Annotated in this window: 215 protein-coding genes, 3 tRNA genes, 1 pseudogene and 1 riboswitch (1 of these 220 cut by a window edge); of the genes and pseudogenes, 103 read left to right on the forward strand and 116 right to left on the reverse strand. The window is 68.1% G+C overall.

The annotated features are described in order from the left end of the window. The first annotated feature begins 190 nt into the window (after window positions 1-190). Window positions 191-691: an SRPBCC family protein gene (locus tag E2F48_RS03965; RefSeq protein ID WP_133402730.1), complete on the forward strand. Its 501-nt coding sequence runs from the start codon at window positions 191-193 to the stop codon at window positions 689-691. A gap of 79 nt (window positions 692-770) precedes the next feature. Here E2F48_RS03965 and E2F48_RS03970 read toward each other — a convergent pair whose 3' ends face one another. Further along, a complete protein-coding gene (locus E2F48_RS03970) occupies window positions 771-1,796 on the reverse strand; it encodes a LacI family DNA-binding transcriptional regulator (protein WP_133402731.1) in 1,026 nt (341 codons plus the stop codon). A 43-nt stretch (window positions 1,797-1,839) separates the two neighbouring features. After that, entirely contained in the window at window positions 1,840-3,573 is a 1,734-nt protein-coding gene (locus E2F48_RS03975; RefSeq protein ID WP_185149788.1) for a glycoside hydrolase family 13 protein, read from the reverse strand. Between the two features lie 430 nt (window positions 3,574-4,003). On the opposite strand from E2F48_RS03975, the gene E2F48_RS03980 reads away from it, so the two are divergent. Next, complete coding sequence (locus E2F48_RS03980; protein WP_133402733.1) at window positions 4,004-4,564, forward strand: DUF4190 domain-containing protein; 561 nt, start codon at window positions 4,004-4,006, stop codon at window positions 4,562-4,564. Window positions 4,565-4,613: 49 nt separating this feature from the next. Here E2F48_RS03980 and E2F48_RS03985 read toward each other — a convergent pair whose 3' ends face one another. From E2F48_RS03985 to E2F48_RS04000, 4 genes are all read right to left on the reverse strand, one after another. Further along, on the reverse strand, window positions 4,614-5,975 hold the full coding sequence (locus E2F48_RS03985; protein WP_133402734.1) for a DUF4032 domain-containing protein: 1,362 nt from the start codon (window positions 5,973-5,975) through the stop codon (window positions 4,614-4,616). 145 nt (window positions 5,976-6,120) lie between these two features. Continuing rightward, a complete protein-coding gene (locus tag E2F48_RS03990) occupies window positions 6,121-7,209 on the reverse strand; it encodes an ABC transporter ATP-binding protein (RefSeq protein WP_133402735.1) in 1,089 nt (362 codons plus the stop codon). Between the two features lie 115 nt (window positions 7,210-7,324). Beyond that, window positions 7,325-8,113, reverse strand: coding sequence for a trehalose-phosphatase (gene otsB, locus E2F48_RS03995; protein ID WP_133402736.1), 789 nt, complete (start codon window positions 8,111-8,113; stop codon window positions 7,325-7,327). Beyond that, window positions 8,106-9,569, reverse strand: a complete 1,464-nt coding sequence (locus E2F48_RS04000; protein ID WP_133402737.1) for an alpha,alpha-trehalose-phosphate synthase (UDP-forming) — start codon at window positions 9,567-9,569, stop codon at window positions 8,106-8,108. Before E2F48_RS04000 ends, otsB begins: the two co-directional genes overlap by 8 nt. A gap of 122 nt (window positions 9,570-9,691) precedes the next feature. Between E2F48_RS04000 and E2F48_RS04005 the strand changes: the two genes are divergently transcribed. The 3 genes from E2F48_RS04005 (at window position 9,692) to E2F48_RS17255 (ending at window position 10,858) form a co-directional block, all read left to right on the forward strand. Further along, window positions 9,692-10,546 carry a DsbA family protein gene (locus E2F48_RS04005; protein ID WP_246018513.1) on the forward strand — a complete coding sequence of 285 codons (855 nt, stop codon included), beginning with the start codon at window positions 9,692-9,694 and terminating at the stop codon, window positions 10,544-10,546. A gap of 89 nt (window positions 10,547-10,635) precedes the next feature. Beyond that, window positions 10,636-10,712: transfer RNA gene (locus E2F48_RS04010), tRNA-Thr, on the forward strand. A gap of 67 nt (window positions 10,713-10,779) precedes the next feature. After that, window positions 10,780-10,858, forward strand: a tRNA-Gln gene (locus E2F48_RS17255). Window positions 10,859-10,982: 124 nt separating this feature from the next. On the opposite strand, the gene E2F48_RS04015 is transcribed toward E2F48_RS17255, so the two are convergent. Then, on the reverse strand, window positions 10,983-11,306 hold the full coding sequence (locus tag E2F48_RS04015; RefSeq protein WP_133402738.1) for a hypothetical protein: 324 nt from the start codon (window positions 11,304-11,306) through the stop codon (window positions 10,983-10,985). Between the two features lie 523 nt (window positions 11,307-11,829). Here E2F48_RS04015 and E2F48_RS04020 point away from each other — a divergent pair. From E2F48_RS04020 to E2F48_RS04040, 5 genes are all read left to right on the forward strand, one after another. Beyond that, window positions 11,830-12,252, forward strand: a complete 423-nt coding sequence (locus E2F48_RS04020) for a hypothetical protein (RefSeq protein ID WP_133402739.1) — start codon at window positions 11,830-11,832, stop codon at window positions 12,250-12,252. A gap of 4 nt (window positions 12,253-12,256) precedes the next feature. Further along, window positions 12,257-12,682 carry a hypothetical protein gene (locus tag E2F48_RS04025; protein ID WP_133402740.1) on the forward strand — a complete coding sequence of 142 codons (426 nt, stop codon included), beginning with the start codon at window positions 12,257-12,259 and terminating at the stop codon, window positions 12,680-12,682. Window positions 12,683-12,713: 31 nt separating this feature from the next. Then, on the forward strand, window positions 12,714-13,028 hold the full coding sequence (locus E2F48_RS04030) for a hypothetical protein (RefSeq protein WP_133402741.1): 315 nt from the start codon (window positions 12,714-12,716) through the stop codon (window positions 13,026-13,028). A gap of 205 nt (window positions 13,029-13,233) precedes the next feature. Continuing rightward, window positions 13,234-13,617 (forward strand): VOC family protein, encoded by a 384-nt coding sequence (locus tag E2F48_RS04035; protein WP_133402742.1) that lies wholly within the window; start codon window positions 13,234-13,236, stop codon window positions 13,615-13,617. Between the two features lie 591 nt (window positions 13,618-14,208). Next, window positions 14,209-14,418 carry a hypothetical protein gene (locus E2F48_RS04040; RefSeq protein WP_133402743.1) on the forward strand — a complete coding sequence of 70 codons (210 nt, stop codon included), beginning with the start codon at window positions 14,209-14,211 and terminating at the stop codon, window positions 14,416-14,418. 98 nt (window positions 14,419-14,516) lie between these two features. Here E2F48_RS04040 and E2F48_RS04045 read toward each other — a convergent pair whose 3' ends face one another. Next, the gene (locus E2F48_RS04045; protein WP_133402744.1) at window positions 14,517-14,753 is read right to left on the reverse strand and encodes a hypothetical protein; all 237 of its coding nucleotides are present in this window, start codon (window positions 14,751-14,753) and stop codon (window positions 14,517-14,519) included. Window positions 14,754-14,981: 228 nt separating this feature from the next. Between E2F48_RS04045 and E2F48_RS04050 the strand changes: the two genes are divergently transcribed. Beyond that, complete coding sequence (locus E2F48_RS04050; protein WP_133402745.1) at window positions 14,982-15,776, forward strand: hypothetical protein; 795 nt, start codon at window positions 14,982-14,984, stop codon at window positions 15,774-15,776. Window positions 15,777-15,823: 47 nt separating this feature from the next. On the opposite strand, the gene E2F48_RS04055 is transcribed toward E2F48_RS04050, so the two are convergent. The 5 genes from E2F48_RS04055 to E2F48_RS04075 all read right to left on the reverse strand — a co-directional run bounded on the left by E2F48_RS04055 (window position 15,824) and on the right by E2F48_RS04075 (window position 19,918). Next, window positions 15,824-16,645: a hypothetical protein gene (locus tag E2F48_RS04055; protein ID WP_133402746.1), complete on the reverse strand. Its 822-nt coding sequence runs from the start codon at window positions 16,643-16,645 to the stop codon at window positions 15,824-15,826. A 178-nt stretch (window positions 16,646-16,823) separates the two neighbouring features. Further along, entirely contained in the window at window positions 16,824-17,417 is a 594-nt protein-coding gene (locus tag E2F48_RS04060; RefSeq protein ID WP_133402747.1) for a hypothetical protein, read from the reverse strand. 141 nt (window positions 17,418-17,558) lie between these two features. Continuing rightward, on the reverse strand, window positions 17,559-17,819 hold the full coding sequence (locus tag E2F48_RS04065; RefSeq protein WP_133402748.1) for a hypothetical protein: 261 nt from the start codon (window positions 17,817-17,819) through the stop codon (window positions 17,559-17,561). A 293-nt stretch (window positions 17,820-18,112) separates the two neighbouring features. Next, complete coding sequence (locus E2F48_RS04070; protein ID WP_133402749.1) at window positions 18,113-18,769, reverse strand: alpha/beta fold hydrolase; 657 nt, start codon at window positions 18,767-18,769, stop codon at window positions 18,113-18,115. Between the two features lie 42 nt (window positions 18,770-18,811). Then, window positions 18,812-19,918, reverse strand: coding sequence for a phosphotransferase (locus E2F48_RS04075; RefSeq protein ID WP_133402750.1), 1,107 nt, complete (start codon window positions 19,916-19,918; stop codon window positions 18,812-18,814). A gap of 116 nt (window positions 19,919-20,034) precedes the next feature. Here E2F48_RS04075 and E2F48_RS04080 point away from each other — a divergent pair, with 116 nt between their 5' ends. Next, on the forward strand, window positions 20,035-20,493 hold the full coding sequence (locus E2F48_RS04080) for a hypothetical protein (RefSeq protein ID WP_133402751.1): 459 nt from the start codon (window positions 20,035-20,037) through the stop codon (window positions 20,491-20,493). 106 nt (window positions 20,494-20,599) lie between these two features. After that, a complete protein-coding gene (locus tag E2F48_RS04085) occupies window positions 20,600-21,289 on the forward strand; it encodes a CPBP family intramembrane glutamic endopeptidase (protein WP_246018514.1) in 690 nt (229 codons plus the stop codon). Here E2F48_RS04085 and E2F48_RS04090 read toward each other — a convergent pair. Beyond that, complete coding sequence (locus tag E2F48_RS04090) at window positions 21,286-21,684, reverse strand: cold-shock protein (RefSeq protein WP_133402753.1); 399 nt, start codon at window positions 21,682-21,684, stop codon at window positions 21,286-21,288. The two genes, E2F48_RS04085 and E2F48_RS04090, sit on opposite strands and share 4 nt — an antisense overlap. A 278-nt stretch (window positions 21,685-21,962) precedes the next feature. Here E2F48_RS04090 and E2F48_RS04095 point away from each other — a divergent pair, with 278 nt between their 5' ends. Together E2F48_RS04095 and E2F48_RS04100 are read left to right on the forward strand one after the other, a co-directional pair. After that, entirely contained in the window at window positions 21,963-22,337 is a 375-nt protein-coding gene (locus tag E2F48_RS04095; protein WP_133402754.1) for a hypothetical protein, read from the forward strand. A 1-nt stretch (window position 22,338) separates the two neighbouring features. Beyond that, window positions 22,339-23,520, forward strand: coding sequence for a glutathionylspermidine synthase family protein (locus tag E2F48_RS04100; protein ID WP_133402755.1), 1,182 nt, complete (start codon window positions 22,339-22,341; stop codon window positions 23,518-23,520). Between the two features lie 45 nt (window positions 23,521-23,565). On the opposite strand, the gene E2F48_RS04105 is transcribed toward E2F48_RS04100, so the two are convergent. The 5 genes from E2F48_RS04105 to E2F48_RS04125 all read right to left on the reverse strand — a co-directional run bounded on the left by E2F48_RS04105 (window position 23,566) and on the right by E2F48_RS04125 (window position 26,824). Beyond that, on the reverse strand, window positions 23,566-24,237 hold the full coding sequence (locus E2F48_RS04105) for a M50 family metallopeptidase (RefSeq protein ID WP_342772576.1): 672 nt from the start codon (window positions 24,235-24,237) through the stop codon (window positions 23,566-23,568). Window positions 24,238-24,379: 142 nt separating this feature from the next. Beyond that, entirely contained in the window at window positions 24,380-25,342 is a 963-nt protein-coding gene (locus E2F48_RS04110; protein ID WP_133402757.1) for a hypothetical protein, read from the reverse strand. A gap of 29 nt (window positions 25,343-25,371) precedes the next feature. Further along, window positions 25,372-26,001 carry a MerR family transcriptional regulator gene (locus E2F48_RS04115; protein ID WP_133402758.1) on the reverse strand — a complete coding sequence of 210 codons (630 nt, stop codon included), beginning with the start codon at window positions 25,999-26,001 and terminating at the stop codon, window positions 25,372-25,374. A gap of 66 nt (window positions 26,002-26,067) precedes the next feature. Then, window positions 26,068-26,370 (reverse strand): DUF1801 domain-containing protein, encoded by a 303-nt coding sequence (locus tag E2F48_RS04120; protein ID WP_133402759.1) that lies wholly within the window; start codon window positions 26,368-26,370, stop codon window positions 26,068-26,070. A gap of 70 nt (window positions 26,371-26,440) precedes the next feature. Beyond that, the gene (locus E2F48_RS04125) at window positions 26,441-26,824 is read right to left on the reverse strand and encodes a DUF1801 domain-containing protein (RefSeq protein ID WP_221411620.1); all 384 of its coding nucleotides are present in this window, start codon (window positions 26,822-26,824) and stop codon (window positions 26,441-26,443) included. Between the two features lie 232 nt (window positions 26,825-27,056). On the opposite strand from E2F48_RS04125, the gene E2F48_RS04130 reads away from it, so the two are divergent. Continuing rightward, window positions 27,057-27,740, forward strand: coding sequence for a hypothetical protein (locus E2F48_RS04130; RefSeq protein WP_133402760.1), 684 nt, complete (start codon window positions 27,057-27,059; stop codon window positions 27,738-27,740). Window positions 27,741-27,805: 65 nt separating this feature from the next. Here E2F48_RS04130 and E2F48_RS04135 read toward each other — a convergent pair whose 3' ends face one another. Beyond that, entirely contained in the window at window positions 27,806-28,333 is a 528-nt protein-coding gene (locus tag E2F48_RS04135) for a YbhB/YbcL family Raf kinase inhibitor-like protein (protein WP_185149789.1), read from the reverse strand. A gap of 592 nt (window positions 28,334-28,925) precedes the next feature. Here E2F48_RS04135 and E2F48_RS04140 point away from each other — a divergent pair. Continuing rightward, window positions 28,926-30,188 carry a L,D-transpeptidase family protein gene (locus E2F48_RS04140; RefSeq protein WP_133402762.1) on the forward strand — a complete coding sequence of 421 codons (1,263 nt, stop codon included), beginning with the start codon at window positions 28,926-28,928 and terminating at the stop codon, window positions 30,186-30,188. 51 nt (window positions 30,189-30,239) lie between these two features. On the opposite strand, the gene E2F48_RS04145 is transcribed toward E2F48_RS04140, so the two are convergent. After that, window positions 30,240-30,947, reverse strand: a complete 708-nt coding sequence (locus E2F48_RS04145; RefSeq protein ID WP_133402763.1) for an SOS response-associated peptidase — start codon at window positions 30,945-30,947, stop codon at window positions 30,240-30,242. A gap of 152 nt (window positions 30,948-31,099) precedes the next feature. Between E2F48_RS04145 and E2F48_RS04150 the strand changes: the two genes are divergently transcribed. The 3 genes from E2F48_RS04150 (at window position 31,100) to E2F48_RS04160 (ending at window position 35,465) form a co-directional block, all read left to right on the forward strand. Further along, window positions 31,100-32,077 carry a GmrSD restriction endonuclease domain-containing protein gene (locus E2F48_RS04150; protein ID WP_133402764.1) on the forward strand — a complete coding sequence of 326 codons (978 nt, stop codon included), beginning with the start codon at window positions 31,100-31,102 and terminating at the stop codon, window positions 32,075-32,077. A 305-nt stretch (window positions 32,078-32,382) separates the two neighbouring features. Continuing rightward, window positions 32,383-32,841 carry a hypothetical protein gene (locus tag E2F48_RS04155; RefSeq protein WP_133402765.1) on the forward strand — a complete coding sequence of 153 codons (459 nt, stop codon included), beginning with the start codon at window positions 32,383-32,385 and terminating at the stop codon, window positions 32,839-32,841. 74 nt (window positions 32,842-32,915) lie between these two features. Beyond that, the gene (locus E2F48_RS04160) at window positions 32,916-35,465 is read left to right on the forward strand and encodes an AMP-binding protein (protein ID WP_133402766.1); all 2,550 of its coding nucleotides are present in this window, start codon (window positions 32,916-32,918) and stop codon (window positions 35,463-35,465) included. 29 nt (window positions 35,466-35,494) lie between these two features. On the opposite strand, the gene E2F48_RS04165 is transcribed toward E2F48_RS04160, so the two are convergent. Further along, entirely contained in the window at window positions 35,495-36,325 is an 831-nt protein-coding gene (locus tag E2F48_RS04165) for a DUF1684 domain-containing protein (RefSeq protein WP_133402767.1), read from the reverse strand. Between the two features lie 152 nt (window positions 36,326-36,477). Here E2F48_RS04165 and E2F48_RS04170 point away from each other — a divergent pair, with 152 nt between their 5' ends. Together E2F48_RS04170 and E2F48_RS17260 are read left to right on the forward strand one after the other, a co-directional pair. Further along, window positions 36,478-36,918, forward strand: coding sequence for a nuclear transport factor 2 family protein (locus E2F48_RS04170; RefSeq protein ID WP_221411621.1), 441 nt, complete (start codon window positions 36,478-36,480; stop codon window positions 36,916-36,918). Between the two features lie 227 nt (window positions 36,919-37,145). Further along, window positions 37,146-39,485: a coiled-coil domain-containing protein gene (locus E2F48_RS17260; RefSeq protein WP_165968685.1), complete on the forward strand. Its 2,340-nt coding sequence runs from the start codon at window positions 37,146-37,148 to the stop codon at window positions 39,483-39,485. Window positions 39,486-39,700: 215 nt separating this feature from the next. On the opposite strand, the gene E2F48_RS04180 is transcribed toward E2F48_RS17260, so the two are convergent. Both E2F48_RS04180 and E2F48_RS04185 read right to left on the reverse strand, forming a co-directional pair. After that, a complete protein-coding gene (locus E2F48_RS04180; RefSeq protein WP_133402768.1) occupies window positions 39,701-39,961 on the reverse strand; it encodes a GlsB/YeaQ/YmgE family stress response membrane protein in 261 nt (86 codons plus the stop codon). Window positions 39,962-40,174: 213 nt separating this feature from the next. After that, window positions 40,175-40,588: a nuclear transport factor 2 family protein gene (locus tag E2F48_RS04185; RefSeq protein ID WP_133402769.1), complete on the reverse strand. Its 414-nt coding sequence runs from the start codon at window positions 40,586-40,588 to the stop codon at window positions 40,175-40,177. Window positions 40,589-40,810: 222 nt separating this feature from the next. Here E2F48_RS04185 and E2F48_RS04190 point away from each other — a divergent pair, with 222 nt between their 5' ends. Then, window positions 40,811-41,401: a TetR/AcrR family transcriptional regulator gene (locus E2F48_RS04190; RefSeq protein WP_185149790.1), complete on the forward strand. Its 591-nt coding sequence runs from the start codon at window positions 40,811-40,813 to the stop codon at window positions 41,399-41,401. Window positions 41,402-41,585: 184 nt separating this feature from the next. Here E2F48_RS04190 and E2F48_RS04195 read toward each other — a convergent pair whose 3' ends face one another. From E2F48_RS04195 to E2F48_RS04205, 3 genes are all read right to left on the reverse strand, one after another. Next, window positions 41,586-42,704 carry a metallophosphoesterase gene (locus E2F48_RS04195; RefSeq protein WP_133402771.1) on the reverse strand — a complete coding sequence of 373 codons (1,119 nt, stop codon included), beginning with the start codon at window positions 42,702-42,704 and terminating at the stop codon, window positions 41,586-41,588. 104 nt (window positions 42,705-42,808) lie between these two features. Continuing rightward, window positions 42,809-43,651: an HNH endonuclease gene (locus tag E2F48_RS04200; protein ID WP_133402772.1), complete on the reverse strand. Its 843-nt coding sequence runs from the start codon at window positions 43,649-43,651 to the stop codon at window positions 42,809-42,811. A 50-nt stretch (window positions 43,652-43,701) separates the two neighbouring features. Further along, window positions 43,702-44,208 carry a metallophosphoesterase family protein gene (locus tag E2F48_RS04205; RefSeq protein ID WP_133402773.1) on the reverse strand — a complete coding sequence of 169 codons (507 nt, stop codon included), beginning with the start codon at window positions 44,206-44,208 and terminating at the stop codon, window positions 43,702-43,704. 140 nt (window positions 44,209-44,348) lie between these two features. Here E2F48_RS04205 and E2F48_RS04210 point away from each other — a divergent pair, with 140 nt between their 5' ends. After that, entirely contained in the window at window positions 44,349-44,543 is a 195-nt protein-coding gene (locus E2F48_RS04210) for a hypothetical protein (protein ID WP_133402774.1), read from the forward strand. 68 nt (window positions 44,544-44,611) lie between these two features. Then, window positions 44,612-44,989 (forward strand): hypothetical protein, encoded by a 378-nt coding sequence (locus E2F48_RS04215; protein ID WP_133402775.1) that lies wholly within the window; start codon window positions 44,612-44,614, stop codon window positions 44,987-44,989. Window positions 44,990-45,097: 108 nt separating this feature from the next. Here E2F48_RS04215 and E2F48_RS04220 read toward each other — a convergent pair whose 3' ends face one another. Both E2F48_RS04220 and E2F48_RS17265 read right to left on the reverse strand, forming a co-directional pair. Further along, the gene (locus E2F48_RS04220) at window positions 45,098-46,255 is read right to left on the reverse strand and encodes a baeRF2 domain-containing protein (RefSeq protein WP_133402776.1); all 1,158 of its coding nucleotides are present in this window, start codon (window positions 46,253-46,255) and stop codon (window positions 45,098-45,100) included. Window positions 46,256-46,429: 174 nt separating this feature from the next. Next, the gene (locus E2F48_RS17265; protein ID WP_165968686.1) at window positions 46,430-46,594 is read right to left on the reverse strand and encodes a hypothetical protein; all 165 of its coding nucleotides are present in this window, start codon (window positions 46,592-46,594) and stop codon (window positions 46,430-46,432) included. A 207-nt stretch (window positions 46,595-46,801) separates the two neighbouring features. On the opposite strand from E2F48_RS17265, the gene E2F48_RS04225 reads away from it, so the two are divergent. Continuing rightward, window positions 46,802-47,218: a CBS domain-containing protein gene (locus E2F48_RS04225; protein ID WP_133402777.1), complete on the forward strand. Its 417-nt coding sequence runs from the start codon at window positions 46,802-46,804 to the stop codon at window positions 47,216-47,218. A 158-nt stretch (window positions 47,219-47,376) separates the two neighbouring features. Here E2F48_RS04225 and E2F48_RS04230 read toward each other — a convergent pair whose 3' ends face one another. The 3 genes from E2F48_RS04230 to E2F48_RS04240 form a co-directional block, all read right to left on the reverse strand. Next, window positions 47,377-47,793: a hypothetical protein gene (locus E2F48_RS04230; protein WP_133402778.1), complete on the reverse strand. Its 417-nt coding sequence runs from the start codon at window positions 47,791-47,793 to the stop codon at window positions 47,377-47,379. A 111-nt stretch (window positions 47,794-47,904) separates the two neighbouring features. Further along, complete coding sequence (locus E2F48_RS04235) at window positions 47,905-48,759, reverse strand: NAD-dependent epimerase/dehydratase family protein (RefSeq protein WP_133402779.1); 855 nt, start codon at window positions 48,757-48,759, stop codon at window positions 47,905-47,907. Continuing rightward, window positions 48,759-49,763 (reverse strand): aldo/keto reductase family protein, encoded by a 1,005-nt coding sequence (locus E2F48_RS04240; RefSeq protein WP_133402780.1) that lies wholly within the window; start codon window positions 49,761-49,763, stop codon window positions 48,759-48,761. Before E2F48_RS04240 ends, E2F48_RS04235 begins: the two co-directional genes overlap by 1 nt. A 157-nt stretch (window positions 49,764-49,920) precedes the next feature. Between E2F48_RS04240 and E2F48_RS04245 the strand changes: the two genes are divergently transcribed. Together E2F48_RS04245 and E2F48_RS04250 are read left to right on the forward strand one after the other, a co-directional pair. Further along, window positions 49,921-50,994, forward strand: coding sequence for a lipid II:glycine glycyltransferase FemX (locus E2F48_RS04245; RefSeq protein ID WP_133402781.1), 1,074 nt, complete (start codon window positions 49,921-49,923; stop codon window positions 50,992-50,994). Between the two features lie 41 nt (window positions 50,995-51,035). Beyond that, window positions 51,036-52,763 carry a threonine/serine exporter family protein gene (locus E2F48_RS04250; protein ID WP_133402782.1) on the forward strand — a complete coding sequence of 576 codons (1,728 nt, stop codon included), beginning with the start codon at window positions 51,036-51,038 and terminating at the stop codon, window positions 52,761-52,763. A gap of 2 nt (window positions 52,764-52,765) precedes the next feature. Here E2F48_RS04250 and E2F48_RS04255 read toward each other — a convergent pair whose 3' ends face one another. Then, entirely contained in the window at window positions 52,766-53,536 is a 771-nt protein-coding gene (locus E2F48_RS04255) for a uracil-DNA glycosylase (RefSeq protein WP_133402783.1), read from the reverse strand. A 124-nt stretch (window positions 53,537-53,660) separates the two neighbouring features. Here E2F48_RS04255 and E2F48_RS04260 point away from each other — a divergent pair, with 124 nt between their 5' ends. Together E2F48_RS04260 and E2F48_RS04265 are read left to right on the forward strand one after the other, a co-directional pair. Then, window positions 53,661-53,957 carry a DUF3263 domain-containing protein gene (locus tag E2F48_RS04260; RefSeq protein WP_246018515.1) on the forward strand — a complete coding sequence of 99 codons (297 nt, stop codon included), beginning with the start codon at window positions 53,661-53,663 and terminating at the stop codon, window positions 53,955-53,957. A 24-nt stretch (window positions 53,958-53,981) separates the two neighbouring features. After that, complete coding sequence (locus E2F48_RS04265; protein ID WP_133402784.1) at window positions 53,982-54,611, forward strand: LytR C-terminal domain-containing protein; 630 nt, start codon at window positions 53,982-53,984, stop codon at window positions 54,609-54,611. 42 nt (window positions 54,612-54,653) lie between these two features. Here E2F48_RS04265 and E2F48_RS17580 read toward each other — a convergent pair whose 3' ends face one another. After that, the gene (locus E2F48_RS17580; RefSeq protein WP_246018516.1) at window positions 54,654-55,379 is read right to left on the reverse strand and encodes a TM2 domain-containing protein; all 726 of its coding nucleotides are present in this window, start codon (window positions 55,377-55,379) and stop codon (window positions 54,654-54,656) included. 346 nt (window positions 55,380-55,725) lie between these two features. Between E2F48_RS17580 and groL the strand changes: the two genes are divergently transcribed. Further along, window positions 55,726-57,354, forward strand: coding sequence for a chaperonin GroEL (gene groL / locus E2F48_RS04275; RefSeq protein ID WP_133402785.1), 1,629 nt, complete (start codon window positions 55,726-55,728; stop codon window positions 57,352-57,354). 158 nt (window positions 57,355-57,512) lie between these two features. On the opposite strand, the gene E2F48_RS04280 is transcribed toward groL, so the two are convergent. The 6 genes from E2F48_RS04280 to E2F48_RS04305 all read right to left on the reverse strand — a co-directional run bounded on the left by E2F48_RS04280 (window position 57,513) and on the right by E2F48_RS04305 (window position 64,586). Next, window positions 57,513-57,803, reverse strand: a complete 291-nt coding sequence (locus E2F48_RS04280) for a WXG100 family type VII secretion target (RefSeq protein ID WP_133402786.1) — start codon at window positions 57,801-57,803, stop codon at window positions 57,513-57,515. A gap of 106 nt (window positions 57,804-57,909) precedes the next feature. Beyond that, complete coding sequence (locus E2F48_RS04285; protein WP_133402787.1) at window positions 57,910-59,322, reverse strand: sensor histidine kinase; 1,413 nt, start codon at window positions 59,320-59,322, stop codon at window positions 57,910-57,912. A 63-nt stretch (window positions 59,323-59,385) separates the two neighbouring features. Beyond that, on the reverse strand, window positions 59,386-60,105 hold the full coding sequence (locus tag E2F48_RS04290; protein WP_133402788.1) for a response regulator transcription factor: 720 nt from the start codon (window positions 60,103-60,105) through the stop codon (window positions 59,386-59,388). Between the two features lie 75 nt (window positions 60,106-60,180). Then, window positions 60,181-61,821 carry a DNA repair helicase XPB gene (locus E2F48_RS04295; protein WP_133402789.1) on the reverse strand — a complete coding sequence of 547 codons (1,641 nt, stop codon included), beginning with the start codon at window positions 61,819-61,821 and terminating at the stop codon, window positions 60,181-60,183. Continuing rightward, entirely contained in the window at window positions 61,814-64,282 is a 2,469-nt protein-coding gene (locus E2F48_RS04300) for a helicase-associated domain-containing protein (RefSeq protein WP_133402790.1), read from the reverse strand. Before E2F48_RS04300 ends, E2F48_RS04295 begins: the two co-directional genes overlap by 8 nt. A gap of 55 nt (window positions 64,283-64,337) precedes the next feature. Continuing rightward, complete coding sequence (locus E2F48_RS04305) at window positions 64,338-64,586, reverse strand: hypothetical protein (RefSeq protein WP_133402791.1); 249 nt, start codon at window positions 64,584-64,586, stop codon at window positions 64,338-64,340. Between the two features lie 172 nt (window positions 64,587-64,758). Here E2F48_RS04305 and E2F48_RS04310 point away from each other — a divergent pair, with 172 nt between their 5' ends. From E2F48_RS04310 to E2F48_RS04320, 3 genes are read left to right on the forward strand one after another with little or no spacing between them, the layout of a single operon-like run. Next, window positions 64,759-65,142, forward strand: coding sequence for a cold-shock protein (locus tag E2F48_RS04310; protein WP_120169921.1), 384 nt, complete (start codon window positions 64,759-64,761; stop codon window positions 65,140-65,142). Between the two features lie 6 nt (window positions 65,143-65,148). Next, window positions 65,149-65,982 carry a DUF3027 domain-containing protein gene (locus E2F48_RS04315; protein ID WP_133402792.1) on the forward strand — a complete coding sequence of 278 codons (834 nt, stop codon included), beginning with the start codon at window positions 65,149-65,151 and terminating at the stop codon, window positions 65,980-65,982. A gap of 42 nt (window positions 65,983-66,024) precedes the next feature. Beyond that, window positions 66,025-67,299, forward strand: coding sequence for an MFS transporter (locus E2F48_RS04320; RefSeq protein WP_133402793.1), 1,275 nt, complete (start codon window positions 66,025-66,027; stop codon window positions 67,297-67,299). Between the two features lie 23 nt (window positions 67,300-67,322). Here the strand turns inward: E2F48_RS04320 and serC are convergent, their stop codons facing one another. Next, window positions 67,323-68,471 carry a phosphoserine transaminase gene (gene serC, locus E2F48_RS04325; protein WP_133402794.1) on the reverse strand — a complete coding sequence of 383 codons (1,149 nt, stop codon included), beginning with the start codon at window positions 68,469-68,471 and terminating at the stop codon, window positions 67,323-67,325. Between the two features lie 245 nt (window positions 68,472-68,716). Between serC and E2F48_RS04330 the strand changes: the two genes are divergently transcribed. The 10 genes from E2F48_RS04330 (at window position 68,717) to E2F48_RS04370 (ending at window position 77,358) form a co-directional block, all read left to right on the forward strand. After that, window positions 68,717-69,412 carry an iron-dependent transcriptional repressor DtxR gene (locus tag E2F48_RS04330; RefSeq protein ID WP_133402795.1) on the forward strand — a complete coding sequence of 232 codons (696 nt, stop codon included), beginning with the start codon at window positions 68,717-68,719 and terminating at the stop codon, window positions 69,410-69,412. 352 nt (window positions 69,413-69,764) lie between these two features. Continuing rightward, a complete protein-coding gene (locus E2F48_RS04335; RefSeq protein ID WP_133402796.1) occupies window positions 69,765-70,529 on the forward strand; it encodes a M23 family metallopeptidase in 765 nt (254 codons plus the stop codon). A 124-nt stretch (window positions 70,530-70,653) separates the two neighbouring features. Beyond that, a riboswitch (cyclic di-AMP (ydaO/yuaA leader) is annotated at window positions 70,654-70,805 on the forward strand. A 53-nt stretch (window positions 70,806-70,858) separates the two neighbouring features. Further along, window positions 70,859-71,608 carry an NlpC/P60 family protein gene (locus E2F48_RS04340; protein ID WP_246018517.1) on the forward strand — a complete coding sequence of 250 codons (750 nt, stop codon included), beginning with the start codon at window positions 70,859-70,861 and terminating at the stop codon, window positions 71,606-71,608. 33 nt (window positions 71,609-71,641) lie between these two features. After that, a complete protein-coding gene (locus tag E2F48_RS04345; RefSeq protein WP_133402798.1) occupies window positions 71,642-72,469 on the forward strand; it encodes an NlpC/P60 family protein in 828 nt (275 codons plus the stop codon). Window positions 72,470-72,708: 239 nt separating this feature from the next. Continuing rightward, window positions 72,709-73,206 carry an HNH endonuclease gene (locus E2F48_RS04350; RefSeq protein ID WP_133402799.1) on the forward strand — a complete coding sequence of 166 codons (498 nt, stop codon included), beginning with the start codon at window positions 72,709-72,711 and terminating at the stop codon, window positions 73,204-73,206. Beyond that, window positions 73,203-73,823, forward strand: coding sequence for a molybdenum cofactor guanylyltransferase (gene mobA / locus E2F48_RS04355; protein WP_221411622.1), 621 nt, complete (start codon window positions 73,203-73,205; stop codon window positions 73,821-73,823). The genes E2F48_RS04350 and mobA overlap by 4 nt, the downstream gene beginning before the upstream one ends. A 20-nt stretch (window positions 73,824-73,843) precedes the next feature. Then, window positions 73,844-74,119: a DUF6457 domain-containing protein gene (locus E2F48_RS17465; protein WP_221411623.1), complete on the forward strand. Its 276-nt coding sequence runs from the start codon at window positions 73,844-73,846 to the stop codon at window positions 74,117-74,119. Continuing rightward, complete coding sequence (locus tag E2F48_RS04360; protein WP_133402800.1) at window positions 74,116-75,372, forward strand: molybdopterin molybdotransferase MoeA; 1,257 nt, start codon at window positions 74,116-74,118, stop codon at window positions 75,370-75,372. Before E2F48_RS17465 ends, E2F48_RS04360 begins: the two co-directional genes overlap by 4 nt. 41 nt (window positions 75,373-75,413) lie before the next feature. Then, window positions 75,414-76,322 carry a formate dehydrogenase accessory sulfurtransferase FdhD gene (fdhD, locus tag E2F48_RS04365; protein WP_133402801.1) on the forward strand — a complete coding sequence of 303 codons (909 nt, stop codon included), beginning with the start codon at window positions 75,414-75,416 and terminating at the stop codon, window positions 76,320-76,322. 4 nt (window positions 76,323-76,326) lie between these two features. Then, window positions 76,327-77,358, forward strand: coding sequence for an LLM class flavin-dependent oxidoreductase (locus E2F48_RS04370; protein WP_133402802.1), 1,032 nt, complete (start codon window positions 76,327-76,329; stop codon window positions 77,356-77,358). A 133-nt stretch (window positions 77,359-77,491) separates the two neighbouring features. Here E2F48_RS04370 and E2F48_RS04375 read toward each other — a convergent pair whose 3' ends face one another. The 3 genes from E2F48_RS04375 to E2F48_RS04385 all read right to left on the reverse strand — a co-directional run bounded on the left by E2F48_RS04375 (window position 77,492) and on the right by E2F48_RS04385 (window position 79,887). Further along, window positions 77,492-78,289 carry an amino acid ABC transporter ATP-binding protein gene (locus tag E2F48_RS04375; protein WP_133402803.1) on the reverse strand — a complete coding sequence of 266 codons (798 nt, stop codon included), beginning with the start codon at window positions 78,287-78,289 and terminating at the stop codon, window positions 77,492-77,494. Further along, a complete protein-coding gene (locus tag E2F48_RS04380; protein ID WP_133402804.1) occupies window positions 78,276-78,935 on the reverse strand; it encodes an amino acid ABC transporter permease in 660 nt (219 codons plus the stop codon). The genes E2F48_RS04375 and E2F48_RS04380 overlap by 14 nt, the downstream gene beginning before the upstream one ends. Before the next feature lie 130 nt (window positions 78,936-79,065). Beyond that, window positions 79,066-79,887, reverse strand: coding sequence for an amino acid ABC transporter substrate-binding protein (locus tag E2F48_RS04385; protein ID WP_185149791.1), 822 nt, complete (start codon window positions 79,885-79,887; stop codon window positions 79,066-79,068). Window positions 79,888-80,128: 241 nt separating this feature from the next. On the opposite strand from E2F48_RS04385, the gene E2F48_RS04390 reads away from it, so the two are divergent. Beyond that, window positions 80,129-82,048: an ABC transporter ATP-binding protein gene (locus E2F48_RS04390; RefSeq protein WP_133402806.1), complete on the forward strand. Its 1,920-nt coding sequence runs from the start codon at window positions 80,129-80,131 to the stop codon at window positions 82,046-82,048. Here E2F48_RS04390 and E2F48_RS04395 read toward each other — a convergent pair. Continuing rightward, window positions 82,023-82,460 (reverse strand): NUDIX hydrolase, encoded by a 438-nt coding sequence (locus E2F48_RS04395; protein ID WP_133402807.1) that lies wholly within the window; start codon window positions 82,458-82,460, stop codon window positions 82,023-82,025. The genes E2F48_RS04390 and E2F48_RS04395 overlap by 26 nt on opposite strands. 45 nt (window positions 82,461-82,505) lie before the next feature. Next, window positions 82,506-82,579 (reverse strand) — tRNA-Arg (locus E2F48_RS04400). Between the two features lie 211 nt (window positions 82,580-82,790). Here E2F48_RS04400 and pcrA point away from each other — a divergent pair. The 4 genes from pcrA to E2F48_RS04420 all read left to right on the forward strand — a co-directional run bounded on the left by pcrA (window position 82,791) and on the right by E2F48_RS04420 (window position 88,048). After that, complete coding sequence (gene pcrA, locus E2F48_RS04405) at window positions 82,791-85,241, forward strand: DNA helicase PcrA (protein ID WP_133402808.1); 2,451 nt, start codon at window positions 82,791-82,793, stop codon at window positions 85,239-85,241. Between the two features lie 153 nt (window positions 85,242-85,394). Continuing rightward, window positions 85,395-86,561, forward strand: a complete 1,167-nt coding sequence (gene sucC / locus E2F48_RS04410) for an ADP-forming succinate--CoA ligase subunit beta (protein ID WP_133402809.1) — start codon at window positions 85,395-85,397, stop codon at window positions 86,559-86,561. Between the two features lie 12 nt (window positions 86,562-86,573). Beyond that, window positions 86,574-87,476, forward strand: coding sequence for a succinate--CoA ligase subunit alpha (gene sucD, locus E2F48_RS04415; protein ID WP_133402810.1), 903 nt, complete (start codon window positions 86,574-86,576; stop codon window positions 87,474-87,476). Between the two features lie 107 nt (window positions 87,477-87,583). After that, window positions 87,584-88,048, forward strand: coding sequence for an SRPBCC family protein (locus E2F48_RS04420; RefSeq protein WP_133402811.1), 465 nt, complete (start codon window positions 87,584-87,586; stop codon window positions 88,046-88,048). 45 nt (window positions 88,049-88,093) lie between these two features. Here the strand turns inward: E2F48_RS04420 and E2F48_RS04425 are convergent, their stop codons facing one another. Beyond that, window positions 88,094-89,191 carry a VIT1/CCC1 transporter family protein gene (locus tag E2F48_RS04425; protein ID WP_246018518.1) on the reverse strand — a complete coding sequence of 366 codons (1,098 nt, stop codon included), beginning with the start codon at window positions 89,189-89,191 and terminating at the stop codon, window positions 88,094-88,096. 381 nt (window positions 89,192-89,572) lie between these two features. Here E2F48_RS04425 and E2F48_RS04430 point away from each other — a divergent pair, with 381 nt between their 5' ends. Together E2F48_RS04430 and E2F48_RS04435 are read left to right on the forward strand one after the other, a co-directional pair. Then, window positions 89,573-91,306: a long-chain-fatty-acid--CoA ligase gene (locus E2F48_RS04430; RefSeq protein WP_133402813.1), complete on the forward strand. Its 1,734-nt coding sequence runs from the start codon at window positions 89,573-89,575 to the stop codon at window positions 91,304-91,306. Next, window positions 91,303-92,355, forward strand: a pseudogene (locus E2F48_RS04435) (AI-2E family transporter); the annotation flags it as partial. The gene E2F48_RS04430 and the pseudogene E2F48_RS04435, both read left to right, overlap by 4 nt. Window positions 92,356-92,843: 488 nt before the next feature. On the opposite strand, the gene E2F48_RS04440 reads toward E2F48_RS04435, so the two are convergent. Then, entirely contained in the window at window positions 92,844-94,406 is a 1,563-nt protein-coding gene (locus E2F48_RS04440) for a sodium:solute symporter family protein (protein ID WP_133402815.1), read from the reverse strand. 175 nt (window positions 94,407-94,581) lie between these two features. Here E2F48_RS04440 and E2F48_RS04445 point away from each other — a divergent pair, with 175 nt between their 5' ends. The 4 genes from E2F48_RS04445 to E2F48_RS04460 all read left to right on the forward strand — a co-directional run bounded on the left by E2F48_RS04445 (window position 94,582) and on the right by E2F48_RS04460 (window position 98,268). Next, a complete protein-coding gene (locus tag E2F48_RS04445; RefSeq protein WP_133402816.1) occupies window positions 94,582-95,160 on the forward strand; it encodes a cupin domain-containing protein in 579 nt (192 codons plus the stop codon). A gap of 146 nt (window positions 95,161-95,306) precedes the next feature. After that, a complete protein-coding gene (gene speB, locus E2F48_RS04450; RefSeq protein ID WP_133402817.1) occupies window positions 95,307-96,293 on the forward strand; it encodes an agmatinase in 987 nt (328 codons plus the stop codon). Beyond that, entirely contained in the window at window positions 96,294-97,988 is a 1,695-nt protein-coding gene (locus E2F48_RS04455) for a thiamine pyrophosphate-binding protein (protein ID WP_133402818.1), read from the forward strand. It abuts the gene before it with no gap. A 73-nt stretch (window positions 97,989-98,061) separates the two neighbouring features. Further along, entirely contained in the window at window positions 98,062-98,268 is a 207-nt protein-coding gene (locus E2F48_RS04460; RefSeq protein ID WP_133402819.1) for a hypervirulence associated TUDOR domain-containing protein, read from the forward strand. 9 nt (window positions 98,269-98,277) lie between these two features. Here the strand turns inward: E2F48_RS04460 and E2F48_RS04465 are convergent, their stop codons facing one another. Next, complete coding sequence (locus E2F48_RS04465) at window positions 98,278-98,616, reverse strand: DUF3140 domain-containing protein (RefSeq protein ID WP_246018519.1); 339 nt, start codon at window positions 98,614-98,616, stop codon at window positions 98,278-98,280. Window positions 98,617-98,756: 140 nt separating this feature from the next. On the opposite strand from E2F48_RS04465, the gene E2F48_RS04470 reads away from it, so the two are divergent. Together E2F48_RS04470 and E2F48_RS04475 are read left to right on the forward strand one after the other, a co-directional pair. Further along, the gene (locus tag E2F48_RS04470; RefSeq protein ID WP_133402820.1) at window positions 98,757-99,299 is read left to right on the forward strand and encodes a hypothetical protein; all 543 of its coding nucleotides are present in this window, start codon (window positions 98,757-98,759) and stop codon (window positions 99,297-99,299) included. Between the two features lie 178 nt (window positions 99,300-99,477). Beyond that, entirely contained in the window at window positions 99,478-100,110 is a 633-nt protein-coding gene (locus E2F48_RS04475; RefSeq protein ID WP_133402821.1) for an FMN reductase, read from the forward strand. Between the two features lie 18 nt (window positions 100,111-100,128). Here E2F48_RS04475 and E2F48_RS04480 read toward each other — a convergent pair whose 3' ends face one another. Genes E2F48_RS04480 through E2F48_RS04490 form a run of 3 tightly spaced genes read right to left on the reverse strand, consistent with a single transcriptional unit; the run spans window position 100,129 to window position 103,098 of the window. Continuing rightward, on the reverse strand, window positions 100,129-101,262 hold the full coding sequence (locus tag E2F48_RS04480; RefSeq protein ID WP_133402822.1) for an FAD-dependent oxidoreductase: 1,134 nt from the start codon (window positions 101,260-101,262) through the stop codon (window positions 100,129-100,131). Then, complete coding sequence (locus E2F48_RS04485; protein WP_133402823.1) at window positions 101,255-101,974, reverse strand: class I SAM-dependent methyltransferase; 720 nt, start codon at window positions 101,972-101,974, stop codon at window positions 101,255-101,257. The genes E2F48_RS04480 and E2F48_RS04485 overlap by 8 nt, the downstream gene beginning before the upstream one ends. Further along, the gene (locus E2F48_RS04490; RefSeq protein WP_133402824.1) at window positions 101,971-103,098 is read right to left on the reverse strand and encodes a type III polyketide synthase; all 1,128 of its coding nucleotides are present in this window, start codon (window positions 103,096-103,098) and stop codon (window positions 101,971-101,973) included. The genes E2F48_RS04485 and E2F48_RS04490 overlap by 4 nt, the downstream gene beginning before the upstream one ends. A gap of 96 nt (window positions 103,099-103,194) precedes the next feature. Between E2F48_RS04490 and E2F48_RS04495 the strand changes: the two genes are divergently transcribed. From E2F48_RS04495 to E2F48_RS04505, 3 genes are all read left to right on the forward strand, one after another. Further along, entirely contained in the window at window positions 103,195-104,094 is a 900-nt protein-coding gene (locus tag E2F48_RS04495) for an SDR family oxidoreductase (protein ID WP_133402825.1), read from the forward strand. A 78-nt stretch (window positions 104,095-104,172) separates the two neighbouring features. Further along, window positions 104,173-105,183, forward strand: a complete 1,011-nt coding sequence (locus E2F48_RS04500) for a hypothetical protein (RefSeq protein ID WP_221411624.1) — start codon at window positions 104,173-104,175, stop codon at window positions 105,181-105,183. Window positions 105,184-105,327: 144 nt separating this feature from the next. Next, window positions 105,328-105,975, forward strand: coding sequence for a hypothetical protein (locus E2F48_RS04505; protein ID WP_133402826.1), 648 nt, complete (start codon window positions 105,328-105,330; stop codon window positions 105,973-105,975). Window positions 105,976-106,020: 45 nt separating this feature from the next. Here E2F48_RS04505 and E2F48_RS04510 read toward each other — a convergent pair whose 3' ends face one another. The 4 genes from E2F48_RS04510 to E2F48_RS04525 all read right to left on the reverse strand — a co-directional run bounded on the left by E2F48_RS04510 (window position 106,021) and on the right by E2F48_RS04525 (window position 108,797). Continuing rightward, window positions 106,021-106,458, reverse strand: a complete 438-nt coding sequence (locus E2F48_RS04510; RefSeq protein ID WP_133402827.1) for an arsenate-mycothiol transferase ArsC — start codon at window positions 106,456-106,458, stop codon at window positions 106,021-106,023. Window positions 106,459-106,554: 96 nt separating this feature from the next. Then, entirely contained in the window at window positions 106,555-107,586 is a 1,032-nt protein-coding gene (locus E2F48_RS04515; protein ID WP_133402828.1) for an LLM class flavin-dependent oxidoreductase, read from the reverse strand. Between the two features lie 122 nt (window positions 107,587-107,708). Beyond that, on the reverse strand, window positions 107,709-107,918 hold the full coding sequence (locus E2F48_RS04520; RefSeq protein WP_133402829.1) for a dodecin: 210 nt from the start codon (window positions 107,916-107,918) through the stop codon (window positions 107,709-107,711). Between the two features lie 171 nt (window positions 107,919-108,089). Then, the gene (locus E2F48_RS04525) at window positions 108,090-108,797 is read right to left on the reverse strand and encodes a transglycosylase family protein (protein ID WP_133402830.1); all 708 of its coding nucleotides are present in this window, start codon (window positions 108,795-108,797) and stop codon (window positions 108,090-108,092) included. 457 nt (window positions 108,798-109,254) lie between these two features. Here E2F48_RS04525 and E2F48_RS04530 point away from each other — a divergent pair, with 457 nt between their 5' ends. Next, window positions 109,255-109,725 carry an acyl-CoA thioesterase gene (locus tag E2F48_RS04530; RefSeq protein WP_133402831.1) on the forward strand — a complete coding sequence of 157 codons (471 nt, stop codon included), beginning with the start codon at window positions 109,255-109,257 and terminating at the stop codon, window positions 109,723-109,725. Between the two features lie 420 nt (window positions 109,726-110,145). On the opposite strand, the gene fdhA is transcribed toward E2F48_RS04530, so the two are convergent. Next, on the reverse strand, window positions 110,146-111,363 hold the full coding sequence (gene fdhA / locus E2F48_RS04535; protein ID WP_133402832.1) for a formaldehyde dehydrogenase, glutathione-independent: 1,218 nt from the start codon (window positions 111,361-111,363) through the stop codon (window positions 110,146-110,148). 169 nt (window positions 111,364-111,532) lie between these two features. Between fdhA and E2F48_RS04540 the strand changes: the two genes are divergently transcribed. Continuing rightward, window positions 111,533-112,291 carry an SDR family NAD(P)-dependent oxidoreductase gene (locus E2F48_RS04540; RefSeq protein ID WP_133402833.1) on the forward strand — a complete coding sequence of 253 codons (759 nt, stop codon included), beginning with the start codon at window positions 111,533-111,535 and terminating at the stop codon, window positions 112,289-112,291. Window positions 112,292-112,431: 140 nt separating this feature from the next. Here the strand turns inward: E2F48_RS04540 and E2F48_RS04545 are convergent, their stop codons facing one another. Together E2F48_RS04545 and E2F48_RS04550 are read right to left on the reverse strand one after the other, a co-directional pair. Then, entirely contained in the window at window positions 112,432-112,677 is a 246-nt protein-coding gene (locus E2F48_RS04545) for a hypothetical protein (protein WP_133402834.1), read from the reverse strand. Window positions 112,678-112,733: 56 nt separating this feature from the next. Beyond that, entirely contained in the window at window positions 112,734-113,210 is a 477-nt protein-coding gene (locus E2F48_RS04550) for a very short patch repair endonuclease (RefSeq protein ID WP_133402835.1), read from the reverse strand. A gap of 107 nt (window positions 113,211-113,317) precedes the next feature. Between E2F48_RS04550 and E2F48_RS04555 the strand changes: the two genes are divergently transcribed. The 8 genes from E2F48_RS04555 to E2F48_RS04590 all read left to right on the forward strand — a co-directional run bounded on the left by E2F48_RS04555 (window position 113,318) and on the right by E2F48_RS04590 (window position 122,571). Beyond that, window positions 113,318-113,581 carry a YegP family protein gene (locus E2F48_RS04555; protein WP_133402836.1) on the forward strand — a complete coding sequence of 88 codons (264 nt, stop codon included), beginning with the start codon at window positions 113,318-113,320 and terminating at the stop codon, window positions 113,579-113,581. A 269-nt stretch (window positions 113,582-113,850) separates the two neighbouring features. Continuing rightward, window positions 113,851-116,706: an aconitate hydratase gene (locus E2F48_RS04560; protein ID WP_133402837.1), complete on the forward strand. Its 2,856-nt coding sequence runs from the start codon at window positions 113,851-113,853 to the stop codon at window positions 116,704-116,706. A 27-nt stretch (window positions 116,707-116,733) separates the two neighbouring features. Next, entirely contained in the window at window positions 116,734-117,381 is a 648-nt protein-coding gene (locus E2F48_RS04565; protein ID WP_165968687.1) for a GntR family transcriptional regulator, read from the forward strand. After that, window positions 117,381-118,409, forward strand: coding sequence for a nucleoside hydrolase (locus E2F48_RS04570; RefSeq protein ID WP_133402839.1), 1,029 nt, complete (start codon window positions 117,381-117,383; stop codon window positions 118,407-118,409). Before E2F48_RS04565 ends, E2F48_RS04570 begins: the two co-directional genes overlap by 1 nt. Before the next feature lie 106 nt (window positions 118,410-118,515). After that, window positions 118,516-119,328, forward strand: coding sequence for an ECF transporter S component (locus E2F48_RS04575; protein WP_133402840.1), 813 nt, complete (start codon window positions 118,516-118,518; stop codon window positions 119,326-119,328). 4 nt (window positions 119,329-119,332) lie between these two features. Then, a complete protein-coding gene (locus E2F48_RS04580) occupies window positions 119,333-120,088 on the forward strand; it encodes an energy-coupling factor transporter transmembrane component T (protein ID WP_165968688.1) in 756 nt (251 codons plus the stop codon). Continuing rightward, the gene (locus E2F48_RS04585) at window positions 120,085-121,608 is read left to right on the forward strand and encodes an ABC transporter ATP-binding protein (protein WP_165968689.1); all 1,524 of its coding nucleotides are present in this window, start codon (window positions 120,085-120,087) and stop codon (window positions 121,606-121,608) included. The genes E2F48_RS04580 and E2F48_RS04585 overlap by 4 nt, the downstream gene beginning before the upstream one ends. 9 nt (window positions 121,609-121,617) lie before the next feature. Further along, entirely contained in the window at window positions 121,618-122,571 is a 954-nt protein-coding gene (locus E2F48_RS04590; RefSeq protein ID WP_133402843.1) for an alpha/beta fold hydrolase, read from the forward strand. Between the two features lie 285 nt (window positions 122,572-122,856). Here the strand turns inward: E2F48_RS04590 and E2F48_RS04595 are convergent, their stop codons facing one another. Then, complete coding sequence (locus E2F48_RS04595; RefSeq protein WP_133402844.1) at window positions 122,857-126,138, reverse strand: DEAD/DEAH box helicase; 3,282 nt, start codon at window positions 126,136-126,138, stop codon at window positions 122,857-122,859. Between the two features lie 198 nt (window positions 126,139-126,336). Between E2F48_RS04595 and E2F48_RS04600 the strand changes: the two genes are divergently transcribed. After that, window positions 126,337-127,641 (forward strand): cation:proton antiporter, encoded by a 1,305-nt coding sequence (locus E2F48_RS04600; protein WP_133402845.1) that lies wholly within the window; start codon window positions 126,337-126,339, stop codon window positions 127,639-127,641. Between the two features lie 26 nt (window positions 127,642-127,667). Here the strand turns inward: E2F48_RS04600 and E2F48_RS17270 are convergent, their stop codons facing one another. After that, window positions 127,668-127,838, reverse strand: coding sequence for a hypothetical protein (locus E2F48_RS17270; protein ID WP_165968690.1), 171 nt, complete (start codon window positions 127,836-127,838; stop codon window positions 127,668-127,670). 230 nt (window positions 127,839-128,068) lie between these two features. Between E2F48_RS17270 and E2F48_RS04605 the strand changes: the two genes are divergently transcribed. Both E2F48_RS04605 and E2F48_RS04610 read left to right on the forward strand, forming a co-directional pair. Beyond that, window positions 128,069-129,058 carry an LLM class flavin-dependent oxidoreductase gene (locus tag E2F48_RS04605; RefSeq protein WP_133403371.1) on the forward strand — a complete coding sequence of 330 codons (990 nt, stop codon included), beginning with the start codon at window positions 128,069-128,071 and terminating at the stop codon, window positions 129,056-129,058. Window positions 129,059-129,272: 214 nt separating this feature from the next. After that, the gene (locus E2F48_RS04610) at window positions 129,273-129,476 is read left to right on the forward strand and encodes a cold-shock protein (RefSeq protein ID WP_026533290.1); all 204 of its coding nucleotides are present in this window, start codon (window positions 129,273-129,275) and stop codon (window positions 129,474-129,476) included. A 103-nt stretch (window positions 129,477-129,579) separates the two neighbouring features. Here the strand turns inward: E2F48_RS04610 and E2F48_RS04615 are convergent, their stop codons facing one another. Beyond that, window positions 129,580-133,107, reverse strand: a complete 3,528-nt coding sequence (locus E2F48_RS04615) for a TM0106 family RecB-like putative nuclease (RefSeq protein WP_133402846.1) — start codon at window positions 133,105-133,107, stop codon at window positions 129,580-129,582. A gap of 176 nt (window positions 133,108-133,283) precedes the next feature. Here E2F48_RS04615 and E2F48_RS04620 point away from each other — a divergent pair, with 176 nt between their 5' ends. Further along, window positions 133,284-133,742: a DUF3817 domain-containing protein gene (locus E2F48_RS04620; protein ID WP_133402847.1), complete on the forward strand. Its 459-nt coding sequence runs from the start codon at window positions 133,284-133,286 to the stop codon at window positions 133,740-133,742. Between the two features lie 44 nt (window positions 133,743-133,786). Here E2F48_RS04620 and E2F48_RS04625 read toward each other — a convergent pair whose 3' ends face one another. Together E2F48_RS04625 and E2F48_RS04630 are read right to left on the reverse strand one after the other, a co-directional pair. Continuing rightward, window positions 133,787-134,806, reverse strand: a complete 1,020-nt coding sequence (locus tag E2F48_RS04625) for an isopenicillin N synthase family dioxygenase (RefSeq protein WP_133402848.1) — start codon at window positions 134,804-134,806, stop codon at window positions 133,787-133,789. Window positions 134,807-134,872: 66 nt separating this feature from the next. After that, entirely contained in the window at window positions 134,873-135,277 is a 405-nt protein-coding gene (locus E2F48_RS04630; RefSeq protein WP_246018520.1) for a DUF1232 domain-containing protein, read from the reverse strand. 203 nt (window positions 135,278-135,480) lie between these two features. Between E2F48_RS04630 and E2F48_RS04635 the strand changes: the two genes are divergently transcribed. Further along, window positions 135,481-135,852, forward strand: coding sequence for a hypothetical protein (locus E2F48_RS04635; protein WP_133402849.1), 372 nt, complete (start codon window positions 135,481-135,483; stop codon window positions 135,850-135,852). On the opposite strand, the gene E2F48_RS04640 is transcribed toward E2F48_RS04635, so the two are convergent. The 6 genes from E2F48_RS04640 to E2F48_RS04665 all read right to left on the reverse strand — a co-directional run bounded on the left by E2F48_RS04640 (window position 135,849) and on the right by E2F48_RS04665 (window position 142,239). Further along, the gene (locus E2F48_RS04640) at window positions 135,849-136,439 is read right to left on the reverse strand and encodes a GNAT family N-acetyltransferase (RefSeq protein ID WP_133402850.1); all 591 of its coding nucleotides are present in this window, start codon (window positions 136,437-136,439) and stop codon (window positions 135,849-135,851) included. The genes E2F48_RS04635 and E2F48_RS04640 overlap by 4 nt on opposite strands. Before the next feature lie 199 nt (window positions 136,440-136,638). Next, window positions 136,639-137,721, reverse strand: a complete 1,083-nt coding sequence (locus tag E2F48_RS04645) for a CE1758 family FMN-dependent luciferase-like monooxygenase (protein WP_133402851.1) — start codon at window positions 137,719-137,721, stop codon at window positions 136,639-136,641. Window positions 137,722-137,790: 69 nt separating this feature from the next. Continuing rightward, complete coding sequence (locus E2F48_RS04650; RefSeq protein WP_133402852.1) at window positions 137,791-138,984, reverse strand: MFS transporter; 1,194 nt, start codon at window positions 138,982-138,984, stop codon at window positions 137,791-137,793. A gap of 1 nt (window position 138,985) precedes the next feature. After that, window positions 138,986-139,504: a DoxX family protein gene (locus E2F48_RS04655; protein WP_133402853.1), complete on the reverse strand. Its 519-nt coding sequence runs from the start codon at window positions 139,502-139,504 to the stop codon at window positions 138,986-138,988. A gap of 99 nt (window positions 139,505-139,603) precedes the next feature. Continuing rightward, window positions 139,604-140,269, reverse strand: a complete 666-nt coding sequence (locus E2F48_RS04660) for a hydrolase (RefSeq protein WP_133402854.1) — start codon at window positions 140,267-140,269, stop codon at window positions 139,604-139,606. Window positions 140,270-140,346: 77 nt separating this feature from the next. Then, window positions 140,347-142,239, reverse strand: a complete 1,893-nt coding sequence (locus E2F48_RS04665; RefSeq protein WP_133402855.1) for an amidohydrolase — start codon at window positions 142,237-142,239, stop codon at window positions 140,347-140,349. A gap of 575 nt (window positions 142,240-142,814) precedes the next feature. Between E2F48_RS04665 and E2F48_RS04670 the strand changes: the two genes are divergently transcribed. Both E2F48_RS04670 and E2F48_RS04675 read left to right on the forward strand, forming a co-directional pair. Next, window positions 142,815-143,885 carry an alkene reductase gene (locus E2F48_RS04670; protein ID WP_133402856.1) on the forward strand — a complete coding sequence of 357 codons (1,071 nt, stop codon included), beginning with the start codon at window positions 142,815-142,817 and terminating at the stop codon, window positions 143,883-143,885. Between the two features lie 293 nt (window positions 143,886-144,178). Continuing rightward, window positions 144,179-144,637, forward strand: a complete 459-nt coding sequence (locus E2F48_RS04675) for a MarR family winged helix-turn-helix transcriptional regulator (RefSeq protein ID WP_221411625.1) — start codon at window positions 144,179-144,181, stop codon at window positions 144,635-144,637. A gap of 206 nt (window positions 144,638-144,843) precedes the next feature. Here E2F48_RS04675 and E2F48_RS04680 read toward each other — a convergent pair whose 3' ends face one another. Further along, window positions 144,844-145,167, reverse strand: a complete 324-nt coding sequence (locus E2F48_RS04680) for a DUF4190 domain-containing protein (protein ID WP_165968691.1) — start codon at window positions 145,165-145,167, stop codon at window positions 144,844-144,846. 744 nt (window positions 145,168-145,911) lie between these two features. Here E2F48_RS04680 and E2F48_RS04685 point away from each other — a divergent pair. Next, window positions 145,912-146,391 carry a MarR family winged helix-turn-helix transcriptional regulator gene (locus tag E2F48_RS04685; RefSeq protein ID WP_165968692.1) on the forward strand — a complete coding sequence of 160 codons (480 nt, stop codon included), beginning with the start codon at window positions 145,912-145,914 and terminating at the stop codon, window positions 146,389-146,391. A gap of 72 nt (window positions 146,392-146,463) precedes the next feature. Here the strand turns inward: E2F48_RS04685 and E2F48_RS04690 are convergent, their stop codons facing one another. From E2F48_RS04690 to E2F48_RS04720, 7 genes are all read right to left on the reverse strand, one after another. Continuing rightward, the gene (locus E2F48_RS04690; protein WP_133402859.1) at window positions 146,464-147,018 is read right to left on the reverse strand and encodes a dihydrofolate reductase family protein; all 555 of its coding nucleotides are present in this window, start codon (window positions 147,016-147,018) and stop codon (window positions 146,464-146,466) included. Window positions 147,019-147,142: 124 nt separating this feature from the next. Next, complete coding sequence (gene nagB, locus E2F48_RS04695) at window positions 147,143-147,922, reverse strand: glucosamine-6-phosphate deaminase (protein WP_133402860.1); 780 nt, start codon at window positions 147,920-147,922, stop codon at window positions 147,143-147,145. 35 nt (window positions 147,923-147,957) lie between these two features. Beyond that, on the reverse strand, window positions 147,958-148,755 hold the full coding sequence (locus tag E2F48_RS04700; RefSeq protein ID WP_133402861.1) for a DeoR/GlpR family DNA-binding transcription regulator: 798 nt from the start codon (window positions 148,753-148,755) through the stop codon (window positions 147,958-147,960). Between the two features lie 3 nt (window positions 148,756-148,758). Next, window positions 148,759-149,607, reverse strand: a complete 849-nt coding sequence (locus E2F48_RS04705) for a class II fructose-bisphosphate aldolase (RefSeq protein WP_133402862.1) — start codon at window positions 149,605-149,607, stop codon at window positions 148,759-148,761. Continuing rightward, window positions 149,607-150,578 carry a 1-phosphofructokinase family hexose kinase gene (locus tag E2F48_RS04710; RefSeq protein ID WP_246018521.1) on the reverse strand — a complete coding sequence of 324 codons (972 nt, stop codon included), beginning with the start codon at window positions 150,576-150,578 and terminating at the stop codon, window positions 149,607-149,609. The genes E2F48_RS04705 and E2F48_RS04710 overlap by 1 nt, the downstream gene beginning before the upstream one ends. 41 nt (window positions 150,579-150,619) lie before the next feature. Beyond that, entirely contained in the window at window positions 150,620-151,588 is a 969-nt protein-coding gene (locus tag E2F48_RS04715) for an ROK family protein (RefSeq protein WP_425455745.1), read from the reverse strand. A 63-nt stretch (window positions 151,589-151,651) separates the two neighbouring features. Continuing rightward, on the reverse strand, window positions 151,652-152,581 hold the full coding sequence (locus E2F48_RS04720) for an SIS domain-containing protein (RefSeq protein ID WP_133402864.1): 930 nt from the start codon (window positions 152,579-152,581) through the stop codon (window positions 151,652-151,654). A 399-nt stretch (window positions 152,582-152,980) separates the two neighbouring features. Here E2F48_RS04720 and E2F48_RS04725 point away from each other — a divergent pair, with 399 nt between their 5' ends. From E2F48_RS04725 to E2F48_RS04740, 4 genes are all read left to right on the forward strand, one after another. Beyond that, window positions 152,981-154,225, forward strand: coding sequence for an extracellular solute-binding protein (locus E2F48_RS04725; RefSeq protein WP_133402865.1), 1,245 nt, complete (start codon window positions 152,981-152,983; stop codon window positions 154,223-154,225). A 107-nt stretch (window positions 154,226-154,332) separates the two neighbouring features. Further along, window positions 154,333-155,262, forward strand: a complete 930-nt coding sequence (locus E2F48_RS04730) for a carbohydrate ABC transporter permease (protein WP_120168816.1) — start codon at window positions 154,333-154,335, stop codon at window positions 155,260-155,262. 1 nt (window position 155,263) lies between these two features. Further along, complete coding sequence (locus tag E2F48_RS04735) at window positions 155,264-156,172, forward strand: carbohydrate ABC transporter permease (protein WP_221411626.1); 909 nt, start codon at window positions 155,264-155,266, stop codon at window positions 156,170-156,172. Between the two features lie 104 nt (window positions 156,173-156,276). Further along, window positions 156,277-156,591: a DUF6457 domain-containing protein gene (locus E2F48_RS04740; protein ID WP_120168814.1), complete on the forward strand. Its 315-nt coding sequence runs from the start codon at window positions 156,277-156,279 to the stop codon at window positions 156,589-156,591. Between the two features lie 77 nt (window positions 156,592-156,668). Here E2F48_RS04740 and E2F48_RS04745 read toward each other — a convergent pair whose 3' ends face one another. From E2F48_RS04745 to E2F48_RS04775, 7 genes are all read right to left on the reverse strand, one after another. After that, window positions 156,669-158,234, reverse strand: a complete 1,566-nt coding sequence (locus tag E2F48_RS04745; protein WP_246018522.1) for an RNA polymerase sigma factor — start codon at window positions 158,232-158,234, stop codon at window positions 156,669-156,671. Beyond that, window positions 158,216-158,593 carry a YciI family protein gene (locus tag E2F48_RS04750; protein ID WP_133402866.1) on the reverse strand — a complete coding sequence of 126 codons (378 nt, stop codon included), beginning with the start codon at window positions 158,591-158,593 and terminating at the stop codon, window positions 158,216-158,218. The genes E2F48_RS04745 and E2F48_RS04750 overlap by 19 nt, the downstream gene beginning before the upstream one ends. Window positions 158,594-158,698: 105 nt before the next feature. Further along, on the reverse strand, window positions 158,699-161,041 hold the full coding sequence (locus E2F48_RS04755) for an FdhF/YdeP family oxidoreductase (RefSeq protein WP_133402867.1): 2,343 nt from the start codon (window positions 161,039-161,041) through the stop codon (window positions 158,699-158,701). Window positions 161,042-161,159: 118 nt separating this feature from the next. Then, window positions 161,160-162,077, reverse strand: coding sequence for an aldose 1-epimerase family protein (locus E2F48_RS04760; protein WP_133403377.1), 918 nt, complete (start codon window positions 162,075-162,077; stop codon window positions 161,160-161,162). 221 nt (window positions 162,078-162,298) lie between these two features. Then, window positions 162,299-163,219, reverse strand: a complete 921-nt coding sequence (locus E2F48_RS04765) for a carbohydrate ABC transporter permease (RefSeq protein WP_165968693.1) — start codon at window positions 163,217-163,219, stop codon at window positions 162,299-162,301. Continuing rightward, the gene (locus E2F48_RS04770) at window positions 163,216-164,211 is read right to left on the reverse strand and encodes a carbohydrate ABC transporter permease (RefSeq protein WP_133402868.1); all 996 of its coding nucleotides are present in this window, start codon (window positions 164,209-164,211) and stop codon (window positions 163,216-163,218) included. Before E2F48_RS04770 ends, E2F48_RS04765 begins: the two co-directional genes overlap by 4 nt. Window positions 164,212-164,217: 6 nt before the next feature. Next, complete coding sequence (locus E2F48_RS04775; protein WP_133402869.1) at window positions 164,218-165,537, reverse strand: ABC transporter substrate-binding protein; 1,320 nt, start codon at window positions 165,535-165,537, stop codon at window positions 164,218-164,220. 186 nt (window positions 165,538-165,723) lie between these two features. Between E2F48_RS04775 and E2F48_RS04780 the strand changes: the two genes are divergently transcribed. Together E2F48_RS04780 and E2F48_RS04785 are read left to right on the forward strand one after the other, a co-directional pair. Continuing rightward, complete coding sequence (locus E2F48_RS04780; RefSeq protein WP_133402870.1) at window positions 165,724-166,782, forward strand: LacI family DNA-binding transcriptional regulator; 1,059 nt, start codon at window positions 165,724-165,726, stop codon at window positions 166,780-166,782. Window positions 166,783-166,870: 88 nt separating this feature from the next. Further along, window positions 166,871-168,781, forward strand: coding sequence for a glycoside hydrolase family 2 TIM barrel-domain containing protein (locus E2F48_RS04785; protein ID WP_133402871.1), 1,911 nt, complete (start codon window positions 166,871-166,873; stop codon window positions 168,779-168,781). A gap of 70 nt (window positions 168,782-168,851) precedes the next feature. On the opposite strand, the gene E2F48_RS04790 is transcribed toward E2F48_RS04785, so the two are convergent. The 3 genes from E2F48_RS04790 to E2F48_RS04800 form a co-directional block, all read right to left on the reverse strand. Further along, window positions 168,852-170,075 carry a helix-turn-helix domain-containing protein gene (locus tag E2F48_RS04790; protein WP_133402872.1) on the reverse strand — a complete coding sequence of 408 codons (1,224 nt, stop codon included), beginning with the start codon at window positions 170,073-170,075 and terminating at the stop codon, window positions 168,852-168,854. A 114-nt stretch (window positions 170,076-170,189) separates the two neighbouring features. After that, on the reverse strand, window positions 170,190-170,666 hold the full coding sequence (locus E2F48_RS04795) for a carboxymuconolactone decarboxylase family protein (RefSeq protein ID WP_246018523.1): 477 nt from the start codon (window positions 170,664-170,666) through the stop codon (window positions 170,190-170,192). Continuing rightward, window positions 170,663-171,025: a GNAT family N-acetyltransferase gene (locus tag E2F48_RS04800; RefSeq protein ID WP_133402874.1), complete on the reverse strand. Its 363-nt coding sequence runs from the start codon at window positions 171,023-171,025 to the stop codon at window positions 170,663-170,665. Before E2F48_RS04800 ends, E2F48_RS04795 begins: the two co-directional genes overlap by 4 nt. Window positions 171,026-171,225: 200 nt before the next feature. Between E2F48_RS04800 and E2F48_RS04805 the strand changes: the two genes are divergently transcribed. After that, on the forward strand, window positions 171,226-171,960 hold the full coding sequence (locus E2F48_RS04805; RefSeq protein WP_133402875.1) for a glutamine amidotransferase: 735 nt from the start codon (window positions 171,226-171,228) through the stop codon (window positions 171,958-171,960). Window positions 171,961-171,994: 34 nt separating this feature from the next. On the opposite strand, the gene E2F48_RS04810 is transcribed toward E2F48_RS04805, so the two are convergent. From E2F48_RS04810 to E2F48_RS04845, 8 genes are all read right to left on the reverse strand, one after another. Next, window positions 171,995-173,170, reverse strand: coding sequence for an ROK family transcriptional regulator (locus E2F48_RS04810; RefSeq protein WP_133402876.1), 1,176 nt, complete (start codon window positions 173,168-173,170; stop codon window positions 171,995-171,997). A gap of 66 nt (window positions 173,171-173,236) precedes the next feature. Beyond that, window positions 173,237-174,385 (reverse strand): glycerate kinase, encoded by a 1,149-nt coding sequence (locus E2F48_RS04815; protein WP_133402877.1) that lies wholly within the window; start codon window positions 174,383-174,385, stop codon window positions 173,237-173,239. Continuing rightward, window positions 174,382-175,743: a glucosylglycerate hydrolase gene (gene ggh, locus E2F48_RS04820; RefSeq protein ID WP_133402878.1), complete on the reverse strand. Its 1,362-nt coding sequence runs from the start codon at window positions 175,741-175,743 to the stop codon at window positions 174,382-174,384. The genes E2F48_RS04815 and ggh overlap by 4 nt, the downstream gene beginning before the upstream one ends. Continuing rightward, on the reverse strand, window positions 175,740-176,822 hold the full coding sequence (locus tag E2F48_RS04825; RefSeq protein ID WP_133402879.1) for an ABC transporter ATP-binding protein: 1,083 nt from the start codon (window positions 176,820-176,822) through the stop codon (window positions 175,740-175,742). The genes ggh and E2F48_RS04825 overlap by 4 nt, the downstream gene beginning before the upstream one ends. A gap of 44 nt (window positions 176,823-176,866) precedes the next feature. Beyond that, entirely contained in the window at window positions 176,867-177,736 is an 870-nt protein-coding gene (locus tag E2F48_RS04830; RefSeq protein WP_133402880.1) for a carbohydrate ABC transporter permease, read from the reverse strand. After that, window positions 177,733-178,626 (reverse strand): carbohydrate ABC transporter permease, encoded by an 894-nt coding sequence (locus tag E2F48_RS04835; protein ID WP_133402881.1) that lies wholly within the window; start codon window positions 178,624-178,626, stop codon window positions 177,733-177,735. The genes E2F48_RS04830 and E2F48_RS04835 overlap by 4 nt, the downstream gene beginning before the upstream one ends. Continuing rightward, window positions 178,626-179,975: an ABC transporter substrate-binding protein gene (locus E2F48_RS04840; RefSeq protein WP_221411627.1), complete on the reverse strand. Its 1,350-nt coding sequence runs from the start codon at window positions 179,973-179,975 to the stop codon at window positions 178,626-178,628. Before E2F48_RS04840 ends, E2F48_RS04835 begins: the two co-directional genes overlap by 1 nt. A gap of 296 nt (window positions 179,976-180,271) precedes the next feature. Beyond that, complete coding sequence (locus E2F48_RS04845) at window positions 180,272-181,969, reverse strand: HNH endonuclease signature motif containing protein (protein WP_133402882.1); 1,698 nt, start codon at window positions 181,967-181,969, stop codon at window positions 180,272-180,274. A 240-nt stretch (window positions 181,970-182,209) separates the two neighbouring features. Between E2F48_RS04845 and E2F48_RS04850 the strand changes: the two genes are divergently transcribed. Together E2F48_RS04850 and E2F48_RS04855 are read left to right on the forward strand one after the other, a co-directional pair. Further along, complete coding sequence (locus tag E2F48_RS04850; RefSeq protein WP_133402883.1) at window positions 182,210-182,551, forward strand: ArsR/SmtB family transcription factor; 342 nt, start codon at window positions 182,210-182,212, stop codon at window positions 182,549-182,551. Further along, entirely contained in the window at window positions 182,548-183,045 is a 498-nt protein-coding gene (locus tag E2F48_RS04855; protein ID WP_133402884.1) for an SRPBCC family protein, read from the forward strand. Before E2F48_RS04850 ends, E2F48_RS04855 begins: the two co-directional genes overlap by 4 nt. 27 nt (window positions 183,046-183,072) lie before the next feature. Here the strand turns inward: E2F48_RS04855 and E2F48_RS04860 are convergent, their stop codons facing one another. Beyond that, window positions 183,073-184,047 carry an NAD-dependent epimerase/dehydratase family protein gene (locus tag E2F48_RS04860; protein ID WP_133402885.1) on the reverse strand — a complete coding sequence of 325 codons (975 nt, stop codon included), beginning with the start codon at window positions 184,045-184,047 and terminating at the stop codon, window positions 183,073-183,075. Continuing rightward, window positions 184,047-184,928 (reverse strand): CPBP family intramembrane glutamic endopeptidase, encoded by an 882-nt coding sequence (locus E2F48_RS04865; protein ID WP_165968694.1) that lies wholly within the window; start codon window positions 184,926-184,928, stop codon window positions 184,047-184,049. The genes E2F48_RS04860 and E2F48_RS04865 overlap by 1 nt, the downstream gene beginning before the upstream one ends. A gap of 649 nt (window positions 184,929-185,577) precedes the next feature. Here E2F48_RS04865 and E2F48_RS04870 point away from each other — a divergent pair. Continuing rightward, on the forward strand, window positions 185,578-187,110 hold the full coding sequence (locus E2F48_RS04870; protein ID WP_133402887.1) for an MFS transporter: 1,533 nt from the start codon (window positions 185,578-185,580) through the stop codon (window positions 187,108-187,110). Between the two features lie 39 nt (window positions 187,111-187,149). Here the strand turns inward: E2F48_RS04870 and E2F48_RS04875 are convergent, their stop codons facing one another. The 6 genes from E2F48_RS04875 to E2F48_RS04900 are packed head-to-tail and all read right to left on the reverse strand — an operon-like array spanning window position 187,150 to window position 192,316. Continuing rightward, window positions 187,150-187,491 carry a hypothetical protein gene (locus E2F48_RS04875; protein ID WP_133402888.1) on the reverse strand — a complete coding sequence of 114 codons (342 nt, stop codon included), beginning with the start codon at window positions 187,489-187,491 and terminating at the stop codon, window positions 187,150-187,152. A gap of 23 nt (window positions 187,492-187,514) precedes the next feature. After that, the gene (locus E2F48_RS04880; protein ID WP_133402889.1) at window positions 187,515-188,222 is read right to left on the reverse strand and encodes an SDR family NAD(P)-dependent oxidoreductase; all 708 of its coding nucleotides are present in this window, start codon (window positions 188,220-188,222) and stop codon (window positions 187,515-187,517) included. Next, the gene (locus tag E2F48_RS04885; protein WP_133402890.1) at window positions 188,222-188,989 is read right to left on the reverse strand and encodes an SDR family NAD(P)-dependent oxidoreductase; all 768 of its coding nucleotides are present in this window, start codon (window positions 188,987-188,989) and stop codon (window positions 188,222-188,224) included. The genes E2F48_RS04880 and E2F48_RS04885 overlap by 1 nt, the downstream gene beginning before the upstream one ends. Then, on the reverse strand, window positions 188,973-190,367 hold the full coding sequence (locus E2F48_RS04890; RefSeq protein ID WP_133402891.1) for an MFS transporter: 1,395 nt from the start codon (window positions 190,365-190,367) through the stop codon (window positions 188,973-188,975). The genes E2F48_RS04885 and E2F48_RS04890 overlap by 17 nt, the downstream gene beginning before the upstream one ends. A 2-nt stretch (window positions 190,368-190,369) precedes the next feature. Next, on the reverse strand, window positions 190,370-191,254 hold the full coding sequence (locus tag E2F48_RS04895) for a polysaccharide deacetylase family protein (RefSeq protein ID WP_133402892.1): 885 nt from the start codon (window positions 191,252-191,254) through the stop codon (window positions 190,370-190,372). Between the two features lie 3 nt (window positions 191,255-191,257). After that, entirely contained in the window at window positions 191,258-192,316 is a 1,059-nt protein-coding gene (locus E2F48_RS04900; RefSeq protein ID WP_246018524.1) for an asparaginase, read from the reverse strand. 438 nt (window positions 192,317-192,754) lie between these two features. On the opposite strand from E2F48_RS04900, the gene E2F48_RS04905 reads away from it, so the two are divergent. Then, window positions 192,755-193,819 (forward strand): LacI family DNA-binding transcriptional regulator, encoded by a 1,065-nt coding sequence (locus E2F48_RS04905; protein ID WP_133402893.1) that lies wholly within the window; start codon window positions 192,755-192,757, stop codon window positions 193,817-193,819. Window positions 193,820-193,920: 101 nt separating this feature from the next. Here the strand turns inward: E2F48_RS04905 and E2F48_RS04910 are convergent, their stop codons facing one another. From E2F48_RS04910 to E2F48_RS04935, 6 genes are all read right to left on the reverse strand, one after another. Then, window positions 193,921-194,892, reverse strand: coding sequence for a 5-oxoprolinase subunit C family protein (locus E2F48_RS04910; protein ID WP_133402894.1), 972 nt, complete (start codon window positions 194,890-194,892; stop codon window positions 193,921-193,923). Further along, window positions 194,882-195,784, reverse strand: coding sequence for a 5-oxoprolinase subunit B family protein (locus tag E2F48_RS04915; RefSeq protein ID WP_133402895.1), 903 nt, complete (start codon window positions 195,782-195,784; stop codon window positions 194,882-194,884). Before E2F48_RS04915 ends, E2F48_RS04910 begins: the two co-directional genes overlap by 11 nt. Next, complete coding sequence (locus E2F48_RS04920; RefSeq protein ID WP_133402896.1) at window positions 195,781-197,142, reverse strand: acetyl-CoA carboxylase biotin carboxylase subunit; 1,362 nt, start codon at window positions 197,140-197,142, stop codon at window positions 195,781-195,783. Before E2F48_RS04920 ends, E2F48_RS04915 begins: the two co-directional genes overlap by 4 nt. Beyond that, complete coding sequence (locus tag E2F48_RS04925) at window positions 197,139-197,378, reverse strand: acetyl-CoA carboxylase (protein ID WP_133402897.1); 240 nt, start codon at window positions 197,376-197,378, stop codon at window positions 197,139-197,141. Before E2F48_RS04925 ends, E2F48_RS04920 begins: the two co-directional genes overlap by 4 nt. Window positions 197,379-197,410: 32 nt before the next feature. Next, the gene (gene pxpA, locus E2F48_RS04930; protein WP_246018525.1) at window positions 197,411-198,190 is read right to left on the reverse strand and encodes a 5-oxoprolinase subunit PxpA; all 780 of its coding nucleotides are present in this window, start codon (window positions 198,188-198,190) and stop codon (window positions 197,411-197,413) included. A gap of 78 nt (window positions 198,191-198,268) precedes the next feature. Beyond that, window positions 198,269-198,853, reverse strand: coding sequence for a hypothetical protein (locus E2F48_RS04935; protein ID WP_133402898.1), 585 nt, complete (start codon window positions 198,851-198,853; stop codon window positions 198,269-198,271). Between the two features lie 339 nt (window positions 198,854-199,192). On the opposite strand from E2F48_RS04935, the gene E2F48_RS04940 reads away from it, so the two are divergent. Continuing rightward, window positions 199,193-200,263 carry an alkene reductase gene (locus tag E2F48_RS04940; protein WP_133402899.1) on the forward strand — a complete coding sequence of 357 codons (1,071 nt, stop codon included), beginning with the start codon at window positions 199,193-199,195 and terminating at the stop codon, window positions 200,261-200,263. Between the two features lie 134 nt (window positions 200,264-200,397). On the opposite strand, the gene E2F48_RS04945 is transcribed toward E2F48_RS04940, so the two are convergent. The 3 genes from E2F48_RS04945 to E2F48_RS04955 all read right to left on the reverse strand — a co-directional run bounded on the left by E2F48_RS04945 (window position 200,398) and on the right by E2F48_RS04955 (window position 202,683). Further along, on the reverse strand, window positions 200,398-200,976 hold the full coding sequence (locus E2F48_RS04945; RefSeq protein ID WP_133402900.1) for a dihydrofolate reductase family protein: 579 nt from the start codon (window positions 200,974-200,976) through the stop codon (window positions 200,398-200,400). A 55-nt stretch (window positions 200,977-201,031) separates the two neighbouring features. Continuing rightward, window positions 201,032-202,075, reverse strand: coding sequence for an AAA family ATPase (locus E2F48_RS04950; protein WP_133402901.1), 1,044 nt, complete (start codon window positions 202,073-202,075; stop codon window positions 201,032-201,034). Between the two features lie 107 nt (window positions 202,076-202,182). Beyond that, on the reverse strand, window positions 202,183-202,683 hold the full coding sequence (locus tag E2F48_RS04955) for an AAA family ATPase (RefSeq protein WP_133402902.1): 501 nt from the start codon (window positions 202,681-202,683) through the stop codon (window positions 202,183-202,185). A 138-nt stretch (window positions 202,684-202,821) separates the two neighbouring features. On the opposite strand from E2F48_RS04955, the gene uraD reads away from it, so the two are divergent. The 6 genes from uraD to xdhC all read left to right on the forward strand — a co-directional run bounded on the left by uraD (window position 202,822) and on the right by xdhC (window position 209,555). Further along, window positions 202,822-203,400, forward strand: a complete 579-nt coding sequence (gene uraD, locus E2F48_RS04960) for a 2-oxo-4-hydroxy-4-carboxy-5-ureidoimidazoline decarboxylase (protein WP_342772581.1) — start codon at window positions 202,822-202,824, stop codon at window positions 203,398-203,400. Continuing rightward, window positions 203,397-203,747, forward strand: a complete 351-nt coding sequence (gene uraH / locus E2F48_RS04965) for a hydroxyisourate hydrolase (protein ID WP_133402903.1) — start codon at window positions 203,397-203,399, stop codon at window positions 203,745-203,747. Before uraD ends, uraH begins: the two co-directional genes overlap by 4 nt. Window positions 203,748-203,749: 2 nt before the next feature. After that, complete coding sequence (gene pucL, locus E2F48_RS04970; protein WP_133402904.1) at window positions 203,750-204,691, forward strand: factor-independent urate hydroxylase; 942 nt, start codon at window positions 203,750-203,752, stop codon at window positions 204,689-204,691. Between the two features lie 73 nt (window positions 204,692-204,764). Then, window positions 204,765-206,276 carry a xanthine dehydrogenase small subunit gene (locus E2F48_RS04975; protein ID WP_133402905.1) on the forward strand — a complete coding sequence of 504 codons (1,512 nt, stop codon included), beginning with the start codon at window positions 204,765-204,767 and terminating at the stop codon, window positions 206,274-206,276. Then, window positions 206,273-208,666 carry a xanthine dehydrogenase molybdopterin binding subunit gene (xdhB, locus tag E2F48_RS04980; RefSeq protein ID WP_133402906.1) on the forward strand — a complete coding sequence of 798 codons (2,394 nt, stop codon included), beginning with the start codon at window positions 206,273-206,275 and terminating at the stop codon, window positions 208,664-208,666. The genes E2F48_RS04975 and xdhB overlap by 4 nt, the downstream gene beginning before the upstream one ends. A 1-nt stretch (window position 208,667) precedes the next feature. Then, window positions 208,668-209,555, forward strand: a complete 888-nt coding sequence (gene xdhC / locus E2F48_RS04985) for a xanthine dehydrogenase accessory protein XdhC (RefSeq protein ID WP_133402907.1) — start codon at window positions 208,668-208,670, stop codon at window positions 209,553-209,555. 55 nt (window positions 209,556-209,610) lie between these two features. Here the strand turns inward: xdhC and E2F48_RS04990 are convergent, their stop codons facing one another. Beyond that, window positions 209,611-210,105 carry a nucleoside deaminase gene (locus E2F48_RS04990; RefSeq protein ID WP_133402908.1) on the reverse strand — a complete coding sequence of 165 codons (495 nt, stop codon included), beginning with the start codon at window positions 210,103-210,105 and terminating at the stop codon, window positions 209,611-209,613. 319 nt (window positions 210,106-210,424) lie between these two features. Between E2F48_RS04990 and aceB the strand changes: the two genes are divergently transcribed. Genes aceB through allB form a run of 4 tightly spaced genes read left to right on the forward strand, consistent with a single transcriptional unit; the run spans window position 210,425 to window position 215,653 of the window. Then, window positions 210,425-212,023: a malate synthase A gene (aceB, locus tag E2F48_RS04995; protein ID WP_133402909.1), complete on the forward strand. Its 1,599-nt coding sequence runs from the start codon at window positions 210,425-210,427 to the stop codon at window positions 212,021-212,023. After that, window positions 212,023-213,357: a DUF6986 family protein gene (locus E2F48_RS05000; protein ID WP_133402910.1), complete on the forward strand. Its 1,335-nt coding sequence runs from the start codon at window positions 212,023-212,025 to the stop codon at window positions 213,355-213,357. The genes aceB and E2F48_RS05000 overlap by 1 nt, the downstream gene beginning before the upstream one ends. Further along, window positions 213,354-214,169 carry a bifunctional allantoicase/(S)-ureidoglycine aminohydrolase gene (locus E2F48_RS05005; RefSeq protein ID WP_133402911.1) on the forward strand — a complete coding sequence of 272 codons (816 nt, stop codon included), beginning with the start codon at window positions 213,354-213,356 and terminating at the stop codon, window positions 214,167-214,169. Before E2F48_RS05000 ends, E2F48_RS05005 begins: the two co-directional genes overlap by 4 nt. Before the next feature lie 59 nt (window positions 214,170-214,228). After that, window positions 214,229-215,653 carry an allantoinase AllB gene (gene allB, locus E2F48_RS05010; protein WP_133402912.1) on the forward strand — a complete coding sequence of 475 codons (1,425 nt, stop codon included), beginning with the start codon at window positions 214,229-214,231 and terminating at the stop codon, window positions 215,651-215,653. A 73-nt stretch (window positions 215,654-215,726) separates the two neighbouring features. Here allB and E2F48_RS05015 read toward each other — a convergent pair whose 3' ends face one another. Both E2F48_RS05015 and E2F48_RS05020 read right to left on the reverse strand, forming a co-directional pair. After that, window positions 215,727-218,555, reverse strand: coding sequence for an FAD-binding and (Fe-S)-binding domain-containing protein (locus tag E2F48_RS05015; RefSeq protein ID WP_133402913.1), 2,829 nt, complete (start codon window positions 218,553-218,555; stop codon window positions 215,727-215,729). Next, window positions 218,552-219,571: an N-acetylglucosamine kinase gene (locus tag E2F48_RS05020; protein ID WP_133402914.1), complete on the reverse strand. Its 1,020-nt coding sequence runs from the start codon at window positions 219,569-219,571 to the stop codon at window positions 218,552-218,554. The genes E2F48_RS05015 and E2F48_RS05020 overlap by 4 nt, the downstream gene beginning before the upstream one ends. A gap of 195 nt (window positions 219,572-219,766) precedes the next feature. On the opposite strand from E2F48_RS05020, the gene murQ reads away from it, so the two are divergent. The 3 genes from murQ to nagB (E2F48_RS05035) form a co-directional block, all read left to right on the forward strand. Further along, the gene (murQ, locus tag E2F48_RS05025; RefSeq protein WP_246018526.1) at window positions 219,767-220,762 is read left to right on the forward strand and encodes an N-acetylmuramic acid 6-phosphate etherase; all 996 of its coding nucleotides are present in this window, start codon (window positions 219,767-219,769) and stop codon (window positions 220,760-220,762) included. Beyond that, entirely contained in the window at window positions 220,759-221,958 is a 1,200-nt protein-coding gene (locus E2F48_RS05030; protein ID WP_133402915.1) for an anhydro-N-acetylmuramic acid kinase, read from the forward strand. Before murQ ends, E2F48_RS05030 begins: the two co-directional genes overlap by 4 nt. Window positions 221,959-222,073: 115 nt before the next feature. Next, on the forward strand, window positions 222,074-222,667 hold the 5' portion of the coding sequence (gene nagB / locus E2F48_RS05035; protein ID WP_133402916.1) for a glucosamine-6-phosphate deaminase. The gene runs 189 nt beyond the window's last position; only the first 594 of its 783 coding nucleotides appear in the window; the start codon lies at window positions 222,074-222,076; its stop codon lies beyond the right edge, outside the window.

A 222,667-nucleotide genomic window follows, 5' to 3' on the forward strand; every position in this document is an offset into this window, starting at 1 on the left:
CAGGCGCCTGGCCACCGGACGGGCCCCGGATACGCCCGCACCGGACCCCCAGGGCCGATCACCGGCCGGCACCACCACCGGCCCGCCGGCCACCACCCGGCGCAGGGGCCGTCACCCAGCCGGCCCGATCCACCGGCCACCAACCAGCCGGCCCTCGGTCCGCTGGCCCGCGCGCCGGTAGAGTCGAACTATGAGTGGACTTTTTTCCCATGCGGCTCCGGAGCCCGCCGGCGGCGGCACTGGGGCGGACATCCGCGCTTCCGTGCGCGTGCCGGCCGACGTGGCCGACGCCTTTTCGGGGTTCACCGAACATCTCCACCTGTGGTGGCCGGGCGCCGAGCTCAGTGTCTGGGGCGCTGGAAGCTTCTTCGACCTCGAGGGCGGCGTCTTCGTCGAAACCTCAGCCGACGATGAGGAGGCCGTCTGGGCGGAGGTCATCGAGCGTGAGGACCAGCGGGAGGGTCACCGCGCCGTGTCTCTCCTGTGGCGGCACCGCCCCGGCCCCTTCCCCGCGACGACGGTTGAGCTTTCCTTCGACGGGGTGGGAGGAGCGGCACCTGCCACGACCGTCGACCTCGTCCACGGCGGCTGGCCCAGGGAGGAAGGCCCCGACGGCCTGCGCGGACGCTATGAGGGGTTCTGGCCGCTGGCCCTGGCCAAGTATGCGCGCTTCATGGGTGGGGCGGTCTGATGTCCTGCTACGCGAAGAACTAGGGGCTATCCACGGCCCGGTGTCCCGGTCCGGGCCTTTCGGGCGTTCCGAGACGGGGTTAGGGCCTGTCGGCCGGAGTTGATGTGCTCGAGCGCACGAGAAGCTCGGTTTGGGCGTCCTCGTTGGCCGGCAGGATCCCGTCATCCTCCGGACCGGTGAGCATTCCAAGCAGCCTCTTCACCGCATGCTCGCCCTGCTGGCCGGGGAACTGGGCGATGGTGGTAAGTCCGAAGATTCCGCCCAGGTCATGGCCGTCGATGCCAATCACAGAGAGGTCCTCGGGCACCCGGAGACCAAGGTCCCGGGCGGCAAGGATGGTTCCGATCGCCATTTCATCCGAGGCGCAGAACACCGCTGTAGGTCGGTTGTGCGGATGTCCCAGCATCCGCTTCGCTTCGGTATATCCACCGGTGATGGTGAAGTCCGCGTGAGCCCGCCAGGAGGGAAGGACCTCAAGGCCCTCCGCGGTCATCGCTGCCTCGTAGCCCTCACGGCGGGAACCTGAGATTCGAAAGTCGTTTTCAAACGCCTCGACGCCTCCAATGTGTGCGATCCTGCGGTGTCCCAGGCTGAGCAGGTGCTCGGTGGCCAGGGTGGCGATCTCCCTGTCGTTGACGCTGATCGTATGGGCGCCGGGCAGGACGCCTCCGATTCCCACAACCGGCTTGCCCACAGCGAGCAGCTGGCCCAGTTCGGACCTGCTCAACTCCAGTGCCACGGAGATGACTCCGTCGCACCGCTGGCGCAGCAGGAACTCCGACAGCACGCGGTCCCGGTGCTTCGCGCCTTCGCTGAGGTTGTAAAGGGTCAGGTCGTACCCGGCCTCCAGCAGGGCGGCCGCGGCGCTGTCGACGATCTGTGAGAAGTACCAGCGGTTGACCGAGGGAACCACCACTCCCACATTGCGGTTCCTGCCCGAAGCCAGGGACGACGCCGAGTAGGAGAGGACAAACTCGAGTTCCCGGGCCGCCTTCAGCACTGCCAGGCGCGATTTCTCCGACACCCGGCCGTTGCCGCTAAGGGCCCGGGACACCGTGGCCGTCGACACTCCGGCGCGCTTCGCGACGTCCTTGATGCCGGCCACGGCGTCCTCCCCCTTCGAACCGGGCTTAGCTAGCCCGGCCTCTTTAGTTAAGCTTCAGCCACACACAGTGATTGGGTGCCAGCAGCCCGTTAGCGCCCGCCTCGGGATGGCTTGTCGCCAGAATCGAGCCACCGGGCAGCTGCGTATCGAATTCTCCCATGTTGATCAGGACGACGACGTCGCCGTTGCGGAACGCCACGGTGTCGCTGTACTCGTACTCCACGCTCCACTGCAGCGATCCGGCTCCAAGGCCCAGTTCACGCCGCAGGCGCAGCGCCGAGCGGTAGAGGTTCAGCGTCGATCCGGGGTCCGAGTCCTGGCGGTCGACGGCGAGGGCCTTCCAGCTCTCGGGCTGCGGCAGCCAGGGGGTGTCCGCTGTCCCGAAACCATAGGCCGGCTCCTCCGCACGCCACGGAAGGGGAACCCGGCATCCGTCACGACCGAGCCGTTCCCCACCGGTCCGCGCAAAGGTGGGATCCTGGCGGAACTCGGCCGGCATGGTGGTGTGGTCGGGCAGGCCAAGCTCTTCGCCCTGGTAGAGATAGATGCCGCCGGGAAGGGCGAACATGGCAAGGGAGGCCGCGCGGGCGCGGTCCAGCCCGGTCGCGGTGTCCGGCTGCGGATCAAGGTGGCCGATTCCATCACCGGGACGGGGAAAGTCCTCGCCGAGCCCGAAACGGGTCGCGTGACGGACGACATCGTGGTTGCTCAGCACCCAGGTGGTGGGCGCGTCGACCCTGTCGAAGGCCTCAAGGGAGCTGGAGATGACGTTCCGCAGCCCGTGGGCGTTCCACGGGTGGTGCAGGTAGGCGAAATTGAATGCCTGATGCATTTCATCCGGGCGGACCCAGTCGGTCAGCCGCGGCAGGGGGTCGATGGTGGCTTCGGCGCAGAGCACCCGGTCGCCGTCGTACTCATCGAGGATCTTGCGCCAGCTGCGGTAGATCGCATGGACCTCTTCCTGCCCGAACATCGGAGCCTCATGTCCCGGGAAGCCTTCGCTTGAGCTTCCGTCGGCGCGTCCGCCCCAGTCCGGGAGTCCCTCGGCCTTGATCAGGGCATGGGCGACATCGACCCGGAATCCGCCGACGCCGCGGTCAAGCCAGAAGCGCAGGATGCGCTCGAACTCATCCCGCACCGACTGGTTGTCCCAGTTGAAGTCCGGCTGGGATGAATCGAAAAGGTGGAGGTACCACTGCCCGCCCGACCCGTCGCTGTTGAGCACGCGCGTCCAGGCCGGTCCTCCGAAGTGGGACTGCCAGTTGTTGGGCGGGAGCTCTCCATGCTCGCCCCGCCCGTCCCGAAAGACGAACATTGCACGCTCCGGTGACCCGGCCGGGGCGGCGAGGGCCTGCTGGAACAAGACATGGTCACTCGAAGCGTGGTTCGGCACGAGGTCGACGATGACCTTGATGCCGAGTTCGGTGGCACGGGCAGTCAGGGCGTCGAAGTCGGCAAGGGTTCCGAACAAGGGGTCGACGTCGCAGTAGTCTGCGACGTCGTAGCCGCCGTCGCGCTGCGGCGAGGTGTAGAAGGGGGAGAGCCAGACGGCATCCACGTTGAGCCGCACGAGGTGCTCCAATTCCTCGCGCACGCCGGCAAGGTCACCCATGCCATCACCGTTCGCGTCCCGGAAGGACCGGGGGTACACCTGGTAGATCACCGAGGAGCGCCACCACGCATCGTCTGCGTGCTGCCGGTGGATGGGGTCATGGAATGGAACGGCTCCGTCGGGAGCGCTAAAACCTGCCGTGTCGACGGCCGCTGAAAAGGACATGGGAAACATCGTAGACCTGTAAGTGCCAATACTGAAAGCGTTTACAGGCCCCTATTCGCCGTGTCTAGGCCGTTACCAATCGGTAACCTGGGTGCCACTAGGGTCCTTGTTTCAATCGTCGTGTAAACGTTTGCATTCATGATTTCTGCCACATCCCCTGCCGGGATGCCGGAGGAGGTTGCTCCCGGCCCCGCGGGGTGGCGGTAGGGGACTGGGCAGTGCTCCGTGCTGCGGCGGCGTCCCGCGTCCGTGCTCTGCAGCGGTGTCCTGCGGACGGAGGGATCGTGGTTGGACGTGAGCTGCCGCCGGGGTTCGGGCGAGCCGGCCCGAACCCCGGTCACGCCCTCTCCGCGGTGATATTCTCGGCCCAGAGGCCCGCGGGGCCCCTGCAGGAGTTCGTTCCTGCACCGACAAGATTGCAGGGGCGCAAGTGTCAGAAAACCCAGCAGGTCCGCACGGCGGATCCGGTTCCAACGATCCGTACGGCAAGGGTCCGGGCGGAAGCTCTGGAGGTCCTGGATCCTCCAACCCCGGCTCGAACCCGTATGGGCAGCCGTCGTACGGCCAGTCGCCTGCCCCGTACGGCCAGCCCGCCTACGGGCAGACCTCAGGCCAGCCGGTCTACGGCCAGTCGCCGTACGGCCAGCCGTCGGGATATCCGGCGGGCGGCTACCCCGGCCAGCAGGGGCCCCGCGAGAACCCAGGACGCACCCTGGGCATTGTGGGGCTTATCCTCGCGTTCATCCCCCTGCTGAACCCCGTCGGGCTGATCCTGAGCATCGTCGCGCTCGTAAAGTCGAAGAAGGCCGGGATGGGCAACGGCATCGCGGTGGCTGGCATCATCGTCGGCGCCCTGGCCACCATCATCCTGGTCCTGGTGGTCATTGCAGTTATCGCGGCGTTGCCCGTTGCCACCGAAATAGCCGAATTCTGCCAGCAGAACGGGCCCGGTCGGCAGGTCTATGAGGGCCGGGAAATCCAGTGCCCCTAGACGCGGGGTCCTGAGCGAGTCCGGGCCGGCCTCGCCGGCCCGGACTCGCTCAGCTGTCCGGGAAGCTGCTGTCGCCGTCGAGCCCGATGGTCCTTGAATCGGCGGTCAGCATGATCTCGGCCTCGTCGCGCCGGTGCCGTAGCTCTGAGTCGAGGTAGGACTGCACTGCCTCGGCCATGGGCACGTTGCGGTCCTGCCGCTCGGACATGTACCACCGGTGTTCAAGCACCTCGTGCACCACCTCGGCGGGCTCGAGCTTGCCGCCGAGCTCACGCGGTACCGACCGCACAATCGGTTCGAAGACTTCGCTGACCCACAGGTGGGCGCTGATCTCCTCGTCGACGTCGAGATTATTGTTGTCCGCACGGTAGGCGTCCATGTCGTTGAGCAGTCTGCGGGCCTGGTTTTCCTGGGCGTCGATGCCGGTCAGGCGGAGCAGCCGGCGGCTGTGGTGGCCCGCGTCGACAACCTTCGGCTGCAGCTGGATCCGGGAGCCGTCGGCGACCGTGCTGATGACGTATTCCTCGACGTCGAAGCCGAGGTCATTGAGTCGGCGGATGCGGGCGTTGACGCGCCAGCGTTCGCCGAGTTCGAAGGACTCCCGCGCCGTGAGTTCGGTCCACAGCCTGCGGTAACTGTCCATGATCAGCTCGCTGGTCGCCAGCGGGTCGACCTTCTCCTCGATCAGTCCGCCCTCGGCGAGGTCCATCAGCTCGCCGGCGATGTTGACGCGTGCGATCTCGAGGTCGTACTCCCGCTGGCCGCTCGAGAGTTCCGGGTAGAGCTCTCCGGTTTCGGCGTCCACCAGGTAGGCGGCGAAGGCTCCTGCGTCCCGGCGGAACAGCGTGTTCGATAGCGAGACATCGCCCCAGTAGAACCCGATGAGGTGCAGGCGCACCAGCAGGAGGGCCTGCGCATCGATCAGGCGGGTGAGTGTGTCCCGCCGCAGTGTCTGGGAGAACAGGGCGCGGTAGGGCATCGAGAACTTCAGGTGCCGGGTGACCAGCACCGGGTCGAGCTCGGTGCCGTCGGGGGTGGTGCGGCCGGTGATGACCGCGACGGGTTCGACGCACGGCACATCGAGGCGCTGCAGCTTACGCAGCATGTGGTACTCGTGGCGGGCGACGTGCTCGCTGGTTTCCTTCACGGCGATGACCGAACCCCCGAGGTGCGCAAACCGTACGATGTGGCGGGAGATGCCGCGGGGGAGGGCAGCAAGGCTCTCTGTCGGCCATTCCTCGAGGGCGATGTGCCAGGGCAGATCGAGCAGTTCGGGGTCGGCGGAGGCCGCGGTGATGTTCAGTGAGCCCAGTGCCGACTCCGGAGGTGCGGTCCGGATGCGCGGCAGCTTGCCCGTCTGCGCATAGTCGGTCGGTTCGTCGTGCCAGTTGGCGTTGTAGGTTTCCGTCATGGTGTTGCCTTCTGTAGGACCGTCGGTGGGCCGGTCACTGGGAGTGCGCAAAGCAGGAGGTCTGTCAGCTTAAACCGCAATGCGGTGGTCCCCCGTCCGTGAAGACGCAGCATGGGAACCACCGCATTGCCGGAAACGCGTTGAGCTAGACCGTTTCGGCCAGGCGGGCGCCGGAGGTCGTGTCGAACAGGTGCACGTGGCCCTGCTCGGGGCGGACGAACACGGTGTCACCCTTCATCGGAGGGCGACGGCCGTCGACTCGGGCCACCATGTCGTGGTTCTGGCCGTTGAGCGTGGTGTGGCCGTAGATGTAGGCGTCGGCGCCGAGTTCCTCGACGACGTCGACCTCAACCTGCAGGCCTTCGCCGGGGGCGGCGAGCACGAGGTCCTCGGGACGGACACCCAGGGTCACGGTGTTACCCGCGGCCGCATCGAGGATGTCGTTGCGGACCGGGTACACGGTACCGCCGAACAGCACGCCGCCGTCGGCGACGGGCAGTTCGAGGAGGTTCATGGCGGGGGAGCCGATGAACCCGGCAACGAAGACGTTCTTCGGGCGCTCGTACAGGTTGCGCGGGGTGTCAACCTGCTGGAGGATGCCGTCCTTGAGAACCGCGACGCGGTCGCCCATGGTCATGGCCTCGACCTGGTCGTGCGTCACGTAGACCGTGGTGACCCCGAGGCGCCGCGTCAGCGACGCGATCTGGGTGCGGGTCTGGACGCGAAGCTTGGCGTCGAGGTTCGACAGCGGCTCATCCATGAGGAAGACCTGAGGGTTACGCACGATGGCGCGGCCCATGGCGACACGCTGGCGCTGACCGCCGGAGAGTGCCTTCGGCTTGCGGTCCAGGTAGTCCTCGAGGTCGAGCAGCTTGGCAGCCTCACGGACGCGTTCGGCACGCTCTTCCTTGGAGACACCGGCGATCTTCAGGGCGAAGCCCATGTTGTCGGCAACAGTCATGTGCGGGTACAGGGCGTAGTTCTGGAAGACCATCGCGATGTCGCGGTCCTTCGGGGGAACGTCGGTGACGTCGCGGTCACCGATGAGGATGCGTCCCGAGTTGACGTCTTCGAGTCCCGCGAGCATGCGCAGGGAGGTGGACTTGCCGCAACCGGACGGGCCTACGAGGACGAGGAATTCGCCGTCGGCGATCTCGATGTTCAGGCGGTCTACAGCGGGCTTTTCGGTCCCCGGGTACACCCGGGTGGCCTGGTCGAACGTTACCGTTGCCATTTTCTTATTTCCTTTTCACGGGCAGGTACGTGCCCGACGATCCGTAGTGAATGGAGTGATATTCAGTTGTACCGGGCAGAACCGGCTGAGCCGGTCGATACCCACTTGGAGTATGTCACGAATGCCCGGAGGAAGCACATTGACGGCGCAGGGCATAAAGGTCTTCAAGGGCGCCGGCGAGGTCCTCGGGGGAGCCCAGACGGTAGCGGGCAGCGGTGCTGCCCTCACCGATCTTGATGCCCACGTCCTGGGGCTGCAGGACGCCGAAGGCGTGCTCGTCGGTGACGTCGTCACCGGCGAAAAGCACGGCTGTGGCCCCGCTGAGCTCCCTCAGCAGCCCCAGTCCCTGTCCCTTGTCGGCGTGGACCACCGACACTTCGAGGACGCGCTTTCCGTCGGTGACCTTGAGACCGTCAAGCCCAGCGAGTCCGTCCCGCGCAGCGGCCACAGCATCGGCGGCGACATCGTCGGCCGCGGACCGGGTGTGAAGGACGACGCCGGCCGGCTTGGACTCAAGCCACGTGCCGGAATGGGCCGCAACGACGCTCTCGATGACGTCGGCCGCCGCGTCGAGCAGTTCGGCCTGCCGGGCGTCGAGGGTGAGGGGTGCGGCGTCCGGGCCGGTCCAGGTTTCGGCGCCGTGGCTGCCGATCAGCAGGGTTTCCGGCTCCGGGGAGGCCACCTCCCTCAAGCTGCCGAGCGCGCGCCCCGAGATCAGTGCCGTCGTCGTCGATGGCAGCGCGGCCAGGGCTTTCAGCGCGGCTGCGGAGCGCGGGAGCGGACGGGCGTCCTCGGCCCGCTCGACCAGCGGCGAGAGGACGCCGTCGAAGTCGAGTGCGATGAGCAGCACCGGTGTTGCGGCGAGTTCCTCAAGGGCCGTCCGGAGATCGGTGCGCTCAGGCATCGCTGTTGCCTGCCGAGCCGTTGCGCAGGGCGGTCAGGAAGGCCTGCGACCAACGTTCGACGTCGTTCTGGAGCACCTGGCGGCGCATGATGCGCATCCTGCGGATGCCTTCCGCCGGGGGCATGTTCAGAGCGGTAACCATCGCGGACTTCAGCCCGTCGATGTCGTGGGGGTTGACCAGGACGGCTTGCCGGAGGGTGTCGGCGGCGCCGGCGAACTCGCTGAGCACCAGGGCGCCGCGGTTCTCGGTGCGGGCCGCAACATACTCCTTGGCAACCAGGTTCATGCCGTCGCGCAGCGCGGTGACGAGCATGACGTCAGCGGCGAGGTACAGGGCGACCATCTCCTCGACGGGGTAGCTGTGATGGAGGTACCGGATCGCTGTGTTCTTCATGGTGTCGTAGGTGCCGTTGATGCGGCCCACAGCGCCCTCGATCTCCTCCCGGAGGAGGCGGTACTGCTCCACGCGTTCCCGGCTGGGGCTTGCCACCTGGATGAGCGCGGCGTCCTCAACGGTGATGGAGCCGTCCTCGAGGAGTTCCCCGTAGGCCTTGAGCCGGTGCCCGATGCCCTTGGTGTAGTCAAGGCGGTCCACGCCCAGCAGGACGTGCTTGGGGTTGCCGAGCTCCCGGCGGATCTCGCGGGAGCGTTCGATGATGTCCTGACGTTTGGCCAGTTCGGTGATGGCGTTCACGTCGATCGAGATGGGAAACGCCTCGGCACGGGAGACGTAGGCGGGCGCATCGCCGTCGGCGGGGACCTGCACCTGCTGCTGGCGGATGGTGTGGCCGAGGAAGCGGCGGACGCAGCGCAGGAAGTTGCTGGCGTCGCTTGGACGCTGGAAACCGATGAGGTCCGCACCGAGCAGCCCCTCGATGACCTGCCGGCGCCAGGGCAGCTGCGCGAAGATCTCCAGGGGCGGGAACGGGATGTGGTTGAAGAAGCCGATGACGAGGTCGGGGCGGGCCTTGCGCAGCAGCTTCGGCACCAGCTGCAGCTGGTAGTCCTGGACCCACACCGTGGCGCCGTGGGCCGCCGACGCGGCCGTGGCCTTCGCGAAGCGCTCGTTGACCCGGCGGTAGGCGTCCCACCAGGTGCGGTGGAACTCCGGGGGCGCGATCACGTCGTGGTAGAGCGGCCAGAGGGTCGCATTGGAGAAGCCCTCGTAGTAGAGCTCAACCTCGTCCTCGCTCAACGGCACCGGGACAAGGCGCATGTTCCCCTCATCGAAGGGGTCGAGGGCCTCGTCGGGAGCGCCGTGCCAGCCGACCCAGGCGCCGTCGGTCTTGGCCATGACCGGTGCAAGCGCCGTCACGAGGCCGCCGGGGGAGCGGCGCCACGAGCTGTTGCCTTCGTCGTCCGTGACGCGGTCGACCGCCAGCCGGTTGGAGACAACGATGAAGTCAAAGTCGCCGTAGTCGGTGTCGGAATCCGCTGCCGTTGTCGCTTCGCTCATTGAAAACTCCTGCAATTAGTAGGCCTACTGATGAACTCTATCGGTTAGGGGCACCGGCCAGTCCCGATAAACTGGGGCGGATGGGGAAGCGTCCCGGAGAAGCAGGCAAGGCAGAAGGACCGATGGCACCGAGCAATTCCCGTAAGCCCAGCAAGGCCGAGCGCTCAGCGGAGGCCCGCGAGCGGGCACGGCTCCAGCGCGAGGCGGCCGAACGCACCGCCAAGCGCAACTCGCTGCTGATCCGGTGGGGCGTGGTGGCCGCTGCCGTCGTCATCGCCGTCGTCATCGCGCTGGTTGTCGCCGCCAATATCCGCGGGCGGGTGCCCGATGTCGGCCCGGCACCGCAGCACGGCAACGACCAGGGCGGATTCACCCTGGTGTCCACCTCCGACCTCGCCGAGACCGAGGTCGGTGAGATCGACGTCACGTCGTTGTCGGAAGAGCCCGCGTCGGGAGCGGACCTGCCACCGGGCGTTGAGCCCGCCGCGGACGGGGCGCCCATCCCGGTGGTGGCCTATGTCGATGTGAACTGCGTTCACTGTTCCAACTTCGAGAACGAGTATTCGGATGACCTGCGGCGCTGGCTCAATGCGGGTGACATCACCCTCGAGTACCGCAACGTCGCCTACCTCGACCGCAACTCCCGCGACGACTACTCCTCGCGGGGGGCCAGCGCGCTCGCCTGCGTGGCGGATACTGCGCCGGACAGCTATTTCGACTTTTCCACCGCGCTGTTCGCCAACTTCGAAAGCGGTGAGCTCGACGACGGCGGGCTGGCCGACATGGCGGCCGAGGTGGGTGCCGGTGACATCTCCACCTGCTTGTCCGAGGGCACCTTCCGGCCCTGGGCGAAGTACACGACGGAGGCAGCGCAGGCCGCCGGCATCGAGGGCACCCCGACCGTTTATGTCGACGGTGAAGAGGTCCCGGACGCCGTGGCAAACTTCGGCAAGATCGTCGAGGAGAAGCTCGGCTGAGTTTCCACGAACCGGAACGCTGGGCTAACCTTAGGGAGCGCCTGTTGTGTCCTGGTGACCGCAGCGGTGCCTGCTGGTGCAGCCAGCACGCCTCCTTAGCTCAGTTGGCCAGAGCACCTGTCTTGTAAACAGGGGGTCGCCGGTTCGAATCCGGCAGGGGGCTCCAGAAACCCCTTCTGACTAGGCGAAACACCTAGCAGGAGGGGTTTTGCCATACGGTCCACTTAGCCAAAGAGGCGTTTGGGCGAATTGGTAGAGCCGCCGAGCTTTGGACTCGGAGTTTTCAGGTTCGAGTCCTGGTGGAGCAGCTCAGGAAAGCACGGCCGCTGCCGTCCGGTAGAAGCCCGGACCCCGCCCCGATCGTTCAGCGGCCAAGGACACTGCGGACAGGAGGGACTCCCAGCCACCCTCGGCTGGGGATCCCGGTGGAGCACTGTTATACGGCCTTCACTCCGAAGGAGCGCAGGCGGAGAAGCGTGGCGTTATCAGGAGCGGTTTCCAGCGCCTCATAGATGTGAACCGAAAAGAGCTTAAGTTTGGTGTCTATCGACGAAGCGTCCTCGCCTGGATACAAGCCCTCCGCGTCCGTGTTCTCAACCGCGGTGTAGACGTCATCAAGCGTGCCGTCGAAAGGCAGCTTCCTCCCGTTCGGGGCCTGGACGATCACCTGGGCCGAGCCTCCTTCACCCTCCACGGAGATCCGGGCGACGTCGGTGGTGACGTCGCTCAGGGCGGCGATGAAATGGTCGTAATCGCGCATGGGCCCACCTCGCGTTGGTCTGGAATGCAGTGATCGCTCCGAAAGCGGTTGGGGTTCATTATGCGTCACACCGGAGGGGCGGGCCCATGCCAGACTGGGCGCCAGCAATGGCCCTGAACCAGACGGATACGTGGCGGGTACGGGCACGAGCGAGGAATCACCCAGCCGCTGGGTGACAGCGGAGCGGTGGGCGACCGGCGTCAAGGACAACGGCATGGGTGAGGCGGTCCGGATCTGCTACACCCGGTATCTCCCCGCCGGAGCCCTGTTGCTCCTCGCTCTGGGAACCGGGGTCTCCTGGCTGCTGTGGCGGGGGCAGGTTTCCTGTACGCACGCATCTCAGACATCGAGATGGACGGCGGCGCTTTCCGGGTGCATGGCTCACCCTTCAGCGACAGCGGCGCGGCCCCCACCCCTCTTGAGTAATCTCCACTCGATGCCCTATTGCCGCAGCGCAGCGGCGAGGCCGTGACGCTGGACTGGTAAACCGACGGACCACACTGAGAGAGGTAGGCTCAGGCCCATGTTGATCCGCGAAGACACCAGCACCGCCGCCCCGGACCCGCGTAGCGACCAGGTCATGCTGAAAGGCATTGGCGCCGGCGCCGTCCTGGGCCTGGTCAGCGGCGGCCTAATCCTGCTGCTGCCCGGATACTGGTCTGTGGGCGCAGTCCCCTTTGCCATGGTCGCCGGGTTGATTGCGGGCACCGCCGTAGGCCTTGTCTGCACCGTCCTTGGGCTGCTGCTGCACCTCCTCGCCGAGCGCTTCGTCCCCGTGCTGCGTGCACCGGCGGCCGCCCTCGGCGCGGCGCTGGTGCCGCTCGTTACGGCTGTTGGATCCCCAGGGACTTGGCATGACCTCTGGCCGGTCCTGGCGGCGGCCGCCGTTGCCGCCGTCCTGGCCGTCTGGTTCACCCGACCCTTGAGGCGGACACCTGAACGCTGACCGGGTGGAACACGGAACAACTCCCGTTCCAGCAGGACCCGCCCTCGGCATCCTGCTCCGGGGCATAGGCGCAGGCGGCGTGCTGGGCCTGATCGCGGGGCTCATCGTGGGCCTGACAGATCGTGCGCCTGGGTGGGGCTGGCTGGTCTTCACACCACTCTTCGGGATGGCCGTCGGCCTCGTTGCAGGCTTCACCTGCGCGGTCACGGGTCTGGCCCTGCACACCATCGCCGAACGGTTCCTTCCGGTCCTGCGGGCCCCGGCCGCCGCCGCCGGCGCCGCGGCCGTCGTTATTCTCGCCTGGCGGGCCATCATCGGAAACCTCGAGGTGGAATACATGTGGCCGGTGCTGCTGCTGGCAGCCATTGCGGCGGCCCTGGCCATCTGGCTCACCCGCCCCCTGCGCAGGAGCACCCGACCTCCGCAGTAGCGTCCGGGAAGGGCGCCCGGCCCGTCTCCGCATGTTCCTTGGCATAACCCCTTCCTACTTCCACAGCATCGACGCCGATCCGGCCGCGGCCGCTCCCCTGGACTTGACGCTGGTCTGCCACCGGAACCATGACTCGGGTGTGGACCAGTCGTCGGCAGCCCTTGTTCATCCGGAGCAGGCCGAAGGCGAACCGGTCGAAGTGTCGGTGGTGGGTGGCACCGGCTTCATCCCCTCGCGTTTCGGCAACGGCATCTCGCCCGTCGAATCAGCGTTGGAGGACTTCTTCAGGAACCCGGCCTCCGAGACACTGGGGGCGGGGTGGGTCAGTGGATTATGGCGGAAGTGATCTTGAGGGCGGGCGGGTTCCTGTAGGCGAGATTCCCCACGAGCACAGCGGGTTGGTGGGACGACGCGGCCGGCTCGGCCATCGACGGTCCGTCCCAGCCGCCGACGATCCCGCGGATCCGGCACCCTGTATTGAAAGGACAAGGACCGGTTCCGTCCGCAATCGGGCCTACCCTGCAGTCATAAGGACCAACAGGAGGAACCTCATGGACTGGAAAATCGAGCTCGTCGCCATCCCGGTCTCCGACGTTGACCGGGCGATCGGCTTCTACCGCGACAGGGTGGGCTTCGTGCTGGATCACGACCACCGTGTGGGCGAAGGCGTCCGTTTCGTACAGTTGACCCCACCCGGCTCTGCCTGCTCCATTGTTTTGGGGGAGGGAATGACGGAGATGGCCCCTGGTTCGCAGAAGGGCGTCCAGATCGTCGTGCCGGACGCGGCCGGGGCCCGTTCAATGCTCCTCGAAAACGGCGTGGAGGCAAGCGAAGTCGACCTCCAGCCATGGGGCAGTTTCGTGTACTTCTCCGACCCGGACGGCAACACCTGGTCCCTTCAGCAGCTGCCCGACTACGGGGTCACCCAGAGCTGAGGGGCGTCACGGTGGCGCCTTTGGCTCCAGGCGGAGTCCGGTGCCTGGCCCCACTCCACGTTGCTGAAACACATGGCGGTGCTCAGGGCGCCCAGCGGTTCGGTTGCAGGCGTGTGTGCGAGGGCGAGGGTTTGGCTTCTGACTTTGCGCCTTAGTGCTCCGGGATCGTCCTTAACGGCCCAGACAGTGAAGCGGGCGGGCGTCGGTCGGCGGCGGCTAAACCAGGTGAAGCCCGCAACGAACGCTGCGGCGAACGAGCCGAGCACGGTCATCCGATCAGGGCACCCGATCGTGAGACCGATCAGCACGTTGACGGTCCGGGCGAAACCCGACGCCCGAGGCAGGACCGACAGGAACTGGTCTGCCTTGACGGCGCGGCGGTGGGTGGGCTCCCGGGAGCACCGAGTGTACGGCTGCGCGTCCGCCCAGCCCTTCGCATTTTCGGCTCCGCGAAACGCTCGTGCTGCCCGAGAGCGCCAGCCGGACCAAGGGGTGGCCCTGGAAGGAAGTTCTCGACATCCGGGACGACTGATCCCGGCCGGGTAGGATGCAGCGCATAGCAATGGGGGGACACATGAAAGCAGTGCATCCATGAGCACCATCATCGAGATCGTCCTCGACGTGCTCCTCGAATTCTTCGTGTACATGGGCCACGGCGCAGGCAGGAGCGAATACAAGACGTACCGCCGAAGCCTTCCGCAGGATGCCCAGCCAATGACCCGCCGCGAATGGAAGAAAAGCCACCCGGCAGAGCGCCGACGCCGGGTGAAGACCGACATTGCGGACCCTGGGAACGATTGATCATGCCGGGCGCGAAGTAGGTCGTGGCGGGACTGGACACCGAAGCGCTGACGCCCGCCACCAGCGGGAGCTGGTCCTTTACACCATCCGGGTCCTCCTCAACGAGGAGTAGGAGCCTCCGCGGGGGTCTTCCGGATGAGCAGCCTCAATCGGGCGAGGTCGGCACGGCTGAAGCCGCGGGAGCGCATGTCCTCAAGAATCGCGTCCGGGCCGATCAGCCCGCCCTGCCGCAGGCCGGCGAGGATTTCCAGGACGCGGGCTGCGGAGTCGTCGTCACGCCAGCCGCGCTGGCCCAGGTTCGCTACCTGATCGAGTTCGCGTTGCGGTGAAGCCATTCCTCCAATTTATCCGGGCCCGCCCGGGCTCCGATGCCGCCGCGTGCAGGGATACCGGCCCGGCCGCACTCGGATGGCGGGGGATGGGGATGAAGTGTCGGCGCCATGAAGCGGCTCCTGCGGGGCGGGTGGGCGAATTCGAGTAATGACGAGGCTTTCCACCGGTGCCAGACTGGGGTGTATCTGCCGGCGGGGCCGATGGGGCCCCCGCGACTAAGGAACTTGGCCATGGCCGACACAGCAGCCCCAGCAGATCCCCAGCAACACACGCTCGCCCTTCTCCTGGTCGAAACTGCGGCGGTGACGGTCGTGCCGGTTCTATGCAGGTGGGCCCGCTGGGACGAGGGCACCACCACCGTCATCACAACGGCAGCGGCCGCCGTACCTCCCTGGTATGTCTACCTAAACCGCAGGCACCGTCGTGACCCTGTTCAGGAAGCCGACGCGCTGGGCCATGCTGTCATCACACGGCCGGTTGTTCTCGTCGTCCTCATCCTCGCCGTTTCCCTGCTCGCAGCGGACAGGCTCTTGTCGGGCCTCATGGGCTTCCTGGCCGGCATGATCGTCGCGACCACCGGCGGGGACGAGACGACGATGATGGTGGTTGCGGGCCTGCTGTCGCTCGGGGTGACCATTCCGTGCTTGCTGCTGGCCACATTCCTCATGTCACGACACGCCGGTTACTACCTCGGGGCCAAGCCCATCCAAAGAGCCATGGTGGCCGTCGTCCTGTACACCGTCCTGTCGATCGTCATCGCCGCCTTCGCCGGGCTCCCGCTCAACCTCATCCTCTTGACCAACCTTGCACTGTTCCCCGTATTGATTGGCCTTGCCGCGTGGGGGGCATGGGCATCCAGGAAACGGCGTGCGAAGTATGCGGCGTCGAAACTGTTCGAGAAGCTGGGTCCCGAGGACCAGCTGAAAGCACTGGCCCATCTGGGCCAGGAGACGAGCCAGGCGGTGCGGGATCATCGTGCACCCGTGCAGGTAGGCGCCAAACCGCGCCACCTTCCCCGGGTCTAGGCAGCAGTCGGGAGAGCGCGCTAAGCGTCAGGCCCTGCCACGGAAGATCAACACCCGAAGCCCTTGAAACGGACGTTCGTGTGCAGGCAGAAATCAGAAATGGTTTCCACGGCGTTGCGAACCCGCGCCTGCGTCTGGCCTGTCCCTGTCGCTTTCTCGACCCACGTAGCCCATTTCTTGACCTTCTGGCTTCCCGGTCTGGACTTCAGGTCTTCGTCCATATCGGCGACGGCTGCAACGCACCTAGCGTCACCATGGGTGCGGGCCAACACCCGGTCCATGGTGGCCAGTGCAGTTTCGGGGTCGGTCGGCTCTCCAGCAGTGAAGTCCATGACGTGTTCTTCGACCGCCCATGCGCATTCATTCAGTGCGGTTCGGGTCAACGGAGAAGTCAACAGCAGTGTTGATGCGGTCTGCAGGGAGATTCGCTTGGCCCGCGTGGCAACCAGCTTGTAGGCCGCCCATGCGGACGTCAGTGACAGGTCGGGTGCCGGGAGAAACTGGGATGATGAGGCCACTGAGACGGCCTGCCCGGGCACGACATGCGGGGTGCCGCTGAACAAGCCGCTGAAGTGCGTTCGGAAGGGGCTTGAATCAACCGCGCTGACGAAAACATCTCCGGGGAAGATCCACACCTGTTTCGTCAGGTTCCGCAGGACATACCTCCCGCTTGCATCCCGGCAGAGATGGAAATCTTGGTAATACTGCTCGTATGCAAGCTCCCAGGCCACCTTGGTCGGGTAGCCGGGCAGGCAGCCCGGATCAGCGGTTGCGCTGATTCTTGGAAGAGCGCTGCCGGTGAGGGCAAGAATGAGCGCGGTGGCCGAGGCGGTCATCACCGCGAAGGGTTGCCTGAATGGATTGTTCATGGCACTCCACGTCTCCATTGACGATGATGCGGCCGAGCTTACGCCTGCCCCTGCCCGGCTGGAAGTAGTTTTTGGGCTGATCCCCACTTCACCCGCCACCCCGGGCAGCACCGCAATTTTCCGGGATTCCGGCACATAGGTAAGGCCAGCGACGGCCGCCCAACAGGCTCGACGGCGGCTACTGCTGCGCGCTGGCCCAGAAGCCCCCGCTGCGCTGTGCGGCCCGGCGGATTTCCCCGGCATCAAGGACCATCGTTGACACCGGAATTCCCAGCAGGGCGCCCTCCACGGCCAGCAGCAGTTCCCCGGCCGCCGGCAGCGGGTACAGCCACAGTTCCACCGACCCGGTGATGGCGCTCTTCGACGCCCCGGCCTCCGCCCGCGCCATAAGGACCGGTCCCGTGACGGGCCCAGACCCGGACCGTGGGACGTTCTGGGTGGAGGCCTTCTGGCCGTCCGGCAGGCCGACCCCGAAGCGCAGGACCTCCCCGCTCTGCCGGTCCTGGCCCATCCACCGATCCAACAGGGCGTTCCAATCCCCGTCGGTTTTGGAGCCGCGGCGATGCATCCAGCGGATCTGGATGGAGCACCCGGTGGAGTAGGCCTCCAGATGGGAGACCCCCACCACGGCGTCCCCGCCACGCCAGAGGAGCCGGCCCACGGGAAGGACCGCCGGCAGCTCATCTGAGGGTGGACGAAGCCAGTCGAGGCTCGGTTCCCGGTGCCGCTGCGGCGGGGGCGGCGGGGCCGGAATACTGTCGAAGAAGCTCACGGCCCCAGTGTCCCAGCGGTGTCAACAGGCCATGGACACCTCGAACAGCGCAACCCGGAAGGCGGCACCAGTGGCGCAGCTGAGAGGGACCTCATCCCCGGCCCGGCGGCAGTCGCAGCCCCGCGGCGTGGAGGGCGTCCGTTACTGGCGCAGCGGCAAGCGGTCGGCGTGGCGCCGGTGCGCGAGCCGCCTTGGCAGTTCGCGGATGGCCCAGAACGCGACGGCGACCGAGGCAATCAGGAGTAAAAACATCAGGTAGAGCCCGATCAACTCCGCCAACGGGGAGCGGAATCCATTCAGCACCCTCAGACCGCCAAAAGCTCCGGCAGTCCAGAATATGAGCACGCCCGCGAGCGCGCCGGCGGACGGAAGAAGGTCACGATTGTTATTCAGCCACTGCATTCAGCGTTCCTCAAGATACGGTCCCCACCACAGGTTCCATTGTCCAGATAGGCGCCGCTTTCTCCGCCTCGGGCGCGTATTGGCTTCGTCACATTGCAAAGGACGGCTCGATGTGGTGCGGCCTGCGTCCGCGGTACCCGAAAGCGACGGCGGCGCCCGAAAGCGACGGCGGCGCCCGGTTTATCGGGTGAGCCGGTCGCAATCGGGTGCGCCGGTCGCGCGTCGACGCCGTCACTACGACCAGCCCCACGGTACGGCCAATTCCGGTCAGGCTCCGGGCGGAAGCATGACGATTAGCCAGCCAACCGCCCAGCGAAGTCGACCAAGGCGGCGGCAACCGCGCCCGGGTGGCTGAGGGCGGCATAGTGCCCGCCGTCGACCTCAACCGGCTCGATCCCCAGCCGCTCGCGCACCTGGCGCCTCATGAAGGAGGTCGGGAAGAGGTTGTCTTCCCGGCACAGGATGGCCAGCGTGGGCACCGCGGGGTGCCGGTCCGCCGGCCACGGCAGGGACATCCAGTCGCCCTGCTGATCCCGCTCACGCGCCCGTGCTTCGCGGGCAAGAGCATCAGGGACGCCATTGAAGTAGAGAACCTCGGGGTCGTCATCGACGCTCTCCAGGTCGTGCCCCGTAGCCGTCCACCAGTCGGCGAAGCTCTCACCGGGCAGTGGAATCATTCCGGCGAGATAGACGAGGCCGTCGGCGTCGAGATATTCACAGGCCAAAGGAGCGATGAAGCCACCGAGGGAATGCCCGACGACGATGACCTGCGGGGCGGCCGGCACAGCGGCGCCGATGACGGCGACATACTGCTCGAGCCCGGCGTCGGCATCCTCGATCGGCAGATCGACGGCAACGGCGTCGTGTCCCGCGCCTTCAAGAAGCGGACCAACCAGATGCCAGTCCCACGCAGTGGAACCGCCGCCGTGGAGGAGCACGAAAGTCGCCATAGGATTCCCCGTTCCGACAACAGATAGATTCAGCGTCCCCGATCAGGAAACCGAGGAGGCGGCCAGTTCGGCGATGAGGAAACGGGCCATATCGGCCCGTGCGGCGATCAGCCGGTGCAGGTGCTCGGAGTCCGGCCCGTCAAGCTCAGGGGGGAACAGGGCCGAGAGCCCGCTGACGATCGCGGTGGAGATGGCGAAGCCCCTCCGTACCAGTTCCCGGGGGAGGGGCGCCCCTTCATCCTGCAGTCCCCACAGATAGGCATCGAGACAACGAGGCGCGAGCTCAGGCAGGGCCGATCCGGGAAGCAGCCCCTCATTGACGAGTCCGGTCAGCAGTTGGCCGAGGTCGAAGCCGGCCGGGGCGGTGCCGAAGCTGCCCCAGTCGATGGCCACGACGCCATCGCGGCACTGCAGGAGGTTCTGGGGGCAGGCATCGCCGTGCGCGCGCGTGCGGGGGAGTGCCGACAGTTCCGAAAGGAGCGCGGGAAGCTGCCCGGTCAACGCGATCAAGTCCTCCTCGAGGCGGTCATCCACGCTGCCTTCGAAAGCGGGGTGGGAACGGGATGTCCCTGAACGAAGCCGAGGAATGAAGATGTGCTCGCCCGGCCCGAAGACGTAGTCGGCGAGGTCGCGATAGTTCCCGCGTGGCGCCCCCGCTGCTCCGGCCAAACGGCCGAGCAGGTAGGCCGTCCGGGCGAAACGGTCGGGGTCCCACTCAGCGTGCGGGTCGTGCCGAACGTCCTCCATCCAGATCGCCGTACTGTCCTCGTCAAGCTCCTCGATGTGGTGCACCCTGGGCAGCCGCAGTCCTTCGGGCAGGTACTGTCCCAGGCTGCCGGCGTAAACTTCGGCCTCGGTCCGCCAGGGATAGTGTTCGACGACGAACCCCCGCAGCTCCTCAGGGATCTGCTCAATCCCGGCCCAGCGCAGCGGAGTATGGATCACCTTGAGGATCGATGAGAAGGCGTGACGGTCCTCTCCCTCGCCCGCCGCGCCCTGCAATCGCCACAGCCCGGCCGTTGTCATGTTCGACAGCGGGACGCCGAGGGGGACCAGCACATGGTCGTCCACGGGAAGCGGGCGGCACGCACCAACCGCCGACCCAGCCACCTTTGCCAAAGTCTCAGGGGACGGCTGCACGTTCTGCACAGGCCCATTGTCCCGCCTGGTCCGACGGCGGACAAGGCCGCGCGGCCATACTGCGGCTCACGCGGACGCGCGGGACCGTGGCTGGGCCCGAGGAAATTGGGAGTATTCTCAGGCCCATGGTGATCAGTGACGCCGACGCCCCTGCCGCGCCGGCCGGACCGGCAATGGGCATTCTGCTAAAGGGCATCGGTGCCGGCGCTGTCCTGGGCACTGCCTGCGGGGCCTTCTTGGCGTCCGGCGGGGGCGGAGCGGTGCTGCTCCCCGTGGGGGTATGTTTCGGACTGGCCGCGGGGATCACCCTGGGGTTCCTTTGCAGCATGGCGGGGCTCGGACTCCATGACCTCGCGGAGCGCTATGTTCCGGGGTTGCGAACCGCAGCCGCGGCCGTCGGCGCAGCAGCGATGGTGCTCGTCTCGGCAGCGGCAATCCTCGCCCCTGCCGTCGACGTCCCCTTGGCCCTGCACGACGTTTGGCCCGTTCTGGTCCTGGCCCCAGCCGCTGCCATCTTGGCCGCCTGGCTCACCCGGCCGCTGCGGAGCAGCCCATCGCGGGCGGCCGGCCCGCCTGCGGGATGACGGCGTCGCGGGGAAAATAATGGACCCACATGGAAGCCCAGATCAGGACACCGGTGGCGCAGGCGCAGTCCGCCGATTACCCGAAGGGGTGCAGGAGGCTCCGGAAGTGACCCTGAGGCAGGCCGGCTGGGCGATGCTCTTCGTGGGAATCTATGCCGCTGCCTTCCTCGGCGCGGTGCTGACGGTCGGGCTGTTCGGCGTCATTACTTCCGTCGAAGCCCTTGTTGTTGTGTGCCTCTGCGGGGCGACCGCCGTCATTTTCCTCTCGCTGTACCTCCATCTTTTTCGGCGGAACCGCCTGAGCCTCGGTGATCTGGGGTTCCGGCGTCCCACGCGCCGGATGTTCCACCTGCTGTGGCAGATCCCCGTCTCAATGCTGGCCGCCGGAGCGCTGCAGGGGCTTTTCCTGGCTGCCCTCGCACCCTTGGGCGTGGACACCTCATCGGCTGGATCGTCCGACGACACCCTCACCGAGGCCATCACCGGAGTGCCCGCCGCGGTTTTTGTAATCGCATTTATCGTCATCGCCGTCCTCACCCCGCTGTGGGAGGAGGTGCTGTTCCGGGGCGCCTTCCTCAGCGGTTTCCTGAGGCGGTTCCGACCTTCCGCGGCCATCCTGCTCTCGGCTGCACTCTTTGCCGCCGTCCACCTCGTGCTGCTGACCTTTGCCTATCTCTTCGCACTCGGAGTGGCCCTGGCACTGCTTCAACGGTTCCACCGGAACCTCTGGGCGCCCGTACTGCTTCACGCGGCCAACAACGCGGTGGTCACGCTCGTGGCATTTTCGGTTGCCTAGGGTGAAGCGTGGCCGTCGTCGTCGAAAGTGATGTGCAGGTGGCTCTCGTAGGGTCGGCTTGAAGGAACCCCGCGGGCGCGCAACCGGGCGGGATTGTCGTCGCCGGTCGTGAACCGCAGCTCTTCCTCAACGGGCAGATTCGTTGAGGCTCCGCCTTCCTCCGCGCGGTCGGGCCGGACACCCGGGGACCACACCCGGGTGGCGTAGAAACGATACCCGTCCTTCTCGACCCGTTCGTAGTCCATTTCGAGGAGCTGACCCTCTTCCAGATCCCGGAAACCGCTTTCGGCGGCTGCACTGAAGTGCACCCAGCACCCGCCGGGGGTTTCTGGAGAGGAAATCACTCCCCACCCTTCCTCGGCCGACCAGTACGAAACTTCTCCCAGCGCCGCCATGGAGAGAATCATAGGGCGCACCGCGCCCGTCGCTGGTGGGTTACAGTACTTTTCAAACGTCATCGACTGGATCCCGGTCCAGGGGTCGAGCTCGGGCCAACACCCCGCCGTTCCACTAGGCCGCTCCATTGCCCCTGATCGGGCGCTCTGTGCGTACCAGCCGCAGGCCCGGATCCATCCACCATCCCAGCAACCGAGAGCCGACCATGACCGATATCCATGGCCCATCAGCGGGGAATCGGAATCGAGCCCGCCGAAGTGCGTCCCTTTCCATCGGTGTGACGGCGCTTCTTGCAAGCGCCGTGCTCACCGGCTGCTCGCCCTCGGGCGAGGTGATCGACGCCGACTACGCCCAGGTCTGCCAGGACCGCACCACCCAGGAGCGGGTCGAGGACAGCAAGTGCAGCGAGGAAGGCCGGTCCTCCGGCGTCTACGGGTGGTACTTCTTCGCCATGGGGGCGCGCAGCGCGGCCATCAGCAGGTCCATTCCTCCCGTCGGGTCGCAGCTTGCAGGCGGCGTCACCACGGTTCCTGCTGGTGCTTCGACTCGAAGCGGACTGCCCGCCTCGGGGTCTTCGGCGGTAAGCCGGGGCGGTTTTGGCGACAGTGCCAAGTCGGGCAGCGGCGGCCGCTCGGGAAGCATGGGGGGCTGAGGTGAAACGCATCCCCTCCGTTCCGCGCCCTGACTGGAAACAGAAGATCGAAAGCCAGGGCCTCGTCTTTTCGACGACGGTCCTGCCCGATGGCTCCTCAATCGAGTACTGGAACGAAAGCGCTTTCTACCAGTTCGACCTGGCCGAAGTCGAGATGCTCGAAAAGGTCACCGAGGAACTGCATGGCATGTGCATCGAGGCCGCCCGTTACCTTGCAACCGGGGCTATGGGCACCATCGGCATCGGTCCGGAGGCCCTGAAGCTGGCAGCCAGCTCCCTCTCGCGCAGTGAACCCGCCGTCTACGGGCGCTTCGACTTCGCCTACGACGGCGTGAACCCGCCCAAGATGCTCGAATACAACGGCGATACCCCCACCGGCCTGATCGAAGCGTCGATCGCACAGTGGTACTGGCTGCAGGACGTGATGCCCCACAAGGACCAGTGGAACGGCATCCACGAAGCCCTTGTCCGGGCGTGGGAAAAGCAGCGTGGAGGCCTCGATGGAGCAAGGCTGCACGTGGCCCACACCGAAGTCGAAGAGTCGGGCGAAGACTGGATGACCGCCGCATACATGCTCGATGTCGCCAACCAGGCGGGGTGGGAGACCGTCGGCATCAACATGAGCGACATCGGCTGGAACGCCCGCACCAAGCGGTTCGTCGACCTTGACGAGAACGTCATCAGCAGCATCTTCAAGCTGTATCCGTGGGAACACATGATGAAGGAGGACTTCGGCAGGAACATCCGCGAATGGCCGGTGATGACCCGATGGTATGAACCAGCGTGGAAAATGTTCCTCTCGAACAAGGCGCTCCTTGCCGCGCTCTGGCATCTCTACCCCGGGCACCCGAACCTCCTGCCGTCCTACCTGGACAGCCCCCACGGAATGGAGGAATGGGTAGCCAAACCCCTTCACGGACGCGAAGGGGACAATATCCGCATCCATGCCAAGGGGGTCGAGCTCGAACAGCCCGGAGACTACGGTGCCGAAGGTTGGTGCTACCAGGCCTGGAGCCCCCTGCCCGACTTCGACGGCAATCACCCGGTCCTCGGGTCCTGGATTGTCGACGGAGAAGCGGTCGGTGTGGGCATCCGCGAATCGGACGGGTACATCACCGACTACTTCTGCCGCTTCGTCCCCAATGTCATCGATGCCCCCGCCCCGGTCCTTGGCAGGGCCTGAAGTCGAGCTCCTGAGGGCCGGCCGGGTGCCGCCGTCGTCCAGCGGCTAGAGCGCTGCCACCACCATTCCGACGGCTCGCCAGGCGAGAAACCAGGAGCCGCCGATCACCGCGGTGAACAGGAACAGCCATACGGCGGAGGGGATGACGGTTCGCCGGGAGAGCAGGTACGCGTCCGAGGTTTCAAGTCTGTGCCGGTGCCGGAGATGCACCAGAGTGACGTTGAGCAGGTCGCGTACCGAGCCCACCAGGAGGGCCAGCCCGAGTCCGACGACGATGTGCCCGGTGAACACCGGTGGGACGAAGAGCATCAGCCCGACGGCGGCGGCGATGGTGCCGAGGAGGATCAGCAGGCCCCCGGCGTTCCGGATGAAAAGGACGGTCAGCACAAGGACGAGGGTTCCGGCCGACATCGCGGCCGGCCCCCACCCGGTAAGGCCGGCCCAGACGAGGCCGGCCCCGACCACCGCCGGAACGGGGTAGCCCCAGAACCCCGACCACACCGTCCGGAGCCCGCTTCGGCCAAAGGAGGTGGTTCTGCCGGAGTGGTCGAGCCTCAGGGTGATGCCGGTGATCCTGTGCCCCACCATCAGGGCTGAAAATGCATGCCCGAGCTCGTGTACGACCGTCGACACCAGGCCGAACCACCGCCAGGTGGCCCGCGGAACCGACAGCGCTGCCGCTCCGGCAAGGATGAGTACCAGTTCTATCGACGACACCACCGGAGCCTGACCCCGCGCAAAGGTGCCCAGAAACCATTCACCGAAGGTGCTCAACCGCCCGCCCATTTACTCATGCCGGTCAGCCTAGCGCCTGCCGGCGGGGAACCGGTCGGCGGGGGATCGGACGGCGGATCGACGCCTAGGTGGTTCGGACCGTGGAGGACCGGCCGGCGCGAAGGATGACCGCGATCGCTGCTGCCGCTGCGACGAACAGCCCCGTAGCGGCGGTGGCGGTCACCGGACCCGGTTGGACGATAGATTCACCGGCAAGGGCCTGAAGTGTGAGCACCACAAGCGTTCCGGCGTACAGCAGCGACAGGACGATGACGATACCCAGTCGAACTCCCTCGGGCCGGAGAACCGGGAGCCTGCGGGCAGCCGATGCCAACGCGAGCGCCGCGATCGGCAGTAGCTGCAGGGCGTGCATCCCCACGAAGTGCGGGACCCGCAGGTCGCCGCCCACGGTGCTCCATCCCAGCAGGAACAGCCCGGGACCGCCGTCGGGCACGCCGACGGCGTGGGCTCCGGCCACCCCCTGGAAATCCTCGAGCTGGGCACTGGTGGGTGAGGTCATGAAGTATGCAACACCCATACCGGCCAGGCCAAGGACGACCCCGGCCCGGACCGCCCACGAGACCGTGCGGTCGCCGAGCCGGCTGAGGGCCAGGAGAATGCCGACGAGCAGCGTGGCAAGCCAGACCACCACAATCGAAAGCGCCATGACCCCCCACAGGGTGGCGTGAAGCGGAGTCGAGACGTTGAAGTGGCTCGTGGTACCGAACAGCACGGCGCCGACAATGACGACCATTTCGGCAGCGAGCGCAGCGGCCGCCGCGGTGGCCGTCCACCAGGCGAGTCTCCGTCCGCGGGTGAGAAGGCCCATGAGCCAGGCAAGTGTGAGGGCGTAGATGAAAATCGACAGGGCGAACTTCAGTGGTTTGGCCCACGCCGGAGCGCCGGTGATTTCGCGGGGATCGAGGATCAGCCCCAGCAGGCTGATGACGGCAAGCAGGGCCATGGCCCCGGCGAGGACAAGCAGCGGGCGGTGCCACGTCAGCGAGGCACGGATGGGACGCGGGGAATCCGGGATGAGCAGTTCCATGATGTCTCCAAGGTGATCAGGGAGATGCGTTAGGGAGCGGTTTCGGTGCTCCTGGAGGGGTAGCGCTGACTGGAGAAGTGCTCCTGCGCAGCGCGGCGGAGGGCGGCGAGGAGGGCATCGCCGAGCACGGTGCCGATCACGACGGTCTCGGCTTTGGCCAGCCGGCCCTCCCGGCGGTCAATCAGGTCGATATCGGCTTCGCCGATGATCTCGGCCGCTTTGCGGTAGCTTTCCCGCCACGCGCCGTCGGCCTCAAGCCCGGCATCGGCCATGGCCCTCAGTGCTTTCGCCACGCCGAAACGGCCGGGGCCGTCGTGGTAGGTCAGGCCGGCGAGAAAATCGTCCGCGCGGGCAAGGTCGGCGTCGCTGAGGTCGGTTCCGTCGACGTCGGGTGAGGCCGCGCGCTGGGCGAGGCCGAAGGTCCAGTTCAGCGGCAGGTCGGAGTCGATGGCGTCAAGGACGGTCTTGGCCGAAGCGACAGAGAGTCCGCCCACCTGGGTGAGCGTGCGGATGATCCCGAGGCGCCGCACATGGGCTTCCGAGTAGGCCGCCTGATTGGCATGGGTCTTGGCTCCTGGAGGGAGGAGGCCCTCGCGCAGGTACAGCTTGATCGTGGGCTGGGAGACGCCGCTGGCGGCACTCAGCTGCGAGATCTTCATAATGGATAGTTTAGGTATCTATAGTGGTGGTGTCTATAGTTTCGGACACCCTATCGGCCGGACCGCTTATCCCCGGGCGGTGCCGCGGCGGCTTTCGCCCAGAAGGATCGCGGAATCGAGGAACTCCACGATCCTCCGTTTCGTCCGGTCGTCCTGTGCCGAAATGGGAAGGGAGCGCACCTGCCGGCCATCTCCGATGAGGAGGCTGCCAGGGTCGGGCAGTCGCGCACCGTGCTCGAAGGTGAGCAGCAGGGCACCCGGCCGCGGAAACAGGCCGCAGACGTAGCCGGCACTGGCATGGACGAACCCGATGGTCTGCCACCCTAGGAACACCCGCTGTTCAAGCCCCGGAGCCGCCTCAAGCAGCACGCCGCGGACCAGAGCGCCAACTCGGCGGCGTCGGGGTGGTGCCCGCGGAGGTAGGCCGCGGTGTGGTCCACTACACCCTCATCCAACGGTCGACGAGTCTCAGGAACTCTCCCCGCTTCCGCTCGGCGTCGTCGGCACTGGTGAAGGACACGGTTCCCCGGTCCGGGGCAAGCCACTGCACGAGTCCCGCCTCATCGACGAACTGAAAGCCCACGACGTCGTCGCGGGTCTTCGCGCCGCGGTGCAGGACGATCTGGAGGCGGTCCGTCGGGCGGAGGTTCAAGGTCACGCGGTCCGCTCCCGCAAAACCGAAACTTGGCGCCTTCCACTTGATCTGTTCGGTGATGCCGGGATCAAGGGAGAGAATCTCCGACCGAAGAACCCCGATGACCTCCTTGAAGGGGTGGTGAAGATCGCGCATGAACGCTGTCACCGCCGGCGATTGGTTCTCCATGGTCGTCCTCATCTCCCGACGGTCCGTCGCTCCAGCGGGGGGCCCGTGGAGCAGTTTCGTTACGGAGGGGCGCCCAACCATTCTCGCCCCACCCGCGGCCGGCCGGTAGGCCCCGGACCGTGGTGCCACCCCAGCTACCAGGACGGCACTTCAGCCCTATGCGGTGTCGTCCGGCGCTTCCTAATCTCGAAGAGGAGGCCCAGCCGGGCTCCCGACGAGAAAGGAACCTCCGATGACCCCCTATCTCACCCGCTGGGTCGGCGCCGGACTCATCGCCCTGCCCGTCTCCGCGCTGATGACTGCCTTGTCCACGCTCAAACCACAGCCCGACCAGGAAAAGGACCCTCAGGCGTGGGCCGAGTTCGTCACCGCACCGATATACCTCACAAGTCACCTGATCGGCAGTACCGGTGGCACAATTCTGGGGATCTTCGGATTCCTCACCCTGGGCATCTACCTCACCGGCGGAAGGGCCGCCCGGATCGCGGTTCCCGCAATGGTCATCGCGGTCTTCGCCCAGACTCTGCTGCTGGTGCCTTCGGTCATCTCAACGTTCGTCACGCCGGCCGTCGGCCGCGCCTATCTGACGGGGATGCCGGAGGTCATGGAGCTTGAATTCCCTGCTTCAATGGTGGCCACGTTCGTGCTCGGGCTCCTGCTCGCCTTCGTCGGCCAGGTGCTCCTCGGGGTGGCCGTGTGGCGCTCGACCGTCCTCCCCAAGGCGGCCGGAGCCCTGTGGATCGCCGCCACGGTGATCTTCTACCCGCTGGGGGTAGTGCTGGGAATGGTGACCACCGGCAGCAGCCTGCCCACCCAGCCGGTCGGCGCCCTCCTTGCGGCCGTCGCCGGCGGTTGGATCGCCTGGACCGCTCGTCCTCGGCAGCGGGGCCGGCTTCAGCGCAGTGGGTCGGCCTGACCGGGCGTCAGGTCCACCCGCGGGCGTCGGCCCCTCCACCGAGGAATATTGGCCGTCGCGCCTTTTTACTGCTCGAACGTACCGATCACTCGTGCCCGGCCCAACGTATGCGGGTACAGGTTGAAGCCCAGGAACGCGACACCGGCGTCGGCGGGCAGCTCAAGCCGCTCGACATCGACGGCGTGCACCACGAAATGGTAGTGGTGGGTGCCATGGCCGGGAGGCGGCGCGGCGCCGACGTAGCCCCGGAATCCGGCGTCGTTGCGCAGCTGAACTGCCCCATCGGGCAGCAGCGACCCGTCCTCGGATCCTGCACCTGCGGGCAGGGACGTGACGTCGGTTGGAATGTTGAAGACGCCCCAGTGCCAAAATCCGCTGGCCGAGGGTGCGTCCGGGTCATAGGCGGTGACGGCGAAACTCTTCGTCCCCTCGGGGAAGCCACGCCAGGACAGCTGTGGCGACACGTCCTCGCCACCGGCGCCGAAAACGCCGGAGACCTGCGGCGCCCGAAGCGGCTGAAGATTTTCGACGTCGTCACTGGTCACCTCAAACTCGGCTACCACCGGCAGATCGGCGTAGGGGTCGCGGGTCATCACTGCCTCCTCGATTCATTGGGATATCGGAGTGCTTGTCCACGGGACGGCCCGGTTCCGGCTGCCCTGTCCATCGACGGTGGCCCGGCCGCGCTGCGGGGTGCCAGCCTAACAGAGCCGCAATCCCGGCTGAATGCCCTCGTCACGGCTTTTTTGGCGCGCGGCGGCGGTACCGCAGCGGCACCGAATTGCCGTCCATTGGCGGTGAATAACGGTCCGGCTTTCGGCCTGCACACTGGGTCATCGACGGAATCCGGGACGGATAACCATTCGGCGACAGGATCTACCGGGAACTTTGCGGCTCCCCGTGAATCCGATACGCTCCGGTGATCAGGTTTAATATGGGGGGATTTGGGATGATGAAATCATCGTTTGGCGTGGCAACATCACCGCCGACCGCAACGAGTGGGTAATTACGTTTCTGCACTGCCCTTTCCGGGAAAGCCCGGCGGTTAACCGCCTGCGGCACACGGCAGCGGCCCTTCCGCAACCCACCCTCCGCTGACTCCAGCGCTCTGCCCGCTTGCTCTGTCGCGCGCCCGGCGGTCCTCTCTGCGGTAATTCCTCCCTTCACTTTGCGCAAAAGGTATCTATGAAAACACGATCCGCGGGGCTGCGGACCATCGCCGCGGTACTTGCCGCGGCCGGCATACTGGGCGGCCTCCTCGTACAAGCGCCCGCGGCACGGGCCGACATTCGAGAGGCCGTCCAGGAGACGAACCCCTGCGAACGGTTGAACGCAGGCCAGGTGCTGTATCCGGGGTACGGAGCAAACCGGGTCACGTTCGCGACCACGGCCCACCGCAGCAGCAGTGGCGCCCTGGTCACCACCTGCGTGAGGTCGGGTGAGCGCTACGTGCAGGACTGGCAGAGCCCCGGAAACGTGGGGCGGAATGGGTTTCGGGCACCCGGGGTCCCAAGCGGCCACACGGCGGCGGAGTATTCCCCGACGGGCTCCTACTCGGTCACCGAAGGCTTCGGGCTGTGGAACCCGGGCACCCGGCTCCGCTTCCGGATCCTTAACAGTCGATCCCGCTGGGGCGGCGGCGGAGAATATTCGTCCGATTACAATCGATATTTCGAATCGACTTCCCACGACTTCCCCGACGAAGACATGTGGGATTTCGCGACGCGCCCGACTGGAGATTACCGGCAGGGCGTGGTCCTAAATTACAACAGGCCACCGGATTCACCCATCCGGGAGGGTGCCGGATTCGCAATTTTTATGCATTCGAATCCGGCGCCGACGGCGGGATGCATCGCGTTGCCTGAGGCGCTGGTCACCCGCTATCTCAAGCATGCGGTGCCCGGTGACCGGGTCATCATGGGCGCGGTGGGTGATGTCTTCACCCCCTACTCCGCTGACCCGACCGGTCCGGTCACCAGCAAATACACGGTGGCCGGTGGGCGGGTGGCGTTGGGCGGGCCCGTGGGCGATGAGGTCACGGGGCTGACGCGTGGCGGGAGTTCCCAGGATTTCGAGCGGGGGACCGTTCGCTGGTCACCGGGCGGCGGGGCGCACGTCGTCCGGGGTGCGATCCGGGGCGCCTATGACCGGTCGGGCCGGGAGCAGGGAGCCCTGGGGTATCCGACGTCGGATGAGGCGGGCGGAAACGGCGGGGTTTTCCAGACGTTCGAGGGCGGGGCGGTCTACTTCTCCCGTGCGACCGGTGCCCGGATCTCCACGGGCCTGATCCACGACCTCTACGTGGCGGAGGCTCGGGCGGGCCGGTTGGGCTATCCGACGTCCAACCCAACTCCGATCCTCGGCGGAGTCCGCCAGGCCTTTCAGGGCGGGTCGATCACCTGGTCCCTGGCCGCAGGGATCCGGGTGGAACGGCTGCCTTCTCTGTAACTTCTCGGGGCAACAGCCAACTGGCAGGGGGGCAGCGGGCAATGGGCGGGGCTATTCGGCCGGTTCGATGAGGTGCGGCCCGTCGTTGCGGACCGAGCCCACTTCCTTGCCCACGACGCGGGGGACGAGGACGGGTTCAGGGATCGCGTCGATCAGTTCCTGGACGTCCTGTTTCGAGGTCACCGCCGGATCGAGCCAGTCCGCATGGAGGTCCTTCGGGACGATCAGCGGGGAGCGGTCGTGGATGTGCCCGAGGCTGTCGGTGGCGTCCGTGGTCAGGATGGTCGCCGTGGTCAGCCACTTCTCCGGATCTCCATCCGCCTTCTCCGGATCCGGCCAGAACTCGTACAGGGCGGCGAAGGCGATCAGGTCGTCCTCCCGCTCCGGGTGGAGGTATGTGGGGGTCTTCGTTCCGTCGGGATTCTTCTGCCATTCGTAGTAGCCGTTCGCGGGCACCAGGGCCCGGCGTTTGGCGGCCGCGGTGCGGAAGGAGGGCTTGTCGAGGACCGATTCGGCGCGGGCATTGATCATCCGGGAGCCGATCTTGGGGTCCTTCGCCCATACGGGGACAAGGCCCCAGCGGGCAATGTCCAGCCGGCGGGTCAGGGTGCCATCACTGAGTCGTTCCGAAACGAAGGGGATCCCTGTCATCGGGGCCACGTTCCAGGACGGGTTCATTTCGTCCTCGAACGACTCGTCCACGCTGAACGCATCGAGCATTGCCGCCTTGTTTCCCGCGATCACGAAACGTCCGCACATGCTGCTATTGTGCCGCACTCCCCGCCCGGAGTCCGCTCCCTTCCGGTGGTGTCGAGACCGAATCGTCAGCCGTACGGCGGGCCGCCGATAAGCGGGCGTGCCCCGGCGGTAGTGTCGAGGCTCAGCAATTGCACCATCACACCCTGGGAACCATGCACCTTCGTACCACGAGAGCCGCCATCCTGCTCGGGGCCGCCCTGGCCGCCGGGGCCGTCGGCTGTTCGCCCGCCCTGCAGGGCGCCCCGGCCCCCGCGCCGTCAGCGGCCGCCGCCCCGTCCCCCACCCCGACGGGCGGGGAGTCGGACGGGCCGACAGCTCCCGGCGCACCGGCCGCCCCGATGCCGCCGGCCGGAACGGCGCTCGCAGGCCTCGAGGCGCTCCCCGTCAAGGGGCGGGCGCCGAAGACCGGATACGACCGGGAGAAGTTCGGGCCGGCCTGGGCCGACGTTGATCGGAACGGCTGCGATACCCGCAACGACATCCTTGCCACAAATCTCTCCGAGGAGAGTTTCAAGCCCGGCACCCGGGACTGCGTGGTGCAGGCCGGTGTCCTGGAGGACCCCTACACTGCGGCGACCATAACGTTCGTCAAGGGTGGGGAGGCCCTCGTCGACATTGATCACGTCGTGGCGCTGGGAAATGCCTGGGCAACGGGCGCCCAGCAGCTTTCGGACCAGGACCGGCTGCACTTCGCCAATGACCCGCTGAACCTCCTCGCCGTCGACGGGCCGGCCAACCGGCAGAAGGGCGACGCCGATGCCGCAACGTGGCTTCCGCCCAACACGTCGTTCCGGTGCGCCTACGTGGCCCGGCAGACGGCGGTCAAGCTCAAGTACCGCCTGTGGGTGACGGCCGCCGAACGAGGCGCCATTGAGCGGATTCTCAGGTCCTGCCCCGGCCAGCCGCTTCCCGACGCAACCACCGCTCCGCCCGCCGGCGCCGCCGGGGAGCCCGGGGAAACTGCGCCCACCGGGCCCGGCGGTGGGGGGAGCGTGCCGCCGGCCGGGAAGGTGACCTACGGAAGCTGCTCGGACGTAGAGGCGGCCGGCGCCGCGCCGATCACTCCGGCGGACCCGGGGTGGGATGCCTCGTTCGACCGGGACGGCGACGGTATCGGGTGCCAGTCCTAGGCCCGTTCCAGACGATCAGCGCGCTTTCAGACGCTCCAGACACGCCCACGGTTGCCCTTTTTCGAATTGCGTGCGACGCGGAAATTGCATGTTACGCTCCGGTAATGTCGCCGACTCTATCGGTCGACTAATGCGCCACCGATGCATTTAAGTGACGTGGAGCCGGGGCCCGCGAGGGCAGGTCGGCCGCCGAACAGCGAAGGTCTCACCATGCCATGTGCACACCACGGGTTCGCCCCTGTCGCGGCGGACGCCGCATCAATCGGCCATCGGGCCGCCCTCCCCACACGCTTGAGGCGCACCGCGTGAGTGCGGCTGCAGAATACGATCCCGGGTCCGGAGCCCTTTCGGGCCGGAACACGCTGAGGCATCGCAGCGGCGCTGAGCGGGACCCTGAAAAGTGGACCGGGAACCTCGTGGACTGCGACGCGGGCATCGAGCAAAGCGGTTCTCCGGCCCAGGGAACCACTCGGGGCCCTTCCCTGATCGACGTGGTGCTCGATACCGCCGATCCCAGCCCGGACGAGCTGCTTTGGGCCATCGAGGGGCTGGCCGCCGAACTCGATCACTGCATCGTCCGCCTCGCGCATGCTTCCTCGGCAGGAATCGCCGATCGGGACCTGCGGGTTGCCAACAGTTCGGCGGCGGAGTGGGTGCGGCGGACCCTCGAGGACATCGTGGCCACCTCGGCGGGGATCCGCTTCGCCGGCTGGGATCAGCTCCAGTCCTCCCCGGCGAGGGAAGACCTTCCCGCTGCCGGCTGACGGGGCCGGTCCGGCCCCGGCAGCAGACGCGGAGCCGTTTTTACTTAGGTAAGCCTTCCTCATAAGGTTACGCAGTGACCTCGAACCTGTTCCTCACGCGTGCCTCCTTCGCCGCTGATCTCGCCCACTTCGGGGACCGCCCCGCGGTGCTGACCGAGGGGTCGACCCTCAGTTACCGTGAACTGGCCGGCCGCGTCGAGGCCTTCGCCGCCCGCCTTGGCACCCAGCGGCGGCTGGTGGCCCTCGCGGCCGCCAACGATCTTGATTCGCTCATCGCCTACCTCGCGGCGCTCACGGCCGGCCACCCCCTCATCCTCGTCCCGGGCGACAAGCCGGCGGCCCTTGACTCCATCGTGGCGGCGTACGACCCCGACGTCGTCCTGCGCTCCGGCGGTTTTCCCTCCTTCGAGGAGCGGCGCCCCGGCACCGTGCATGAACTGCACCCCGAGCTTGCCCTGCTGGTCAGCACGTCCGGCTCAACCGGTTCCCCCAAACTGGTAAGGCTCTCCCACGAAAACCTCCAGTCCAACGCCGAGGCCATCGCCGGGTATCTTGCGATCGGACCCGAGGACCGCGCCGCGACGACGCTGCCCCTGTCCTACTGCTACGGACTGTCGGTGATCAACAGCCACCTGCTCCGGGGGGCGGGCCTGGTGCTGACCGACCTGTCCGTCGTCGACCCCTGCTTCTGGGAGCTGTTCCGCGCCCACGGCGTGAGCTCCTTCGCGGCCGTGCCCTACACCTTCGAGCTCCTTGAACGGGTGGGCTTCGCCGCCCTTGACCTTCCTTCCCTGCGGTACGTCACCCAGGCCGGAGGCCGGCTCGCGCCCGAGCAGGTGCGCCGGTACGCGGCGCTCGGCTCTGAGCGCGGCTGGGACCTGTTCGTCATGTACGGTGCCACCGAGGCCACGGCCAGGATGGCCTACCTTCCCCCGGACCTTGCGGCCTCCCACCCGGGCACCATCGGCATCGCGGTGCCGGGCGGGGCCTTCCGTATCGACCCGGTGCCCGGGCTCGATGACGGCGAACTCGTGTACACCGGCCCGAACGTCATGCTCGGCTATGCCGAGGTGCCGGCCGATCTGGCGCTGGGCCGGACCGTTGAGGAGCTGCGCACCGGGGACCTGGCGCGCCGGCACCCCAACGGCCTGTACGAGGTGGTGGGGCGGCGCAGCCGGTTCCTCAAGATCGTCGGACTGCGCGTCGACCTCGGCCAGGTTGAACGGATTCTCGACGGCCTCGGTGTGCGCGCCCTCAGTACCGGAACCGACGAGCGGCTCGTGGTCGCGGCCGAGGGCGGAGCCGATGTGAGGCTGCTCGGCAAGGTCCTCGCCCAGCAGTTGGGGTTGCCCCGGGCCGCCGTCGAGGTTCACGGCGTCGATCGGCTCCCGCGCCTGTCCAGCGGAAAACCCGATTATCCAGCTGTGCTCGCCCTGGCGGCGGCATCGGTAGGGGCGGTGCAGGAGGAGCCCTCTGCCGGGGACGGCCCGGAGGACCTTCGAAGGATCTACGCTGAACACCTTGAGTGCGGCGCCGTCCGGGACGAGGACACCTTTGTCTCCCTCGGCGGAGATTCGTTGTCCTACGTGGCACTGTCGGTCCGGCTCGAAAAGGTCCTTGGTGCCCTTCCGGCCGACTGGCACCTGATGCGGGTCGGGGACCTCGCCCGGCCGGCCCGGAAGGCATACCCGGCGCGGCGCTTCCTCGCCCCGCTCGAGACGAGCATCGTCCTGCGCGCCGTCGCCATCATTTTCATCATCAGCACCCACGTGGGCTTGTTCACGTGGCCGGGAACCGCCCATGTGCTGATGGCCGTGGCCGGTTACAACTTCGCCCGGTTCCAGCTCGCGGGGGAGCGGGTTGCCCGCCTGCGGCGCCAAATACGGAGCCTCGGACGGATCGTGGTGCCCAGCGTGGCCTTTATCGCCTTTGCCTACCTGGTGACCGACCGGTACTCCCTGGCGAACATCGCGCTCCTGAATTCGCTGATCGGGCCCCGGCACGTGACCGCGGAGTGGCAGTTCTGGTTCGTCGAGGTGCTCGTGTATGTCCTGATCTTCCTGCTGGCGCTGCTCGCGCTTCCGTGGGTGGACCGGGCCGAGCGGGCCGCACCGTTTGCCTTCCCGCTCGCCCTGACGGCCCTCGGCATGCTGGGCCGCTACGACCTCCCGCACATCAGCGTCCCGCACACCGCACCGGTGCTGTGGCTCGTTGGCCTGGGCTGGCTGATGGCCCGGTCCCGGACCACCCTCCAGCGGGCGGTAGTGACGGTCATCGCGGTGCTGAGCGTGCCCGGCTTCTTCGATGACGCGGCACGCGAAGCGACCCTGCTCGGAGGGCTCCTGCTGCTGACCTGGCTTCCTGCCATCCCCCTGCCGCGCCGGCTCCACCGACCGGTCGGGGTCCTTGCCAGTTCCTCGCTGTATGCCTACCTCACCCACTGGCTGGTCTTTCCCCTGCTGGAGCCCTTCAGTCCTGCGCTCGCAGTGGGCGCCTCGTTGGCCGCCGGCGTGGTGTACTGGGCCCTGACGCAGCGCATTGTAGGCGCAGCCGGCCGAGTCAGGGCGCGCCGGGCACCGGGGCCTCGCAAGGCCCCCGTAACGGAAACGGCGTCCACCCGCTAGTGGTGGACGCCGTTCGGCCGGGGTGATCCTCAGCCGGCAGGCTGGATGTCGAAGGCCTTTTCGCCGGCTTCGATCTCCACATCGAGGCTGTTGTTCCTCACCGGCATCGCGCAGGTGCCGTAGGGAGTGAAGGCGCTCGGATAGTTGATCGCACGGTTGAAATCGAGGACCACTGTTCCGTCGGGGCGGGGCCGGCCCGTTTCCACCTTCCGCCAGTCATCCGTCGTTTCGCCGTTGGTCTTGTCGTGGAAGGTCACGGTCAGCGCGCCGAGTTTCCCTTCCTCAGCCTGCAGCCGGTACTCGTGGTCGATGCCGGGCAGCCGGAACACGAGCTCGCCGGCGCTGCGGTGCACCCCGTCCACGAGTGGGTTCGCCGTTCCGATCGGCACGTCGACCGGCTCCGGGTAACGCTCGAAGCGGGCAAGGACGGCGAGTTCCGGGCGGTAGTCGAAGGTGGGAACTCCCTCAAACTCGGTGAACACCGGGGAGCGCGAATCTCGGGTGCGGATGGCGTACCTGTCACCCCGGACGGCGAGCTCGACCACAACGCGCCGGCCGTCCTCGCCGCCGAAGGCGACCCACATGAGCGACTCCTCATTGGCGAGGCTGGCGGTGAGGGTTCCTTCGACGGGCTCGCCCGTCTCCACAAGCGTCAACCCGTCCGCGGCGGCGGCCGTGAGGACGGCCTTCGTACCGTCTGTCGACCACAGCCCGGGAACCAGCTCCAGCGGGGAGGGCTCGGCCGGAAGCCACTGCAGCGAGGTGAGCGTCAGCCAGCCGTGCTCCTTGGCCAGAGCGGTGTTCCGGCTGTTGCGAAAGCGAAGCCATCGCTCCAGCTGGGCATTTTCGGGGGTGCTCATTCTTCCTCCAAGGATAGTTAATTCCCTTCTCTCAACCGCCTGCCGGGGTCCAGAATTCCCGGCAGGACGGCGACGGGAGCCCACCCCGGGCGGTGCTTCCCGGGGGCATCAACCTCTGGCTGTTCACGTCCGCGCGGCGTAGCATGACCGCCATGGCTGAGTCTGACATCGGGACTCTCATCCGCCGGGGGATCGACGCCGGTGACGCATCGGTGATGCGCGAGGCGTTCCTGTGCCTGATCGGCGGTGGCCATGACTCGCTCTCTCCCGAGGCCGAGTACGAACTGCGGCATCCGGACTACGTCATGGAAATGCCGCAGTCCGGGGAACGGATCCGCGGGCGGGACGCGATGCGCTCCATGCAGGAGCAATTCCCAGCACCACCCGACGTCACCGTCCGGCGGGTCACCGGCGCCGGGACGGTCTGGGTTCTTGAAGGGGTCAACGACTACGGCGGCGGAGAGCTGTGGAGCGTCGTCGTCATCCTCGAATTCGACGGCGAAGGGCGGATCCTGCGCGACACCCGCTACTACGCAAAACCGTTCGACCCTCCGGACTGGCGCGCCGGCCTCGTTGAGCGAATGGGCGAGTGAAGCCAATTGCGCTCGGGTTGACGGCCACTTGCTGGCACCTAGGCGTCCGCACCGCCCCGGCGCCAGGAAGAAGCCCTTGCTCCCGCGATGGGGCAGCAGGTAGATCGGCGCCCCGCTGACCAAGTAGTCCGAAGGGCATTGGGGTAGTGGGTACTGTGTCCTAGCGCAACTAATGGCCATAGGTTCTTTGAGGCATCCAAATCATCTTTTCGGTCTCAGGAGTATTCATGCGCGACTCTTTCGCGACATCCGCCCTTACCCGCCGTGTTGCAAGCGCAGTGATCCTGCCGGGCATCCTGACAAGCGTGCTCGTCTTCGCCCCGCAGGCGTCGGCGACGACCGGCCCGACTTCGGGTATCTGCAACGGTGTGGTCAATCAGCAGGCGCACCGCGGAAGCGTGCAGGAAAACCTCCTCCGGGCCGCCGCCAAGAAGAACGCCGAGCAGATCACCAAGCTGCAGACCGAGCGGACCCAGCTTCAGGCGACCGCCGCCGCCCTCACGTCCCAGATCGTCGAGGCCGATAAGGCGATCGCCGCCCTCGACACCGAGGCCGCGCAGCTAGACCTCGATATGAAGGATGCCGAAGCGGAAATTGCGGCGCTGACGGCGGATCAGGCGAGCACCGGCAAGTCGATCCAGGAAGCCGAAGCGGCCCTGGCTGGCCTCAAATTGCAGCAGGCAGACGCCTCGGCAAAGCTGGTGCCCCTCCAGGAACAGCTGGCTGCCGCACAGGAAGCCACAGCCACCCTGCAGGAGCAGGCCGCGGCTGTCGACGCCGACCTTGCCGTCAATCGGGAGGCGGCCGACGCCGCCGCCGAGGGGTTGGCCCTGCTCGAAGCGACGGCCGCCCAGGCAACCGGTGAGCTCGATGCACAGAATGACGCAATCGCCGCCGCCGAGGCTGCACTCGTTTCACTGACCACAACTGCGGAGGATGCCGCCGCCGCGGTGGCGGCCGCCACGCAGGCCATCACCGACGCGGAGGCGGAACTCCAGCACCTCGTGGACTCCGGCACCGCAGCCCAGGCCGACCTCGATGCCCAGATGGCCAAGATTGACGAGGCGAAGACCAACCTCGCCACCCGCCAGGCCGACGCCGAGAAGGCAGCGGACGCCGTCACCGCGAAGAACGTCGAGATAAACACCGCACAGGGCCAGCTCACAGCACTTCAGGCCGATGCACAGAAGGCGGCGGACGCGGTCACCGCGAAGAACACTGAGATCGCTGCCGCACAGAATCAGCTTCCGGCCCTGAAGTCCGCCGCCGCGGATGCGGCCAATGCGGTTGACGCCAACAACGCTGCCATCACTTTGGTTGGCGGGCAGATCACGAAGCTCCAGCAGGACATCGATGCAGCCACGTCTGCCATCTCAACCAAGCAGGCCCAACTGACGAAGGCGAAGGAGGAGCTGGCGGCCGACCAGAAAACGAAGTCGGCCCTGGAGGCGGTCATTGCGGACCTCACGGCCCAAATCAATGCGTTCAACGGCAACGGCACACCCCCCAGGAAGCAGGCATTGATCGACCAGCGCGCCGAGAGGCAGGCCCAGCTGACCTCGGTGACAAACCAGATCACCGACAAGAACACGTTGATCTCCGGCCTGCAGGGTAATCTCACCACGCTCCAGAACCAGGTCAACGCACTCAACACCCAACTGGCTGCCAAGCAGGGCGAGAGCAGCGCCCTGCAGCGGCAGACGGCTCCACTGCAGGCCGCGCTGACCGCGGCCCAGGGAGCTGTCGCCACCAAGGAAGCGGAAATCCTGACCCTCCAGGGCCAGCTGCCCGCCCTTGGAACGGCTCTGACCGAGGCCAACGCCGCGGTGGCTTCCAAGCAGGGCGAACTGACTGTCCTGGAGGCGAAGCTGCCGGCCCTCGAGGACGCTGCAGCCGCCGCCGCCGGTGCCGTGAGCGCCCAGGAGAAGGTCGTCGCCGACCTCGAAGCGGGCCTGCAGGCCCTCACCGAGGGCGTCGCGGAGGCCGGGGCGGCCATCGCCGCCCAGCGGGTGGCGCTCGAGGATCGGCGGGGGGACCTAGCGGAGGCCGAGGATGCGCTCGAAGCTGCGGCTGCGGCCGTGGACGCCAAGAACGCAGAGCTTACGGGCCTGAAGGACCGGCTGCCAGCGCTCCAGGCTTCGGCGGACAGCGCTGCTGCGGCCGTGACTGCCAAGCGGAGCGAGATCGCGAAGCTGAATGCCGATATGGACAAGCTCGTGACGGACCTCGCGGCGCTGAACGGGCAGCTCACCGCCAAGGAGGCCGAGGTCCTCGGGCTCCAAAACCGGGTGGCTCCGCTGCTGACCCAGTTGAACAGCCTCAATGGGGAGATCAGCGCTGCGGAAGCAGCCCTCAAGACCCTCCAGGGCCAGCTGACCACCCTCGACAAGCAGGTCACCGATGCCCAGGCGGTCCTTCGGAATCTCGAGGCGCAGAAAAAGGTGAATACGGCGGCCGTCGCGGCCCAGCGGGCCACAGTGAAGTCGCTGGGGGACCAGCTGGGAGCCGTCCAGTCCAAGATCCGCTCCATCGATGCGCAGATCGCGCCCGGTGGCTGCGTCGCCTGATCACAGGGGCAGAACCCACGGAAGGCCGCCGCCCGATGCATCGACCGGGCGGCGGTCTTCCGCAGGTCCGGGGGCCGGCCGGCCCGTCACGTCTTGGCACTAACGGCAGCAACGCGCCGGGCGGGGTGCATCCAACACCCTTCTTGACCCTTTTTCCGCGGGCGTGGAACGCTACGCCTGGGAAAGCCACCTCTGGCCAGATCCGGCTGCTCCGTTCAGCGGGTGACGCGGCGGCGCCCGGCCACGCCTTCGGCGACACCGATCAGCAGGACGGCAGCGATCACCGAGACGATGAAACCGAGGACATTGAGTTCAAAAATGTTTCCGGTGCCCAGGAGGCTGGCGATCGAGCCACCGATGACCGAGCCAACGAGGCCCAGCAGCAGGGTGGCGACCAGCCCGAGGTTCTGCTTGCCCGGCTTGATCAGCCGCGCTAGTGCGCCGATGATGAGCCCGGCAATGATGAATCCAATCACTGTTGCGTACCTTCCTCGCTGATGTACCCGCTGGTGCGGGGCGCGTTGCCATGATGCAACGCCGTTCTCCTCGATCCTATGGCCCCGGTGGACCGGGGACCGGAATGGGAGGGCGGCGCACTATCACTCGCTCCGGTTGCTGGCGGTGGTGTAAAAGCACTGGAGAGGCACTTCAAGCGCGCCGAGGGGCCTGCGTGAGTGACCGGGGCGGGCTCAGTCGAAAAATGCCCTTGCCACTGCCTCGGTGTCCTCGGAGAGATGCATTCGAACGAACTCGCCGTCGGCGGCAACGAGGTGGAGGACGGCCGGGGTCACAAAGGAGCGGCCGGTGCTGCGGGCCGTATGCGCGAAGGTTGCGAAGATGACGGCGTCCTCTCCCGAGAGGACGAGCTTGTCGAGTTGCACACTGCTCTTATCGGAGTCGAAATGTGGCCACATCGTGTGGAAGTACTCAGCGACCTGGGATCCCTTGGAACGGGCGCCCGTCCACGGCAGGTCCGGGTGACCGGGGACGAACCAGTCAATCTCGTCGGCGAACAGGGCTTCGACGCCTGCGGCGTCCTTGTTGGCCAGAGCCTGGAGGAAACGCGCGACGAGGCTCTCGAGGGATGAATCATTATTTACCATACATTCAAGAGTGACGATTCTTGACCCGATCGTCAAATACGGCCCTCCGCGTGCCGGCAGCCGGCCCGTCACCCGTGTGCCCCGGGCCTCCGGCCCTTGTGCGTCGGGGTGGTGCCGGCACCCGGTGCGGGCGCTGGTCCATGGGAGAATTGGGTGGAATCACGGCTGCGGCTCGTCCGTTGATTTCCGCGGATGCGGTCGATGGCAGGAGGGTGAAGGCTGATGGCGGCTCGAGGCAGGCCCCGTGAATTCGATGTCGATGAGGCCCTTGAGCGCGCGGTCGACGTCTTTTGGCGCCAGGGGTATGAGGGCACGACCCTTGAGGACCTCACGAACGCGATGAGCATCAGCCGCCCGAGCCTGTATGCGGCCTTCGGCAATAAGGAAGGCACGTTCCGGCAGGCGATCGGCCGGTACGCACGGGTCGAGATGTCCTATATCGATGCGGCCCTTGCTATGCCCACCGCGCGGGCGGTGGCTGAGCATTACCTGCGCTCCAACGTTGTCTCGATCACGCTGCCCGATCGCCCCCGTGGATGCCTCTCCATCCAGGGCGGACTCGCAGGCCATCCCGCCGACCAGCGGATCGTCGATTTCCTGAACGAGAGCCGCGGCGCCGGCGAGGCGCGGTTTGTCCGCCGCTTTCAGCAGGCCATCGACGAGGGTGATCTTTCCGCAGCCGAGGACCCTGCGGAGCTGGCCCGGTATCTTGCCACGGTCACGGCAGGGCTCGCCGTCCAGGCCTCGGCCGGGGCCACCCGTGCCGAGCTGGCCCGGGTGGCGGAGCGCGCATTGGCCGCCTTTCCCCAGTGACCCTCCCGCCCGCGGGGGATCGGCGGCATGTTCTTTGGCAAGAGTGCCGGTGATCTCATCGACCTTGAAGGTGACTGGGGCGTTCGTAGCCCCCGATGGAAGGTGAGTGTCGATGCCGGCGGCCCGGGGGTCTGGAGCCCGGTGGCGGTCTCGCCGTTGCGCAGGTCCCATTTGTAGGTACGGTTCACTGCGTGGGCAGGGCCGTGGAGGCGTCTAGTCCGCAGGCCAGGCCTGCGCAGTCGTCGATGAAGGAAGCCTCGGCCGCCCGGCCGAGGCTCCTGCGGATGGTGAAGGAGTCATCGAAGGTTCCCCCGGACGCCCGGACGAACTTGGCCGAGAGTGAGCGTTCGGTGACGGCGACGTCGAGCAGCCCGTGGGTGGGATTGGCGTTGGTACCGGAGTAGGCCGCGAAGTAATCCGCCTCAGGGTCCGCGCGGTGGGCCTTGCGCAGTCCGCTTCCGCCGGTGCCGATGGTGGCGAAGACCGTGCCCGGGCCTTGAGTAAGGGAACTGTCGGTGTCGGTGATGCACTCCTCATTGACGTTGTCGGGGACGATCTCGGCGCAGTCGTCCCCATGCCCGATCTGGTAGGTGCGCTGGTAGAGGTGCTCGTGGCCGCTGAGCACGAGGTCGACCTTCTTGCTGATGAGCAGGTTGGTGAGCTCCTCACCTGCGGTGCAGCTGTACTTGCCAACTGAGAGGCACGTCATGTGGTTTCCGACAATCACCCACGGGATGCCGCTTTCGCGGGCCCCGTCGATCGCTGACTCCGTCCACGCATAGTGCTCCGAACCCGGACTGTAATCCCAGGGGGTTTCGCTTTCGGGAAAGACCAGGCCCGGGGAGATCAGCACGAAACGGGCGATCGGGTCTCCGGCCGGCACATCGACGTACCACTGGCGGCCATAGGTGCCGACGATTCCGGGCAGCCGGTTGGGAAGGCAGGCGGAGAATTCACCGATGCTCCCGTCATGGCCATCGCTCTCGTGGTTGCCGGCGATCAGCTGGAAGGGAAAGCCGGTTCCCACCTTGCTCGTGACGAAGTCACACCATTCCTGCTCCCCGCCCGGAGGGCCGTAGGACAGATCCCCCAAAGCCAGGATGAAATCCGGGGACAGTGACGCATTCTTCGTCAGGACGGCCGCCGTGTCCTTCGTGGCAGCGAAATCCCCCGCCGCGGTGAAATGAATTTCGGCTGCCGCATCGGGCGCTTCGCCGTCGCCGCGGTTGAGCAAGAGGAGAGCAAGCACCAGAAGGGCGAGAGCAGCGATCACTGCCGCCGCTATCCCGAAGACACGGGCCATCGCTACCTCTTGTCATCGAAGGGGCCCCAGCACCAGCCTTCGACCTCCGGCTCGTGATGTATCCGCAGTATATGAGGGCTCTGGAGGATTTGACCACGGCCCTCTTAGTGGGCCCTTAGGATCCGCACCGCGTCGGCCTGGGCCGTCAGCTGCTCCGGACTGAGGGTTGTCCCCGGTAAGAACCCTGCGGCGGACCTCAGTGTGCGCAGTTCGGCAGGCGAGTAGGGGTCCGGGAGACGCCGGTGTGCCATGGAGTGGCAGTTGGGGCACAGCGGGACAAGGTCGGCGATCGGGTCGAGTTCGTATCCCGGCCCGAGGCCGGCGGCCGGGACGACGTGGTGCACGTGGATGAAGTCCCGACCTGGCGGCCCGAAGGCCTCCTCGAAGGAGAAGCCGCAGACCGCGCAGGAGGTTCCGTGGTGGGCCAGGCAGACGCGGCGTGCGGAGGGGTCCCTTTCGTACCGGTTGACCCGGGCCTGGGCCAGCGCGCCCGGGGGAAGGGTTCCGGGGGGTGGATAAAGGGGATCTGCCTCGTCGAGGCTGCTCGTCTCAGCCCACAGGGTGCGCAGTGCCGGCCCGGCTGGTGCTGGGATCCGGCGGGAAGAACGGTTCACCCCCCAGGCGATGCCTGGGACGCGCAGGGTCAGCAGGTCCTGGGGGATCGAGTCGCCCCGGGGCCTCAACGCATCGAATTCGACGATCCCCGGCGACCCGTCCCGGTCCGCCGGCTGGGGCTCGGGGGACAAGACGACCCTGCCGTGGCCCAGAACGCCGCGGTCGCGGCCTCCCTGGCTGAACAGCCACACCTCGGTTCCTGCCGTTGCCTGGCGGGGAGGAAGGATCCACCTGCAGCGGAAAAGTCCCGCCCCGGTGACCTCGTCCACAGCCCGCCGATACCCGCCAAAGGGATCATCACCCCGGTCGGGATTCCAGCCAAGCAGGATCATAGGGCCAGTGTGCCATGCCCGGGAGCGCTCGCGGAGGCCCGCCCGACAGGTCAGGTCCGGACCGGCAGCAGGTGAAGCTCGACGTCGAGCCGGTGGCCGTCGACGGTTGCCGTGAGGTACGAGCAGTGCGGCTGCCGTCGCCGATCGGTCGGGGACCCCGGGTTAAGCAGCCTCATGCCGGCCCCGGTGACGGTATCCCACGGAATGTGGCTGTGGCCAAAGACCAGTACGTCCGTATCGGGGAATTCACGGTCCATCCGCTGCTCCCTTCCGGTTTTGGCACCCGTCTCATGGACGACGGCGAACCGGAGCCCCTCGATCTCTTCCCGCGCAACGAGCGGCAGCCGGGTCCGCAGTGCGTCGCCGTCATTATTGCCGTAGCAGCCCACGAGGCGACGGGAACGCTCGTGCAGTTCTTCGAAGAACGCGATGTCCGTCCAATCCCCGGCGTGAACCACGATGTCGGCGCTTTCGACCGCGGACCAAAGGTCTTCGGGCAGGGTTTTCGCACGGGAGGGGATGTGGGTGTCCGAAAGGATCAACAGGGAAGTCGGCATGGCAGGAATTGTGCCAGCTTCAAAGGATTGACGCCCGTGACAATCAGCAGGGGGTGTGCGATGCTCTCAGTAAGCGTGCTTAGTATTCCAGTTTGTCGAACCGGCGTCCAAGGTCTGGACGTCCGAGCCACGGAGGAACTATGAACATTGATAAATCGCAAATCATCGAGTTGTTGAAGTCGCAGGGTAATTCCGACAAGGCGGACCAGGCCGAGTCCGAGCTTCCCGACACGGTAGACACCGAGCAGCACGCGGGACTCCTCGCCAAGCTCGGCATCGACCCGCAGGACCTCCTGGGCAAGCTGCCCGGCGGCCTTGGCGGTTTCGGCGGTTAGGCCGCCGCTCCAGCACATATGAATGAGGCACCCCGCACTTCAAGGACGACAGGGAAGGTGAACGGGCAGTGGAGACAAGCCAACTGATCTGGATCATTGTTGGGATCATCGTCGTGCTGGCGGTGATCGGAGTGGTGATAGCGCTGAGCCGGAAGCGCCGGCAGGCCCACGTTGAGCGACAGAAAGAAAAGGGCCGGCGGCAGGCGGCCGAGATTCGGGAGAAGGCACAGGAGACCGAACTCGAGGCGCGTGAACGCGAAGCCAAGGCAACCATGGCCGAGGCCGAGGCGCAGCGTGCCGAGGTTGAGGCCGAGAGGCTTCGCCGTCAGGCCTCGGAGCGGCAGTCGGACGCCCAGAGTCTGAGGGAGGAAACGATGAATCATGCCCGCAAGGCTGACGAGCTCGATCCCGACGTCGACACCCGCCGCCGCGACGGCGGCAGGTAGGTTCGGCCGCGGCAGCGGCAGGTAGGTACCTGCCAACCTACGTCGGACGACACAAAAACGGGACTCCCCGGCTGAGGCTGGGGAGTCCCGTTGTGGGTGGCCCTGGACCTATGTCGCCGCCGGGACGGCCGGGCCGGTGGGCCAGCGCAGCAGGGCTGCGATGGGCCTGGAATTAAGCGCTCCCGGGGGATAGAGCACTGTCTCGGCGTCGGTCAGCGCCGCCGCCCGCAGGATCGCGGCGAGAGCAGGGACGCTGCCGAGCGTGCCAGCTCCGGCGGTGGCCTCCTCGTCAGTGGCGATCCAGGGCGGGGCGTCGAGGGCGAGCAGCGTCCTGTCGCCCCAGGCCGTGGATTCGAGGAGCAGGGTTTCGACCTGTGCCTGCTGCAGCGCGGTGACGACCGCGTCCAGGCCGGCTGCCGAGATTCCGGATCCCTGTCCTTCGTGCTCGGCGAGCCGCTCGAGCAGGTGATGCTGGTGGTCCGCCATCACCCTCGTGACGAGCCGGTCGACCTGCAGCGTGAAGGTGTCGGCATCGGATCCGCCGGTACGCGTGTGACTGTCGACCACGCCGAGGAGCCCCCGGGTCTCCTCCGACACCTGGTCGGCGACGAGCTGTCGGGCGCGGATGTCCCCGGAGAGGACGACGAGTTTCGCGCGCGAGGCGGAGGCAGCCCGGTCGATCTCCGCGGCGACCTCCGCCGCATTGGACTTCCAAACCTTTTCTGCGTGGTGGTGGTACCGCCCATGGGCCCAGCCGCCGGCGTGAACCTTGCGCATGTGTTCGGTGTCCCCCTCAACGGCGGCCACGGGCTCGCCGCGGTCCGGTGCCCCCCATTCCCGATCCGCCCTGCGCAGGTACACCTCTCCGCCGTCGCGCCCGACTTCGGCCACGACATAGGCGAACCCGCCCGGGCAGTGGCGGGCGAGCGGGCTGAGGTCGGGGATGGGTCCGACGGCGATGACAGGGGATCCGGTGACGAGACTGCCCGGGAGGAAGTCGTCCACGACGGCTTCACCGTCGCGGACCAGGACGAAGCGGGCGACCGGGTCGGGCAGGCCCCGGGCCGACTTCGACAGCGCTGCCATCGCGGCCTTGATGTCCTCCTTGGGCGCGCCGTTGCGCTCCATCGCGTCGGCGACGGTGAGGGGAAGGGTGTCGTCGCTCGCGAACGAGTCGTCGGCGCCCGCGCTTCCATCGACATAGATGGTCGTCCAGGGCCCGGCGAGCTTGTAGAGGCCCGCATGGTCTTTCACTGCTTGGGTCATTGGCAGCACCTTTCTAAGTGTGCTTGTGCGCCGTCACCGGCGCAGCCTGCGTGAGGTACGTACGGTTTACCACTGCGGCCCGAACGCTGGAAAGCGCACGGATCGAAATGACGGCGGGACCGCGCTTTAAGACTTCCTGCCGGCAGCTGTGCGCGGCGGCCCCTGGCTCAGTGGTCAGGAGTCCTTGCCGGAGGGGGAGTCTTCGTACTCGGCGGCAGAGTCGTCGCCCTCGGCGGCATCCTGCGTGTGTTGGCGAAGATCGGCCGGGTCTGCGGCGGGATCGCCCTCGGCAGGTGCCTCGTTGTGGGTTCGTTCCTGCGGCTCTGAAGCTTCTGACATGGCGGCGACCGGTCCTTTCAAAGGCGACGGGAGGAGATGGGTTCCCTGAGGGGCAGTCTACGGAGCGGCCGGGCCGAGCATAACCCCCTTCAACTCCTTTGCTTCAGGGGCGGTTGGGCGGATACTGCTAAGCAGGCTTACGGTTAATCACCGAAGCCTGCGGCCGCGTCCACCGACGCGGCGCACCTAAGCAGGAAGGAGAGCGTCATGCCAACCACAGCGCGAGACATCATGACCGGCAGCGTCGAATGCATCGGCGAAAAGGACACCCTGCAGCAGGCGGCAGTGAAGATGAGGGACCTCGATGTGGGGTCGCTTCCGATCTGCGGCGAGGACGGCCGGCTCAAGGGTATGCTGACGGACCGCGACATCGTGGTGAGGTGCCTGGCCGACGGAGGCGACCCAACCAGCGTCACGGCCGGCGACCTCGCCCAGGGCAAGCCGGTGACCATCGGCGCCCACGACACCGTTGAGGAAGCGATCCGCACCATGCAGGACCATCAGGTCCGGCGCCTGCCCGTGATCGACGGGCACGACCTCGTCGGGGTGATCAGCCAGGCCGACATTGCACGCAACTACCCGGAGGACCGGGTGGGCGACCTCGTCGAACTGATTTCGTACTGACCCCGGTTCGAGCCGGCCCTGCCCGGCCGCTGTGCCGGTCTGCAGGTCGGCCCGGGCCCGCCCTCCCCGGGTTCGAACGCATCGCCCGGTCCGGAACGGCAACGGCGGCCGCCCCCGCGAGGGGCGGCCGCCGTCGCGCGTGCGGTTCGCAAGGACGCCTACTGGAGGTCCTTGTCGTCGATGTGGCTCAGCGGCGATCCGCCACGGTTGGAGGGGTCGTCGCTCGAGTCCACCTCGTCGTCCTCGCCGATGCCGAAGTCGACGTCGTCGGCGGCCTCGCCCAGGGTCGGGACGTCCGGGGGGATCTGCTCGTCGCCGCGCTCCCAGCGTGCCCGCGCCGTTTCGTCGCGGAGGATCTGGTCAGTAAGCAGCGAGTCATCCTCCTCGTCGTACCCCTCGCCCTGAAGCAGTGGGTCCTCCTGCCACCGGTCCGGGTTGTCCTCCGCCGCGCCCGGGTATAGGTCCGCGTTGTCTCCGGTCAGCGGATCGAGGTCGGCCAACGACCTTTCCTCAGCTTCGAGCTCGTCGTCGGTGATGATGGTGAGGTCCTCGTCGGGGAGGTTCTCTTCGGTCATGGTTTCACCTCTCGTTGCGGTGGGCGCACTGTCCATCCTTCATCAGGCGCACTGTCCATCCTTCATCAGTAAGCCTACTGATCTTTTTTCCCCGACGGTAGTCGCCGCCCCCTAGCGGGGGTCCCGCCAGCTGTGCCGGGGTTCAAAGCCGAGCGCCCGGCGCGCCTTGTCGATGGAGAGCAGTGTTCCGTTCCCGCCGACGTCCCTGCGGAACTCCACCTTCGGAAACACCTCGGCGGCCAGTTCCGCAGTGGAGCGGGTCATCACCGTATCGGCGGCGGCGATCAGGAAGGTGTCGAAGCCGGGCCCCGCATTCTCAAGTGCCTTCTGCACCGCCTGCGCGCCGTCGCGGCCGTCGATGTATCCCCAGAGGTTCCACTTCCGCAGCCGGGCGTCGGCGTCGAAGGACGGGAATTCGTCGTAGTCCTCCGGGTCCATCACATTGGAGAAGCGGAGGGCCGTGATGCTCAGGGCGGGATCCCACCGGGCGAGCTCGGCGGCCATCTGCTCCTCGAGGTGCTTCACCAGTGAATAGGTGCTCTCGGGGCGTGCGGGGTACTCCTCGTCGACGGGCAGGTACGGCGGATCCGTGTCGAAGGGCAGGCCCTGGACGGTCTCGCTGGAGGCGTAGACGATCCGCCGGATGCCGGCGCGCCGGCACGCCTGAAAGACGTTGTAGGTGCAGGCCATGTTGTTCGCGAAGGTCGCCGCATCCGCCGTGATCCCCGGTGCGGGGATCGCCGCAAGGTGCACCACCGCGTCGAAGCCGTCGTGCACGCCGTCCACGCCGAGCAGGGCGTCGAGCACCTGCCCGTAGTCGCGCAGGTCGATCTGCAGGAAACCGTCGCCGCGCTCACCGTGCTGGTCGAGTTCAAGGACCGTGTTGCCCGCCTCGCGCAGCCCGCGCACCACGCTGCGGCCCAGCTTCCCCGACGCGCCCGTAACGGCGATGCGTGAGCCGCCCATCAGGCTGGCCGCTTCTCGGGGGACTGCGTGCGGGCCGGGGCCCGTTCGGCGAGTGCACCGACCGCCTCATCGATGGCCACCATAACGTCCGCCTCAAGGACGACGCCGGAGGCCGCCGCGTTTGACTCAACCTGCTCGGGCCGGGAAGCGCCGATGATGGCCGAGGCGACATTCGGGTTCTGTAGCACCCAGGCGATGGCCAGTTGGGCCATCGTGAGCCCGACGCCGTCGGCGATCGGCTTCAGCCGCTGCACACCGGTAAGGACGTCGTCCTCCATCCAGCGTTTGATCACTGAGGCGCCGCCCTTCTCGTCCGCGGCGCGGGTGCCCGGCTCGGGCTCCCGTCCCGGCAGGTACTTGCCGGTCAGGACGCCCTGGGCGACCGGAGACCAGACGATCTGAGACAGGCCCAGTTCCTCGGAGGCCGGTACGACCTCCTCCTCGATCACCCGCCACAGCATCGAGTACTGCGGCTGGTTGGAGACCAGCTGGATTCCCAGCTCCCGGGCCAGGGCGTGCCCGGCGCGGATCTGGTCCGCCGTCCACTCACTGACCCCGATATAGAGGGCCTTGCCCTGGCGGACGACGTCGGCGAAGGCCTGCATCGTCTCCTCAAGCGGGGTCTCGCTGTCATACCGGTGCGCCTGGTACAGATCGACGTAGTCCGTCTGCAGGCGGCGCAGGGAGCCGTCGATGGAGTCCCGGATGTGCTTGCGGGACAGCCCCACCTCGTTGTGGCCCTTCGACCCGGTAGGCCAGTAGACCTTGGTGAAGATCTCGATGGTTTCCCGGCGCTCGCCCTTCAGCGCCTCGCCCAGCACCGTCTCCGCCGCCGTATTGGCGTAGGCGTCGGCGGTGTCGAAGGTGCTGATGCCGGCGTCGAGGGCAGCACGGACGCACCGCATCGCCACGTCGTTTTCCACCTGCGACCCGTGGGTCAACCAGTTCCCATAGGTGATTTCGGAGATTTTCAGTCCACTGTTGCCGAGGTATCGAAAGTCCATGCCCCGATGCTACAGAGGTCGAATGCTCCTGCGCGCCAAAGCGGTTCCCGCGTCGCGCCATGCGGTCCGCCTTCGGCGCAACAGTTAGACTTGGGCGGGTAAATCCGTGAGCCGGGACCCCGCCGGCCACCCTCGGGCCACCAGCAGAGAAGGCAACTTGATCAACTTCACCGCGCGTTTCGCCACGAAAGCGGAACAGGACAAGTGGGACGACCTCGTTCCATCCAACCCGGACGGCGGAAATGTCCTGCAATCGGCCTCTTTCGCCGAGGTGAAGTCGCATCATGGGTGGAAGCCGCTGTTCCTGGTCTTCGAGTCCGCCCAGTACTCGAGCTACAACCTGGTGCTCGAGAAGTCCTTCCCGGTCCTTGGCAGGCTCTGGTACCTCATCAAGGGCCCGGGCGCGGCCGAACCGGCTCACGTGCCGGCCATGCTCGATGCACTGAAGGACTTCACCGCCGCGTCGCGCCTGAACGTCTTCGCGGTGAAGATCGAGCCCGACATCGTCGACGCTCCGGAGGTCCGGCAGCTTTTCACCGCCGCCGGCCTGCACAAGACTTTCGACCTGCAGCCGAATGACCATACGGCCCTCCTCGACACCACGCCGGAGCCGAACCAACTGCTCCGCAACCTCTCCTCCCGCGGCCGCAACGCCGTGCGCCGGGCGCTCCGGGAGGGCGTCGAAGTGCGCCGGGTCGAGCCCACCGAGGAAAACTTCCGCATCATGTACCGGCTGATGGCCCACATCGAGGACCGCTCGGCCGCCCGCCTGCGCTCCTTCGAGTACTACAGCCGGTTCTGGGGGAACTTCGCCGCCGCCGGCCAGGGCCGCCTCTACTTCGTCTACGAGGACGGCGAGCCCTCGGTGGGCGCGTTCATCATCAACTATGGCAGCAAGGGAACCTATAAGGACGGCGGGTCCAAGCCCGGGCGCTCACAGTACGGGGACTCCCACCTGCTGCAGTGGACGGCCATCAATGACCTCAAGGACGAGTTCGCCATCCGCGAGTACGACTTCTGCGGAACCCCGCCGGCCGACCGGCTCAAGGACACCTCCCACCCGCACCACGGCCTCGGCCTCTTCAAGACGAGCTTCTCCAAGACGGTCACCGACTTCACCGGCTGCTGGGACCTCGCCCTGAACGAGACGAAATACAGGCTCTGGACTGCGGTGGGGGAGCGGGTGGCCCGCCAGATTTACTGGCGCCGGCACCAGCAGCCCTTCTACTGATCGAAGAACAGCCCGCGGGGCAGCAAGGCAGGGAACACACCGTGGATGACAAGGCCGGCTCGAACGGGGGCCGGAAGCCCGAGACCAATCCCTCACCAGCGGCGGGGCCGCTGCCGGTGATCCAGCGACCGCTTCGTCCACCGTCGACCGAAAGTCCGTCGGTCGCCCGAAAGCCCGGAGGCGACCCGTCGCCTCCCGCGCAGGGCGCTCAACGGGCCGCTTCCACCCGGCAGCCGCCCGCGCCGGGGCCCGCGCAGCTCTCGACGCCGGGCGCCAAGCCCCGCCCGCGGCCTGCCCGGCGTCCCTCACGGGCGCCGTCGCCGACGGACGCGCTGCCGACGACGCCGCGCACCGTGCGCCCGGACCGCTCGAACGCCGCAGCGCGGAACGTGCTTCGCCGGCTCGTCCAGGGCGAGGAACCGCCCACGCAGGCGATGAGCATTGTTGAACGGCTCGCCGGCAGCCCCTACGCCAACCCCACCATCCAGGTCGGGGGACCGGATGCCAGCGCCCGCAAGACCCTCGACTTCGCCCTGAGCCTGGCCGAGACGATGTTCCGCTACGGCGCCGGAGCCCTTGAGGTCGAGACGAGCATCATCGCCGTCACGGCGGCCCTGGGCCTTGACCACATCGAGGTGGACATCACCAACCAGTCGGTGGTGATCAACTACTCGGCCAAGGACCAGACGCCCACCACGGTGCTGCGCGTGGTGCGGTCCTGGACCAACAACTACGCGGGCCTGACGGCGATCCACCAGCTGGTCTCCGACATCGCCGCCGGTGGTGTCTCGCGCATTGAGGCGGCCCAGCGGCTCGAGCAGATCACCCGACGGCCCAAGCCGTTCCCGCGCTGGATGGTCACCGCCGCGTTCGGGATCTTCGGTGCGGCAATCGTCGCCTTCATCGGCGGGGGAGTGTTCGGGGCCCTGATCGGGCTGGGCAGCTGTATCCTCGTCGACCTCGTCTCCCGCCAGCTCGGCCGGTGGAGGGTGCCCGAGTTCTTCTCCGTGGCCACCTCCTCGGCGATGGCCACCCTGATTGCCATGCTGTTCTGGTGGCTCGAGGTGCCGATCGCGCCATCGCTGGTGGTGGTCGGCGGCATCCTGCTCCTCCTGCCCGCCGGACGCCTTGTCTCGGCCACCCAGGACGCCATCAACGGATTCCCCGTCACGGCAGCGGGGCGGTTCCTGTCGGCGCTGCTGATTTTCGGCGGGGTGGTCTCCGGCATCGCTGTCGCCCTGGTGTTCGGTGCTGCCATCGGCATTCCGGACCTCGAACTGCTCGCGGCCCCGGCGTCGCCGTACCCCTGGCCGGTGATCGCGGTGCTGATCTTCATTGCCGTGGCGATGTTCGCCGTCACCGAGCAAACAGACCTGTCGCTCGTGGTTCCCACGGCCCTGGTGGGCACCGCCGGCTACGTCCTTTGGATCTCGGCCATCAATGCGGGCGTCGGGTACCGGCTGGCACCGGCGCTGGCGGCCGTGCTGATCGGCGCGCTGTCCCGCATCGTGGCGCTGCGGATGGGCGCACCGCAGCTGGTGCTGGCGGTGCCGGCGGTCATGTTCCTCTACCCCGGACTCGCCATCTTCCGCGCGATGTACATGCTCACCACCAACACCGGTATCCCGAGCGCCGGCGCGCTGGGGCTGTTCAACGCGTTCACCGTCATCCTCGCCGTCGCCGGCGGCGTGGTGCTCGGAGACAACCTCGCGCGCCCGCTCACCCGCGGCCTGGGCAGCAACGAGCGGCGGCGGAACCGCCGGCGGTAGCCTCAGCCCGCCAGCCAGTCCACCGGGTCCGCGCCCTGCTGCTCCAGGAGCGCATTGACCCGGCTGAAGGGCCGCGACCCGAAAAAGCCGCGGGAGGCCGAGAGCGGGCTGGGGTGCGCCGACTCCACCGTGGGGACGCCGGCGAACACCGGCTTGAGCTTCAGTGCGTCCCGGCCCCACAGGACGGCGACCAGCGGACCTCCCCGTGCCACGAGCGCGCGCAGCGCCGCGTCGGTGACGTCCTCCCAGCCCCAGCCGCGGTGCGACGCGGGTTCGCCCGCCCGCACCGTCAGTACCCGGTTCATCAGCAGGACGCCCTGCCGGGTCCAGCCCGAGAGGTCTCCGGTGGCGGGGGCGGTGACGCCGAGGTCCTCCGAGAGTTCCTTGTAGATATTGACCAGGCTCCGGGGCAGCGGCCGGGTTGCCGGATCCACCGAAAACGCCAACCCGACCGAATGCCCCGGCGTCGGATAGGGATCCTGCCCCACGATGACGACCTTCACCCCGGCCAGGGGGCCGCTGAAGGCCCGGAGGATGTTCCCGGGCTGCGGAAGGATCCGATGGCCGGCGCGGCGATCCTCCTCGAGCCGCGCGGCCAGACGGTGGAGTGCCGGTTCGTGGGGCGCCAGGGCAGGAGCCCAGTCCGCCGCGACGACCGACCCGACCGGGACGGGGGCGGCAAAGGGGAAACCGGGGACGCCCGGGGCTCCGCCCGTCGCGGCCGGCTCCGGGGCCGGGGGCAAGGGGAACAGGGGAACGTCCTCGTAGCGCATTCCCTCATTCTGGCGGATCCCTCCGCGAGTCAGGGAACCCCATGGGAGAGCCGTACGGTGAATGACAGGTATGTCATTCACAACTACCATGGGTGCGGAAGCATTACCTAGAAGGAGGAGCGGCGTGAGCGAGCCAGCGGGGGCACCTGCCCCAGCCCCCGGCAGCCGGGGCGCCCTCAGCGAGCGGGAACAGCAGATGCTGGCGCTCGAGCGGGAGTGGTGGAAGTACTCCGGAGCCAAGGAACAGGCCATCCGGGACCTCTTCAACATGTCCGCGACCCACTACTACCAGGTTCTCAATGCGCTGATCGACTCGGAGGCGGCCCTCGCCCACGACCCGATGCTCGTGAAGAGGCTGCGCAGGCTGCGGACATCGCGCCAGCGCGCACGCTCCGCCCGCCGCCTCGGCGCCGACATCTGACCAACGCAAGGATCCCTTCACCGCATGAGCAAGTACCCCCAGGACGAGTTTGACCGCATCCCCGAGACGGCGTCGCGCCAGGGGGTGCACCGGGAACGGCTCGTCGCCGTCAGGGGAAGCGGCCTCGGATTGAAGATCGCCGTGGGAGTGCTCGCTCTGCTCGTGGGACTCGCCGCGTACTTCCTGCTCCCGCGGCTCGAGCTCGGCGGGGCAGGGTCCGCCTCCGCGGCCAATGCCGGCTCGGCCGCGGCCAGCACCCCCGCGCCCACCGGATCGTCGGACAGGCTGCGCTCGCCGGAACCGGGATCCCCGGAGGCCACCGGCACTGCGGCGCCGTCCGCGCCGGCGACACCGTCCCCGGATCCGACGCCGGCCAGCGTCGATAAGGCGCAGAAGGTCAACGTGCTCAACAGCACCGGTGTCCCCGGGCTCGCCGGAACCGTGGTGGGCCGCCTGGCCGCCGACGGCTGGACCGGTGCTTTGCCCGGAAACTGGGCCGGAAGCCCGCTCGAGGGCTCGGTGGTTTTCTATAACGGGGCGGAGCAGCGGGCCGGAGCCGAAGCCGTGGCCTCGGCACTGGGCATCGCCGCGGTGCAGGACGGCGCAGGCGTTTCCCCGGACCTCACCGTGGTCATCGGCCCCGAGCTCCAGTAGCCCGGCAACGGCCAGCCCGGCGGGAGCCGGCCGGCCTGCTGCTTACTCCTTGAGGGGTATGCCCTTGGCATCCCGCCGGAAGGACTCGGCGCCGACGAGGATCATGATGCCCTCGATGAAGCCCCAGACAGCTCCCAGCCCCAAGGTCACAATCGTGACGGCGATCTGGGCGATGCCGATGCCCACATGTCCGAGGTAGAACCTGTGGATGCCCAGGGAACCGAGCAGGACCCCGAGGAGTCCGGCCACCAGGCGCGACTTCTGCTCGGGATAGCCCGAGCCATAGGGGTAGCCGGGAACACCGTACGGCTGGCCCTGCGGGTACTGGCCCTGGTACTGGCCCTGCGGGTAGTGCCCGCCCGGGAGCGGGCCCTGCTGGAACTGGCCCTGCGGGAACTGGTTCCCCGGATACTGATTCTGCTGGTACGGGTTTTGCTGGTATTCACCTGTCGGGTACGGGTTGGGCCCGGACGGGTCCTGGCTATAGCCGTCCCGGGTGTAGGCATCTTGGGTGTAAGCGCCCTGAGTGTAGGCGTTTCGGCTGTAGGCATCCTGGTGCGGGATTGAGGGCCCGGTGGGCTCCCGGTAGCCGGCGTCGCCATCGTCCGGGGGGCTGTCCTTCCGCTCGAACAGCTGCACCTGCGGGTCCTGCGCTTCTGGGACGTCCTGCTCCCGCGCTTCGCCCGGCAGGGGATGCCCGTCCAGCGGGACGGCTGCATGCGGCACAGGGTCCGACTCGGAGCGGGTTTGGTCTGGGGTCGTTGACACATTTCTCCTTGGTTGTTGGTGCTGCTTTTACGCTATGCCCGGGCGAAAGGCCGCACATCAGGTGGAACCCCGGATCCGGCCCCCGGGTTTTCAGGGTCATCCCCGGCACTTCAGGCCCCGGTGGCTTGCACTCATGCGGTGGGAGTGCTAATTATTGACTTAGCACTCGAACCCGCTGACTGCTAAGTCATGGGCATCGAGCAAAGCAGGCATACCACTGTGGTGAGGGTGCACCCGGAGCGTAAAGAGATCGTTTCCGGGGAAGCCCGTCCGTCGCGGGCACCGCAGGCTGGTGACCACTCGTTTGCTGAAATGCATAACTGTCCCCGAAAGGACCTAAGCCGTTATGGCCAAGATCATTTCTTTTGATGAAGAGGCCCGCCGCGGCCTCGAGCGTGGGTTGAACATCCTCGCTGACGCCGTCAAGGTGACGCTGGGCCCGCGTGGCCGCAACGTCGTCCTCGAGAAGAAGTGGGGCGCCCCCACGATCACCAACGATGGTGTCTCCATCGCCAAGGAAATCGAACTGGACGACCCGTTCGAGAAGATCGGCGCCGAGCTGGTCAAGGAAGTCGCCAAGAAGACCGACGACGTCGCAGGCGACGGCACCACCACGGCGACCGTCCTCGCCCAGGCCCTGGTCAAGGAAGGCCTCCGCAACGTGGCCGCCGGCGCCGACCCGCTGAGCCTCAAGCGCGGCATCGAGAAGGCCGTCGCGGCTGTCACCGAGGAACTGCTTGCCTCCGCCAAGGAAATCGAGACGAAGGAAGAGATCGCCGCCACGGCTTCGATCTCCGCCGGGGACAACCAGATCGGCGACCTGATCGCCGAAGCGCTCGACAAGGTCGGCAAGGAAGGTGTCATCACCGTTGAGGAGTCGAACACCTTCGGGCTCGAACTGGAGCTCACCGAGGGCATGCGCTTCGACAAGGGGTACATCTCCGGTTACTTCGTGACCGACGCCGAGCGCCAGGAGACGGTCCTCGAAGACCCGTACATCCTGATCGTCAACTCGAAGATCTCCAACGTCAAGGATCTCGTCGCCGTCCTCGAGAAGGTTATGCAGTCGGGCAAGCCGCTGCTGATCATCGCCGAAGACGTCGAGGGTGAAGCACTCGCCACCCTCGTGGTGAACAAGATCCGCGGCACCTTCAAGTCCGTCGCCGTCAAGGCTCCGGGCTTCGGTGACCGCCGCAAGGCGCAGCTGGCCGACATCGCCATCCTCACCGGCGGCCAGGTCATCGCCGAAGAGGTCGGCCTCAAGCTCGAAAACGCCACGCTCGACCTGCTGGGCCAGGCCCGCAAGGTCGTCGTCACCAAGGACGAGACCACCATCGTCGAGGGTGCAGGCGACGCGGATGCGATCGCCGGCCGGGTTGCCCAGATCCGCGCCGAAATCGACAACTCGGACTCGGACTACGACCGTGAGAAGCTGCAGGAACGCCTGGCCAAGCTGGCCGGCGGCGTTGCAGTCATCAAGGCCGGCGCAGCCACCGAGGTTGAGCTCAAGGAGCGCAAGCACCGCATTGAGGACGCCGTCCGCAACGCGAAGGCTGCCGTTGAAGAGGGAATCGTCGCCGGTGGCGGCGTGGCCCTGATCCAGGCCGGCGCCAAGGCGTTCGCAAGCCTCGAGCTCTCCGGCGACGAGGCGACCGGTGCGAACATCGTCCGCGTTGCCATCGACGCTCCGCTGAAGCAGATCGCCTTCAACGCCGGCCTCGAGCCCGGTGTTGTCGCCGACAAGGTCCGCGGCCTGCCCGCCGGCCACGGCCTCAACGCCGCAACCGGTGTCTACGAGGACCTGCTCGCCGCAGGCGTCAACGACCCCGTGAAGGTCACCCGCTCGGCCCTGCAGAACGCAGCGTCGATCGCCGGGTTGTTCCTGACCACTGAGGCCGTTGTCGCGGACAAGCCTGAGAAGGCTGCCCCCGCCGGCCCCGGTGCCGACGAGATGGGCGGAATGGGCGGCTTCTAGTCCCCAACCCCCGGCTCTCCAGCCGACCAGGAGCGGCATCCCCTTGTGAGGGGGTGCCGCTCCTTTGGGTTAACGAACACCTGCGGCAGGACCGCGGTTTCCGGCGAAGGGACAGAGGGTTCCTGCGAGGGGCAGCGGGTCCGGCCTTGACCGGGTGATCAGGGCAGGAACATTCGAGCGTTGTTCAGTTCCGCCTCGGCGTAGTGGCGACCCGCGGCGGCGAGCGCCTCACTGATGGCTGCCAGGGATTCCTCGACCTTCGCCTGCGTTCCCCGCCACTGGGCGACGAGTGCCTGGAAGTTGGCGGCGGCCTGGCCGGTCCACAACGCCTCGAGCTCCCGCAGCCCGGCCTGCATAGAGTCGACCTCGGCCTGCAGCCTACCGATGGTTCCCTGCACCTGCGCGCTGCGAGCGGCAAGGCTGTCGGTGTCGACGTTGAAATGTGCCATGAATTCCTCCCGGGCCGGTTCCCTCCCGGCGGGTGCCGGTTCCGCAACGGTAGGTCACTGCAGACCGGGCCGGGCTCCTGGTTGCCCGGTTGGGGACAACCGGGCCTCAGGCGGACTCTGGGGAGGAAAATTCATGGGGGTGCTCGTCCACGGCGTGGGGCAGCCGGATCGACAGGGTGGCGCCGCCGCCGGGGGTCTCCTCAAGCCTCACCGTGCCGTCATGCTGGGCGACGAGCGCGGCAACGATAGCGAGCCCCAGCCCGGTACCTCCGGTTTCCCGGTGCCGGGAGGAGTCGGCACGGTAGAAGCGCTCGAAGACCCGCGCGGCGTCCTCCTCGGAAATTCCGGGCCCGTGGTCGCGGACTTCGATCACCGAGTCGCTCCGTCCGTGGATGACGGGCGCCACCCCGACCGCGACCTCGATGGGGGTTCCCTCCGGGGTGTAGCGCAGCGCATTGGTCATGAGGTTGCCCACCACCTGCCGCAGCCGGGCTTCATCACCCACAGTGGGCGCCGGACGCGGCGCACCGCCGTCGAGCCCGGTGACGGTGATGGTGCGGTCCGGGGCGATGGCCCGGGCGTCGAGGGCGGCGTCGTTGCCGAGGACCATCAGGTCGATGGGCTTCACCTCGAGCGGCCGCTGCTCGTCAATCCGTGCGAGTGTCAGCAGGTCCTCCACCAGATGGCCCATCCGGATGGCTTCGCTTTCAATCCGGCCCATGGCCGCCGCGACGTCCTCCTCCTGCTGCAGCGCTCCGTGCCGGTACAGCTCCGAGAACCCGCGGATGGTCACCAGGGGCGTGCGCAGTTCGTGGGAGGCGTCGGCGACGAACCGGCGCATCTTCCGTTCGGACTCGGTGCGTGCGGCGAAGGCCCGCTCGATATGGGCGAGCATGGCGTTCAGGGAGCGGGAGAGGCGCCCGACCTCCGTGGCGGGCTGCTCGACCTCGACGCGGCGCGAGAGATCCCCGGCGGCGATGGCGGCCGCGGTGCGCTCCACCCTGGCCAGCGGGCGGAACTGGCGGGTCACTGCGACGAAGGCGATGGCCGAGGCGATCATCGTCGCCACCAGGCCCACCGTGAAGATGATCTCGGAAGCCTCCTGGACGGAGTCGTCCACGGTGGTCATGGGGGAGGCGATGGCCAGGGTCTGCGGCCCGTCCTCGTACTCGAGGACCTTCACCCGCCAGCCCGGGCTGTCCGGGGCGGTGCCGCGCACCTCGAACGCCTCGCCCTTGAGCTGGTTCACCTGCTTCGAGGTGAGGTGCGGAAGCCGGGGAACGTCGGACTCCGCAGCGGAATGGGAGGTCTCGAGGATCGTGCCGTCGGGGCCGAGGAGCGCCCCGTAAAAACGCAGGAGCGGGCGGTCGCTCGCGCTGCGGTCGTGGAAGAACGCATTGGAGACGTTCTGGGCGTTGGCGGTCAGGTCACCGTCCATGCGTTCGATCAGCCCGTTGCGCAGCAGCGAAACCGTCACGATCCCGGTAATGCCAACGGTCACCACCATGAGCAGGGTCATGATGGCCACCAGCTGCGAGCGCAGCGAAGCCGAATTCCACCGTCGGATCAAGGGCCCTGCTACCTACCGTCGGTCCGTCGAGCGCAGGAGGTAACCCACGCCCCGCTTGGTCTGGATGAGTGCCGCCGCGTCGGCGTTCTTGTCGATCTTCCGGCGGAGGTAGGAGATGTAAGACTCGACGATCGAGGCATCCCCGTTGAAGTCGTACTCCCACACGTGGTCGAGGATCTGCGCCTTGGAGAGCACCCGGTTGGGGTTCATCATGAGGTAGCGCAGCAGCTTGAACTCGGTGGGGGACAGTTCGATGATCTCCCCGGCCCGGCGGACCTCGTGCGCGTCGTCGTCGAGTTCGAGGTCGTCGACCCGGATGACGGCGTCGTCGTCGGACAGGGGCTGGGTCCGGCGCAGTACGGCCCGGATCCGGGCGACCACCTCATCGAGGCTGAAGGGCTTGGTGACGTAGTCGTCACCGCCGACGGTGAGACCGGTGACCTTGTCTTCGGTGTCGTCGCGCGCGGTGAGGAAGACCACCGGGAAATGCCGGCCCGCCGCCCGCAGGCGCCGGGTGACGGTGAAGCCGTCCATATCGGGAAGCATGACATCGAGGACGGCGAGGTCGGGGTTGTGGACCTCGGCCGCGGCCAGGGCCTCCCTGCCATTACCGGCGGCGACGACGTCGAAACCGGCGAACCGCAGGGAGGTGGACAGCAGTTCGCGGATGTTCGGTTCATCGTCGACGACGAGGAGCTTCGCTTCGGGGGTCGGTTTCTTCACCTGCGCCATTATCCGCTCGTTTTCTGGAAATTGGCTGGACGTCCACTGGATGCCGGCCCGACGGGAGGGCCGCATCCCGCGGCGTCACCCGGGGAGGCCTGCCGCGTCGAGGATGCGGTAGGCGTAGCCCTGCTCGGCGAGGAAGCGCTGCCGCTTGGCGGCGAAGTCCTGGTCGAGGGTGTCGCGGGCGACCACTGTGTAGAAGCGGGCGGCGCGTCCATCGGCCTTGGGCCGCAGCAGCCGGCCCAGGCGCTGGGCCTCCTCCTGGCGCGAGCCGAAGGACCCCGAGACCTGGATGGCGACCGAGGCCTCGGGCAGGTCGATCGAAAAGTTGGCCACCTTCGACACCACCAGAGTCGAAATCTCCCCGCTGCGGAAGGCGGCGAAGAGCCGCTGGCGCTCCTTCACGGAGGTGTCGCCCTTGATCACCGGCGCGTGCAGCCGTTCGCCGAGGTCATCGAGCTGGTCCAGGTACTGCCCGATGACCAGCAGCTGTTCGCCCTTGTGGGCGGCGGCGAGCTTCTCGACGACGCCGGACTTGGTGTCCGACGTCGCGCACAGCCGGTACTTGTCGCCGTCCTCGGCCATGGCGTAGGCCACGCGTTCGTCCCGCGGCAGGTCGACGCGGACCTCGACGCAATCGGCCGGGGCGATGTACCCCTGGGACTCGATGTCCTTCCAGGGTGCGTCATACCGCTTGGGGCCGATCAGCGAGAAGACCTCACCCTCGCGGCCGTCTTCCCGGACGAGGGTTGCGGTGAGGCCGAGGCGGCGCCGTGCCTGCAGGTCGGCCGTCATCTTGAAGATGGGCGCCGGGAGCAGGTGGACCTCGTCGTAGACGATCAGGCCCCAGTCGTTCTTATCGAGCAGCTCAAGGTGCGGGTAGAGCCCACCGCGCCGGGTGGTGAGGACCTGGTAGGTGGCGATGGTCACCGGCCGGACCTCCTTCACGGCGCCCGAGTACTCACCGATGTCCGACTCGGTCAGCGAGGTGCGCTTCAGTAGTTCGTCCTTCCACTGCCGGGCGGAAACGGTGTTCGTGACGAGGATCAGGGTGGTGGTCTGGCTGGTGGCCATGGCCGCCGCCCCGACGATGGTCTTGCCTGCGCCGCAGGGCAGCACAACAACCCCGGACCCGCCGGAGAAGAAACTGTCGGCCGCCAGCTTCTGGTAGGGCCGCAGCGACCAGCCGTCCTCGGTCAGGGCGATGGGGTGGGGGGTGCCGTCGACGTACCCGGCAAGGTCTTCGGCCGGCCAGCCCAGTTTGAGCAGCAGCTGCTTGAGCTGGCCGCGCTGCGAGGAGTGAACGACGACGGTTTCACCGTCGATACGCGGACCAAGCAGGGGCGCGATCTTCCTCGCGTGCAGGACCTCCTCAAGCACCGGGTAGTCCGTGGTGCGCAGGACCAGCCCGTGCTGGGGGTCCTTCTCCAGCCGCAGCCGACCGTAGCGGGACATCGTGTCCTCGATGTCGATCAGCAGGGCGTGGGGGACGGGGAAGCGGGAGTATGACAGCAGGGTGTCGAGGACCTGCTCGGCGTCGAGACCGGCGGCGCGTGCGTTCCACAGTCCCAGCGGAGTCAGGCGGTAGCTGTGGACGTGTTCAGGGGCACGCTCAAGCTCCGCAAAAGGCGCGATGGCATGGCGCGCCTCGTCGGCCTGCGGGTGGTCGACCTCCAGCAGGAGGGTCTTGTCGCTCTGGACGATCAGCGGTCCATCAGCCATCGGAGGTCCCTTCGATAATTTCAACATCCATCACCCGGTGCACCGAGACAACCTTCTCGACCTGCCGCACCGGATCGAAAACCCGCACCCTGCCGCCGGAGACCGACAGGGGCACAAGGACCTGCCGGACGGCGTTGCCCTGGCTGTCGGCGGTTCCGAGGCGCACCGGGGAGCGCTGCCGGATGGCGGTGCGCAACGTCTCGAGTCCGAGCAGGGTTTCCCCTTCGGGGCCCGCCACCCGTCCGGACGCCTGCCGGGCGCCGGCCCGCAGTGACACCACCTGGGCGGCGATCTCCTCCTCGGTGATGGACCACGGGCCGGACCGGGTGCGCGCAGGCCCTGCGGGCAGGGCCGGCGACGGCGCCGATGGTGGGGCGGGGGCCTGGGGAGGGGCACTGCCGGATGGGGTGGGGTGCTCGGGGGCGGGCGTATAGCCAAGGTCCCGCAGCAGCGCCGTGAGCTCGTCGGCGCCTGCACGGGCTGCCACGACGGTCGGAGCGAGCTTGACCACACCCAGCGCCGCGGCGCGCGGATCGGCAAGCAGGGCCTCGACGGCGGCGTCGTCGTCGGTGCGCAGGTAGCTGCCCGCGCTTCCCACCCGGAGGGCGCCGTACCGGGCGGCGGTATCTTCGACGAGGTAGGTGAGGGCCTGGGGCAGGTCGGTTGCCGAATGCCGGGTCAGGAAGGCGAGAATCGACTTGGCGTCCTGCCCCGCGTCAAGAGCCGGACGGATCGAGGCCGGTGAAAACCGGTAGGTCGTGGCCGGCCCCCTGCCCTCGGGTGCCGCCAGCAGCAGCAGCTCCCGCGCCACCGCCGGGTCGAGGTACCCGGGGGCGACTGCGGTGAGGTCCGCCTGGACGACGAAGTGGCTCACGGGCGCCGGGAGGGCTTCCCGGACCGCGGCGGCGGCCTCCGGCAGGCGGTCCTGCTGCACGAGCTCCCCGATGGGAGTCAGGGCACCGCCGCCGAAGAGCCCCAGCGCCTCCGCCTCGGCCAGGATTCCGGGGACGAGACGTTCGAAGCGCCGACGGAGCCGGGGCTGGTGCCAGGCGAGCCGCGCGGTCAGGGAGGAGGCGTCGATGCCTGCCGCTGCGGCGCCGTCGTGTTCGGCGGTCAGTTCGACGGCGGCGTCGAGCACCCGCCGGCGCACCCGGGGTGCGTCGGGGCGGGAGGCCTCGGCGGCCAGCGCGTTGATGGTGGCCCCGTCGGGGGATCGAGTTCCCACCATCGCGGGGGCGCGCTCGAGGTCGAGCCATCCGTCGGCCAGGGCCAGCCACAGCGCCTCCCGGTCGCCGGCGGCTGCGGCCGCCCCGGTGGGCTTCCACCGTGAGTCGTCGACATCGAGCCCGAGCAGGCCCGCGCCGGCGGCGAGCTCAAGGAGCCACGGCGTGGCGGCCGGCTCGACCTGCAGAGCCTCGGTCAGCCGCTTCACTTCCCGCACGCCGACGCCGCCCGAGCGCAGGGTGGCCACCGGGGTGGGTCCGCCGGGGGCCAGCAGGGCATCCACGAGGCGCAGGGTCTCGGCGACGGCGCTGTGGGCGGCGTTGTCACGGACCGCAGGGCGCACCGGGCGGAGGTCGGGATCCGGTGGCGCGGCCTGCAGCGAAGCGGCGATCCGGTGCCCCCGCACCGCCCTGCCCACGCTGCGGGGCAGCTCCACATGGGCGATGTCGAGAGGCGCGAGCAGCCCGTGCCCGAGCAGCCAGTCCACCGGAGCCGCGGCGGGCCCGGGCCGGTACCCGGCGCGGGCCGCGGCGGGAACGACGCCTACGGGCGCTCCGGCGAGCCGCTCAAGCAGCTCCGCAGCGCCCGTCGGGGCCGCGGCCAGCAGGACGTTCCAGTCCGTCGGACGTCCGACGGCGCCGGACAGCTCATGGGCGGCGGCCTCAGGATCCGGGGTCGGACCCAACGCGATGCCGAGCGACCGGACCCGCCCGGCCGCCTCCAGGAGCTGCCCGCCAAAGCCGGGCAGGACGCGGACGAGGGTCTCGAGCGGGCGGCCAAGGCCGGCGGGGTACGGTCCGAGCGCCTCGGCCAGTGCGCCGACGGGAACGTAGCAGGTACCGGCCGGCGTCGAGCCGTTCGTCGCTCCGTCCTTCGGCTTTCCGACCTGCGACACCGGGGGAGCCTGCAGCAGGGCCCGTGCGGTGAGCTGAGCCAGGACCGGCTCGAGCACCGGAGGTTCCGCGCCGCCGAGGACGGCGCCCAGGGTGGCGGCGTCCACCCCGGTTCCGCCGGTGTCCTCGGCGGCGATGAGCACCGCCTCGAGGACCTGGAGCTGCGGTTCGGTCAGGTTTTCGAGTGCCCGCTGGAGGCTGGCGCGCGTTGAGGCCCGGGCGGCCAGGGCGGGGAAGTCCGGGACCGGCGGCAGGGACAGATCGGGGCGTGCCGAAAGGAGGCTGCGCAGATCGGAGTCGCTGCGGGCGGCCAACTCGTCGGCCAGGGCGCGGATTGCGGACATTAGCTCAAGGTTACCCGGCGGGCGGGAGGCGGTGGTGCGGCAGGGGTTTCCCGCCTCAGCTCCTGCGGCGCGTGATGACCGCCCCAAGGACCAGGGCGACCATCAGCAGGAAAGCCAGCGGCAGCAGGATGAACGCCGCGTAGACGAAGCCGGGCCAGGCGGATCCCTGCAGCCAGGCTCCCACCAGGACAGCGATCAGTGAGGCAAGGCCCAGGGCCGTGCAGGTGACGGCGGCGAGCATCAGGGCGGTGCGCCCGCGCTGAGGTGCGGCGGCCGGCGGGGCCGGGATCTGAGAGGCTTCCATAACGCTTACAGCGTACAAGAACGCCCGCGCACACGAGTAAGCCCCGAGGGGATATTCTTTTATCTTAAAGACCTCCCCGCCAGTGGCCGCCAGGGCAGAATCCTGCCGCAGCGCCGGGCTCCCCCAGACAGCAGGCGGACACCGCCCCAGCAGACCAAGAAGAGGTAACTACGTGCCCATCGGCAAAGTGAAATGGTTCGACGCTGAGAAGGGCTTCGGCTTCGTCGCCACCGACGACGGCAAGGAGGTCTTCCTCCACGCTTCCGCCCTGCCCGCCGGCGTGACCGAGGTCAAGGTCGGCACGAAACTCGAATTCGGAGTCGCCGATGGCCGGCGGGGGCTTCAGGCCCTCTCGGCCAGGATCCTTGAGGCGGCGCCTTCGGTGGTCAAGGGCACCCGCAAGAAGGCCGACGACATGGCGGTCATCACCGAGGACCTCATCAAACTGCTCGACGGTGTGTCCAACGGGCTGCGCAAGGGCCGCTACCCCGAGAAGTCCCACGCGTCGAAGGTCGCTGCCGTGCTGCGCGCCGTCGCCGACGACCTGGACGCGTAGGCTGCCGTGATCCCCGCCCGCACCGACGCCTTGGAAGCCGATCCCGCCACCGCCACGGACGCGGTCGACGCCGATGCTCCCGTGAAACGCCGGCCCGCCCGACGGCAGGCCAAGCCCGACGCCGTGCTTGCGGCCGCGGTCGACTTCGCGCGGGAGGGCATCCTCCAGATGGCCCCGGCCGAGCAGGTCGGCGGGCACGTCACCTCCTACCCCGAGGGTGAGCGCCTCACGACCCACCGTTTCGAGGCCTTCGTCCCCGGCTACGGGAACTGGCACTGGTTCATCACCCTGGCCCGGGTGGCCCGCAGTAAGGAACCGACGATCTGCGAGGTTGGCCTCCTGCCCTCGGAGACGGCGCTGCTGGCGCCTCAGTGGCTGCCGTGGTCCGAACGGGTGCGACCCGAGGACCATCAGGACGCCGTCGACCCGGCGGCTCCCGGCGAGCCGGCGACTGAACTGACCGCCCAGGAGCCAGCCTCCGTGGACCCGGTTCCGGGAACCGACGCCGGAACCAGCGAGCCAGGCACTGACCGGGCTCCCGACGACACGGACCGTGCCACCGACGAACCGGTGACCCCCAATGCTGCCGTCGAACCTGCGGCCGAGGACGCCACCGACGAGCCGGAGCTTGACAACGCCACCGACGAGCCCACCACCGACGGCGGTAGCGACAAGCCGGCGGCGGACAGCCGCACGGACGAGCCGGTGACCGACGGCGGCGGTCCCGAACCGGACGCGGCGGGGCCTTCCGAGGCTGACGCGCTTCCCTCCGGTCCTGCCGCCGAACCGGCCGCCGGGCCGATCTTCGCGGAGCCTTTCACCCCGGGCCGGGACGACTAGCGTCTTGCCTTCGAGGGGTCCGGACGGTCCGGGAGTGCGCTGATGAGCACGTTCCGGTCGCTGCGCATCCCGAACTACCGCCGGTGGTTCATCGGTGCCTCGATATCGAATGTCGGCACCTGGATGCAGCGCACGGCCCAGGACTGGCTCGTCTACGACATCCTGACCGACCAGAACGCCTCCGCCCTCGGCATCGTCCTGGCCCTCCAGCTCGGCCCGCAGCTGCTGATCTCGCCCCTGGCCGGGCTGGTCGCCGACACGGTAGACCGCCGGAAGCTGCTGCAGGCAACGCAGGTCCTCATGGCGGTGCTCGCCGTCGGGCTCGGCCTGCTCGTCGTGCTCGGCATGGCCGAGCTCTGGCACGTCTATGCGTTCGCCCTGGCCCTCGGCGTCGTGTCCGCCTTCGACGCGCCGGCGCGGCAAAGCTTCACCTCGGAGCTGGTACGCGATGAGTACCTGCCCAATGCCGTGGCCCTCAACAGCGCCTCCTTCAACGCCGCCCGCCTCGTCGGCCCCGCCGTCGCCGGGCTGCTGACCGCCGCCGTCGGGCCCGGGTGGGTGTTCCTGATCAACGCGCTCACCTTCGGCGCCATGGTGTACACCCTGCTCGTGCTCCGCACCCCCGACCTGCAGGTCCAGCCCAAATCGCCACCGGGCAAGGGGCGCATCCGGGAGGGCTTCCGGTATGTGCGGGGCCGGCCCGACCTGATGATGGTGCTGCTCACGATCTTCCTTGTCGGGACCTTCGGCCTGAACTTCGCGGTGTTCATCGCAGCCATGGCCCGCACCGAGTTCGGGCAGGGAGCCGGGGTGTTCGGGGTGCTGTCCTCGGTCATGGCGATCGGGTCGGTCGTCGGGGCGCTGCTGTCGGCCCGGCGGGAACAGCCCCGGCTGCGGTTCGTCTTTGGTGCCGCCGGAGCCTTCGGCGCGGCATGCGTCCTGGCGGCGCTCGCACCGAACCTGATCCTGTTCGGCCTCGCCCTGGTCCCCGTCGGCCTGTTCGCCCTCACTCTTCTCACCAGCGCCAACGCCTACGTGCAGACCACCACGGAGCAGGTGATGCGCGGACGGGTGATGGCGCTGTACCTGGCGATCTTCCTGGGCGGGACGCCGCTCGGGGCGCCCGTCGTCGGCTGGGTCTCGGACGCCTTCGGGCCGCGCTGGAGCCTGGGCGTTGCCGCAGCCTCAGGGCTGGTGGCGGCGTCCGCCGGGCTGTTCTGGGCCTGGCGGTACCACGAGGTCCGGATCCGGTACGACCGCTCCGCTCCGCGGCGGCTGCGGATCACGCACGAGGCGCCGCCGGCCCCCGCGGACTGACCCGCCTCACACCCGCGCCGGCCTCACTCCGTCGGACCGTCTGCCGGGAGCCTTTCGATGACGTAGTCGATGCAGGCCAGCAGCGCCGAAACATCGTCCGGATCGATCGAGACGAAGGTGGCGATCCGCAGCTGGTTCCTGCCGAGCTTCCGGTAAGGCTCGACGTCGACGATGCCGTTGGCGCGCAGCACCGACGCGACCCGTGCGGCACGGATCGGCGTAGCGATATCGATGGTGGCGATGACGTTCGAGCGGTCCTCCGGGCGCTGGACGTAGGGGGTGGCGACGGGGGAGGCCTCGGCCCAGGCGTAGACCCGCCCGGCCGAATCGGCGGTGCGTGCCGCCGCGAACTCCATGCCGCCATTGCCGAGCAGCCATTCGACCTGTGCGTTGAGCATCACCAGAGTCGCCAGGGACGGCGTGTTGTAGGTCTGGTTGAGCTGCGAGTTCCCGATCGCCGTCTGCAGGTTCAGGAAGTCGGGGATCCACCGGTCGGAGGCGTCGATGCGCGCCGCCCGCTCCAGCGCGGCGGGGGAGAACAGGCCCAGCCACAGCCCGCCGTCGGAGGCGAAGTTTTTCTGCGGCGCAAAGTAGTAGACATCGGACTGGGAGACGTCGACCGCCAGTCCGCCGGCGGCCGAGGTGGCGTCGATGAGCATCAGCGCCCCGTCGTCCGCGCCTGCGACGCGCTCGACGGGCGCCGCGACCCCCGTCGAGGTCTCATTCTGCGGCCAGGCATAGGCGTCCACCCCTGCCTCCGCCGCAGGGAGCGGCCGGGTCCCGGGCTCGGAGGAGCGGATCGAGGAACGCTCGAGGAAGGGTGCCTTGTCGGTGGCGGCGGCGAACTTCGAGCCGAACTCCCCGAAGGAAAGGTGCTGCGCCTTCGACTCCACCAGCCCGAAGGCCGCGGCGTCCCAGAACGCGGTCGAACCGCCCACCCCGAGTACCACCTCGTAGCCGTCCGGCGCCCCGAAGAAGGTGGAGAGGCCCTCGCGGACAGCGCCGACGAGGTTCTTCACCGGCTTCTGCCGGTGGGAGGTGCCAAGGATCGACGGATTGGCTTCGGTGAGGGCCCGGAGCTGCTCGCCGCGGACCTTCGACGGGCCTGCACCAAACCGGCCGTCCCGGGGCAGCAGATCGGTGGGAATCGACAGGTCCAAGGGCTCGCTCACTGGTCCTCCGTGCGGATCGTGGGTACTGGGGCAACGCGCCTCATTCTGCCCCAGGACCGGTTCGCCGGGTTATTTGTGAAGCCCGGCACGGACCCGGGTGCGCGGTCTCGCTGAATTGCCGGGGCGCGTGGTGCATGGGTTAACCTGAGGGGGCGTAGGGACGCGGTCGGCCCCACCCGGACGTGCTGCAGCGCGCGTTTTCTTTACCTGCCCCGCATTGTGCCGTACCTAGGAGCCGAACGGTTATGACGGATCTCATCGATACCACCGAGATGTACCTGCGGACCATCCTTGAGCTCGAGGAAGAGAACATCGTTGCCCTTCGGGCCCGCATCGCCGAACGGCTGCGCCATTCCGGTCCGACGGTGTCCCAGACAATCGGACGGATGGAACGCGACGGGCTCGTCGTCGTCTCCGGCGACCGTCACCTCGAACTGACCGAACTCGGCCGGCACCGCGCCACCGGGGTGATGCGCAAGCACCGCCTCGCCGAACGGCTGCTGAGCGACGTCATCGGCCTCGACTGGGCATACGTGCACGAAGAGGCCTGCCGGTGGGAACACGTGATGAGCGAGCGGGTCGAACGGCGCCTCTACGAGCTGCTCGGCCAACCCTCCGAGTCGCCCTACGGCAACCCGATCCCCGGGCTTGAGGCCATCGGAGGGGTCGCCTCCGAGTCGACCACCGACGGGGTGACGACGCTGCTGGCCGCGATGGACGACTACCGGCCGGACTCCTCGGTGACCCTGCTGCGCCTCGCCGAGCCGATCCAGGTCGACCCGGAACTGCTCTCGCAGCTGGCCGAAGGCGGCCTGCGCCCCGGGGCCTCCCTTAACCTCGAGTCCGTGGGCGGGTACGTCTCGGTCCGGGTTCCCGGGGTCGAGGGTGCCCTCGAGCTGCCGCCCGAGGTCGCCGCGCACGTCTTCGTCGCCGTCGCCTAGCGCCAACAGGCCCTCCGCCCGGCCCGGGCGGGCCCGGGCGTACATCCGATCCGACGTGCCGCCTGTCCGCCGCTCCGTGTGCACCCCTTCGTGCCGCACCGGGCCGGCTGGCCCGGTTTGCTGACCAGTTTTAGCGACGCGGTTCGCTGACCCGTTTTGCCGCCCGGGCCTCTTGCTGTGAGACTGTTCCCGATCGTCTCCTGATCCCCGCGCGGCCGCGGGGACAAGCCCGCCGCCGGCGCCGGCCCGCAGGAGCGCACAGCATTTTCGCCCCGGGACGCGTCCGCCGCTGCGGCGCCCCGGGTGCGCCCTGCCCGGCGCCGTGCGGGCATCGGCAGTGAAAGGGGACAGCATGCCGAAACACCGAGTATCGGGCCGCCGCCGCGCGGAACCCGCCCGGCCCGCGCCGCGGCCGCGGGACGCGCACCGGACCAGCCGGCGCCGCAACGGCCGGTGGACCGGCGGCTCGCCGGACCGGGTCGGACAGAAGCTGGCGATGGCCGCGGCCGTCTCCGGGCTGGTCCTGATGGCGGCCCTGCCGACCACAGCCGCAGGCACCTCGGCTTCGGCCGCCGGGACCGTGCCTGAACGGCGGGAGGTCCGCGCCCCGGAATCGGCAAGCATCAGCTTCACCCCCGTTCCCCTTCGAGGTTCCCAGGACTTCGACACCCAACTCAGGGCCATCGTCGCCGCCTCGGACCGTCCGGGAGTGCCGCTGGGCGTGAAGGGCTCGCTGAGCGGGCCGCTTGAGACCCTGAGGGGCACCTCCGGGTTCGGCCACCGCGTCAGCCCGATGACGGGGGTTGCCGGGGAGTTCCACTCCGGGCAGGACTTCAGCGCCGCGTGCGGCACCGAGGTGCGGGCCGCGGCCGACGGGACCGTGGTGTCCGCCGGGTGGCACCCCTACGGCGGCGGCAACCGGGTTGTCGTCGATCACGGCAACGGCCTCGAGACGACTTACAACCACCTCGCCTCGATGGAGGCCGCCAAAGGGGATGTCCTCGCGCGGGGAGCTACCGTCGGGACGAGCGGCAGCACAGGCTCCTCAACGGGTTGCCACCTCCATTTTGAGGTCCTGATCAGCGGGCGTCCGGTGGACCCGATGGGCTGGCTCTGACGGGCGACACACTTGTCGTGATCTGAATGTGACAATTGTGATAGATGTGAGGTACGGTACTACTCGTGCCGAATCGTTATAGATTCGGCGCCCTCAAGCAAATCGCCTAGCTCTGCCATTGCCTGAGGTCCGTCCGCACAATTCGCATGGCAGAGGCGGGGGAACCAATTTTTGGGTTTCGTTTAGAAATCCTTGGGGTTAAGTCGCTGATTTCAGCGGCCGGGTGACTCCCATCCGAATCCGACAGCTCACCTCGCAGGCATTGGGAGAGGCAATCAAACGTGTCCAATAGCTCTTCTCTGGGTCGCCACCGCGCCGCCCAGGCTCCTGTGAATCCGCTAACGGCTCTCTCAAAGGCCGTCACCTCGAATGCCGGCTCGGTCGGGCGCCAGGCCGCCGCCGTCGTCGCCGCCTCAGGCCTCGTGCTCGCCGCCGGCCTCCCGGCCCACGGCTCCTCCACCGCCGAGCGCGAAGTACAGTCCTCCTCCTCGCTGAGCGTCACCGCTCCGGAAACCGCAGCCGTCAGCGCAGCGGCCACCGCCGCCGTCTCGTTCGAGCGCGAAGCCGTCACCGTGGCCCCCGCGCCCGTCGTCGTCGAAGCACCGGTCGTCGAAGCACCGGTCGTCGAGGCCCCCGCCGCCCCGGCCGCCGTCGTCCGGCCCGCAGTCGCTGCCCCTGCCGCTCCGGCTCCCGCTCCCGTGCGGGTTGCCGCCGTCGCCGCCCCGGCTCCGGCCTCCGCCGCTCCCACCGCCAAGCCCGAGGTTCCTTCCTCCGGCATCGGCGCCGCACTCGTCGGATCCGCCTACTCCCAGATCGGTGTCGCACAGGACTGCACCGCCATGGTCGAGAAGGCCCTCCGCTCGGTTGGAAAGTCGGTGGGCGACCTCGCCCCCGGCCAGTTCTTCCAGTACGGCGACGTCGTCGGAACCCCCGCGGCCGGCGACCTTGTCATCACCGGCGGCCACGTCGCCATCTACGTCGGCAACGGCCAGGTCATCAGCGGTGGCCTCAACGGACTGAACACCGGTCTTCACTCGCTGTCAGATCTGCCCGGCGCAAGCTTCGTCCGCGTTCGCTAAAACCCTTCTTTCACCACCTTCTGGAGATCTCCCATGTCTAATCGCGCCTCCATTGCCCGCCACCGCGGCGAAGCGCAGCGTTCGGCCACCCTCACCACCCTCGCCAAGGCCGTCAGCGACAACGCCGGCGGAATGGGCCGCCAGGCCGCTGTCGTTGCCGCAGCGTCCGGCCTCGTCCTCACCTCCGGTGTTGCGGCGAACGCAGCCGACCTGCAGCCCGAGCGTGAATCCTTCACCTCGACGCTCCAGGTGACCGCGGCGCCGGCCGCCGCCGTCGTCGCCGACGTCAACGCGAAGGTTGCCTTCAACCGCACCCCCGTGAAGGCCGTCGCCAAGCCGGTCGTCGTCGAAGCACCGGCTCCCGCCCCCGTGGCAGCGCCGGCCCCCGTGGCCGCCCCGGCTGTGGCTCCCGCCGCTCCCGCCGCCCCCGCCGTCCAGACGCCGGCACCCGCCGCCAAGGTCGTCACCGCGGCGGTTGCACCCGCCCCGGCTCCTGCTCCTGCGGCACCCGCCGCCCCGCGCGCCTCCTCCGGCAAGGCAGCGACCATCGCCGCCGCCGCCAAGGGTCAGCTCGGAGTCATGCAGGACTGCACCCGCCTCGTCAGCAACGCCCTCGCCGCCGCGGGCATCAACTTCCACGGCTGGCCGGCCGGCTACCTCTCCCTGGGCCGCACCGTCAGCGCCGCCGAAGCTGTCCCCGGCGACCTCATCTACTACGCCGACGGCGGCATGGGCCTGGCCCACATCGCCGTGTACATCGGCGGCGGCCAGGCCGTCCACGGTGGCTTCAACGGCAACACCACGGTCATTGCGCCGGCCCAGCTCGGCTCGGGCCCCGTGTTCATCCGCGTTGGCGGCTGATCTCCCCGTATTAATCGACGGGCCGGCAGGGAAACCTGCCGGCCCGTCGTTCGTTAACAGTGTCCGTCCCGCGGTGCGGAGACGGGGGCAGGGTGCATCCTGCGATCCGGACGGGAGCAGTGATGTGTTCCCGCCCGGGCGCCGGGCGGCTACCCTAGGCATTGTTAATCCGTAGAACTTATCCCGAACTTCCGGGGTGGCAGCCGGCGGCGGGACATAGTCCGCAAAGAGGCATGCGCATGCGCACTCTCGTTTTGAACGCAGGATTCGAGCCACTGGCGGTTGTGACATTCCGCCGCGCCCTGGTGCTGGTGCTCACGGGAAAGGCGAGCGTTATTGCGGAAGACGACGAGCCGGTCGTCGGGCCGACGGAGATCCTGGGGCGGCCGTCGGTGATCCTGCTGAACCGGTACGTGAAGATTCCATACCGCCACGACCTGGCCGTGACCCGGCGGGGCGTCCTCCGGCGGGACAACCACCTGTGCGCCTACTGCGGGAAGACAGCGACGACCATCGACCACGTGGTTCCCCGCTCCCGGGGCGGCGGGGACACCTGGGAGAACATGGTGGCCTGCTGCCTGCGCTGCAACAACACCAAGGGGGACAAGACCCTGGCCAGTCTCGGCTGGAGCCTCCGGTTTGTGCCCAAGCCGCCCCGCGGGCCGCTGTGGCAGCTTAAGGAACTTGAAAAACCGGCGCCCTCCTGGAGCGAGTACCTCTCCGAACGGGCCGCGTGAGCGCGACCGTCCCGCCGGCGTTCGACGCCGTCATCCTGACCGGCGGCAGGTCGAGCCGCCTGGGCGGAACACCGAAGGCCTCCCTGCGCATCGCCGGGACGACCCTGCTCGAGATCACCCTGCAGGCGGTCGCCGGCGCGGGCCGCATCACCGTCGTCGGCCCTGAGCCGGCCGCCGGGGTGCGCCGGGCGCAGGGGGCCCCGCCCCTGGTCTTCGTGCGTGAGGACCCGCCGTTCGGCGGACCCGCCGCCGCCCTGGCCGCCTCGCTGGCCCAACCGGAGCCGGGCCGCTCCACCGCCCCCTGGCTGATGGTGCTCGCCTGCGACATGCCCCGGTCCGGGCAGGCGGTCGCGGTCCTGCTGACGGCGGCCGCCGAGTCAGGCACCTCCGTGATGGCCTCCGACGCGGGCCGGGATCAGCCGCTGGCCGCGCTGTACCGGCGCAGTGACCTCGAGGGCGCGGTGACGGCGGCGGTCGAGGCCGGCGGTGTGGAAAATCTTTCGATGAAAGCCCTCCTTGCTAGGGTGAGTGTTCGACCGGTCCCGGTTCCACCGGGAACGACACTCGACGTCGACACGTGGGACGATGCACGGGCCCTCGGGGTCGACGGCGGCTAACCAACCCCGGGAGGGCCCGCATGGATGAGCGCGATCAATTACTTTCTCAGTGGTGTGAGAACCTGCTGGCCGCCTTTGAGCTCGAGGAGTCCCGGGTGGACATCGACGCGGTGCTGGCACTGGCCGGAAAGGCCGCCCACGCCGTGGTCCGGCCGGCGGCACCGCTGACCACCTTCGTCGCCGGCTACGCCGCTGGGCTTGCGGCGGGCAGCGGCCAGGCCTCGGAGGAGGTCGCCATGCGCTCCGCGCTCGCCCTCGCCGCGCGCCAGTGCGACGCCGCAGGGGCCGGCTCTTGAGCGCTGGGGCGGGGCGCAACCTCGGCTGGGAGGATGCCCGGCAGGTGGCCCACGCCGCGGGCAAGGCCATGCCGTACCAGATGGTGCCGCTGGCCGATGCCCTCGGGCAGACGCTCGCCGAGCCGGTCACCGCGCTTCAGGAAATTCCGCACTACGCCTCATCGGCGATGGACGGGTGGGCCGTCAGCGGCCCGCCGCCGTGGACCTTCGTCCACCCGCCGGTTGAGGACCCGCGCAGGCTGAACGCCCCGCACAGCGACTCGGGCACCGTCGCGCTCGAGCCGGGCCAGGCCACCTTCATCCTCACCGGCGGCACCGTGCCGGCGAACACCACGGGGATCCTGCGGACCGAGCACGGCCAGGTGCGCGGGGACATCCTGAACCGCAACGACCTTGCCCGCGCCGACGAACCGGCGCCGGGGGAGCACATCCGCCCCGCGGGCGAGGAAGCGGCCAGCGGCTCGACCGCCATTCCCGCCGGCGTCATCCTGAACCCGGCGCAGATCGCCCTCGCGGCGGTGTGCGGCCACGACACCCTGGCGGTCCTGAGGGCCCCGCGGGTGTCGCTGCTGATGACCGGGGACGAGGTGATCGAGGCCGGGCTGCCGCAGCCCGGACAGGTGCGCGACACCTTCGGGCCGCAGCTGCCGGCGTTCGTGGCGATGCTCGGCGGCCATGTCGATGTTGCGGGCCGGGCCAGCGACGACTTCGACGACGTCGTGCACGCCATCAGCGCCGAGGCCACCGATGCCGCCTCGCTCGCCCGGGCCTCGGGCGACGTCCTGATCACGACCGGCGGCACTGGAGGGTCATCCGCCGACCACATCCGGCGGGCCCTTGCGGCGCTCGAGGCCGAGTTGATCATCGACGGGATCGCCATGCGGCCCGGTCATCCGACCCTGCTGGCCCGGCTGCCCGACGGGCGGTTCCTGGTGGGACTGCCGGGGAACCCGCTCGCGGCGATGATGGCGATGCTCACCGTTGCCGGGCCGCTGATCGCCGGGCTGCGCGGGGCGCCGCTCCCGCCGCTGCGCCAGGTGCTCAGCGGGGCCGACTTCGAGCCCCTGCCCGGCAGGAGCAGGCTGGTGCCGTACCGCAATGAGGGCGGGCGGGCCCAGCCCAGCACCCACCAGCGCTCCGGGATGCTCCGCGGCCTGGCTATGGCACACGGGGTCATGGTGGTGCCATCCGCCGGATGCGCCACCGACCAGCCGATGCAGGCCATCGACCTGCCATGGCCCACTCCGCAGTGATGCGGCTACCCTCGAGATAGACCATCTCAAGGAGGCTCCCCATGAACCGGGTCACCCAGCGGCGCCGCATCACCACCTTCCGCTCGACGGCGGATCCCCGCCGGCGCGAGGACGCCCTGGCGGGGGAGGAACCCCTTGAGATCCGGCTCGGCGGGTCGGCCTTCACTGTGACCATGCGCACCCCGGGCGACGACTTCGACCTTGTCGCCGGATTCCTGGTTTCCGAAGGCGTGGTGTGGGAGCCCGGACAGCTGCCGAGCCTTCGGTACTGCGCCGGGGTGGACGAGTCGGGCCGGCAGACCTTCAACGTCGTAGAGGCGCAGCTGCGCCCGGGCACGGTGCTACCCGACACGGCCCTTGAACGCCATGTCTACACCTCGAGTTCCTGCGGAATCTGCGGCACCGCCTCGATCGACGCGGTGCGCAAGTCCTCGCGGTTCGACCTGAGGGCCGACACGGCAGGGGTCGACCTTGAGGTCCTGCTCGGGCTGCCGGACCGGCTGAGGGAATCCCAGAAACTGTTCGACCGCACCGGCGGGGTGCACGCCGCCGGCCTGTTCACGGCCGGCGGGGAACTGCTCTGCCTGCGCGAGGACGTCGGCCGGCACAACGCCGTGGACAAGGTGGTGGGCTGGGCGCTGCGCGAAGGCCGCCTTCCCCTGGCAGGCACGATCCTCCAGGTCTCAGGACGGGCCTCCTTCGAGCTGGTGCAGAAGGCCCAGCTCGCCGGGATCCCCATCCTGGCCGCCGTCAGCGCGCCGTCGTCCCTGGCGGCCGACCTGGCCGACGACGCCGGCATGACCCTGGTGGGCTTCAGCAGGGGCTCCTCGCTCAACTGTTACTCCCACCCCGAGCGGATCCGGGCCGGATCTGCCGCCGATACCGGTACCGGTGCCGGTGCCGCCGTGGACACCGGTCCGGCGGACCGTTCGGTGCCGGCCGCCGGGTAGTCCAGTGGAACTGGGCGTCTTCAGCTTCGGCGACCTCCACCCCGATCCGGTCACCGGAGAGCGGGTCTCCCCTCAGGCGCGCATGGCCCACCTGCTCGAACGGGCGCGGCTTGCCGACGAGGTGGGCCTTTCGTACTTCGGCATCGGCGAACACCACCGCCCGGACTATGCCGTCTCCTCGGTCATTCCGGTGCTCGCCGCCGCTGCGGCCCAGACGACCTCGATCCATGTCGGCTCCGCCGTGACCGTGCTGAGCACTGAGGACCCGGTGCGGGTGTACCAGCAGTTCGCCACGCTTGACCTGCTCTCCGGCGGCCGGGCCGAGCTGACGGCGGGGCGGGGATCCTTCATCGAGTCCTACTCCCTGTTCGGTGCCGCGCTCGAGGACTACGACGCGCTCTACGAGGAGAAGATCCGCCTGCTCCTGCAGCTCGATGCGCAGGAGCGCGTCACCTGGAGCGGGCGGTTCCGGCCGGAGTTGAAGGACGCCCTCGTGCTGCCGCGCCCGCCGTCGGGCCACCTCGATGTCTGGATCGCGACCGGCGGAACACTGTCGTCGACGGTCCGGGCCGCCCGCCTGGGCCGCCCGGTGATGTACGCGATGCTGGGCGGGACGGTCGGCAACTTCGCCGAGCACGCCCAGCTGTACCGGGCCACCGCCGCGGAGGCCGGGCACGATCCCGGTGCGCTGCGGGTCGGGGTGAGCAGCGTGGGCCTGGTGCTTCGGGAGGGCGCCCGGGAGGTGTTCCGGCCGTACTGGCTCGATACTATGACCCGGATCTCGGCGGAGCGTGGATTTCCCACCCCCAGCGGCCTGACGTACAACATGCAGGCGGCACGCGCCGGTGCGGTCTTCGTCGGGACCCCGGAGGAGGTGGCGCAGAAGATCGTGCTGACCTCCGCCCAGATGCAGCACGACCGCCACATCTTCCAGTTCGATTTCTCCTCGGTGCCGCAGGCGAAGGTGCTCGAGTCGATCGAACTGCTGGGCACCGAGGTGCTGCCGTTGGTGCGGCGGGAGCTCGGTGTAGCCTGACGCTCGCCCTCCATGGGTGGGCCCATGCGGCCCGAAGCGGTTTCTATCCCGCCGAGTGTGCAGGTAACCACCCTTCGGCGCCGGCGAAGCGTGGTGAGCTGCGGTTTCGGCGGGGTTGGCGGGGCGCTCCCCGCTAGAAGGGGTGCAGCAGGCGCTGGACGAAGCGCCGGGTCCGTTCGTGCTCGGGGTTGCGCAGCACCTGGTCCGGGTGGCCGCGCTCGACGACGACGCCGCCGTCCATGAACACCACCTCGTCGGCGACCTCACGGGCGAAGGCGAGCTCGTGGGTGACGATGACCATGGTCCAGTCCTCCTCGGCCAGATCCTTGATGACCTTGAGCACCTCGCCCACCAGCTCGGGGTCAAGGGCGGAGGTGGGCTCGTCGAAGAGCAGCAGGTCGGGCCGCAGCGCCAGGGCCCGAACGATTCCCACCCGCTGCTGCTGCCCGCCGGAGAGCTCGAAGGGGTACTGGTCCTTCTTCTCGAGGAGCCCGACCCGGTCGAGCAGCTTCTCGGCGTCCTGGACCGCCTCGGCCCGGCGGCGCCTCTGCACCTGCACCGGACCCTCGATGACGTTTTCGAGGACCGTCCGGTGAGGGAAGAGGTTGTACTGCTGAAACACCATCGCGCTGTGGTCGCGCAGGGCGGACAGCTCCCGGCCGGAAACGGTTCCGCCGAAGTTCACCGACGGTCCGCCGGCGAAGGCGACGGTCCCGCCGTCGGGCACCTCCAGCCCATTCAGGGAGCGCAGCACCGTTGTCTTGCCCGACCCGGAGGGCCCGACCAGGGCGACGACCTCACCGCGGCACACCGTCAGGTCGATGGAGCGGAGCACCATGTTGCTGCCGAAGGATTTCTGCAGGCCCGTGGCGCTGAGCAGCACCTCACCGGGTGTCTGCGTGCGGGCCGGAGCCGGATCAGTGGATGACATAGCGGTCCAACCTTTTCTCGAGTGCTCCCTGCCCGGCGGCGAGAACGAAACAGAACACCCAGTAGATCAGTGCGGCCTCAAGGTACAGGAACATGAACTCCCGGCTGAAGGCGGCGATCTGCTGGGCCTCGCGGAACAGCTCGGTGACGAGGATCAGTGAGGCAAGCGAGGTGTCCTTCACTAGGGAGATGAAGGTGTTCGACAGCGGGGGCACCGATACGCGGGCCGCCTGCGGGAGGATGATCCGCCGCAGGGTGCGCCGGCGGGACATGCCGATGGTGTGCCCGGCTTCCCACTGGCCCTTGGGTACCGACAGGATCGCGGCCCGCAGGATTTCGGCGGCGTAGCCGGCGACGTTGAGCGAGAACGCGATCACGGCACTTGGCCACGGCGGGATCACCACCCCGATCGAGGGGAGCCCGTAGAAGACGACGAAGAGCTGCACCAGCAGGGGCGTACCCCGGACCAGCGAAATGTACACGCGGGCGATGCCCGAAAGCAGGCGCCTGCCGCTGATCCGCATCAGGGCGAGGACCAGGGCCAGAGTCAGGCCGACGACGAAGGAGACAAGCGTCAGCGGGATGGTTCCGGTCAGGCCGCCCCGGAGGATAGGCCAGAACGAACTCCGGAACAGCTCCCAATCCACTTAGTCGTCCTTCCCTCCGCGTATCTGCGCGCGGCCGCGTCGAATGGCCCGGCGGTGGGTTCCGGGTCGGAGATTCCGGGTCCACCTGCCGGTCCGCCGGGCGGCTCAGCCGCCGGCGGACCGGGTGGGATTACTTGCTGACGTCGGCGCCGAAGTACTTCGTCGAAATCTCGGCAAGGGTACCATCGGCCCGCAGCTCGTCCAGGGCGTCGTTGACGGCCTCGGCCAGGTCTTCGCTTCCCTTCTTGAATGCCACGGCGCTCTCCGAGGTCTCCTCGGTTTCCGCGGCAACCTTGATGGAGTCGTCCTTCTCGGTGTTCTGGTAGTCGAGGTAGGTCAGCTCGTCGTTGATCGTCGCGTCGACCCGGCCCTGCTGGAGGAGGGAGACCGACTGGGCCCACCCTTCGACGGCCTCGACCTCGGCGCCGGCCTCCTTGGCCATTTTGTACCAGTTGCTCGTGAGCGACTGGGCGGTGCGCTTGCCCTCGAGGTCCTCGAAGGAGGTGATCTCGTTATTGTCGGCGCTGGTGACGATTACGCCCTTGCTGACGGTGTAGGGATCGGAGAAGACGTACTTCTCGGTGCGGTCGTCGGTGATCGAGACCTGGTTGGCGATCGCGTCGAAACGGCCCGCCTCGAGCCCGGCGAAAATCGCATCCCACTGGGTCTCCTCGAACTCGACCTCGACACCGAGCTTCTCCCCAACGGCGGAGATGACCTCGACGTCGTACCCGGTGAGGTCGCCGTTGCCTTCTTCGTGGAAGCTGAAGGGCTTGTAGGTGCCCTCGGTGCCGACGGTGAGAACGCCGGCTTCCTGGATTTCCTGGAGGGTCGACGGCGCCGCCTCGGTGGCTCCGCCGCCTGCTCCTCCGGAGTCGGACGAAGCCGAGCACCCGGTGACGGCAAGGGCCAGCGCTGCGGCGGTGCCGAGGACGGACAGACGGAAGGTCATGATGAGGTCCTTAATTCTTTTTGGGGGGTGTCTGCGGGCGGCGCGGTGAACCGCCTTCTACAATGTGCAACAACACTGAACCCTGTCATTGTTCCGCGGCGGTGGCGACCCAGTGTGACGCCAGATGTCGAACTTTCCCGCAGACCCTTGAAAACCCGTTCCAAATTGTGCCTTGGGCATACTCCGGGAGCCGGGCAGCCCGAGCGCCTAAGCTTGGAGAGGCTGAACGGAAGGCACCTGCATGAGCATGGAAGGCGCGGCGTGGAGTTCCCTCTACCGGATCTCCACCGCCAAGGACCGCACGAACAAATTCTCGAAGGAAACGCTGAAACGCATTGTCGCGTTCGCGGTGCCCTACCGGGTGAAGCTCACGCTCTTCATCCTGTTGTCGGTGGCCGCCGCGTTCCTCGCCGTCGCAACCCCGGTGCTCGCCGGGCAGGTCGTCGACGTCATCGTCGCCCGCGGCTCGACGCAGACGGTGATCTGGCTCGCCGTCGTCATCGCCCTGGTCGCGGTGGCGGACGCCGCCGTCAGCCTGGCCACCCGCTGGTACTCGGCGAACATCGGCGAGGGTGTCATCCTGGATCTGCGCACCGCGGTGTTCAATCATGTCCAGAAGATGCCGATCGCCTTCTTCACCCGCACCCGCACCGGCGCCCTGGTGAGCCGGCTCAACAACGACGTGATCGGCGCCCAGCAGGCCTTCAGCGGCACCCTCTCCGGCGTGGTCAGCAATACCGTGGCGCTCGCCCTGACCCTTATCGTCATGCTGAGCACCTCCTGGCTGGTGACCGTCCTTGCCATCGTGATGCTCCCGCTGTTCCTGGTGCCGGCGCGGCGCATGGGCGGAAAACTCGCGGCGCTGCGGCGGGAAGCGGCCGACCACAACTCGGCGATGAGCACCCAGATGACCGAGCGGTTCTCCGCACCCGGAGCCACCCTGGTGAAGCTGTTCGGCCGGCCCGAGGCCGAGTCCGAGGAATTCCGGGTCCGCGCCGCCCGCGTCCGCGATATCGGCGTGCGCATGGCCATGCTCCAGTTCATCTTCTTCACTGCGCTGATGCTCGTCTCCGCACTTGCCCTGGCGCTCGTCTACGGCCTCGGCGGAACCCTCGCCCTCGGCGGGCAGCTCGACACCGGCGAGGTGGTGACCCTCGCCCTGCTGCTCACGCGGCTGTACGCGCCGCTGACGTCCCTGGCGAACGCGCGGGTCGAGATCATGAGTGCCCTGGTGAGCTTCGAGCGGGTCTTCGAGATCCTGGACTTGAAACCCCTGATCCAGGAAAAGCCCGACGCCCGCCAGGTGCCGCCCGGTCCCGTCACCATCGAGTTCGACGACGTCCGCTTCGCCTACCCGTCGGCCGACAAGGTCTCCCTGGCCTCGTTGGAGGAGGTCTCCACCCTCGACACCCGGGGAGGCGAGGAAGTACTCCACGGGATCTCCTTCACCATCCAGCCCGGGCAGACCGTGGCGCTGGTGGGAACCTCCGGCGCAGGGAAGTCGACCATCGCGCAGCTGTTGGCGCGCCTCTACGACGTCGACAGCGGCGCGGTGCGCCTGGCCGGGGCCGACGTCCGTGACCTCACTTTCGCCTCAATGCGCTCCACCCTGGGCATGGTGACCCAGGACGGGCACCTCTTCCACGAGACCATCCGGTCGAACCTGCTCCTCGCGCGCCCCGAGGCGACGGAGGACGAGATCTGGGACGCCGTCCGCCGCGCCCGCCTGGAGCCGCTGCTGCGCTCGCTTCCCGACCAGCTCGACACCATGGTCGGCGAGCGCGGCTACCGGCTCTCCGGCGGTGAGCGCCAGCGCATGACGATCGCCCGGCTGCTGCTGGCCCAGCCCCGCGTCGTCATCCTCGACGAAGCGACGGCGGCGCTCGACTCGACCTCGGAGGCCGCCGTGCAGGCTGCGCTCACCGAGGCGCTCGAGGGGCGGACCGCCATGGTGATCGCGCACCGGCTCTCGACGATCCGCAGCGCCGACCTGATCCTCGTGGTCGAGGACGGCCGGATCGCCGAACGCGGCACCCACGAGGAACTGCTGGAGCGCGGGGGCCGCTATGCGGAGCTGCACCGGACGCAGTTCGCGGTGCAGAAGAACGCCGCGCCGGACGAGGACCCCGAAGTGCTCAGCGGGGCGCCCGCCACGCCGTAAGGTCCGGCGGCGGCAGGGTGGCCAGCGCGGGGACGACGAACTCTGTCAGCAGCGGGGCGAGGTCGGTCCGGCTCCCGGCCGCCGCCAGGTCAAGCCAGCCGATCTCCTCGATCTCCGCTGCGGGGACCGGGGTACCCTCGAGCGGGCCCAGGAACACGGCGGCGTCGATGAAGGTGTCCGGCTCGTTGGCGGCGGGTCCGTACCAGCGGCCGAGGTCCGTAAGCCGGGAAGGCAGGACGGCGAGCCCTAGTTCTTCATCAAGTTCTCGGACCGCGGCCGCCGCCGCGCTTTCCCCGGGCTCGAGCTTGCCCCCGGGCTGCATGAACAGTGTGGTGCCGCGCTTGCGCACGAGGAGGAGGCGTCCGGCGTCGTCGAGCAGGCACAGGGCCGCAATGGAGAGTACGTGGGTCATGGCCGCCTCGGGGTTGGGGCAGTGCTGCCCCTTCTTTCATCGAAGTGCCCCTGGCCGGAATCGAACCGACGACCTTCCCTTTAGGAGAGGGACGCTCTATCCTACTGAGCTACAGAGGCCTGCGGGGCCGAAAAAAGCACCCCGGGCGCTCTTAGCTTACCTGCTTCGCTCACCCTGTCGAAAAGCATCCGACAGTGCCCGCTGCGTTTGGGAAAGCGGTAGGTGTGCTGCGTGCAGGCGCCGTGCGCACGGGACGGACGCGGGGTGGAAGGGCCCGGCGCAGTTCGACCGCGCCGACGGTCGGAGCCAGCGCCTAGACTGGTGGGCACCATGGATATGCTTTTCGACCCGTACCCCGCACCCAAGAACCCAGGTTCGAAACAGCCCCAGGGCGGGCAGCTCTCCGCATCGTCCGATCCGGCACTGGCACACAGCCCCGTCTCCGCGCGCCCCAGCGAGGAGCGTGCCCGCGAACTCCTCGAGGGGCTGAACCCGCAGCAGGAGGAAGCCGTCCGCCACAGCGGCTCCCCGCTGCTCATCGTCGCCGGCGCCGGCTCGGGCAAGACCCGCGTGCTCAGCCACCGCATCGCCCACCTGCTGGCCACTGGGCGGGCGCGGCCCGGGGAAATCCTCGCGATCACCTTCACCAACAAGGCGGCGGCCGAGATGCGCGAGCGCATCGAGGCACTGATCGGGGACGTCGCCCAGCGCATGTGGATCTCCACCTTCCACTCCTCCTGCGTGCGCATCCTGCGCCGGGAGGCTGCGAGCGTCGGACTCAACTCCAACTTTTCCATCTACGACTCAGCCGACACCCTGAGGCTGATCACCCTCACCGCCAAGGGCCTCGACCTGGACCCGAAGCGCTTCGCGCCCAAGGCCATCCAGCACAAGATCTCCGCCCTGAAGAACGAGCTGATCGACGAGGAGGCCTACGCCGACGCTGCCGATCCCTCCGATCCGTTCGAGACCGCCGTCGCCGAGGTCTACAAGGGCTACGCCCAGCGCATGCGCTCGGCCAACGCCATGGACTTCGACGACCTGATCGCCCAGACGGTCTACATGTTCCGCGCCTTCCCGGGGGTGGCCGACTACTACCGCCGCCGGTTCCGCCATGTCCTCGTCGACGAATACCAGGACACCAACCACGCCCAGTACGCCCTGGTCCGGGAAATTGTCGGGGTGCCGGGGGAGACCACCGACGACCCCGCCGAACTGACCGTCGTCGGCGACTCCGACCAGTCGATCTACGCCTTCCGCGGCGCCGACGTCCGGAACATTGTCGAGTTCGAGAATGACTATACGAATGCCCGCACCATCCTGCTCGAGCAGAACTACCGCTCGACGCAGACCATCCTGAGCGCGGCCAACGCCGTGATCTCCCGCAACCCCAACCGGCCCGAGAAGCGGTTGTGGACGGCCGAAGGCAACGGCGAAAAGATCGTCGGCTACGTGGGGGAGAACGAACACGAGGAAGCCCGGTTTATCGCCGACGAGATCGACCGGCTCCAGGACGAGGAGAACCTGCGCCCCGGAGACGTTGCGGTGTTCTACCGAACGAACGCGCAGTCGCGCTCCATTGAGGAAATCCTGCTGCGGGTCGGCCTGCCCTACAAGGTGGTGGGCGGCACCCGCTTCTACGAGCGCAAGGAGATCAAGGACGCACTGGCCTACCTGCGGGTCCTGGTGAACCAGGACGACGTCGTCAACCTGCGCCGGATCCTCAACGAGCCCAAGCGGGGCATCGGGGACCGTGCAGAGTATGCGGTCGCAGCGCTCAGCGAGCGGCACCGCATCAGCTTCATGGAGGCGCTGCGGCGGGCCAACGAGGCGCCAGGGATGGCGACCCGGTCGGTGAATGCCGTGGCAGGCTTCGTCAAGCTCATCGACGACCTCGCCGAGGTCGCGGCGGGCTCGGGCGCCGCCGCGGCGCTCGAGGCGGTCCTCGAGCAGACCGGATACCTCGAACAGCTGCGCACCAGCAACGACCCCCAGGACGAGTCCCGCGTCGAGAACCTCGCGGAGCTGGTCGCCGTCGTGCGCGAATACGAACGCGACAACCCGGAGGGAACCCTCGGGGACTTCCTCGAACAGGTCTCCCTCGTCGCCGACGCCGACTCGATCCCGGATGCGCCGGAGGGCTCCGCCGAGGAGGTCGAGCAGGCCGTCGCGGAGGCGCGGCGCCAGGGCGTCGTGACCCTGATGACCCTTCACACGGCGAAGGGCCTCGAGTTCCCGGTGGTCTTCCTCACCGGCATGGAACAGGGGATCTTCCCACACCAGCGGTCGGCGACCGACCCGAAGGAACTCGCCGAGGAGCGCCGGCTCGCCTATGTCGGTCTCACCCGCGCCCGCCGCAGGCTCTACCTGACCCGGTCGGAGGTCCGCAGCATGTGGGGGCAGAGCCAGTACAACCCGGCCAGCCAGTTTGTCTCCGAGGTTCCCGACGAGCTCATCGAGTGGAAGCGCGAAGGGGCGTCCCTGCCGGCCTGGAACGCCAGCCCGACGAGCGGCCCGCGCTTCAGCGGATCGTACTGGGGTTCAGGTGCCTCCGGCTCCGGAGCGGCAACGGCCTCCCCGGCCAAGGCCATCGGGCGCGTCCAGCCTCAGAAGGAGGTCATCTCAGTGGCTCCCGGGGACAAGGTGAACCACACAACCTTCGGCAACGGGACCGTGGTCGCGGTCGAAGGAGCCGGGGATAAGACGGTGGCGAAGGTGCGCTTCGGTGAGGGCGAAAAGCGCCTCCTGCTGCGTTATGCGCCGCTCACAAAGGCCGGATAATTCGCTGTTTTCTCCTAAATTAATTCAATTTCTTTCTACAACTCATAGAAGTGTGGCCTTCCTCACGAAACGGGTAGTCTGGAAAAGGCCCCCAGTGCCAAGGGACTAAAGTTCCCTGTGTAAACCTACTTCGACGTAGAAGGACACTAGCCCGTGGACCTGTTTGAATATCAGGCGCGCGATCTCTTTGAGGCACACGGAGTTCCCGTGCTCGCCGGCATCGTGGCGCATACCCCTGAAGAAGCCAAAGCAGCAGCTGAAAAAATCGGCGGAGTTGTCGTCGTCAAAGCTCAGGTCAAGGTTGGTGGCCGCGGTAAGGCCGGCGGCGTGAAGGTGGCCAAGACCCCGGACGAAGCCCACCGCTATGCCTCGGACATCTTGGGGATGGACATCAAGGGTCACACGGTACACACCGTCATGATCGCCCAGGGCGCCGACATCGCCGAGGAGTACTACTTCTCGGTGCTGCTCGACCGGTCAAACCGCAACTACCTCGCCATGTGCTCCGTCGAGGGCGGCATGGACATCGAACAGCTCGCCGTGGAACGCCCCGAGGCGCTGGCCCGCGTTGCCGTTGACCCGGGCGTCGGCATCGATCAGGCCAAGGCCCAGGAAATCGTCGAAACGGCAGGGTTTGCACCGGAACTGCACGAGGGCGTCACCGCGACGCTCCTGAAGCTGTGGGACGTGTTCGTCAAGGAAGACGCGACCCTCGTCGAGGTGAACCCCCTGGTGAAGACCGGCAGCGGCGACATCCTCGCCCTCGACGGCAAGGTCACCATCGACGAGAACGCCGGCTTCCGCCACGCCGACCACGCGGCGCTCGAGGACAAGGAATCGGCCGACCCGCTCGAGGCGAAGGCCAAGGCCAACGACCTCAACTACGTCAAGCTCGACGGCGAAGTCGGCATCATCGGCAACGGCGCCGGACTCGTGATGTCCACGCTCGACGTCGTCGCCTACGCCGGCGAATCCCACGGCAACGTGCGCCCGGCGAACTTCCTCGACATCGGCGGCGGAGCCTCCGCCGAGGTCATGGCCGCCGGCCTCGACGTCATCCTCAACGACTCCCAGGTCAAGAGCGTGTTCGTCAACGTCTTCGGCGGCATTACCGCCTGCGACGAGGTCGCCAACGGCATCGTGAAGGCCCTTGAAATCCTTGGCGACGAAGCCAACAAGCCCCTGGTGGTGCGCCTCGACGGCAACAAGGTGGAGGAGGGCCGCGCCATCCTGCGCGGAGCCAACCACCCCCTGATCACCCTGTCCGACACCATGGACGAAGGCGCCGACAAGGCCGCCGAGCTGGCTTACGGAAAGTAAAGGCAACCCACCATGTCTATCTACCTCAATAAAGACTCAAAGGTGATCGTCCAGGGCATCACCGGCGGCGAAGGTACCAAGCACACCGCCCTCATGCTCGCGGCCGGCACGCAGGTCGTCGGCGGCGTCAACGCCCGCAAGGCCGGCACTACCGTGACCCACGGCGACACCACCCTGCCCGTGTATGGCACCGTGAAGGAGGCCGTCGCCGAGACCGGCGCCGACGTCTCCATCGTGTTCGTACCGCCGGCCTTCACCAAGGACGCCGTCGTCGAGGCGATCGAGGCGGGCCTCGGCCTGGTCGTCGTGATCACCGAAGGCGTCCCCGTGCAGGACACCGCCGAGTTCTGGGCCCTGGCCCAGTCCAAGGTCGACGCCGACGGCAAGCAGGTCACCCGTATCATCGGCCCGAACTGCCCGGGCATCATCACCCCGGGGGAGTCCCTCGTGGGCATCACCCCGGCGAACATCACCGGCAAGGGAGGCGTCGGCCTGGTCTCCAAGTCCGGCACCCTGACCTACCAGATGATGTTCGAGCTGCGCGACCTCGGCTTCTCCACGGCCATCGGCATCGGCGGCGATCCCATCGTCGGCACCACCCACATCGACGCCCTCGCCGCCTTCGAGGCGGATCCCGAGACCAAGGCGATCGTCATGATCGGCGAAATCGGCGGCGACGCCGAGGAGCGAGCGGCCGAGTACATCAAGGCCCACGTGACCAAGCCGGTCGTCGGCTACGTCGCGGGCTTCACGGCCCCGGAGGGCAAGACCATGGGCCACGCAGGCGCCATCGTCTCGGGCTCCGCGGGAACCGCCCAGGCGAAGAAGGAGGCCCTCGAGGCCGCCGGCGTCAAGGTCGGCAAGAGCCCGTCCGAAACCGCGCGCCTGCTGCGCGAGGTCTACGCCACGCTCTAGCTCTCCAGCTACATGGAAAAGCCCCGGACCGCTGCGGTCCGGGGCTTTTGCGTACCGATGCAGGACGCGCCCGCGATGCTGTGCCGCTCCCGTGACACGATGGGCGCATGACAACGACGCCGGCGCCCGCCGGTTCCCGCTACCTCATCACCCGCAGCCGCCTGATCAAGGCGCCCGCCGCACGCATCTTCGAGGTGCTTGCCACCCCTGCCCTTCACAGCGTGATTGACGGCTCCGGCACGGTCCGCGGCGAACAGCCCGGCGGCCCCGCGCGGCTCTCGGAGGGCGCCCGCTTCGGCATGAACATGAAGCTCGGGCCCCGGTACCGGATCCTCAACCAGGTCGTCGAATTCGAGGAGGGACGCCGGATCGCCTGGCGCCACTTCTCCCGCCACGTATGGCGTTACGTCCTCGAACCGCGCGGGGAGTCAACGCTCGTCACCGAGCAGTGGGACGCCCGCCCGGTGCCCTGGAAGCTGGTGCTGCGGCTGACCGGCTTCACACGCCGGCACCCGGAGAGCATTGAGAAGACGCTGGTACGCCTCGAGGAGTACGTAACCGGGCGGCCCTGACCGGCCGGCAACCCCACCGGCGGGGAAGGACCCGCCAGCCGGGCTCTAGATGGCTGTGGTGCCGAAGAGCATTCCCAGCAGGTAGGTCGCCGCCGCGGCTCCGAGCCCGATGGCGAGCTGGCGCAGCGCGAGCTTCAGCGGGGAGGCACCCGACAGCAGCCCCACGACGGCGCCGGTAGCCAGCAGCGCCAGCCCGACGAGAACGCACGCCGTGACAATGGCGGCCAGGCCCGTGAGGCCCACCAGGTAGGGAAGCACCGGAATCACCGCTCCGGAGGCGAAGAAGCAGAAGCTCGACGCCGCGGCGCCCAGCCCGGTGCCGACCTGCTCATGGGCGTCCTCAGAGGTGTCGTTCTCGGGCTGCAAGGAGAAGCTTGGATCGCAGTCGCAGGCCGCGAGCCCCATCCGTTCCTCGGCGCGGTGCGTGGCGGCCTCCGGCGTCATTCCCCGCGCCCGGTACACGAGCACGAGCTCGTTCGCCGCGATGTCGAGTTCCTTGGAGGCCGTCAGCGTGACCTGCGTGGGACGGGTGGCCGACAGCAGCTCCCGCTGGGAACGGACCGAAACATACTCTCCGGCGCCCATCGAGAGGGCGCCGGCCAGCAGGCCGAAAAGGCCGCTGACAAGGATGAATCCGGTGGAGACGCCCGTCGCCCCGATGCCCATGATGAGTGCCAGGTTGCTGACGAGGCCGTCGTTCGCCCCGAAGACTGCGGCCCGGAAGTTCCCAGAGAGACGGTTCCGGCCGCGGGTCGCCAGCGCCCGGACCACCTCCTCGTGGATCTGCTCGTCAGCGGCCATCGCGCTGGTTGCGGTGGGGTCGGCTGCATAGGGAGAGCGCCCTTCGGCCCGCTGGGCCAGGGCGAGGACAAACACCGAGCCGAACCGCCGCGCCAGCAGCCCCAGGAGCCGGTTCCGCACCGAGGGGCGGACCGGGCGTCCCGCCTCGTCGCCGAGCAGCCCCAGCCAGTGTGCTTCGTGGCGGCCCTCCGCATCGGCGAGGGCGAGCAGGATGTCGCGCTCCTCTCCGGTCCGCCGCCGGGCGAGGTCCCGGTAGGTGGCTGCCTCGGCGCGCTCGTCGGCAAGGTACTGGCGCCAGCGCTTGAGGTCGCGGGGATTGTGCGTGGATCGGGGGGCTTTCACTGACTGCTCCTCTAAACCTGCTGCAGTGATCGCCGGGGAGGTGGAACTCCGGCCTGCAACACGTGGACGTGTTCTGGCCGAAGGTCTCGCTCGCCGCCCTGATGGCGGTGGACTGCCGGGCGGCTCGATTGACGCCAGTATGTCGACAGGCCTCGTGGCACACCGGCCGCGGAGCTACTCCCCTTCGCTGGCGATAGTCTAACGTGTCCGCGCCCGATGTATTTGCGTCCGGTGTTCGGGTTGTCCGGATGCGCCGGTTTCGCGACGGCGCGCCGGGAAGAACCAATCCGCGTGCCGGATCGTCGAGAATACACAGGAGGCGCTACCGTGACGCCGGTGCGGCACGGTAGAGTTCACAGGGTCAAAACAGGAAGCAGGCTTATGAAATCGGAGTTCTCCCGCCCGTGGACGGCGCGCTACGCGCCCGGGGTGCCCCACGAGATCGCCGTGCCGGAGGGCTCGTTGTATGACCTGCTCGAATCCGCCGCAGCCCGCCACCGCAACGGCGTAGCACTTGAGTTTTTCGGGGCGGAGACGACCTACGGCCGGCTGGGCGCCGACGTCCTGCGCATCGCCGAAGGGCTGCGCCGGCTCGGAGTCACCGCAGGGGACCGCGTGGCCCTCGTCCTTCCCAACTGCCCGCAGCACATCGCCGCCTTCTATGCCGTGCTCCGGCTCGGGGCGATCGTCGTCGAACACAACCCGCTCTACACCGACCGGGAACTGCGCCACCAGTTCGAGGACCACGGCGCGAAGGTCGCCGTGGTGTGGGACAAAGTGGTTCCGCAGGTCCAGCGGCTCCCCAAGGACCTCGGGCTTGAAGGAATCGTCTCGGTCGACCTCACCCGCGCCCTCCCGGCCGGAAAGCGCCTCGCACTGAAACTGCCGCTTCCCGCCGCCCGCCGCGCGCGGTCCGCCCTGACCCCGTCGGAAATACTCGCGGGGCCGCACCCCATCCACCGCTGGGAAGGGCTGCTGGCGTCCCCGCCGCTGGATCAGGGGCATCCCCGCCCCTTCTCCGGCGACACCGCCGTGATCCAGTACACCAGCGGTACCACCGGAACCCCCAAGGGCGCCGTCCTGACCCATCAGAACCTCCTCGCCAATGCCGCCCAGGGCAGGGCCTGGGTGCCCGGACTTGTTGAAGGGCAGGAGACCGTCTACGCGGTGCTGCCCATGTTCCACGCCTACGGGCTGACCCTGTGCCTGACCTTCGCCATGAGCATTGGGGCGCGGCTTGTCCTCTTTCCGCGGTTCGACGTCGACCTCGTACTGCAGGCCGTCCGGAAGAGCCCACCGACGTTCCTGCCGGCGGTTCCCCCCATCTACGACCGGCTCGCCGCGGCCGCCGAGGAGCGGGGGGTCGACCTCTCGAGCATCCGGTTCGCCATCTCCGGTGCCATGAACCTGCCTCCGGAGACGGTGGCCCGCTGGGAGAAGGCCACCGGAGGGTACCTTGTCGAGGGCTACGGGCTCACCGAAACCTCCCCGGTGGCCCTTGGCAATCCCATCGGCCCCACCCGGCGGCCGGGCAGCGTCGGCGTTCCGTTCCCCAACACCGACATCCGGGTCGTCGACCCCGATCGCCCGGACGTGGAGAGGCCGCCCGGAGAAGCCGGCGAACTGCTGATCCGCGGCCCCCAGGTGTTCTCCGGCTACTGGCAGAAGCCCGAGGAAACCGAGGCCGTGCTCCTTGAGGGTGGGTGGTTCCGCACCGGTGACATTGTGAGCGTCGACGCCGGCTCCTACGTCAGCATCGTCGACCGGATCAAGGAACTGATCATCACCGGAGGCTTCAACGTGGCTCCCACCGAGGTGGAGGACACCCTTCGAGCCTACGGCCCGGTCACCGACGCCGCCGTCGTCGGCCTGCCGAGGCCCGGCGGTGGGGAGGACGTCGTCGCCGCCGTCGTCCTGGCCGACGGGGCGCAGCTCGACGAGGAATCCCTCCGCAAGCGTTGCCGGGAGGGGCTGGCCGCCTACAAGGTTCCCCGCCGCATCTTCGCGGTGGACGAACTGCCCCGGTCCCTGATCGGGAAGGTGCTGCGCCGCGAAGTGCGCACCCGCCTGCTGAATAGCAAAACATCGACACCTACCGGAAGACAGGCATCATGAGCGTTCCAGCACCAGATACGACAAGCCCCTGGAAGGACAGCCTGGGCCGGGCCAGCCTGCGCTGCGCCCAGGTCCTCCTCATGCTGCTGCTCGCCGTGGTTACGGTCTACGCGCTGATCCAGGTGCGGCTTGTGGTCATTCCGGTGCTGCTGGCCCTGATCCTCGCGGCGGCTATCGTGCCCCTCGTGCATTGGCTCCGCCGCAAGGGCTGGCCAAGCTCCGCTGCGACAGGGTTCTCGTTCCTGCTCCTCCTGCTCCTGTTCGGCGGGCTGATCACCGGCATCGTGTTCGCCGTGCAGAACCAGGCCGGTGAGCTTGTCGACAGTGCCGTGCAGGGCTTCGACCAGCTCTACGCCTTCGTCGAGAACGGCCCAATTCCCATTGACTCCGGCCAGATTCAGCAGGCCCGGGATGCGGTTGTCGACTTCGCTACCAGCAGCACCGCGGGCGCCGGGGCCCTCTCCGGCCTGAGTGCCGCCACCAACTTCATCGCGGGCGGCCTGCTGATGGCTGTCATCCTCTTCTACTTCCTCAAGGATGGGGAGAAAATCTGGGCCTTCATCCTGCGGGCGTTCAAGGGCAAGCGGCTCGTGAAGGCCCGCCGGGTCGGCTACAGCAGCCTCGCCGTGCTCGGCGGCTACGTCCGGGGAACGGCCATTGTCGCACTCGTCGACGCCGTCTTCATCGGCATCGCGCTTGCCGTCCTCAACATTCCGCTGGCCCTTCCGCTGTCGGTCATCGTCTTCATCGGGGCGTTCATCCCGCTCGTCGGAGCCACCCTTGCCGGGGTGCTCGCAGCTCTTGTCGCACTGGTCTCCAACGGGCCCACCGCGGCGCTGATCGTGATCATCGTCGTCATCGTCGTGAACCAGCTCGAGGGGAACTTCCTGCAGCCGGTCGTGATGGGACGCACCCTGAGCGTCCACGCCCTTGTCATCCTGCTCGCCCTGACCGCCGGAACCATCCTGGCCGGCATCATTGGCGCCATCCTGTCGGTGCCGGTGGCCGCCGTGACCTGGGCTGCGATCAAGGCCTGGAACCAGGAGGAGGACGACGCGATCACCGAAACCGAGATCGTGAAGGCCGAACAGGCCACTGCCCTCGATGAGAGCGGACACGGCCTGAGCACTCTCCCCAAGGACGACCCCAAGGCGATCGAGCTGGCCGAACTCGCCGCCGCCAAGCGCTCCGATGAGGACCGCCCCGGCGTCGCCTCGCGCGGTGTCACCCCGGAGACCGAGGAATCCTCGAAGCAGTTCGCCGAGGAGCCCTCGGTCCCGGCCACGGCCGGTTCCCCCGGGACTCCGGGGACCGGTTCGCACGGCAACGGCTCCGAGGACGCCGGGCCGGTTGCTTCCTCCGGAACCCGGCGGGAGCGGCGGGACCGCCGGGACGGCGGCGGCTCCACAGCCCTCGACGACTGACCCACTGACCGGCGCCGACTGAATAACCGGACGAACCGCTGGTCGGACAACCGCTTCAACAACTGAGGGCCCCTCCCGCGTTGCGGGAAGGGCCCTCAGGCCGTTAAATCCGGCTACCGGCGTTCCGGGAGGACCGATGCGCCGCCGCTGGGCGATTCGACGGCAGGAGCGTCGTCGTCGGGCACGTTGCCCGCGACACGGTCCTCCCAGGCGGCCATGACGGCCGGATCGGTCCGCCGGCTGGCCAGGGAAACGATGATGTAGACGGCGGCCGACGCGAGCAGGCCGACGTAGATGGGCCAGTTCGAGTAGATGCCGTCGTACTGGTTTTCGGCGTTCACCTCGAGGAAGATCATGGTCCCGAGGGTGAAGACCGTCCCGACGGCCATTGAGACGCCGGCGCCGAGTCCGTTGCCGCGCTTCCAGACGAGGCCACCGATAATGGCGACGAGGAGTCCGCCGACGAGGATGTCGTAGGCGATGGTCAGGGCGGCGACGACGTCCTGCACCACGACCGCGAGCAGGATGGCGGTCACGCCGAGGCCGAACACCCACCACCGGCTGCTTCCGACGTCATGCCCGCCGGCGTCAACCGCCGTGCGGTTGGCCGCCTCGGCACCGGCGGTACGCCCGCTCCGCCGCGACCAGCTCCGGACGTAGGGCAGGACGTCGGTGCGCGCCACGGTCGCCGACGCGATCAGCGCGCCCGACGCCGTCGACATCATGGCGGCGACTGCGGCGGCCAGGACCAGCCCGCCGATTCCGATCGGCAGGACGTTGAGGGCGATGTCGGCGTAGACGTCGTCCTGGGACTCGATGTCCGGCAGGATGACGCTTGCGGACATCCCGATCAGCGCCCCGGCCACCCCGTACAGGATGCAGTAGACGCCGGCAGTGGCACCGCCCCAGCGGGCGACCTCCGGCGTGCGGGAGGTGAAGACGCGCTGCCAGATGTCCTGTCCGATCAGCAGGCCCAGCGTGTAGACGACGAAGTAGGTGAGAATGCTCTGTGCGCCGATGCCGGTGATGTCAAAGAACTCCGCGCCGGCGCGCTCGGAGATTCCCTCGAACCCTCCGGCCGAGGAAAGCGCGAACGGAAGCATCAGCGCGAAGACGCCGATTGTCTTGATGACGAACTGCGCCATGTCGGCCAGGGTGATCGACCACATGCCGCCCACCGCCGAATAGATCACCACGATGATTCCGCCGATGGCGATGGAGAGGGCGCGGTCCCAGCCGAAGAGGACCACGAAGATGGTGGCGTAGGCGCCGGTGGAGGTGGCGCACAGCATCAGGGTGTAGGCCAGCATGACGATGCCCGAGACCTTCGTCGCCTCGGAGCCGTAGCGGAGGCTGAGCATCTGCGACACGGTGTAGATCTTCAGCCGTTGGATCGAGGGCGCGAACAGCAGGCTCAGCAGCAGCACGCCCACCCCGATGGCGACGACGAGCCACATGCCCGAGATCCCGTAGGTGTAGCCCAGGCCGACGCCGCCGACGGTCGAGGCCCCGCCGAGGACCACGGCGGCCATGGTGCCCGTATAGAGCAGTGGTCCAAGGCGCCGGCCGGCGACGAGGTAGTCGCTCGCGTTCCGGGTGCGGGACTTGCCCCACCAGCCGAAGCCGAGCATGGCCACGAGATAGACGACCACTATCGCCGCATTAAGATATTCCATTGTTCCCACCCAAATCGAGGTTGCACACGAAGCAACTTTTGTTTCGTACTAGGCTAGGGTGATGAAGGTCACTCCGTCAATCGTGGCCGATCCGAGCGCTTCATAGAAGCAACCCTGGGCTCGCTATGCTCTATCTTGACTCCCGTTCATTCCCTTCACCCTTGGGAGGACTGCCATGAAGGCCCTGCCTGTTGAGCCCACCAACGCCCCGGTGGCGATCGGTTCCCGCATCCGCGCCGCCCGGCAGTCCCAGCGTATGACCATCGAGCAGGTGGCGGAGGCGACGGGGCTGACAAAGGGGTTCCTGAGCCGGGTCGAACGCGACCTCACCTCGCCCTCGGTGGCTTCGCTCGTCACCCTGTGCCAGGTTCTCTCGATCTCCATCGGCGACCTGTTCCTGGCTCCAGAGACCCACCTGACCCGCCTAGAGGAGGCCCCCCGGATCAGCCTTGGTGGCGAGGGGATCATCGAGCGGTTGATGACCGCCCGCTCGGAACGCCGCCTGCAGATGATCCGGGCCGTGATCGAACCGCATGGGCGCGGGGAGGCCGAGCTGTACTCGGTTGACTGCGAGGTGGAGACCCTGCACGTAGTGGAGGGCTCCTTCGAACTGATTTTCTCCAATCAGCGGTTCGAACTGCAGGCGGGGGACACGGTGACCTTCCCCGGACGCGAGCCCCACACCTGGGCCAATCCCTCGGGGGATCCGGCCGTCATCCTGTGGACCCTGGTCCCGGCGGCCTCCGGGAAGTAGGCCGGGTCGACGACGGCACCCCGGCGTCGGGCGGTCCGCACCTTGACCCGTGACCCGGCCCACAATTAGCCTTATGCAAAACAATTGATGCATATTTAGCAACTTCGGTGCGCCGACCGCGTACCGCTGAGGAACGGACGACGCCCATGGAAGAACTGCGCATCACCGCAGGTGGCCACCTCGGCCCCATCGATTCGGCCCGCGTGCCGCGCTACTCCGGCGCCGCGACCTTCGCGCGGCTCCCACGCCTCGACCAGGTGGACCGCACTGACATCGCCGTGGTGGGCGTGCCCTTCGACTCCGGTGTCTCGTACCGGCCGGGGGCGCGGTTCGGCGCCAACCACGTCCGCGAGGCCTCACGCCTGCTGCGCCCCTACAACCCGGCGCTCGACGTCTCGCCGTTCGAACGCGTCCAGGTCGCCGACGCCGGCGACATGGCCGTCAACCCCTTCAACATCCATGAGGCCATCGAGACGGTGCAGGCCAACGCGCTCGAGCTGACCGCCGACGGAACCCGGCTCGTCACCCTCGGCGGGGACCACACCATCGCCCTGCCCCTACTGAGGGCGGCCTCCGAGCGGGCGGGCTCACCCGTGGCGCTGCTCCACTTCGACGCCCACCTCGACACCTGGGACACCTACTTCGGCGCGGAATACACCCACGGGACGCCCTTCCGGCGGGCCGTCGAGGAGGGGATCCTCGACACCGAGGCGATCTCACACGTCGGGACGCGCGGACCGCTCTACGGCGTGAAGGACCTCGAGGACGACCGGCGCTTCGGCTTCGGCATCGTCACCTCCTCCGATGTGTTCCGCCAGGGCGTCGACGAGGTCATCGCCCGGCTGCGGGACCGCATCGGAGACCGGCCGCTGTACGTCTCGGTCGATATCGACGTGCTCGACCCCGCCCACGCCCCGGGCACCGGTACCCCCGAGGCCGGCGGAATGACAAGCCGTGAACTCCTTGAGATCCTGAGGGGGCTGCGCGGCCTCAACCTCGTCGGCGCCGACGTGGTCGAGGTGGCCCCCGCCTACGACACCGCCGAAATCACCGGCGTCGCGGCCTCCCATGTCGCCTACGACCTCGTCAGCCTCATGGCCGACAACCTCACCCCGCCCTCAAAGGAAAGCTGAATGGAAATCACCGACAGCGCCGCCTCAGTTCCACCCCAGCCGCTGACCACCGGGCAGCGCAACGGCGGTGACCTCGTCGTCGAGACGCTCACCGCGCTGGGCGCCACCACCGTCTTCGGCATCCCCGGCCAGCACGCCCTCGGGCTCTTCGATGCCCTGTCGCGCTCGCCGCTGCGCTTCGTTTCCTCCCGGGTGGAGAACAATTCGGCGTTCGCCGCCGACGGCTTTTCCCGGGCCACCGGCGAGGTCGGCGTCCTCTTCCTCTCCACCGGTCCCGGGGCGCTCACCTCGCTGGCGGGACTCCAGGAGGCCTACGCCACCGGCGTCCCGATGATCGTGATCGCCAGCCAGATCCCCCTGGAGGGCCTCGGCGCGCGGCGCAAGGGCATGCTCCACCAGCTCGACGACCAGAAGGCCTCGGCGGCGAACGTCACCAAGAGCCAGCGGCTGATCCAGCACGCCTCGGGAATCCCCTCGGCGATCCAGGACGCCTGGACCGAAGCAGTCTCCTCGCCGCAGGGGCCGGTCTGGATCGAGGTGCCCCAGAACGTGCTGCTCGACCCGGTGATGGTGCCCCGGGTCGAGGATGCACTCGCCGAGCCGTTCGACAACCCTCCGCGCGTCGAGCTCGTCCGTGAAGCGATCGAGTGGCTGACGGCGTCCAAGCGTCCCGCCATCGTCGCCGGCGGCGGAGCGCGCCGCGGCAAGGCCGAGCTCGAGCTGCTCTCCATCGCCGAGAAGCTCGGTGCTCCCGTGGTGTGCTCGCCCGGCGGCAACGGCGCGTTCCCCTGGAACCACGAGCTGTCGCTGCAGTCCTGGGTCGAGGACCGCTATGTCACCGAGGTGCTCGAGGACGCCGACCTCCTGCTGGTCGTCGGCTCCTCCCTCGGTGAGGTCACCTCCAACTACTTCACGCTCGAACCGCGTGGGCGCATCATCCAGATCGACGCCGAACCCCGCGTCCTCGAATCCAACCGCCCGGCGCTCGGTATCCGGGCCGACGCCGGCCAGGCGCTCAAGGCCCTCGACGAGGCGCTGCCGACGCTCGACCGCGCACGCACCGAGGGCTATGACGCCGCCGCGCTGGTCGCGGAAACCCTCGCCAAGGTCTCGGCGCGCCTCGACGCCCAGGACCTGGGGATGGAGCGCAAATTCATGGCCGACATCCGCGAAGCGGTGCCGGACTCGATGCAGACCTTCTGGGACATGACCATCTCCGCCTACTGGGCGTGGAGCTGCTGGGACTCACGCGAGGGGCAGTTCCATTCGGCGCAGGGCGCCGGCGGCCTCGGCTACGGATTCCCCGGTGCCATCGGCGGCGCCGTGGGCCTTGAGTCGAAGGGCCTGCCGCCGCGGGTGCTCGCGGTCTCCGGCGACGGCTCGGCCATGTATTCCATCGCCGAGCTGGCGACGGCGAAGCAGCACAGCCTCCCCGTCACCTGGCTCATCGTCGACGACGGCGGCTATGGCATCCTGCGCGAATACATGGAGGGGGCCTTCGGCAAGGCGACGGCCACCGAGCTGGCCCGGCCCGACTTCGTGAAGCTCGCCGAGGCCTTCGACGTACCGGCGCGCAGGGTCGCCCCCGCCGACGTCCGGGAGGCCCTCGAGGAGAGCCTCGCGGCCGAGGGGCCGAACGTCGTCGTCGTCGAGACCCTGCTGCGCCTCTTCGCGCCCACGCACCTGGCCGACTGAGCCGGGCCTGTGCCGCGCGCCGGCCTGCGGGTAGGGTTTACCTACCCGCAGGCCGGACAGAAAGGGCGCATCGATGTCATTCCGCAAGGGCGAGAAGGTTACCTGGAACACACCGCAGGGGACGACCGAAGGCAAGGTCGTCGAGAAGCGGGAGAAGGAATTCACCTTCGACGGCCAGAAGTTCAAGGCGTCCTCCGACGAGCCCTACTACATCGTCGAGAGCGCCAAGTCCGGCAAGCAGGCCGCCCACAAGCAGAGTGCCCTCAGCAAGCCTTCCTAGGCCCGCCCGCTACTTCAGCGGATCGTGGCCCCAGTTCATCAGGGAGTAACGCCACCTCGAGTGTTCAAGGTCGTCCTTGCCTGGGGTCTGCGCGAGATGCCGGTGCACGTAGCCAACCACCTTCGCCATGTGCTGGACATCGTTCTCGGTCAGGTCCGGCTTCCGGGTTTCGAGGATCTCCACGATCCGGCGGCCCGAGGCGTGGCCGACCGATTCCCCGCCGTCCTTCTGGCCGACGGAAAGGGACTCGTCGGTGTCAAGCCATTTCTTCAGCTCCGCGGCCGTCATATTGACCGCTTCCCTCCACTGGGGCCATACCGCGTCGAGATCCGTGCCGTCAGTTGCCACCGGTCACTCCCTTCGCCGGGCGGGTACCCGTGCCGGCATCCGCGTACTTCCTGTTTTCGGGGCTTCCCGTAGCTTAATCGTAAGTAGGCTGATAAAGGTAGAGGGTAGGTCGATTTTCGAGAACTAAGGAGTACGACATCATGGCAGGAAACCTTCTGGCTCGATCCGCCCACGACCTCGGCGCGGCCGCATGGTTCGGTGGAACCCTCATGGGTGCGGTAGGGCTGAACGGCGCCACCGGCAAAGCGAAGGACCCCCGCGAGCGCACACGCCTCTCGAGCCTCGGATGGGCGAAGTGGACCCCGGTGCAGATCGGCGCGTTCGTCGCGCACGCGGCCGGCGGCATTGGGCTGATCTACGGCAACAAGGGCCGCCTGGCCAAGCAGGAGGGCGTGGGGGCCAACACGGTGATCAAGAGCGTGGTCACGGTGGCCGGCATGGCACTTTCCCTCTACGCAGGCATGATGGGCAAGAAGGTCGCCGAGCTGGCCGAACAGGGTGGCGAAGGTGCGACTGAGCCGCGTCCCGGTGCCTCGGACGACCTCGCCAAGGCCCAGTCGAAGCTCAAGATGCTGCAGTGGGCGCTCCCCGTCGTCAGCGGTACGGTGGTGGTCCTGTCGGCCCACCAGGGCGAGATGCAGCGTCCCACCAACGTGCTCGACGGAATCTTCGGCAGGAAGTAGGCTCCCAGCGGCCCCGCAGCGGGCGCTGAGGACGAGGTGGCTCCCGGCGTATGGCGCGGGGAGCCACCTGCTGTTTAATCCTCCGGCGCGTTGGCCGCCCGCTGAGGGGAATGAAACCGGAGTCCCTGGAGTTGAGTCATATACATGCAAATGTATGTAATTCGAGGAGGGTTTTCCGGTGTCTACACCTTCAATTGTTGTCGTTTCGGCGGGGTTGGGCGTTCCTTCATCAAGCAGGATGCTTGCCGATCAGCTGGCGGAGTCGGCCGTTGAGGCCCTTGGTGCGGCCGGCGCCACAGCCGAGGTCGAAACAATCGAGCTCCGCGAGCTTGCCCTGGATATCGCCAACCATCTCGTCACGGGCTTCGCCCCGCCGGCTCTCGCCGCGGTCCAGGAGCGGCTGGCCGCGGCCGATGCGCTGATCGTCGTCAGCCCGGTGTTCTCAGGCTCTTACAGCGGGCTGCTCAAATCGTTCTTCGACGTCCTCGATCCCAAGGCCCTCGAGGGGATGCCTGTGCTGCTGGGCGCCACCGGCGGCAGTGCACGGCACTCATTGATGCTTGAGCACGCCCTGCGGCCGCTGTTCAGCTACCTGCGGGCCGTCGTCGTTCCCACCGCCGTCTACGCCGCACCGCAGGACTGGGGTGCCGGCAGCGGGGACGGCGCTCCGGGGCTTGAGCAGCGGTCGCGCCGGGCGGCGAAGGAACTGGTGGCACTGATCCTCGGCTCGGTCGGCCCCCGGCCGGCCCGGGCGCCCGAGGTGTCGGCGCCTTTCGAGGAGCTGCTGGCAAAGATCCAGGGCAACCGCTAGCCCCGGCCGCCCGCGGCGTCACTGCATGGTGAAGGCGCGGGCAATCCCTGAGGAGACGGCTGGCCGCGACAAAAGGTGCGCGAGGGCCGCGTTGCGCGCCGCCAGCACCCGGGGAGGCAGGGGCCGTCCGAGCGCCATGTTCAGGTGGGCCTTGCGCCGAGCCACGCCCGCGGCCCGGCGCCGGGTCCGGTTGAACCGGGCCAGCTGCTGCCCGACGTCGGTACCTTCGCGCAGGTGTGCCGTGACGAGCGGCACCAGGGCCTGGACGTCGAGCCAGCCCAGGTTCATCCCCTGGCCCCCGATGGGGCTGATTTCGTGGGCGGCATCCCCCACCAGCAGCACCCGGCCGGCGACAAGCCGCTCGGCCAGCCGGGAACGCACCTCGAAACTGCTGACCATGGTGTTCCCGGCCGGATCCACCGCCACGTTCGTCCGCTGCCCGATGAGGCGTGAAAGCAGGTGCGGGTCGGGCTCGGCGGGCGCACCCAGCCGCACCACCCAGCGGCGTACCCCGCCCGGCAGCGGGAACGACTCGACGATGCCTGCGGCTTCGAGGTAGAGCACGGCGGAGTCGCCGTCGCCGGTTCCGTCGGGGAAGTCGCCCATGAGGTAGCAGTCGGGGTAGGACCTGCCCGGAGCCCCGATGCCGGCATAGTCCCGCACGGCACTGCGCGCTCCGTCGGCGCCGATGACACAGCGCGCCTCGAAAATGTCGGCGCCGCCGGGCGCCACGGCATGGACCTCTACCCGGTCGTCGCGCTCCGCGAGGCCGGTCACGGTGGTTCCGCGGCGCAGGGTGCCGGGATAACGCCCGGCCAGCCGGTCCTCAAGCACCTCCTCGGTCACGGCCTGCGGGACCGCCAGCACGTAGCCGTGCTCGCCGGGGAGGCCGGCAAAGGAGAGGCTCGCGACCTGCCGACCCGCGCTGCGGGCGATTCCCTCCGTGATCCGCACCCCCCGCGACTCAAGGGCCCCGGCCACGTCGCCCGCTTTCAGCGCCGCCAGGGCCGGCGGGTGGATGCCGATGGCCCGGGAATGCCCGCTGCGTGCGGTGCGCCTCTCAAGCGCGACGACGTCCAGGCCGGCCCGCCGCAGTTCAAGGGCGGCGTAGAGGCCCACGGGTCCGCCGCCGACCACCACCACGTCATGCATCCGGGCCGGCCCGGAAGATGAGGAGGTTCCGGAAGGGGGCGGTGCTCTCCACGCTCCACCCGGGCCGGGGCTCGGCGGCCAGGACCGCCCGAAGCTCCGCCGGGGTATAGCTGCGCCGGATCGAGGTCAGCCCGTCCCGGCGGATGTACGAACCGCGCAGGGGCAGTGTCCCCACCGAGAAGAGACCGTAGCCGATCCTGCTGCGCGCAATGTCGCTGTGCACCGCGAGGCGCTCGGCGAGCCGGGTGCTGTCCCCGAGCAGGCCCGACAGGGCGCCGGGGTCGAGGTGGTGGAGCACATGGTTGGAGGTCACGATGGTGAACCTCCGGCCCTCCGCGACGAGCTCCGAACTGAGCGCCCGGCGGAAGCTCAGCCCGGGGACCCCCGGCCTTGAGGTGGCATAGGCGTGGGCGCGCCCGTCCGGGTCAATAGCCGTAATGGACAGGGCCAGCCCGTCCCGGCGGGCCCACCGGGCCAGCGCCCGGGGAACATCCCCGCCCCCCGAGCCGATATCGAGCAGCGTGTTTTCCCGGTCCGGGGAAAGCTGCGGGCGCACGAGCATCCGATAGGTGTGCCTCCAGCCGGCCACCGCAGCGTTGACCAGGCCGAACTGGGAGTAGGTGCGCTCAAGGGTGATCGGGTCGCAGTCGGGCTTGTCCATCTCCTCGACGGCTCCGGCGTCGCGCCGCAGGAGGAATCCGCCGGGGGTCATCCGATCTTCGTGAGGAGCGCGGTCTCCACGGTGAGGCCGGGCCCGAAGGCCATCGAGCAGACCCGTCCGTTGCCGCCGGAGGAGGGCTGGTCGAGGATGTTCTTCAACACGAACATCACCGTTGCGCTGCTCATATTGCCGTAGTTGCGCAGGATCTCCCGCGCCGGCGTCAGCTGGTCCGGAGTGAGGTCGAGCTTGGCCTCGACCTTGTCCAGGATGCTCCGGCCGCCCGGGTGGATCGCCCAGTGTTCGATGTCCGAGTAGGCCTTGCCCTCGAGGGAAATGTCGTGGGCCAGCAGGGGTTCGAGGGCCGAAACGATGTTTTCGTCGATGATGTGGGGCACATAGGTCCCAAGGACCATCTCGAAGCCTTCATCGCCGATGTTCCAGGCCATCGATTCCTCACCCACCGGCGTCAGGACCGTCTCGAAGTGGTCAAGGCTCAGGACGGGGCCGGTCAGCGGCAGCTCCCGCGCGGTGATGATGGCGGCCGCGGCGCCATCCGCGAAAAGGGAGGACCCGACGATGGTGTCGGGGTTGTTCGAAGAGCGCACATGCAGGGAGCACAGCTCGGCGCTCACCACGAGGACCACGGCCTCGGGATCGGCCTCGCAGAAGGCCTTCGCCGCGCGCAGGGCGGGAAATGCCGCGTAGCAGCCCATGAAGCCGAGGTGGTACCGCTGGACGGCGGGGCTGAGGTCAAGGGCCCGCACCACCTTGTAGTCGGGGCCGGGATTGAAGAACCCCGTGCAGGACACGGTGACGACGTGGCTGACATCGGCCGCCTCGATGCCGTCCGCGGCCTCAAGTGCTCTGCGGCCGGCCTCGATGAAGAGCTTGCTTCCCTCCTCGGCGTACACCGCGTTGCGGGTCTTGGTGCTGGGGCTCAGGATCCGCATCTGCCGCGAATCGAAGAAGACCGGGTTCTCGGCATTGCTGTCGAGCGTCAGTTCCTTGACCGCCGTGTACCGGGTGTCGATGCCGGAGGAATCGAAGGCGGCTCCCACCAGGCGCGTGCCCAGCCGGGTCAGGTCGGGCTGGGCGGCGAACACGTCCCGCACCTGGGGCTGCACCATGACCGTCTCGGGTACGGCTGTTTCAAGGGACCTCAGCATCACTGTCATAGTCCATTGTTAGGGGACTCACACGGAGAACACAATGACAGTAGGCTTAGTATTCCCGCCTCAGCAGGCAACGAACACACCGGTAAGGAGTGCAGTATGTCGAACCCCAACGCGCATCCCCTCGAGCAGGATGACCCACGCGGGCCCAAGGAGGAGGTCTCGACCGACCTTCAAAACTACCCCGGCTTCACCGAGCAGATGGATCCGCGGCCCGATCACGGTGAGGAGACCTACCGTGGCACCGGCAGGCTGGCCGGCCGCCGGGCCCTGATCACCGGCGGTGACTCGGGCATCGGGCGTGCCGTGGCGATCGCCTTCGCACGGGAGGGAGCCGACGTCGCCATCGGGTACCTTCCGGAGGAGGAAGAGGACGGCCGCAGCTGCATCGAACTCATCGAGGCCGAAGGCCGGAAGGCGCTCGCCCTGCCTGGGGACATCCGGGACGAGAACTATGCCCGGACCGCCGTGGAGCGCGTCGTCGCCGAGTTCGGCGGCCTTGACCTGCTGGTGAACAACGCCGGATTCCACATCGCCCAACCCGGCGGGATCGCCGACATCCCGACCGAGCAGCTGAAGCGGACCTTCGAGACGAACGTCTACGGGACCGTGTGGATGATCCAGGCGGCCCTGCCGCATCTCGGCGCCGGTGCCTCGATCATCAACACGACCTCCATCCAGGGCTACCACCCGTCCACCTCCCTGATGGACTACGCAGCCACCAAGGCGGCGCTGAACAGCCTGACCTTCAGCCTGTCGGAACTGCTGGGCGAGCGGGGCATCCGGGTGAACGCCGTGGCCCCCGGTCCGGTCTGGACGCCGCTGCAGCCCGCGACAACGAACCAGGAGAAGCTGGAGAGCTTCGGCGAGGACACCCCCCTGGGGCGGATGGGCCAGCCGGGGGAGCTGGCCGGGGCCTTCGTGTTCCTCGCCTCGAATGACGCCCGGTACGTCTCCGGCGAAGTGCTCGGCGTCACCGGCGGGAATCACCTCGCGTAGGGCGGGGCGAGGAGGGCGCCACCCGACGCCCGGCTAGGCTGGAGAGCACCCATCGCCAACCCCGCCGGAGGCACCCCCATGGCATTCTTCCAGGGCCGCCGCGCCGCGGCCTCCGCCGCACTGCTGGCCGGTTCCCTCCTGCTGGCAGGGTGCGCCGCAACTCCCGGCGCGCCCGCCGGGGCGGGCGGAGGGGAGCCCCCGGCCACCCCCGGAGCACACACATCGCCGTCTCCCGCCCCCGCCGCAACGAGCGCGACGGCGACTCCCTCGCCGTCACCCACGGCGCCCCGGCCGAAGGAACTGCCGCGCGGAGGGACTGAGCTGTTTCCGGCCTACCGCCTCGTGGGCTACAGCGGTCACCCGCTGTCGCCAGGGCTCGGACGGTTGGGGATCGGGAACCTGGACGAGCGCATCACCGAAATGGAGACCCAGGGCGCCGCCTTCGCGGCAGGGCGCAAGGTACTGCCCGTGCTTGAGCTGATCACCGTCGTGGTGCAGGCCGAGCCGGGCCCGGATGGAACCTACCGCACCCACACCCCGGATGAGACCATCCGGCAGTACCTCGAGGCGGCACGCCGCCACGACGGCATCCTGCTGCTGAACATCCAGCCCGGCCGCTCAAGCATGACCGAGGAGGTGAAGCGCCTCGAGAAGTGGCTGAAGGAACCCGACGTCGGCCCTGCCCTGGACCCGGAGTGGGACATCACCGGAGAGCAGCTTCCCGGAGCCGTGTACGGCTCCACGGCGGGACAGGAGATCGAGGCCATCGCCGCGTGGCTGGACGGGCTCGTCGCCCGGGAGGCGCTGCCGCAGAAGGCCCTGGTCTTCCACCAGGTGGCCGTTGGCGTCGTCCCCAACGAAGCCGCTATCACTGAGCACCCCGGGGTGGAGGTGATCAAGAGTGCCGACGGTATCGGCAGCGCCGTCGACAAGACGGAGGCGTATGCCCTGCTCACCGCCGGGCTTCCGGCCAGCATCCGCCCAGGCTTCAAGCTGTTCTTTGAGGAGGACGCTGCGGTCGGACCGCTGATGACCCCGTCGGAGGTCCTCGCCCTGGTCCCGCAGCCGGAGTACATCCTCTACGAGTAGCCGGCCCCGGGCCGGGCTCCTTCGACGCCTCGGCAGTCCCACCCTGCCGGCACCCAGCCGGCAGGGCCCGGGCTCCGAATACCTTCCAGAGCACGGCCGCTCCTCCCGCGGGGGTGGCGGAGGCCCCGACCATGGAAGAGCGCTATGACGATGAGAAAGACCCCGAGGCGGCTCGCTGGAGCCGCGGTCCTCCTGACGGTGCTCCTTGCAGGCTGCGGCGGGACCGAGGAAAATCCACTCGACGTCAATGCCGCCCGGGACGTGTCAACCGGTCCCGTCAAGGGCTCCCCGGCCGGGACGGTCAAGGGTGAAGACCCCCTGAATATCGGGGTGGACGGGGCGAAACTCTGTGGCGTGCAGCCGAAGGACAGCTTCCAGGAATACACGGTCATGCTTCACAACCCGACCCTTGAGGAGTTCACCTTCGGGGAGATCGCCTTGGGTGCTCCCGAGGGGCTGCGGATGATCTCGGCGGAAATCACGCCGGCCAACAAGGAAGGCCACGGCCACCACGGAGCGGAGGTCGACGCCGGCCACTCCGGACACGGGGCCTCAGCGGCGCCGACGACCGAACCGGCGGAACCGAGCACCTTCCTGGTGGAGCCGGTGCCCGCCGCCGGGTACCGCTTCACGCCCGACTCCCACATCAACATCGTCGTGGCGGTGGCACTCGAGGAGGGCGTGGACAACGGCACCGCGGAAAACATCCTCGTGCGGTTCGCCTCATCGGAACGCGACTACGAGGTGGCGCACAAGCTCGAGATCGAGATCGACCGGACGAGCTGCTCCTGACCCGCTGCGCCGATCCCCGCGGGGAAGGTGTGCGGCCTGCCGCTCCTACTGGGCGTCGACGTGGCGACCGGGCAGCAGTTCGGTGATCAGCTGTTGAACCCTTCCCTTGATTTCGTCGCGGATCCGGCGGACCGTCGCCGCGTCGCGGCCCACCGGGTCCTCCACCGGCCAGTCCTCGTGCCGGACATGCGGGAACGTGGTTTCCTGGTCGGCGTACCCCATGGTGACGATGATGTCGGCGTTCATCACCGCCTCCTGCGTGAGCAGCCGGGGCACTTGGGAGGAGATGTCCACCCCCACCTCGGCCATCGCCTCGACCGCCTGGACGTCCACACTGTCCGCAGGGTCGGGACCGCCCGAGCGCACATCCACCCGCCCCTGCGCGAAACGCGTGAGGAACGCGGCTGCCATCTGGGACCGCGCCGAGTTATGTGCGCAGACGAAAAGGACTGAGGGTTTGGGGGTGGCGGTGCTCCCTGTCATCGATACGGCCTTTGCTTGAGCTGATCCGATATATCGAAGTAAACCAGCAGATCCGCCGTTGGCATACCCGCCGGCGCTTAGGTGCCCCGCCTCCGCTTACGCCAGGAGGTCCCGAACCATCGGGATGACCTTCGTCCCGTACAGCTCGACGTTGCGCATCAGCGACTCATGCGTCATCGGGCCGGAGCCGTACTTGAGCGTGAACCGGTCGACGTTCAGCGTCTTCACCGTCTCGGCAATCTTGCGCGCCACCGTGTCGGGTGAGCCAACGTACAGTGAGCCCCCCTCGATCTCGGCGTCAAATTCGGCACGGCTCGCCGGGCCCCAGCCGCGCTCGGCCCCGATCCGGTTCCTCATGATCTCGAAGTTGGGCCACAGCTCCTCGCGGGCCTGCTCGTCGGTGTCGGCGACGTGGCCGGGGGAGTGCATCCCGACCGGCAGGAGGGGCTTACCCAGCTGGGTCAGGGCCCGGTGGTACAGGTCAATGTAGGGCTCGAACCGCGAGGGGTGGCCGCCGATGATCGCAATCATCAGGGGCATGCCGTACTGGGCGGCGCGCACGACTGACTGCGGGCTTCCCCCGACGCCGATCCACGCCTTCAGCTCACCGGACGCCGTGGTGGGAAAGACGCGTTGCTGCGTCAGCTCGGGGCGGGTGCGGCCGCTCCAGGTGACGGGCCTTTCCTTGCGGACCTCAGTGAACAGGTCCAGCTTGTCCTCGAAGAGTTCCTCGTACTTGGTCAGGTCGAATCCGAACAGCGGAAAGGACTCGGTGAAGGAGCCCCGGCCCAGGATCACTTCGGCGCGGCCGTTGGAGGCGGCGTCGAGCGTTGAGAAGCGCTGGTAGACCCGGATCGGGTCATCGGAGCTGAGGACTGTCACCGCGGAGCCCAGCTGGATGTTTTTAGTGCGGCCGGCGATTGTCGCCAGCACCATCTCGGGGGAGGACACTGCGAAGTCGGAGCGGTGGTGCTCTCCGATGCCGAAGAAGTCGACGCCGACCTGATCCGCGAGAACCCCTTCCTCGATGACGTCCCGGATCACCTGGTGGTAGGGCACGGGGTTGCCCTCGGCATCCGCCGTGACGTCTCCGAACGTATCCAGTCCAAGCTCGAGTTCCTTCGCCATGAGTGCTCCTGTAATAGGCTGACGCGGCCCGGGAAGTGCCGCCGGGGACATAACGCCGTCAGCGGCGCCACCATTCCCCGAAGCAGCCCTGAGCACGCCCTGACCAAGGAGGGCGGAGGGGCTCAGTCGTCGAGGCGGAAACCGACCTTCATCGTCACCTGCCAATCGGCGATGGCACCGTCCACAAGGTGCCCGCGGACCTCCTTCACCTCGAACCAGTCGAGGTTGTGAAGTGTCGATGCCGCGCGGGCGATCCCATTTCGCACTGCTGCATCCGAGCCGTCCGGCGAGCTGCCAACGATCTCCGTTACGCGGTAAGTGTGCCCGGCCATGAGTCCTCCTCGACGATGTGGGTGCGCGGCGGCGCCGCGGATGGCCGCAACACTATTACGAGCCGGCACTGCAGTCCAGAGCCCGCCGAGGACCGACCAACCCAAAAACCCCCTGCCTCGACAGAAGGCAGGGGGTTCTAGGGGATGGGCGTACTGCCCGGGCGGTTGTGCTTAGGCGGGAAGCTGAAGCACGTTGCCGGTGAAGATGAGGTCGGCGTGGATGACCGTGTCGGCGTTGGCAGCGAACAGGGCCTGCCAGCCGCCGGCGATGCCGAGCTTGTCGGCGATGGAGCTGAGGGTGTCACCGGACTGGATGGTGTAGGTCTCTCCGCTGAGGGCGGGAGCCTGCACCGCGGGTGCCTGGGCGACGGGTGCCTGGGCGACCGGAGCCGGTGCGACGACGGGTGCCTGGGCGACGGGTGCCTGGGCGACGGGTGCCTGGGCGACCGGAGCCGGTGCGACGACGGGTGCCTGGGCCACGGGAGCCTGCTGGACCTGCAGCGGGGCAGGAGCAGGGACTCCGCCCGTGCTGGCCGCGCTGTTCAGGCCGAGCTTGGCGGAGCAGGCGGGCCATGCGCCCCAGCCCTGACCCTCGAGGACGCGCTCGGCGACCGCGATCTGCTGCTCGCGGCTGGCGCTCTCGGCAGAGCCGGTTCCGCCGTAGGCGGCCCACGTGCTGGGCTGGAACTGAAGTCCACCGGAGAAGCCATTGCCGGTGTTGATGCCCCAGTTGCCACCGCTCTCGCACTGTGCGAGAGCGTCCCAGTCGCTGGCGGGAGCGGCGGTGGCCGCACCGGCGGAAGCGCCGAGGCCAAGGCCGGCAAGGGCAACAGCGGCGAGGCCGCGACGAGCGTTAAGGCTAAGTTTGGAATTCTTCATGAGGATTGATGCTCCCAAAGGCCACCAGTACTCGTTCCGTCCCCGGACGTCTCAGTACCGCTGCTCACCTTGACGATATAGAGGTCATGGTTAGGTAACCGCCGGACGAGCAGCATGTGGTGATGGCGGCACCGGGCATATGCAGCTGCTCAAGTCTCGGCAGCAAATCTCATTCCCCAGGGCGGGGAACCTCCACCACGCTAGGCCATAAATTGATCGTTGCCAAACTGAGATGCAACGGTGATTGACATTTTGGGGACTGTGCAAACTAGCGCTGGCGTTCAGTCAAATTTTCTGTCACACTACCGCCCGGTAACTCCGTTCCGGGGAGGAAAAGCCGCCAATCCGAGGGCACGATGGAGCGTCGGACCCGTGCATGGGGGCAAAAAATGCGTCCGGGGTGAGCTTCATCACTTCGCCCTGCTGAGCGTGCAAGACGATGCTGTAGAACGGAGTCATGGAATCGCCATCCCAGGCCCTCACCTGCCACGTCCCGCTTCGGTGGGGTGACATGGACGCGTACGGCCATATCAACAACGTCCAGGTGCTTCGGATCCTCGAAGAAGCCCGGATTGCCGCCTTCGGGCCACCCGCGGGCACGGGGCTGCCGGGCACGGCGCCGCAGGTCGAGCTCTTTTCCTCACTGGAACCCGGAGTGCAGGCCCTCGTCGTCGAGCACCGGGTCCGCTACACCGCCCCGCTTGACTACCGAAACATCCCCGCCGTCATCGATGTCTGGGTCAGCGGGCTCACCCCCGCCAGCCTCACCCTTTCCTACCTGATCCGCGATCCGGAGAGCCGGACCGTGTGCGCCAAGGCCGAAACCGTGCTCGCGTTCCTGCGCGTCGAGAAGGGGCAGCTGGTGCGCCTTGATGCCGAGCACCGGCGCCTGCTTGAGCCCCACCGCGCCGCGCCCGTCTTCGCCTGAAGCCGCAGCCGGTGGGTGGGCACACTCCCTGCCCCCGCCGCACAATATTTCCTGACGCACCATCGGCTGCAGGATGATGATTTCGCCCGAAGCGAACGACCTGCCCGGATGGAGGGCAGTGTCCCGCAACTGGCTGTTCTATCCACCGGCCACCCTGTGGCCGCAACCAGAGGTGGCTACCCGGAGAACTGCCGCTGCCTCGACGGTTACCAGCGCGTCGGCATCCTCGTGGTGAAGGAGGGGCTCGCCACCTTGTAGGACGTGGGCTGGAAAGAACGGCCCCTCTCGCCGGCCACAGGCCGGCGGGAAGGGCCGCTGTCCGCCCCAGGGCGGTTGATGGCAGCCGTTCCGGCCGGCGCAGCGCCGGCCGGAACGGTACATGCCAGGGCCATCGCGTGAGCGAAAGCCCGGTACAGCGGATCAGGCCGCGATATACCCGTTGGGGTTGAGCACGTACTTCGTGGCGGCGCCGGCGTCGAACTCCTGGTAGCCCTGAGGGGCCTCATCCAGTCCGATCGGCTTGGCGTTGACGGCCTTGGCAATCTGGACCTTGTCGTGCAGGATCGCCATCATGAGCCGCCGGTTGTACTTCATGACCGGGCACTGCCCGGTGGTGAAGGACAGCGACTTGGCCCACCCGGTGCCGAGGCTCAGGGAGAGCGAGCCGACCTTGGCCGCCTCGTCGATGCCGCCCGGGTCGCCCGTGACATAGAGCCCCGGGATGCCGAGTGCGCCGCCGGCGGCGGTGATCTGCATCAGCGAGTTAAGCACCGTCGCCGGTGCCTCACCGGCGTCCTTCGAGCCGTGGGCGCGCGCCTCGAAACCGACCGCGTCGACGCCGCAGTCGACCTCGGGCACACCGAGCAGCTGCTCGATCTGATCCCGGGGATCGCCCTTCGAAACATCGACGGTCTCAACACCGAAGCTGCGGGCCTGCGCCAGCCGGTCCTCATTGAGGTCGCCGACAATCACGACGGCGGCACCGAGCAGTTGCGCGCTCGCCGCCGCGGCAAGCCCGACCGGCCCCGCCCCCGCGATGTACACGGTGGATCCCACTGTTACCCCGGCGGTGACCGCGCCGTGGAAGCCGGTGGGGAAGATATCCGACAGCATGGTGAGGTCGAGGATCTTCTCCAGGGCCTGGTCGCGGTCCGGGAACTTCAGCAGGTTCCAGTCCGCGTACGGCACCAGCACGTACTCGGCCTGGCCGCCGACCCAGCCACCCATGTCGACATACCCATAGGCACTGCCGGGCCGGTCCGGGTTGACGTTCAGACAGATGCCGGTCTTGCCCTCCTTGCAGTTCCGACACCGCCCGCACGCGATATTGAACGGCACCGAGACGATGTCGCCCTGCTTGATGAATTCGACGTCCCGGCCAACCTCAATAACCTCGCCGGTGATCTCGTGACCCAGGACGAGGTCGACCGGTGCGGTGGTGCGGCCCCTAACCATGTGCTGGTCGGAACCGCAGATATTCGTCGCCACCGTCTTAAGGATGACGCCGTGGTGAACCGCCCTGCCGACATTGGCAGGGTTGACCCCCGGCCCGTCCTTCAACTCAAAGGTGGGGTATTCGGTATCGATCACTTCGACCTTGCCGGGCCCTTTGTAAGCGACAGCCCTGTTCGTGGTCATGGTTTTCCCTTTCCCTTGACAGTTGACCCGATCACCAATGACCGGGCCATTCCCGCTGGAACCTGCCTCTCAGCCTGTCCAATCCGTCGTTGGCCGGGGGGCTGGCCCCGCATCAAACTAACGGGGTGAAGGTTGCATCAGCGTTGCAGGAAAGGGCACAGTAAGCCCCATGACTCAGACCGCTATGATCACCGGCGCGACCGCCGGCCTGGGCGCCGAATTCGCCCGCTCGCTGGCCGCCCGCGGCTCCAATCTGGTGCTCGTTGCCCGCGACGCCGAACGCCTCGAAGATGTCGCCCGCCGCCTGCGGCGGGCGCATGGCGTGACCGTGGAGGTCCTGCCGGCCGACCTGCTCGAGGACGGCGGACTCGACCGGGTGACGGCTAGGCTCACGGGGGATGCCGTACCCATCACCACCCTCATCAACAATGCGGGATACGGTCTGCGCCAGGCGTTCGCCGAGAACTCCTTCGAGGAGGAGCGGCGTCACCTCCGGATCCACATCGAGGTTCCGTTGGCCCTGACCCATGCGGTGCTCGGCGGTATGCGCAAGCGGGGAAGCGGGCACATCATCAATGTGGCGAGCGTCGCCGGCTTCGTTCCGCGGGGCACCTACGGTGCGGCGAAGGCCGCAATGATCAGCTTCAGCCGGTGGGCCAATCTTGCCTACGGCAGGGAGGGCATCACCGTGACGGCTTTGTGCCCGGGCTTTGTCCATACTGAGTTCCACGACCGGATGGGCCTCGATAAGTCAACAGTTCCGGCCTGGATGTGGCTCAACGCCGAGCAGGTCATCGCCGAAGGACTCCGCGATGCCGCGGCGGGCAAGGCTGTGTCGATACCCAGCGTGAAGTACAAGGCGCTCGCCGGCATCGCCCGCACTCTGCCGTCACGCCTGGTGGCGGGTCTCGCCAGCCGGGGCCGCTGAGAACAGCGCCGGCCTCACCGCCAGGGCCGCTGTGGGCAGCGCCGGCCTCACCGCCAGGGCCGCTGTGGGCAGCGCCGGCCTCACCGCCAGGGCCGCTGTGGGCAGCGCCGGCGCGCCCCGCTGCGCCCTGTGGGGCGGGCTCAGCCTTCGCTGTCCCACATGTCGACGTCGGCTGCGGCCGCGTCTTCAGGACGGCGGTCCGCAGCGGGGTCCCCGGATCCTGGACCGCCGGTGAAGCTCGCGGGCACCATACCGCCGGCGGAATTCCCCTGCTGCTCCCGGATGTTGGCTCCGGGGCCGCCGGTGGCGCCGGTTCCGGCCTCCGGCTCAAGGACGTTCTTCCGCCGATCGCCAGTCGGCTCCTGGGTGCCGTTGGAATCCGTCATGGGTGTCCTCCTGTTGAGTGCCCCGGCCGCTGCTGCGCCGTTGTCCTCCGGCCAGCCTACGCGGGGTTCGGCGGGCCGGGTTCGGCCGGGCCGGAGGGAGCGCCCGGCGGGGCTCCGAGGAATGCCCTCAGCTGTTCCTCCAGGGCCGACGGGGATTCTTTGAGCCGGCATTCCCAGGCAATGAAAATGTCCCAGCCCTGGGCGCGCAGCGCCTCCTGCTGGCGTTGATCCCGCAGGCGGGTGCGCTCCCGCTTGTCGGCCCAGAACTCGGAATTGGTTGACGGGGCGCGCTGGCCGGCGCGGCAGGAGTGGGAATGCCAAAAACAGCCATTGACAAAAACCACTTTGCGCCGCCCGGCGAAGACCAGATCCGGGCGGCCGGGAAGTAGGCCTCCCGCGGTGGCCCCATGGAGGCGGTAGCGGTACCCGGCGCGGTGCAGCAGGCGGCGGACCACAAGCTCGGGCTGGGTGTTCTTGCCCCGGATCCGGGACATGTTGCGGCTGCGCTGTTCGCGGCTAACGGTGTCGGCCATCCTCCGATCGTAGGGCGCCACCACCCGATGAGCCAGGAAGCCCTAAGTGTGCTTATGATTGATCACCGCTAGGTGGAAAATTAAGCCCCTTACAAGGAGGTAAGACAATGGCTGGTTACTTCAAACTGGTCGACGCTCACGACGGTGGATTCCGGGTAAAACTGACGGCCCCCGACGGCTCCCTCGTCGCCGTTTCAACCTTCTTCGCCACCAAGCAGGAGGCGATTTCCGGAATCGAACTGATCCGCGAGATCGCTGGAACCGGGCCCATCGTGGATCACAGCCGGGACGAGGAACTCGTCCAGGAGGACTTCCTGCGAAGTGCAACCGCCGAACTGGCGGCCGATGCCGGTGAAATCCGCCGCGCCTGACCTCTTTCTGCCCCCCGGTGAACTCCCGACACCCTCCCGCGAGTTCTTCGCCCGGGACCAGAGCCTTTTTCCGGCTCCCCCCCTTCGCGGTCTCCCGCCGAGGAATCTCCGACGTGCTGCGCCCGGCTCAGACCCCGCCCGCAACGGCCGGACCCCGCCGGCGTTCCTCGACGGCGCGCAGGTGTGTACGTATGTATACATTCCCGCGGTCCGAAAGATAGACTGGGCCGCATACTAACTTTCACGCAATGCAATAAGGAGCGATGGTCATGACTGCCGCGGATTCATTTGGTTCAAAGGGCGTTCTCGATGTCGCCGGTACGTCGTATGAGATTTTCCGGTTGGGGGCGGTGGAGGGGGCCCAGAAGCTGCCGTTCAGCCTGAAGGTGTTGTTGGAGAATCTTCTGCGGACCGAGGACGGGGCCAATATCACCGCCGATCATGTCCGGGCCCTGGCCGGGTGGAATCCGGAGGCCGAGCCGGATACGGAGATCCAGTTCACTCCGGCGAGGGTGATCATGCAGGACTTCACCGGGGTTCCGTGCGTGGTGGACCTGGCCACGATGCGTGAGGCGGTGGCCGAGCTGGGCGGGGATCCGAAGCGGGTGAATCCGCTGGCGCCGGCGGAGATGGTGATCGATCATTCGGTGCAGATCGATGTGTTCGGCAATGCCGGGGCGCTGGAGCGGAACATGGAGATCGAGTACCAGCGCAATGGGGAGCGGTATCAGTTCCTGCGCTGGGGCCAGACGGCGTTCGATGATTTCAAGGTGGTGCCCCCGGGGATGGGCATTGTGCACCAGGTGAACCTTGAGTACCTGGCCCGCACGGTGATGACCCGCGAGGTGACCGGGGCCGACGGGCAGAAGGTGGTGCGGGCGTATCCGGATACCTGTGTGGGCACCGATTCGCACACCACCATGGTCAACGGGCTCGGGGTGCTGGGCTGGGGGGTCGGCGGGATCGAGGCCGAGGCGGCGATGCTGGGCCAGCCGGTGTCGATGCTGATTCCGCGGGTGGTGGGGTTCCGGCTGTCGGGCTCGATTCCGGCCGGGGCCACGGCCACCGATGTGGTGCTGACCATCACCGAGATGCTGCGCCGGCACGGGGTGGTGGGGAAGTTCGTGGAGTTCTACGGTGAGGGTGTGGCCGAGGTGCCCCTGGCGAACCGGGCCACGATCGGGAATATGAGCCCGGAGTTCGGTTCGACCGCGGCGATGTTCCCCATCGATGAGGTGACCCTTGAGTATCTGCGCCTGACCGGGCGCCCGGCGGAGAACGTGGCCCTGGTGGAGGCCTACGCCAAGGAACAGGGCCTGTGGCACGACCCGTCCACGGAGATCCGCTTCTCCGAATACCTCGAGCTGGACCTGTCCACCGTGGTGCCCTCCATCGCCGGACCCAAACGCCCCCAGGACCGCGTCGCCCTGACCGAATCCAAGAACCAGTTCCGTGAAGACCTGGCCCACTACTCGGACGACCCGCACCTGGCGGAATCCCCGGCGGGAACCGTCGATGAGGCCTCCGAGCTCAGCTTCCCGGCCTCCGACGCCCCCAGCTACAGCGCGGACGGCCACACGCATGTCGACGAAAACGCCAAGCCGCGGGAAACCGTCTCGGCGCACGCAAGCCAGGAGACACGGCCTTCGAAGAAGGTCAGCGTCAGCATGAAGGACGGGCGCGAGTTCGAACTCGACCACGGTGCAGTCAGCATCGCGTCGATCACCTCCTGCACCAACACCTCAAACCCCTCGGTCATGCTCGCGGCCGCCGTACTGGCACGCAACGCAGTGGAGAAAGGCCTGAGCTCCAAGCCGTGGGTGAAGACCTCCGTCGCCCCGGGCTCCAAGGTCGTCACCGACTACTACGAGAAGTCAGGCCTCATTCCCTACCTCGAGAAGCTCGGCTTCTTCATCGTCGGGTACGGCTGCGCCACCTGCATCGGCAACTCCGGGCCGCTCGAGGACGAGATCTCCAAGGCCATCCAGGACAACGACCTCGCCGTGACGGCAGTGCTCTCGGGCAACCGGAACTTCGAGGGCCGGATCAACCCGGACGTGAAGATGAACTACCTGGCCTCCCCGCCACTGGTGGTCGCCTACGCCCTGGCCGGCACCATGGACTTCGACTTCGACAACCAGCCCCTGGGCCAGGACAGCGACGGCAACGACGTCTTCCTCAAGGACATCTGGCCCAACCCCGTCGAGGTGCAGTCCGTCATCGACTCCTCGATCAATGAGGAGATGTTCACGTCGAGCTACGGGTCGATCTTCGAGGGCGACGAGCGCTGGCAGTCCCTGCCGACTCCCGCCGGCGCCACCTTCGCCTGGGACCCCGAGTCCACTTACGTACGGAAGCCGCCATACTTCGAGGGCATGACCCTTGAGGCCGAGCCGGTCTCCGACATCGATGGCGCCCGCGTCCTGCTCAAGCTCGGCGATTCGGTCACCACCGACCACATCAGCCCGGCAGGCTCCTTCAAGTCCGACACCCCGGCCGGACGCTACCTGCTCGAGCACGGCGTGCAGCGCAAGGACTTCAACTCCTACGGGTCGCGCCGCGGCAACCACGAAGTGATGATCCGCGGCACGTTCGCGAACATCCGCATCAAGAACCAGCTGCTGGACGGCGTCGAGGGCGGCTTCACCCGCGACTTCAGCCAGCCCGGTGCGCCGCAGGCAGCCGTCTACGACGCCGCGGAGAACTACAAGGCGGCCGGGATTCCCCTGGTCGTCCTGGCCGGCAAGGAATACGGCTCCGGTTCTTCCCGTGACTGGGCAGCCAAGGGCACCGCGCTGCTGGGCGTTCGGGCGGTCATCGCCGAGAGCTACGAGCGGATCCACCGCTCCAACCTCATCGGTATGGGCGTGCTCCCGCTCCAGTACCCGCAGGGCGAGAACGCCGAGAGCCTTGGGCTGACCGGTACCGAGACGTTCTCGGTGAGCGGTGTGACCGAGCTGAATGAGGGCCGCACGCCGCGCACCGTCACGGTGACGGCGACCCCCGCCGACGGCGGCAAGCCGGTTTCCTTCGACGCGGTCCTGCGCATCGACACCCCGGGCGAGGCCGACTACTACCGCAACGGGGGCATCCTGCAGTACGTCCTCCGGCAGCTGGTGGGCTGACCCGGCCCCGTGACCGAGTCCACGGACATGTCAGCGAAAGTTGACGGCGAGGCGATCTTCCGGGTCCTCCGGGGGGAGATCCTCGCCGGGGTCCACCCGCCGGGCACCGCCCTGCGCGAAGTGGTCATCTCGGAGCGGTTTGGCGTCTCCCGCACTCCGGTGCGGGAGGCGCTCAGCCGGCTCCAGCACGAGCGGCTCCTCGAGCGTGCGGCGCGTGGGCTTCAGGTGCCCCAGATCGACCCGCAGGAGGTCATCCAGATCTACGACCTGCGGGTGATGCTCGAGGAGGAGGCCGCAGGCCAGGCCGCCTCCGAACGCCGGTCGGCCGATGTGATCCGCCTCGAGGCGCTCGTGGAGCGGGATAAGGCCCTGTCGGACCCGGACGACCAGACCCGGATCAACCTCAACCAGGAGTTCCACGTGGCGCTGTGGGCGGCCTCCCACAACCCCGTGCTCACCGACCTGCTGGCGAGGCTCTCCACGCACCTGATCCACACCCCGCGCTCCACCCTCTCCGTCGGCAACCGCTGGCAGGAGTCGCTGGACGAGCACGAGGCGCTGGTGTGTGCCGTGGCCGACCGCCGGGCGGAGGACGCCCGGCGAATCGCCCGCACCCACATGGAGACGGCCCGCGCCCTGCGGCTTGCACTCCTGCGGACCTCGGCGGCCGGCTAATGGCCCCGACCCGGCTGCTGCTCGACGTCGACACCGGTATCGACGACGCGGTGGCGCTGCTCTACCTGTGTGCCGTGCCCGAGGTCCGCCTCGAAGGCATCACCTGCACCGCCGGAAATGTGGGCGCGGCGCAGGTGGCGGCGAACAACCTCGCCCTCCTCGAACTCGCCGGGCGGAGCGGGGTCGAGGTGGCCATCGGCAGCGAGGTGCCCCTCGTGGTGCCGCTGGTGACGACCGAGGAAACCCACGGGGACCAGGGGGTGGGCTACGCCGTGCTTCCGGCCGCCCGGCAGCAGGTCTCCGACCGCTCCGCGGTGGAGGTATGGGTGGAGGCGGCCCGGGCGAACCCTGGGGAGATCACGGGGCTGATCACCGGGCCGCTGACGAACTTTGCCCTCGCGCTGCGTGCCGAGCCACGGCTCCCGATGCTCCTGAAGGGCCTGGTGATCATGGGCGGGGCGTTCAACTACCCCGGCAATACGACGCCGGTCGCCGAGTGGAACATCCACGTCGATCCGCATGCGGCCAAGGAGGTCTTCGCGGCCTACCGCGGCCTGCCGGCGGACCGGCTGCCGGTGGTGTGCGCCCTCGAGTCGACCGAGCGGATCGAGTGCCGCCCGGAGCACCTCGACCGGCTGTCGCGCTCCGCCGGTGCCGGCGGAGAGCTGCTCAGCCCCGACGACCCTGAAGGGCTGCGCAGCAGCAACCCCAACCGGGTCATCGCCTGCGTCTCGGATGCGCTCCGCTTCTATATGGAGTTCCACCGCCGGTACGACCAGGGCTACCTCGCCCACCTCCACGACCTCTTCGCCGCGATGGTCGCCACCGGGGAGGCGACCGCCACCACCCGGCCCGCGACCGTCGACGTCGAAACGGATTCTCCCCTGACGTTCGGGCAGACCGTCGGTGACTTCGCCGGGTTCTGGAAACAGCCGCCCAACGCCCGGGTGGTGACCGCCAACGAGCCGGAAAAGGTCTTTGGGACGCTCATCGACCGCCTCGCCCGGCTGGCCGCAGACCGGGGCTGACCCGCCCCGGATCCTACGGGTACACTTAGCTACTGCCCGCACCGCCGCGGGCCGCGCCGAGGTGACATGAGGTGCACGCCCCTGCCCCGCGCGCCCGAGGACTGCAATGAGCTCACCCCTGACCCTTCCTGCGACGACGGCCGCGCGCCCCCGAAGTGCCCTGGTCGCCGCCGGAGCCGCCCTGATCGCCGCCACCTACCTGTACCTCGTGTTGGTGCAGCCCGCGGAGATCGCCGAAGGGATCGGTGGAACCTCCTCGCTGATCACCCTGCTCGGCTTCCTGGGCGGCGGCGCCCTGCTGGTGGCGGGGATCCTGCCCTCCCTGAGCACGAGTTCACTGGTCCTGATGCCGCTGGGCATTGCCCTCAATATCGCCATCGGGCAGACAGCGGGCAGCCTCGGGCTGCAGATCTACCTCGATGCCATCGGCACGGTCCTCGTCGCGGTCCTCGCCGGTCCGGCCGCCGGTGCGGCCACCGGGGCGCTGAGCAACGCCATCTGGGGCCTGTTCAACCCGCTGGCCCTGCCCTTCGCGGCCGGAGCCGCCCTCATCGGGCTGCTGGCCGGCACCGCCGCACGGTACGGAATGTTCCGGCGGGTCTACCTGGCGCCGGTTGCAGGGCTCGTCGTCGGTGCCGTCGGCGGACTGGTGGCCGCGCCGGTGGCCGCCTTCATGTTCGGCGCCGCGGGCACGGTGGGCACCAACGCGCTCGTTGCCGCCTTCCGCGCGGTGGGGGACTCCCTGTTGGTCGCCGCAACGAAGCAGGGACTGACCTCCGACACTCTAGACAAGCTCGTCGTCTTCACCCTGGTGGCCCTTCTCGCCTATGCGCTGCCGCGCCGCTCGCGGGCCCAGTTCCCCTTCCTCCGGCGGTACGGGGTCCTCGCCGGGAGGACCGGGTCGGCCACCGGGCGGTAATCCGGTGCCCCGCCGACGCGTCTTCAACCCGCTGACCGAACTCCTCGCCGCGGCGCTGCTGGTGGTGCTGGTCCTGGTGGTCAACACCTGGCAATTCTCACTCGCCGTCCTCGTCGTCGCCGTCCTGCCGGGCGTGCTGCTTTCGGGTAAACCGCGGCAGATCACCCTGGCCATCGCGGTCACTGCCGGTCCGCTGCTGATCTCCTCTTTCTTTCTCCACGGCCTGTTCTTCCCTGAGGGAACCACGGTCCTCGCCGAGTGGGGGCCGGCCCGCGTCACCGCCGAGGGGCTGCAGTTCGCCGCGCTGACCGGGCTGAGGCTCGCCGTTTTCACCGGGGTGCTCCTCACCGCGGCGCTGACCGTAAGCATTCCCGAGCTGGTCTCCACGCTGACCCACCGCCGCTGGAACCGCAGGCTCGTCTTTGTCCTGGGCTCGGCGGTGGGGCTGTTGCCGCACGTCGCCGAACGGGCCCGCCAGATCACCCGGGCGCAACAGGCGCGCGGACTGGTGGTGGGCGGCAGCATCTCCGCCCGGGTGCGGGGGCTCCTGATGGTCAGCGTTCCCCTCGTCACCGGCCTGCTGATCGATGCCGCCGAACGGACCCAGCTGCTCGAAGCGCGGGGGTTCTCCTCCCCGGGACCCCGCACCAACTACCTTCCCGACACCGACACGGCGGGCCAGCGCACCGCCCGGTGGCTGATGGCCGCCGGGGTGCTCGCGTTCGGCTGCGCCTGGTACGCGGTGGGGGCCGGCCGGTGATCCGGCTCGAGTGTTCAACCTTCGCGTACGACGGCGGTCCGGTGGTCCTTTCCGGTGTGGACCTCGCCGTGGAACCCGGAGGCCTGGTGCACGTCGTTGGGCCGTCGGGGTCAGGAAAAACCACCCTCGCCCGCCTGCTGGCAGGGCAGACCGGGGCCGGGAGCGGAGCGCAGTTCCGCGGTGCGCTGACCCTCGGAGGGGACCGGCTCGGGTTCACAGGCGGCCCGGCGGACCCGCGGATCGATCCCGCCGCGTGGAGTTCCACCGTGGCGTATGCGGCGCAGCGGACCGAGGGCCAGCTCTCCATGATGTCGGCCACCGTCGCGGAGGAAATCGCCTTCGGGCCGGCGAACCGGGGGATGCCCACCGGGGAGCTGCGGGCGGCCGTGCAGGCCACCGCCGCCCGGCTCGGGCTGACGGACGTCCTGAACCGGGATCCCCGGCGGCTTTCCGGCGGCCAGCTCCGCCGCACCATCATCGCGGCGGCCGTCGTCGGGAACCCTCGGGTGCTGATCCTCGACGAGCCCTTCCAAGGGCTCGATGCCGGCTCCCGGGCAGAGGTGGCCCGGACGCTCGAGGTCCTGCGCGCCGCGGGCACCGCCCTGGTGATCTGCGCTCCAATGCTCCCCGGTTCGGTCGCGCCGCACTCCCGGGTCCTGGCACTTGCAGGGGGTCGGCCCGTGTTTGACGGCACCTTCGCGCAGGCCCGGACGGCGGGGCTGGAGCGGTACGCCATCGGTACGGAAGGATCGGCCCCGGACCTACGGCGGGCACCTGCCGCCCCGGCGGTACCGCCCAGGCGGCAGGTGCAGGCGGGGACCCCGCTCGCCGAGCTCTCCGGAGTGTCCTTCTCCTACCGCGGGGAGAATTCCCGGCGGCAGGAGAAGGTCCTCCGGGGCGTCGACCTGCGGGTCGACCCGGGTGACATCGTCGGCCTGACGGGCGTGAACGGGTCGGGCAAGTCGACGCTCCTGCAGCATCTTAACGGGCTGCTGAGGGCGTCGTCGGGCACCGTGACCGTCGCGGGCCAGCCACTGGGGCGCCGCACTGCTGTCGGGCGGCTGGCCGGTGCAGTCGGGTACCTGTTCCAGGACACCGACCAGCAGCTTTTTGAACGGACCGTGCTGCGCGAGGTGGCCTACGGGCCCGCAGCGGCCGGTGCCGGCCGGGAGACGGCGCAGGAGCGGGCGCGGACGGCGCTGGCTGCCGTTGGGCTCGGACACACCGCCGGAGAACACCCCTACGAGCTGGGATTCGTTGAGCGCCGGCTGGTGGCGTTTGCCTCCCTGATCGCCTCGGGACCGGCGGTGTGGGTCCTCGACGAGCCGACCGCAGGCCTTGACCAGCGTGGACGGAACCGGGTGGGAGACCTGCTTCTCGACCACGCCGCGGCGGGCGGTGCGGTGGTGCTTGCCACTCATGACGGGGCGTTCGCCGATGCCCTATGCACCCGGATCCTTGAGCTGAAGGACGGCAGGATCTTCTCCGGCGGGGCCCGCCGGGGAGCGGGCGGGGCGTAGGGTTGCCGGATGGAACGCCCCGACGCCCCCTCAGGCCCCAACGCCGGTCCGTCCGGCGCGCCCGCTGACACCGCCGGGAGCGGCAGTCCTGCCGAAGGCAGCGGAGACTCCAGCGACGGCCGACACACCGCCCGCCGCCGCACCGTGGTCGTCGGAACGCCGGGGCAAGGCGCGGAACTGGCGGTCTTCGAATACGGCAGGGAGCCGGGGCCGGGCGTGCCCACCCTGGTGCTGGTCCACGGCTACCCCGACGACCACCGCGTGTTCCTCCCGGTCATCGCCCGGCTGGCTGCGACCCATCACCTCATTGCCGTCGATACCCGCAACGCCGGCCAGTCGGTGGCCGTCTCGGGGGACTACCGGATTTCCGTCCTGGTGGATGACCTCTTCGCGGTGCTCGACGCCGAGGCCGTTCCCGGGGTACACCTCGTCGGCCACGACTGGGGCTCGATCCAGGGTTGGGCGGCGGTGGCCGACCCCCGCTCCGAGGGGAGGATCGCGCGCTTTACGAGCATCTCGGGCCCCGACCTCGGGCACTTCCGCCGCTGGACGCGCAGCCGCCTCCGGACGCCGGGCCGCTGGCCCGAACTCGCCGGGCAGCTGCTGCGCAGTTGGTACATCGGGGCGTTCCAGCTCCCGGTCCTCCCCGAACTGTTCTGGCGGCTGGTGGTCCGCCGGCGCTATGAGCGTTCGACGCGGCGCCGGGTGGGAGCCGATCCGCTCCGGGGCCTCGCCCTGTACCGGGCGCTGCGTTCGCCGTCCGGGCTCGGGCCACGGCTGCCGGCCGTAACGGTGCCGGTCCACGTGGTCGTGCCGGTGAAGGATCCCTTCCTGTCCCCGGCGCTGGTCAAGGGGCTGGGGGAGTGGGTGGAGCACCTGAGGGTGACGAGGGTCGACGCCGGGCACTGGTGGCCGGAGGCCCGGCCCACCGAATTCGCCGACCTGCTCCGCCGGGAGCCGTAGGAGCCACCTGCCGGCCCGGCCACCTGTTCTCCGCCGAACCTGCCGGCCGCCCGGCCTCGCAGATCCTGCCACCTGCCGGCCCGGCCACCTGTTCTCCGCCGAACCTGCCGGCCGCCCGGCCTCGCAGATCCTGCCACCTGCCGGCCCGGCCACCTGTTCTCCGCCGAACCTGCCGACCGCCCGGCCTCGCAGATCCTGCCACCCGCCGGCCCGGCCACGGGCCACCCGCCGCCACCCGCCAGCCGCCCGGCTGCTCGCCCGGCCAGCGGTCACTGGCCCGTAGGCTCAGGCCTCGAGCAGGCCGCGGATGTCCTCGGCGGTGAGCGCCGAGCTGAACACGGCGTCGTCGTCCATGACGGAGTTGAAGAGCTGGGCCTTCTGCTCCTTGAGCTTCATCACCTTCTCCTCGATGGTGCCCTTGGAGACCATCCGGTAGACCATGACGTTCTTCGTTTGCCCGATCCGGTGGGTCCGGTCGACCGCCTGCGCCTCGCTGGCCGGGTTCCACCAGGGGTCGAGGAGGAAGCAGTAGTCGGCCTCGGTCAGGTTCAGGCCGAAACCGCCGGCCTTGAGGCTGATCAGGAACACCGGCGCCGAGCCTTCCTTGAACCTGTCGATCACCTCGCCCCGGCTGCGCGTCGAGCCGTCGAGGTAGGCATACTCGATTCCGCGGGCCTCAAGCTGTTCGGCGGCCTTCTTCAGGTAGGAGGTGAACTGGCTGAACACCAGGGCGCGGTGGCCCTCGGCCAGGACGTCCTCGAGCTGTTCGAAGAGCACCTCAAGCTTGGCCGAGGGAACGTCCGCGTGGTCGGGGTCGACGAGGGAGGCGTCGAGGCTCAGCATGCGCAGCAGCGTCAGCGACCGGAACACGATCATGCGGTTGCTGTTGAGGTCATCGATGAGGCCCAGCAGCTTCTGCCGTTCCCGCTGGAGGTAGGTCGAATAGATGTGGCGGTGCTCGGGGGTGAGCTCGACCTCGAGGACCTGCTCCTGCTTCGGCGGCAGGTCGGAGGCGACGGCCTCCTTGGTGCGGCGCATCATCAGGGGGCGGATGCGCCGGCGCAGCCGCGCCAGCGGGCGGTTGTCGCCGATCTTCTCGATCGGGGTGCGGTAGTCCTCGGTGAACCGGCGGGCCGAGGGGAACAGCCCGGGGGCGACGATATTGAACATCGCCCACAGTTCCATCAGGTTGTTCTCCATGGGCGTGCCCGTGATCGCCAGCTTGAAGGGCGCGGCGAAGTCCTTGGCGGCCTGGTGGACCTTCGAGGTGCGGTTCTTGACGAACTGGGCCTCGTCGAGGATCAGCCCGGCCCACTCGGTTTCCGAGTACGCGTCAAGGTCGAGCCGGAACAGGGTGTAGGAGGTCACGACGACGTCGGCGCCGCGCACCTGCTCGCGGATCGGTACCCCGGAGGCACCCTGGGTGTCGGTGATGCCGACGACGTGGAGCCCGGGGGTGAAGCGGTGGGTTTCGTTGATCCAGTTCGGCACCACGGAGGTCGGTGCGACGATGAGGAAGGGAGCGTGCGGCCCGCCGGTCTCATGGGCGTGCTGGATCAGGGTCAGGGCCTGAAGGGTTTTACCGAGGCCCATGTCGTCCGCGAGCACACCACCGAGCCGGTGCCGCCAGAGGAAGGCGAGCCAGTTGAAGCCTTCCTTCTGGTAGGGCCGCAGTTCGGCCTTGACCCCCAGGGGAACCTCGACCGGTGCCAGGTCGGGAAGCTCGAGCAGCCCGGCGACGGCGTTCCGCCAGGACTCGGCCTGCTCCGTCTCGTCGGCGAGGTCTTCGAACTCGGCCCACAGCCCGGCCTGGTAGCGGCTGATCTGGAACCCGGTCTCCCACTCCGTGAGGCCGCGTGCCTCCTCGATCAGTTCGCGCAGCTGGTCGAAAACGGGCTGCTGGAGGGACAGGTAGCTGTTGTCGACGAGCTTGAGCTTCGTCCGGCCCTGCGCGAGGGCGCGGAAGATGGAGTCGAAGGGGATCTTGCGACCGCTGACCGTCACCATCACGCCCAGGTCGAACCAGTCCCGGTCCTCGGTCTCGACGGTGCTGATGACCAGCTGCGGAGTTTCGGTCAGGTGCTCGTAGTCGGGTTTCTCCCCGACGACGTCGACCTCGAGGCCCGGTTCCGCCTCGATCCGCGGCAGCACCGACTCCGTGAACTCCACGGCCTGCATGTCCTCGAGGGTGGTCTTCCGCAGCGGCAGCGGGCTGAGCAGCGCCCGGGCGGCCGCCTCCAGGGCGTCCTCGGCGTCGGGGTCCCGGTAGCCGTCAGCGGCGGCCGGGCCGCCGCCCAGCGGGTGGCGCTGCACGGCGGTGCCGAAGGTGTACCGGAAGTCCCAGGAGAGGGTCACCGCACCGTCGGGCCGGTAGGCGGCGGTGAGGACGAGCGCCGGGGGCTGGACCTCGGGCAGGTCCACGCTTCCATCGCTGCTGGCGACCTTGAGCGACCGGCTGAGGCGGGGGTAGTACTCCTCGAGGAAGATGGAGGTCTCTTCGGCCGGGATGAGGACCGGGCGGGCGCGGCGGAGCAGTTCAAGGTCCTGTCCGCTGAGCTTCTTTCCGGTCGGGGCGAGGGTGATTGTCGTATCCGGCGCCACCGTGTAGATCCCGTGGTCGCTGATGACGTGGGCGGTCTCCGGCGGGTGGATCCGCCCATCGATCTCCAGGATGGGGGAGAGCTGCACCGCGTCGTCGGCCGACGCCGTCGCGTCGAGGCGCAGGGTGGCCCGGTGGGCGAGGACGACGGTCACCGACTTCTTCGAACCGACGAACTCGATGCCGAGCCGCCCCGCTTCCTCGAGGAGGTGCCAGAGCAGGGGATTGCTGAAGTCGTCGAGATACAGCCACGAGTCATTGTTGCCGAAGTAATTGACGCCGGTGCCCCGGTGCAGGGCAGGGAACTGGGAGAACCAGCGGTGCTGATCCGGGTCCAGCCGCAACCCATAGGTCTGGTAGCTGATGCTTCCCCACGAGAGGTTGTTCTTCACCCACTTGCCCTTGGAATTCTGGCTCACGGGGCGCACCCCCAGCCGGGCATTGAGGGTGCGCAGGCCCTGCCGGTCGGCGGCCGATCCCCAGCGCTGGACCGCCACCTCGGGGGTGCGTACCTCGAACTGCAGGCCCAACGGCGTCGTCGGCGCTGCGGGCACTTCGGCAGTGCCGGGGGCCGGGTCGAGCAGTTCACTCAGTGAGGCCTGCCAGCCCGCCGCCGGCCGCGGAGGCGGCGGTGCCGCGGTGGTCTCCTGGCGGGCCAGGAGGTGCTCGGTGTTGCTCTGGAGGGCGGTGGCGGCAACATGCTTGCAGTCCGAGCCGACGGGGCAGCTGCAGAAGTTTTCGAGGGGACGGAAGCGGCCGTCACCCTTGAGGCCGAGGCGCAGCTTGGTGCGGTATTCGGCGGGCGCGCTTCCCCGCACCCGGCCGGTGAGGATCTTCGCGCTCGCGTCCCAGGCGAGGGAACTGACGGCGCCGTCCTTGGCGTAGACCTGTCCGCGTTGGAACGACGCACCGCCCACGATGCGGATGATGTCGGTGACATCGATCAGGGGGTGGGACGAAGAGGGCATACTTTCATGCTCTCACGCGGCGGCTGCGCACCGTGCCCGGGAGGCGGTGCTGTCCGCTGTCGGCCATACCGTCCCCCGCGCGGATCTCCATCCGGCGGGGACCGGCCGGCTTCCGGCCGGGTTTCGGTACCCGGTGCACCGATGCAGCACGTAAGGTACGAAAGGGGCTGTCCAACGTCTTCCGGAGAAAGGGTGCCGGTGTTCGAAGCGCCGAGTTTTATCTACGCTGCCGCCGGGCTCGCGGTTTTTGCCGCCGCCCTGCTGCCCCGCCTCCTGATGCGGGCGCCCATCTCCATGCCCATGGTGTTCCTTGGGGCCGGGGTGCTCGCCTTCTCCCTGATCGAAACGCTGCCCACCCCCGACCCGGTGACCCACGGTGACTTCACCACCCACCTCGCCGAGGTCTGCGTCATCATCTCCCTCATGGGTGCAGGGCTCGCCCTGGACCGCAGGGTGGGCAGGAAGCGGTGGGCCACCACCTGGCGCCTGCTGGGCATCGCGATGCCCCTGTGCATCCTGGGCCTCATGCTCCTCGGCCTCTGGGTGCTGGGCTTGGGAATCGCTGCGGCGCTTCTTGTCGCCGCGGCCCTTGCACCCACCGATCCGGTGCTCGCCTCGGAGGTGCAGGTGGGCGAACCGTCCGAATCGGAGGAGGATCTCGGCGGCGAGGACGAGGTGCGCTTCGGGCTCACCTCGGAGGCCGGCCTCAACGACGGTCTTGCCTTCCCCTTCGTCTATCTCGCGATCGCCATCAGCCTCGTGGGGGCGGCCCCCGGCGCCTGGTTCCCCGAGTGGATAGCGCTGGATGTGGCGTGGCGCCTGGGCATCGGCTGCCTCTTCGGGTTCGGCATGGGCAAGCTGCTTGGCCGGTTGTTCTTCTCGGCCCGGATCGAAACCGTCCGGTTGGCGAACCACTCCGAAGGGTTCGTGGCGCTGGCAGCGACCTTCCTGACCTACGGCCTCACCGAACTCGCCGAGGGGTATGGCTTCATCGCCGTCTTCGTCTGCGCCGTCACCATCCGCGCTGCGGAGCAGACAAGCGGCTACCACGGTGTCCTACACAGCTACATCGAGCAGCTCGAACGACTGCTCACGGTCGTGGTGCTTGTCCTGCTCGGGGGAGCCATCTCCCGCGGCCTGCTGATGGGTCTGACCTGGCAGGAGATCCTCGTCGCCGTCCTTTTCCTCCTCGTGATCCGTCCCGCTGCCGCCTGGGTCAGCCTCGCCCGGGGACGCACCGGGCTCTGGGAGCGGGGCGTGCTTTCATTCTTCGGTGTCCGCGGGATCGGCTCGATCTACTACCTGGGGTATGCGCTGTCGAAGGGAGAGTTCGACGCCGAGGAAGCCTCGCTGTGGCGGATCGTGGCGCTGGTGATCTGCATGTCCATCGTGCTTCACGGAATGACCGCCGCCCCGGTGATCAATGCGCTCGACCATGCGCGCGAACGCAAGGCGGTGCGGGTCAGCGGTGACGAGGGACAGGCGCCGAAAACGCCGATCTAGTCCGCAGGGCCTCCCGCGGCCAAACCTCAGCGGAGGTGCTCGAGCCGGCGTTGGATGGCCTCGAGTTCGGAGCTCAGCGAGGCAAGGCCCCCGGCGCTGTTCTCGGTGGCAAGGGCGCGCACCAGTTCGTCCTGCCGTGCCCGCAGTCCGGCCTCGGTGGTCGGAAGCTCGAAATCAGCCATCCCGGAATCAGCCATGGTGCCATCCTGCCAGATGCACAGCCTGGCAGATGCCTGCCCGGCACCGGCGGGCCGGACTGCCCGAGCGGTGAATGGCCCGGACAGCGGACGCTCCGAAAGAGGACGCGCCGGAAGAGGGCGCCGAAATAAGTAACGCGTTCCTTCCGTTGCCTAATGCATACCCGGTCCACTGATAGCCGGGAAACGCGATAGCACAGGGCGCTCCTCCTGGGAAGGCTTTTCTCTTGATATCTGTTCCTTTGTCCATCCTCGACCTGGCCCACATACCGCAGGGAGGCACCGCTGCCGGAAGCCTCGCTGCGAGCGTGCGGCTGGCCCAGAGCGCGGAGAAGTGGGGGTATCGGAGGATCTGGTACGCCGAGCACCACAACATGAGCAGCATCGCCTCCTCTGCGACGAGCGTGCTGATCGCCCACGTCGCAGCGGCCACCACCAGCATCCGGCTGGGTTCCGGCGGAATCATGCTGCCGAACCATTCACCCCTGACGATCGCCGAACAGTTCGGGACCCTCGAGACCCTCCACCCGGGCCGGATCGACCTCGGCCTGGGCCGCGCCCCGGGAAGCGACGGGAACACGATGCGGGCGCTGCGCCGCGACCCGGCCGCTGCCGACACGTTCCCGCAGGATGTCCTCGAACTCCAGGGTTACCTCTCGGGTGATACGCGCATCCCGGGAGTCCACGCCACGCCCGGACGCGGGACGAACGTTCCCCTGTACATCCTTGGCTCCTCGCTGTTCGGGGCGCGCCTGGCGGCGACGCTCGGGCTGCCCTATGCGTTCGCCTCGCACTTCGCCCCGGGGGCGCTCCGGGAGGCCGTGGCGTTGTATCGGCGCGAGTTTAAGCCCTCCGCCCAGCTCGAGCAGCCCCACGTCATTGCGGGCCTCAATGTCATTGCGGCCGATACCGAGGATGAGGCGCGGAACCAGTTCCAGGAGGGGCAGCGGAGGATGGCCGAGCTGTTGCTCGGGCGCGGCCGCGCCTTCACCCCGGAGGAGGCCGATGCCCTCCTCGCCTCTCCGGGAGGCCAGCAGGTGGCGCAGATGTTCACCTACTCGGCCGTGGGTACCCCACCCCAGGTGCAGGACTACCTCGAGGGCTTCACCAGGCACGCAGATGCCGATGAACTGATTCTTGCCACCAGGGCCAGTTCCGAGGAGGCATGGCTGCGTTCTTTCGAGCTGGTTGCAGGCCTTGCGCGGCCGGTGGCCGCCTGAGGCCCAAATATTTAAAAGAAGGTTTGGATTCCTGCTTGCCATCACCCATGGTGGTGCTGTTAGGTTGGTAACGGTTGTAGTGTTGCGCATTTGTATTTCACGTGGTGTAGCTCTTCGGGGCCCACGCCGCATCTCTGAAAGAGCGGACAAGCACGCCGCGACTGGGGCTTTCCGAAAGTCGGAGAGCGTCTGAATTTCAGAAGGATAAACAAAAATGGCAACAGGTACCGTGAAGTGGTTCAACGCTGAAAAGGGCTTCGGCTTCATCGCCCCCGACGACGGAAGCGCAGATGTGTTCGCACACTTCTCCGCCATCAATGCCAGCGGCTACCGCTCGCTTGATGAGAACCAGAAGGTTAGCTTCGACACCGAGCAGGGCCCCAAGGGCCCCCAGGCGTCAAACATCCAGCCTCTCTAAGGTCCGGATCTAAGGCAGGGCGGGATTTTCCCGCCCTGCCTTTGTTTAACCCCGCTACGGGTCCGAGGTGCCGGGGCCTCGCGTCGACGGTGCCAGGCCCGGCTCAGGCCCCACCGGCGCACAGGCCAATGAAAGCGCCGAGCTCCTCGAGGGCCTGCGGCCGCGGGGGGACGTGATCGGTGAGCCCCGGCGCGCGGACGATCACGGCACGCCACTGCCCCCGTGACACTGCGACGTTGATGCGGTTGCGGCTGAGCAGGAACTCAATTCCCCGGGGCGCCTCGGCGGCGCTCGAGCAGGCCATCGAGACGATCACGACGGCCGCCTCCTGGCCCTGGAACTTATCGACTGTCCCAACCCGCACCCTCCGGTAGCCCGCGTCGTCGAGCGTGGTCCGGATCAGTTGCACCTGTGCGTTGTAGGCAGCGACGACGAGGAGGTCCCCCTCACCCAGGGGCCGCGCTCCGGTACCGTCCCCAGACGTCCAGCCCCGGCCGAGGTGCCGCTCGACCTGCGCGAGCACCTCCGCCGCCTCCTCCGGGGAGGAGGTGCTCCGCCGCTCGGTGTGCTCCACCATCACGCATTCGACGCCCGCGGCAAGCCCGTCAAGGTGCCGGAGCGCGGCGGACGGCGTGGATTCGAGCCGTCGATCGTAGGAGAGCCGGGAGACGAAGGCGCACAGCGCCGGATGCATCCGCCAGCTGTCGGCGAGGAAATACCCGAACCATTCGGGGAGCGTCGCGTGCCCGTCGGAAAGCCAGCCAAGGGCCGATTCATGAACCGGTTCGGGATGGCTGCCCTGGGTGACCTGGGGGAGCTGCTGCGGATCACCGAGCAGCAGCAGCCGCCGCGCCGAGCGTGCCACTGCGAGGGTGTTCGCAAGGGAGAACTGGCCGGCCTCGTCGATGACCAAAAGGTCGAGCGAGCCCGCCGGGACCTTGGTGCCGGTCATCGTCCAGGCCGTGCCGCCGATCAGGCAACCGGCGTCCTCGTCAAGCAGCGCGGCGACGCCGTCGTCGGTGGTGTTCGGCCAGGGGGCGGCGGGGTCCGCTGTCTTCTTTGCAACTCTTTCCGGGGGCACCCCGGCCCGGAGCGCTGCCCCGAGCAGGTTTTCGACGACGGCATGGGACTGGGCGACGACGCCGACCTTCCAGCCGCGGGCGACGAGCTGGGTGATCACCGCGGCGCCGACGAAGGTCTTGCCGGTTCCGGGCGGTCCCTGGACGGCCAGATAGGACGAGTCGAGCCGTTCGACCGCCGCGGTGATGGCGTCGACATAGCCGGTGGGGCCGGGAAGGGCCGGAGGGAGGACACCGCTGGTCAGCCGCGGTGGAGTCCTGCGGAGCAGATCAAGGCCAGGCCCACGGGGGAGATCGGGAAGGGTCGAGCCGACCTCGGCGGCCACGGCGAGCAGCGCCGCCTCGATGGAGGGGGTGCGGATGGGCTGGTCGGGGGCGAGCGCCACGGGCAGGAACGGGTGGGCGGGCGCGCCGGCCCGCAGCCGTTCCTCAAGGAGGATCACGTCCTTCCCGGCGTCGGTTCCGGCAGTGAGCACCTTCGCACCGAACCACCCGCCCCGTCCCGAGTCGCTGGAGTCGACCCCATCGGGCAGGGGCTCCTCGTACATGCTGAACCAGGTTGAGTCCCTCCGGAAGTCCGAACCTTCGGGAAGGACCCCGGTGAGGCGGAGGGTCCGGGAGAGGGAGCGGGCACGCGGGGTGCGCAGCGCCCAGTCCGTCTCCACCTCGACGGACTCGGGAAGGAACATGTCCCGGGCCTGCGTCCAGCTCTCGGGCGGGGTGCCGAGCCGGTCGAAGTGCTCCCACCAGAACTGCTTGCGTTCTCGCCGGTGATAGCCCACCGCCGCGGCCACCATCGCCACGGCCCGATCATCCGGACCCTGCGCGGCCGCCGGGAGGGAGCCGACGTACCTCAGCAGGTGCGCCTCCTCCGGCTGCGGCTCGGACGCGGTGCGCTCGCGTTCCGGCGGGCTTGCCGAAGCGGGCCCGATCCCACGTTCGCCGGCCCGCTCGAGGAGCCAATTGCGCAGGTGCAGGGTGGAGCGGCAATCGTACTCGTTGTAGTCGCGGATGCCGGCGATCAGCTCGGCGGCCCGGGCATCGTCACCGGCGTCGCGGGCCGCGCAGTACTCGGAGTAGGCGACGACGGACGCCCCGGCGTCGGTAATCGCTCCGGTTCGAAGGTCGGCCCCCATATAGAGGGGTTCGAGGGCCTTGATGCTGTAGGACTTCTCCGAGATGCGCAGGCTGCGCCGAACGACGTCGTAGAGGTCGATCAGCACGCCCTCGCGCAGCAGCGTGTCCACCGCGTCCTCGCCGAGCACGTGGGTCATCGACAGCCGGCGCAGGGCGCTCTTCTCGTAGGCCGCGTAGTGGTAGATGTGGAGGGCCGGATACCGGGCGCGGCGCTCCGCGACATAGTCGAGGAAGCTGCTGAAGGCCGTCCGCTCCTCCGCCCGGGAGTGGGCCCAGAACGCCCGGAACGGCGGCTTCGATCCGGCATCCCGGGCATTCTCGACGACGCCGAAAAGGTACTCGATTCCCCAGGACCCCGTTCCGGGGTCCTGCCAGAGCGGGTCTCCCTCGAAGTCGAAGAAAATATCCCCCTGATCGGGCGGGGGCAGCAGGCCCAGGGCGTGGCCGGGCAGGACCTTGTACGCAAGGCGCCGGGACGTGCCGTCGGCACCGGTGTAGTTCACGCCGCCGTCGGGCCGCTCAAGGCCCGTCTGCATCCGGGCCTGGTCGCGCAGCCGTGCGAGGGCCGGGGAGCCTCCGGGAGCTTCGCTCGCCGCAAGCTGGTCGATCGTGGAAATGCCTGCTTTCCGCAGATCGGCGCGCTGGGCCAGGCTCAGGTTCGCCACGAGCAGCACATCCCGCGTCGACTCCACCATCTGCTGGCAGTAGTCGCACCGGCCGCAGGCGGTATGGCCCGGGCCGTCCCATTCGACCGGGTCCGGTTGGGCGCGGTGCGCCGCCAGGAGGTCAAGGAACCGTGCCCGGCGTTCCCGGTAGACCGGGATGAGATCGTCGAGGCTGTGGACGCTCGAGGTGCCGTCCCCAAGGACGAGGGTCACCTGGGGTGCCGGAGTGAGCCCGGCCCGCAGGAGCTGGTCGCCGTAGGCTGCGAGTTGCAGCAGGGCCCCGACCTTCGCGTGCCGCGCGAGCTTGGTGTCCCACACCGCATAGCCGCCGTCGGTGTGTACCAGGAAGTCGGAGCGGCCGTGGAACACCCCGTCGAAGAAGGAGGCCTGGAAGACGACGCCGGCCCCGGCGCGCAGGGCCCCCAACGATTCCTCGTGCTTCGCCGTCAGGGTGGCGCGGTCCATGGTGGCTGCCGGAACCACCTCGTACACGCCGCCCGGGTTCCCGGGGGAGTACGTGCCGAGTTCGGCTGTGAACTTCTCGAGGACCCGGTGCTCGTGCACATCGCCCAGGGCCGCGGCGCGCTGTAGCATCTCATCGGCGGTGAACTTGGCCGGCGGAGTGCGGCCGAGTTTCTCATCGAGGATCCGCAGGACGCGGTACTCGCACTCGGCGGCGTTGACAAGGTCGCTCGCCGAGAACACGAGGTCGGCCCCGGCGTCCGGTGCGGCATTTTCAAGCAGGAACACGGGTCCTCCCGGCGGCTGGGCGATCAGCAACAATCTACCAAGGGGGATGCGGTAGCGTGGAAGGGCCTGTTTACCCTTAGGTTGGTGCCGGGACCGAGGCGCTGCCACCAGCGGCTGCGGTGCGCCCGCCGCCTTCTACCGGCTCCGCCCGAACACCCACTGCCTTTTGGAGATCCATGAATCCGCTCACCCTGTTTCGGACCGTCGCCGTGGCCGAGGCTCTCACCTGGGCGTTCCTGCTCACCGCCATGTTCTTCAAGTACGTCACCCGAAGCACCGAAGCGCTCGTACCTCCGGCCGGCGGGATCCACGGGTTCGTGTTCCTCTGCTTTGTCGCCACCACGGTGTTTGTCTGGATCAACTCGAAGTGGTCATGGCGCACCGGCCTGCTGGGACTGGTCTCCGCCGTGGTGCCTTTCGCCACGATCCCCTTCGAGCTGATGGTTCAGCGCAGGGGGTTGCTCAGCGGCCCGTGGCGCCTCCGCCCGGGTGGGGAAGCTCCTCGGAACCCCGTCGAGACGGTTCAGGCCTGGGTGCTGCGCAGCCCCGTGCTCGCGGCGGCGCTCGCCGTCGTCGGGATCGGGGTCGTCTTCACGCTGCTGCTGATCGCCGGTCCGCCGGTCGCGGCGGGCTGAGGCGCACCCCGACCGGTACCGGTCGGGGTGCGCCGCCGGCGGTCCTACCTGCCGACCAGCTCGGGGTGGTGCAGTTCGGCGACGTCCGGGTGGGCCCGCAGGCGCCCCTTGAGGACGTTCGCTCCGTAGGAGGAGAGCATTGGGTTGTCGGGGTCGTCGGTGATGCCGGTCGCTGCCGCCGCGAGTTCATCGGGGAGCACCACCGGCTCGATGACCGCGTCAAGCCGGGGAGACCAGAAGAACGGGACCGCGTACCGGTCCACTCCGGGCGGAGGGGAGGCCACTCGATGGATCGTGGCGGCAAGGTACCCCTGGGTGGCTACCTCGAGCATCTCCCCAAGGTTGACGACGAGCGCACCGGGAATCGGTTCGACCGGCACCCACTCGGAACGTCCCCGGGGAAGCACCTCAAGCCCGCCCACCTCGTCCTGGAGCAGGAGGGTCACGAACCCGTAGTCGGCGTGGGAGCCGACGCCCTGGCCTTCGGCCCCGCCATCGCCGCCCACGTAGTGGACAAGCTTCGCCATCCACGCCGGCGTGCCTTCGAAGGGTTCGGCGAAGTGGTCCTCGGGCAGGCCCAGGGCCACGGAAAGGGCACCGAGCAGTTCGGCCCCCACGGTGGAGAGCAGTTCAGCCCAGGCCATTGCGGAGCGTTCAAGTTCGGGCAGGGCCTCGGAAGGCCACTGGTTGGGCCCCTGGAGGAGCCAGTACGGCTGCTCCACAGGATAGTTCTCGAGGGGTGCGCGGTCCGGGGAGAAGTCGATCTGTTCGCGGGCATCGGGCCTGCCGCGGGTGATCTCGGTTCCCAGCCGGGCGTAGCCCCGGAAGTGGGGGGACTGCCGGTTGTCGAGCCGCAGACGCTCCTCGAGCGGCAGGTCGAAGAACCGGCGGGCCACCGACAGCAGGTCTTCCGCCTGGGTGGCGGAGGCTCCGTAGTTGGTCACCTGGAAGAAGCCCACGGTGTGTGCGGCGTCGCGGAGCCGGTCGATGAACCGGGGATCGAAGGAACCATCGGGGCGGCGGGCCGTGCCGAGGTCGAAGACGGGGATTGTGCTTGAAACCATGCGGGGAGACTACGCCTGGTGCGGGCCGGGCCGTGCGCTCGGGTTACGTTCTGTGTCGCCGGCCGCTTACAGTCCGGCCAGCCGAAGGAGGACAGCAAGTCCCTGGGGGCTTCCCGGCCAATGGCGTTCGACGGCCCCGGTGCCCGCGCGGCGGACGGTGAGGCGAAGGACGAGGGCGACCAGGAGGACGTCGTCGGCATAGCCGATGACGGGCAGGAAATCCGGAACCAGGTCGATCGGGAGCAGCAGGTACGCGAGGAGCAGCAGGAGCGCCGCGCGCACCCCGGCAGGAACCGTCCGGTCGGCGGCGAGGCGCCGCAGCAGGCGGAGCAGGTCGGGCAGGAACCGCAGGGCATCGGTCATGGTGAGGGTCTCGGGGTGGGCCCGTGCATAGGCGGCAAGGCCAAGGAGCAGCAGCGCGTAGATCCCGAGCGCCACCGCCAACCAGCCAAGGACAACTGTTCCGTCCACGAACCTCCTTCTAGGGAATGAATCCCTGATGCCTCAAATGCAACATGCGTATCTTCCCACTGGTGAACTGGCGGGCTATAGTTCTGATGCCGCCTTACACAGATCGCATCGATGGGGGAACCTTCCACGCGGGCTCGGGCCGGTTCGCAGTTCTATTCGTGAGGTGCAGCACCTCAACCGCTTGTCCCTGGAAGGAATCTCCAATGTCCCAGTATGCGCACCCGAGCAGGCCCGCGTATCCCAGCGAGCAGCCCTTCAGCGGCGGAGGACAGTTCTACCGCGGGGCAGGTACGCCGGTGGACTCGCTGGCCGGCAAGAAGCACATGCAACTTTCCCTGGCCTTTGGGTTCCTGAGCTTCTGGCTTCCCATCGTCTTTGTGCCCCTTGCCCTGATTCAGGCAGGTAGGGCCGAGCGGCTGGGCGAACCCTCGACCGCGGGCAAAATCCTCGCCTGGACGGCCGTCGGCTACTGGATTCTTTCGGCGATCTGGGCGTTCATCCTCTATGCCTTCATCGCCAGCCAGCTTCCTATGCTCCTGGATTCCGTACCTCCGGTGTACAGTCCGCCCGTCTAGCCGCCGGTGAATGAGCCGGTTAGGGATCGTTCGAGGATGTAGTCGTCTTCGAGGCGCCCTCCCAACCGGAAGGTCTTCGTTCCGGCAATGCGGAAGCCGCTGCGCGAGTAGAACCGGATGGCCCGCTCGTTCTCCTGGTTGACCCCGAGCCAGATGCCCGGCATTCCGGTGCCGGCCGCCGTCTCCAGCGAGGCCTCCATCAACGCCCGCGCGGCGCCGGCCCCGTGGTGGGCGGGGTCGATATAGAACTTGCTGAGCTCCACTGCAGGAAGTACCGTCAAGGCCCCGCGGATCAGGGCATCGTCCGGCTGGGTTCTCACCAGCATGCTGTAGCCGCCGAGCCCACGTTTCGTCGAACCAGCGGCGTCCGAAGCATCACCGGGCGGGTGGAGTTCCACGCACAGGATCATCCGGTCGGGGTCGCCGAGGCGCTCCGCGAAGCGGCTCTCCGACAGCTCGGTCTCGAGGAAGCGCTGGATATCCCGGGGGTCCGAGCTCGGCGGGCAGGCAAGGGGGAAGGTCACGGCGGCGCAGGCAGCCAGCGCTGCGGCGTCGGCGGGAACCGCTGGGCGGACGGTGAAGCTCATCCCGTCATTATTGCCGTTGCAGTGCGGTCCGGTCCGCCGGTCCGATTGGAAGAACTTTGCGGATTGGGTGAGCCCGAGTGAACCGGACAACCCGGTGAACGGGACAAGCCCCGGTGGAAGGAGTCCTTCCACCGGGGCTTGTGTTCCATTACGGGCACATCAGCGCCCGCGGGCCCGCGGGTGCGTTCTGCGCCCCTCGTCAGGCAGCCGTGACGGAGCCGGGCTTGCGGGTGGTGTGGACCGGCCTGTCAGGGACGTGAGCAGGGCGGCGCTTGGCGAACTCCGCCCGCAGCTCGGGAAGGACAAGCTCGCCGAAGAGGTCGAGCTGGTTCAGCACCGTCTTCAGCGGCAGGCCCGCGTGGTCGATGAGGAACAGCTGGCGCTGGTAGTCGCCGAAGTATTCCTGGAAGGAGAGGGTCTTTTCGATGACCTCCTGCGGGCTGCCGACGGTCAGCGGAGTCTGGGCCATAAAGTCCTCCATCCGCGGGCCGTGGCCGTAGACCGGGGCGTTGTCGAAGAACGGACGGAACTCCTTGATCGCGTCCTGGGATTTCCTGGCCATGAAGAACTGGCCACCGAGGCCCACGATCGCCTGGTCGGCGGCCCCGTGGCCGTAGTGGGCGTAGCGCTCCCGGTAGAGCCCGATGAGCTGCTGGTAGTGCTCCTTGGGCCAGAAGATGTTGTTCGCGAAGAACCCGTCGCCGAAGTAGGCGGCGATCTCGGCGACCTCGGGGGTGCGGATGGAGCCGTGCCAGACGAAGGGAGCGACGCCGTCGAGCGGGCGGGGGGTGGAGGTGAAGTTGCGCAGCGGGGTGCGGAACTTGCCCTCCCAGTTCACGACGTCGTTGTCCCACAGCTGGCGCAGCAGGTTGTAGTTCTCCACCGTCAGCTCCACGCTGTCCTGCTGGTTCTTGCCGAACCAGGGGTAGACCGGCCCGGTGTTGCCGCGCCCGAGGATCAGGTCCACGCGGCCGTCGGCCAGGTGCTGCAGGGTCGCGAAGTCCTCGGCGATCTTCACCGGGTCGTTGGTGGTGATCAGCGTGGTGGAGGTCGAGAGCTTGATCCGCTCGGTCTGCGCGGCGATGTAGCCCAGGATCGTCGTCGGGGAGCTGGCGTAGAAGGGCGGGTTGTGGTGCTCGCCGGTGGCATAGACATCCATGCCGATCTCTTCGACCTTCTTCGCGATGGCGACGGCTGCCTTGATGCGCTCGCCCTCGGTGGGGGTCTTGCCGGTAAGCGGGTTGCGGGTGACATCACTGACTGTGAAAACGCCGATTTCCATGATTTTTCTCCAAAGGGTGGTGCTGGTTTCTGAGGGGGTGGCTTCTGTGCGGCGCGGGCGCCGGAAGGTTCAGGCGGTTACGCGCGGTGACCGGCGGTTGACGATCCAGGCCACGGCGGCCAGGACCATCACGACGGCGATCACGAGAGTGGTTGCCGTGGTGAGCCCGAGGGGGCCGGTGAGGGCGCCGATTGAGAGGACCGGGATGGCGAGGCCGCTCTGCGCCGCGATGAAGTAGGCCGCGACACTCTTGGCGTGGCTCTCGTGCGGTACAGCGCGCGCGAGCTGTCCCAGGCCTCCCATGAAGGTGAGGCCGGCACCGATCCCGCCGATGACCGTGCCAAGCCCGAACACTCCGAGGTTTCCGGTGAGGAAGCCGGTAAGGACGAGGGCAAGGGCCGCAATCAGCAGGGGAAGCCCGCGGAGGATTGACCACCGGGGTTCCTTTCCACGGAACACGAGCTGGGCGATCACGCCGATCTCAAAGAGGATGAAGGTCGCAAGCCCGGCGATCGCGAGGTTGTGCACGTCGAGGGTCTGGGCGATAAACCGCGGGGTAAGGCTCGAGAACAGGCCAAGCAGGGTGAAGGTAGGGACGACGGCGATGGCCGACTTCCCGTAGATGCCGAGCGCGGGGCGGGGCGCCCCGACCCTCGGCGCCCAGTTGATCTTCCTGCCGGCCGTGCGCGGGTGGGTTTCGGGAACGAAGAACGTCAGCAGGAACACCAGGGCCACAAGTGTGCCGAAGACGATGAAGACCAGGGCCGTCGGTGCCGGCAGATACTGGGCGAAGACACCCGCGACGAGCGGTCCAAGGCCCAGGCCTCCCATGTTGGCGGCGGTCGAGATCATCGAGGGAAACGCCTTATTGGAACCCCGGTACAGCTCCGCGAGGGCCGCGGTGGCTGCCGACGTCATCAGGCCGACGCCGATACCGCTGAGGAACCGCCCCGCGAGCAGCATGGGGACGTTTGCTGCGAAGAGGAAGAACAGGGTGGAGGTGATGGTCAGCGCCAGGGCGGCGAAGGCCAGCGGCCTGCGGCCCACCTGATCGGAGAGTCCCCCGAAGAAGATCAGTGCGAGGAGGGTGCCCAGGACGTAAACGGCGAACACCCAGGTTGTGGTCTCGGCGCCGAACCCGAAATATTCGCCCCAGAGAGTGTAGAGGGGGATCGGCAGGGTGCCGCCGGTGGTGAGCAGCGCGAAGGTCGTCGCGATGATCGCGAATGAGGCGGTGTAGCGGGTCTGCGGTAGCCGGGCCATGTCAGAGGTGCCTTTGGTCGGGTCGATTTACTGGTGCGGTATGGAGCAGGACTCGAACGGTGAGACCGGCGGCTGCACCTACAAGCGTCGTGAGGATGCCTACCCAAAGCGGCAGGAGGTGTATTCCCAGGAGGGCATCCGCGGAGAGGGCGCCCGGACCGGTGAGGCTGAGCGCGCCGGCGATGGTGATGAGCACCAACGGGTACTCGTATCCGTCGTGTTGGGCCCAGAGACCGTTGGCCGCTTTGACCGTCAGTGCGACGGTCATCACCGCAATGGCCGCCATGCCCGCAAGCGGGGTGAGGAGACCGAAAGCGAGAAAGAGGCCGGACCCGAGCTGGCCGAGGCCCGCGGCGAGTGCCGTGCAGGCACCGCCGCGGAATCCATCGGCGCGAAACTCGCGAATGCCGCCTTGGAGCCCCGAGCCGCCGAGCCGGAAGGAAATCTTCTGCAGCCCGTGGCCGGCGATCAACAGTCCGATCACCACCCGCAGCAGCAGGATTCCAATATCGGCATTCATGATCCGGTCCCTTTCCTCGTTCTACTGGGTTCGTCGTTGTGCCCCCGCTGACCGGCCGGGCGGCCGGCCAGCGGGGTGTGCATTTCAGCCGGTGGCTGGTCAGCCGGCGTTTCCGCCGATGAAGTCACCTGCGTAGTGCATGCCCAGCCCGTAGGTTCCGCCGTGGGCCTTGACGACCTCGGTGACGGGCAGGTAGGTCTCGCCGCGGGCCCAGTCGCGCTGGAGTTCGAGCAGGACCTGGATCCAGGTCACGGGAACGGCGCCGGCGCGGGTCATGCGCTCCATGGCGTTGTCGTGGGCTTCCTTGGTGACTCCGCCGGAGGCATCGGAGACGACGTAGACCTCGTAGCCCTGGCCCAGCGCGGAGAGCGCGGGCAGGACCAGGCAAACCTCGGTCCACAGGCCGGACAGGACGATCTTGGTGCGGCCGGTGGCCTTGATGGCCTCGACGACGCGCTCGTCCTCCCAGGCGTTCATCGTGGTGCGGTCGATGATTTCCTGGTCCGGGAACACCGCGGCGAGGTCCGGCAGAATGTTGCCGGAGAAGGACTGCGCGGCCACGGTGGTCAGGATCGTGGGCACGTTGAAGGCCTTCGCGGACTTGGCCAGGCCGACGGTGGCGTTGATGATCGAGGTGCGGTCTCCGCTGCCGACGCCGAAGAACATCTGGGGCTGGTGGTCGACGAAGAGGAACACGCTGTTGTCCGGCGTGAGCAGGTCGTCACTGGGGGTGGCGGTGACATTGGCGAAATCGATGGTGGTCATTTCTTCTTTTCCTTTGGACTGGTTCCTGCTGAATGCCGTGCGAATGATTTCGTACAGGTTCTGCTTATTCATGGGGCTTAGTGGGCATGCGTTTCGAACGCGTTGTCGGCAATGGCGGGGGCCGCGCCGTAACGGGCTGCGCGCCACTGCCTCTGCTGCTCGGACTCGGCTGCAGCCTGGGCGAGCAGTTCGGCCTGACGGCCTCCGGCCATCGAGGGCTTGGGAGTCGCCTGGTATCCGCCGTAGTGGGCCACCGGGCTCCACAGCGGGGACACCCTGGGCATTTCCTCGTCCTGGCCCTCGTAGTCTCCGGCCGCGTACACGATCCGGCCGCCGACGACGGTGAACAGTGATTCGATGTGCGGGATATCCCGCTCGTCGATGCTGAAGAAGTCGTCCGAGAGGATCGAGAGGTCTCCGTAGAAGCCCTCCCGCAGCACGCCCTTCACGTTGTCCTCACCCGTGAGCTTGGCGCCGGCGATCGTGAACATCTCGAGTGCCTGCTCGCGGCTCACACGGTTCTCGGGCGGGTAGATAAGGGTGTCCCCGACCGTTCGTCCGGACACCAGCCAGTGCAGGGCCACCCAGGGGTTGTAGGAGGAAACGCGGGTGGCGTCGGTTCCTGCGCCGACGACGAGTCCACGGTCGAGCATCTTGCGGATCGGCGGGGCTTCGGCTGCCGCACCGGCGCCGTAGCGCTGGACGAAGGCCTCGCCCTGGAAGGACATGCGGTTCTGGATGGAGAGCGCTCCGCCCAGGGCCGCGACCCGGTCGAGGCTTCGGCCGCTGATCGTCTCGGCGTGGTCGAAGATCCACCGGTTGTCGCCGGGGAACAGGCCCTCGGCGGCAAGCTTCTCGAAGACCGCGAGGTCCCGCTCGATGGTCTCGTTGTAGGTGGCGTGGAGGCGGAAGCCCCAGCCGTTCTCCATCATGAGGCGGACGGCCTTCTCGAACTCAACCTCGTAGTCGGGGGAGAGCTCGGGACGCGGCTCGGTGAAGTTCTCGAAGTCGCCGGCGGCCCAGGTGAGGTTTTCACCGGCACCGTTGAGGCGGAGCCACTCGTCGCCGTCGCCCGGGCGGACCGTCTCGGTCCAGCGGCGGAGGTCGTCGACTTCCTGTCCGGCGACCTGCGGGAAGAGGTGGTAGGCGATGCGCAGCGACAGCTTGCCCTCGTTCGCCAGGTCCATCACCGTGCGGTAGTTGTCAGGGAAGTTCTGGAACCCGCCGGCTGCGTCGATGGCGGAGGTCAGGCCGAACCGGTTCAGTTCCCGCAGGTACTGGCGGGTCGAGTCCTTGCGTTCCTCGGCGGGCAGCAGCGGAGCCTTGGCCAGGGTCGAGTAGAGCACCAGTGCACTGGGAGCCGCCAGGAGGAGTCCGGTGGGCTCGCCGTCCCGCCCGCGGACGATCTGGCCGCCCTTGAAGTCGGGCGTCTCCCTGGAATAGCCAGCGGCCAGAACCGCGGCGCGGTTCAGCAGTGCGGAGGAGTAGAGGTTGAGGATGAACACCGGGGTGTCGGGGGCGGCCGCGTTCAGCTCGGCGAGAGTGGGAAGGCGCTTCTCGGCGAACTGCTCCTTCGTGAAGCCACCGACGACGCGGACCCACTGGCCCTTCGGGGTGCGGGCGGCCTGCTCGCGGAGCATTTGCATGGCCTGCTTCAGGGTGGGCACCCCGTCCCAGCGGAGCTCGAGGACGTAGTTGAGTCCGCCTCGGATGACATGGAGATGGGAATCGTTGAGTCCGGGAACGACCCGGCGGTTCTGCGCGTCAATGACCTTGGTCCCGGGACCGGCAACCTTGGCGATGTCGGCGTCGTCGCCGATGACCGTGACCTTCCCGTCGCGGACGGCGACGGCGGTCGCCTGCGGGCGGGCCGGATCGCCGGTGAAGATCTTGCCATTTCGAACAATCAGATCAGCGGGTTCGACCGCATCTGCTCGGGGGGTGATCCCGGCTACGGGCATTGTGGGCATATCTGCCCACCTCCAATCGACTAACAAACGTGTTCGCTCGGACCGTGGCGGTCCGGGTGCGGTGTGTACAACTTCGCTTCCACGAGATTTATTTCCTTGGAAGATGTTTGCCCGGAAACGTGCGTGGCGCGGGTCAATCGGGCATGGCTTCCGGCTGGGTCCGGGCAGAAAAAAGACTCAGCCGGGGGAGTCCGACTGCGTCTTCTGGAGGAAACGGCTTTGCTTGGCCCACCGGTTTGGACCGCGGACCGAAGGACGGCTCGGGGACCTTCGGTCGTCCGCGCCGCTGTCGGATTGCCGAGGACTGCCCCAGGCCGCAAGTTCCGCGCGTCGACCCAGCCGGGGAATAATCCGCCCACCCGATCCGCTATACATGTGGCTGGCAACGTAAAAAATCACCTGCACACCCCGGCTCGAAGCCATTCCCAACCCTCCAGCCCTGGGAATATCTTCGGAGGCTTATTCGCTATACATGTGGTCGGCAACCTAAAATAAGGCCGCTCTCGATCCACCACCCCAGCGGCCTCAGGGCCGCAAGCTCCGCAGCACCGACACCTAATGATTGGACAAACATCATGACGAACCTCTGGGATCCCATCTCCTTCGGCAATATCTCCCTGAACCACCGCCTTGCGATGGCTCCGATGACCCGCAGCCGGGCGAACGACGACGGCACGCCCGGACCGCTGACGGCGGAGTACTACACCCAGCGGGCCTCGCTGGGCCTGCTGATCACCGAAGGTGTTCAGCCGTCGGATGACGGCCAGGGTTACCTGAACACCCCGGGCATCTACACCGAAGCCCACGTTGAGGGCTGGCGTGAAGTGACCACCGCCGTGCACGAGGCTGGCGCCTCGATGTTTCTGCAGCTGATGCACGCCGGGCGGATGTCACACCCCGACAACACCCCCCACCACCGCACCGGGGTGGCCCCGTCGGCCATCGCTCCGGGTGTTCCGATGTTCACCCGGACCGGAGCGCAGGACATCCCCGCGCCCCGGGAGCTGAGCGTTGAGGAAATTGCCGCCACAGTGCAGGACTTTCGCACCGCGGCCGCGGCCGCCATCAGGGCCGGAGCCGACGGCGTCGAGCTCCACGGTGCCAACGGGTACCTCCTGCAGCAGTTCTTCGCCCCCAACGCGAATGTGCGCACGGATCAGTACGGGGGCTCGGTCGAGAACCGCGCCCGCTTTGCCCTTGAGGTCGCCCGCGGCGTTGCCGAGGAGATCGGCCCCGAGCGCACCGGCATCCGCCTCTCCCCGGGGCTGACCCTTGGTGGACTGGATGAGGGCCCCGAGTCGGCTGATCTCTACCGTTACCTCGTCGGTGAACTGGCCAAACTCGACCTGGCCTATGTGCACGTGCTGCACATCGGTGATGAGGACCTGCTGCGCGACATCCGGGCCGCCTTCCCCAACACGCTGCTGGTGCTGCGTGCCGGACGGGCCCGTGAAGACGTGGCCGTTGACGTCGAGGCCGGGCTGGCCGACATCGCCCCGATTGCTTCCTGGGCCCTGGCCAATCCTGATGTCGTCGAGCGCCTTCGCACGGGTGCGGAGCTCAATGAGGGCAACCCGGCAACGTACTACGGTGGCGGTGCTGCCGGTTACACCGACTACCCCGTGCTGGAACCAGCCGGAAGGTAATTCCAAAGCGGACTCACGGGCGCGGGGGTGCCGGTGGATGCGCATCGATGGGTGGAGGGGCTTCGGCCCCTCCACCCAATGGTTTTCCAGCCGTCGGTCGTCCAGCAGAGCATCGTTCCCGGGACCTCTCAGCGGCTCATGCCTTGGCCGGCCAGGTCCTGCCCTCGCTGGCCTACGCCGTCCGGGCACCCCGCCCGGGGGAATGCTAGGGTTGACCCGCTTGGGTGCGGGTGGCCCGGCCTGCTCTGCCGCCCCAGCGCCCGCATTCGGACAACGAACCAAAGGCAGCAATCGTGAAATCCCCGAACGGATCTGTGGAGACCCAGTCCTCCATCGCGAGCGACTTTCCCGCCAGCTGGGCGATCTACAGCCTGGCCCGTTCGCACCGGGCACTGGCCGCGTCAATGCTCGCGGAACTTGGGCTTTTCCCCAGCCAGGAACTGATCCTGATGCAGCTGTGGGATGAGGACGGCCAGTCACAGAAAGCCCTTGGCCAGACCCAGCGATTCGACCATTCGACAATTGCCAAGTCGGTGCGCCGGCTTGAGGCCGCAGGCCTGGTGAGACGGGAAAAATCAACAGTCGACGGCAGGGTCACCCTTGTCTTCCTCACAGATACGGGACAGGCGCTCAAGGACCGCACGCTCGGGATCTGGGAAGAACTCGAACGTAGGACTGTGCAGAGCCTCACGGCCCGGGAGCAGGCGCAGCTCGTCGCCCTCGCTCGCAAGATCATCCCCAACCTCGAATAGCAGGCCAGGCGCTCCCGGCACTCGACGGCGGTCAGCCCGAGCCGGACCCCTCGACGTCGCCCGGGTGTCCCTCATGCATCAGCCCCTGCAGGCGGAATCTTCCTGCGCCTGCAGGGGCTGAGGTGTGGGCGGGGTCCGCAGATTTCTGACGTGCCGATGTCCGCCTTGGGCCGGGGCCGGTTGGAGCCGACTCCGGCACCGTGCAGCTACGGGCACTGAACCTTTGCGCCATCGACCTCGACCGGTGCTCCCGATGCCAGGCCCTGGCACTGTTCGGTCAGCTCGACGAAGTTCGGCACGAGTGACATGACGACGAAGGCACCGACAACCAGGATCACCGTGCCGAGAAGCCCCACGATGATTCCGGCGAGGGCCAGTCCGTTGCCGGTGCCGCTCCTGCGGGCCTTCACCATTGCGATGATGCTGAGGATCAGTCCGACCGGGCTGATGAGGAACGCGAGAACGAGGCCGGTGATGCTCAGGGCCCTGCTCCCGGGGGAGCGCTGGCCGACGCCTCCTTCACCGGGCATCCGACTGCCATTCTTTGCTTCGGTGTGAAACTGATAATTCGACATATATTCCTAACGGCCGGAGGCGGCATGGTTAATTGTGCGGCGGGTATCTTCACGAACCGTGCCGCTCTTTCTTTTCCAGCCTATCCCGTCGAACATTCCGGTAATCGTCGAAAAGGTGAATCTCATCCTCTCGAAGTAGGAATGTCATCCAAAGTGCTGAGGGCCGCGCGGGCTCGCCCGTCAGATGGCAGGGCCGCTGCCGCTGTCGGAGGAGAAAGGGCGGCGCCGGCCCGTCGATCGGCGCAGGGTCGGCTGAGCGGGAGGGAGGCGATCATCGGAGCGCGGAGCTGCAGCCGGAACACAGAGCACTGCTCCGAACACCGAGAATAGGTGGGACGGAATGCGTGAGAAGTTGGAGCTGCTACTCTAGCCCGCTGATTACTCCAAAAAAAATGCATTTCCGCCGGCAAGTCGGCAATAGCGATATGTCCCACGATGATTTCGAGTGATGCGACTCCCGCGCCCAGCAGTAATTGATGAGGTGATTTCCAGCAGTTATTGCGCCTGCTGGGAATCGGCCAGCTTCTTTTCCCCGGCGCGTTCCTTCCGCCGCGCTTGCGCCCGCTGGCAACCCGCGCCCGGCATCAGATGGTTCCGCGACGGACGCGGGGAGCCGCCCGGTCATCCGCAGTTCGCTTCCGTGGAATATGCTTGCCGGAAGAAGAATGGTCGGTGATGGCCCGGCAGGAGAGGTTCGAAATGGAATCCCGCAAAGCGAGTTCTACACCGGTGCCCAGCGACGAGGAGGTCATCGCCGAGTGGGGCCTGGTGATCCGGGGATTCTCCGTCACCAACAAGAAGCTTCACCTGGCGGTTGCTGCAGCGTTCGACCTTGACGAACCGGAGACCGAAACCATGCTCCGCCTTGGGAGCAGCCCCCTTCGTCGGGTGCCGATGACGGTGCTGGCCCGGGAAGCTGCGTTCAGCTCGGGAGGCTTCACCAAGGTTGCCGACCGGCTGGCCCGCCGCCAGCTTGTGCAGCGTTCGCCGGGTGCGGATGACCGCCGGATCACCTATCTCGAGTTGACCCCTGCGGGCGAGGAAATGGCCTCGGGTCTCCATCGTCTGGTGGCCGACGTCGTGCGCTCCATCTACGTCGATATCCTGGGCACCGAGCGGGCCGCCGTTGTGGCCTCGGCCATGCGCGACCTCCGGAAGGCCCACCGCGACGTCGCCTAATTGACGACGTCGCCTAATTGACGTCACCCGACTCACGACATCGCCTGATTGTCCGGACTCCAGGCGCCGGCTCTACCGCCTCACCTCGTAGATGAGCTGGGCAAACTGCCCCTGCTGGGTCGCTTCGCGCAGCACCAGGGCGTCCGGATTGACCCGTCGGGGAAACAGTGGGGCGCCGCCGGTCAGAGCTGCCGGGGCCACCGAAAGCTGGATCTCGTCGAGATACCCGCTGTCGAGGAACTGCCCGGCGAGGTCGCCGCCGCCGACAATCCAGATGTCCCGGTCTCCGGCTGCCTCGGTCAGGCGCTCAAACACCGTGTCGACCGCCCCGCTGACGAAGCGGACGTCCGCTCCCTCGGGAACGGGCAGGGTCCGGGAGGTGAAGACGAAGGTCGGTCGGGGTCCAAAGTAGGTCGGCCACTTCTCGGGTGTCTCCAGCAGATTCTCCTCCCGGAGGACCCATTCGTAGGTTGTCGAGCCCTGGACCAGCACGCCGATGCCGGAGAGGAACCGTTCATGGACGGCCGGCTCGGGGGCTTCAACGGCGAAAAGCCAGTCAAGCGAGTTGGACTCATCGGCGATAAACCCATTGAACGAGGTGGCGGTGTTGTAAATGACGCGCGGCATGACAGCAGGGTAGTTGCTTTGCCCGGGCAGGGCACCTTTCCCGGCACACTTCCCGGCACCCGGTCCCGGCGCTCCTGCCTGAGCGCCCGGACCTTCTTGTGGGGAGGACCTGGTGGATTCTGATTCAGGGAGCCCCGGTGACGCCCTCGACCGGGTTCTCCTGCACATAGCGGTAGTACTCGCGCAGGGTCAGCTGCTGGGCTGCCTCCTCGTCAATGACCAGGGTGGCCCGCGGATGCAGCTGCAGCACCGACGCCGGGCACATGCTCGACACCGGTCCCTCGACCGCCCGGGCGATCGCCTCGGCCTTGGCCGCCCCCTGCGCCATGAGAAGCACCTCCCGTGCCTCGAGGATGGTTCCGAGCCCCTGCGTCACGCAGTGGCGCGGCACCTGGTGTTCGTCCGTGAAGAACCTCGAATTGTCGACCCGGGTGGCAGACATCAGGGTCTTCACGCGGGTCCGGGAGGCGAGGGAGGAGGTCGGCTCGTTGAAGCCGATATGCCCATTGCGTCCAATCCCAAGGATCTGCAGGTCGATCCCGCCGGCGGCGGCGATGGCTGCCTCGAATTCGGCGCATGCCGCCGCCAGGTCCGGCGCGTTGCCCTGCGGCACGTGGACCTTCGCCGGGTCGAGTCTGAGCCGGTCGGTGACCTCCCGCCGGATCACCGAGGCGTAGCTTTCGGGGTGGCCCGGGGGCAGCCCGACGTACTCATCGAGCGCGAACGCGTTCAGGGCGCCCAGCGCCGGTGTCCACCTTCGCTCGAGTTCCTTGTAGAGGGACAGCGGGGAGGACCCCGTGGCCACCCCGAGGGTGCGGAGGGTGCCGGCGGCTAACCGCTTGAGGATGCGGTCGCTGGCGTACCCGCCGAGGTCGGCGGCATTTTCGAGGATGACGATACGCATGGTGGGCCAATCGTTACGGCGGTTTCGGGTGTCGGTCAGAGCGGGGCGGGTGGGGCGACGAGCACCTTCGTGCCGCCGGCTTCGAACGCTTTCTTCTGGGCGGCGGTGATGCCGCTGTCGGTGATGAGGTTGTTGAAGACATAACCGGTCATTGTCGCGAAGCTCCGCATCCCGATCTTCGACGAGTCGGCGACGATGTAGGTGTCGGAGGCGCGGCGGGCCATCAGGGCGTTGACGGCCGCTTCACCCTCGTCGTTGACGGTGGGGCCGACCTCCGGATCGAGGCCGTTCACTCCGACGAAGGCAAGGTCGAGCGCGACCCGCTGCAGGATCACGTCGGTGTACGGGCCTACGAGTTCGTAGGAGCGTGGGTTCACCACCCCGCCGGTGACCATAATGCGGATGTTCGGCCGCACCACGAGCTGCGCCGCGATATTGATGGCGTTTGTCACCACGGTGAGGGTTGGTTTGTTCGAGGGCTCGAGCAGGTCGGGCCGCATGCCCAGGGCCTGGGCGATGGCGGTGCTCGTGGTGCCGCCGCAGAGTCCGATCACCGCGCCCTTGGGGACGAGGGAGCTGGCGGCCTGGGCGATAGCCTGCTTCTGGGCCGTGTGGTCGTCGCGGTTGTACCGGGTCGGAAGGTCGTAGGCGACCGACTCCATGGTGGCCCCACCGCGGGTCCGGGTGAGGAGGCGCTGGGCGGCCAGGCTGTCGAGGTCCCTGCGGGCGGTGGCGGGCGATACCTTCAGCTCCCGGACGATATCTTCGACCTGCACGTGGCCGTCGGCGGCGAGCAGGTCGAGGATGGCGTTGAGCCGCTCGGTCTTTTCCATGGCTCAGCTCCCGCCCTTTGAAAGGGCGAGCAGCCGCAGGAGCCGCGCCGCCTCGGGTGCCAGGGCCCGCCGTCCGGCACCGAGGTAGCGCCGCGAGTCCACAAGGTTGGGTTGCTCCTCGAGCACCCCGCGCACCGCCCGGGTGAAGAACCCGTTGAGGTGGGTCGAGACATTGATCTTCGTCATTCCGGCCCGCACTGCTTCGACGAGCGTGTCGTCGGGCACTCCCGAGGACCCGTGAAGCACGAGCGGAACCTCAAGCGCCGCGTGGAGTTCCCGCACGAGGTCAACATCGAGTGACGCGGTCCGCTCGGTCATGGCGTGGGAAGATCCGACGGCGACCGCGAGGGCGTCGACCCCTGTCGCCTCGACGAAGCTGCGCGCCTCACCCGGGTCGGTGCGGACCCCGGGGGCGTGGGCGCCGTCCTTGCCGCCGATCCGCCCCAGTTCCGCCTCCACCAGCACGCCGGCGTCGCGGGCCCGTTGTGCCACCCGCGCGGTCGATCGAACGTTTTCGGCGTAGGGGAGGGTTGAACCGTCGTACATCACGGACCCGAAACCGAGCTCGACGGCCTCATCGACGAGCCGTTCGTCCTCGGCGTGGTCGAGGTGAAGTGCCACCGGTACCCGGGCACCCGCCGCGACGGCACGGCAGGCGAGGGCGAGGGGCGCGAGTGCGCCGTGGTAGGCCGAGCAGTTCTGGGAGATCTGGAGGATCACCGGGAGCCCGGCGGCTTCGGCACCTTCGACGATTGCCTCGGCCGTCTCAAGGTGCAGCACGTTGAACCCGCCGATTCCAGTTCCCGCGGTGAAGGCGGCATCAAGGATCTCGCGGGTGGGAGTCAGGCCCATCAGGATTCCTTTCCAGCGGGCTCAATGCCCGGGGTGCTCTGTCCGGCCGGCGCGCCGTCGTCGTGCCGGGTCACGGAGACCTCGGCGGCCAGACGGACGTGGTCGGGATGGATGTCGCCGGCCGTCGGCATGAGCACCGCTGCCGCCGACCAGGCAGTGGCCCGGCGCAGCATTTCCGCAACATCCCCGGATCCAGCTGCGACCACTGCAGCCAGGGCCGCAACGGCCGCATCACCGGCTCCGGTGGCGTTGCCGTGCAGCGGCTCCGGGAGGGCGGCGCGGAGGTGGCCGTCGGGCGCGCCGGCCGTGAAGGCGAGCAGTCCGTCCTCACCGCAGCTGACGAAGACACGGCGGGCTCCGAGTCCGAGCAGGTGCCGTGCGCCGCGGACCGGATCAGCTTCCCCCGTCGCCTCGCGGAGCTCACCGGCATTGGGTTTGAGCACGTCCGCGCCGGCTTCGGCGGCGAGGAGCAGCCCCTGGCCGGAGGTGTCGATGATGCAGGGAACTCCGGCCTCCGCGCACCGGCGCACCAAAGCTGCGTAGAAGTCGGTAGGTGCCCCGGGAGGGAGGCTTCCCGAGCCGACGACGCAGCCCGCGCCGGGGAGGGCATCGTCGATCCGGGCCCGGAGCCGGGCCCACACCGCCGCTTCGAGCGCGCTGCCGGTCTCATTGAAAAGGCTTGTGCTGCCGGCCGTCGAATCGTGGAAGGCAAGGCTGCGGCGGGTGGGGGCGGTGGCCGGCTCGAGGACCGAGGGGATGCCGCTTGAGGTGAGCTCGGCGGTGTACTGCTCGCCTGTTGGTCCACCGACAGCCGCCAGGGCGAGCGTCGGATAGCCCTGCTGGTGCAGGACCCGGGAGACATTGACGCCCTTCCCTCCGGCCCTTACCGCCGGTGCCGCAACGCGGTGGGTGGTCCCAAGGACGATGGCCGGCACGGTGTAGGTCTCATCGAGGGCTGGGTTAGGGGTCACCGTGACGATGGTTCCCACTGGCCCCGCAGGACGCGGCCCGGTCATGGCCGGGCCACCAGGTCCCGGGCCCGTAGTCCTGCGCCGATGAGGCCAGCGTCCTGGCCAAGGACCGTGGTGAGAATCCGGGGTGCCCGCAGGAAGGACAGCCTCGATTCGACCCGGGACTGGAGGGGCTCGACCAGGGCCGGGCCGGCCTGCGCAAGGCCCCCGCCGAGGATGACGGCTTCGGTGCCGAGGATGGCCGTGAGCTGGCAGATGCTGAAGGCAAGCGCGTTCACCGCGTCCTCCCAGACCTGCGCGGCATGCCGGTCTCCGCTCAGCGCCGCCGTCAGGACGGCCTTCGCTCCTGCCGCGGCGTTCCCTGAGAGCGCGTTGTAACGCCTAGTGATGGCCCCTGCGGAGCCAATGGTTTCCAGGCATCCGAACGCCCCGCAGGGGCACTCGGTGCCTCCGGGGACCTCGGCGTGACCGATCTCCCCGGCATATCCTCCGGCGCGCACCCGCTGACCTTCGCAGAACACGGCACCGGCGATCCCGGTGCCGATGACCATCACCACGACGTCGCGAAGGCCCCGCCCGGCACCGGCGCGCATCTCGGCCTCCCCGGCGATGCTCACGTCGTGTCCGAACGCCACAGGTAGGCCTGTGACGCGGGTGAGGTGCTCCCCGAAGGGGTAGTCCCGCCAGCCAAGATTGGCTGACATTCGACCGATGCCTGCCTCTTCATCGACGAGGCCGGGCACGACGAGACCGATTGACTCGATGGCACACCCGGGATATTCGGCACGGTAGTTCTCGGTCAGTGCGGCGACCTTCGCGACGACAACATCCCCGGGGAACTGCCCGTCGCGGGGCGTGGGGATGCGCAGGAGGGAGTGGAGCCGGCCCGCATCGTCGACAAGGGCTGCCTTCATATCGGTCCCGCCGACGTCGAAGGCAAGGACCCCGCGGGCGGGGGGCTCCCCGCTACCTGCGCCGGGCCCGGTCACCGGATCCGCAGGCAGTCCCACCGGCGGGCCGGCCCAGGTGCCAGGATCAGTCCTGGCGCTTCTTCCCCCACCTCTCACCGAAACTCAGCCTTCGAGGATGACGGAGCGGGAGAGGTTGCGCGGCACGTCGGGGTTCAGGCCGCGGGCCAGGGCGCGTTCAAGCGTCACCTTGTGCACCCGCACCAGGTCGGCGAGCGGGTGGAGCCCCGAGTCGACGAAAGACGCCCCGGTGGCGGCGACCTCGGCGTCCAGCCCAACGGGCGCGTCGCCGAATGACCAGGTGACCCGTCCGGGCGCGGCGATGGAGATGGGGCCGTGGCGGTATTCCATGGCGGGGTAGGACTCCGTCCAGCCCTGGACGCCCTCCCGCATCTTGAGTGCGGCTTCGTGCGCCAGCCCCACTGTCCAACCGGTGCCGAGGAAGCTGAACTGCTCCGCGTCGAGCAGCTCCTGGTCCGTGGCGCCCTCCAGCACGCTCCGGGCATCCGCCACAGCGCCGGTGAGGTCCTCGCCCAGCGTCGTCAGGAGATAGACGAGGGCGGTCGTCGCGAAGCGGGTCTGGACGACCGACGACTCGTCGGCGTAGGGCAGGCCGACGACGGCGTCCGCCACCCTGGTGGCCGGCGAGCCGGTATCGCCGAGGAGAACAACGGTCGGAGTGCTTCCCTTGACCTTGTTGAGCATGGACAGAATTTCACTCGTCGTGCCCGAGCGCGTGATGGCGACGATCGAGTCATAGGAGCGGGTGGCCAGCACCGAGGCCTCCGATGCGGCGAAGGCGTCGGTTTCCCCCCTGCCGGCAGCTTCGCGGGCTGCGGCGTAGGCCTGCGCCATGAACCATGACGTTCCGCATCCGATTACTGCGACCCTGCGGCCGTCGGCCGGCAGCAGTTGCTCGGACCCGGCCTGGGCAATTGCCTGCTCCCAGAGATCCGGCTGGGAAGCCAATTCCGCAGCCATGTGATGGCCGGGGGCAGCCTCGACTGGCGCTGACGGTTCGGTGGACTGTGACATGGGGGGTCTCCTTCGGGCGGAGGTGCCCGGTACTGGAAAGATGAGGAATGCTGCTCCCATGATGAACGCTGATCGAACCAGATGTCCAGTGCTCAACTACGATCATGAGCTGAAACGCTCGCACCCCGCGTGGCCCGCCCCTTCGCCGGCCGTGGGTTACCGCAGGGATCAGGGGAAGGGCCAGTGCGGACCTGCAGCGCGTTCCTCTTGACGTGAGACCTACATCACGTCATTATTTCTGCATTAGGTGATTCCTTGTGATTGGGGGACGCCTTCAAGTATCACAAAACACCATCGTGTTGCCGACTCCCGGGTCGCGCCCGCGGCCGTCCTGCCCGTCCGGACCAGAACCTCCCGCGTCGGTGCCATCACTCGGAATATCACCTGAAAGAGGAATTCATGAAGAGCAGACTGCGCAAAGGTCTCGTGGCTGCCGTCGCCGCCGGGACCCTGATGGTCACCTCCTGCGGCTTTGGCGGGGGTGGCTCCGAAGCGGAAGGCGAGGGCGGAGACACAACGATCGATATGCTCGTTCCGAGCTACTCCGATAACACCAAGGCGCTGTGGGAAGGAGTCGTCGAGGAGTTCGAAGCCGCCAATGACGGCGTCACCGTGAACCTGCAGATTGAATCCTGGGAGAACCTCGAGTCGGTGCTGCAGACCAAGATCCAGTCAGGTGAGGCCCCCGACATTTACAACGGTGGTGCCTTCTCGGCCTTTGCGGCCGAGGGACTGCTCTACCCGGCCGAGGACATCGCCTCCGAGGACATCATCGGCGACTTCCAGGAATCCTTCGTCGAGAACGAATCCTTCGAGGGAACCCAGTACGGCCTTCCGCTGCTGGCCTCCGCCCGCGCCCTGTTCTACAACAAGGACCTGATGGAGGAGGCCGGCGTTGCCGAGCCGCCGAAGACCTGGGACGAGCTCTACGACGCGGCCAAGAAGATCACCGACACGGGAACGCCCGGCTACGGTATGCCGCTGGGCTCAGAGGAAGCCCAGGGTGAAAGCCTGATCTGGTTCGCGGGCAACGGCGGCGGATTCGGAGACGAATCCGAAATCACCGTCAACACCCCCGAGAACGTCGAAGCTGCCGAGTTCATGAAGAAAATGATCACCGACGGCGTCACCCAGCCCGACCCCGGCGCCACCCAGCGCACTCCGATGATCAACGTCTTCGCCCAGGGCAAGATCGGAATGGTTTACGCCCTGCCCCAGACCGTGGGCCAGATCGACAAGGAAAACCCCGACCTCAACTACGGTGTCGCAAACGTTCCTACGAACACCGGGGAGCCTGCAACCCTCGGAGTCGCAGACCGCCTGATGGCCTTCAAGAACGATGACGACAAGCAGGAAGCCATCACGCAGTTCATGGACTTCTTCTTCGAAACCGGCACCTACGTGCCGTGGGTCGAGGCCGAGGGATTCCTGCCCACCACCAAGAGCGGTGCCGAGGAAATGGCATCCAACGAGGTCCTGAAGCCGTTCCTCGAGATGCTCCCCGACGCTCAGTTCTACCCCACGTCCAACCCGGCGTGGAACGCAACGGACGGCGCCTTCAAGTCGCTCATGGGCCAGCTTGAGGACCAGGACGCCAAGACGGTACTGAACCAGATCCAGGCCAAGGCCGACGCAGCCGGCTGACCCGCGGGTCACCAGCAGCACCTTTTCGGCATAGGTATCTACCCAGCAGGGGAGCCGGCCCGGTCCGGGCGGCTCCCCTGCGTTCCCTAAGGAACGGTCCGCACTCCATGAGCACTTTGACACCCCCGGTCATCCGGGAACGGAAACGCGGCGGCGGTCCCCAAAACCGGGACAGCCTGTGGGCGGCCCTTCCCTGGGTCGGCCCGGTCCTGCTCCTGATCTTCGGAGTAGTCCTCTTCCCCGCCGCGTACATGATCTACTCCTCGACACGGCGGATCAGCCAGGCCGGGACAAACGTCGAAGGCGTCGGCTTCGAAAATTTCGCCACAGTCTTCGCCGACCCGAACCTGCCCCGGGTCCTGCTCAACACCTTCGTGTGGGTGATCGTCGTCGTCTCGGTGACGGTCGTCCTCTCCCTGTTGCTCGCCAACTTCCTCAACAAGCCTTTCCCCGGCCGGACCCTGGTGAGGATGGCGGTCATCGTCCCGTGGGCGGCAAGCGTCGTCATGACGACAACGGTCTTCTACTACGGTCTGGACCGCGACTACGGCATCATGAATTCCTTCCTCGTTGACATCGGGCTCCTCGATTCAACCTATGGGTTCACGAAGAACGTCGCGACGGCCCTGGGGGCCGCGATCGTCGTTGGAATTTTCGTCTCAATCCCCTTCACCACCTATACGCTGCTCGCCGGGCTGCAGGCCGTTCCGTCCGATGCCCTCGAGGCCGCGAAGATGGACGGTGCGGGCCCGGTCCGCACCTACTTCAGCGTCGTGCTGCCACAGCTGCGCGGTGCGCTCGCCGTCGCCGTGCTGATCAATGTGATCAACGTGTTCAACAACCTGCCGATCCTGCGCATCATGACCGGCTCGATCCCCGGCTACAGCGCGGACACACTCATGACCTACATCTTCAAGGTGCTTCAGTTCGATCGGCGGCTCGACATCGCCAGCGCCCTCAGCGTCGTGAATTTCGCCGTCGTCATTCTGATCGTTGCGGTGTACGTGAAGGTCGTTAAGCCCATGAAGGAGACCTGAGGTGTCAGTGAGCGCTCCGGCGAAAGCCGCCATCCAGCCGGTGCGGCAGAACCGCGTCCGCAAGTACGGGCCAGACGGAATCAGCGGACGCCGGCTCGGCCTGCGCATTGCAGTCGGCGTCATCATCGCGCTGGTTTTCCTGACGCCGTACCTGATCATGCTGGTCGGCTCCCTCAAGACCCGGCCGGAAATCCTGCGGGTGCCGCCGCGGTACTTCCCGCAGGACGGCCTCCAGTGGGGGAACTACGCGTCGATGTGGTCCACGCCCGAGACGCCCCTGCCGTTCAACCTCATCTCGACGCTGATCATCTCGATCTTTGCGACGCTGCTCGTGCTCCTGGTTGCCACGCCGGCGGCCTACTACACGGCGCGTTTCCGCTTCCCGGGAAAGATCGCGTTCCTGTTCCTCGTCATCGTGACGCAGATGCTGCAGCCGGCGGTCCTCACCGCGGGGCTGTTCCGCCAGATGCTCGTCCTCGACATCAACGACACGTGGCTGGCGATGATCCTGATCAACGCAGCCTTCAACCTTTCGTTCGCGCTGTGGATCATGCACAGCTTCTTCGCCGGCATCCCCAAGGAGATCGACGAGGCTGCCCAGCTGGACGGCGCCGGCCGGCTCAAGGTCCTCTTCACGGTGAATCTGCCCCTCGTCTGGCCCGGCATAGTCACGGCGATCATCTTCACCTTCGTCTCCTCCTGGAACGAGTTCGCTGCGTCCCTGGTGATCATGTCCACTGCCGAAAACCAGCCGTTGTCGGTGGCGCTGACCAAGTTCATCGGTCAGTACGCCACGAGTTGGCAGTACGTGTTCGGCATCTCGATCGTGGCGATCATCCCCGTGATCATCCTCTTCGCCCTCATCGAGAAGCGCCTGATCGGTGGGCTGACCGCGGGAGCCGTCAAGTAACCGGGCCGAAGCATCGAGGATGCTTCCAGTTTTTCGTTGTGGAGCGCCTCGTGCGGTGCTATCCCTAGAAGATGTCCGCAGCGGAGCGTTTCGAAGGAGAAGCGATGACAACGAGTCCCGACGCAGAGGAACGCGAGCTCAGCGACTGGAGCCGCACCCTGACCCAGGCGCTGCAGATCCTCGACCTCGAGGTGGACTCCGCCAAGATCCTCGAGGTGGCCGATCGGTCCTCGGCCGCGGTCTCGCCGAACGCGGGAGCCATCAGTGCCTTCCTCGTGGGTTATGCGGCGGGCACCGTCAACACCAAGGGCCGCAAGGGTGCGGACGAGGCGGTGCAGAAGGCCGCCTCCACCGTGCTCCGGGTGCTTGCCACGGGCGACGACCGCGAAGAAGAAGGCTGGACGGGGACCGCGCAGTAAGCACTGCTGCGAGTGTGCAGCTCACCACGCAAAGCCCGCCTAGAAGGGTGGTGAGCTGCAGTTTCGGCGGGAGATAGCTAGTCGGTGTCGGCTGCCGGAGGCCCCGGTGCCGTGAGACGCTGCAGGGCCCCCTCGAGGAAGCCGCGCAGTGCCGGATCGGTTGTCAACGCCAGGGCCCTGCCGTACGCCCCGGCCGCTTCCGTGGTCCGGCCCGCCTGAGTCAACAGGTGGGCGCGGGTCGCCCAGGCCGGCTGGAAATCTTCGAGGGCCGGAGCGTTGGCCGCGTCGAGGAAGGACAGGGCCGCGTCCGGCCCGGATGCCTCACCTAGGGTGGAGGCGAGTGAGACGATCCCTCCGAGGGTCGGAGTGAGGGCCACCAGAGCCTCATTGAGGCGGAGCAACGCCTGCCAGTCGGTCCTCCCCGTGCGGGCCCGGGCACAGTGGACCGACTGCATCGCGGCCTCGAGCTGGAACCTCCCGATCCGCCCCAAAGGGTGGGCACGCCGCAGGTGTTCTTCTCCGCGGGCGATCAGATCACGATGCCAAAGGCTGGTGTCCTGAAGGGCGAGGGGAACGAACCCTCCGGCCGAGGCAGTACGCGCGGTTCCCCGGGCCAGCGACAGGCAGATCAGCGCGGCAAGCCCGTGAACCTCCGGCTCGTCGGGAAGCAGCTCCGTGAGGACCGTCGCAAGGTACAGCGCCTCGGCGGCGAGGCTCTCGGGAGGGTCGGCGTCCGACCCGGCTTGGGAGCGGCCCCAGGCGTCCTCATCCGCCGGGGACTGGGCCCCGCAGTCCGGCCCGGCTTGGTTGCGGGTTCCGGTGTCCGCGTCTGCCCGGAAGCGGGCCCCGGAGTCCGCGTCTGTCTGGAGTTGAGACCCGGCGCCGGCAGGTTCACCGGTCCCGGCTCCCGCCCGGACCCTTCGGGCGCCGGGCAGGCGGCTCCGCCAGTCAAGGGCATACGCGCCGTACACCGCCTCGAGCACGGCGGGAAGGCGCTCCTTCAGGACGGTCATGTCGGGCAGCACGAAAGGAATGCGGGCCTCGCGGATGCGCCGCTTGGCGCGCACGAGGCGCTGCGCCATCGCCGGTGTCGGAACGGCGAAGGCCGCGGCGATCCGGTCCGACGGAACACCGAGGACCACCTGGAGCATCAGGGGCGTGCGGACACCCGGGTCGATTGCCGGGTGGGCGCAGACGAAGAGCAGGGAAAGCCGTCGGTCCGGAATCGCCTCGACGTCGACCTCGTCCCAATGCACGGCACCCGGCAGGGCGGAGCAGGACCCGCCGGGTGAAGGGATACCCCCCAGGGAACCTGCCCCCCGGGACGTGCCACCCGGGGGATCGGCTCCTGAGGAACCGGCGTCGGGTTCCAATGGCACCGAGGTGCGGTAGGCCGCGGACCGGTAGCGGTCCCGCTGCCGGTTGCGCGACACTGCAAACAGCCAGGCTTCGGGGTTCTCAGGGATGCCGGAGACCGGCCAGGTGGTCAGGGCCCGGAGGAAGGCGTCCGCGAGGGCGTCCTCGGCGGCCTGGAGGTCACCGGTGGGCGCGGCGAGCAGGGCGAGCAGGCGGCCGTAGGAGGCGCGGGCCACGGACTCGGCCCGAGCCCGCGCCTCGGCAGTGCTCAGCGCAGTTCCCGCCACTGTCCCTCGCGGAAGGAGATCGCTGACGGTCGGATTTCGATTACCCCGTACTGGGCGCCCGGGCACTTGGAGGCCCAGGCAAGCGCCTCGTCCAGGTCCGGGACATCGATGACGAAGGCGCCGGCGAGCTTTTCCTTGGTGTCGGCGAACGGGCCGTCCTGGATGGAGAGGGTGCCCGTCCGCAGTGTCACCGTCGTGGTCATGTCGGCGGGCTTGAGGATCTCCGCGGCGACGAGGATGCCCGCGGCGTCGAGCGACTTCGCGTAGGCATCGAAGGCCTCCCGGAAGGGGGCCATGTCCTCTTCGGTGATGCCGGCTTCGGCGGGCTCGGGGTTATTCAGGAGCAGGGAGTAACGCATGGTCTCGGCCTTTCACATTCGGCGGGCGCGGGGTGCGTCCCGTATCCCTATGACGGCCGGAGCAGCCCCGAATCGACATTTCCACGGGGAAATCCCGGAAAATTCTCAGGCCGGCGCCGCAGCGGATCCGGCCTTCGCGTCCGCCGCCTCACCTGCGGTCGGCTCGACGCGAATCAGGACCGCCTTCGACACCGGAGTGTTGCTTCCCTCGGCCACCGAGTCCAGCGGGACGAGGACGTTAGCCTCCGGGTAGTAGGCCGCGGCGCAGCCCCGGGCGGTGGGGTAGGACACCACCCGGAAGTCGCGCAGCACGCGCTGGATCCCGTCGTCGTACACGCCGTGCAGGTCGACCTGCTGGCCGTCGGACAGGCCGAGCTCGGCAATGTCCTCGGGGCTGATGAACACGACGTGGCGGCCCTTCCGGATGCCGCGGTAGCGGTCGTTGTGCCCGTAGATGGTGGTGTTCCACTGGTCGTGGGAGCGTACGGTCTGGAGGATCAGGGTGCCCGGCGGACGCTCGAGGGGTTCCAGATCGTTCACGGTCAACACGGCTCGCCCTGTGGGGGTGCGGAAGGTCCGCGAATCCCGCGGCCCGTTGGGCAGCACGAAGCCGCCCTCCTGGCGGATCCTCTCGTTGTAGTTCTCACAGCCCTCAACGACGTGGGAGATGTGTTCGCGGATGAGGTCGTAGTTCTTCTCGAAGCCCGCCCAGTCGGCCTTCACCCGGTCGCCGAGGGTCTCCCGGGCGAGGCGGCTGATGATCGCGGGCTCGGAGAGCAGGGTGTGCGACACCGGCTCGACGCTGCCCCAGGATGGGTGGACGGCGCACACCGTGTCCTCGACCGAGACGAACTGGCGGCCGCTCTCCTGGACGTCGATCTCGGTGCGGCCCATGGTCGGCAGGATGAGGGCCTCCTCACCGGTGATCAGGTGGGAGCGGTTGAGCTTGGTGGAGATCTGCACGGTCATCTCGGTGTTGGCGAACGCCGCCTCGGCGACCTGCGTGTCGGAGATGGCCGAGACGAGGTTCCCGCCGAGGGCAATGAGCACCTTGATCTTCCCGTCGCGCATCTGGTGGATGCTTTCGACGGCGTCGACGCCGTGATCCTGGGGCGCGTCGAACGAGAACTCCTTGCCGAGCGCGTCGAGGAAGGTCGACGGCATCTGCTCCCAGATGCCCATGGTGCGGTCTCCCTGCACGTTGCTGTGCCCGCGGATGGGGGAGGCACCGGCACCGGGCTTGCCGATATTGCCGCGCAGCAGCAGCAGGTTGATGATCTCCTTGATGGTGGGGACCGCCTTCTTCTGCTGGGTGATCCCCATCGCCCACGTGATGATGACCCGCTCCGCGCGAAGGTAGCGTGCGGCGAGCTCGTCGATTTCCTCGCTGCGCAGCCCGGTGGCCTCCAGCACGGCCTGCTCATCGAGCTGGGCAAGGTGCTCCTTAAGCGACTCCAGGCCTTCGCAGTGCTTCTCGAGGAAGTCGTGGTCGAGAACCTTGCCCGGATTCCGTTCCTCGGCCTCGAACACCCGCTTCGAAACGGCCTGGAGCAGCGCCATGTCGCCGCCGAGCCGGATCTGCAGGAACTGATCGGCGATCTCGGTGCCGCGCCCGACGATGCCGCTGACCCGCTGCGGGTTCTTGTACCTCCGCAGGCCCGCCTCGGGCAGGGGGTTCACGGCGACGATCTTCGCGCCGTACTCCTTAGCCTCTTCCAGCGCGGTGAGCATGCGCGGATGGTTGGTCCCCGGATTCTGGCCGAGGATGATGATCAGGTCCGACTTCGCGAAGTCGTCGTAGGTGATGGTGGCCTTGCCGATGCCGATCGTCTGGCCCATGCCCCAGCCCGAGGACTCATGGCACATGTTCGAGCAGTCGGGCAGGTTGTTCGTGCCGAAGCCCCGGACGAACAGCTGGTAGAGGAACGCCGCCTCGTTTGAGGTCCGCCCGCTGGTGTAGAAGGCCGCCTCATGCGGGGAGTCCAGGGAGTTGAGTTTCCGGGCAACGATCGAGAACGCCTCGTCCCAGCCAACTGGGCGGTAGTGGTCCTCGCCGGCGGCCTTGTAGACAGGCTCGGTGAGCCGGCCCTGCATCCCGAGCCAGTACTCGGTGCGTGAGCGCAGGTCGGTCAGCGAGTGTTCGGCCCAGAACTCCGTGCCGATGACGACGGGGGTGGCCTCCCAGGTGACCGCCTTGGCGCCGTTCTCGCAGAACTCGAAGGCCTTGCGGTGGTTCGGGTCGGGCCAGGCGCAACTGGGGCAGTCGAAGCCGTCCTTCTGGTTGAGCGCCAGCAGGGTCTTCCGGGTCCGGTCCACCCCCATGTGCTCGATCGCCGGCTTCATCGAGTAGTAGACCCCCGGCACGCCGGCGGCCCAGTCTTTTGGTCGGTCCTTGACCTCGACGTTCTTCTCGTCGGGTTCCTCGACCGGAGGGTTGCTGCGGACCACGGTGCACTTCCCTTCTTTCGGCACCGCTCGTCCCTGAGCGCGTGCCGGTTCCTCTGCGGAACACCTTGTCCCTCAGGACTAGCAGGCCCGCGGAGCCGCCGCAACCCTTTGTTGGCCCCTAGAGGGTATGGATCCTCCAGCGCGCCTCGTGGGAACCGCCGGGAGCCAGCACGACGAGGTCGGTGCCCGAATTGAAGGCATCCGGCGGGCATGTCATGGGCTCGACGGCCATGCCGACGCGGGAGACCGCAGGGTCCGGCTGGTCCGCAGTGTGGACCTGCACCCAGGGGCAGTCCCGGCCGAAGGTGATGCCCGCGCCGCGGCCGTCGGCGCCGGTGACGCCCACCGTGACCTGTCCGCCGCCGTCGTAGGCGAGATCCGTGAAGGCGTGGTCGATGAAGGTCGTGCCCACGGTGCGCGGAGCACGGAAATCGAACTCCGCGTCTACCGGGTCGAGGGTCGTGGGGATCAGCCGGTCCTCGGTGACGTTCAGGACGGAGTCCGCCGGCAGGGAGAGGGTCCATTCGTCGACGCGGCCGTTCCCGCCGACGAGGTACGGGTGCGGCGCGGTGCCGTAGGGGGCGGGGGAGGGCCCGGTGTTTGTCGCCGTCACCGTGGTGTGCAGGCCGTTGTCGTCGAGCACGTAGTCGACCTGGACTCGAAGGCGGAAGGGGTATCCGTCCTGGGGGACCACCTCGGCGCGAAGCCGGACGGAGGACCCGGTGTGCTCCTCAGGAAGCCAGTCCTGCCAGGCCATCAGCCCGTGCAGGGCGTGGCCGCGGTTGGGCTCGGTCATGGCCAGGAAGTTTTCCTTCCCGCCGAAGGTGTACCGGGCGTCGACGACCCGGTTGGGCCAGGGCGCCAGGAGCGCACCGCGGAAGAAGGGACGGATTTCGGATTCCTCGTAGGGCACGACGAGGTCCCGGCCCTCGAAGCGCAGCCGGCGGACTGAGGCTCCGACGCTGGCGATGTCGGCGGTGTAGCCGCCGGCGCGAAGCGTGTACTGGTGGCCCGAGACGGGCACTGCGGGGTCCATCGGTGTCATGAGTTCCTCTGGGGTGGGTTCTGCGTGCTGGGTACTGGGTGCTGGGTGCTTGCTTGTAAGGCGCCCTCGCGGGAGCTGCCTCCAAGAGTCTAGTGCGCAGGGATCGAGGTTCCGTCGTCCGCCGACGTGGCGCTTAACGGACGATTCCCCCGGCGCGTGCGCCGGGGGAATCGGGAACCGTTGTCAGCCCTTCAGGAGTCAGCCCTTCGGGGTTAGCCCTTCACGCCGGAGCGTGAGACTCCTTCGATGATGAACCGCTGGAGGAAGACGAACAGCGCCAGGACCGGAAGGCTTGCCATCACGGCACCGGCCATCAGCAGGTCGTACCGCACGGCGTTGGCCGACTGGAGGGTTGAAAGGCCCGCGGGCAGGGTCTGCACCTCGGGGCTGAAGAGCACGTAGATCGGCCAGAGGAAGTCGTTCCAGTTGGTGAGGAACGCCAGCAGCGCCAGCGTGGCCATTGCGGGCTTCGCGAGCGGCAGGATGATCTTCGTGAACATCTCGAACCGGTTCGCCCCGTCGAGCCTTGCGGCTTCCTCGAGGTCTTCAGGCAGCGCACCGAAGAACTGCCGCATGAAGAACACGCCGAAGGCCGACGCAGCGGTGGGGACGATGATTGCCACGAGGGCGTTGAGCCAGCCGAGGCCGCTCACGATCAGGTAGTTCGGAATGATCAGGATGACCGGGGGCACCAGCAGCGTGGCGACGATGACGCCGAACACGATCTTCTTGCCCCGGAACTCCATGCGCGCCAGCGGGTAGGCGGCGAGGGCGGAGATGACGACGACGAGGGCCGCGTGGAGCAGGGCGGCCACCATGCTGTTGAGGAACCAGCGCAGCACCGGGGTGCTGCTGCCGGGAGCCAGGATCGACTCGTACGCCTGCAGCGTCCACGGGTCGGGGATCCAGCTCGGCGGGATTCCGGTGGCATCCTCGCGCGTCTTGAAGGAGGTGACGAACATGAAGATGAGCGGGCTGATGAAGATCAGCGCCACGATGCTGAGGATGATCAGGCGCAGGACCATCCTGCGCCGTCCGGCTGGATCGGAGCGCTTCGTTGACGGGCGTCCGCTGTTCCCCGCCCCGGATGCGCCGGATGCTGTTGACGCACCAGTCTCGGTGAGCTGTGTCATTTCCCCTCCTTCTTTTCACGGAAGAGCCAGAACACGATGAGGCTCAGGAGCATGAGGAACAGGGTGAGCACGTAGCTCATTGCGGCGGCGTTCCCCATCTGGAAGTTGCGCAGGCCCGTTTCGGCGATCTGGTAGATCGCGGTGCGGGTCTCACGGCCCGGGCCGCCAAGGGTGATCAGGTAGGACTGGCCGAACATGTTCACCGAGGCGATGAGCGTGACGATGGTGACGAAGGACAACACGGGGCGCAGCCCCGGGATCGTGACGTTGAGGAACTGCTGCCACTTGTTGGCGCCGTCGACCCGTGCCGCTTCATAGAGCTCTGCGGGGATGTCCTGCAGGGCCGCCAGGTAGATGACGGCGTTGAACCCGAGGGTCCACCACACCGTCACGCCGATCAGGGCAACCCACGCCGCGGGGGTGGAAGTGGTCCAGGCGATGTTGTCCGGCAGGCCGATCACACCGAGGTAGTAGTTGACGAGGCCGATGTTGTTGTCGAGCAGGTAGCGCCAGAGCACCGAAATCACTGCGACGCCAAGGACGTACGGGGCAAAGTACACGGCGCGGAAGAAGTTCCGGCCCGGGAATTTCGAGGCCATCAGCAGCGCGACGGCCAGCGGGATGGTCAGCAGCAGCGGAACGCTGAAGACGGTGAAGATGCCCGTTGCCTGCATCGAGCTCCAGAAGCTCTCGAAGTAGGGCGAGTCGGGCTGGAACAGCGACACGTAGTTCGCCAGCCCGACGAAGGGCTGAAGCGGACGGGTGTAGTCCCAGGCGTGCAGGCTGATCCAGAGGCCGAAGACGATGGGGATGAGGACGAACCCGATGAAAAGGATCAGGTACGGAGCAAGGAACAGCCACGGAGTGCCTGCGGCCTGCTTGGCGACACCCTTATTCGTTTTCGGGGCCGCAATTCGGGTGGGCGTAGTGGTCGGCTGACGCCCGGGCGCCTCCTCCTTCGAGGAGGCGCCCACCTGGGATGAGGATTTCATTTTCGGCTATTTTCCAAACGAGGCTTGGTTTTCTTCCATCAGCTGGGATGCTTTCGCAGCAACTTTTGAAAGGGCTTCCTTGGGCTCCTGCTCCCCGAGGATCGCGTTGTCGACGCCGACCTCGAGAGTCTCGGCCTGGACGGTGCCCAGACCCGGGACGGGAGGCAGGAACTTCATGGAGTCGACCTTCGCAGCGATCGGTTCCTGCGGGGCTCCATCAAGTGCTCCGCCTTCGCGGACCGACGTGCGGGCCGGGATCATGCCCGAGCCGGCCCAGGTATCGGAGTTCTCGCTCATCCAGGCGATGAAGACCTTGGCGGCGTTCAGCTTGTTCTCGTCGGGAGTGGCCTGGCGGGGGAGGAAGAAGTTGTGCGAGCTGGCCCACACGGCGTCTTCCTCGCCGATCACGGGGATCGGAGCGGCGGCGTAAGGTACGCCGGCGGCTTCGAGGTCGTTGAACTGCCAGATGCCGTCCCAGGTGATGGAGTTTTCACCGTTCTTGAAGGCGACGTACTGGGAATCGATGGCGACGTTCTTGGGGCTGTACCCATCCTCGATGATTGAGGTCTGCCATTCGAGCCCCTCGACGCCGGCCTCGGAATCGAAGGTTGCCTTGGCGCCATCGGCGTCGTAGGGCTCGCCGCCGTTCTGCCACAGGAGGGAGAGGTTCATGAGGTGGCTGGGCCACTTCGCGGGCATCCAGAACGGGTTGTCGTAGCCGGCGGCCTTGAGCTTCTTCAGCGCGTCCTCGAAGGATGCGGCGTCGGTGGGGGCCTCGGTGATGCCGGCCTTCTCGAAGTGCTCGGTGTTGTAGTACATCGCCAGGGAGTGAACATCCAGCGGGATGCCGTAGCGCTTATCCTCGTACACGCCTGCGTCCCAGACCTCTTCGGTGAAGTCATCACCGGTCAGCTCGAGTTCCTCGGCGAGGTCATCGACGGGAACGATGACGTTGCGGGCGGCGTTGGTCGACAACTGCTCAAGGTGCATGACCCCGACGTCAGGGCCCTCGCCGGCCTGAACGGCGGCGGGAAGCTTCTGGTACATGTCGGCCCACTTGATGGTGTTGGGGACGACCTTGATGTTGTCATGCTCGGCGTTGAATTCTTCGACCATCTGTTCCATGAACGGGCCGTCACCGCCGGTAAACCCGTTCCAGTAGTCGAGTTCGACCTTCGGGCCGGTGTATTCACCGGTGAACTCCGTGGCCGTGCCCTGCTGGGCTCCGCCGCCTCCGCAGGCGGTGAGTGCCAGAAGGGTGGTGGCCCCAATGGCAGTGGCTGTGAATACACGGTTACGGATGAACCGCTTCGGATAGGTCATCATTGTCCTCCTCGGTGAAAGTGGTGCTCAGCGCCAGGGGCGTTTCGCATCGTTGTCAGGCGGCCCATCCGGCGAGGCGGCGTTCCGTAGACGTTGCCTCAAGATACAGCGCTGTAAACTTGTATGTCTAGTAAGCCCCAATGAGACCGAGCTGTCCACTAGTATTAATTCTCCAGGGAGGGGGTGGCAGTGAAGCGAGTAAGACTTGTCGACGTGGCCGAAGTCGCAGGCGTGTCGACGAAAACCGTGTCCAACGTTGTCCATGATTACCCGCATGTGGCGCCCGAACTGAGGCGCCGGGTGCAGGCCGCCATCGACAAGCTCGGCTACCGGCCGAACCTGACCGCCCGCCGCCTCGTCACGGGCAAAACCGGAATGATCGCCCTCGCCATCCCGGAGATCGACCACCCCTACTTCTCAGAGCTCTCCCGCCAGATCGCCGAAGAGGCGGCGCGGCGGAACTACCGGGTCATCATTGAACAGACCCTGGGCAAACTCGAGGCTGAACACGCGGTGCTCGAGGACCGGGAAGCCGGCCTGGTGGACGGCATCATCTTCCACCCGGTCAGTATTGGCGCGTTGTCCATCGCGAAGCTCCACCACGACACTCCCCTGGTGCTGCTGGGGGAGGGCGCGATGCCGGCGACCAGCGACCACGTGATGATCGACAACGTTGCCGCAGCGGCCGAAGCGGTGCAGTTCCTCCTCGGGCAGGGACGGCGCCGCATCGCCTTCCTCGGCGTCGTCGAGGATGACGTCACCTTCTCGACGGACAAGCGGCTGCTGGGGTACCAGCAGGGCCTGATCGAGGCGGGACTGGATCCGGACCCCGGGCTCGTCCTGTCGGTGCAGGACTTCTCGTCCGAAGCCAGCGGTGAGGCGGTTCGGGCTGCCCTGGAGCGGGGGGTCTCCATCGACGGCATCGTCTGCCGCGATGACAAGTTCGCCGCCGGGGCGCTGCGGGCCTGCGCCGCCGCCGGCATTTCGGTGCCGGACGGAATCGCGGTGCTCGGGTGGGACGACACGGCCATCGGAAAGTACACCACGCCGAGCCTGACCTCGGTGGCTCCGGACAAGTCGGCGCTGGCATCGACGGCGCTCGAACTGCTGACCGAACGCATCGACGGCTTCCGCGGTGTCGGTCGGCACCGGATCGTTCCCCATGGACTCACGATCCGGCAGAGCACGCCCTCCGTGCCCTCCGAGCTGCCCATGCCCCAGGGCGAGCCGGCCGTTCCGTCGGCCTGAGAGGTCTCTTCCGCCGAAGCCGCGTCATGGTGAAACGTTTAGCGGAATCGACTTTACAGCGTTGAAAAATTCGGACAGGATTGACGCCATGCCTAACTCTTCCTCCTTCAGCGCAAGCACCCAAGACGGCACCTACCCGCGGCCCCAGCTCGTCCGGCGCCACTGGCACGATCTGTCGGGGGAATGGGAGTTCGAGCATGACGACTCAAATACCGGGATTGCCAACGGGTGGGCAGCCGGGAAGAACAGCTTCAGCAAGCGGATCCTCGTCCCGTTCCCGCCCGAGTCAACCCGCTCCGGCATCGGTGACACGGGCTTCCATCCGGTGGTCTGGTACCGGCGCACCCTCACCCCGGCCGACATTGCCGCAAGCGGGTGGACCGGCGGCGACGACCGGGTGCTGATCCACTTCGGCGCGGTGGACTACCGGGCCTCGGTGTGGGCAGGCGACCGGCTGCTGGGCACCCACGAGGGCGGCCAGACACCGTTCTCCTTCGATATCACGGACCAGGCGAGGACCGGGGAGGACTTCGTCCTCGTCGTCCGGGCCGAGGACGACCCCCACGACGTCTCCCAGCCACGCGGCAAGCAGGACTGGCTCGAAGAGCCCCACGTCATCTGGTACCACCGCTCCACCGGGATCTGGCAGCGCGTCTGGCTCGAGGCCGTCCCCGCCACCTCCGTCCGCCGGATCGCCTGGCGATCGGATGTGCCCGGCGGGACGGTGAGCCTCGACGTCGAACTGTCCTCCCGTCCGGTCGACGAGGTAAGCGTCCGGGTCGAACTCAGCTACCGCGGCAAGCCCCTCGGCACCCACCAGGTGTTCTCCTCCCAGCCGCGGTTCACCATGACGAGCGCGCTGGCCCACCAGGCGAATGGCCAGGCCTATGAGAATCTCCTGTGGTCCCCTGCCCACCCGCGGCTTCTCGATGCGCGCGTCGTCCTGATGGACCGGGAGGGCAACGTCCTCGACGAGATCTGGTCCTACCTTGGCCTGCGCAGCGTGGGCGAAGCCGGCGGCCACTTCCTGCTCAACGACCGCCCGTTCTACGTCCGCTCGGTGCTCGAGCAGGGCTTCTGGCCAGACTCCCTGTACACCGCGCCGGACTCCCAGGCCATCCAGGACGAGATCCAGCTGATCAAGGACCTGGGGTTCAACTCGGCCCGGCTCCATGAGAAGGTCGAGGACCCCCGCTTCCTGTACTGGGCCGACCGCCTGGGCCTGCTGATCTGGGGCGAGATCGGAAGCACCTTCGAATTCTCTCCGACCGCCGTCCAGCGGGTCACCCGTGAGTGGATGAGTGTCGTCGAACGCGACATCTCCCACCCCTCGATCGTCACGTGGGTTCCAGTCAACGAGAGCTGGGGCGTCCAGCACATCTCGCACGATCCCGCCCAGCAGCACTTCGTGCAGGCCCTGTACCACCTCACCAAGGCCCTCGATCCGACCCGCTCCGTCGTCTCCAATGACGGCTGGGAGCACACCGAGTCCGATCTGCTGACCATCCACGACTACACGACGACGCACGACGGGCTGAAGGCGAACTATGCGAACGCTGAGGCGGTCGAGGGCCTCGTGGAGGGTGTGGGGCCGGCCGGCCGCAGGCTGACGACCCTTCCCACCGGTGGAAGCGGGAAGCCGGTGATGGTTTCGGAGTTCGGCGGCGTGACCTATGCGCCCAACAGCCCCATCGTCACCTGGGGCTACTCCACCGTCGATTCCCCCGAAGACTTCGCCGACCGCGTGGGCGGCCTGTTCTCCGCCCTGCAGACGAGCCCGGTGCTCGCGGGATTCTGCTACACCCAGCTCACCGACACGATGCAGGAGGCCAACGGGCTGACCGACGAAAACCGGAAGCCCAAGCTTCCGGTCGAGGTAATCCGTGCCATCGTCACCAACGGTGCGAAGGAAACCCACGACAACGTCGTGGATGAGGGCGAGATGATCCTCCCGCAGTGGCAGCCGGGGCCCGCAGCCTCAGCCGCCGTCGGCTCCTAGTCCGGCATTCAGCTCCCGCCCGCCCACCTGCATTGAGCCGGTGGGCGGGCGGTCTCCATTAAGCGGTCGGTCAGAGACTGGTGTCCAGCAGTTCGTTGAGGACCTCGGACGCGGTTTCCGGGTCTCCGGCGTCGGAGTAGTGCTTGGCCGCCCGGAGGTAGTGCCTGCGGGCCGGCACCGGTGCGTCCACGCTGGCGTGGTACTGGCCGAGGAGGCGCTGCATCAGGCCTGCGGATTCGAACTCAAGGTCCTCCGGGTCATTCACCTGTTTGATCAGCGCATAGGCGGCATCGAGGTCGCCGCGCAGCGAATTGAGATGAGCCCAAGCGAGCAGCAGTTCGGACCGTTCGGAATCCGTGCCGGCGATGCGGAACCCCAGATCGGCGTTGGCGAGACACTGTTCGACGGCGTCGTCGGAGACGCCGGCAAGGAGGCGCACCGAGGCGGAGGCCCGGTTAAAGTGTGCCCAGAGTCCCACGTCGGTGTGGGGGGTGAGGTGCTGTGCCGCGATGGCGTGCTGGGCCAGGCCGGTTTCCACATCGCCGCGGCGGAAGGCGATATTGCCGACAACCCAGCCGGCCCTTCCGATCGTGGGGGAGGACATGCCGGGAATTGTTGAGAGGTCGGTGAGTGGAAGTGCTTCCTCCCAGGCCTCCTCGTAGTCCCCCCGAACCGACAGGGCAGCCACGAGAATGAATCCGCATTTGAGGCGGGTCACCGAGTGGTCGGGAAGTGAGGATGCGGCGGCGACAGCGGAGCGGGCGAGGGTGATCGCCTCGTCGAGGGCTCCGGTGGCGCGTTTCGCAACGGAGAGCGCGCTCAGCACGGTCGCCTCGAGCTCGGGCCACTCATCGGTCAGGGGGTGCGCGAGGAGTTCGGTGAGCGTCTCCTCCGCGAGATCGGGGCGCCGCAGGGCTGAGTACGCTTCGGCCTGAAGATTGGTGAAGTGCCACCAGATCGCAGAATTCGACTGCTCGCGGGCCAGGCTGGCCACATATTCGGACTCGGAGGCCGCGAGGGCATAGTCCTTGAGATCCCAAGCGTTCTGGGCGTGCTGCAGGGCGGCGGCGAGCGCACCGCCGTCGTCAGTGGGGCCGGTTCGAATCCAGCCGAGGACGGTCTGCGGGTCCAGTTGGAGCAGGTCGGCGAAATGCCAGGCCATCTCCCTGCTGGGCTGGCGCTGGCCACTTTCGAGGAGGGAAACGTAACTCGCGGAGTACCGGCCGGCTCCGAGCTCGCTCTGGGTGAGTTTCTTCGCCGTGCGGGCGCTCCTCAGCTCGTCGCCGAATGCCATGCCAGTTCCTCCCCAGGGGAGCCCGGTGCGCCCCCGGGGACAGCCTATGCGCCTTTACCAGCCCGTCAAATCCTTGACACGCCCTGTCACGCCGGGCGGCTTTGGCGCCACCCGTTACTGCCGAACGGGATGGCGGCTGATGATCGAGATGCGGTTGAACGCCCCGATGGTGATGGCGATCCAGTTCACCGCGGAGAACTCGGCGTCGCTCAGGACCTTCCGGGCCTTCGAGTGTTCCTCGTCGAGGACCTCCGAGGGAGGAAGCAGCGTGGCGCTCTCGGCAAGAGCGAGGCCGGCCCGCTCCTGCTCGCTGAACAGGTCGGTGTCGCGCCAGGCAGGAAGCACCGACAGCCTGCGGGCGGCGACTCCCGCCGCGAGGGCCTCCTCCGTATGGACGTCAAGGCAATAGGCACAGCCGTTGAGCTGGGAGACCCTGACCTTGATCAGTTCCGAGAGTTCCGCGCCGATTCCCGCTGCTTCGGCCGCCTCCTTGACCTTCAGGGCCAGGCCGTTCAGGGCGCGGAAGAGTGCGGGGTCTTCCTTGTCAAGGAAGACGCGGCGGGCGGTGCGGGGCTGGGAGTCGGTGGTCACGAAGGGTCTGCTTCCGGTCGGGCGGAGGTTGCTGGCTTGTCGATGAGGTGGTCCCATTCATGGTGGGTGCGGAGGTAGGTCGCGATGTAAGGACACAGCGGAACGATCCGCAGGCCGCTTGCGCCGGCGTCGTCGAGGGCGAACCGGGCCAGCTGCGCCCCGAGTCCGCGGCCGGAGTAGGCCCGGTTGACCTCGGTGTGAAGGAGCAGGATCTGGTTGGAGGACGGGCGCAACCGGTAGTCGGTGAATCCAATCGTGCCTGCCCCTTCTTCCACAAGTTCGTAGCGGCGGCGTTCGGGGACATTCATCACCCGCAGCGGGGCCTCCGCGCCTGCGCCGCCGTTCTGCCCTGCGTCCATTGCCTGTCCTCCGTCGGAAGAAGAGCCGGGCGGCAGGGTCCGCTCGCGCGGCTGCCAGCGCCTGTCGGCGGGCCCGTTGTCCTTTCGCTTTCCCTTTCAATTCTTGCACCGATCGGCCCGGACCACCCGCGGAGAGGAAGGTGGCGCGTCCGGGTGGTCGGGCCCGGCGGCCCCGTGCCGAACGCAGTAGCATTCGAGGGGTGAAACCGTTTCTCCTGCTGGCCACACGTGCCGACGACGCTGCCGCCGAAGGCGAATACCAGGGGTTCCTGCGGTTCGGCGGGCTTGCACCCGACGAGCTTCACCGGGTGCGGGTGGAGCAGGGTCCGCTTCCGCCGATCGACCTGGAGCGGTACTCCGGGATCTTCGTTGGCGGCAGCCCCTACAACTCCTCGGATCCAGAGGAGGAGAAATCGGCCGAGCAGCGCCGGGTCGAGCGGGAAGTCGGTGCCCTCCTCGACGACGTCGTGGCGGCGGACTTTCCCTTCCTGGGCGCGTGCTACGGCGTCGGAACGCTCGGCCGGCACCAGGGGGCGGTGATCGATCGGACTTTTGGTGAACCGGTCGGTGCCGCGACGGTGACGCTCAGCGGAGCGGGCCTCGAGGATCCGCTGCTCGAGGGCATGCCGGAGGCCTTCACCGCCTTCGTCGGCCATAAGGAAGCCTGCGCCACCCCGCCGGCAGGGGCGGTGGTCCTCGCCTCATCACCGGCCTGCCCGATCCAGATGTTCCGGATCAAGGAGAACCTTTACGCCACCCAGTTCCACCCGGAGCTCGACGTCGAGGCCCTGGTCGAACGGATTTCCATCTACCGCAACGCCGGGTACTTCCCGCCGGAGGAGGCCGAGGACTACATGCGGCGCGCCCGCGGTCTGCGGGTGGATCACCCCGCCCGGATCCTGCGCAATTTCGTCCGCCGGTACGCAGTGAGCTGATCGGACCCGAGGCGCGCTGCGGGCACCGGAGGTGCTAGCTGAGCGCGTACTGCAGCAGGAACCCGTCGACGGCCTCGGGGGCGAAAACCTTCCGCATCACCAGAGTGGTGAGCCCCTCAAGGGCGGCATCGTCGCCCGCCGCCCCGCCTTCGACGGTGAGGCCCTCGGCGATCCGTCCGACGACATCGGAAAGCACCCGCTCCCGCACTTGGTCGACGAACGCAGGGAGCACCCCGATCGTGCCGCCGAGGACAAGCCGGTCGGGATTGATGGTGGTGACGGTGGTCGCCAGTGCCCGGCCCAGGACGTCGGCGGCCGCCGTCAGCGCGTCAACCACCACCGGTTCGCCCCTTTGGGCGGCGGCGCTGATCTCCGGGAGGGTGGCGTAGCCGGCCGGACCGAGCTTGAGACCCAGGGACCGCCCGGAACTGAACGTGGCAAGGCAGCCGTGCCGGCCGCAGCTGCACACCGGGCCGTTGGGGGTGACGCGGATATGGCCGATGTCGCCCGCCGCGCCGTGGGCACCGTGAAGGATCGAGCCGTCGACGACGATCCCGCAGCCGATGCCGGTGGCGACCTTGATGTAGACGAGGGTTTCGGCGTCGGTCCTGCGTTCACCCAGAGCCGCGGTGCGTGCGTCATTCTCGATGACGAGGGGCACCGACCAGCGCCCGGACACGGCGGCGACGACGGCGTCCGGCGGCCAGCCGGGGATCGTCGTCGAGTGGACCACGTGGCCGGTGGCCGCCTCGACCGGGGAGGGCAGGCTCACACCCACGCCGGTGAGGACCTCCGAAGGGTCCTGCTCCAGCAGCTCGACTCCGGCTGCAAGCAGCGGCCCCAGGACGGTGTTGGCCGGCTCGGAGATCCGGTGGGCCAGCGTGCGGGTGCGCAGCTGCCGGCCGTCGGTATCGGTGACACTGACCGTGGCGTGGGTCTGGCCGAGGGCGAAGGCGAGGATCACACGTCCCCGGTCATCGAACCGGATCTTCCGGGAGCGACGCCCGCCGGTGGCCTCGAGCGGTTCGGCCTCGTAGACCAGGCCGCGGCGCACCAAGGCATCGAGGCGTTCGTAGAGGGTGGCACGTGACATGCCGGTGGCGGCCAGCAGCTGCTGGCGGGACAGGCCGCCGGTGGAACGGATCAGGTGAAGGAGGCTGCCGTGGGAGGCGGCCCCACCCAGCCCTGCGGGCACACGCTCAACAGCCATTGAGTCCCCTCCTGTTCGGTCGTTCAGCCTACCGCAGGCCGGTCGGCCCTCCGGCACCGCACCGGGTCAGGCCGCCGGGAACCAGTCCTCGGCGATCCGGTGGCCGAGGGTGCCCAGCAGGGCGTCGGCGTTGCGGATGGACTTCTGCAGGTCCTGTTCCAGTTCGGTCAGTGCGTAGGCGCGGGTGATGCCAAGCCCTTCCAGTTCCCCTGCGGTGAGGGTCCGCCGGCCGCAGACCGCGGCGACGGGAAGGCCGCGGGCGAGGGCGGCGCGGGCCACGCCCGCCGGCGCCTTGCCGCTGAGGGTCTGGGCGTCGAGGGAGCCTTCACCGGTGATCACCAGGTCGCCCTCGCGCAGTCGGGCGAGGGCGTCGGCGAACCCGACGAGTTCGAGGACCACCTCCACCCCGGGCCGGGTGGTGGCCTCGAGGACCGCCAGCGCAGCAAAGCCCAGTCCTCCGGCGGCCCCGGCCCCGGGCGCTTCGCTGACGTCGGGGGAGGACCCGCAGGCGCGGTGGACGGCGTCGGCGTAGTGCCGGAGCCCATCCTCAAGCGCTGCAACGTCGGTGGGTGACGCGCCCTTCTGCGGCCCGTACACCGCCGCCGCGCCCCGAGGCCCGAGGAGGGGGTTGTCGACGTCGGTTGCGAGGATCACCTCGCAGGTGGCGAGCCGGGCATCGAGTGTCGTGAAGTCCAGCCGGCCCAGGTCGGCCAGGGCCCCGCCGCCGCGGCCGAGGGCGCGGCCGCGCCGGTTGACGGCGAGGGCTCCGAGCGCCTCAAGGAAACCAAGGCCCCCGTCGGTCGAGGCGCTGCCGCCGACGCCGAGGATGATCCGGCGGGCGCCGGCGTCAAGGGCGGCGCGCACCAGTTCACCGGTGCCGTAGGTGGTGGCGGCCAGCGGGGCGGGGATTCCGCCGGGCAGCTTTTCGAGGCCCGAGGCCTGGGCCATCTCGACGACGGCGGTGGCCGTTCCCGCATGCCAGGCGAAGGCAGCGGCCAGCCGTTCCCCGGTGGGACCGGTGACCACCACCTCCCGCCGGGCGTAGCCGGCGCCGACCGCCGCATCGAGGGTGCCGTCCCCGCCGTCGGCGATGGGCATGCGCACCACCCGCAGGTCCGGGCGGTGCGCCGTCAGGCCGCGGCCGACGGCGGCGCACACTCCCGGGGCGCCCAGGGAGCCCTTGAACTTGTCGCTGGCGACGAGGACGGTTCTCATGACGGGGTGTCCGGCGATGCTCCACCGGGCGCGCCGATCCATTCGAGGGCCGCCGCGGCAGTCCACGCCTGGGCGAAGCTGCCCAGCGGCGTCCCGCTCAACGGGTCGTAGTACTCGGCGAACTTCAGGTCCGAGAGCTGGTCCAGGGAGGCAGAGCGCAGGCTTCCATGGAGGTGTTCCTGCCCGTCGCGGGCGCTGGCCCAGCCCAGGAGCAGGTTGAGGAAGGGCCAGACCGGTCCGCGCCAGTAGGTGCGGGGGCGGAAGGCCGGGCTGGCGGGAGAAGTGGACGGCGGCAGCGGGAACCGCAGGTCCGGGTGTCCCATCCAGTGCGGCCCCTGGAGCAGGTCACGCTGGCGTTCGAGCAGGCCGGGGTCGCCGCCGGCTACCAGCGGGGCGAAGCCGGAGACCGTGTCGGTGGAGATCCACTCGCTGGCCAGCACATCGTAGTCGCGGGCCAGTCCGGTGGCAGGATCGACGGTTGACGCCACCCCGGCACGGAACCGTGCGGCCAGCTCCCGGAGCTCGGCGGCGTCTCCGGTGCGGCCGAGCTCATCCCCGAGCCCGGCAAGCACCTCGCTCGACGCGGCCATAATGCCGGAGAAGAACACGTCGCGGACCCGGAAGTCGATGGTGTCGCGGACGGCATCGTCGTCGAACCGGACCGAGGCCATCTGCTGGACGAGCCAGAGGTACTTGGTGTACTCGGCGTCGTCGGGGCGCTCGCTGGCGTCGGCGACGTGCAGGGTGTCCCGGCGGGTGAACGGCTCGACCTCCCCGGGGACGACTCGGGAGTATGGTCCGTCCCAGCGCGGGGAATTGTCGAAGCCCGATTCCCAGCCGTGGTGGATCTCAACGAGGCCCACGCCGTCGGGGTCCCTGACGGTGGCCAGCCAGCGGTGCCAAGCGAGCCAGCCGTCGAAGGACTCGGCGAGGAAGGACTCGGCGGCCTGCTGGTCGCTCCCACCGTTCTCCCGGGCCCGGTCGAGGATGTGGCGCAGGGCGATCGCGTGGACCGGGGGCTGGCAGATTCCGCTGCTCCGGGTCCCCGGCGGGAGCGCCGCGGCGTTGGCGGTTCCCCAGCGGTCGAACCCGGGGAAGTAGCCCGTGTCGTCGTCGGTAAAGACGATGTGGGGGATCATGCCGGTTGTCCACTGAGCGGCCAATAGGGTCCGGAGCTCGGTGATGGCGCGGGGAACGCTGACCCGGGCCAGGCCGATGGAGATGAAGGCCGCATCCCAGCTCCACATGTGCGGGTAGAGGTTGGGAGCCGCCGTGGTCATGGTGCCCAGGTCGTTCACGCGTAGGACTTCGATGGCGGCGGCGCGCAGCTGTGCGGTGCTAAGGGTCTCGATGCTCATCGTGCCACCAGCGCCATCGCGGTTTCGCTGTCGTAGAAGCGCATGCTGTTCGGGGAGAAGGTCAGCCAGATCGTCGACCCGGGGGAGGTGCGGAAGGTCGGCGGCGCCTGGACCTTGATGGTCTGGCCCTCCACCTCCACCGTGAGCAGGATCGAGGAACCCATTGGTTCGACCACTAGGACCGTTCCCGGGACATCTCCTGAGGAGCGCTGGGTGTCCACGGCGACGTTTTCGGCGCGGACCCCCAGCAGGACGTCGGTGCTCGAGTAGGACTGCAGCAGGGACGGGGCGCGCAGGCGCTGGTCGCCCACGATCAGTGCGCCGCCGTCACCGGAGACCGCCGCCTTGATGAAGTTCATCGGCGGCGAGCCGATGAAGCCGCCCACAAACCGGTCCGCCGGTGCGTCGTAGACATCGAGCGGATCACCCAGTTGGGCGATCTGTCCCTTCCGCATGACGGCTACGCGGTCACCCAGGGAAAGTGCCTCGCTCTGGTCATGGGTGACGTAAACGGTCGTCGTCTTGAGATCCTTGACGATTTTCTTCAGCTCCGATCGGAAGTTGAGACGCAGCAGGGCGTCGAGGTTGGAAAGGGGTTCGTCCATGAGGAGGACGTCGGCGTCCATCACGATGGCACGGGCGACGGCGACGCGCTGGCGCTGGCCGCCGGAGAGCTGGGCGGGCAGGCGGTCCAGGTAGGGGCCGAGCTGCAGCAGGTCGGCGGCCCAGGCGACCTTTCGATCGATCTCTTCCTTTGGCTTCTTCGCCATGGAGAGACCGAAGCCAATATTGTAGCGGACCTTGCGGTGCGGGAAGACGGCGTACGACTGGAACACCATCGACATGTTGCGCTTGTTCGGCGGGAGGTAGGTGACGTCCTTGCCGCCGACGGCGATGGATCCGCTGTCGGGCAGTTCGAGGCCGGCGAGCATGCGCAGGAGAGTGGTTTTGCCGCAGCCCGACGGGCCGAGCAGGACGGTGAAGTCGCCGTCGGCGATGTCGAGCGACACGTCGTCGGTGGCCCGCTCGGTGCCGCCGGGATAGGTCTTGACGAGGTGGGAAATGGTGATGTCCGCCATGATCGGCTCCTTCGAAGGTTGAGGAAAGCGTTGGGGTGCGCGGGTCAGCGGATGGTCGAGCCCCACATATTGGTCAGGTAGCGGCGCATGAAGGCGATGAAGATGATCGAGGGGATCACCAGGGCGAAACCTCCGGCGAACCGGTAGGCGAGGGGTGAATCGGCGAGCGAGGTGAGGACCTGCGCCGGGAGCGTCCGGTGGTCGAGGGTGAGGATCGAGGCACCGAGGACCTCGTTCCAGGACATCACGAAGGTGAAGATGGAGGCCGCGGCGAGTCCGGGCAGGGCCATCGGCATGACCACCTTGAGGAAGGCCCCGGCCGGGGTGCACCCGAACACCCGGGCTGCCTCTTCGACGTCGATGGGGACGCTGAGGAAGACGCTTGCGGAGATGAGGATGGTGGTGGGCAGGGCCAGCGCCGTGTGGAGCAGGATCACCGCGTACGTCGTGTCGTAGAGGTCGACGGTGAGGAAGAGCCGGGCCAGCGGCACGGAGAGCACCACGATGGGCAGGGCGCGGGTGAACAACAGGAACAGCTGGTAGGGCTCCTTGGCGGGGAACGCGAAGCGGGCGAGGGCGTAGCCGGCCGGGATGCCGATCAGTGCGGAGATGAGCAGCGTGCCGATGCCGACGATCAGCGAGTTGCCGAACGCACCGAGGATGCCGGTGGAGCCGAGGAACGCTCCGAGGGTCTCGAAGGAGAGGTTTGTGGGCAGCAGGCTCAAGGGGAAGTCGTTGAGGGATTCCCGGGTGGAGAGTGCGGCGAGGGAGATCAGGTAGATCGGCACCAGCATGAACAGCGAGATGACGATGCAGGCGGCTTGGAGCAGTGCCCGGTCGCGGCGCAGGCGCTTCAGGGGAGCGGTGTCGACGTCGGGCTGGGGTGCGAGGGGTTTGGTTTGCGTCGTCGTCATCGGGTGCCTTCCTGCCCTTTGTCGCGGAGTGCCCGCAGGTAGAAAACGGAGATCAGCATTGAGGCCACGAGGATGACCAGCGCGAGGGCTGCCGCTACGTTGGGGTTCTGCAGGGCGGTGTACCAGCGGTAGGTTTCGCCGACGACGAGCGGGAAGTTCTGGCCGGTGAGTGCCTGGGCGACGGCGAAGGTCTGGAACGCCAGGATGGTACGCAGGATCAGTGCCACTTGGAGGCTCGGTTTGAGCAGGGGAAGGGTAACGTGGCGCAGCCGCTGCCAGAAGGTTGCCCCGAAGACCTGAGCTGCTTCGTCGTAGTCCTTGGGGATGCCCTGCAGGCCGGAGACCACGATGACGAGCACCAGCGACGTCGAACGCCACACCTCGGCGACGAGGACGCAGAGGAACAGGGTGGTGGGGTTGTCGTAGGCGAGCCAGGGGACGGAGCCGAGGCCCAGGGAGGTCAGCACCGAGTTGAGGTAACCGCGGTCGTTGAAGATCGAGAGCCAGACGAGGCCCGCGGCGAGGTCGCTGAGGGCCAGCGGAATGGCCCAGACGAAGAAGTGGACCTTGTTCAGGCGCGGATTCGACCGCAGGAGCAGCGCCATGGTGATGGCGAAGGCGAACTGGAGCGGGATCATCACCACGATCAGCAGCAGGGTGTTGCGGACCGCGGGCCAGAAGTACGGGTCCTCGACCATGCGGGTGAGGAAGTCGAGGGTGAAGCCTTCATCGCTGCGGAAGGCCTGGAGCACGCCCTGGATGACGGGCCAGCCGAGGAGCAGGGCCATGAAGACGATCGACGGTGCGATCAGCAGGACCGCGGGGGGAATGCGGCGGGGACGGGCGGGCGTGTCCAGTTGGACCGGGGCCGGGGGTGAATCGACTGTCATTACGCTACCTCGCACTTCTGGCCGGGTGAGACAGGGTCGGGGGCCCAGCAGGAGACGTCCAGGTCCTTGAGGATGGTGTTGAGCTGTTTGGCCTGGTCATCCAGGGTTGACTGAACGGCCGAACCGTTGAGACAGATCTCCTGGAAGCAGTTCTTGAAGATCTGGGACACCTCGCCCTCCTTGGCGCCGAGACCCACCGGAGGAAGGGCAAGGCGTGCGTCGGCCGATTCCTGCTGGAGTTTCACCGCGGCGGCCTCGAGGGCGATCGCTCCGGCGAGGTCGGTGGGGAGTTCCGTCTGGACCACCGGGAAGAACGCGTTGCTGCGCAGGGTTTCGATCTGCGTTTTGGGTTTCGCGAGTCCGCGGATGGCCTGTTCGGCCCGGTCTCGCTCAAGCCCGTTCTTGGGAAGGGCGACGCCGGCGACGATCAGCATGTAGCCGCGGCCCTTCGGTCCCTTCGGGGAGGGAACCATGAGCCATTCATCCGGGTTGTCGGCCGGGGCATCGATGAGCCGGGCCACGTGGTCCCATGCGACGAGGACCTCGCCGCGGGCCAGTGGTTCCTGCATGGCGTCGAAGTTGGTTGAGGCGGGAGCGCTGGCATCCCAGAGGTCCCTCATGTACTCCCAGGCGGTCACTGCGTCCTCGTTGCGGAACGTGGTGATCTGCCCGCCGGTGAAGCTGGGCAGCAGGAAGCCCTGGTAGAAGCGGTGGTGGAGTCCTTTGGGACCGGCGGGCAGGCCGAATACGGGTCGGCCCTCGCCCTTCTTGGCTGCCTGTGCCCATTTCAGGAAGTCCTCGTAGGTGAGGTCGTTGACGTCGACGCCCTTGGGCAGCCACTTGAGCGCCTTCTTGTTCACTGCGACGACGTAGGTTGCCTGCATCCAGGGAACGTACTTGGAGGTGCTGCCGCCGATCTTGGTCAGTTCGAGGATTTCCCGGTTGTAACCGCTGCCGGAGAGATCGTTGAGGAGCTGATCGACGTCCTCGAGGGAGTCAGCGAGTGGGGCGAGGTCGCCGTGGAGTCCGCCCAGGAGTGCGGTGCGGACGCTGCCGGCCTGGGACTGGGTCTGCACGGTGGAGGTGAAGACACCGGGGTCGACGGAGTTGTAGGCGACGGGAACGTTGAGGGTTTTCTTGAGGACGTCTTCGTAGCGCTGCTTTTCCTCGACTGGAGTGAACTGGGTGGAAAGGAAGCCGACGGTTCCCTTGGCGGCTGAGGCGCCGCTGGTGTCGAAGCCTGCACAGGAGGCGAGGAAGGGAACCGAAAGGGCCGCGCCGAGTCCACCAAGGAGGGCGCTGCGTCGTGAGACGGAGCGCTGCAGGAGTTGGGGAGGGGTGTTTCTCACTGGTGCTCCGATCAAGAGTGCTCCATTGCAGCTTCCGTCCAAGACTCAGACAAAAGTTTGGAAGTGTCAAGTGCCACAGGGGAAAAGCTGGTCCACCGGACCTGGTGCCGGGCCGTCAGAGGGCAAGGGTTGGGCTCGCATCCTCGGCGGAGCAGGGGCCCATGGTGCGATCGGGGGTGGGGGACCGGCTGGGTGGCGGCGCGGTAGGAAAGTCTGCTGGTCGAGCCGCTGCTTGCGGCTTGGTTGCCGGAGCAGCCGGGCGAGATTCAACGCTGCGTGCGTCCCTGGTCAGCTGCTCAGTCCAGAAGGAGTTCAGTGGTTCCTTGTGGGGGTCCTGCTGTCCAGTAGCGGTTTCGGCGGGGTTTTTGCTCGGGGTCCAGGTGGTGGGGTGGGAGGAACCAGGGGATGCCGTGCCGGGAGTGCACGCTCCAGGGCCCGTCGTGGATGCGGTGGTGGTGGTGGGAGCACAGCAGCACCCCGTCGGCGAGTGTGGTGGTGCCGCCGGTTTCCCAGGGGGTGATGTGGTGGGCCTCGCACCAGGTGGCCGGGATGGTGCAGCCGGGGAAGGCGCAGCCCTTGTCCCGGGCGACCAGGGCCCGGCGCAGGTGCGCAGGGAACAGCCGCTGGGCGCGGCCGAGGTCCAGGACCTGGCCCTTCCCGCCCAGGACCAGGGGGATGAGGTCCGCGTCGCAGGCGAGCCGGCGGATGCTGCGGGCCGGGATCTGCCGGGCGAAGACCGCATCGCCGGCCCGGTGCAGGTCCCCCAGGAGGGTGCGGTAGTCGATGGTGACCATGACCTGGGGGCGGTGCCCGCCGGCGGCGGGCAGGCCGGTCCCGGCCAGGGCGATCCGGCAGGCGCCCACCAGGGCCTCGAGCAGCTGCTGGGCCCGGGTGGGCCGCTCGTCTCCGTCGAGCCGGGCACCGGGCGATCCACTACCTGGGTCCTCACCGGTTGTGCCGTCACCGGTTGTGCCGTCACCGGTTGTTCCGTCACCGGTTGTGCCGTCACCGGTTGTGCCGTCACCGGTTGTTCCGTCACCGGGTGTTCCACCGCCGGGCCCGTCGGCGGATCCGGTGCCCGAGGCCTCACCGGTGCCGGGCAGGCGGGGGTTGGTGGCGGTGGTCATCACCGTGGCCAGGTGTTCGAACTGCTCGTCCGTGGCCCCGATCTCCAGGAGGTGCAGCCCGTTGCGGCGCCCGCGCAGGAACACGCCCTGGCGGGCCCGCAGCAGCTTCTCCGTCGGCTCCTGCCCGTCCTGGTCCAGGGTGTTCTCCCACCGCCGGGCCACCGCGCGCAGGATGTCCTCATCGCCCTCCACGGCCTGGTGGGTGAGGTGGCGCTCCATCGCCTCCAGGGCCGGCCGTCCGGCCACCGGCCGCACCCTGTCGACCGCATCGCGGATCAGGGACGCGGCCCGCCCGCTGACCTGCCCGGCCCCGCAGGCCGCACCCAGGACCGCCAGCGCAGCCGGCGCCTCCAGCCCGCCGGCGGGCACCGCCGGCAGGGTGGCCGCGGCCAGGCGCAGCCGCCGGGCCGCCTCGGCCCGGCTGATCCGCAGCCGGCCCCGCAGGTACTCGGCGGTATCGCGGAACTCCGACCGGGCACCGCCGGCACGATCCGGCCCCGCCCCGGGAGCAGCCAACGGCCCGCCGCCGGGAACAGCCCACCGCCGCTCCACGGGTGAAGCCCGGTGCCCGTCAGCGGGTGAAGCCCACGGCCGGTCCCCGGGATCGGCGAGGCGGTGCTGGTCGGCGGCGTGGGCGCCCAGGACCTGCAGATGGTCCACGATCCGGGAGAGCTCCTCGATCCGGGCCACCGTGTCGGCGACCTCCCGGCGCCCCAGCAGCAGGAACCGTCCGGAGAAATCGGCGGCAAATCCCGTGAGTGCGGCATGCGCCCCGGCGAGCAACTCCCCCGTGCCCGAGAGCAACTCCCCGGTACCGGAGGGGAGATCCCCGGTGCCCGTGTGCTCCTCGACCGGTGCCGTTGCCATACCCCCATTCTATCGAACGCGTGTTCGATTCCAGCCGGAAAAGGGCCGTTGTGGAGGAAGAGTGGATGAGGGATATCCACAGGCTTAAGTCGATTCTGGAGCCCCTGCGGGTCTGCACTTGGAGCTCCGTCGGGAGGCGGTGGGTCAAAGAAAATAGCAGGGAAAATCCCTTGACCCTGCTAGGGGAGAGGACTAAATTTCTGTTATCAACCAATTGGTTGATCAACTGATAGGTAGATAATGAAGCAAGGATCCGAGGAGCAGCTCAACTCGGCATTCGCCGCCCTTGCAGACCCCGTCCGCCGGGCCCTCATCGCCCGGTTGTCCCGAGGGCCCGCGACGGTCAACGAACTGGCTGAACCGTTCCCCATCACCAAGCAGGCCGTCTCGAAGCACATCCAGGTGCTCGAGCAGTCAGGGTTGATCACCCGCACCAGGGAGGGACAACGACGTCCCTGCCACCTTGATCCGGCTGCGCTGGAGGCATTGACCAGTTGGATCGACATTCACCGGCTCACCGTCGAGCGACAGTTCCGCCGCCTCGACACAGTGCTCGACACACTCAAGGAGAAGGAATCATGAGCAACGCAACAGTGATCACAGCAGTTCCGAACCTGCCGTTCATCGACATCGTCCGCGAGTATGACGCCCCGCGCGACCTCGTGTACCGCGCCTACAGCGACCCCGAACTGGTGGTGCAGTGGCTCGGCCCGGACCGGCTCACCATGGAACTGGGGGAGTATGACGTGCGGGACGGCGGATCGTGGTCCTTCGTGCACCGCGACACCGACGGCACGGGGTATGGGTTCCGCGGCGTCTTCCATTCGGCAACCCCGCCGGAGCGGATCATCCAGACCTTCGAGTTCCTCGGCGCCCCCGGCTATGTCAGCATCGAGAGCGTGACCTTCGAAGAGCTCGAGGGAGGTCGGACCCGCGCCGTGGCCCATGCCGTCTACCCGACGATGGAGGCCCGCGACGCAATGATCGAAAACGGTATGGAGGGCGGCGTCGTCGAGGGCAACAACCGCCTCGACAAGATCCTTGCCCGCCTGCAGGAACACGCCGACAGCAAGTAGGCGTGCGCGGACCGGGGCCTGCTTTCGTCAGCTTCCGGACGGGAGGAGGCCCCGGTGCGGCGTCGTGCGGTACCAGGCAAGCGTCCGCCTGATTCCCGTTCGGTAGTCGGTGACACTGCCCGGCCCGACGACGGCTCGGAACCGTGACGCGTCGGCCACGTGTGGCTGCTGGAACTGATACAGCATCTCGGCCCCCTCCCGAGCCACCGGCGAAACCGTGCCCAGGGCGCGGACGAGGCCGGGTCCAAGCCGGCGGACCGGTAGGGGGCGCTGAATCTCCGTGGAAATCATCCGGATGAACTCCCGCGCGGTCACGGCCGGCGGAGTGGGAATGTGCCACGCCTGTCCGAGCGTGCCTTCGTGCTCGGCAAGGTCGGCCAGCCCGTAGGCAAAGTCATCGATGAACGTTGGCGCCAGGGGTTCGTCAAAGTTGCCGATCCAAAGCCCCGACCCGCGTCCCACGGCGGGCCCGAAGAGGTTGCGCCCCAGCAGCGACTCGACAGCAGGTCCATACAGCTCGGTCGCTCTGCCGATCACCGTCTCGACCCGTCCCTGGGCGTGCGCGGCCAGCACCCGCTCCGCCAGCCAGGCCCGCAGGAGCCCCTTGTTGCTGACCGGGCGTGGCGGCAGGTCCTCGGTCATGGGGCCGGTCACCCTGCCGTACATCCAGGTGTCATCGACGAAGACGAGACGCGCGCCGGCGGCCTCCGCGCCGGCCAGGGTGCCGTCGATGGCGGCAGGGAAGTCATCCCGCCACCGCGGCAGGGGCGGGTTAACCGCGTTGTACACGACGCCGGCATCCCTGCACGCGGCGACCATGCTTGCGGCATCCAGCGCATTCCCGGCCACGACTTCGACCCCGGCGGGCATGGTGGCCGTGCCGCTGCGGTTCACCGCACGAACCCGCCTGCCGCGGCGCAGGAGTTCACGTACCAGAGCGCGTCCGGTGCCGCCGGTTGCCCCGACAACGACGTGGAGCTTCTCTCCAGAATTCGGATCCATCACCTAACCCTGCCCGCTGGCCCTGTCGGGTGCGAGTACGCCTGCGGCCGCTGCGCTCCCGGAACGGCGGGTTCCGTGCCCAGCCGTCCCCGGGTCGCGGTGATCACGATCACACCGACGACGGCGGACACCAGGAGATGGACCGGTCCAAAGTTCTCGCCCGGAAAGAGCAAGGGAAGCATTCCGTCTCCCGGCCACTCCCGCACCGCCACGGCGTTCCCCGCAGCATGGAAAAGCCCCACAAGGAGCAGGCTCGAGGTGCGGTTGTAGAGCCAGCCCGTCACCGCCCGAAAGGGGATGGCGAGCAGGGTGAGCACCAGCAGCAGGACGATCGTGGCCGCGAACGACCCTCCCGCCACGAGTGCGGCATGCTGCAGTGCAAAGAGGGGTGCTGTCAGGAGAACAGCACGGAGTGCGCCGTGCCGCTGCTGCAGCCGCGCCTGCACAAAGCCGGTCCACGCCACCTCCTCCCAGAGGTTGCTGATGATCAGGCCGAGCACTGTCTGCAGCACCAGGCCCAGCAGCAGGGCCATGGGAAGGGCCGGCCCGGAGGCGTCGGGCGGGCCTGCAAGGATGAGCGCGAGAAGAACAGCTCCCAGTGGCACAGCGATGACGACGAAGACGTACCACCACGGGTTTCGCCGCCAGGTGAGGATGCGGTCCCGGAGCGCTCGAAGTCCTGCGCGCCCGTCGCACAGCCAGGTGAGGACAAGCGCGGGCAGCAGGAGTCCGATGAGGTTGCTCGCCGTGACAAAGAGAGGCACGGACAGCTCGACCCCCTGCGCTTCGACGATGCGCGGAAGGAAGGCAAGCAGCTGGCCCACGGTGAAGAACCATACGAGCAGTGCGGCGATGGGATGGCGTCGAATCTTCTCGGTCATAACGGCACTCCACTCAAGTGCGGTGCAGGCAGCGCCACTTTGCAGGAGGCCCCAGCCGTAGTGTGCCTGCCCACCGGCGAACCATGGCATCAAGAGTACTTTCGCGGCCTGGGCCCGGAAAATGGTTTGCCCACCTTCTTCCCGGGCTGCTCCACCCTTGACTTCGCCGCCGGGGCGCCTCCGCCGGGCCGCAGTGACTCTTGACCGGTCCGGGTATCGGGTTTATAGTTACTGTAAGCAACGAATTGAACCCCGGGCCCGACCGAGCACGCCGGCCGCCGGTGTTCTCGAAGCGCGCGGCGGAAAGCGCCATGACAGCGTCGCGCCGGATGGGCCGGACATCGAGGTGTGCAACCCTTCCGGTTCCGTTGGCTTCATCGGGCTGCCTCATCCATCCATGACCTCGGCTACGAATCACCCCAAGCCCCGGACCTTCAGCTTCAGGAACTGACGCTGCAGGTACCCGGAGCTGCACGATCCCTCGACGGGCAACGACGACCGCCAGCCATCACCGACCCCTGTCGGCAACACCGGAAGCACAATGGCACACTCAACGGCACGTTCAGCGACACCTTCACAGACACATCCAACAGCCAGCACGGGAGAAGAACCTCCAACGGTCGAGCCCGCACCCGCCCAGCCGCCCTCGATGTCGCACGCGCAGATCCTGCAGGCCCTCACCGGACTGCTCGCGGCACTGTTCACGGCGATCCTCAGCAGCACCATCGTTGCCAACGCCCTGCCCACGATCATGGCCGACCTCAACGGCTCCCAGACCGACTTCGCCTGGGTCATCACCGCAGCGCTCCTGGCCAATGCCGCCACCACCCCCATCTGGGGAAAGTTCGCCGACCTGTTCGACAAGAAGTTCATGGTGCAGCTCAGCATCGTCATCTTCGTCGCGGGCTCGGTGCTGGCGGGCCTCGCCTCCACCATTCCGGTGCTCCTGACGGCCCGCGTGATCCAGGGCATCGCCATGGGCGGCCTTACGGCACTGGCGATGGCCGTCATCGGCACCATCATCCCGCCGCGCGACCGCGGCCGGTACTCGGGCTACCTCGGCGGTGTCATGGCCGTCGCCACGGCCGGCGGACCGCTGCTCGGCGGCTTCATCGTCGACTCGCCGCTGGGTTGGCGCTGGACCTTCTTCGTCTGCGTCCCGCTTGCCGTCGTCGCCCTGATCCTGCTGCAGTTCACCCTCAAGCTTCCCCACATCCGCCGCAAGGTCAGCATCGACTGGATCGGCTCGATCCTCCTCACCGCGGGAGTGAGCCTCGCGCTGATCTGGGTGTCCTTCGCCGGCAAGGACGGATACTACGGTTGGTTCTCCTGGGAGAGCGCCGCGATGGTCGGCGGCAGCGTCGTCCTGCTCGGGCTCCTGCTGCTCGTCGAGACCCGGGTGGTCGAGCCCATCATCCCGCTGAAAATCATCTCCGAGCGCACGACGGCGCTTGCCATTCTCGCCTCCATCGCGGTCGGAATCGCGCTCTTCGCGTCCTCCACCTACCTCGGCCAGTACTACCAGGTGGCACGCGGCGCAACGCCCACCGAAGCCGGCCTGCTCACCCTGCCCATGATCGCCGGCAACCTCATCGGCTCTGTCGGTGCGGGACAGCTCGTGTCCCGGTTCGGCAAGTGGAAGCGGTTCCTGATCCTTGGCGCCGTCTTCCTCATCGCCGGGCTGGGCCTCTCCGGAACCATCGACCACCTCACCGACCTCCGGCTCGTTGGCGTCTACACCTTCCTTTTCGGCATGGGCCTTGGCCTGATGCTCCAGAACCTCGTCCTGGCCGTGCAGAACACCGTGGCACTGAAGAATGTCGGCTCGGCCAGCGCCTCCGTCGCTTTCTTCCGCTCCATCGGCGGCGCGGCCGGGGTCGCTGTGCTCGGCGCCATCCTGGGCACGCAGGTCACCAACCGGACCACCGAGGGCCTTGCGGCGGCGGGAGTGCCCGCCGACCCCTCCGGTGCGGCCGGCGGAAGCCTCGACCTCGTCAATCTGCCGGAGCCGGTCGCCGACATCATCCGCGCCGCCTACGGTGACAGCACCGCGCTGATCTTCCTGATCACGGCCGGCTTCGCAGTCCTCGCCCTCGTATGCGTGCTCTTCATTAAGGAACGGCCGCTGCGGCGCACCGTCGACATGGAGCCGGCCCGGGAATCGGTGGACCTGGAGGCATAGGACAAACCCGGGCGTCCGGGCCCGGTGTCTGGGTGCGGGTCAGGGGGAGAACCACAGGAGCCCCGCGTCGATTACCCGGCGCGTCAATCCGTCCGCCTCCGCCCGCTCCGCGGCCAGGCGCCCAGCCAGTTGGGCAAAGGCCGAAGCGGGACACGCGGCGGCGACGGCGGACCACAGCTCCGCGACGGTGTCGCATCGGGTGACGGCCCCGGTGGCGCCCCGGAGCTGCCAGGAGTCGCCGGCGACCTGCACTCGAGGAACCCCCGGCAGCCCGGCGCAGAGGGCGTTGACGGCCGAGGCGACCAGGAGGTGCTGACGCAGGGTCCGCCCCGGTCCTATCGTCTCGTCGGCGGCGACGGTCCGGCCGCACGCTCCACACATGAATCAGCCCTCTCCAGGAAGCGTCACGGCATGACGTCGCCCGAGTTAGGCCCGAGGGTCTGCCCCACGAAGAGGTTCCCGCCCGGGTCGCTCGCCAGCAGCAGCGCCGTGGGCGCCACCTCCTCCGGCGTCCCGAACCGGCCCAGCGGCAGCTCTTTCCGCTTGGCGGCCTTCCACTCCTCCGAAATGCCGTCGACCAGCGGCGTCTCGATGGGACCGGGCGCGATGCAGTTCACCAGCACGTTGTCCCCGGAGACCTCAAGGGCAAGGGACTTGGTCATGCCGATTACGCCGGCCTTCGCGGCACTGTAGTGGCTAAGCCCGGTCCCTCCTTTGATGCCCAGCTGCGAGGCGATATTGATGATGCGCCCCCACTTCCGCTCCCGCATCTCCGCCACCACTTCCCGGCAGCACAGAAAGACGCCCGTCAGGTCGACGGCGAGGGTCTCGTTCCACTGGTCGAGGCCCATGTCCTGCAGCGGCGATTCGGTGAGCAGCCCGGCGCTGTTCACCAGAACGTCCACCTGCCCCAGGTCCTCCCGGGCCGTGGCGAACGCCCGGGCGACGCTGTGCTCGTCGGCGACGTCGACGGCGATCGTGCCTTCCGCCGCCGCGTTCCGGTCGAGCACCGCCACCCGGGCGCCCCCGACCCGGAACGCCTCGGCGATGGCGGCCCCGATCCCGCTGCCACCGCCGGTGACGACGACCCCGCGCCCTTCGAAGAGGGCCATCAGGCCCTCATCTTGACGGTCAGCCCACCGTCGACGACGAGCGCCTGACCCGTGATGTACACGGCCGCCTCCGAGGTGAGGAAGCTGATGACGCTTGCCACCTCCTCCGGCCGGCCCACCCTGCCCCACGGGATGTCCTTGCCCGCCCGCTCCAGCCCCTCCGGGCCCAGCGAGTTGACCGGATCGAGCGACTGCGGGGTCTCGATCAGCCCCGGGATCACCGCGTTGGCGCGGATCCTCCGGGGTCCGAGTTCGACGGCGACGCTGCGCACCAGCCCCAGCACACCGGCCTTCGCGGCGGCATAGTGGGCGTGTTCCTCCCACCCGTAGACGCCGCCGGCGATCGAGGACACCGCCACCAGGGCGCCGCCGTCATTCATCCGCTGCGAACCGGCGCGCAGGGTGCGCAGCACCCCGGTGAGGTCGACGTTGAGCATGTCGTCCCACTTCTCGTCGGAGAGCTCATTCAGGGGTGCGTTGCGCAGGATTCCCGCGTTGGCGATGGCGTAGTCGAGCCTTCCGTACTCAGCGAGCGCGCGCTCGGCAAACGCATCGACCGACTCTGTCGAGCGGACGTCGACCTCATGGATGATTCCCATGCCGCCCGCGTGCTTCACCGCGTCGAGGGTTTGCTCGGGGTCGTGTGGATCACCGGGGAACGTACCGATGATCGACACCACCCCGCGCTGCGCGTAGCTCACCGCCAGGGCGCGGCCGATGCCGCTCGCCGCACCCGTGATGATCGCTACCTCAGGCTGGGATGTCATGGGGTGACTCCTCCCGCATGACCGCGTCGACGTGCTTGGCACCCATCATCATGAAGCCCGAGAGCAGGGTGCCCAGGGCGCCGACCCACAGTGCGGCGGCGCCGGTGCCGGCGGCCGTAGCCACGATGGTGAAGAGCGCGCCGCCGATGATGGTGCCGGGCTGGCTCATCGCTCCGATGAAGGAAAGCCCGGTGGCGCGGCAGCTGACGGGGTAGCACTCCGCCATGTAGTACTGGATGGCGGCGTAGGGGCCGACCAGGAAGAACAGGCCGGTGCCGTAGGTGAGGATGATCAGGAATGAGCTCTCCACCAGCGGGCTCAGCATGACGGCGAACGACAGCCCGGAGATGATCCAGCCGCCGATGATGGTGCGCTTCCGTCCGATCTTGTCACCGATCCAGCCGTGGAAGACGTAGCCGAAGTAGGCGAGCAGGTTGATGACAATCAGCAGCCAGAAGGCCGTGGAGAGCTCGACGCCCTTGGCGTTGGCCAGGACCGAGGTGCCCAGGACGCTGAAGATCGCGATGCCGAAGAAGTTCAGGATCCAGGCGAGCGAGAACACGATCGTGTTCCGGCGCAGCTCCGGCTCCCAGATGCGCTTCAGGGGAGCGGTCGAGGAGTGCTCGACGCCGAAGGATCGGGCCAGGGCATGCGCCTCCTCGCTCTTGCCCGACTTCTCAAGCTCGGTCAGGCGGTGGTGGAGCTCGAACTGCGGGGTTTCCTTGAGCTTCTTCGAAATGAGGAAAACGATGATGAAGGCCGGAAGGGTGGCCATCAGGTAGAGGGCGCGCCAGCCGAAAATTGGGAGAAAAACGAGGGCCAGGGCGCTCGCGAGGAGGAAGCCCAGCGGCCAGCCGCCCTGGATGAACGAGTAGTGGAAGCCGGGACGCTTGTGCTTCTTTTCATCCTCGGTGACCTGGTACACCTCGTTCATGTACGTGGCGTTGACAGCCTGTTCGGAGAAACCGAGGCCGCCGAAGGAGCGGACGAAAATGAGCAGGCCGTTGCTCAGGAAGCCGAGCCCCGTGGGGATCAGGGCGGTGAGGCCGGAGACGACGGCGGTGCCGCCGACCGTGACCATCATGCCCTTGCGCCGGCCGAGCCGGTCGATGACCGGACCGATGCCGAAGCAGACGATGGCCGTACCGACGGCGATCCAGGTGTTGATGGCGTAGGCCTCGGGTGCGGTCCAGCCGAACTCCTCCTGCATGGCGGGCAGGAGGGTGCCGAACAGGCCGTAGTCGAAGACCGCAACCGTCCAGGCGAGGAGGGCGAGGACGGTCGCCGTCGTCGTCTGCTTCTTGGTGAATGCCGGGAAACGGCGCTTTTCGTCTCCCCTTGGCGTCGAGAGGTCGACGCCTGCCTCTTGCATTGACATGTCTAGCTTTCCTTTCGGGGGCTCCGGGCGAGGAATGAATCGGCGATCTCGTCGAAGGTGTGCCAGCTGACACCCTCGTGGGAGTTGAAGTGCTGGATGAGGCGCTCGAGCATGAGCAGGACCTGCGGGCGGCCCGAGACGTCGGGGTGGATGGTCATGGTGAAGACCGCTTCGTCCATTTCGGCGTAGACCCAGTCGAACTGGTCGCGCCACATCTCCTCGAGGTGGCGGGGGTTCACAAACCCGTGGGAGTTGGGTGCGGCCTTGATGAACATCATCGGCGGGAGATCGTCGAGGTACCAGTTGGCCGGAATCTCGACGAGGTCCGTCTCCTTCCCCCGGACAAGGGGTTCCATCCAGGTGTCGGCGGGCTGGCCGTAGTCGATCTTCTTCCAGCTGTCGCCGACGCGGATGTAGTAGGGCTCAAAGTCGTTGTGCATCAGGGAGTGGTCGTACTTGATGCCCCGGTCCAGCAGGATCTCATTGGTGACCGGGGAAAACTCCCACCAGGGGGCGACGTAGCCGGTGGGCCGGCGCCCCGAGACCTTCTCGATCAATTCGATGGAGCGGTCGAGGATCGCCGTCTCCTGCTCACGGGTCATGGCGATCGGGTTTTCGTGGGAGTAGCCATGGACGCCGATCTCGGAGCCTGCGTCGACGACCATCTGGGTCAGTTCGGGAAAGGTCTCGATTGAATGGCCGGGCATGAACCAGGTGGAGGGAAGGCTGTGTTTCTCGAAGAGCCGCACAAGCCTCGGCCCGCCGACCTCGCCGCTGAAGAGCCCGCGGGAGATGTCACAGGGCGAGTCCTCGCCCCCGTAGGATCCGAGCATGCCAGCGACGGCGTCGACGTCCACGCCGAATGCGAGTTGGATGTTCTTGGTCATGGGTCAACCTTTCGACGGAGCGGATAACGGGGGACGGCCAGCTGCTGCATGCGGCACGAGGGTTCCGCGACGGGAGAACTGCTCGGCGATCCGGGATGGCGGCATTCCGAGCGTGAGGAGCAGTTGGAGCAGGATCCGGGCCTGCGACGGGCGCAGCAGCCCCGAGGGAATCGCCCCCGCGGAGTGGAGGTCCCTGCCGCCTCCGCCGCCATAGACCTGCATGATCGGCCCGGCATGGACGCGGGTGCTGACGACGACGACGACGCCGTCCGCCGTGGCGTCCGCCACGGCCGCACAGATGGCGGGATTCGCATTGCCGTTCCCGGTTCCCTGCAGCACGATCCCCCGCGCGCCGGCCGCGAGGGCCGCCCGCAGAAGGGCGGCGTCCGCGTCAGGGTGGGAGGTGACGACGTCGACCCGGGCGGGTTCCGTCCCCGACGGCGGCAGGGGGAGCGGCTCGTAGACCGGCGGGACGGGCCGCAGCTCGACCTGCCCGGCCTCGCTCACGGTGCCCGCAGGTTCGAGGTCCGGCGTGCTGAAGGCATGCGCATTAACAGTGTGCGTCTTCCGTACGCCGGCGGCCCGGAAGACGTTCCCCGCGAAGGCTACGAGCACGCCCTGCCCTGTTGCGGCGGGTGAGGCGGCGACGGCGAGGGCGCCGCGCAGGTTGCCCGGGCCGTCCGGGTGGTCGTGGTCCGCCGTGTGCTGTGCTCCGGTGAAGACCACGGGACGCGGATCGTCCTGGGTGAGGTGCGCGAGGTAGGCGGTCTCCTCGGTCGTGTCGGTCCCGTGGGTCACGACGATCCCGAGCACGGAGGGGTCGGCGAGGGTGTCTTCAATGGCGGTGCAGATGGTGAGCAGATCGGGGAAGGTCAGCCGGTAGGAGCCCTTCGTCATGACATCGACCACCCGCACGGGGACGGCCCCGTCTCCGGCGCTGGAGAGCAACGCGTCCCCGGTGTCCGCTGCCAGGGCGGCACCGCCGGCGGCATCCGAGCTGCGCGAGGCGATGGTGCCGCCGGTGGCCAGCAGCGCCACATGCGGGGCATTGGGGGTGTTCATTTCACCTCCGGGGTTCCGGTGATGGCGGGGGAGGAGGGTGCAGGAATTCGGGTGCCGGGGTTCAGGTGCTGGCATCCGTTGCGAGCTGTCCGCGGTGCACTGTGTGCAGTTCGCCGCTGACAGGGACGGGGAAACGGGGGCTCGGGAGCGTGGTGCTCGGGAGCGGCGATCGGCGGGTGCCGAATCGGTCGACCGGCGGCGGTCCTGGGACCGGGGCCGGTGGCCGTCACGAATGCTACGAAGCGGAAAGCGGAGGCGGAACGGCAATCGGGGCTGCGGAACGATCCGGCATCAGGATATGTGCCGGTCCCTCTCCGCAATTACCCAATCGTTTGGGTGGCGTGGAAATTACCCTAAAATGTGATCTGGGTCTCGTCAACCGAAATGTCTCCAACAGGTTCATGCTTGAAAGATCGAACTCAACGGGGGAGGAACAGGATGCGCGCAGAGGGAACAGGCCGACAACCGATCACCTTGAAGGACCTGGCCGCTGAACTTGGGATCCACCCCTCGACAGTGTCGCGGGTGCTTCACTCGACCTCTGAAATTGCCCGCGGAGCGGCGTCGTCGGCCACCGCCGAACGGGTCCGGAAACTCGCCCGGGAACGCGGCTACTCGCCCGACCCCGGTGCCGCAAGCCTGCGCACCCGCCGGACGAAGGCCTTCGGGGTGATCGTGCCCCGGCTCTCCGACCTGGTCCTGGCCACCATGTACGAGGGGGTGGAGGAGGCTGCTGCCGAAGCCCGCTACTCCACGTTCGTGATGAACTCCCACGACAACCCCGAGGAGCAGCGCCGCAAGGCCGAGACCATGCTGGCACGCAGGGTGGACGGACTGATCCTCGGTGACATCCACGCCGACAGCGAGCTGGTCCACGAACTCTCGGCACGGCATATCCCCTTTGTGCTGATGAACCGCAGATACCCGGGATTTCCGTCCTCGACCTGCGATGACAACCTCGGAGGGAAACTCGTTGCCGACCACCTTTGGGACACCGGCCACCGGTCGGTGGCCGTGATCGCCGGCGAGCCCTACGCCAGCACCGCGGTCGACCGCACGGCCGGCTTCCGGCAGCGCTGGCGCGAACTGGGCGGGGAGTTCTCCGACGCGGACGTCGTCTGGTCCCGCTTCGACACCGAGGGCGGCCGCGAAGCCGCCGAAACCCTCCTGGCCCGCCGCGGCAGGATTCCCACCGCCGTCTTTGCGGTGAACGACTTCGCAGCCATCGGCGCCATGGGCGCCATCCGCTCCCATGGGCTGACCGTGGGGCAGGACATAGCCGTCGTCGGATTCAATGACACCTCCTTGGCTGCCCAGCTTCCCATCCCGCTGTCCTCGGTGCGCTCGCCGATGCTCGAAATCGGACGGAGGGCCGTCGAACTGCTGCGCCGGGTGATTGCCGGTGAGCAGGTTGAGCCCCTCCGCCTGACGCCCGAACTTTTCGTGCGGGAGAGCAGCGCAGCCACGGCTGCGGTGGCCTCCCGCAACGCGCTCGCCGGGTAGGGCGGGGTGGACCGGCCCCCGGGGCTCACCCCCAGATGCGCGAACGCGCCTCCCGCAACGCGCTCGCCGGGTAGGGCGGGGCGGACGCGACCCGGGGGGGCTCACCCCCAGATGCGTGAACGCGCCTCCCTGCCCTCGGCCCGTGCCGTCAGCGCCTCCTCAAGGGTCACGGCCCGGAACGAGGTCTTCGTGCCGGGCGCGCTGCGCGCCAGCAGGTCCATATCGGCGCTGATCACCGTGGCAACCATGGCATAGCCGCCGCCGGAGACGGCGTCGCGGTGCAGCACGATCGGCTCCTTGCCGCCCGGGATCTGGATCGAGCCCACCGCGTACCCGGCGTCGACGATGTTCGACGGATCGGATCCCGCACCGAATGGCTGGGTGCGCGGCTTCCAGGCGATGTCGGGTCCGGAGTACCTCAGCCCGGTGCGGTCCGCGACCGGCGTCAGGGTCCAGGTGGCGCTCAGCAGGGTATCGAGTCCTTCCTCCGTGAGGCGGTGGTCGTAGAGTCCGGGCAGCACCCGGACGGTGACCTCCTTATCGAAGGAGGGCCGCAGCGCCTCCTCAAACTCGGTTCGTTCCGACCCGCCGGTCCCCACATCGATTGCCGTCCCGACGGGCAGCGTGTCTCCGGCCTTCAGTGCCCTGCCTTCGAAGCCCCCCACCGCCCCGAGGGTGTAGGTTGAGCGGCTGCCCAGGACCACCGGAACGTCGATCCCGCCGCTCACGGCCACGTAGTACCGGGTCCCGCCGCGCAGCATGCCGAAGGAGACCTCGTCGCCTGCGGCAAGTTCGAGCCGGGACCACTGCGGGCGCGGTTCTCCGTTGACCTTGACGTCGACGGGGGCGCCGGCGACGGCGATCACCGCGTCGGCGTCGGTGGTGAATTTCGGGCCCAGGTAGGTGCATTCGAGGACCGCCTCGGCGGCGGTGTTGCCTGCCAGCGCGTTGGCCATCTCGGCCGACAGCGAGTCCATCGCGCCGCCCTGCGGGATACCGACGTTGTAGTAACCGGGCCTTCCCTGGTCCTGCACCGTCGTCGCGAGTCCGGGTTCGAGGATGTTAATTGCCATGAAGGCGCTCCAGAAGGTCCTTGTTATAGGCGGCGGGGTCATCGAGTGCCCGCTGGAGGTCAAAGACCACCGGCGCCTGGCGGTAGGTGTAGGTGCCGGCGTCGACCTGCGCCTGGATCTCGCGGTACTCCGCCTCCTCCACGGGCCTGAACTTCACGATGTCGCCGGGGCGGAAGAAGATCATAAAGTCCCGGAAGTCCGCGAGGCGCTGGGCGGGGTCGAAGATCGGCGCCGCCGCGATGCCGAACATCTGGTACCCACCGGCGCCCCGCACTGAGTAGATGCAGGCGAAGCAGCCCCCGTGGCCCACCGTCAGCGCCGGGGTGTCGGTGCGCGGGCTCAGGTACTTGGGCACCTCCAGCTGATCCTTCTGCGGCACGATCTGGAACATGAAGGGCAGCCCCGCGACGAACCCGACCATCGAGACGAGCCAGGGCGATTCGTGGTGGCGGCGGATGAACTCGGCGGGGGAGGCCAACCCGTTCTCCTCGGCGGCGAAGTCGAGATCGGTTCCCTCGGGGCGCTGGTGCCCCTTGCGGAAACGCGCGCCGGTCTCCCGGGTGTACGGGTCGTCGTACCAGACCGGCACCTCGATAATGCGGGTGTCGAGGGTCTGGTGGCTCGAGTGCGCCACCTCGTCTTCGACGCCGCGGACCTCGGCCTCAAGCCGGTCCGGAGGGAGGATATCCGGGTTGAAGCGGAGAAGCAGCGACGCGTTCGCCGGACAGATGTCGGTCACCCCGGGCAGGGAGCGCGCCGTCAGGAGTGCCGCCATCGCGTTCGCCTTATAGTTCGCCGCAAGGCTCATGGCCTCGGCGATCTCAACGAACAGGAACTCGTCCCCGCCCCAGGTGTAGCGGGCGTCGGTCCGTTGGACCGCGGTGTCGGTCATGAGGTCACTCCCAGCAGGTCGGGCGTCGATTCGATGAACTTGGTCGAGTGGACGATGTCGCGCACTTCGCTGCGGGCAAGCACCGCCTGCAGCAGGGGCAGCGTGGTCTTCACTCCTTCGATGCGCACCTCGCCGAGGGCCCGGAGCGAACGAACGATGGTGTCCTCCCTGCGCGAGTCCCACACAATGAGCTTGGCCAGCAGCGAGTCGTAGAACGGGGCGACGACGGAGCCGGTGACGACCCCGGAGTCCACCCGGATGCCCGGGCCGCCGGGCCAGTCGAGGCGGGACAGCGTACCCGGGCTCGGCAGGAAGTTGCTCGCCGGGTCCTCGGCGTTCACCCGGAACTCGAAGGCGTGGCCGGTGAAGGTGACGTCCTGCTGGGACAGGCGGAGCACACCGTCGCGCGCCACGAGGATCTGCTCGCGGACAAGATCGAGGCCGGTGATCATCTCGGTGACGGGGTGCTCGACCTGCAGCCGGGTGTTCATCTCGATGAAGGCCGCCTCGTGCGACACCGGGTCGTAGAGGAATTCGACGGTGCCAAGACCCCGGTAGGAGCACAGTTTCCCGAGTTCGATGGAGGACGAAAGGATCTTGGTCCGCACCGGTTCGGGCAGACCCGGGGCGGGTGCCTCCTCGACGACCTTCTGCTGGCGCCGCTGCAGGGAGCAGTCGCGGTCGCCAAGGTGGATCACGTGTTCGCCGTCTCCAAGGATCTGCACCTCAACGTGCCGGGCGGCGGAAACGAACTGCTCGAGGTACACCGACGGATCACCAAAGGCGCCCTGGGCCTCCGCCCGGGCCATGGCCAGGGTTGACTCGAGTTCCTCCGGAGCTGTGACGAGGCGGATTCCGCGTCCGCCGCCGCCGGCCGAGGCTTTCACCACCAGCGGGTAGCCGACTTCGGCGGCGATGGCGGCGGCGTCATCGTCCGGGGAGAGGCTGCCGTGGCTGCCGCGGAAGGTGGGAACGCCGGCGTCCTCCGCTGCCTGGCGGGCGCGGGACTTGTCGCCCATGAGTTCGATGGCGCCGGCGTCGGGGCCGATCCAGGTCATTCCGGCGTCGGCGACGGCGCGGGCAAACGCAGCGTTTTCGGAGAGGAAGCCGTAGCCGGGGTGGACGGCGTCGCACCCGGTGGCCGTGGCGGCACCGAGCACCGCCTCGGTGTTGAGGTAGCTCTTGCCGGCCGCGGCGGGGCCGATCACCTCGACCTCGTCGGCGAGTTCTGCGGCGTAGGAGGTGGCGTCGGGCTCACTCGCGGCGAGCACAGTGCGCAGGCCCAGCTCGCGGGCGGTGCGGATGATGCGCACGGCGATCTCGCCTCTATTGGCGATGAGGAGCTTGGAGAAGGTCATGACTCGGCCACCACGGCAATCACGTCCCCCGGGTTCACGGCGCCGGCGTCTTCGACGGCGAACCGTTCGAGGGTACCGCTGACCTCGCTGCGGACCTCGGAGAACTGCTTCATGATCTCGACCATGCCGATGGCCTGGCCGGCCTCGATGCGGTCCCCCTCGGAGGCGAAGGGCTCCTTGTCCGGGGCGGGTTTCCGGTAGAAGATGCCCGGGAGTGGGGAAAGAATGTCAGCCATGGTGCGCGTCCTTCCAAGGGGGGATGGGATATTCAGGCGGTGGCGGGCTCCTGCGGGCGGCCGGCGTCGGAGAGCACCTCGCGCACTGCGGCCGCGACCTCCGGTGAGTTGGGGGCGTCGGAGTGAACGCAGATGCTCGTAAAGTCGATGCGCAGCAGCGTCCCGTCCGAGGCCTCGACGAGGCCGTCGTCGAGCACCCTGCGGACGCGCTCGGCGGCCTTCACCGGGTCGGTGAGCTCGGGTCTGCGTTGGATGAGCAGCTGGCCCTCGGGGCCGTAGTTGAGGTCAACGTAGAGCTCGCCGACGAATTCGATGCCGAGGCTCTCGCACACCACCTGGTGCTGGGTGCCCGCCAGGCCATAGAAGGGCACCCCGTAGAGGGCGGCGACCTTGCCGGCGGCCTGCATGAGGTGGTGGTCGCGGGCGAGCATGCCGTAGAGGGAACCGTGGGGCTTGATGTGGTGAAGGTCGACGCCCTCCCGCCGGAGGAAGGCCGAGAGCGCGCCCACCTGGTAGAGCATCAGGTGTTCGACCTCGTTGGGGGTCAGCTTCATTTCGCGCCGGCCGAAGCCGGCGAGGTCGGGCAGGCCGGGGTGCGCCCCGATGCCGAGGTCCCGGCAGGCGGCGGCGGAGACGGTGTCGGCCATGGCGTCCGGATCGCCCGAGTGGAAGCCGCACGCGACGTTGATTGAGTCGACGAGTTCCATCAGGGCCAGGTCGTTGCCGAAGGAGTGAAGGCCGAGCGACTCACCCATGTCGGAGTTAATGGTGGGCGTCATTGCCTGAGTGACGCCGGATTGTGCATCAGTCATGCGCCCAACGCTAGACCCGTAGTCGACCCGGTGTCAGGGGGTGGAGGGGCTTTGAAAAATCGGTGAGGATGTGCTGTTTCAGCGCCGGGTCACCCTACGGTCTGGAAGCAGTCCCTTGACCGCCCCGGCGGTGAAGTGGACGCCGAACCGGCCCAGGGCTCCGAGTCGCAGGGGGACCGACGCCGCGGTGGCCCGAATCGAGGCAAGGCACCGAAGCGCCTGCGGCGTCGGGGTGCGGAGGAGCCCCCGTAGCGCGGTGCCATCGGGAGCGGTCAGCTCGAAGCGTGTCGTGGTGAAGTCGTACCAGAGAGCGCGCGGGGTGCCCGGCCGCTGGGCCTTGGCGCCCCGCAGCTGCAGGTCGACGTGATCGTCGCTGGAGAAGGAGAGTGAGTATTCGACGGCGGCGCCGGCGTCGTCGGGAAACAACGCAAGCGTCCCGGTGACCGGCCTGGCGGTGGCGAACCCGTCGACGTCGATTGTGCCCTCGACGTCCAGCCGGTGGTGCGGGTCGGTGCGGAACGCCTCCCATCCGGGCATCGAGGCGCGGAGCACCAGGCGCACCGCGGCCTGGCGGAAGGGCAGTTCGAGCCAGCCGGAGAGCTGCTCGGTGAAGCTGACACTGTCCGTTGGGCTTATCTCGCGCATGCCTGCTCTTTCAGCCATGGCTTCATCTTGGGGCATTTCGCCGGTTTTTACATCAGGTATTCCTAGCCGGAACCAGCGACCCGGCAGTGGCAGGTGCGGGGTCCGGCGGTGAAGTTCCAGCCCGAGCGGGTCCGCTGTCCGGATTGCCGACCCCGAACGGGACGACCTGCCCTGACAGGCTGATCGGAGGGTTCCCCTGACCCGTGGAAAGACTGACCCGCGGAATAACACCGGCCCTGCCTGCGCTATACGCGCCGCTGCAGGCGCACCAACCGCTGCAACACCCACGGGCTTCACCGCTGTATCCGCAGCAGCGCGGCCCGTAGGCCTCCCCCCACCACAGATCGGAACCAGACCTTGACGACCCTTTGGGGCCCCACCACCGTCGGCAACATCGAACTGAGCCACCGCCTGGCCCTGGCACCCATGACCCGCAGCCGGGCCAACGCCGACGGCACTCCAGGCGAACTCGCCGCCGAGTACTACGCCCAGCGCGCCTCGCTGGGATTGCTCATCACCGAGGCCACGCAGCCCTCGGATGACGGCCAGGGGTACATGTTCAGCCCCGGTATCTACACCGATGACCAGGTCGAGGGCTGGAAGGCGGTGACCTCGGCCGTCCACGAGGCCGGTGCCTCCCTGTTCATCCAGATCATGCACGTCGGCCGGATGTCGCATCCGGACAACACGCCGCATCACCGCACCCCGGTGGCGCCCTCGGCCATCGCCCCGGGAGAGAAGATGTACACCCCCACCGGCCCGCAGGACGTTCCCGTCCCGCGTGCCCTGACCACAGAGGAGATCAAGGCCACGGTCCAGGACTTCCGGAAGGCTGCCGCGGCCGCCATCCGGGCCGGAGCCGACGGCGTGGAACTCCACGGCGCCAACGGATACCTGCTGCAGCAGTTCTTTGCCCCGAATGCCAATGAGCGCACCGATGAGTACGGCGGCTCCATCGAAAACCGGGTTCGCTTCGCCCTGGAGGTCACCCGGGCCGTCGTCGAGGAGATCGGCGCCGAGCGCACCGGGATCCGCCTCTCGCCGGGCCTGACCCTTGGCGGCCTTGAGGAGGGCCCCGAGTCGGGGCAGCTTTACCGCCACCTCATCCGGGAACTGGCTCAGTTCGACCTCGCCTACGTGCACCTGGTTCACACCGGTGACGAGGAACTACTCCGCGACATCAGGGCGGCCTGGCCCAATACCCTGATGGTGCATCGCCCCGGACGGGCCCGGCAGGACGTGGCAGTGGACGTCGAGGCCGGCCTGGCCGATATTGCCCCCATCGGGACATGGGCCCTGGCCAACCCCGACGTCGTCGAGCGCCTGAAGACCGGCGCCGAGTTCAATGAGGGTGACCCGGCGACCTTCTACGGCGGCGGCGCCGAAGGTTACACCGACTACCCCGTGCTGGAACCGGCTGGCAAGTAAGGCCGGCGCTCCGGCGCAGTAGGACACTCAGAGGGGTGGAGGGGCTTCGGCCTTCTCCACCCCTCGGCGCGTCAGGAGTGGACTGCCTGCGATCCCCGGTCCTGGTCGGTCGCCCGTGCGGGGCTCGCGGAAACTTAGCCGTGCAGGGTGGGCCGGTAATGGAGTTCCTGGGTCCGCCCGTCGAGGGTCCGATGCTCCACCAGGTCCAAATCGAAGTCCTCCGCACCCTCGAAGATCGGCTCGAGACCGGTCCGACCGGTGATGACGGGGAAGATCGTCACCTGGAGGCGGTCCACAAGGCCGGCGGCCATCAGCGCTCGGTTCATCGAGAGGCTGCCATGTGCGCGGAGTGGCACCTCCGACTGCTCCTTGAGCCGGGCGATGACATCGACGGCGTCCCCGCCTGCCACCGTCGCATCCGGCCAGTCGAGGGGCCCCTGAAGCGTCGTCGAGACCACCGTTGCAGGCAGGTTCACCATCCGGGTGACCCAGGGATCCCGCACCTCGGATTCCTCACTGCTCGAGGCAAGCATCTCCACGAAAAGCCTGAACGTTGTACCCCCGAAGACCATCCGTTGCGGCTGGTCATACAACGCGAGGCGGTGTTCGAGCAGCTCCGGGCCCTGCTTGCCCCAGTATCCCGTCCAGTCGCCGCCGGCGGCGGCGTAGCCGTCGAGGCTGGAGAAGATGTCCCAGGTATAGGTCGCGGTCATGATGCTTCCTTCCGGTTGGTGATGCGTACCGGCCGGGCGGTCGCCGCCGGTCGACTCAGGTCATCAGCCAGCGCCACCACCGCGACGGTCCAGCTGTGGGCGCCGGGCCCGGCTCGGGTTCCGGTTCCTCGCCCAGCGCCCGCGCGGCCTCGGCGAGATCGTCCTCGGTGAGGGTCATGACGTCCTCCCGGTCCAGCGCGTCGAGGCTCCGGTCCTCATCGAGTGAGAGCCTTAGGGCCTGCCGGTTGAGCGCCTGCTCGAACAGGGTGCGGGCAAAGCGCGCATTGCCGGAGTCCTCGCCGGAGTGAAGGCCCGCGAGGATGCGGCGCAGCATCTGCTGGGCGCCCGGCTCGAGCAGGTACTCGTGCTGGGCCAGCATCTGGCCGAAGATCGCCACGAGTGCGTCGACCGAGTAATCGGGGAAGGTGATCTCGCGCGCGAACCGGGACCGCAGGCCGGGGTTCGAGAGCAGGAACATTTCCATCAGCCGCGGATAACCGGCCACGATCACCACCAGGCGGTGGCGGTGGTCCTCCATCCGCTTCAGCAGGACCTCAATCGCCTCGGGCCCGAAGTCCATCCGGTGATCCTCGGGGGCCAGGGCGTAGGCCTCATCGATGAACAGGACGCCATCCAGCGCCCGCCGAATCACCCGGTCGGTCTTGAGTGCGGTTTCGCCGACATACTGTCCGACCAGGCCGGAACGGTCGACCTCCACCAGGTGGCCCTTCTGCAGCAGGCCGACTGCCCGGTACATCTCGGCCAGGAGCCGCGCCACGGTGGTCTTGCCCGTGCCCGGGTTTCCCAGGAATACGAGGTGCTGCGAGGTGGCCACCTCCGGCAGGCCGTGCGCCTTGCGGCGGGCCTGTACCTGGAGCAGTGCGACAAGTGCCCGCACCTGTTCCTTCACTGTGTCCAGCCCGATCAGCGCGTCGAGCTCGGCCTGCAGTTCGGAGAGCGGGCGGGCCGGCCCGAGCTTGGGGCCGAACATCTCACCCATCCGGTCATCGACCCGGTCTCCGCCCGGCAGTTTGATCTGCTCGGCCAGGTGGCCGATCGTTTCGCGCAGTTCCTCAAGCGGATTGCGGCTGGCAGCCATGCTTCTCTCCTGGAGCGGTGGTGGCGCGATGAGCGTACGCAGGATCCCCGGCGGCGGTTACTGTCGGGTTCGTCTCACTGTAGTACCGGGATCCGGCGGGGTGCTGGCTATTTGTTGGCGTCGATCCGGTAAAGGATCTCGTCGACGACGCGCTCGACGGGTGCGGTGGCATCGATGACGACGCCGTTCTTCGGGACGTCGTCCTGCATCGCATGCCACCGCACGATGCGTTCGCGCTCGACGGGTTTCCCGCCGCCCCACTCCTGGTCCGGCCGCTCGTCGAGGCGCCGGTTCAGGGTGTCCAGGTCCACCTGAAGGACGAACACGCCGTCGAACCGATCGATGAACTTCGGGAAGTTCCGTGACCCACCGCAGAAGAAGGTCACCGGAGAATCCTGGTTGGCGGTCAGAGCCATCACCTTGTCCACCCGCCAGATGTGGTGCTCGTGTGCTGAGCCGCCGGTGGGTTCACCGGTCTCCGGATCGCCCTGGTACGCCAGCTCGCGGTCGCCGTGGATCGCCTGGTAGCCCCGCCGCTGCAGTTCGTCGCAGACCGACGTCTTGCCGGTGCCGGAAAGACCCTCGATCAGGTAGTTTCGGACGCCCATCGCTCGAGGATACCCGTCGTCTTCTCTCCGGTGTCTCCGCCCGCGTCGAGGGTTCCCGGAGGTCCTTCCAGGCTACGCAGGACTGTTGACACGCTTGGTGTGCCCGGGGTTACAGTGACGGGAAAGTACAGTTCCGCTTTGCAGAAACATCGAATCAAGTCGATTCCGTCGATGGTCAAGGGTGTTCAGCGCTGCAGCGGAGAAACCAGAAAGCTGACACCCATGCGCCTCGACGACTTCAACGCCGCTTCCGCCACCGACGCCGTGAAACTGCTGCGTCCCTGCCTCGACATTCCGCGCTGGATTGACGAGATCGTGCGGGCGCGTCCCTTTGGCTCGCTTTCCGCCCTGACTTCGTTCGCCGCGGCCGCGGCACCTGACCTGTCGGAGGACGAACTCGACGGCGCCCTGGCGCACCACCCGCGGATCGGGGAACGTCCCGCCGGCGAATCGACGGAGGCGGGGCTGTCGCGGCAGGAACAGTCAGGACTCGACGGGGCCGGGGACACCGCGGACCGGATCGCTGCCGGGAACCGCGCCTACGAGGAAAAATTCGGGCGCGTCTTCCTGATCCGGGCCGCCGGGCGGTCGGCCGAGGACATCCTCGCGAACCTTCAGGAACGCCTCGGCCACACCCGCGAGGAGGAGCTCCCCGTCGTCGCCGGCCAGCTGCGGGAGATTGCCCTCCTCCGGCTGAAGGGAACGGTCACCCCGTGAGCTCCGTCAGCACGCACGTCCTCGACACCGGAACGGGCCGGCCCGCCGCAGGCATGGCGGCCCGGCTCCTGCGACGCGCCGACGAGACCTGGGAGCAGGTGGGGCAGGGGACCACCGACGCCGACGGCCGCATCAAGGACTTCGGCCCCAAGGACCTCGGCCCCGCCGTCCTGCCCGGGGGCACCTACCGGATCGAGTTCGACACCGGAGCGTATTTCGCCGGTTTGGGAGTCGAGTCCTTCTTCCCCGAAGTAGCCCTAACCTTTACGCTGGCGAGTGCCTCCGAGCACTACCACGTCCCCCTGCTCCTGAGCCCTTTCGCTTATTCGACCTATCGAGGGAGCTGACCATGACGAACGAGGGCGACACCGACCAGCCGGGCACGCAGCCCGGCACACCCTCCGAGGGGACGGGCCGCATCGTGCTGGGCCGCAACCGGTACGGGAAGGCGGAGGTCCGGCTCGTCCGGATCACCCGGGACACCGCCCGCCACAACATCGAGGACCTCAACGTCACCTCGCAGCTCCACGGGGACTTCGAACGTGCCCATACGGAAGGCGACAACTCGCACGTCGTCGCCACCGACACCCAGAAAAACACCATCTACGCCTTCGCGCGGGACGGCATCGGAACCCCCGAGGCGTTCCTGATGCGCCTCGGTGAGCACTTCACCTCAAGCTTCAACTGGGTGACCGGCGGCCGCTGGACGGCCGAGCAGTATTTCTGGGAGCGGATCCACGACCACGACCACTCCTTCAGCCGGAACAAATCGGAAACACGCACCGCAGTGCTGGTGGTGGAGGGCGGACGGAAGGCTCTCGTCGCCGGAATCTCCGGCCTCACCGTGCTGAAGTCGACGGGATCGGAGTTCCACGGGTTCCCGCGCGACCGCTATACGACCCTGCCCGAGACGACCGACCGCATCCTCGCGACCGATGTGACGGCCCGCTGGCGGTACACCACCCTCGAGGTGGACTTCAACGCCCTGTATTCGGGCGTGCGCGGGATCCTCCTCGACGCGTTCGCCTCGACCCATTCCCTGGCCTTGCAGCAGACGATGTTCACCATGGGGAAGCAGGTCCTCGAAGCCCATCCCGAGATCGGCGAGATCCGGATGTCACTGCCCAACAACCACCATTTCCTGGTGGACCTCTCTCCCTTCGGCTTGGACAACCCCAATGAGGTGTTCTTCGCAGCGGACCGTCCCTACGGCCTCATCGAGGCGACGGTCCAGCGTGAAGGCGGCACCGGCGAACCGGAGGTATGGGCCTCCATTCCGGGCTTCTGTTGACCGGAATTTGGGTCGTGGAAGGCCCTTTCCGCCGGTTGTATAGTTTTGCTCACACCGCTGAGGAGTGGAAAGCATGGACGCTACGCAGATCACCGTCAACGGCAAGGTCCGCCCCTGCGAAGGGATCTCTCCGCACTTGAGGCTGCTCGACTGGCTGCGGGCCGAAGGGCTGACCGGGGCCAAGGAGGGCTGTGCCGAGGGCGAGTGCGGGGCCTGCGCGGTGCTGGTGGCACGGCCCGACGGCGACGGCCGCACGCGGTGGACTTCGGTGAACGCCTGCCTGCCTCCCGCCCTGGCCTTCGACGGCCAGGAAGTCGTGACGGCCGAAGGCCTCGGCTCAGCGGCCGGCCCCCGGACGGCCGAGGACCTGCACCCGGTGCAACGCGAAATGGCGGACCGCGGTGGCTCCCAATGCGGCTACTGCACCCCGGGCTTCGTCTGCTCCATGGCGGCCGAGTACTACCGCCCGGAGCGGGACGCCACCGGCTCCGGCGAGCGCGTCGAGACCGGCACCGCCGTCGTGGGGGAAGAACACGCGAGCGACCACGAGAGCGGGCCCAACGGCTTCGATCTCTCCTCCCTCAGCGGCAACCTCTGCCGCTGCACCGGGTACCGGCCCATCCGCGACGCCGCCTATGCCCTCGGCGCCCCGGCGGAGGACGACCCGGTGCTGCGCCGCCAGGACCGGCCCGCTCCGGCCGCCCGGCCCACGCGGGCGGCGGCGGGCGGCTCCCGGTTCATCCGCCCCGACAGCATGGAGGAGCTCCTCGGCCTGCTCGAGCAGAACCCGGACGCCCAGGTGCTCGCCGGCGCGACGGATGCCGGCGTCGAGGTCAACCTCCGGCACAGCAGGCCGCAGATGGTGCTCGCCGTCGACCGCCTCGACCCGCTTCGGGTCCTCACCCTCGGGACCGACCGGATGGAGATCGGCACCGCGCTCACTCTGTCGGAGGTCGAACGCGGCCTGGCCGGCCGGGTGCCGCTGCTGGACCAGCTCTTCCCCCAGTTCGCCTCCCGCCTGATCCGCAACTCCGCGACGCTCGGCGGCAACCTCGCCACCGGCTCACCCATCGGCGACACCGCGCCCGCCCTGCTGGCCCTCGACGCCTCGGTGGTCCTTGCCTCAGCGGGCGGCGAGCGCGAGGTACCACTCGCCGAGTACTTCACTGGGTACCGGCAGAGCGTCCGCAGGCCCGGGGAGCTCCTGCGCGCGGTGCACCTTCCGCTGCCGCTCGCTGAAACCACTGCGTTCTACAAAATCGCCAAGCGGCGCTTCGACGACATTTCCAGCGTCGCCGTAGCCTTCGCCCTGCGGCTCGAGGACGGCGTCATCGCCTCGGCGCGGATCGGCATGAACGGCGTGGCCGCCATGCCCCTGCGGGCCCTGCGTACGGAGGACGCCCTGACGGGACGGCCGTGGACCGAGGAGACCGCCGCCGACGCCGCGGCCGTGATGGAGACCGAGGGCACCCCAATCGATGACCTGCGGGCCACCGCCCGCTACCGCTCGGCGATGCTCGGCCAGTCGGTCCTCCGGTTCTACGCACAGACCACAGCCGCACCCGCCCTGGAGGTGACCCGGTGAAATCCCTCGCCGACCGCCCCGTGAACCCCGTCGTCGGCGTGCCCGTGGCCCACGAAAGCGCCGCGCTCCACGTCACCGGCACCGCCCTCTACACGGATGATCTCCCGATCCGGAACTCTGACGTCCTCCACGCCTGGCCGGTGCAGGCCCCGCACGCCCACGCCCGAGTCACGCAGTTGCGCACCGCACCAGCCCTGAGCGTGCCCGGCGTGGTCCGGGTCCTCACCGGAGCCGACGTGCCCGGGATCAACGATGCCGGGACCAAGCACGACGAACCGCTGTTCCCGAGCGAGGTGATGTACTACGGCCACGCCGTCTGCTGGGTGCTCGCCGAAAATCCCGAGGCCGCCCGCCTCGGCGCGGAGGCCGTCGAGGTGGACTACGAGCCGCTCCCGTCGATCGTCACCCTGGCCGAGGCGATCGAGAAGAAAAGCTTCCAAGGCGACCAGCCCACCGTGGCCCGGGGCGACGCCGGGTCCGCCCTGGCCTCGGCGGCCCACCGCTTCAGCGGGGAGGTGGAGATCGGCGGGCAGGAGCACTTCTACCTCGAGACCCACGCCTCCTTCGTCTACGTCGACGAGAGCGGGCAGGTGTTCGTCCACAGCAGCACCCAGCACCCCACGGAGACCCAGGAAATCGTCGCCCACGTGCTCGGGCTTACCAGTTCCCAGGTGACGGTACAGTGCCTGCGCATGGGTGGCGCCTTCGGCGGCAAGGAGATGCAACCCCACGGCTTCGCCGCCGTCGCCGCCCTGGGTGCCACCCTCACCGGCCGTCCAGTGCGCCTGCGCCTGAACCGGACCCAGGACATCACCCTGACCGGCAAGCGCCACCCCTTCGCCGCCACCTGGGAGGCCGGATTCGACGACTCCGGCAGGCTCGTGGCGCTCCGGGCGACGCTCACCAGCGACGGCGGGTGGAGCCTCGATCTCTCCCAGCCCGTCCTGGCCCGCGCGCTGTGTCATATCGACAACGCCTACTGGATCCCCAATATCGAGGTGCTCGGCCGAATCGCGAAGACGAACAAGACCTCGCAGACGGCCTTCCGCGGATTCGGCGGACCGCAGGGCATGTTCGTCATCGAGGAGGTGATGGGCCGCTGCGCGCCGCTGCTGGGCCTTGAGCCGTCCGAGCTGCGCCGGCGGAACTTCTACATCCCCGGCCAGAGCACCCCGTACGGGCAGCCGGTGAGGCACGCCGAGCGGCTGCACGCCGTCTGGGAACAGCTGCTGGGCAACGCCGACGTCGAGCGCCGCCGCACCGAGATCGCCGAGTTCAACGCCACGCACCGCCACACCCGCCGCGCCCTGGGCATCACACCCGTGAAGTTCGGCATCTCCTTCAACCTCACCGCCTTCAACCAGGCCGGGGCCCTGGTGCACGTGTACAAGGACGGGTCCGTCCTGATCAACCACGGTGGGACGGAGATGGGACAGGGCCTCCACACCAAGATGCGACAGGTCGCGGCCACGGCGCTCGGCGTTCCGCTAGCCTGCATCCGGCTGGCACCGACGCGCACCGACAAGGTCCCCAACACCTCGGCCACGGCCGCGAGCTCCGGGGCGGACCTCAATGGAGCGGCGATCCGCAACGCGTGCGACCAGATACGGGACCGCCTCGCCGAGGTGGCGGCCCGGAAGCTCAACATCCACCCCGACGACGTCCGGTTCGACGACGGCACCGTCACCGGGATCGGTTTCTCCGACGACGGCATTCCCTTCGCCGAGCTCGTGAACGACGCCTACTTCCAGCGGGTGTCCCTGTGGGCTGCGGGCTACTACCGCACCTCGGGGCTGCACTGGGATGCCTCCCGCATGCAGGGCGAGCCTTTCAAGTACTTCACCTACGCCGCGGCGGTGTCGGAGGTCGAGGTCGACGGTTTCACCGGCGCGTACCGCCTGGTGCGCACCGACATCGTGCACGACGTGGGGGACAGCCTCTCGCCGCTGATCGACGTCGGGCAGATCGAGGGCGGGTTCGTTCAGGGCGCGGGGTGGCTCACGCTCGAGGACCTGCGCTGGGACATCTCCGAGGGGCAGCGCCGCGGGCGCCTCGACACCCAGTCGGCGAGCACCTACAAGCTGCCGAGCTTCTCCGAGATGCCCGAGGATTTCCGGGTTCACCTCTTCGAGCGGGCCACCGAGAGCGGTGTCATTTACGGGTCGAAGGCGGTGGGGGAGCCGCCGCTCATGCTCGCGCTCAGCGTGCGGGAGGCGCTGCGCCAGGCAGCCGCGGCCTTCGGCCCCGAGGGGCGCAGCGTCGAACTGGCCAGCCCCGCCACCCCGGAGGCCGTGTACTGGGCCCTCGATCGGGCCCGCACCGCGGCGCGCGAGGCAGCGAAACCGGCCGGGATGCACGCGCCCGTTCCGTCTCCGGTGCGGGCGCAGTGACGTGGACTGGCTGAGCGCCCTTCAGGGCCTCCGTGCGGAGCGTTCACCCGGCGTCCTCGCCACGGTGACCGAGGTGCGCGGCCACGCGCCCCGGGACGCCGGAGCGAAGATGGTCGTGGGCACCGGGGCGACCTGGGACAGCATCGGCGGAGGCAACCTCGAGGCGAGTGTCATCGAGCGGGCGCGGGCGATGCTCGCCGCAGGCACTTCAGTCCCCGAAACCCTCGAGTTCTCCCTGAACGAGCACGCCGCCGCCCGGCACGGGCGGCAGTGCTGCGGTGGGGTGGTCCGGGTCCTCCTCGAACCCTTCCTTCCCCGGCCGACGGTTGCCGTGTTCGGGGTGGGCCATGTCGGGTACGAGCTGGGCCGGATTCTGTCGCGGCTGCCCCTCACCCTGCACCTCATCGACAGCAGGGCCGACCAGGTGGACCCCGGACGGCTCGCGGCCGTCACCGCCGGCACCGCCGACGTCCGGCTCGTGGCCAGCCCCGTGCCCGACACCGTGCTGGGCACCCTGCCGGACGGCTCGCACGTGCTGATTCTGACCCACGACCACGCCGAGGATTTTCTGCTGTGCGATGCGGCGCTGCGCCGCGGAGACCTCGGCAGCGTGGGGCTGATCGGGTCGCGGGCCAAGTGGTCCCGGTTCCGCCGGCGCCTGCGCGCCGAGGGGCACAGCGACGCCGCCATTGACTCGATCAACTGCCCGATCGGCCTGCCGGAGCTGGCGGGCAAGGCTCCCGCCGTCATCGCCATCAGTGTTGCCGCCGAGCTGCTGAAAACCCTCGAACTTGGGGAGGCAGGGGTTTTCGGAGCACCTGAACCGGCGTCCGCTCAGCGGCCCGCTCAACTGTTAGGCTCGGCGGTTCCCGGCCCGCACCCGAGGTAGGCGGTGAAATCCCCGGCAGGAAGAGCGTGATGCCCTGCCCAGTAGGGGATGTGGCCTAGTAGGGGATGCGGTCGGAATGGGCGGCCCAGGCGTCGAAGGGCGCACAGTGGTCGGGGCCTTCCGAGGCTGGAAGCCGGAGCTGGCTCGAGGGCATCGACCGCTCCTCCACGGGAGCCGAGAAGTAGTCGTAGAACACCGCGTCGTCGAAGCCGGCCCGGGCCGCATCGTTGCGGTCCGCGGCATACACCACGCGGTCAACGCGGGCCCACAGGGCGCTGGCGAGGCACATGGGGCAGGGCTCGCAGCTTGAGTAGAGCACGCTCCCGGAGAGATCGAAGGACGCGATGGAGGTGCACGCGGCACGGATGGCCACCACCTCCGCGTGCGCCGTCGGGTCGTTCGTCGCGGTGACCCGGTTGACGCCCGGGAAGACGCCGCCGTCCGGGGTGACGACGACGGCGCCGAAGGGACCGCCGCCGTTGGAGACATTGGCGACGGCGAGGGAGATCGCCTTGCGCAGGTGCTGTTCATCCGGAGTTGCGGTGCTCATGGGAGCCTCCCAAGCGATGGCAGCCTACCCTCCGTGCCACCGATACGGAACGGAACAGGCGGCTCGGACAGACGGCTGCGGGTTGGTATGCAGGTCCACCTGGTGGGTAGCGGTCCTGGAAAGGGCTGCCCGCCGTTGGCTTCGCCCTCGAACTGTAACACCGCGGCGGGGATGCAGCGCTTCCTGATGCTTGTGATTCACCATCGCAGACAATAACGTCCGTACTACGAATGTCAGGGCGTGCTCCGGTGCCGTTTCGGCGGTGGTCCGGCGTCAGCGGCCTTACCAGCGGGACTCGATCTTCCGAGGAGAGCACAGCATGGCCATTGAACTGACCGATCCCTCGCCCGTCGAAGGCGCCGACATCATCCTGACCCCCGAGGCCCTGCAGTTCATTGAGCAGCTTCACCATCACTTCCGGGGACGGCGCGACGAACGGCTCGCTGCCCGCGCCGCCCGCCGGGCGGAGGCCGCCGCCACGGGCCGGCTCGACTTCCTCCCCGAAACCCGGGGGGTGCGCGACGGCGAGTGGAAGGTGGCACCCGCGCCGCCGAACCTGCGGGACCGCCGCGTGGAAATGACCGGGCCGGCTTCGCCCGTGAAGATGGCAATCAACGCGCTCAACTCCGGCGCACAGGTCTGGTTGGCGGACCTCGAGGACGCCAGTGCACCGACCTGGCACAACGTCATCGACTCCCAGCTGAACCTTTACCGGGCGGCCCGCGGGCGGCTCGATTACACCTCACCGGAGGGCAAGGAATACTCGCTGCGGCAGGACGCGCCTCGGGCCGTGGTGGTCACCCGGCCGCGCGGCTGGCACCTGAGCGAGAAGAACGTCCGCATCGACGGCGAGCCGGCCATCGGAGCGCTTGTCGATTTCGGCCTTCACTTCTTCGCCAATGCGAAACAGCTCCTGGATTCGGGCAGCGGCCCCTACTACTACCTGCCGAAGCTTGAGAGCCACCTTGAGGCCCGGCTCTGGAATGACATCTTCGTCTTCGCCCAGGACTACGTCGGGGTGCCGGAGGGTTCGGTGCGGGCGACCGTGCTGATCGAAACGATTCCAGCGGCCTTCGAGATGGAGGAGATCCTCTTTGAGCTCCGCGAGCACGCCTCGGGGCTCAATGCCGGGCGGTGGGACTACCTCTTCAGCATCATCAAATACTTCCGTGACGCCGGGCCGGCCTACCTGCTGCCGGACCGCGCCAGCATCTCCATGACCGCACCCTTCATGCGTGCCTACACCGAACTGCTTGTGAAGACCTGCCACCGCCGCGGCGCCTTCGCCATGGGCGGGATGGCCGCGGTCATTCCGAACCGGCGGGAGCCCGCCGTCACCGAGGAGGCCTTCGCGAAGGTGCGCGCCGACAAGACCCGCGAGGCCGACGACGGGTTCGACGGGTCCTGGGTGGCCCACCCCGACCTGGTTCCGGTCTGCCGGGAGGTGTTCGACGCGGTGCTCGGGGACCGGCCGAACCAGCTCGATCGGCAGCGCGAGGAGGTGAGCGTCACCGCCTCGGACCTGCTCGACATCCCGTCGGCCGGCGGAGCCGTGACCGAGGCGGGGCTGCGGCTCAACCTGTACGTCGCCGTCGCCTACGTCGCCGTGTGGCTCTCGGGCAACGGCGCCGTGGCAATCCACAACCTGATGGAGGATGCCGCGACTGCGGAAATCTCCCGGTCCCAGGTCTGGCAGCAGCTCCGCAACTCGGTGGTCCTCTCCGACACGGGCAAGACCGTCACTCCAGACCTCGTGAAGGCACTGCTCGACGAGGAGGTCGATCGGCTCCGGACCGAGGTCGATACCGAAACCTTCGCCCGCTACTACGAACCGGCCCGGGCGTTGATCGCCGAGATCTGCCTGTCCGAGGAGTACACGGACTTCCTCACCCTGCCGGCCTACGAGCTGGTCCGCTGATGCCCGCCGAGGCTGTCCTCGGCGCCGCCGACTACGCCCTGGTCGACGCGAAGCTGGCCGACACCGATCGGCTGCTGCGGCGCAGCTACCCCGGCGACGACGGCAGCCGGCAGCCTGTCCACACCGTGTACGTGCCGGCGGACCGGATCGAACCGGCGCTGGCCGGCCGCTGGGGCGAAGAGGCGCTCGCCGCCGTAGAAGCCTCCGGCGGGGTGGAGTCGCTGTGCAGGACGGTGGGCCTCCCCGAGAACCTGGTGGCACCGATCGCCGCCAGGGTTAAGGCGAAACTGCTTCGGGAACCCATCGAGGACCTCCGCCTCGACTTCGAGGACGGCTACGGCAGCCGGGGCGACGACGAGGAGGACGCGGCCGCGCTCGATGCGGCGGAACTCCTCGCCCGTGCCGTCGGGGAGGGAACCGCTCCGCCGTTCGCCGGCATTCGGTTCAAGTCCTTCGAGGAACCCACCCGGGCCCGGGGTATCCGCACCCTCGACCTTTTCCTATCCCGGCTGCTGCGGCATGGGAACCTGCCCGACGGGCTCACCCTGACCCTCCCAAAGGTCAGCACCGTGGCCCAGGTTGAGGCGATGGCCTACGTGTGCGGGCGCCTTGAGAAGTCCCACGGCCTGGAGCCGGGCAGGCTGCGCTTCGAGGTGCAGGTGGAAACCCCCCAGCTGATCCTGGGCGCCGACGGCACGGTCCCGGTGGCGCGGCTGCTGCATGCGGGCTCGGGGAGGGTCTCAGGCCTGCATTACGGCACCTACGACTACAGCGCCTCACTGGAGATCGCCGCCGGGCAGCAGGCGATGGACCACCCGGCCGCCGACTACGCGAAGGCCGTGATGCAGGTCGCCGCCGCCGGAACCGGCGTGCGCCTCTCCGACGGTTCGACGAACATCCTGCCCGTGGGTTCCGCCGAAAACGCCGCCGCGGCCTGGACGCTTCACGCCCGCCTGGTCCGCCGCTCGCTGGAGCGGGGCTACTACCAAGGCTGGGACCTCCACCCCGCCCAGCTTCCCACCCGGTTCATCGCCACCTACTCCTTCTACCTTTCGGGTTTCGATGCGGCGGCGTCACGGCTGCGCAACTATGTGCACCGGAGCGAGAGCACCGTCCTTGACGAACCGGCCACCGCCCGGGCGCTGGCGCGGTTCCTCCAGCGCGGGCTCGATTGCGGAGCGCTCGACGGGCAGGACATCGAACAGCGGACCGGCGTCGACCCGGCCCAGCTGGCCCGGCTCGCCCACCCCCGGTCCGCGCACCCTCGACCCGCACCCACCACGGCACCCGGCGCCACACCCGGCGCGAGCCGCCGACCCGAAGGACCTTCATGACGAGTCCCGCCTACTACACGCCGCAGTCCGGCCTCCCACCGCAGACCGACCTCCTCTCCGGGCGTGCGGTGGTCACTGAGGCATACACGGTGATCCCCCGGGGCGTGTTGCGGGACATCGTCACCAGCGTCCTGCCCGAATGGCACGCCACCCGCGCCTGGATCCTCAACCGCCCAGTCGCCGGCGGCGCGACGACGTTCGCCCAGTACCTGATGGAGGTCGCCCCTGGCGGGGGGTCCGACGCGCCGGAACCCCAGCCGGAGGTCGAATCCTTCCTCTTCGTGCTGTCCGGAGCCCTCGAGGTCGCCATCGGCGGTGCGGCCTCTGCCCTCGGACCGGGGGGATTCGCGTACCTTCCACCAGGCGAGCCGTGGTCGGCGGGCAACACCGGGGCCGGCAACGCCACGTTCCAGTGGATCCGCAAGCGCCATCAGCCCCTGCCCGGGCATGTCCCCGCCGTCGTCGTCGGCAATGAACAGGACATCGAGCCGCACGCGATGCCCGGCACCGACAACCGGTGGCGGACCACCCGTATGCTGCCCGTTGATGACCCCGCCTACGACCTTCACGTCAACGTCGTCACCTTTGAGCCTGGCGCTTCAATACCCTTCGCCGAGACCCACGTGATGGAACACGGGCTCTACATCCTCGAAGGCAAGGGGGTGTACCGGCTCAATGACGACTGGGTGGAGGTCGAGGAGGGCGACTACCTGTCCCTGCGGGCCTTCTGCCCGCAGGCCTGCTACGCCGGAGGCCCCGGCAACTTCCGTTACCTGCTCTACAAGGACGTCAACCGCCAGATCGTTCTCTGAGCCCCGGCGGGACCGCAGACTCATACCGGACATGGCGGAATAGGAAGGGAGAGTAGTACATGGCCGATCCATCCGCCGCCGGTTCGCCTGCCGCCGATTCACCCGCCGCCGGGTCCACCACCGGTTCTCCCACCGCCGATCCAATCACCCGCGGCTTCGACCTGGTGATCCGCGGCCGCAGGGTCCTGACCTCGGAGGGCCTCCGGGAGCTTGAGGTCGGCGTCGTCGACGGAACGATCACAGCCCTCGCGCCGTGGGGGACCGGACTCACCGGGGCGCGCACCGTCGAACTCCGCGGGGACGAAACGCTGCTTCCCGGCCTCGTCGATTCCCATGTCCACGTCAATGAGCCGGGCCGCACCGAATGGGAGGGCTTCGCCTCCGCAACGCGCGCCGCGGCGGCCGGCGGCGTCACCACCATCATCGACATGCCGCTGAACAGCATCCCGCCCACCGTGAACGTGGAGGCCCTCGCGCAGAAGCGGGCGGCGGCAGCCTCCCAGGCCTTCGTCGACGTCGGCTTCTGGGGTGGTGCGGTTCCGGGGAACACCGCGGATCTGCGGGCACTCCACGAGGAGGGGGTCTTCGGCTTCAAGTGCTTTCTCCTCCACTCCGGCGTCGACGAGTTCCCGCCCCTGGACGCTGAGGAACTCGAGAAGGACCTTGCGGAACTTGCCACCTTCGACGCGCTGATGATCGTCCACGCCGAGGACGCCCGCACCATCGATGAGGCACCCCGGGCCGGAGGCAGCCGGTACGAGAGCTTCCTCGCCTCCCGCCCCCGGCGAGCGGAGAACATTGCCATCGCTACGGTCATCGAGCGGGCTCGCTCCACCGGCGCCCGGGCGCACATCCTCCACCTCTCGTCCTCGGATGCGCTGCCATTGATCGCCGCCGCCCGGCGTGACGGAGTCCGGCTAACGGTCGAGACCTGCCCTCACTACCTGACGCTGGTCGCCGAGGAGGTCCCGGACGGCGCTACGGCCTACAAGTGCTGCCCGCCGATCCGGGAGGACGCCAACCGGGAACTGCTGTGGAGGGGGCTGCAGGACGGCACGATCGACTGCATCGTCACCGACCACTCCCCGAGCACCCCGGACCTCAAGGACCCCGAGCACGGGGACTTCGACGTTGCCTGGGGCGGGGTGTCCTCCCTCCAGCTTGGCCTGCCCCTGGTCTGGACGGAGGCCCGGAAGCGGGGGATCCCGCTCGAGCGCGTGGTCGGGTGGATGGCGCAGGCGCCCGCGGCGCTCGCCGGCCTGCCCCGAAAGGGGTGCCTCGCCGTGGGCTGCGACGCCGACCTCGTCGTCTTCGCCGCCGAGGAAAGCTTCACCGTGGACGTGAACGCCCTGCACCACCGCAACGCCGTCAGCCCTTATGACGGGAAGCGGCTGACCGGCGTAGTGCGGCGGACCTACCTTCGGGGCACCGAGGTGGACGGCGTAACGCCCGCCGGCAGGATGCTCCGGCGCGGTAGTGCCTGAATTCTGCTGCCCGGACGATTCCGGCTGCTTCGCCGCGGTGGTGCCTGAACCCTCCTGCCCGGGCGATTCGGCGTCAGCGGCGAGATTCCATCGGCCGGGTGACCTCCTCAAGGAGTTCCAGCACGTGCTGGAACTGCTCGCCCGTGGCCCGGGTCATGCCGAGCTCGCACGTCCGGTTGCACGAGGCGTGGGCGCCGGCGTCGAACTCCGCGATCTCGGCCGCCTGCCGCGCCGTGGCCGACGCCGTCAGCTCGGGGTGAAGCATGCCGCGGTCGCCGGCAAAGGCACAGCACCCCCAGTTCTCGGGGATCGAGACCTCGGAGGCGACGGCCCCCGCCACTGCCTCCAGCGCCAGGTTCGCTCCGAGTCGCGTTGAGGAGCAGGTGGGGTGAAGGGCCAGGGAGTCCCGTTTCTCGTAGGGCCCGAGCACCGGCAGGATCCGCTCGGCGGTGAACTCGACCGCATCAATCACCCGCAGCGGGCGCTGACCCGGTGCGGGGACCTCGCCAGCGATCACCGCGAGCAGGCCCTCCGTGCAGGACGTCGCATCGCAGATCACCGGAAGCTCGCCGTCGCCGGTGGCCTCCCGCAGCGCCGCAAGGGTGCGGGCCGCCATGGCCTGCTGGCCGTCGGCCAGTCCCTTGGAGGACCAGGGGGTGCCGCAGCACAGCCCGTCGATGGCCGGCGGCACCAGCAGCGTCAGCCCGGCCCGCGCGCAGAGGTCCTCGAAGCTCACCTGCACCCCGGGCGAGGCGTTCCCGCCGGGTGACGCCGGCCCGAACATCGTTCCGACGCAGGCCGGGAAATACACGGCGTCCGCTGTGCCCTCCGGCGTCGGGCGGCGCCGCCGGGAACCGCCGGCGGGCAGTTCGGGGGAGTGGAGCGGCACGGTGTCGGCGCCTAAAACGGCCCGGGCGAGGGTGTTCGGCGCTCGAACTACGGGGGAGGGAAGCTTCGCGGTGAGGCTCAGGGCTGCGCCGGCGCCGCGGGTGACGCCGGCCCAGCGGCCGGCGGCAGCGGTTCCGATCCGCCCGGCGACGGGAGAGGCGTTCTCGCGCCGGAGCCGTTTCACCAGCGACCCGGTGTTGATGTCGACGGGGCATGCCGTCTGGCACATTCCGTCGACGGCGCAGGTCTGCACCGATTCGTAGTCGTAGTCCTTCTCGAGCTCGGCCGCCAGTGCCGGATCGCCGTCGAGCCGTGCCTGTTCGATGGCGCGCAGCGTGACGATGCGCTGCCGCGGGGTCAGGGTGAGGTCCTTGCTGGGGCAGGCGGGCTCGCAGTAGCCGCACGAGACGCACCGGTCCACCTCCTCTGCCACCGCGGGAACGGCCTTGAGGTGGCGCAGGTGGGCCTGCGGGTCCTCATTGAGGATTACGCCCGGGTTCAGCACCCCGGCTGGGTCGAACAGCGCCTTGATGTCGCGCATCACCTCGTACAGTTCGTCACCGTACTGGCGGCGCACGAAGGGCGCCATGACGCGCCCGGTGCCGTGCTCGGCCTTGAGCGAGCCGCCCTCTCCGAGCACCAGGTCGACGAGGTCTTCGGTGAACGCCGCATACCGCTCGAGCTCAGACGCCGAGGCGAACCCGTCGGTGAGCATGAAGTGGATGTTCCCGTCCTTGGCGTGCCCGAAGATCACGCTGTCGCGGTACCCGTAGGTTCCGAACAGTCGAGTGAGCTCGGTGCAGGTGCGCGCCAGTGCCTGCACGGGGACGACGACGTCCTCGAGCAGCGCCGTGGTTCCCGGCGGACGCGCTCCGGCCACCGAGGCGTAGAGGCCCTTGCGCAGCCGCCACAGCTCGGCCCGGGCGGCGGCATCGGTCCTGAAGACGGCGGGGGTGCTGAGGCCCAGCGGGGCCAGCGCCGCGGCACCGGCCGCCGAGGCCTGTGCCAGTTGCTCAGCGGTGTCCGCCGAGTATTCAACCAGCAGGGCGGCGTGGTCGCGGATGGTCAGGTCCTTCACGACGGCGGGGGTGCCGCGCAGGGTCTGGCCGACCTTCAGCGACATGGCGTCCATCAGTTCGGCGGTGGCGGCGCCGGAGTCGACGAGCGCCGGCAGGGCTGAATTGGCGGCCTGCAGGTCGTTAAAGACAAGCAGGCCGGTGGTGGTGTGGGGATGTACCGGCACCGTGCGGAAGACGGCCTCCGCGACGAAGCCCAGGGTTCCCTCGCTGCCCACGATCAGGTGCGCCAGCATCTCGGCCGGAGTCTCGAAGTCCAGCAGCGAGTTCAGGCCGTAGCCCATGGTGTTCTTGCGGGAGAACTGCTCTTCGATGGTCCGCACGGAGGCGGGGTTGGAGCGCACCCGTGCGGCGAGCCGCAGGAGGCCGTCGAAGAGCGCGGGTTCGAGGGCGCGCAGGCGCTCGTCGGCGTCGGCGGCGCCGGTGTCGATCACCGTGCCGCTGGGCAGGACCACCGTCACCGACTCGAGCGTGCGGTAGGCGTTGTCCGCGGTGCCGCAGTGCATGCCCGAGGAGTTGTTCGCCACCACGCCGCCGATGGTGCACGCCGACTCGCTGGCGGGGTCCGGCCCGAGCTTCCGGCCGTACCGGGCCAGCCGGGTGTTGAGCATGCGCACTGTAACTCCAGGCTTCACCCGAACCCGGGCGCCGTCATCGAGCACCTCCATGCCCCGGAAGTGCTTGCGCACGTCGACGAGCACGCCGTCCGTGACGGCCTGGCCGCTGAGGCTGGTGCCGCCCGAGCGCAGGGTGAGGGGGACCCCTTGGGCCGCCGAGGCGCGCAGCAGCGCTCCCACTTCGGCGGCGTCCACCGGGGTGGCCACCGCCTGGGGGATCAGCAGGAAGTGGGAGGCGTCGTGGGCACCCGCGTGGCGGTCGATGGCGCGTTCGCTGACCCGGGCGGCGTCGGCGACGGCGGCACGCAGGGCGGCGATCACGCGGAACGTCCCGGCTGCTGCGGGCGGCCCGTCCAGTGGTGCTGGGTGGAGAGGAATCCCTCCCGCTGCTCCGGCCCGGAGCCGAGCGCCGTGGCAGCGCCGAGCTGAAGGGCGCCCTCGAGCGAGGTTCCCTCGCCCGGTGCAAGGTCAAGGCTCACGTGCCCGCGGTGGAGTTCCTGACCGAACTCCTCGAGCAGGTCGGGGGAGGCCTCGAAGAGCCCACCCACCCAGCGGATGCGCGGTGGCAGGCCGTCGACCAAGGCGGCGGTGGCGGTGCGGGCCAGTTCGCGGCCGGCGGAGCGGAAGATGCCGAGGGCGACGGCGCATCCCTGCGCGGCGGCCTCGGCGACGTCGGGCACGAAGGAGGCGAGTACGGCCGCGCGGTCCTGCCGGGTGTAGACGCTGCGCACCAGGTCCTCCGGGGTGCCGAAGCGTTCGAGCAGGCGGTCGAGCAGGCCGGCCGACCCGCCGACCCGCCCGTCGTAGCTGCGGTAGGCGGCCTCAAGGCCGCGCGCGCCAATCCAGGCGCCGCTGCCGGCATCACCGAGCAAATGGCCCCACCCGTCGACCCGCTGCCACAGGTTGGCGTGGTCCGTGCCGAGGGCGACGGCCCCGGTTCCCGCGGCGACGACGACGCCGGGCTGTGCCGACAGTGCGCCGATGTGGGAGGTGAGGACGTCGGAGGCCAGGACCGTTGTGTGCGCGCCGAACCGGGCGTGAAGCTCGGCATGGACGCTCTCGGCATTGCGCAGCAGGGTGACGAGGCTTGCCGCGCCCAGGACAAGGGTGTCGAGGCTTCGCGCTCCGGAGGCGTCCCGCGCCGCCGCGACCAGCGGCTCGAGGGTCAGCATCAGGTCCTCGACATCGAGGCCCGCGCCGCCGATGCGCAGCCCGCTGCCGGTGAAGACGCGGGCGGTTGACGGCCCCGTGGTGGGGGTGGTCACCGCGACCCGACACCCGGTGCCGCCGATATCGATGCCGCAGATCCCCGCGGGACCCCGCTCAGCGGCCGGCATGGTGCGACCTCCGGGAGAGAGTTGGAGAGGCCGGAGTGGCGTGCGTCGTGCGTCTCCGGGTGTTTGGGCGTCTCATGGAGATCCTTCCGGAAGGTGCGGGTGGCAATAACGGTAACGCGGTTGGTTGCAGCAACAACATGAAACTCGCGATCGCATGAAACTAATTTTCATAACCCTACACAAGCATGAAAACCATTGACCATTACCGAGGGGCTGTGGTCTTCTTGGATCGTGAACAACTCCTACAGCGCCCAAAAGGCGGCGGACCGTCGGGAAGCACCCGCGGACCTCGACCGTCTGGAGACCGAACAGTCCCGCCCCGACCTGGCCGACCTGGACCTGCGGTCAACCCGCGAACTCGTCGCCCAGATCGCCGCCGAGGACGCCCTCGTCCCCGCGGCCACCGCCGCCGCCGGTGAGGCCATCACCGCCGCCGTCGACGCCGTCGTCGACCGGCTCGGCCGGGGAGGCCGGCTCATCTACGTGGGCGCAGGCACCCCGGGACGGCTCGCCGGCGTCGACGCCGCCGAATGCGTTCCGACCTTCGGGGTGGCCCCCGAACTCGTCGTCGCGCTGATGGCCGGCGGTCCTGCCGCCCTGGTCTCCGCCGTCGAGGGGATCGAGGACGATCCCGACGCCGGTGCCGCCGACCTGCAGGGCCTGTCGGTGGGGGAGCTCGACGCCGTCGTCGGGATCGCCGCCTCCGGCCGGACCCCCTACGTGCTCGGGGCGATTACCGCCGCGCGTGCCGCCGGTGCCGTGACCATCGGTCTCTCCAACAACCCCGGTACGCTCCTCAGCGCCGCCGTCGACTTCCCGATCGAGGTCCTCACCGGGCCCGAGGTGATCGCCGGCTCAACGCGCCTGAAGGCCGGCACCGCCCAGAAGCTTGTCCTCAACGCCATTTCCACCGCGGCAATGATCCGCCTGGGCAAGACCTACGGGAACCTGATGGTCGACGTTAAGGCCACCAACGGCAAGCTGCGCCAGCGGGCGCTGCGGATTGTCCTCGAGGCCACCGGAGCGTCCCCTGCCGAGGCGGCCGGTGCCTTGGAGGCCTCCGGCTGGCACGCCAAGACCGCCATCGTCATGCTCCTGAACGGGGTCGACGCCGCGGAGGCCCGCCGCCTCCTCGAAGAGCACTCGGGCAGTGTGCGGGCCATCCTCGGCACGGCACCCGCGCGTCCATGAGGGTCCTCGGGCTGTCCTCGGGCACCTCGGTTGACGCCATCGACGTCGCCGCCGCGGACTTCGACCTCGACGGCGCCGAGCTGCGCATGACACCGCTGGGCCACCGCGAAATCCCCTACAGCGGGGGGCTGCGGGACGAAATCCAGCGTGCCATGCCGCCGGCGGCCACCTCGATGGAGGCGGTTACCCGGCTGGACACCCTCATCGGGCAGGAGTTCGCGGCCGCCGCGCAGGCGCTGCTCGCCGACATCGGTGGCACCGCCGACCTTGTCGTCTCCCACGGGCAGACCCTGTTCCACTGGATCGAGGACGGCGCCGCCCGCGGGACCCTCCAGCTGGGCCAGCCCGCCTGGATCGCGCAGGCCACCGGGCTGCCGGTGCTCTCCGACGTGCGCAGCAATGACATTGCCGCCGGCGGGCAGGGCGCCCCGCTCGTGAGCCTCTTCGACTCCCTGCTGCTCGCCGGGCGTGGAGACGCTGCGGCGGCCCTGAATTCTGCTGCCTTAAATCTTGGCGGGATCGCCAACGCGACGGTGATCCGCCCCGGCCAGGACCCCGTCGCCTTCGACACCGGGCCGGCGAACGCGCTCCTCGACGCCGCGGTGCGCGCTGCCAGCCGCGGTGCCGAGTTTGTCGACCGGGACGGAGAGGGCGCCCGCGCCGGAACGGTCGACGACGACCTCCTGGCCGCCCTGCTCGCCCACCGCTACTACGCCCAGCCCGCGCCGAAGTCCACGGGCCGCGAAATCTTCCACTCCGGTTACCTCAGTGATGCGACGGCGGGCCGCCCGATCACCACCGCGGACCTGCTGGCCACCCTCACCGAACTGACCGCCCGCACCGTGGCCGATGCCCTCGCGGCCTTCGGAGTCGGTGAGGTGTTCATCTCCGGCGGCGGCGCCCGCAACCCGTTCCTCCTGGAGCGGCTTCGGATTCACCTTGCACCGGCGCAGCTGCGCGATGCGGCCGACCTCGGCATCGACGCCGACGCCAAAGAGGCCTACCTTTTCGCCCTCCTCGGCTTCTTCACCTGGCACGGGCTCCCCGGCACCCTGGCCAGTGCCACCGGAAGCAGGAAGCCGCCCGTCGCCGGCCGCATCACCCCGGGCGCGGGACCCATGCGCCTGCCCGAGCCGGTGGCCGTTCCACCCTCCCGCATCACCGTGTCATCCCCCGCGTCCGTCCGGCGCCCATAGTTCCTGGAGATCCTGTGCAACCCCTCTATGCGATAGTCCGTTCCACCCACGACCTCGACTCAGCGGGCTGGCCGGGCGCAGGCTCTGCCCTCCAGCCGCAGATCGGCGGCACCCGATGAGAATCGCCATCCACCCCGACGCCGCGGCCGTCGGCGAGCACGCCGCCCGCATCCTCGCCTCCACCGTCGAGCGGACGCCCGACGCCGTCCTCGGCTTCGCCACGGGGTCAAGCCCGATGGCCACCTACGAGGCGCTCGCCCGCCACCGCCGGGACGGGCTGGCCTTCGACCGGGTGCGCGGCTTCGCCCTCGACGAATACGTCGGCCTGCCCGCCGAGCACCCCGAAAGCTACCGCTCCGTGATCGACCGGGAGGTCGTGCAGCGGCTCGGCCTCACTCCGGGCAACATCCGGGTGCCCGACGGCGCGGCCCAAGATCTCGAGGCGGCCTGCCGGGCGTACGAGGACGCCATCCGGGCCAGCGGCGGGGTCGACGTGCAGCTGCTGGGCATCGGCGCCAACGGACACATCGGCTTCAACGAACCGACGTCGTCCTTCGCCAGCCGGACCCGCGTGAAGACTCTCTCACCGCGCACCCGGGAGGACAATTCCCGGTTCTTCGGTGGCGACGTCGCCCGGGTCCCGATGCACTGCCTCACCCAGGGCATCGGCACCATTCTCGATGCGCGGGCGCTGGTGCTCGTGGCCACC

The sequence above is a fragment of the Arthrobacter crusticola genome (genome assembly GCF_004357995.1).
Classification (GTDB): domain Bacteria; phylum Actinomycetota; class Actinomycetes; order Actinomycetales; family Micrococcaceae; genus Arthrobacter_D; species Arthrobacter_D crusticola.

What these genes read in the sequence shown, in the direction of transcription:
- E2F48_RS03965 (WP_133402730.1), top strand. Translation starts at nt 191, where the DNA reads ATGAGTGGACTTTTTTCCCATGCGGCTCCGGAGCCCGCCGGCGGCGGC.
- E2F48_RS03975 (WP_185149788.1), bottom strand. Translation starts at nt 3,573, where the DNA reads ATGTCCTTTTCAGCGGCCGTCGACACGGCAGGTTTTAGCGCTCCCGAC.
- E2F48_RS03985 (WP_133402734.1), bottom strand. Translation starts at nt 5,975, where the DNA reads ATGACGGAAACCTACAACGCCAACTGGCACGACGAACCGACCGACTAT.
- E2F48_RS03990 (WP_133402735.1), bottom strand. Translation starts at nt 7,209, where the DNA reads ATGGCAACGGTAACGTTCGACCAGGCCACCCGGGTGTACCCGGGGACC.
- otsB (WP_133402736.1), bottom strand. Translation starts at nt 8,113, where the DNA reads ATGCCTGAGCGCACCGATCTCCGGACGGCCCTTGAGGAACTCGCCGCA.
- E2F48_RS04000 (WP_133402737.1), bottom strand. Translation starts at nt 9,569, where the DNA reads ATGAGCGAAGCGACAACGGCAGCGGATTCCGACACCGACTACGGCGAC.
- E2F48_RS04005 (WP_246018513.1), top strand. Translation starts at nt 9,692, where the DNA reads ATGGCACCGAGCAATTCCCGTAAGCCCAGCAAGGCCGAGCGCTCAGCG.
- E2F48_RS04015 (WP_133402738.1), bottom strand. Translation starts at nt 11,306, where the DNA reads ATGCGCGATTACGACCATTTCATCGCCGCCCTGAGCGACGTCACCACC.
- E2F48_RS04020 (WP_133402739.1), top strand. Translation starts at nt 11,830, where the DNA reads ATGTTGATCCGCGAAGACACCAGCACCGCCGCCCCGGACCCGCGTAGC.
- E2F48_RS04030 (WP_133402741.1), top strand. Translation starts at nt 12,714, where the DNA reads ATGTTCCTTGGCATAACCCCTTCCTACTTCCACAGCATCGACGCCGAT.
- E2F48_RS04035 (WP_133402742.1), top strand. Translation starts at nt 13,234, where the DNA reads ATGGACTGGAAAATCGAGCTCGTCGCCATCCCGGTCTCCGACGTTGAC.
- E2F48_RS04040 (WP_133402743.1), top strand. Translation starts at nt 14,209, where the DNA reads ATGAGCACCATCATCGAGATCGTCCTCGACGTGCTCCTCGAATTCTTC.
- E2F48_RS04045 (WP_133402744.1), bottom strand. Translation starts at nt 14,753, where the DNA reads ATGGCTTCACCGCAACGCGAACTCGATCAGGTAGCGAACCTGGGCCAG.
- E2F48_RS04050 (WP_133402745.1), top strand. Translation starts at nt 14,982, where the DNA reads ATGGCCGACACAGCAGCCCCAGCAGATCCCCAGCAACACACGCTCGCC.
- E2F48_RS04055 (WP_133402746.1), bottom strand. Translation starts at nt 16,645, where the DNA reads ATGAACAATCCATTCAGGCAACCCTTCGCGGTGATGACCGCCTCGGCC.
- E2F48_RS04065 (WP_133402748.1), bottom strand. Translation starts at nt 17,819, where the DNA reads ATGCAGTGGCTGAATAACAATCGTGACCTTCTTCCGTCCGCCGGCGCG.
- E2F48_RS04070 (WP_133402749.1), bottom strand. Translation starts at nt 18,769, where the DNA reads ATGGCGACTTTCGTGCTCCTCCACGGCGGCGGTTCCACTGCGTGGGAC.
- E2F48_RS04080 (WP_133402751.1), top strand. Translation starts at nt 20,035, where the DNA reads ATGGTGATCAGTGACGCCGACGCCCCTGCCGCGCCGGCCGGACCGGCA.
- E2F48_RS04090 (WP_133402753.1), bottom strand. Translation starts at nt 21,684, where the DNA reads ATGGCGGCGCTGGGAGAAGTTTCGTACTGGTCGGCCGAGGAAGGGTGG.
- E2F48_RS04110 (WP_133402757.1), bottom strand. Translation starts at nt 25,342, where the DNA reads ATGGAACTGCTCATCCCGGATTCCCCGCGTCCCATCCGTGCCTCGCTG.
- E2F48_RS04115 (WP_133402758.1), bottom strand. Translation starts at nt 26,001, where the DNA reads ATGAAGATCTCGCAGCTGAGTGCCGCCAGCGGCGTCTCCCAGCCCACG.
- E2F48_RS04125 (WP_221411620.1), bottom strand. Translation starts at nt 26,824, where the DNA reads ATGGAGAACCAATCGCCGGCGGTGACAGCGTTCATGCGCGATCTTCAC.
- E2F48_RS04130 (WP_133402760.1), top strand. Translation starts at nt 27,057, where the DNA reads ATGACCCCCTATCTCACCCGCTGGGTCGGCGCCGGACTCATCGCCCTG.
- E2F48_RS04135 (WP_185149789.1), bottom strand. Translation starts at nt 28,333, where the DNA reads ATGACCCGCGACCCCTACGCCGATCTGCCGGTGGTAGCCGAGTTTGAG.
- E2F48_RS04140 (WP_133402762.1), top strand. Translation starts at nt 28,926, where the DNA reads ATGAAAACACGATCCGCGGGGCTGCGGACCATCGCCGCGGTACTTGCC.
- E2F48_RS04145 (WP_133402763.1), bottom strand. Translation starts at nt 30,947, where the DNA reads ATGTGCGGACGTTTCGTGATCGCGGGAAACAAGGCGGCAATGCTCGAT.
- E2F48_RS04150 (WP_133402764.1), top strand. Translation starts at nt 31,100, where the DNA reads ATGCACCTTCGTACCACGAGAGCCGCCATCCTGCTCGGGGCCGCCCTG.
- E2F48_RS04165 (WP_133402767.1), bottom strand. Translation starts at nt 36,325, where the DNA reads ATGAGCACCCCCGAAAATGCCCAGCTGGAGCGATGGCTTCGCTTTCGC.
- E2F48_RS04170 (WP_221411621.1), top strand. Translation starts at nt 36,478, where the DNA reads ATGGCTGAGTCTGACATCGGGACTCTCATCCGCCGGGGGATCGACGCC.
- E2F48_RS17260 (WP_165968685.1), top strand. Translation starts at nt 37,146, where the DNA reads ATGCGCGACTCTTTCGCGACATCCGCCCTTACCCGCCGTGTTGCAAGC.
- E2F48_RS04185 (WP_133402769.1), bottom strand. Translation starts at nt 40,588, where the DNA reads ATGGTAAATAATGATTCATCCCTCGAGAGCCTCGTCGCGCGTTTCCTC.
- E2F48_RS04190 (WP_185149790.1), top strand. Translation starts at nt 40,811, where the DNA reads ATGGCGGCTCGAGGCAGGCCCCGTGAATTCGATGTCGATGAGGCCCTT.
- E2F48_RS04195 (WP_133402771.1), bottom strand. Translation starts at nt 42,704, where the DNA reads ATGGCCCGTGTCTTCGGGATAGCGGCGGCAGTGATCGCTGCTCTCGCC.
- E2F48_RS04200 (WP_133402772.1), bottom strand. Translation starts at nt 43,651, where the DNA reads ATGATCCTGCTTGGCTGGAATCCCGACCGGGGTGATGATCCCTTTGGC.
- E2F48_RS04205 (WP_133402773.1), bottom strand. Translation starts at nt 44,208, where the DNA reads ATGCCGACTTCCCTGTTGATCCTTTCGGACACCCACATCCCCTCCCGT.
- E2F48_RS04210 (WP_133402774.1), top strand. Translation starts at nt 44,349, where the DNA reads ATGAACATTGATAAATCGCAAATCATCGAGTTGTTGAAGTCGCAGGGT.
- E2F48_RS04220 (WP_133402776.1), bottom strand. Translation starts at nt 46,255, where the DNA reads ATGACCCAAGCAGTGAAAGACCATGCGGGCCTCTACAAGCTCGCCGGG.
- E2F48_RS17265 (WP_165968686.1), bottom strand. Translation starts at nt 46,594, where the DNA reads ATGTCAGAAGCTTCAGAGCCGCAGGAACGAACCCACAACGAGGCACCT.
- E2F48_RS04225 (WP_133402777.1), top strand. Translation starts at nt 46,802, where the DNA reads ATGCCAACCACAGCGCGAGACATCATGACCGGCAGCGTCGAATGCATC.
- E2F48_RS04230 (WP_133402778.1), bottom strand. Translation starts at nt 47,793, where the DNA reads ATGACCGAAGAGAACCTCCCCGACGAGGACCTCACCATCATCACCGAC.
- E2F48_RS04235 (WP_133402779.1), bottom strand. Translation starts at nt 48,759, where the DNA reads ATGGGCGGCTCACGCATCGCCGTTACGGGCGCGTCGGGGAAGCTGGGC.
- E2F48_RS04240 (WP_133402780.1), bottom strand. Translation starts at nt 49,763, where the DNA reads ATGGACTTTCGATACCTCGGCAACAGTGGACTGAAAATCTCCGAAATC.
- E2F48_RS04255 (WP_133402783.1), bottom strand. Translation starts at nt 53,536, where the DNA reads ATGCGCTACGAGGACGTTCCCCTGTTCCCCTTGCCCCCGGCCCCGGAG.
- E2F48_RS04265 (WP_133402784.1), top strand. Translation starts at nt 53,982, where the DNA reads ATGAGCAAGTACCCCCAGGACGAGTTTGACCGCATCCCCGAGACGGCG.
- groL (WP_133402785.1), top strand. Translation starts at nt 55,726, where the DNA reads ATGGCCAAGATCATTTCTTTTGATGAAGAGGCCCGCCGCGGCCTCGAG.
- E2F48_RS04280 (WP_133402786.1), bottom strand. Translation starts at nt 57,803, where the DNA reads ATGGCACATTTCAACGTCGACACCGACAGCCTTGCCGCTCGCAGCGCG.
- E2F48_RS04285 (WP_133402787.1), bottom strand. Translation starts at nt 59,322, where the DNA reads ATGACCCTGCTCATGGTGGTGACCGTTGGCATTACCGGGATCGTGACG.
- E2F48_RS04290 (WP_133402788.1), bottom strand. Translation starts at nt 60,105, where the DNA reads ATGGCGCAGGTGAAGAAACCGACCCCCGAAGCGAAGCTCCTCGTCGTC.
- E2F48_RS04295 (WP_133402789.1), bottom strand. Translation starts at nt 61,821, where the DNA reads ATGGCTGATGGACCGCTGATCGTCCAGAGCGACAAGACCCTCCTGCTG.
- E2F48_RS04300 (WP_133402790.1), bottom strand. Translation starts at nt 64,282, where the DNA reads ATGTCCGCAATCCGCGCCCTGGCCGACGAGTTGGCCGCCCGCAGCGAC.
- E2F48_RS04305 (WP_133402791.1), bottom strand. Translation starts at nt 64,586, where the DNA reads ATGGAAGCCTCTCAGATCCCGGCCCCGCCGGCCGCCGCACCTCAGCGC.
- E2F48_RS04320 (WP_133402793.1), top strand. Translation starts at nt 66,025, where the DNA reads ATGAGCACGTTCCGGTCGCTGCGCATCCCGAACTACCGCCGGTGGTTC.
- E2F48_RS04330 (WP_133402795.1), top strand. Translation starts at nt 68,717, where the DNA reads ATGACGGATCTCATCGATACCACCGAGATGTACCTGCGGACCATCCTT.
- E2F48_RS04335 (WP_133402796.1), top strand. Translation starts at nt 69,765, where the DNA reads ATGCCGAAACACCGAGTATCGGGCCGCCGCCGCGCGGAACCCGCCCGG.
- E2F48_RS04345 (WP_133402798.1), top strand. Translation starts at nt 71,642, where the DNA reads ATGTCTAATCGCGCCTCCATTGCCCGCCACCGCGGCGAAGCGCAGCGT.
- E2F48_RS04350 (WP_133402799.1), top strand. Translation starts at nt 72,709, where the DNA reads ATGCGCACTCTCGTTTTGAACGCAGGATTCGAGCCACTGGCGGTTGTG.
- E2F48_RS17465 (WP_221411623.1), top strand. Translation starts at nt 73,844, where the DNA reads ATGGATGAGCGCGATCAATTACTTTCTCAGTGGTGTGAGAACCTGCTG.
- fdhD (WP_133402801.1), top strand. Translation starts at nt 75,414, where the DNA reads ATGAACCGGGTCACCCAGCGGCGCCGCATCACCACCTTCCGCTCGACG.
- E2F48_RS04375 (WP_133402803.1), bottom strand. Translation starts at nt 78,289, where the DNA reads ATGTCATCCACTGATCCGGCTCCGGCCCGCACGCAGACACCCGGTGAG.
- E2F48_RS04385 (WP_185149791.1), bottom strand. Translation starts at nt 79,887, where the DNA reads ATGACCTTCCGTCTGTCCGTCCTCGGCACCGCCGCAGCGCTGGCCCTT.
- E2F48_RS04390 (WP_133402806.1), top strand. Translation starts at nt 80,129, where the DNA reads ATGAGCATGGAAGGCGCGGCGTGGAGTTCCCTCTACCGGATCTCCACC.
- E2F48_RS04395 (WP_133402807.1), bottom strand. Translation starts at nt 82,460, where the DNA reads ATGACCCACGTACTCTCCATTGCGGCCCTGTGCCTGCTCGACGACGCC.
- pcrA (WP_133402808.1), top strand. Translation starts at nt 82,791, where the DNA reads ATGGATATGCTTTTCGACCCGTACCCCGCACCCAAGAACCCAGGTTCG.
- sucD (WP_133402810.1), top strand. Translation starts at nt 86,574, where the DNA reads ATGTCTATCTACCTCAATAAAGACTCAAAGGTGATCGTCCAGGGCATC.
- E2F48_RS04420 (WP_133402811.1), top strand. Translation starts at nt 87,584, where the DNA reads ATGACAACGACGCCGGCGCCCGCCGGTTCCCGCTACCTCATCACCCGC.
- E2F48_RS04430 (WP_133402813.1), top strand. Translation starts at nt 89,573, where the DNA reads ATGAAATCGGAGTTCTCCCGCCCGTGGACGGCGCGCTACGCGCCCGGG.
- E2F48_RS04440 (WP_133402815.1), bottom strand. Translation starts at nt 94,406, where the DNA reads ATGGAATATCTTAATGCGGCGATAGTGGTCGTCTATCTCGTGGCCATG.
- E2F48_RS04445 (WP_133402816.1), top strand. Translation starts at nt 94,582, where the DNA reads ATGAAGGCCCTGCCTGTTGAGCCCACCAACGCCCCGGTGGCGATCGGT.
- speB (WP_133402817.1), top strand. Translation starts at nt 95,307, where the DNA reads ATGGAAGAACTGCGCATCACCGCAGGTGGCCACCTCGGCCCCATCGAT.
- E2F48_RS04455 (WP_133402818.1), top strand. Translation starts at nt 96,294, where the DNA reads ATGGAAATCACCGACAGCGCCGCCTCAGTTCCACCCCAGCCGCTGACC.
- E2F48_RS04460 (WP_133402819.1), top strand. Translation starts at nt 98,062, where the DNA reads ATGTCATTCCGCAAGGGCGAGAAGGTTACCTGGAACACACCGCAGGGG.
- E2F48_RS04470 (WP_133402820.1), top strand. Translation starts at nt 98,757, where the DNA reads ATGGCAGGAAACCTTCTGGCTCGATCCGCCCACGACCTCGGCGCGGCC.
- E2F48_RS04480 (WP_133402822.1), bottom strand. Translation starts at nt 101,262, where the DNA reads ATGCATGACGTGGTGGTGGTCGGCGGCGGACCCGTGGGCCTCTACGCC.
- E2F48_RS04485 (WP_133402823.1), bottom strand. Translation starts at nt 101,974, where the DNA reads ATGACCCCCGGCGGATTCCTCCTGCGGCGCGACGCCGGAGCCGTCGAG.
- E2F48_RS04490 (WP_133402824.1), bottom strand. Translation starts at nt 103,098, where the DNA reads ATGACAGTGATGCTGAGGTCCCTTGAAACAGCCGTACCCGAGACGGTC.
- E2F48_RS04495 (WP_133402825.1), top strand. Translation starts at nt 103,195, where the DNA reads ATGTCGAACCCCAACGCGCATCCCCTCGAGCAGGATGACCCACGCGGG.
- E2F48_RS04500 (WP_221411624.1), top strand. Translation starts at nt 104,173, where the DNA reads ATGGCATTCTTCCAGGGCCGCCGCGCCGCGGCCTCCGCCGCACTGCTG.
- E2F48_RS04505 (WP_133402826.1), top strand. Translation starts at nt 105,328, where the DNA reads ATGACGATGAGAAAGACCCCGAGGCGGCTCGCTGGAGCCGCGGTCCTC.
- E2F48_RS04510 (WP_133402827.1), bottom strand. Translation starts at nt 106,458, where the DNA reads ATGACAGGGAGCACCGCCACCCCCAAACCCTCAGTCCTTTTCGTCTGC.
- E2F48_RS04515 (WP_133402828.1), bottom strand. Translation starts at nt 107,586, where the DNA reads ATGGCGAAGGAACTCGAGCTTGGACTGGATACGTTCGGAGACGTCACG.
- E2F48_RS04520 (WP_133402829.1), bottom strand. Translation starts at nt 107,918, where the DNA reads ATGGCCGGGCACACTTACCGCGTAACGGAGATCGTTGGCAGCTCGCCG.
- E2F48_RS04525 (WP_133402830.1), bottom strand. Translation starts at nt 108,797, where the DNA reads ATGAAGAATTCCAAACTTAGCCTTAACGCTCGTCGCGGCCTCGCCGCT.
- E2F48_RS04530 (WP_133402831.1), top strand. Translation starts at nt 109,255, where the DNA reads ATGGAATCGCCATCCCAGGCCCTCACCTGCCACGTCCCGCTTCGGTGG.
- fdhA (WP_133402832.1), bottom strand. Translation starts at nt 111,363, where the DNA reads ATGACCACGAACAGGGCTGTCGCTTACAAAGGGCCCGGCAAGGTCGAA.
- E2F48_RS04540 (WP_133402833.1), top strand. Translation starts at nt 111,533, where the DNA reads ATGACTCAGACCGCTATGATCACCGGCGCGACCGCCGGCCTGGGCGCC.
- E2F48_RS04545 (WP_133402834.1), bottom strand. Translation starts at nt 112,677, where the DNA reads ATGACGGATTCCAACGGCACCCAGGAGCCGACTGGCGATCGGCGGAAG.
- E2F48_RS04550 (WP_133402835.1), bottom strand. Translation starts at nt 113,210, where the DNA reads ATGGCCGACACCGTTAGCCGCGAACAGCGCAGCCGCAACATGTCCCGG.
- E2F48_RS04555 (WP_133402836.1), top strand. Translation starts at nt 113,318, where the DNA reads ATGGCTGGTTACTTCAAACTGGTCGACGCTCACGACGGTGGATTCCGG.
- E2F48_RS04560 (WP_133402837.1), top strand. Translation starts at nt 113,851, where the DNA reads ATGACTGCCGCGGATTCATTTGGTTCAAAGGGCGTTCTCGATGTCGCC.
- E2F48_RS04565 (WP_165968687.1), top strand. Translation starts at nt 116,734, where the DNA reads ATGTCAGCGAAAGTTGACGGCGAGGCGATCTTCCGGGTCCTCCGGGGG.
- E2F48_RS04570 (WP_133402839.1), top strand. Translation starts at nt 117,381, where the DNA reads ATGGCCCCGACCCGGCTGCTGCTCGACGTCGACACCGGTATCGACGAC.
- E2F48_RS04575 (WP_133402840.1), top strand. Translation starts at nt 118,516, where the DNA reads ATGAGCTCACCCCTGACCCTTCCTGCGACGACGGCCGCGCGCCCCCGA.
- E2F48_RS04590 (WP_133402843.1), top strand. Translation starts at nt 121,618, where the DNA reads ATGGAACGCCCCGACGCCCCCTCAGGCCCCAACGCCGGTCCGTCCGGC.
- E2F48_RS04595 (WP_133402844.1), bottom strand. Translation starts at nt 126,138, where the DNA reads ATGCCCTCTTCGTCCCACCCCCTGATCGATGTCACCGACATCATCCGC.
- E2F48_RS17270 (WP_165968690.1), bottom strand. Translation starts at nt 127,838, where the DNA reads ATGGCTGATTCCGGGATGGCTGATTTCGAGCTTCCGACCACCGAGGCC.
- E2F48_RS04610 (WP_026533290.1), top strand. Translation starts at nt 129,273, where the DNA reads ATGGCAACAGGTACCGTGAAGTGGTTCAACGCTGAAAAGGGCTTCGGC.
- E2F48_RS04620 (WP_133402847.1), top strand. Translation starts at nt 133,284, where the DNA reads ATGAATCCGCTCACCCTGTTTCGGACCGTCGCCGTGGCCGAGGCTCTC.
- E2F48_RS04625 (WP_133402848.1), bottom strand. Translation starts at nt 134,806, where the DNA reads ATGGTTTCAAGCACAATCCCCGTCTTCGACCTCGGCACGGCCCGCCGC.
- E2F48_RS04635 (WP_133402849.1), top strand. Translation starts at nt 135,481, where the DNA reads ATGTCCCAGTATGCGCACCCGAGCAGGCCCGCGTATCCCAGCGAGCAG.
- E2F48_RS04640 (WP_133402850.1), bottom strand. Translation starts at nt 136,439, where the DNA reads ATGAGCTTCACCGTCCGCCCAGCGGTTCCCGCCGACGCCGCAGCGCTG.
- E2F48_RS04645 (WP_133402851.1), bottom strand. Translation starts at nt 137,721, where the DNA reads ATGGAAATCGGCGTTTTCACAGTCAGTGATGTCACCCGCAACCCGCTT.
- E2F48_RS04650 (WP_133402852.1), bottom strand. Translation starts at nt 138,984, where the DNA reads ATGGCCCGGCTACCGCAGACCCGCTACACCGCCTCATTCGCGATCATC.
- E2F48_RS04655 (WP_133402853.1), bottom strand. Translation starts at nt 139,504, where the DNA reads ATGAATGCCGATATTGGAATCCTGCTGCTGCGGGTGGTGATCGGACTG.
- E2F48_RS04660 (WP_133402854.1), bottom strand. Translation starts at nt 140,269, where the DNA reads ATGACCACCATCGATTTCGCCAATGTCACCGCCACCCCCAGTGACGAC.
- E2F48_RS04665 (WP_133402855.1), bottom strand. Translation starts at nt 142,239, where the DNA reads ATGCCCACAATGCCCGTAGCCGGGATCACCCCCCGAGCAGATGCGGTC.
- E2F48_RS04670 (WP_133402856.1), top strand. Translation starts at nt 142,815, where the DNA reads ATGACGAACCTCTGGGATCCCATCTCCTTCGGCAATATCTCCCTGAAC.
- E2F48_RS04680 (WP_165968691.1), bottom strand. Translation starts at nt 145,167, where the DNA reads ATGCCCGGTGAAGGAGGCGTCGGCCAGCGCTCCCCCGGGAGCAGGGCC.
- E2F48_RS04685 (WP_165968692.1), top strand. Translation starts at nt 145,912, where the DNA reads ATGGAATCCCGCAAAGCGAGTTCTACACCGGTGCCCAGCGACGAGGAG.
- E2F48_RS04690 (WP_133402859.1), bottom strand. Translation starts at nt 147,018, where the DNA reads ATGCCGCGCGTCATTTACAACACCGCCACCTCGTTCAATGGGTTTATC.
- nagB (WP_133402860.1), bottom strand. Translation starts at nt 147,922, where the DNA reads ATGCGTATCGTCATCCTCGAAAATGCCGCCGACCTCGGCGGGTACGCC.
- E2F48_RS04700 (WP_133402861.1), bottom strand. Translation starts at nt 148,755, where the DNA reads ATGGAAAAGACCGAGCGGCTCAACGCCATCCTCGACCTGCTCGCCGCC.
- E2F48_RS04705 (WP_133402862.1), bottom strand. Translation starts at nt 149,607, where the DNA reads ATGGGCCTGACTCCCACCCGCGAGATCCTTGATGCCGCCTTCACCGCG.
- E2F48_RS04720 (WP_133402864.1), bottom strand. Translation starts at nt 152,581, where the DNA reads ATGTCACAGTCCACCGAACCGTCAGCGCCAGTCGAGGCTGCCCCCGGC.
- E2F48_RS04725 (WP_133402865.1), top strand. Translation starts at nt 152,981, where the DNA reads ATGAAGAGCAGACTGCGCAAAGGTCTCGTGGCTGCCGTCGCCGCCGGG.
- E2F48_RS04730 (WP_120168816.1), top strand. Translation starts at nt 154,333, where the DNA reads ATGAGCACTTTGACACCCCCGGTCATCCGGGAACGGAAACGCGGCGGC.
- E2F48_RS04740 (WP_120168814.1), top strand. Translation starts at nt 156,277, where the DNA reads ATGACAACGAGTCCCGACGCAGAGGAACGCGAGCTCAGCGACTGGAGC.
- E2F48_RS04750 (WP_133402866.1), bottom strand. Translation starts at nt 158,593, where the DNA reads ATGCGTTACTCCCTGCTCCTGAATAACCCCGAGCCCGCCGAAGCCGGC.
- E2F48_RS04760 (WP_133403377.1), bottom strand. Translation starts at nt 162,077, where the DNA reads ATGGACCCCGCAGTGCCCGTCTCGGGCCACCAGTACACGCTTCGCGCC.
- E2F48_RS04765 (WP_165968693.1), bottom strand. Translation starts at nt 163,219, where the DNA reads ATGACACAGCTCACCGAGACTGGTGCGTCAACAGCATCCGGCGCATCC.
- E2F48_RS04770 (WP_133402868.1), bottom strand. Translation starts at nt 164,211, where the DNA reads ATGAAATCCTCATCCCAGGTGGGCGCCTCCTCGAAGGAGGAGGCGCCC.
- E2F48_RS04775 (WP_133402869.1), bottom strand. Translation starts at nt 165,537, where the DNA reads ATGATGACCTATCCGAAGCGGTTCATCCGTAACCGTGTATTCACAGCC.
- E2F48_RS04785 (WP_133402871.1), top strand. Translation starts at nt 166,871, where the DNA reads ATGCCTAACTCTTCCTCCTTCAGCGCAAGCACCCAAGACGGCACCTAC.
- E2F48_RS04790 (WP_133402872.1), bottom strand. Translation starts at nt 170,075, where the DNA reads ATGGCATTCGGCGACGAGCTGAGGAGCGCCCGCACGGCGAAGAAACTC.
- E2F48_RS04800 (WP_133402874.1), bottom strand. Translation starts at nt 171,025, where the DNA reads ATGGACGCAGGGCAGAACGGCGGCGCAGGCGCGGAGGCCCCGCTGCGG.
- E2F48_RS04810 (WP_133402876.1), bottom strand. Translation starts at nt 173,170, where the DNA reads ATGGCTGTTGAGCGTGTGCCCGCAGGGCTGGGTGGGGCCGCCTCCCAC.
- E2F48_RS04815 (WP_133402877.1), bottom strand. Translation starts at nt 174,385, where the DNA reads ATGAGAACCGTCCTCGTCGCCAGCGACAAGTTCAAGGGCTCCCTGGGC.
- ggh (WP_133402878.1), bottom strand. Translation starts at nt 175,743, where the DNA reads ATGAGCATCGAGACCCTTAGCACCGCACAGCTGCGCGCCGCCGCCATC.
- E2F48_RS04825 (WP_133402879.1), bottom strand. Translation starts at nt 176,822, where the DNA reads ATGGCGGACATCACCATTTCCCACCTCGTCAAGACCTATCCCGGCGGC.
- E2F48_RS04830 (WP_133402880.1), bottom strand. Translation starts at nt 177,736, where the DNA reads ATGACGACGACGCAAACCAAACCCCTCGCACCCCAGCCCGACGTCGAC.
- E2F48_RS04835 (WP_133402881.1), bottom strand. Translation starts at nt 178,626, where the DNA reads ATGACAGTCGATTCACCCCCGGCCCCGGTCCAACTGGACACGCCCGCC.
- E2F48_RS04845 (WP_133402882.1), bottom strand. Translation starts at nt 181,969, where the DNA reads ATGGCAACGGCACCGGTCGAGGAGCACACGGGCACCGGGGATCTCCCC.
- E2F48_RS04850 (WP_133402883.1), top strand. Translation starts at nt 182,210, where the DNA reads ATGAAGCAAGGATCCGAGGAGCAGCTCAACTCGGCATTCGCCGCCCTT.
- E2F48_RS04855 (WP_133402884.1), top strand. Translation starts at nt 182,548, where the DNA reads ATGAGCAACGCAACAGTGATCACAGCAGTTCCGAACCTGCCGTTCATC.
- E2F48_RS04860 (WP_133402885.1), bottom strand. Translation starts at nt 184,047, where the DNA reads ATGGATCCGAATTCTGGAGAGAAGCTCCACGTCGTTGTCGGGGCAACC.
- E2F48_RS04865 (WP_165968694.1), bottom strand. Translation starts at nt 184,928, where the DNA reads ATGACCGAGAAGATTCGACGCCATCCCATCGCCGCACTGCTCGTATGG.
- E2F48_RS04870 (WP_133402887.1), top strand. Translation starts at nt 185,578, where the DNA reads ATGTCGCACGCGCAGATCCTGCAGGCCCTCACCGGACTGCTCGCGGCA.
- E2F48_RS04875 (WP_133402888.1), bottom strand. Translation starts at nt 187,491, where the DNA reads ATGTGTGGAGCGTGCGGCCGGACCGTCGCCGCCGACGAGACGATAGGA.
- E2F48_RS04880 (WP_133402889.1), bottom strand. Translation starts at nt 188,222, where the DNA reads ATGGCCCTCTTCGAAGGGCGCGGGGTCGTCGTCACCGGCGGTGGCAGC.
- E2F48_RS04885 (WP_133402890.1), bottom strand. Translation starts at nt 188,989, where the DNA reads ATGACATCCCAGCCTGAGGTAGCGATCATCACGGGTGCGGCGAGCGGC.
- E2F48_RS04890 (WP_133402891.1), bottom strand. Translation starts at nt 190,367, where the DNA reads ATGTCAATGCAAGAGGCAGGCGTCGACCTCTCGACGCCAAGGGGAGAC.
- E2F48_RS04895 (WP_133402892.1), bottom strand. Translation starts at nt 191,254, where the DNA reads ATGACCAAGAACATCCAACTCGCATTCGGCGTGGACGTCGACGCCGTC.
- E2F48_RS04900 (WP_246018524.1), bottom strand. Translation starts at nt 192,316, where the DNA reads ATGAACACCCCCAATGCCCCGCATGTGGCGCTGCTGGCCACCGGCGGC.
- E2F48_RS04905 (WP_133402893.1), top strand. Translation starts at nt 192,755, where the DNA reads ATGCGCGCAGAGGGAACAGGCCGACAACCGATCACCTTGAAGGACCTG.
- E2F48_RS04910 (WP_133402894.1), bottom strand. Translation starts at nt 194,892, where the DNA reads ATGGCAATTAACATCCTCGAACCCGGACTCGCGACGACGGTGCAGGAC.
- E2F48_RS04915 (WP_133402895.1), bottom strand. Translation starts at nt 195,784, where the DNA reads ATGACCGACACCGCGGTCCAACGGACCGACGCCCGCTACACCTGGGGC.
- E2F48_RS04920 (WP_133402896.1), bottom strand. Translation starts at nt 197,142, where the DNA reads ATGACCTTCTCCAAGCTCCTCATCGCCAATAGAGGCGAGATCGCCGTG.
- E2F48_RS04925 (WP_133402897.1), bottom strand. Translation starts at nt 197,378, where the DNA reads ATGGCTGACATTCTTTCCCCACTCCCGGGCATCTTCTACCGGAAACCC.
- pxpA (WP_246018525.1), bottom strand. Translation starts at nt 198,190, where the DNA reads ATGACTGATGCACAATCCGGCGTCACTCAGGCAATGACGCCCACCATT.
- E2F48_RS04935 (WP_133402898.1), bottom strand. Translation starts at nt 198,853, where the DNA reads ATGGCTGAAAGAGCAGGCATGCGCGAGATAAGCCCAACGGACAGTGTC.
- E2F48_RS04945 (WP_133402900.1), bottom strand. Translation starts at nt 200,976, where the DNA reads ATGACCGCGACCTATACCTGGGACATCTTCTCCAGCCTCGACGGCTAC.
- E2F48_RS04950 (WP_133402901.1), bottom strand. Translation starts at nt 202,075, where the DNA reads ATGGCTGCCAGCCGCAATCCGCTTGAGGAACTGCGCGAAACGATCGGC.
- E2F48_RS04955 (WP_133402902.1), bottom strand. Translation starts at nt 202,683, where the DNA reads ATGGGCGTCCGAAACTACCTGATCGAGGGTCTTTCCGGCACCGGCAAG.
- pucL (WP_133402904.1), top strand. Translation starts at nt 203,750, where the DNA reads ATGACGAACGAGGGCGACACCGACCAGCCGGGCACGCAGCCCGGCACA.
- E2F48_RS04975 (WP_133402905.1), top strand. Translation starts at nt 204,765, where the DNA reads ATGGACGCTACGCAGATCACCGTCAACGGCAAGGTCCGCCCCTGCGAA.
- E2F48_RS04990 (WP_133402908.1), bottom strand. Translation starts at nt 210,105, where the DNA reads ATGAGCACCGCAACTCCGGATGAACAGCACCTGCGCAAGGCGATCTCC.
- aceB (WP_133402909.1), top strand. Translation starts at nt 210,425, where the DNA reads ATGGCCATTGAACTGACCGATCCCTCGCCCGTCGAAGGCGCCGACATC.
- E2F48_RS05000 (WP_133402910.1), top strand. Translation starts at nt 212,023, where the DNA reads ATGCCCGCCGAGGCTGTCCTCGGCGCCGCCGACTACGCCCTGGTCGAC.
- E2F48_RS05005 (WP_133402911.1), top strand. Translation starts at nt 213,354, where the DNA reads ATGACGAGTCCCGCCTACTACACGCCGCAGTCCGGCCTCCCACCGCAG.
- allB (WP_133402912.1), top strand. Translation starts at nt 214,229, where the DNA reads ATGGCCGATCCATCCGCCGCCGGTTCGCCTGCCGCCGATTCACCCGCC.
- E2F48_RS05020 (WP_133402914.1), bottom strand. Translation starts at nt 219,571, where the DNA reads ATGCCGGCCGCTGAGCGGGGTCCCGCGGGGATCTGCGGCATCGATATC.
- E2F48_RS05030 (WP_133402915.1), top strand. Translation starts at nt 220,759, where the DNA reads ATGAGGGTCCTCGGGCTGTCCTCGGGCACCTCGGTTGACGCCATCGAC.